This is a genomic window from Polaribacter sp. Hel_I_88 (genome assembly GCF_000687935.1).
GTDB lineage: Bacteria > Bacteroidota > Bacteroidia > Flavobacteriales > Flavobacteriaceae > Polaribacter.
In genome coordinates, this window is sequence record NZ_JHZZ01000001.1 from 1,211,099 (window position 1) to 1,441,784 (window position 230,686).

Below are 230,686 nucleotides of genomic sequence, written 5' to 3' on the forward strand. Positions count from 1 at the left end.
AAATTATTTTAAAAAAGTGATAGAAAATTATAATTTTCTATCACTTTTTTAATTTATATACCTTTTTTATGTTTCGCAGTAACCTTATTGCATAGTTATCCTGTGTTTTTAATTTTTATTTTAAAAATTTAGGCTACTTTTTGTAAAATTTGATTTTGCATTCTTCTGCCAATTTCAAGGCAATTTGCAGTATGAATACCAAAGAATATCCAAAGTATTTCTGTTGGTTTGGTTTTCGCTTTTATCTTTTTTAGATGATAATGTTCCTTTTCTTTACCAAAACCCCCCTCTAATCTAGAAGCTCTTTCTTTGGTAATCATTTTTTTGAGCTTTTTTTGCTCTTTATGATGCTTTGAAGGTCTTCCTTTAGGTTTGAAGTCTGTTTGTATATGGTTTGAAGTTGCAAAAACTCTGTTCTTATTCGTTGCATAAATAGCATCTGCACCAAGTATTTTAATTTTCCTATTGGTTAATCCTTGTGCCTTATAAACTGTATTTTTAAATTGTGTCCCTTCATTAAAGTTATCAAAACTTATTTTCTGTATAAAGTTAATTCCATCAATTTGAAGTTTGTTTACTTTTGCCCCAAATTCTACTTTTTTTATCTCTTTTCCTCTCACTATTGGACGTAAGTAATCTTTGCTTATGCTTACGATTCTATTCTTTGGTTTTTCTCCTTTCTCAAACAGTAAATACTGTTGTGAGAATATTTTTTTTACTGTATTTAGTGTTTTATAAAAACGATTTGGCATTGTAAAATAATGTTGTTTTTCAAGAGTTTTAATCTCCGCTAATAATTTGCGTAATAGTTTTAAAAAAGCTCTTGTTATGGAGGTTCTTTTCTTTGTTGTTTTTCTTCGCATTTTACTATAACCAACATATCTTTTTGACCATTTCAAGTATTTGGTTCTAGGAAGTTTTACACATAAAGATTTACAAATTATCTTCATTTGTTTATAGCACCAGTCAACAGATTCTTTCAATAGTTTTTGATCTGTTGGATAGCGAACTTCACTCTCATAACAAGTGGCATCTGTTGTTGCTTTTTCTTGTTCATCAATATATTTACTCCAATAATTAAATAGTATTTTTTCTGTTGAACTAATGTTTAAATCAGCAGCTAATTCGCAACGTATTTGACTCACTATTTTATAGTTTTCAAGGGTATCAAATCCTAAATAAATACCACAAAAAAACTGATAATTATAATTGGAATTCAACTGCTCAATCAAACGCTTATCAGAACAACAAGCATAATGTTTTAAAAACATTAAACCTAATTTTCCTTGAGGGCTAAAAATACAGTCTGGTCCTTTGATAGCTTCTGTAATTTTAAATGATTTGACTAAATTTTTCCAAGGAATTGCACTGTAAATTTTACCTAAATCAGACATTAAAAAACGTGCTTTGAATTTTTCTAATTCCTCTGTAGAGGATAAAAAAGAAAAAGAGTACTGGAAGTCAGAAATTCTTCGTATTTTCATATTTGTAAAAAAGAAAAACCCCGTTTTTTAGGCTTTTTGCCTATTTACGGGGTTTGGTTTATCTAAAATACAACTTATTTAACTGATAAACAAGTGTTTATTTAATTCTGAAAGTGCCTAGTTAAATCTCTTAAATATTTTGAAAGATTATTTAATAACTACTGACTCTTAAACTTAAAAACAGTCCCATCTTTTAAACCATATACCTCTTTACTTTCTTTACAAGTACCAAAGCCATCTTCGTCAAAATTTAAAGTATGCCCATATTCGCTAACCCAACCAATTTGTTGTGCAGGATTTCCTACAATTAAAGCATAAGGTAAAACTGGTTTTGTAACAACAGAACCTGCACCAATAAAAGCGAATTCGCCAATATTATTACCACAAATAATGGTTGCGTTTGCACCAATGGAAGCTCCTTTTTTTACAATCGTTTTTAAATATTTATTTTTTCTTACAATGGCACTTCTTGGATTTCTAACATTTGTAAAAACCATAGAAGGTCCTAAGAAAACATCATCCTCACAAGTAACACCTGCATAAATAGATACATTATTTTGTACTTTTACGTTGTTCCCTAAAACTACACTTGGCGAAACAACTACATTTTGACCTAAATTGCAATTTTCACCAATTTTACTTTTTGACATAATATGGCTAAAATGCCAAATTTTTGTTCCTTTTCCTATTTGGCAATTATCATCTATAACTGCTGTTTCGTGTGCAAAATAATCCATATAAATATTAATAATCGTTCTTGTTATTTTCTTGTTTCAAACAAATTTCTTTAGCTGATGATGTGCCAATTCTATCAACTCCTAAAGAAATCATTTTTAAAGCTGTACCATAATCTCTAACACCTCCAGCAGCTTTTATTTGAAGTGGCTTTGCATTTTCTGAAATTAATTTTATCGTTTCAAAAGTTGCTCCATTTGGTTTATTATCAGAAGTTTTAAAAAATCCTGTAGACGATTTTACAAATACTTTTTGAGCAGCTTGATCATCAAAATTATTTAAAACAACCTCTTTTATCAACTGTGAAATTACAATAATTTCTTCATTTGATAACGCAGCTACTTCGATTATAAATTTTACAACCTTATTATTTGCTAAACAGAGTTTTGTACATTCTAAAACTTCCTCTTTTATCAAACTTATATTACCAGCTTTAAATGCATTATAATTAACTACAAAATCGAGTTCGTCTACATTTAGTTCAATTGCTTTTTTAGCTTCTTCTATTTTGTTTTTTATTGATGAAGCTCCTTCATGAAAATCGATGACAGTGCCTATTAAAACTGGTGAATTGACTTTAGAGAGCATGCCTTTAACCATCTTTACATAGTTTGCACGAATCATAATTAATTTATAATCAAACACAATTGACTCTTTTACCAAATCAATTACTTTCTGCTCATTTTCTGCTTCAGAAATATTGGCTTGACTTGCTGTTTTTAAATACGTTGCGTCTAAAAATTGATTCACTTTCATAAACTCAAAAATACAAAATAAATAAAAAACCCAACTTTTTATGTTGGGTTTCTGTTTAAATTTCGGGGGAAATTCATATATCTTTAAAAAAACTTAATCTACTCTAAACGTAATTGGCAACGTATATCTAACTTTTACTGATTTATTACGCTGTTTTCCTGGTGTAAATTTTGGTAATTTTTCTATAAGTTCTTGGGTTTCTTTTTCAAGTTTAGCATGTGGAGCTCTAATTTGAATATCTACAACATTCCCTTGATCATCAATAATAAACTGAGTGCTAATTCTGTATTTACCAGCTCTTAAACCAACTTCGTTTGCAATACCAATATCAAAATTACGTTGTACAAACTTTGCCATTTTTTCATCAAAACATTTTTTATTTTCTGCTTTACTTAAACCTTCACAGCCTTTAAAAACAGGTGCATTTTCTATCATAACAAAAGGTACTGTATCTGGAGTTGTATTTTCTTCTGGGTCATCAGCTGTTATAAGTGTTGTTATATCTAAATCTACTTCTACAGGTTTTTCTTCAGGGGTTAAAAGTACAGTTTCTTCTAAGTTTTTTTCATCAACCTTAATCTCTTCATCTAATAATAAAACTGTTTTTGGTGGTGTTTCAACTTTTGGTTGCTGAATAACTTCTTTTTTAAAAACAACTTCTGTAGTTGGATCTACATAAATATTTGATGTAAATACTTCAGTTTCTCTAGATAATGATTTTTCTTCGGTTTCATGTTCTAAAGTTATGTAAACGATAAACAGCACTAATACAAGCCCTAATTGTGTAAAGATGTTTGAGAATTTCTCTAATTGCTTTTTAGGGTTTTTTTTGATGTTTTTCATGATAAAGAGTTTTTTATGTTAAGACTATGTTAAAACAAAGAGCGTGCCAAAAAATAAATTGCAGTTTTCTATTTTTGAGAATCCTAATTTGCTTTATTTTTACCGGATGCAAAAATTTAAGAGAATCGTATTTTGTTTATTATTGATTACCTTTCTTGCCTTTGGGTGCTATATTTTATTACAAATATTTAACTATTTTAAATTCGATAACAAAATTGAAGACGACCCAACACTCTTAATTCCCATTTTTTTAACCCTATTCTCTGTGGTTAGTTTGCTTTTTAATATCAACAAACTTCAAAAACAGCTGATTTTAAAATCTTCTTTTTATAAGATTTTAAGAATTGGGGATATAATTTTCTCCATATCAATCTTTATACTTTCGCTTGTTGGGTTGTATTTTTTGATTGAAAGTGCAGATAGAACAACTTTAGAACTAAAGCGTCAAATCATTACTTTTAGTGTACTTATAGTGATATTCTTTTGCAGTATTTTACTCTTTTTTGACAATATTATATTTCATAAAAAACAAGAAAATATTCAAAATAAAGATTTTATAGATGAAATTGGACAGTGATTTTTTTAATAAAAACACTAAATAATTATTGACTATACTTGTGTTATGAAAGTAGTTAAGAGAGTCTTTTTCTGTATCATCTTATTTTTCCTTTTGCTAATTACCTTTCAAATATTATATAGAGAATATTATAATTATGGTTTAAACATACCAACATATAATTCAGAATTATTCTTACTATTTAATGCAATTATTTGCTTTTTCTCGGTTTTTAGCTTGCTTTTTAATATTCAGAAATTTGGAGTGTATCTAAAAATTAACTCATTTTTTTATAAGATTCTAAGAGTTGGAGATTTCTTCCTAGCTTTATCAATTGCAATTTTTATGCTTGCAATGATTAATATAGGTGTAAGTTTACGTAAAATTTTAAGCGAAGTTATTATTACTGGAGTAACACTTTCTCTGTGTTACTTACTTTTTTCTGATAATTTAAAATATCATAAGGAGCAACTTGAAAAAGAAGCACTTATTAAAGGTCAATTTATTGATGAAATAGGAGTTTAGGTTTTGCCGATAAAAAATTGATTTAAAGCGTTTTTAAATGTTTTTCTGCAACTTTTTCTAATTCGTTATACCAATTTTGCCCAAATTTACGAACCAAAGCTTGTTTTACAAACTTATAAACAGGCACTTGTAATTCTTTTCCAAGAGTACAAGCGTCATCACAAATTTCCCATTTATGATAATTTACTGCAGAAAATTCGCTGTAATCTTTTACTCTAACTGGGTATAAATGGCAAGAAACTGGTTTTTTCCAATTAATTGCACCAGAATTATAGGCTTCTTCAATACCACAAAGTGCTGTTTTTTTCTCGTCGAAAATTACGTAAGCACAATCTGCATTATTAATTAAAGGAGTTTCTAGTTCACCCCATTCACTCGTAATCCAAGTTCCTTCTTTTTCAATTACAGCAATCCCTTCTTTTCTCAAAAAAGGTTTTACTTTCGGATAAATTTCTTCTAAAATTTTGGCTTCTTCTTTATCTAATGGAGCACCAGCTTCACCATCTACACAACAAGCACCTTTGCAAGCAGATAAATTGCACACAAAATCTTTTTCTATAATGTCTTCAGAGACTATTGTTTTTCCTAATTGAAACATTTCGCAAAAATAACATTATTTTTTTCTGTTTTTTCCGGTTTCGTTAAATTAGTTGCCTAATTTTGTACAAAATTTAAAAACAAAATGGAATTCAATTTTAAAGAAATAATTACGGCTTTTATGGTTTTATTTGCAGTAATCGATATTATAGGAAATATTCCAATCATTATAGATTTACGTAAAAAAGTAGGCCATATTCAATCTGAAAAAGCATCTTTAATAGCAGGTTTTATTATGGTACTTTTCTTATTTGTTGGGCAAAGTTTACTTGGCTTAATTGGGATAGATGTAAATTCCTTTGCAGTTGCAGGTGCATTTGTATTGTTTTTTATTGCTTTAGAAATGGTTTTAGGTATTACTTTATATAAAGACGATAATAGCAATGCACCAATAACAGCAGCTGTTTTTCCACTGGCTTTTCCTTTAATTGCTGGTCCAGGAAGTTTAACAACTTTACTATCTTTAAGAGCTGAATTTGATTTACAAAACATTATTGTTGCTGTAGTTTTAAATGTTATATTTTTATACATTGTATTAAAAACTTCCTCGAAAATAGAGCGATTGTTAGGAGCAGGAGGAATTCAGATAATTCGTAAAGTTTTTGGTGTAATTCTATTAGCAATATCTGTAAAACTATTTGCTCAAAATATAAAAATGTTATTTGTTTAAAATGATTTTTGATTGTTTAATTATTGGTGGTGGGGTTTCTGGAATGCAATGTGCATTAGTTTTAGGTTCTGCTAAAAAGAAACCTTTTGCAATGGATAAAAACATTGGGATTATTACTCATCAAAGAGCTTCTCACTTAGAAAATGCTTTGTTTAATAACGTTTTAGGTTTAGCTCCAAAAACATTAGGTAAAGATATTTTAAAGCAAGGAAAAGAGCAATTATCAACTTTATATCCTGAAATTCATCAAATAGAAAAAGAAAAAGTAATTGCTATTGATGAAATTGAAGGTTTTTTTAAAGTGATAACAAACAAGAATATATATCAATCTAAAACTATAGTGCTTGCTTTAAATTACTCAAAACCATTTACCATAAAAGGTTTGGAAACGTATATAATTCCTCATAAAAAATCAAATCCAGAAAAAGATAGAATTCAGCTTAAAAATGATGATCATCTAATTAAAAAAGGATTGTATTGTTGTGGAACCATTGCCGGTTTTAGAAGTCAGTTTGCAATTGCTGCTGGTAGTGGAGCTTCTGTTGCAACAGACATTTTAACGGTTTGGAATAACAATATGCACACCAAAGTGCATGATCGCATATGATTAAAATCATTTTTTAAAACATTTAATCTATTTAATTTTATTGTGAAATTAAAGTTTGGAGCTTCTTTTAAGTTACAATTTTAATTTACAGTATTATTTATTTAGACATTTATACGTTTTAAAATGGAAATCAAAAAAAACCCAAAAGTCAGTTTAGAGAATTTTAGTAAAGTTTTTTTCTTAATAGGTTTAGTTTTTACTTTATTTACTGTAGACCTTTTGATAGAATATAAAACATACGAAAAAGTTTATAATGTTTTAGACGAGTTTGTTATGACAGAAGAAATAACGGAAGATATTCCTATTATTAAATTACAAAAAATAGAACCAACTCAAACAAGTGCACCTCCTCCTCCATCAATAGAAAAAATAGAGATTGTTCAAGATGATATTGTTATTCCTGAAACAATTTTAGAATCTACTGAAACCAATGAAAATGAAATGGTAACCAATGCAGAAGTTACTACTGATGATATTATTGAAGTAAAAGAAGGTGAAATAATAGTTGAAGACATCCCTTTTGTTTTAATTGAAAACCCACCTGTTTACCCAGGATGTAAAGGAAATAAAGAACAGTTAAAGAAATGTTTTAATGCAGAAGTTATGGCATTTTTTGGTGAACGATTTAATGTAGATTTAGCTACTGAATTAGGTTTAAGTGCAGGAAAAAAAAGGCTTTTTGTAGTTTTTACTATTAATAATAAAGGAAATGTTAGCGATATTAAAGCTAGAGGACCTCATCCTACTCTTGAAAAAGAAGTTGCAAGAGTTCTTAGTTTATTACCCAAATTAACACCTGGTAAACAAAGAGGAATTCCTGTTGGCGTAAGTTACAGTATCCCAGTTACTTTTGAGGTAATTAAATAAAAAAATCCAGCTTTTTAAGCTGGTTTTTTTTATATCAACACATGTCTCGTTTTGAAATAGTGTTACACCAAACATTATAATATGGATTCAACTTACAATATGCTAACTCCTAATAAAATGCACAAGCAAAACAAAATCAAAAGAAATCGTAAAAAAAAGGCAGTGATAAAAAATCACTACCTTTAATTTATTAATATTGTAACGCTATTTTAAGACGTCAGATAATTTATACTCAGTTTAAACTACTTTTTATTAGCTTCTTTTATATATTTATCTAAAGCCATAGTCATAGACGGTGTTTCTTTAGAGGGTGCTATAATATCACACTTTAAACCAGCTTCTGTTACAGCATTAACAGTAGAATTACCAAAAGCAGCAATTCTTGTTTCATTTTGTTTAAAATTAGGAAAATTTTGGAATAATGACTCAATCCCAGAAGGACTAAAGAAAACCAAAACATCATAAAACACATTTTCTAAATCAGACAAATCACTAATTACTGTTCTGTACAAATCTACTCTTTTCCAAGAAACGCCTAATTTATCTAATTCTTCTGGAATCAAAGGCTTTAACTTATCAGAAGAAGGCAATAAAAACTTTTCAGTCTTATGCTTTTTAATTAATTTTGTTAATTCAGTAAAAGTTCTGTTACCAACGTAAATTTTACGCTTTCTGTACACTACGTATTTTTGTAAATAATAAGCAACAGCTTCCGATTGGCAAAAATATTTCATAGAATCTGGCACTTTAAAACGCATTTCTTCAGCAATTCTGAAAAAATGATCTACTGCATTTCTACTTGTAAGAATAATAGCTGTAAAGTTTTTTAGATCTATCTTTTCTGCTCTAACTTCTTTTACAGAAATACCTTCTACGTGTATAAAAGACCTAAAATCAATTTTTACTTTTTGCTTATCAGACAGATCAAAATAAGGAGATGTTTCTGTCTTTGGTGCTGGTTGAGAAACCAATATCGTTTTCACTTTCATAGACTGTTAATTTTGTATTTAAAACATCAATTTAGAGAGCACAAATAGCGGTGCTATTTCGAAGGCGCAAATGTACAAAATAAAATAAAACAACTTATTAAAAATCAGCTTTTTATTTCTTATCATAAAAAAGATATATCTTGTTATAAATAGAAAGCCGGTAAAATAGAATATATAGACTTCATTAATAGCTGCATATTCGTTTAATATTAAAGCGATATATGTTAAAAATGACAAACTATAAAAGTAATTATATTTTGAAAGTATAAAAAAATGAATTCCCTTTTTGATCAAAAATAATAACGACAACAAATACTCCAATATTCTTTTTGATAAGAAATAAATGAATAAAGCTATAAATACTTGTAAAAATGTAGCAAAACTATTTTCAAAATTAACAGCTTTAAAAACAATAGCTTTATGAATTAATAGCGATAAAGTTACTATAGAAAATAAGAAAATGACAATTTGAAAAGGATCAAAAAAATTGTTTGGCTCAGCATCTTCATCTTCTAAAAAGCTCAAATTAAAAAATGTAAAAAAACTTTCCTTTAATCTTTTTGAATCTAATAATTTTAGCAAAACAATACTCAAAAACAAGAACAAAAAAATTCCTGTTACCCAATTATTTGCCAAAGATATTTTTTCTACTGCTTGCAATTAATTTTCAATTATAAATGATACCCGCAAAATTAGTCATTAAATAATGTATATTTGTTTTCTTACTACTGAAAATTAATTTATGTCAGACGCTTTAGTTATTATTCCCACTTATAACGAAAAAGAAAATATTGAAGCTATCATAAGAGCTACTTTCAATCAAAAAAAAGTATTCCATATTTTAGTAATTGATGATAATTCTCCTGATGGCACTGCTGCAATTGTAGAAAAACTAATGTCAGAATTTCCATCAAAACTTTTTATAGAGAAAAGAAAAGGTAAAAACGGTTTAGGAACAGCTTACATTCATGGTTTTAAATGGGCTTTGGCAAAAAGTTATGAGTACATCATTGAAATGGACGCCGATTTTTCTCATAATCCAAAAGATTTAATTCGTTTATATAATGCTTGTCATAAAAACGGTGGAGATGTCTCTGTAGGTTCTAGATACGTAAATAATCAAGTAAATGTTGTGAATTGGGATATGAAACGTTTGTTGCTATCTTATTTTGCCTCTAAATATGTGCGTTTTATAACTAGAATACCTGTGTTTGATACCACTGCTGGTTTTGTTTGCTGGAAACGTAATGTTTTAGAAACTATAAATTTAGATAAAATAAAATTTATTGGCTACGCATTTCAAATTGAAATGAAATTCAAAGCTTGGAAACATAAATTTACCATTAAAGAAGTTTCTGTAATTTTTACAGATAGAGATTTAGGGGCTTCTAAAATGAGTGGAAATATTGTTTCTGAAGCTCTTTTTGGTGTTATTAGAATGCGATTAAAAGGATTAAAATAATGTGTAATTGTTTGTTTGAAAAAACATATAAATGTTATTTCAACTAAATAAAACTTATAAAATGACAAAATCATACTTAATAAAAAATGCAACAATTATAAATGAAAACAACACTTTTACTGGTGATGTGCTCATTGAAAACGAAATCATCAAACAAATTTCTACTTCAATTAATGTTGATGAAAATGTAGAAATTATTAATGCCAATGGCAACTATTTAATCCCTGGTTTTATAGACGATCAAGTGCATTTTAGAGAGCCTGGTTTAACGCACAAAGCAAATATTGCCACAGAAAGTAGAGCTGCAGTTGCTGGTGGAATTACCACTTTTATTGAAATGCCAAACACAGTTCCTCAAGCAACTACGCAAGAATTGTTAGAAGACAAATTTAAAATTGCAGCTAAAGATTCGTATGCAAATTACTCTTTTATGTTTGGTGGCACTAATGATAATTTAGAGGAATTGTTAAAGACCGATCCAAAAAAAGTAGCAGGTATAAAGCTTTTCCTAGGTTCGTCTACAGGAAATATGTTAGTAGATGACGAAGCTGTTTTAGAGAAGATTTTTTCATCAACAAAAATGATTATTTCTGTGCATTGTGAAGATGAAGCAACCATCAGAAAAAATACAGCAGCATTCGTAGAAAAATACGGAGAAAATATACCACTAAAATATCATCCAATAATTAGAAGCGAAGAAGCTTGTTATTTATCATCATCAAAAGCGATTGAATTAGCAAAAAAAACTGGAGCACGTTTGCACATCTTCCACTTATCAACCGAAAAAGAAACACATCTTTTTAGAAACGATATTCCTTTAGAAGAAAAACAAATTACAGCCGAAGTTTGTATACATCATTTATGGTTTAATGACAAAGATTACGATGAAAAAGGAACGCATATCAAATGGAATCCTGCTGTAAAAACTGAAAAAGACAGACAAGGTTTATGGAAAGCTTTGTTAGATGACAGAATTGATGTTCTTGCTACAGACCATGCACCACACACATTAGCTGAAAAAAGCAATAATTATATGAACGCGCCAAGTGGAGGACCTTTGGTACAACATGCAGTTATAGCACTTTTAGAAAAGGTAAAAGAAGGCATAATTCCGATTGAAAAATTGGTGGAGAAAATGAGCCATAATCCTGCAAAATTATTTCAAATTGAAAAACGTGGTTTTATAAAAGAAGGTTTTTATGCAGATTTAGTTTTAATTGATGCCAACAAGCCTCAAACTGTTTCTAAAGACAATATTTTATACAAATGTGGGTGGTCTCCTTTTGAAGGAACTACTTTTTCATCAACAATTACACATACGTTTGTAAATGGAAATTTACTGTATAACAATGGTGTTTTTAATGATGAAATTAAAGGAAAACGCATCACTTTTAATCGCTAATATGAAAAACATATTTTATATATTTTTACTTATTTTACTAGGTTCTTGTACAAGTAATACCATTTTTGAAAAACCAGAAAATTTAATTCCTAAAGACACTATGAGTCTTTTGGTGCAGGAAATGTCGATTGCTACTTCTGCAAAATATATAAACAATAAAAATTTCGAAAAAAGAATAAACTACATGCCTTTGGTTTACGAGCGTTTTGGAATTGATTCAGTTCGGTTTCAAACAAGTAATATGTACTATATGTCTAAAATAGATGTGTATCAAGAAATTTTAACGAATGCAAAAGAAAGTTTAGAAAAGCAAAAATCTTTTTATGATGCCATTAAAAAAAGAACAGATTCTTTAAGAGCAGATTCTATTAAAAAAATTAAAGATTTTGAAAAAATTAAATTCTCTAAAGACTCTTTAAAAGAGAAATTACCTGTTAAAAACTAGTCTTTAGAGTAATTTTCACAAATCCTTTCTATCGATTTTTCAACAGATTCAAACTTGTAATCTATTGTGCTTTGTATTTTTTCTGATGAATAGTTTGAAATTGAATGCGCAGATTTTGCTGAGTATTTAGTAATTAAAGGTGCAACTCCTGTTATTTTTGATACCAACCAACTAAACCTCCAAAAAATTGCAGTTTGCCAAGGTTTTATTTTTATGGATGGTGGCTTTTTACCGAAACCAGCTGCAATAGCAAAGAAAATTTCTTTGAACGATTTGTTTTCTGAAATTAAAATAAAACGCTCGTTTTTTATGGTTGAATTCATTAATTGAATCATTGGTTTTACAACATCTTGCACAGCAACAAAACCTGTAATACCTTCAGTATAATATTTAAATCCGTTATAAACTTGGCTGAATAATTTACCTGAACCAGCATTCCAAAATCCGCTTCCTAAAATTACACCAGGATTTACAATAACAACCTCCACTCCTTCTTGACTTGCTCGCCAAACTTCCATTTCTGCTCCAAATTTGGTAATAGAATACCCACTATTATCTAACTCTTTATTCCATTCACATTCTTCATCAATTAAAGCATCATTTAAAGATTCGCCAACAGCAGCAATAGAGCTTACAAAGCAGAGTTTCTCAATTTTGGCATCCACACAAAGATTTACAACAATGGCTGTTCCATGAATATTTACTTTACGCATTTCTCTGTAATCTTTTCGATTAAAAGAAATAAAAGCTGCACAATGGTATACGTGTTTTACGTCCTCAAAAGCAGGAATCATTGCAGGAACTTGCGTAATATCTGCTTGAAACCACTCTATTTTATCAAAATATGTAGCATCATTAGTGTAATAAGAAAACACTTTTTTCACCTTTTCTAAAGATGATTCTGTTCTATAAATAGCTCTTATGGCATCATTTTTTAAACTTAAATGATACAATAAATGCGAACCAACCAAACCTGTGCCTCCAGTAACTAAAATCATAGCGCTAATTTATAGTTTTTTGCTTGATAAGTTTATCTTTGTCGCCATAAAAATATGTTACAATTTTTATGATGTTATAGATTGAACATCAAAAAAATGTAACCGTTTAAAAAAATATATTTATAATGACAAATTTTGTTGAAGAATTACGTTGGCGAGGATTATTAAGTGATATAATGCCAGATACCGAAGAATATTTATTGGAAAATAAAACAGCTGGTTATATTGGTTTTGACCCAACTGCAGATTCTTTACATATTGGAAGTTTGGTACAGATTTTTATCTTAAAACACTTTCAAATTGCTGGTCATAATCCAATTGCTTTAATTGGTGGAGCCACAGGAATGGTTGGTGATCCTTCAGGAAAATCTGCTGAACGTAATTTGTTAGATGAAGCTACTTTGGCTAAAAATGTTGCTGGAGTTAGAGAAAATTTAGAGCGTTTTTTAAATTTTGATGCTGCTGCAGAAAACAAAGCAGAATTGGTAAACAATTACGATTGGATGAAAGATATTTCACTAATCGATTTTGTGAGAGATACAGGAAAACATATTACTGTAAATTACATGATGGCTAAAGATTCTGTGAAGAAACGTTTGAGTTCAGAATCTTCTGTAGGTATGAGTTTTACCGAATTTACCTACCAGTTATTTCAAGGATATGATTTTTACCATTTATACACACATAAAAATTGCAAATTGCAAATGGGTGGTTCAGATCAATGGGGAAATATTACAACTGGAACCGAATTAATTCGAAGAAAAGCGCAAGGAAAAGCCTATGCAATTACTGTTCCTTTAGTTACAAAAGCAGATGGAACGAAATTCGGAAAAACAGAAGGTGGTAATATTTGGTTGAATGCAGATAGAACATCACCTTATAAATTTTACCAATATTGGTTAAATTCGTCTGATGAAGATGCAGAAAACTTTATAAAGAAATTTACTTTTTTAGACAAAGAAACGATTGAAAACTTGATTGCTGAACATCAAGAAAATCCTCATTTGCGTTCTTTACAGAAAAAATTAGGAGAAGAAGTTACCATTTTAACCCATGGAAAAGAAGCGTATGAAAATGCGTTAAAAGCTTCTAATATTTTGTTTGGAAAATCTACAGCTTCCGATTTAAAATCTTTAGATGAACAAACATTTTTAGATGTTTTTGATGGTGTGCCAATGGCTTCCATTCCAAAAGAAGAATTTACGGAAGGTTTAGATATGATTGCTGCCTTGGCTGCTAAAACCGATTTTTTAAAATCGAATGGAGAAGCAAGAAGAGCATTAAAAGAAAATGCTATTTCTGTAAATAAAGAAAAAGTAAAAGAAGACTTTATAATTACTGCTGATGATTTAATTGCCAATAAATATGTGCTTTTACAAAGAGGAAAAAAGACAAATTATTTGTTGATTGTTGAATAACAAATCAAAAATACAGTTTAAGAAAAAGCGTTGAATTTAAAAATTCAACGCTTTTTTGTTATTTGACATCAAATCATTTTAAAAATTATTTTTTTCTCTTCTTATAGATAAAAAACACTCCAATAATCAACAATATAATTGGCCAAATATTTATAGTTACAATTATAATGTTTGTAATTATTTCACTTCCATTTATGAAGCCTTCTTTTATTTTTGTGAAAAAACTTTTTTTGTAAATTTTTGGTTCAGGTTTGTAATTTACTACCTCATATAATTCCACATCAATTGTACTGAAAGAGATTCTGTTTTTCAAGTATTTTAATTTGCCTTTTGTTACTTCAATCTCTTCTTGAATAACTCTTAATTTTTCTTCTGTCTTTAAAACATCATCTACAGTTTTAACCTTTTTTCTTAATATTTCTTCATATCGTTCTTTTACTTCGCTTTTTGTTTTTAGTCTAGATTCTGCATCAAAATACTGTTCTGTAACGTCTTTTGTAGTGATTTTTTCAAAATCTATAAATGTTATATAATTACGAATCGAATCTAAAAAAATATCAAAATTTTCTTTGGGAATTTTTATAGTAAAATTATTTTGAATCTTATATAAGTTATTTTGGAATTGTAAATCTGAAATATATCCATTGTAACTTTTAGCCAATTCTTTTATTTTTTTTGTGGCAATTTTAACGTCTTCAACTTTGTATTTACTTTCTGCAGCTTTTATAATTTTTAAATTTAACTTGTTGATTACTTCCTCTTCACTTTTTTGTAAGGATATTTTCTCGACAGAAGTATCAAACCTATTCTCCTCTGATAATGGATGTTGCTTACAGCCAACAAAAAATGAAAAGAGAAAAAGAAGATAGAATTTTTTAACTATTTTTACTACAACATAATGTTTCATAATTTTATTTTTAATGTTTATGCAACAAACATATCTTTATAAAATTATGTTGCTTTGTATAGCTCTTGTAAACCCATTGTAAATTATTTACAAGCCAAAAAACAGCGTGAAAATTGAACAATCAAGAGAAAAAACTTTTTACTCTTTTTAAAAAACAAATTATTACTACATACCTAAAAAGTAATAGTGGTTTTAAAGATGTTACAAAATGGTCTGGAGAAGATATTGTTTCTTTTCAAGAAGATTTATTTGCTAAAGTAAATACTAAGGTTAGCGAAAAGTGGTTTTATAGCTATTTTAAAAATGATCCTGAAAAACTGCCAAGAATTGACATGCTTAACATTTTAAGCCAATATATTGGATTTAAAAACTGGGAAGATTTTAAAAATAAAAAAACGAAACAAAAGAACAAAAAGCAATTGTGGATAATAATTCCACTTATTGTATTATGCTTTATCATTTTTGAAAAAAATAGCGAAAAAACATTTCATTTTTGTTTTTATGATGAAGATAAAAGAGAGCCAATTGTAATTCCTGTTGATATAAAGGTTTTAAAAAAGAATGAAAGTCCGTTGTTTTTTAAATCTGATAAAAATGGTTGCTTTGAGTATAGTTCTAAAAATGAGTATTTAGAACTTGTGGTTTCATCAGCATATTACAAAACGGATACAATCAAAAGAAAAAACACCTCGAAAAGTATTATTAATTTAACAACAGATGATTATACATTAATGTTAGATTATTATACCAATAATAATTTAAAAGATTGGAATAAAAGAAAACAAGAACTCAATAAATTAATTGATGAAAAAGCAGTTATTTATCAATTATATTCAAAAAACATAGGTGTTGAAATTTATACAAAAAACGAATTTATCAACCTATTAACAATACCTACTGATAACTTAAAGAGAATAAGAATTATAAGTAAAGATTTCAAAAATGATAAAATTGTGAAACTTAAATTTATTATAAAATGAAAATAATATTTTTTTTAATATCTTTTATGTTGATAATTTCGTGCTCAAATAAGAAATCTTTTAATAACAAAGAGTCTTTAGTTGATGAAATTACTGTTAAAGAATATTCATCGAATTCGGTTGTAAAAGAAAAATTTTTGGAGTTTTATGATTTAAATATATTGTTAGAAAATAATCCTCAATTTACAGAAAACATAAAAGAAAGGTTAAATCATTTTAAGTTGGATTCTAGTAAAGTTCTTTATTTACAAAAAACTTCAAAAATTAAGGATATAAAAATAATAAAGCATAACTCAGAAACTACTTTTAAAATTCTATTTAATTTAGAAACAGGAAACTTGAAACAAAGAGATTCTGTTTTAGCTAAATTTTTCGAAGAAGAGATTATTATTGAAGATACTATAACCAAATCAACCAAAGTTAAATTTTCTAGGTTTAACTAAAACGAGAAATATGTATAAAAAAAGCTTTAAATCTTTAATACATTCTTTACACATTTTATACTTTTTATCTATTTATACCTAAAATACAAGAATAGCATATAGCTATTCAATAAAAATGAAATAGCGTTCGTAATTATTATTGGATAATCTTTCTTTAAAAAACCATAAACTGTCCAAAGAAAAACACCCATTAATAGGATAGAAAAAAATATAGGTGATAAATGAGCAACCTTTTTAGTTCTATAAGCTTTTATTAATTGAGGAACAATGGCAATTGTGGTAAAAAGACCTGCCAAAAAACCTATTATTTCGATATTCATAATTTTAAAAATAAAAAACTCTTTTTAGTTTTATTTTTTCTCTGCTAAAACTTTCATTAAAAACGCATTTTGCTTTTCTAACAGCTCATTTGTTTTGTTCATTAACTCAATATTTTTTGGAGTTGCCACAGTTTTATCTTTTGGATCTTCAGCCTTTTTCTTCATAGAATTCATAACTCTTACAACCATAAAAACTGTAAAAGAAATCACTAAAAAATCTACACCAGCTTCAATTAATTTTCCATAGCCAATGGCAACTTCCTCAAATTTTATTTTTCCATCAGCACTAATAGCCTCTCTTATTACAAATTTTCTGTTTTCCCAGTTTGCACCAGCTGTTAGATATGTTAAAGGTGGCATTAAAACTTCTTTAACTAAAACGTTTACAACTTTGTTAAAAGCTGTACCAATTATAACACCAATAGCAATGTCAATCATATTGCCTTTTACAGCAAAGTCTTTAAAATCTTCAAGTAATTTAAATTTCATAGTCCCTTTATTCTAGTTTATTTTCTCTTGTGTCTTTATTCTTGATTCTCTAAAACCTTTCTACAAAACCATCAAGTTACAGCCTCTAATATCAGAATTATCAAAACGCCCTATAATTTCAAACGTGCCATTATTGTGTACTTTTCCTAAATCTTGCGTGGCAATAAAACTGCAAGAATTGTAATTTGCTAAATCAATAATATTAATTCCGCCAGTTTTTTCTTGTTCTAAAATAGTTAAAGCATCTTCTGTATCTCTGGTTAAAATCTGCATCCAATTTGGTGTTCCAAAAACACCATTTCCTTTAGAATAAGCTTGACTTAATAATTCTGTCATGCCATATTCTGAATGTATTTCATCAACATTAAAACCAGTTTTTAAAAGTTCATGCAACTCGTTTCTTATCAACTCTTTTCGTCTTCCTTTCATACCACCAGTTTCCATAATGATAGTGTTTTTTAAGTTGAATTGATATTTCTCAATCAAATCTAACAAGGCAAAAGAAACACCAATCAACAAAACTTTTTGTCCGTTTTTATCTAAATTGATTAATTTTTTTGCGAGTTCATCTAAGTTATTCAGGTAAAAACCACTTTCAGTATTTTTAGATTTTGCTATTAAATCATCAACCATAAAAACCAAAGAAGAACCTTTACGTTCTAAATAATTTGGCAACAAAGCCAACACAACATAGTCTTCTATATTTCCATAAAAATGAGCAAATCCTTTTAAATAGCTATTTTTATAAAAACTAATATCGGTTACAAAATGTTTACTAGTAATACTCCCAGTAGTTCCAGAACTAGTAAAAATTTCTGCTATTTTTTCTTTAGATGAAAGCACTTCTCGACTTTTAAAAAACTGAATTGGTAAAAATGGAATTTCTTCAATTTTTGTAATATCTGAAGGATGTATGTACAACAAGTCGCAAAAAGAACGATATACACGATTGTTCTTAAACTGGTGTCTAAAAACTTCTAAAGCCATTGTTGCAAACTCCTCTTGAGTTGTAATGTTAAATATTTTGTTTTGCATAAAGTTTCACAAAAATAAGATTATTAGACGCAACCTTTTTATAATTTTTGTATCTAATAAATATAGAAACAAAAAAATCATTAATTTGAATTAATTACTAAAAAAAATCAATTTGAAACTAAAAAGCATTTTTATTATAGCATTTTTTACCTTTTTTAATTGTTCCGAAAAAACAGAACCAACCTTACAAAGTTGTAACGAATGTGTGCTTGTAAACAACACTTTATTTAACGAGACAAAAACTACGAACTATACAATTACCAATGTAGTTTTAATCGATAATTTTTTAACCATAACTATTAGCTCAAGTGGATGCAATGCAGCATCATGGAAAGCAACTTTGATAGATGCTAATCAAATTTTAGAATCAAATCCTATTCAAAGAAATCTTAAAGTTTTACTTGAAAATAACGAAGCTTGTTTAGCTGTTTTCGAAAAAGATTTTACGTTTAATATTCAAAAATTAAAAGAAAATCAAGATGCAATCATTTTAAATTTAGAGGGCTGGGACAATCAAATAAACTATAACTAAAAATAAAAACGAGTAATTTCTGTTTGATATTGCAGATTTACTAATAACAAAAAATATCACTTTAAATATATTAAAACTAAAATTATGAAAAAAATCATATTATTATTCGCGGGTTTATTTCTTTTTTATGCTTGTTTAAATAACGAAGATCAAATAAACTTTGGCTACGAAATTCTACCAATTGATGAATTTACTACTCCTATAGCTTTTACTTTTGGTGAAAAAGACACTGTGAAAGTAAAATATACCTTAAAAAATAGTTGTTATAATTTTGATAATATTTATTACGAATACCAAGATACAGCAAGAATTGTAGCTGTAAGGGCTATTGTAAATTTAGACGAGAACTGTACAGATGTAAGTACGCAAAGAGAGTTTGATATTGTTGTAACTGCAACACAAAGAGAAGATTATGTGTTTAAGTTTTTTAAAGGTTTAGATGCAAATGGCAATAATATTTTTGAAGAAGCTGTGGTTCCTGTAAATTAAAATCATCGAACTTAAAAAACTTATACAGCAATGTTGTGAGCAAGATTTAGGGGCTCAATCTAAAGTTTATCAGCTATTTGCTGGTAAACTTTTTGCTGTTTCTTTAAAGTATTCCAAAAATTATCAAGATGCAGAAGATAATTTACAAGATAGTTTTTTAACAATTTTCGATAAAATTAAACAATACAATCACAAAGGTTCTTTTGAAGGTTGGTTAAAACGAATTACCATAAATACTGCCCTAAAAACGTATAGAAGAAAAACGACATTGCAAATTGTAAAAGAAGTTGCAGAAAATATCGAAAACGAGGAATTTGATTTAGAAAAAACCGTTTTTAATGTTGATGTTTTACTAGAATGTTTGCAACAATTACCTAATCAATATCGATTGGTTTTTAATCTTTTTGTACTTGATGATTATTCGCATAAAGAAATTGCAAACCTACTAAATATCTCTATAGGCACTTCAAAATCGAATCTTTCTAGGGCCAGAAAAATTTTGAAAGAAAAATTAGAAATCCATCAAAAAGAAAAAAATAATGGAGGATAATAAAATTGATGATTTATTTAAAAATCAGCTAAAAAATCTTGAGGTTTCTCCAAATAACAGCATTTGGAATTCCATAGAAACTAAATTAAATAAGAAGAAACGTCGTGTTTTGCCTTTTTGGTTATTTTCTGGTGCAGCTGCAGCAATTTTGGTGTTAGCTTTGTTTTTATATCCATTTTTTACGAATAAAAACCAAAATATAATTCCTCCTAATAATGAAATAATTACAACAAATCCATCAAAAAAACCTAAAACAAATACTACTACTGATTCTTTAATTTTTCAAAATAATAACATCGAACAAAATTTGGAAAAAAATCAAAATGCAGTTGTTAAATCAGCAATTAAAAAAGAAAAACCGATTATTTATGAAAATAATAAAGAGTTTGTTGCGCTTAAAAATCCAGCAAAAAAAACATTTTTAATCCCTTTTAATATTGATGCAGATTTGGTATCAAATAAACAAATATCAGCACTAAATATTGATAAAATTACAGAGAAAAAAGTTTCCAAAAAAATGGATATCAATACTTTTTTAACAACAAATAAAACGAAAAAAAGTGATAAAGAAGTTGTCAAAAATTGGTCTGTTGCTCCTGTTTTTGGGGTTTTACAATCTAATTCATTTTCTGATACTTCTCCTATTGCAAAAGAATTAGCCAATACTACAACAGGCGAAAACTCCTTTTCTTATGGTTTACAAGTTGGTTTTAAACTCAATAAAAGATGGACGATTCAATCAGGAATTCACCTCCAAGAAATAAAATATGCTAACAATCAAATTACAGTATATCCATCAGAAATTGAAACCATACAATCAGTTTCTTTTAAAGATAATAATCCTGTTTCCTTTAACAACACTGTAACAGAAAATTTAACCCTTAGATCTGATTTATTTAGTACATTAGCAAAAAGTAATGGAAATTTATCTCAAAATTTCGGTTACGTAGAAATCCCCCTTGAAATGAAATACAACTTCTCTAACAACAATAAAATTGAAGCACAATTAGTTACTGGTTTTAGTTCGCTTTTTTTAGATAAAAACAAAGTGGTTTTAAACACGTTTAACACTACAAGAACAGGAGAATTAACAAACCTAAGTACCATTAATTTTAGCGGAAATTTAGGCTTCGATTTTAATTATTTTCTAAATAATAATTGGTCTTTAAATATAAACCCAATGTTTAAAGTACACCTAAACACTTTTAAAACAGAAGCTAACGACTTTACACCATTTAACTTGGGTATTTATTCAGGAATAAAATATCAATTTTAAAAAACCAAAACATCAAAAACATCGTATATACTTTAACAGTTTGGCGATTTACTATAACGATTTAACGAAAACAAAAATACAATCCTAGTTAATAAATTATATTTGAATCACCTTTTAAGTTTAATACAACTAAAATCTTTTAAAATGATTGCTATGAAATTGATGGACATAAAAGAAAACGGAATGAAACTTATAGAGACAACATATAGAACTTTTAGCGGTACTAAAACAGTTATAGAAATCGCCAAAAGAAAACCTACACAATTTATTATAAATCAAAACGATCAACCTAAATTTTATGTGGATTTATACGATTTATCTATAGAATCTAATGCAATGATGAATAGTTTAGTACTGTGTGCTAAAAAATCTATTAGAGATGTGTTAGAAGCTATCAATCAAAAAAACAATATAAATTTATCGATTACTAAAGTTTCTAAACTTGGAATTAAAAAGAAATTAAAATCGGTACCTAAAAATATTAATTTAGAGCCTTTGCCAGAAAAATGGCTAGCTTATTCACTCTAAATCATTACAATTAATTACCTTATAACAATCATAAAAATGCTGATATGCCCTTTGTATTAAATTCAAAGGGCATTTTTTCGGCTTTTTATATAAGGTTTATATCAACAATCATATCAGCTTAATTAAAAACATTTTTCAATACAAATTGTTTGATTTTAAACAAATATAGATACTTCTGTTTAATTTAATTATGTCTTAAATTATTCGTAAATTCGAACTTTAATTTAAGTAATAAAAAACGGTTTACAAAATGGATAATTTCGGAATAGCAAAAGCGCTAAAGGATTTAGGAATTCAAGATATAAATAACGGAACTTCTACAGGACAAGATAATTTTTCTAACGGAGAAATTATTGAAAGTTTTTCGCCTGTTGATGGAAAATTAATTGGAAAAGTTAAAACTACCAGCAAAGAGGATTACGAAAAAGTGATGGAAAATGCTACAAAAGCATTTTTAGTTTGGAGAGATAAACCTGCTCCACAAAGAGGTGAAATCGTTCGTCAATTTGGTAACAAATTAAGAGATTTAAAAGAGCCTTTAGGAAAATTGGTTTCTTATGAAATGGGGAAATCTTTGCAAGAAGGTTATGGAGAAGTACAAGAAATGATTGATATCTGTGATTTTGCAGTAGGTTTATCTCGTCAATTAAATGGACAAACAATTCCTTCTGAAAGACCAGGTCATGTTATGAGAGAACAGTGGCATCCAATTGGTGTTGTGGGTATAATTTCTGCCTTTAATTTTCCTGTAGCTGTTTGGGCTTGGAACACTGCTTTAGCTTGGATTTGTGGTGATGTCTGTGTGTGGAAAGGTTCTGAAAAAGCACCTTTATGTACAGTGGCTTGCCAAAATATAATAGCAGCAATTTTAAAAGATAATAATTTGCCAGAGGGAATTTCATCCATCATAAATGGAGATTATAAAGTTGGAGAAATGATGACTTCTGATACAAGAATTCCTTTAGTTTCTGCAACAGGTTCTACAAGAATGGGTAGAATTGTTGGAGCTAAAGTGGCTGAACGCTTTGGAAAATCGTTATTAGAATTGGGTGGAAATAATGCGATTATTATTACACCAACTGCCGATTTAAAAGTGGTGGTTCCTGGCGCTGTTTTTGGTGCTGTTGGTACTTGTGGACAAAGATGTACATCAACCAGAAGATTAATTATTCATGAATCTGTGTACGATAAAGTAAGAGATGCAATTGTAGGCGCCTACAAACAAATTAAGATTGGAAATCCTTTGGATGAAAATAATCATGTTGGGCCTTTAATTGACAAAGATTCTGTAAATACCTATTTAGCTGCTATTGAAAAAGCAACAACTGAAGGTGGAAATGTATTGGTTGAAGGTGGTGTTTTAGAAGGAAAAGGATACGAATCTGGTTGTTATGTTAAACCAGCAATTATTGAGGCTGAAAACCATTTTGAAATTGTACAACATGAAACTTTTGCGCCAATTTTATATTTGATGAAATATACTGGAGAAGTAGAAAATGCAATTGCAAAACAAAATGGAGTAGCTCAAGGTTTATCTTCTGCAATTATGACAAATGAACTAAAAGAAGCAGAAAAATTCTTGTCTTATGCTGGTTCAGATTGTGGAATTGCCAACGTAAATATCGGAACTTCTGGTGCAGAAATTGGTGGTGCTTTTGGTGGTGAAAAAGAAACTGGTGGTGGACGTGAATCTGGCTCTGATGCTTGGAAAGTATACATGAGAAGACAAACAAATACCATTAATTATTCTGATGAATTGCCTTTAGCCCAAGGAATTAAGTTTGACCTCTAAGAGGTTTTAATTATTTCTCACAAAGTTTGTTATCCTGCAAGGTTTATAAAACCTTGTAGGTGTATTATTAATTTTAAAAGACTTCAAATTTTCTTATTTTTATTCATCATAATAACTAATAAATAAATCTAGTTTGTGAATTTTTAAATACCTACAAGGTTCGTAAAACCTTGCAGGAAGACATAGAAACCCAACTTAAAAAGTTGGGTTTTTTGCTACTTAATATTTAAAATTCCATTTTTTAAAATCACTTCTATATTTCCTAAAAATGGACTATTTTCTTTTCTCTTTTTCTGAAGGATTTTTGTAAGTTCTTTTTCTTTTGAAGCTCCAAAAGAGGTTTTAGTTCCATCCATATTTAAATTTGTATTGTACCCAGAAACATCCATAGAAAAATTAGTGTCTTTAACTTTGTATAAATTTAACTCTGAATAATCTCCTGTAAAATTGAATTTTTTGAAATTTTTATGGAAGTTATAAAGGTAGATTTTACTGCTGAAATCATTTATTGCAACATTCTCCCCTATTTCTCCAATTTGGATTCTCGAAGATTCTAATTTTACTTTTGAATTAGAAATTGAGCTAATATTTATTTTAGACATATCTCTTAAATCAATTTTTGTATTGCTTATTCCGTACGTTTCTAAAATACCATTTGAGGAAATTATTTTATTATTTTTTCCATTAATTTCTCTAAATTTAAAAGCACCCTTAAAGCTTTCCATTCTAAATTCTGTTGTGATATCAAAATCACAGTTAATGTCAGATTCAATAGCATTTATTCTTAACTGAACATTTTCTGGAACTGTAATTACAAACTTTTTCTCTATTTTTTTATCGGTTTTTAAAGGTTTCTTTAATGGGTAACTATCAATATTTCTTTTAATATAATTATACAAATCACTTCCTAAACTGAAATCAATCTCTTCTATTAAAGAATCCTTTGTGATATGTAATTTTTCTCTATCTCTAAAAGTTTTAAAGTAATTCTTAAGATAATCTTTATAAACATTATTAATTGGATTTTCGAAATTTTTATAATCAAAATTAGGTCTATATAGTATATCAATATTTAAATACCTTGAGTTTTTAGCTTCTAAAAAAATTTGATTATTCTTTTTAGCAGTTTTTATTACAGATTCATGCAAAAGATTATTTATTTTTCTTTTAGAATAATTGTAAAAAGTAATTTCATAGTTAAAATGAATTTTATCATCTTCAGAAGCTATAATATGAACATCTGCATTATCTAAATCTAAGGTTAAAATGGTGTTTTCATCCGCAGAAAAGCTTTTATTTAAGATTACTTCTTTAGTTTGCGAAAAAGCAACGTTTATACTAATTAAAAATAAAATACTAAATATATATGGTTTCATTACTGGTGTTTTTTTGGTTTAACTCATTAATATGTTCTTTAATATCTTTGATTAATTGCAAACGTCTTTGCAAATTATCTATTAAAGATTGTAATACATGTATATTGTTTGGGTATTCTTTTAATTGCTTGGTTATTTTTTTGTAATCAACATCGTATTCTCTTAATTTTTCTTCATATTTTTTAATCAAAACAGTATCATTTGCAATTTCTTTGAAGCTATTCCATTCTTTGTCTATATTTACTAAATAGTCTTTCTCTATGGCTTGAATTTGCAGTTCAACTGCTGATTTTGATGTTCTTGTAAGTTGGTTTTGGTACATATACACACAAGTAATTATCAACAAAAAAGACGCAACAATTTTTAAAAATGTATAATTCTTTTTCTTTTTAGGTTGATGTTTCCCTAACTTTTTGATAAAATCTTCACGATGGTTTTTGGGAATTTCCTTCTCGACAACATCATCATTCAAAAATAAATCTCTAATATCACGTTCCATATTTTGCTACTTTTAAAAGGTTTCTCAAAGCTAATTTTGCTCTTCTTAAATGTGTTCTTGATGTTTTAACAGGTATCTGCAATATTTCTGATATTTCTTGATGATCATAGCCTTCCATCAAAAATAATTTTACAACCAATTGATATTTTAAATCCAGTTTTTCAATTGCCTCGATAATTTGTTGTTTACTAATTTTTGAACTGAAATTCCAATCATCATCATTAGAAATTTCTAAAGGATACGTTTCTAAAGAAATGGTTTCTAATTTTTTCTTTTTTAAGAAATCAATACATGTATTAATAATAATCACTTTTAACCAACTACTAAAATTAGTGTCATCAGCATAATTCTCTAAATTTAAGAATGCTTTTAAAAAACCATCTTGCATGGCATCTTTAGCTTCTTCATCATTTTTTAAATACCTACAAGAAATAGCAAACATGGCATTGCAATGCAAATCGTACAATTTTAATTGCGCCTTTTGGTTGCCATTTTTACTTTCAATCACTAAAAAATTAATTTCTTTAGACATTCTTGTGGGTTGCTTCTATTCTTAAAAACGAAATATTTCTAGAAAGGTTTCAAATTTTATTTAAAACACTTATATTCAACCTTTTTTGTTGATATAATTTCAGTAAATTTAAAATATAAATATATCGTTACAATTTTATTTTATGAAACCACTTCATCTTATACTTACTATTTTTCTATTTTCTATACTCTATTCTTGTAAAGTAAAAAATTCAACATTTACAAAATATCAATTTGCAAAGCCTGAAGATGTTGGAATGATTTCTGACAGTTTAGCAAAAATTGATGAAATGGTTATGAACTTTGTAAATGAAAAAAAATATCCAGGAGCTGTTACTTTAATAGCAAAAAATGGTAAAATAATATATGAATCTGAAGTAGGTTGGTCTGACTCTTTAAAGACAGAACCCTACAGAAAAGACCATTTATTTAGAATGGCTTCTATGACAAAACCAATAGTATCTGTAGCTGCAATGCAACTTATAGAAAAAGGAAAAATGTCTTTAGATGATTTGGTAAGTAAATACATTCCGTCTTTTAATGAAACTGAAGTTTTAACTAGTTTTAATGCTGCTGATACTACTTTTACATCAAAACCATCAAAAACCACTCCTACAATTCGTCAATTATTAACACATACAGCTGGTGTACCTTATGGTTTTATGAATCCTCCTGTTTACGGAGCTATCCTTGCTAAAAACAATATTCCTGATTTGAGTACGTATCTTCCTTTAACAATAGAAGAAACCATGAGTAAAATGGGCAATTTACCTTTAGCACACGAACCAGGTAAAAAATGGCAATATGGTTTAAACACAGATGTTTTAGGGCGTGTAATTGAGGTAGTTTCAGGAGAAAAGCTAGACGTTTATATTCAGAAAAATATATTAAATCCTTTAGATATAGATATGTTAGATTTTTATTTTGATAGTTCTCAAAAATCAAATCTAACCAAAGTGTTTGTGCCTAATAGAAAAAAAACAATTACACAAGTTTCAAATATGGGTAAAATGTATATTTCTGATTACCCAACTGATGGTGCAAAAACATATTTGTCTGGAGGAAGTGGTATGACTGGAACTGCCAGAGATTATTTTATATTTTGCCAAGCAATGCTTAATAATGGGCAACTTTATAATAAAAGAATTTTAGAGGAAAAAACTGCGCTTGCAATGCATAAAAATCAAATTGATACAATTCCATATCCTTGGGGTGCTGCTAAATTCGGTTTTGGGTTTGATGTTTCTAAAGAACATCCATTTAGACCAGATGGAACTTATAGTTGGAGTGGCGCATTTAGCACCGTTTTTTGGATAGATCCAAGCAATCAATTGATCGTTATTCAATTAAGACAAGTTTTACAATCACCAAACAATCAAAATATAAATAGACAGTTAGAAAAAATAGTTTATAACTCTTTCGCAAAATAATTTATGAATGTCTTTTTTTTGAAAATCATGTTTCATATCGATTTAAATACCAAGCAATGGTGTAAAATATACAACTGCGAGAAAAAGTAAATTAAAAAGGATGAAATGAATTTCGAATTAAAGATTGAAATATTACTATAAGAAATGCAATAAATAAAGGTGCTAACTTAAAAGAAAGAAAAGTAGATATAACTTCTTAATTAAAATAGGCTTAAATTGTAGGTTGAATTAACTATACTTAATCTTCCTAAACACCCTTAAAGTTTCTTTATATTTTATATAAGTAGTTTTATCTTCCAAACTTTTAAAATATATTTTTGCTTTTTTCAGTTGATTAGGAGCATCCAAATATCCATTTAAAAAACAAACCAAATAATTAGTTGGCAATCTGCAAACGTTTTCTTGTTCTTTTATAGATAATGAACTTTTACTTTCTATTTTAGCAATGATTTTATTGCTATTATCAAAAATAGTTTTAAGAATTTTCTCATCGTAAATTGGAGCTTCAAACAAAAACTCTTTTACAATATTGTACTTGCCATTATTTTTAAAATTGATAATAGTTTTCTCTAAAGGATAATGAGTTTCGTTAGTATCAATTCCCAATAAAATATATTCTGTAATGATAAAAGAATTTTTATTGTAACGTATTTGAACATCATCTAAAGAAGAAAAAAACAACTGAACTTGTTCATTAATCAACTCAATATCTACTCTAGAAAAAAATATTAATCCGTTTATAATTTTCTTTTCACCTGCCCAACACAAAACAAATTGTTCGTTAAAAACTTTATATTTAGGGTTGTTTTCTGTTTTATGATTGTTCACAAAGTCAAACACACCATTTAAAGTAAGCTCAATATTATTCTTAGCATTAATTTCTAAAGCAGCAACAATTTCTTTGTTAGTGTTTCTTAACTCAAAATTATCTTTTAAAAAAGGTATAGAGTTGCTACCTCTTCTATAAAAAATAGTTCCTCGTTTATATTTCCAAATATTTTTTAAAAGTGATGTTGTTTTATGATTTGGGTAAATTGTCACCAAACCAATTACTTTGTGCCTTTGCAATCTCGGAAAACGCACATTCTCGTATTCTATTTTTGGTGGATTATGCAAATAAGCGTTTATCAAATTTTGAATATTGCTGTCATCAAAAAAATCAACACCAACTATTTTATTTTCTTTATCCTCAATACCAATTACAATATAAGAATTGTTCTCAGGGTTTGCGTTTGAAAGGGCGCAAATATGTTTTAAAAATTTTGCTTTTCCTTCTTTGATAGATAAATTTATTTGTTGCTTTTTATCATAAAAACTATTCTCGTCATTATGAGAAAGTAGGTTCTTAATAAGTAAGCGTTTATTTATCATTTTTGGGTTAACAATTTTATTTCTCTTGCTAAATTTTGTCTTGCTTTTTCTTCAAATAATTCTTGATATTTATCTGAAAAATAAAGCTGTTCTCGTTTAACAAAACTTTCTAATACTTTTTTTCTTGCAGGATTATAAACAAAATCTGGATAAATTTTATATTCCTTTCTTATATTTTGAATATAATACTCATATTTATTCCAATTAGCACCTAGAATAGACAAATCAAAATCTAATAAAAAAGCATTATCATTATCTTTATCTAAAATAATTTTATGATTTTTTGTTGAAATTATAAGTTGAGAAATTTTATTAATATTTAATTCTTTTTTTGAGAAATTTTCTAAAGCTAGTTTTGCAAAGTCGGCACTTTTTTCTTCATTTTTTTTTGAGGTCGCTTTGTAAATAATATCGTGAAACCAAATCGCAAATTTCATTTCATCATACTTATATATACTATTTTTATTTTCTGATGCCATTTCTAACATCGAATTAATATGAATCAAATTATGATAATATCGTTTTTTTTCTGAATAGTTTGTGGAGATTTTATCCCAGTAAAAATTTATGAGATTTTTATCTTCACTATAACTTTCTGCAAGTTCAGACCAAGATTTTTGTAGATTTTTAATATCCAAGTTTAACTGTTTTTATTCAAAATAGTTGCGCTTGCTTGCGCTGTTGGGTACACCACTAAATCTTCGATATTTACATGATAAGGTCTTGTAACTACAAAGTTGATAATATCTGCAATATCTTCTGCTTGTAACGCTTTGTAACCTTGATAAACGGTTTTTGCTTTTTCTGTATCACCTTTAAAACGAACATCAGAAAACTCAGTTTCTACCAATCCTGGATGAATTGCTGAAACGCGAATGTTATGTTCGTTTAAATCTAACCTCATAGACTTATTTAGAGCGTTTACAGCAAACTTTGAAGCACAATACACATTTCCGTTCTTATATACTTCTTTACCTGCAATAGAACCAATATTTACAATAAAACCTGAATTGTTTTTAATCATAGTAGGAATAATTGCTTTGGATACATATAACAAACCTTTTACATTAATATCTAACATGGCATCCCAATCATCAACATCTCCATCTTGTATGGTTGATAACCCATGAGCATTCCCTGCATTGTTGATTAAAATATCAATCTGTTTAAAGTTTTCTGGAAGTGATTTTATCGCATCTGCAACTTCTTTTCTTTTAGAAACATCAAATTGTAAAGTAATTACTTCTGTAAGTTTACTAAGTTCTTGCTTTAATTGCTCCAGTCTTTCTTTTCGTCTACCACAAAGAATTAATCTGATATTATTTTTTGCAAAAAGTTCTGCTGTTGCCTTTCCTATTCCTGAAGTTGCGCCTGTTATAAATGCTGTTTTTATCATAAAAATTTTCTGTTACTATTTATATTGATTTTCTGTACTAATTTACCTTGAAAATATTACAAAAACAATTAAAACTTACATTGAGTTTTTAGGATATTGAAACCAATCAATTTTACAAAACGAAAAAGTCTTCGACAAGCTCAGACAGACATTCGTTAATTGAACTGCGATTAGATTATTATTTATACAAGAATTGAAAATAAAATAGTTTTAATGTTTTCTATTTTTAAAAAAGTATAAAACAAGAAAAAACCACCCTCCTCAGGGTGGTTCCTCTTTCAATTGGTTATTGAGAAATAACCAACCAAAAATCAACTAACCAAACTTTATTTTAAATTTCTTCTAACCTTTGTTTTTCTTTCTATTTTAGTACGTTTTCTGTTGTTATTCCTTACAACTTCTTTCGCGCTTTTAACATTTTTTTCACCTTTTAAGAACTGTATAAATCCTCTTCCAAAAAAATAATATGTTGTTTCTGAATTGTAATGAAAAAGACTAACCTTTCCATCATTAATAACGCTCAATTCAAACTCTTCAATATCTCCATTATCATAATTTAATGCTAAAATTTTTAAGTCTTCAAAACCAGTAACATCAAACACTTCATATCCTCCTACATAATCCCAATTAATATTTGCAATTTGTGTGCCAAAGTTATCTTGAGAACTCCTAAAAGTTGTTAAATTATCTGGTGTAAATTCTAAATAATTTTCATCATCAAAAGCATTTGGAGCTCCTCCTGTAGCATCAACTTTTTCCCAAGCCACATACTCTTGTAAAAAATATTCTATGTTTTCGTAAAATAACTGATCGTAATCGAAATTATTAATATTATAACCAATTAAATAATAGCTTACATTCTGATTAAAATTATAAATCTCTATTTCATTATTTGCTAAAATTGTAACTTCAAAATCGTTAAAACCATCTAAGTCATGATTCGTTTCTAACAAACCATTAAATGAATTATAGGTTCCAACATCAATTCCTAATCCATTTCCTGTTCTACCAATATCAACTATATTATTATTGGCATATAAAATTCCGTTGATAAAACTTAACGTAAATGCTCTTGAAACAAAAGGAATATCTCCTGTTCCTGCTGTTCTATGATAATCTACATACCATAAATCATATCCAGAAACAACCTCTTCTAATGTTGGTTGATATTCCACAAAACCATCATTATAATTTGTTGTACAAGAACTTAATAAAGTTCCAGTAATTATAATCGTAAAAAGTAGTTTTAAGGCTTTCATAAGCGTTCATTTTAATGGTTATGCTTATAAATAATCAAATTGTGTGCCATAAAAAAATCCACTCTAAAAAGAATGGATTAACTAATTGATTTTCTATTGTTTGGGCATTGAATCATAAAAGATTGTTTTCCCTTTTTTAATAGAATTTATTTTGAAGTATTTTGTTTTATCTTTTATTTTATAGCTGATAATTGCCTCATTTTGTTTCAACTTAAAAGGCATATTCTTGATAACTGGAAAATGATTATGAATCTCATTTGTACTATTTTCATCTAAGATTACATCAGGTTTTACCATTGATGAAAAAATAGCAGAAATCATTTTCTTATCTTTTACTTTACTTATAGAAAGCTTCTCTGCTCTTTTTGAAAAGTAAATAGTGTCAAACTTTATCACATAATTAGAATCATATCCAATATTAACAATCAATCCTTTAGCTGCTGTTGTTTTAACTGACCAATTATTATATACTGCAGATGTTATTACAAAAGGTGGTTTTTGTTCAAACTGAGTTGTTGCACACTTTGAAAATACTACAACAAGGAATAAAACTAAAAAATATTTACTTGGTTTCATATTGATGATTTCTAAATCAATTTCAAATCTTATGCCAAGATATAAAAAAAGAGCTTATCAATTTTTGATAAGCTCTTTTCTATAGTATAAAATATTTCCTTAAAAATATTTAAAATTTCTAATTTTTCAATGCTTCAGCACCACCAACAATCTCAAGGATTTCATTAGTAATTGCAGCTTGTCTTGCTTTGTTATACGTTAACAATAGATCGTCACGTAAATCTTTAGCATTATCAGTTGCTTTGTGCATTGCTGTCATTCTTGCACCATGTTCAGAAGCAAAACTATCTCTAATTGCTTTGTACAATTGTGTTTTTAATGACTTTGGAATTAAAGCTAAAACAATTTCTTCTTTAGTTGGCTCAAAAATATAATCAGAGTTTGCGTTTTCATCTCCACCTTCAATAGGTTTAATTGGCAAAAACTGTTCTACTTGTGGCAATTGAGTTGCTGCGTTTTTAAATTGATTGTATACCAATTCAATTTTATCATAAGTTCCAGAAACATATAAATCCATTAAATTTTCTGCAATTTCAGCAACGTTATCAAAAGTTAAATCGTCGTAAATATCATTTCTATTTTCTACAACTTTACGTGTTTTAGATAAAACATCGCCACCTTTTTTACCAATCGCAAATAAATCTACTTGTTTACCAGCATATTTTTCTGCAATAGTTCTTGTAACAGTTTTAGTTATTGATGAGTTAAAACCACCACACAAACCTCTGTTAGAAGTTACAACAACTAACAATACTTTATGTACTTCTCTTTGTGCAGAGTAATCTCCACCAGAATCGCTATCTAAAGTTGCACTTAAATTTTGTAATAATTCTGTTAATTTAGATGAATAAGGACGCATTGCAACAATTGCATCTTGTGCTTTTTTCAACTTTGCAGCAGAAACCATCTTCATTGCAGAAGTAATCTGCATTGTAGATTTAATTGAGGTAATTCTGTTACGTATTTCTTTTAAATTTGCCATATTTAAGTAATTAGTTGTTAGTAATTAGTTATTAGTTGTGGGTTTAAAACTCACAATCTAAAACCTAACTTCTAATTAAAATGCTTAGAAATTTCTGCTGCTGCTGCTGTTAATGTAGCAGTAACTTCGTCTGTTAATTTACCAGACTTTAAAATATCTAAAGTATCTCTATGCTTTGTGTTTAAATAATCGATGTAATCTCTCTCAAATTTTCTAACTTGATTTACAGGTACATCTTTTAACAAGTTTTTAGAACCTGCATAAATTATTGCAATTTGATCTTCTACTGTAAAAGGATCGTTTTGTGCTTGCTTTAAAATCTCTACGTTTCTTTGTCCTTTAGAAATTACATTCATTGTAGCTGCATCTAAATCAGAACCAAACTTTGCGAAAGCTTCTAATTCTCTATACTGAGCTTGATCTAATTTTAAAGTACCAGATACTTTTTTCATCGATTTAATCTGAGCATTACCACCAACTCTAGATACAGAAATACCTACGTTAATTGCTGGTCTTACACCTGAGTTAAATAAATCTCCATCTAAGAAGATTTGTCCATCAGTAATCGAAATTACGTTTGTTGGAATATATGCAGATACATCTCCTGCTTGTGTTTCAATAATTGGTAATGCAGTTAAAGAACCTCCACCTTTTACAATTCCTTTTAAAGAATCTGGTAAATCGTTCATTTCACTTGCAATTTTATCATCATTAATAACTTTTGCAGCTCTTTCTAATAATCTTGAGTGTAAGTAAAATACATCTCCTGGATACGCCTCACGTCCTGGAGGTCTTCTTAATAATAAAGAAATTTCACGATATGCAACTGCTTGTTTCGATAAATCATCAAAAACAATTAATGCAGGTCTTCCTGAATCTCTAAAATATTCTCCAATTGCAGCTCCAGCAAATGGTGCATATACTTGCATTGCTGCAGGATCTGATGCATTTGCTGCTACAATAGTTGTGTATGCTAAAGCTCCTTTGTCTTCTAACATGTTTGCAATTGCTGCGACAGTAGAAGCTTTTTGACCAATAGCTACGTATATACAATAAACTGGCTCACCAGCATCGTAAAATTCTTTTTGATTTAAAATAGTATCTAAAGCAACTGTAGATTTACCAGTTTGTCTATCTCCAATAATCAACTCACGCTGCCCTCTTCCTACAGGAATCATGGCATCAATAGCTTTAATACCCGTTTGTAAAGGTTCTGTAACTGGTTCTCTAAAGATAACTCCTGGTGCTCTTCTCTCTAATGGCATTTCGTATGTAGTTCCTTCAATAGGCCCTTTTCCATCAATAGGACTTCCTAGAGTATCTACAACTCTACCAACAATACCTTCACCTGCTCTTAAAGAAGCAATACGTTCTGTTCTTTTTACAGTAGAACCTTCTCTTACAGAAGTAGAAGCACCTAATAATACAACACCTGCATTATCTTCTTCCAAGTTTAAAACAATACCTTCTAATCCGTTTTCGAATTCTACTAACTCACCATATTGTACGTTAGATAAACCGTAAACACGAGCAATACCATCACCCACTTGTAGCACAGTTCCTACTTCACTTAATGAAGCTTGAGCCTCAAAATTAGTTAGTTGTTCTTTTAAAATTGCTGATACTTCAGCTGGTTTAATACTTGCCATTTATTTTGATATTAGATATTAAATATAAAAGTGAAAGACTCTTAAATCGATTACTTTTTATATAAAACTTTTAAACTTTACTTATAGTTTTGAAATATAATGACTATTGTCAAATTCCTTTTTTAATTCATTTAAATGGTTAGAGATACTTGCATCATACTGCACATCTCCAACACGTAAAATAAAACCTCCTAAAATTGCAGGATTTACTTCATTTTCTAAATTAGCTTTTTCACCTGTTAAAGCTAAAATTTTAGCTAAAACTTGCTCTTCTATTTCTGGTGAAATAGGCACAGCAGTTGTAACTTTAGCTACTTGTATGTGTTTATAATAATCATATATTAAAGTATATTGTTGTGCAATAGACCCTAACATTGGAATCCTTTTATTTTCTTCTAATAAATTAAATAACCCTAAAGTAATGTTGTTAACTTTATTAGCAAATACGGCTTTTAAGATATTCATCTTATCACCAGATTTAATAATAGGACTATTTAAAGATACTGCTAATTCTTGATTATCTTTTATTGTTGAAGCAATTAACTGCATATCTAAATTAACAGCAGTTTCATCTTTAGAATCTTTTGCAAGATTTAAAATTGCTTTAGCGTAACGTAATGCTGCTCTTGCGTCTTTCATATCAAATTAGTTTAAAGTAACTTCTTTTAAGATTCCTTCAACTAAATCAAGTTGATCTTTCTTATTAGATAATTCTTTTTTAATTACAGATTCTGCAATACCAATAGATAGTTCTGCAACATTTTTCTTTAATTCTGCTAATGCAGATTGCTTTTCTTGTTGAATAGAAGCTTGTGCTTTTTCAATCAAGGCACTTGTTACTTCTTTGGCTTCTTCTTTAGCAGTTGCAATCATTTTATCGCTAATTTCTCTAGCTTCTTTCATCATTGCTTCTCTTTCTGCTCTTGCTTCTTTTACTAATTTTGCATTATCTGCTTGTAAATTTTGCATTTCTTTACGCGCATTTTCTGCGGCTGCTAAAGCATCTTCGATACCAGATTCTCTTTCGTCTAAAGACTTTAAAATTGGTTTCCAAGCAAATTTAGCCATCAAAAATAATAAAATTATTAAGATAACAATTTGCATAAAAAACAAACCAGGTGAAAAATCGTTCAATAAAGTTTCCATTCTATAAACTATTTATTTTATTTTTTGTTTAATTAGAAAAACATAGTTCAGTTTTTCTGAATAATTTTAATCTCTTAAAAAGATAAATAAAACACATTCTATAACCAACCGTTATAAAATGTGTTTTTCTGTTTTTAAGCTGGATTACCTAAAATTAATGCACCAAATGCTAATCCTTCTAATAAGGCACCAATGATGATCATCGCTGTTTGAATTTTTCCAGATGCTTCTGGTTGACGAGCAATACCTTCCATTGCTTTACCTCCAATTTGACCTAATCCAATTCCACCACCGATTACGATTAATCCTGCTCCAATTAAATTGTACATACTAACTGATTTTTATATATTAATTAAACAAATACTAATTCTCTTTTATATTCTCCTTGATGGAGATTCTGACTTTCGTCAGAATTAGTTCAACATGCCAAATCTAAGATTTGGTGTTTCACTAATGATGCTCATGTTCTTCTACAGCCATTCCAATAAATAACGATGACAACATCGTAAAAATAAATGCTTGTAAAAATGCTACTAAAATTTCAATAATCATTATAAATAATGCCAACACTAAAGACATACCTGTAGACGCTACTGGTCCAAAAGCATCTTTCATTGTTACCATTAATGCAATTAAACTCATTACCACAAAGTGACCTGCTGTAATGTTTGCAAATAAACGCACCAATAATGAAAACGGTTTAATTAAAATAAAACCTGCCAATTCAATTACTGCTAAAATTGGTCTTAATATATAAGGCACTCCTGGCATCCATAATGTGTGTGCCCAGAAATCTTTGCTACCATTAAACATGTAAATTACCATTGTAAACAACGCTAAACAAACAGTTACTGCAATTTGCCCAGTTACGTTGAACCCTAAAGGTGTTAAACCTAATAAGTTTAAAATCCAAATAAAGAAAAACACTGTTAATAAAAAGCCCATAAACTTTTTATATTTTTTCTCCCCAATATTTGGTCTTGCTATTTCGTCTCTAACATAAATTACCAAAGGTTCTAAAACTCTACTAAATCCTTTTGGTACTTGTCTTGTTTTGTATTGTTTTGCCAATTTAGAAAACGCTAAAAGCATTAAAAAACCTGCAAACAAAATACCAACAACACTTTTTGTAATTGAAAAATCTAAAACTTTAGCTGCGTTTGTTGCATGATGTGCTTCATCAAAAGAAACAGAAGTTGCTCCGTTTTCTAATTCGTAAATTTTAGAATGTATTTTAGCAAACTTTAACCCTTTCTTTTCAACAATTACATGACCATCATCATTATGATGAAACTCTGATGACATAAACGTAACCAAACCTTCGCTTGTCCATAAAATAACTGGTAATGGAAAACCTACGTGCTTTCTTTCACCATCATCTGAAGTGTAAGAAAACAACGAAAAATCGTGAGAGTCTTTAAGGTGATGTTTAATGTAAGCTTTTACTTCTTCACCAGTATTAACGCGACCATCATCATTTTGATGACCTGTTTCTTTATCTATTTCCGAAGCAAAAAATGTAGCAGAAAAAAGTGCTATTATCGCTATTGTAAGAAATTTGATTGATTTTTGTGCAATCTCCATTGTTAAAATACGCTTTCTAAATTCGGCGCAAAGGTATGTAATTATTCAAAAATACAAACCATTTTATCTAATCTTTTTTATTTAAAATTCTGGCAATGAAAATAGCCTCTGTTAATAAAAAAATAAACATGGGTAAAATCAACGAAGTTTTAGCAATTCCTGTTAAAATAATATCGTTAAATAGTGATTTATAAAAGACTACGCAAAAAAGTATCATTTTTAAAAACAAACATCCTAAATAGATAAAACCAAGCTGAGAGAATATTTTATCAACATTTGCTAGCAGTCTAAAATTAACACAAATTAACAATGAAAAACCAGCATGAAAAATATATACTTTTTTTAAGGAAAAAGGCAAAATAAGTTCATTTGCTTTAAGATAATATTCATGCAAAAAAAAACTCACCATAAAAAGTGAAGAGAATGTTACGATGTAGAGAAAAATACTTTTAATCATTTATTTTATTGGCTTGTCTTATTAATAAATAAATTGATATAAAAACTGCAAGTAGTGTAATTGTTTGTTTTAAATAAGTTGTTTCAAACTTAACATCTAACCATTTACCCAACAAAAAACCAAGATAAATTGTTAAACCCATTTGCAAGCCTGCACTAGAAAGTTGCAGCGCTTTATTTAGCGTTTTTTTTGTTTCCTTCTTTTGATTTATCTTTTGCTGATTTTTTTTCATCCTCTTTATTTACCTCTTTTACAATAGCTTTCATAGTACAAGATGCGTTAAATGTTGCTCCAGGTTCTATAGATAATTTACCAACCACAACTTCTCCAGAAATTTTTGCAATTGCTTTTACAGTTAAAATTTTTTCTACAGTTAACTGCCCAGAAAATGTGCCTTCAATATCTGTATTTAAAGCCTCTATAGTTCCGTTTACAACACCTCCAGAACCAATAATAACTCTTCCTTTTGTTTTTAAATCTCCTTCTAAAACACCATCTATTCTATAATCTCCGTCAGAAATTATTTCTCCTTTTATGGTTGTATTTTTTGCAATAACATTTCTTTCCATTTTTTTAGGCTTCTTGTTTTTAGAAGTTTCTTCTTTTTGTTTTTCTAACATTTATTTAGTCAATTGTATTACAATTGCTTTAGCTTTTTTCCCCTCTTCTGTATTACCATAATTTACTGCTACATATTCTAAAGCAGTTTTATAAGTTTCTTTATCTTGAAACTTACCAATGGCAAGTGCTTTTAAAAGCTCGAATTTTGGTAATAAATCTGCATTTGGTATCGTTGGTAAAGTTGCATCGATTTTAGTAATTACATCTTCAAATTTATCCTCTTTATATAAATAATAAATTTCTTTGTACGTTTTTTCAACTTCAGTTTCTTCAATTTGTTCTTCTTCAAACTGAATTTCTGGATTCAAAATTATTTGCGCGAATTTTGTTTCTGGATATTTTGTTAGAATAACATTTTTATGTTTTTCGGCATTTTGGGCTTCACCTAAATTTGTATAAATTTGATACAAATGCCAGTTTATTGGTAAAATTAACTCTTTATTTGGGTTTAAAGAAGCAACTCTTTCTAGCCTTTGTTTTGCTAAATTTTGATTTTTAAATTGTTCTTTATAAATCAAACCTAACTCATATAAAGCTTGATTTCTATCTATAACCAAACTATCGATTACAACTTGTTCTGTAGGAATTGCGTTTAAATAAGTATCTAAATCATATTTTAAATTGGTTTTAGAAACCTGTGTAGAATCTTGTAATGCACTACCAATTGTTGCTTTTTCTGACCATCTCCAATTATCCTCTAACCTTCTTGCTCCCCAAATTTTTTGAAATTCGGTTTTACCAAAACTTAACGATTGATTGTTATAAAAATACCACTTTCCTTTATCAGCAGCATTTAAACCATTACTAACGTTCCCAAATGCTATTTGATTTAATCTTAATTGTGCAGCATCTTCATCTGCCTTTTTAATTTTTTCTATATAATTCTCAAAAAATGCTGTTTGTTCTTCTTTTGATAGGGATGCAATTTTAATAATGCTATCATTTTCGGTAACAACATCTTCAAACTTAATTAAAGAAGCTAAGTTTTTATATTTTCTTTTGATGCGTCTAATTCTGATATCTAACGTATCATTTGTAACTTGTAAAACGCTATCATAATAAGAACTTGCTTTTTGATATGCGTCTTGTTTAAAATAGATATTTCCAAGTTTTTCGTACGTATATGTTTTTTGTTTATCTCCGCCATTTTTAGATCTCAAAGAACTATTATAATAAGCAATTGCTTGTTGTAAACTGTCGTTTTTTTCATGTAGAAAACCAACTTGATAATTCAATTCATCTAAAAAAGGTCTATTATCTCGATCTTTAATCAGTTTTTTCATATCATCGATTAAAGAGACAATTGATGAATCTTTTTCACTGTTTTTTGCAATTTCTAAACGTGCGTGAATTTTATATTTATAAGGAGCTTTTTTAAAGTTTGCCAATCTTCTAAAAACTACATTTGCTGAATCTTTTTTATTTTCAGAAGCATAAAGTTGTCCTAAAATAAATAAATTTCTTGCTGCTTGGTATTCATCGTTTAAAGTTCTAGTAGCTAATTGTAAGTGCTTTTTAACTTTTTGAAGACTATCTGTTTTTGTGTATGCCATTGCCAAAGCTGTGTGCCCTTTTTCTTTAATTTCTTCTGGCAAATTTTTCTCTACACTATCATTTGCTTGTAAAAGCAACTTTAAAGATTCTATAGCAAACTCTTCATTATCTAATCTTACGTTTGTTTTTGCTCTCCAAATTTTGGTTTCTGAGATTAAACTAGCATTTGGATAATTAAGAATTACGTAATTAAAAGCCTCTATTGCAGGAATAAAACGTTGTGAGTAATAGCGATCTTTACCAAGTAATAAGTAGGCTTCGTCCATTTGGCTATTTCTCTCAATACCATCAATATTCATTTTATGAAGCTGAATAGCTTTTACTGCTTTTTCTTCAGATTTTTCGAACGGAGTTGATGTTTTATTATCATTGTCATTCCCACCAAAACCAGCACCTGGACCGTTATTAAATTTTGGAATTACAATTTTATCTTCCTGAAACTCTACAGGTTCTATGGGTAAAATTTCAAAATAATCATCTTTGTAACCTTCATTTATGCCATCAATACCTTCTTTAAAAGCCTGTTTTCCATTAAATAAAACATTGTATTTTGTGGTTAATGCATGATAATTCCTACTAATAATAGTATTCTTTTTGGTGCTACAAGAATAGATAGCCACAAAAAGTATTAAAATGACAAGTATTTTTTGAGTGTTTTTCACACAGATACATCTAAATTAAAAAATTGTTTTTCAAAACTAAAAACTCTTATTTATAACTAATTTTGAACTAAAATAGTATAAATAAGAGTGTAAAAATAGTAATAAAATAAGAATAGCGTACTTATACCGAAAAATAACTCTCCAACTCTTTTAAAGTTTCTGTTGATGTTACAATATCTTTCACCACATTTCCTTTATCTAAAACTACAATTCGCTCACAAACTTCGGTTACGTGTGTTAAATCGTGACTAGAAATTAACACAGTAACCTCTCTATTTTCAGTTAATTCTTTAATGATTGTTTTTAACCTGATTTGAGTTGTAGGATCTAAATTTGCAAAAGGCTCATCTAAAATTACAACTTGTGGATTGCCCATCATTGCTGCAACAATACCTGCTTTTTTCTGATTTCCTTTGCTTAGATCTCTTAAAAACTTCTTTTTTCCTGTGATTTCTCCATTAAAAAACTCATCAAACTTGCTTAAAAAAGTTTTCACATCAGCCTTGTTCATGCCTCTTAAATCGCCAACAAACTCAAAATATTCTTCTGGAGTTAAATAACCGATTAAAAAAGATTCATCAATAAAAGAACCTGTAAAAGATTTCCACGCTTCACTTTCGTTCACTTGAATATCATGGTTTACAATGGCACCTGAAGTTGGTCTTATCAAATCTAACAAAATATTAAAATAAGTGGTTTTTCCTGCACCATTATTACCTACCAAACCAAAACTTTGTCCTGTTGGTATCTCTAAAGATTCTATATGCAATACCTCTGCTTGTCCGTATTTTTTGGTAAGTTGCGTAGTTTGTATCATTGTGTGTTTAGTTTTCTTGATTAAATGCGTGAATCATTACATATTTATTTGCAATGTATTTTTTTGTGATGGCTGCCATCATTTTTTTATGCAAAGCAATGCCAATAAAGCCTAAAATTGCCAAAGTTAAGGTTGCAATTTCAAAACTAACTAACCAATTTATCAATCCAAAAATTGCCATTGGTAAAATCATTAAAGGCAAACCAATTAACCATTGTACAGCTCCTGTTCCTTGAAAATTAAATGCGGCTTTTTCATCTAAATTTATCTTTTTTCTGTTGAAAGTTCCTCCATATAAAATTACATGTGTATTTACACCCACATTGTAAATCATGGCTGCAAAATGGACTAATAAAATTTTCCATCCAAAATACACATAAGGAATTCCAAGAACAAAAAGTGCAACCACACTAATTGCCATTAGTGTAAATTTTGACTTTAAATAACGTTCGTATTTAAAATTCTGACTCATTAGCATTTTATAGTAACTGCTGTCCCAAGCAGGAATAAATTGCCCAAAATTGATTAAAAATGTTCCTGTTGAGAAAATCCCGACTAAAACATACATTACTTGCATTTCTGCATACATTGGTTGCGTATAGAAAATTAAACCATAACCCAAACCAACTGCCAACATCCAAATACCAGATTTTGTCCGTTTATTTCTCCACATTAAACGTAAATCGTTTTTTATAAAAGGTGCTAAATCTCCTAATTTTTCTGTAAATGATAAATCGGATGCGTTTACCTCTTTTATTTTTTCTGATATAATGGCATCTAAATAAATTTCGTTTCGTAATTGTTTATAGTTTGTAACATATAACCCTATTAAAATCAATAAAAATATAGCTGCTAAAAATGGCGTTTGATAAATGGCATCAAAACCTTTACCTACAAAACCAGGCAAATCGAACCAATTAAAATGTTGCACTAAATATCCTAAAATCAACAGCGTTATCAACCCTCCAAAAACAGTGTTATTTTTATTGACTAAAAAGTTAAAGAAATTTGCAGATTGTATTAGTAAAATCATGGTTGCTAACCAACCCAAAACCCCTGCTATATCATAACCTTCTTTAATTAATACGATTGAAAATGGAATGTAAAAAAACAAGCCCATAATATTAAAAAAGGACAAAGATGATTTTGCCAAAATAAAATGGACAATCTTATTTTTGAATAGGCAATGTTAGCAAAGGTTTAATATTCATTACAGGTAATTTCTGCATGATGTACCTGAAAATTAAATCGCCAATAATTGCATATAATAAAAATGCGTTTGCAACCAAAAGTGGATCTTTGTTTGGATATATATCTTTTAAGGCATAAAAACCACCAAAGCCCATAATTAGGAATATAACAGTAAAATAAAGCCCAAAAAATCCGATTAAAATTTTTGCTCCCAAACTTTTACTAAAAGAAGCTGATCGAAAAAATTGTTTCCATTCTAAGTTTAAAAAATGTGAAATCATAGGTTTGGTTAATTAGTTGGTTTATTAGTAGTTGATTTTGTTTTTTTGTTACAAACTTTTTACAATTTTATATTCTGGGTAGGTTTCTTGTAACAATTCTTCTGCTTTTTCTGGAATTACGTAGTTAGAAACGTAAAATAGAATACAAAGCACTGTTAAAATGAAGGAGATAATAACAAGCAAATAGGTTTCCATTTCAAGAAAGTTAAAATTTGTTAAGTTGATAATATTAAACAAATTAACTAAAGCCATCACAGTAAAGCCATTTTTTGTAGTGCCAATCATTTCTTCTAACAAAAAGATTTTTTCATTATTTTTTTCTTTTTTCTTACGTTCCTTTCTAACTTTATAAATCATAATCATTTCAAAAATGATAACTATTAAAAGTGTTCCTAAAAGAATAAATTCTGAGTATGGAATTTGAAGCACAATAAAAAACCCTAAAAAAATAAGTGCAGTCGTTATAATTTTTGGCAACGTAAACCATTCTTTAGCAAAACGTAACAAAATTTTCCAATAACGTTTATTCATTTGTTTTTGTTTAGCTTCAACAACATCCATAAAACCAAAAATACCGAATTTCTTAAAGGATTTATCTCTGGCGTTTATAAATGATAAATCAGGCTGCGCCTGCCAAATTTCTTCGATATCGTTTGCTAAATGATCTACCAACTCAGTTTGCACATCATAATGATATACATAATGTTGGCGTGTAAATTTGTAAAGGTTTTCTATTTGAGGGTTTGTTAGTTTCATAGTTGAAAAATTTACTCCAAACTAAATTTAGGATTTACCAAATGTTGCATTGTTTTTAAAAACTCTTGCATTTCTGCTAATTTGTTGGCAGTTTCTTTGGTGCCACTTTCTGTAAGCTTGTAATATTTACGGAGTCTGTTACCAACTTTTGCAACCTCAACATCTAACAAACCATCAGCTTCTAACTTATGTAAAGCTGGGTACAAAGCACCTTCTGTAATATTTAATTCGCCTTTGGTAAGCTCTTTTACTCTCTGGGTAATTTCATAACCATACATTTTATCATTACTTTCTAATAATTTTAAAATGATGGTTTGTAAAGACCCTTTGTATAATTTTTGTTTCGCCATTTTCGTATCTTTATCATCCTTAAAGCTAGATAAATTTTCAAAGAAATTAAGCTTCTAATGCTTTCGTGAAAATTTATAAATATTTACTGAAACCAAATATACATAATTTTCTTATGTATAAGAATAGTATGTATTAACTTTTGATAAAAAAAATTCCGAAAATTTACATTTTCGGAATTTAATTATTTTGTAATTTTAAGAATTCTTAGCTTTAAAAAAGGAAGAATCTTTAAAAATATGAGTTTTCCCCTTTGGGGAATTAAAGGGGCTTTTCCACCTTTAAAACATCAGCAATAATACGTTCTAATTCTGTTTTTGGTAAAGCTCCATTTGCCATTTGTGGGTCACCTTCTGCAGGGCAAAACAACATTGATGGAATACTTCTAATGCCAAATGCTGCAGCTAATTCTTGTTCAGCTTCAGTATCAATTTTATAAACATCAATCTTCTCTTTATATTCTTCAGAAAGCACTTCTAAAACTGGTGCTAATGCTTTGCATGGGCCACACCAATCTGCATAAAAATCAATCAAAGCTGGCTTGTTTCCTTCAAATTTCCATTCTTTATTTTTTTCAAAGTTGAATATTTTTTCTAAAAATGTTTGTTTTGTTAAGTTTTCTGTCATTGTTATTTTATTTTTCTCAATTCAATTGAGTTTTTGTTAATTTATAATTCTGCAAAATTAGTCGGTTTTAAGGTTGATACATTACAGTTAGTTATGTTTCTAAAAAAATGACTCACAGAATTAAATTCAGAAAATAAAAAAAGTATCATTTGCAATAATTAAGTTTGTTTTGCAACGAATTGGCAACAACTCTACATAGCTATTGAAACTTACTAAATCTTAAACTGTTGTGCATTTTAAATAATGCTAATTTTAATGTTATTTATATTTCTATTAAATACAAATTTGTTAATATATTGAATAATTGTTAACGCTGTTATTTTTGATAATACTCTAGTTTTAAAAACACTAAAAGATTTAGCGTAATTTCTTCTAATCATAAATTGATCACGTAACTGCGAAAATAATGTCTCAATTCTTTTTATTTTCTTTCTAAATACATAAGGTTGATTTTTGATATTTTTCTTAATACTTCCAATATTCTTTCGTAATTTACACTTATATTACTCATTATAAATGATTTAAGGTTAAATAAATTTACTAATTTTCAGTAAGATGAGCAACTATTTTAACTTAAATCATAATGCACAAAAGGTTTAAGCAAATATTTAATACAAAAAGTGCTATACAGTTTCTATTTTTTTACAACAATTGTAGTTATTAATTTTTATTTAGACACAAGAAATAAAAAAGAATTCTTATTTTGTAAGTAAAAAACCACAACTTAAATTCAATATAAAATGAATCATATTACCAACCTAAAAAAAATAATATTCGTAGCTGGGATTGCTTTATTACAAATCGTAGGATTACAAACCATTAATGCAGAAATTAAACTTCCTGCAATTGTATCTTCTAACATGGTTTTGCAGCGTAATACCAATATTTTAATTTGGGGATGGGCAAATGCAAATGAGAAAATAGATATTAAAACTTCATGGATTGCTAAATCTTATCAAATAAAAGCAGATAAAAATGGAAATTGGAGCGTAGAGATTAAAACAACAAATAGTAAAAAACCTCATACAATTAATTTAAAAAGTTCAGTTTCAAACATTACGTTAAACAACATATTGTTTGGAGAAGTTTGGCTGTGTTCTGGACAATCTAATATGGAGCAGCCCATTAAAGGTTTTGATGGACAACCTACTTTTGGTTCTTTAAATGCTACAGTAAATTCTTACAACCCAAATTTACGTTTATTTACGGTTCAAAAAGAAGGCTCAAAACAAGCATTAAATGATATTGCAAAGTTTACCAATTGGCAAGAAGCTTCATCTGAAACTGTTCCTGATTTTAGTGCAATTGCTTATTTTTTTGGTCAACAATTACAAGAAGTATTAGATGTTCCAGTTGGTTTAATACACACTTCTTGGGGAGGTAGTAGAATTGAAGCCTGGATGAGTAATAAGGTAATTAGCACATATCAAAGCGTTAATCTTGACAATGTAGATATCTCAAAAGGTACAAATCAAATTCCTTCTGTTCTTTTTAATGCAATGATTAATCCTTTAGTTAATTATAAAATAAAAGGGGCTTTATGGTATCAAGGAGAATCTAATAGAACTGAACCAGAAGAGTACAAGAAACTATTCCCTGCAATGGTTAAAGATTGGCGATCGCGTTGGGAAATTGGAGAATTCCCATTTTATTTTGTTCAGATAGCTCCTTTTACTTATTCGAACAATAAGCTTTTAGAAAATAAAGATAATTCTGCTTTTATGAGAGAAGCACAACTTCAATCTTTAGATTTAATTCCTAATTCTGGAATAGCCATTACTATGGATATTGGTGATGAATTTTCCATTCATCCTCCAAAAAAGAAAGAAGTTGCAGACAGATTATTGTACAATGCATTAAACAAAACCTACGGATTTAAAAATATAGATTATAACGCACCTTCTTATGATTTTTTTGAGATTCAAAATGGTGGAATTAAACTTTCTTTTAAAGATGTAGAAACTGGAATTTATTCATTTGATACTATAGAAGATTTTGAAATTGCAGGAGCTGATAAAGTCTTTTATCCTGCGGAAGCTAAAATTGTAAATCGTAGAAATATATTTGTTAAAAGTGATAAAGTAGAGAAACCCATTGCTGTTAGATATGCATGGAAAAACTGGGTAAAAGCTTCTCTTTTTGACAATTCTCTTTTACCTCTCTCTTCTTTCAGAACAGATAGCTGGAGTGATTCTAAATAATTCAACGGTTTAGTTTTAATAGAAAATAAACTTATTACAATAAAATTTTTGAAACTAAATAGGCATTGAAATGATAGTTTCATTATTCAAAATTTGAAAATGATAATATATCTATTCTATAAAATAAGTATATGCTTTTTTTCCTTTCTTCTCTTATAACTAAAAGGCAAGAAAATATAGTAATAAGCATTACCATAAATAAAATGATTTTAAGAAAAAGCTATTTAACAAGTTCTCTAATGAAAATTTGTATAAATTTTAGTTTGTAAAATAAATAGGATAGTGCAATTCTTCAGTTGTATAAAGTAGAAAAATAAAATTTTTAAAACTTAATAACTGCTTTATACTCTGGAATAATATTAAAGTTTTTAATTTCTAAATACCCTCCTTTTTTAAATTTAGGAACGTTTTTTAAATCTTTAAGATATTCATATTCTTTAAACATTGGATGAAAAATAAAAACCATTTCATTATTTTGTAATTTTACAACAAAATCTTTAAGACTTATTTCCCATTTTCTTTCATGATATAAGTGATCTGTAATCATCTCTCCATCTATAAAGGCCAATCCTCTATCACCAATATAATCAACTTCAACAAAAACATCGTTTAGTTTAGAAACATCAGATTTTAAATTAAGCGTATATTTTCTTTCAGAAATCATTTCAACGATTACTTCTGGTTTTACTTCTTTAAATTTTACTTTAAATTCAGTAAACAAACTTTTCGTTTTTTTTATTTTTTCAATTCCAGCTCCTTTTACAGTTGGTTTAAAATTGCTCGAAGGATAAAATTGCAAACCAGTAGCAGTTACTTTGCTAATTAACTGAAAACTATCATTATCTTTAAGTATAAGACTATTAGAAATAATTAAATTTTCATCTATTACATTTGCATTTAATGCCATTTCTTCTGTAATAACAAGAAATTTTTCTCCATTTGCTTCGAATGAAAATGGTTCTAAAAAATTACCTTGTATTCTATTTAACTTACCAAACTTAGTTAGTTTAGCGTTCTTAAGTTTACTTATTTTTATTTTATTAGAAAAAATTACCTCTGGAGTAATGCCATTAATAGCAGAAAAAACATAATGATTTTCATTATTATTTTTTAAAATTGTTAAAGGCTGCACTGTTGCAGATTTTACTACAACATTTTTTAATTCTAAATTAAAAGGAAAAATTGCACCTATTTTTGATGGAATGCTAAATGTTTCTTTTAACGGAAAAGAAATTTTTTCATTTTCTGCTTGTATTTCAATTGCTACATCTTTAATATCTTTATTTTCTAAATGATCTTGAAAATTAACAATAAATACAAATCCCGAGTTCTCAAAAGACCGAACAGAATAACGAAGCGTTTCCAAATCTTCTGGGATAATATTAGCATTTGTTTCTGGCAAAGTTGTCTTCATGGGCGCCAATTTATCTGCATAACTTTCCAAAAATAAATGAAGCATTTTTAAGCTTTTGTAATGGTGACGAACCTGACCATACTGTCCAATTGGTGCTTGAAAATCATAATTAATTCTCGGTATTCCGTTTACTTCTTCATTGTAAAACTTACCCTCAAAAGAAGGTGTAGATCCACCATGATACATATAATAACCAATTCCATTAGAACCACTCCCAATAGTTCTAACAATTAAAGGACTCACACTTTTATAATCTACAATAGGTCGGCGAGAATATTTAACTTGAATACCCGGGCCTAGTTCTGCCGGAATAGATGGATATAATTCTGCATTATAACTAACAGGACTATAGTCTGGGTTCTTATGAATGTCTTTAAAAAGATAAAATTTTGATGGTGCCGGTTCACTCCAAAAGGGGTAAGCGTAACCAGCTGTTACTGGGAGACTTTGTTTTTCTATAATCGCAGCATTACTCCAGCCTGTTACAGTATATAGCGGAACATCTATACCGTGTTTTTGTGCAATTTCTTTTAATTTTAGCATGTGTCTTTTTCCTTGTGCTGCCCAAGGATTAATTCCGTCTGTTACTGCAATTTGCTCATTAGCTAAAGCAGCTTCTTGATCTGCCACAGTATATTCTTTTCTACTTCCAGGATACGAAAATTCCCAAGGAGCAGCTGATCCTTGATATTCATTCTCCAATTGCACTCCAATAATTGGACCTCCATCTTTATACAAAAGACCTTCTATTTGGTTTGCAATTTTGCCATAAAGTATGTCAACATATTTTAAGTAACCAGGATCGTTACTTCTAATCTCAAATTTCTGACCATACATCCAATCTGGAATACCGCCATTTCTCATTTCTCCGTGACAAAATGGCCCCATTCTAACAATAGTAAACATATTATGTTTTTTTACTAATGCTATGAACTTACGTAAATCTAAATTTTTACTCCAGTCAAATTTACCTTCTTTACGTTCATGAATATTCCAAAAAACATAAGTTGCAATTACATTTATCCCTCCGGCTTTCATTTTTAGTATTGATTCTTCCCAGTATTCTAAAGGATATCTTGAAAAATGAAATTCACCTACAATAGGAAAAAAGGGTTTTTTATTTAATTCAATGAAGTAACTATTAACAGAGATTTCATCTCCTAAATTATTTTTACCTCCCAAATTTAAATGTCCTCTACTAATTTTTTTTTCAGGTTTTTTGATATTTATTTCATATGTTTTTTGAGCGATTGCACTACCAGTAATAAAAAAGCATAGAAAGGTGAAAATAAATTTATTCATTTGAAGGTTTTTTTTAGAGTAGAAATATTTTATTTAACTAGAGCCTTTAAAATTGATGAAGAAAAGATATAAATATAATTTTATTGATTAAAAGAATTAATTTTTATAAAAACACCATCATGTTTTAAAAAAAAAGCCTCAAGAAAATTATTTCTTCGGCCTTTTTAAAAGTATTAATTTTAAAACAAAATTATCTTTGAATGTTTATATCTTAAAAGAAATTAAAAATTTCAAAAAAAAGCTTTGTGAAATTATCACAAAGCTTTTTTAATATAAAAAATAATTAGTTTTTTATTATTTTTCTTGTTGAAGTATTTCCTTTATCGTCAGATATTTTCAACAAATATATTCCAGATGCTAAATTACTAACATCAAAATCTTCTTTATTTAAAGCGAAAACTCTAGAAGTCATATTTTTACCTATAATGTTAAAAAACTCAACGCTTTTTATAGTTACGTTTGTTTTATTAGAAATCTTTAACGAATTTAATACAGGATTAGGATACGTTTCTATAGAGCTAGCTAACTCAAAACTTTCTGTACTTAATGTTTGTGCGTCTGGCGAATCATTAAATCTAATATTATCAATATAACCAAAAGACTGTGAATCGTCTAGGATTGGAACATAACCACCTGTTGCATTAGGATTTCCAGCATCTGGATGAATGGTTAGATATGTAATTACTCTACCTGTAGCACCACCTTCTAAAGGAAGTACAATATCTTTCCATGTTCCTGCATCTGCAGTACCATATCTAAATCCAGCTGGAACTCTTTGAACTGAAGAATTTGAACCTTGCTTATCATTGTCTCCATTAGCACCATCGAAACCATCAGATCTAATCACTAAATCTGCAAGATTGTCATAATGCGCGTAAAAATGTACATATTTAGTGGTGTTTGGCTGTATCGTTATAGCTTCTGGTAATTCAAAGAAAAATAACGCATACCAATTTGGTTGCGCACTTCTAGATACTTTAATAACCTTTGCAGAGGTATTACCTGTTGTGTTAGGATTATCTACAATCTCTGTAACTATATTAAATCTATCTGTTCTAGCTGGTGCAATATCTTCTGCATTGTATACTACAACTTCTTGTGCAGAAAGAAAAGACGTTGTAAAAATTAAAGAAAATAGTAAAAAAGTAATTTTTTTATTCATAATATTAAAATTTAAGTTTATATAGTATAAATTTAAAAAAACATTTTAAGCAAGCCTATAGACAATACTTATATTTATATGGATATAAATACTTTTAAGAAGTAAAAATATAGTTAAAACTGCTATATTTTTCTAAAAAAAAAGAATTTTATAGTAGCTATTAAAATAATAAACAAAAAACTCCAACTAAAAAAGTTGGAGTTTTTACTTTTACAAAGTAACTCAAAAAAATTAAAAACCTGTTCCTGGGTCTACAGGAGCAGAAGAAGCTTGTGCTTTTTGCGGGTTTAGAATCATATAAGTACCTAAAGCAGTTAATGCTGCATATTTGCCGTAATTACTAATCTTTTTTAGAGCGTCTTTACGAGTAATTTCTTTATTATTTTTTATATTTTTCTTCATAATATTCTTCTTTAAGATTCTCGTGAATTATTTTAAGATTATTTTTTTATTTAATGATCCTTTTTCAGTCTCTAATTTTACAATATACATTCCTTTTGCAATTTTAGGAAGTTTGAATTCTGAAGTATTAGTTGACTTAAAATCCACTTTTACGATTTCTCTTCCTAAAATATTATATAAATGTAATGTGCCCTTTTGATTATCTATACCTGATATTTTTAACATTCTATTTTCTAACTGATAAATATTTACACCAGTTAAAGAGTTATTTTCTGTAGATAATACTCTAGAACTTGTATGAATAAAGAATCTTCCTGAGCCATTTACTTTTTCGTTTAAAACAAATTTAAAATCACCATTACTTAAATTGACTAATGATTTTTTTTCTCTATCTTCTAAAATCACTTTAATACCTTCAGGTAAGTTTGATGCATTTGCAGATATAACAATTTCTTTTCCAGATGTTGCTTTTATACCAACTGGTATAACCAAAGTTTCAAGATCTGAGTTCGGCAAACTTTGTACACCTAATTTTCTACCATTATTATCTACAATTAATTCTGTATAAACAGCTAAATCATAATTTACACCTGTAAACATAGATCCATCAAATCCATTATCGAATTCTGTTGTTGTACCGTCAATAAAATATAATTTAGTGTTATTTATTAAATTATCTTGCGTTATTTTCAACTCAATTTCTGGTCTAGATTTTTTTAAGAAAGAATCTGTTTTATGACTTTGGTTAGCAACGTTAAACGTAACCTTATTATTAGATGCAGAACCAGCGCTTACAAAGAAACCTTGTCCTGGCGCAATTTCAAAAGCAGCATCTGCACCAGACATTTTCTCTACATAACCCCCCATGTTTACTCCGTTTTTATTTTCATCCCATATCCATATAGTTTGTTCATCCAATCTATCTGCAGCTGCATTATCTGTAAAAAACGTTCCTAAATTAATATAAGAAGTAAATGGGTTACCAACAAAATTAAAATTATTAGTTCCTTGTGTTATCGTTGGTTCTACCATTCCTTTTGTGTAAGTTCCTTTAAAAATTAAAGCAGAACCTCCTGTTGTATTATCTAACTTTGCTATTAAACCAGTACCTGGTGATATAACCTCTGAACTACCTGTAGTAAAATAAGACCAATCTTCTGTTATATTGCTATAAGTTGCCAAACCTACTCTGCTTCCTCCAGTACCGTTTGCCAAATTATTATTTGCTTGCATTTTGGTTAATGTTTCTCCAGAAACTGGCGAAGCAACAGAATACCATGCTTTGGCTAAATCTGCGTCTTTCGCAATGGTTCTTTCATAACTAATTTCTCCGGTAGACGTTTCATTAACTATTAAAGAACCTCCAGATTTTATATTTAAGTTTGCACCTGCTGTTACTGTTAAATCTTTTACAGTTACCCCTGTACTTCCAGTAATTTCTACAGTTTGTCCTGTAGGTATTTCTGCAGATCTCGTTGCACTTGGCACCCCAATTTCCCAATTTGTAGCATCATTCCAATCATTACTTGTTGCTCCAGACCAAGTATTTAAAATTGTTGGTGTAGCACTATTGGTTATTTGCACATTATCTATATAACAAAAATCTGTTGCTGCGTTTAAAACTTTATAGGTTGTATCACCTGCACCACCTACAAGACCAAAAGCTTGCATTGCGTCAGGATGAAACATCATATATGAAACTGCTTTTCCTTCTGTACCTCCAGGTATTTCTATAACCACTTCTTGCCATTCACCTTCATCACCATAAATGTAAGCTGATGAAGGCCTAAGTATTCCGTTGTTTGAACCATTCTGTGCACCATCTCTAGCATCCCATCTAATTGCAAAATCTGGTCTTGTCGTTAAAGGTACTGTTGGTGTTCCTGTTCTGTCATACAAAACATTAAAATGTAAATATCTAGACTCATTCGCAGGAACTGGGTATAATGTTTCCATTTTAAATCTAGATAGTACATACCAGTTATTATTTCCAACCGTTCTATCCATTCTTAAAACATTTGCAGAAGTATTTCCTTTTGTATTTGGATTTACTACAACTTCACTATTAGCTCCAAATAAAGACACGATTTCAGGGTCTGTACCCATTGCACCAGAATCCTCAAAATTATTTAACGCAATAGTTTCTCCATATAAATTTCTTGGTACCGATCTTTCAGAAAATTCTATATTATCTACATAACAAAAATCTGTTGCAGAATTTAATACTTGTTCTGGGACTTTAGCATCTTGATGCAAATTTATCCAATTTACTGTTATTGCACTAGCACCAGCAGTTATTGGAATAACCAAATCTTGCCATTTGCCTGGATTTGTATATCTCATAGAAACATCTGGTAAACGCAAGCCTCCATTTGATCCAATACCACCTGGATCAGCACCATCGAATCTTATTCTAAAATCTGGTTGTACGGTAATTGGTGCTTCAACAGTAGGAGTGCGATCATATAAAACATTCACATGAAAATACCTTGTTTCATTAGCGGGTATGGTGTAAGGTACTGCCAATTTAAATTTTGCTAAAGCATACCAGTGATTGTTAACAAAATCTCTACCAAGTCTTAATACATTGGTAGAACTATTTCCATTTGACACAGGGTTTGTAGTAACTAAATGATTAGAACCAAAATCAGATGTTACTTCAGGATCTGAACCCATTGCTCCAGAATCTTCAAAATCATGAAGAATTGCTGTTTGACTATAAAGCAAACAAGTACATAACACAAAAGCTAAAAGTGTAATTTTTTTTATCATAATAATTAAATTTATTTTGTCATAAATTTAAAAAACAATATGGATTGGTAAATAGACTAAAATAAAACAAATATGGATATTTATACTTATTTAATAATAATTTTATTAAAATATTATATTTATCACTAAATAGTATGCTTCTATTTATAAATATCATACTCATTATTAATATAGGTACAAAAAAATGGCTCTTAAATTAGAAGTAATTTAAGAGCCATTTATAAATAAAATTTAATTTAATTAATTTTTTGTTAATGTAAATGATCTAAATGTCATATACCTATTTATATTAGTTGGTGAGGCACTAGGATTATTAGGATCTATACCATTTGTCGCTGCTAAACCAATTGCAATATTAGTAAAATCATCAGTTAGCGTAAAAGTTATAGAATATGTTCTTGGAGCGCCAGCAATTCTTTCGAAACCTAAAGTGGCAGCAGAAGATTCTACATCTACTACATCCGGAAGAGTTTCACCCAAAGCAGCAGTCATGTATACTTGATCATTTACACCGTTGTAATTATTACCTTTTGTTGTAGCTGTATAAGTATAGGTACCTGCAGCTATACGCATTTTTTGGTACACTTTAGCATTTACCAAATTAGGCTCACCATAACCACTTACTAAATTAAATAGTCCACCACCACCATTACTATCATATACACCAAAACCATTATGGTTTAAGGCTCCTTCATTATGTATCCAATCTTCCGGTGTTCCATAACGGACACCGCTAAATTCGCCAACCTTAAAAGGCTCTGATGCGTTCTTAAAATATGGTGCTTCTGTAATTGGAACAGTAGGTGTTATTACTGTAAAATCTGTGTAAAATGTATCGATACTTAAAGTATCTGGCCTAAATGCAGATCTATATTTGAAAGTATTACCAGCATCAAAATTTTCCAACACAAATTCCTCATTATTGGCAGCTTCTATTGTTAAAGATTGCGTTACATTATTATTATCCGTATATTCTATTTCAGTCTCTACCAAACCTCTTGTTAAATCTACAGGTGCAAATTCAATAAGTGCTGTGTTATTAGAAGCCACTATATCTTGTTTTAGAAGAGGTCTATTTCTTAAAGAACTTCTATATCTTTCTCCATAAACTCTACCTATGGCAAATACAGGAACCGAACTATTACCCTCTTCATCAAAAGTTTGGATTTGAAAATTATAAATATTTTCATCTAAACCATCAATAATTTGAGTAATTTCTGTAGCAATTTGACTTTCTAAAACAGGAAAAACAGCACTATCTTTTTTATTAGACCAATATACTCGATACGATTTTACTTTTGGATCTGAACTTAATTGTGCAGTTAATTGTACTCTAGTATCTCCAGAAAAAACTCTAACTGAATCTAATTTTCCTGAGTATAGTATTTCACCACCCTCAGTAAATTTTTTATAATCGTCTTCTGATAATGAATTACATCCTATTATTGATATTATTAACACCAAAGTTAATGCGATTTGCTTCACTATATTTTTAAAGCTATTATTCATAATTATATATTTTTTAAAATTACCTTGGATCTCCATAAACTCTTAATTCTGCAATTGCAAGACGTCCTGAACCAGACCAATTCTCTAAGTTTTTAATTCTGATATAACGGTATTTAGGAGCAGTAATAGGAATTGGCCAATCGAAACCTGCATTCGCAAACTCAAAATCTTCTGGACTTTGCTGTGTAATTGGCAAACCAGATGGTTTTACTACTTCATATTCACCTAATAAATCCCAGCTTGCATAAGTTCCATCACTGTTTGGATTGTTTGATCCCCAAATTTCAAATTTCCTCATGTTAAATTGCCAATAATATATAAAGCCATTTGCTGTTCCTTGTGGATAATCCCAAATCTTAACTCTACTAATTTTTAGTTCCTGCCCAATATCTATTGTAAAAGAATGTGGTGCTGGTGCAGATGCGTCAGTAATAAAAACTCTTGGCCAATTTATAAAATTACCATCAAACATTCGTTCTATAGGAAATCTAAAATCATTTGTTGGTGCATCTCCAGGTAAAGGAAATCCGCTGTAGCTAGATGCAGGAATTTCTGTTTCAAAAATTGGTTTTATGGTTTGAAATAAAGTATCTGTAGTGTTTAAAAAACGATCTCTTACTGTAAATGCAAAGTCATAGGGTATTGTATCTAAACCTCTTACAGTTCTAAAAATTTCATCTGTTTTTGTATAAATAGTATTACCAGTGTCAACCCAGTCTCCATTATCATCTTTTTCCATAACTAAGATTGCCAACTCTTTTCTAATCGGGTTTTCAGCCTCAATAAAAAGACCACCAAAATCTGGACCAACATTAAGGCTTCTAAAAACATCATAAATTGGAGATTCACTCGGATTTATGATTACCGTAACAGGTTCTGATTCAACCTCGCTTCTACTAACTGCAATTAACTGTACCTCTTTTGCTCCAGCTGTAGCGAAACCATCAACTACTAAAGATTTTTTATAATAAGAAGCTTTAACCTCTGATACAGTTCCGTTATCTAATTTATATACTGCTTTTATATACAATAAATTTTTATCATCTGGTAACGAATAACTAATTTCTGATTTACCTGCTAAATCCACTATACTAATATTAGACACTGGATCTGGTACACTGCCATCTTTAGTTAACGGTTCATTTTCATTTTGATCTTCACAAGACAATATTATCATTGATAAAATAAGTAATGTGGAAAATAATTTTAAAATTGTTTTTTTCATAATATTCATTTATATATTAATTACCAACCTGGGTTTTGAACTAGGTTAGGATTCTGTAAAAGCGTACTCTCTGAAATTGGCCATAAATAATCTCTAGGCGCAACAAATCTTTGTTGTTCTAAAGTAATAATTTGATAATATTCTGGTTCTGTAATTCCGTTAAAGTTCCAACCTTGTATAGGTCTATTTAATTCCTCATTAGCTTTTTTCCATCTTCTTAAATCCCAAAAACGATGCCCTTCAAAAGCTAATTCAATCAACCTTTCTTGTCTAATTATTTCTCGCATACCTTCTTTAGTTAAAGGTTTGGATGGGTTTATGGAAAAATTACTCCAAGAATCTACTACACCATCTAAACCAGCTCTTTGTCTTACTAAATCTACATATCTATAAACATCACCAGTTGGTCCTTCAGCTTCATTTAAAGCTTCTGCATACATTAAATATAAATCTGATAATCTAATTTCTGGCCAAGCATAATTTCTGTAAGGATTACCAGTACCTGCGTTAGACATTCTTCTGTCTATAAATTTTTTCACAAAATAACCACTAACATTATATAAAACTCCTGCATTACTTCCTGCATAATCATTAAGCTTAGATCGTATAACCCAAGTATCTTCATCTGCACCAGCTGTTCCTTCTGGTCCTTGAGATTTATAAAAAGTACTTCCATCGAAAGCTAAATTTGCATAAAAACGCGGTTCTCTATCAAAATTTAATCTTGCAGTTCTATAACCTTCAAGTATATTATATCTATGGTCTGTATCGCCTAATCTTAAGTCTGTATCATTACCAAAATTAATGGTTCTATCTTCATTCATAGGAACACCATTTCTGGTATAAAACATTTTTGCAATTTTTAAAGTTGGCGATAATATTTTTTGTGCAACTGTATGTGTAAAATCTGGACTTAAAGGAACCATAGTAAAAAACTGCAGCTCAACTGTAGGACTATTTGGGTTTGACCAAATTAACTCTGGATTCCATCTTTCTGATAGTGCTTGTCTAATACTTAATTTTGTTAATGTGGTATCCGACAAATTATTCTGATCTTGAGGGTAATAGTATAAAGCACTTCCTCTAGACTCAGCAGACTGTATTGCCTCTAATAAAGCATCTGCAGCTATTCTCCATTTTGCTGGATCTTCTGTAGTACTTATAAGTTGTCTCCCTCTACTATCTACAAAACCTGCATAATCTGGGTTACCATTAAAAAGAGGACTAGCAGCTAATGTAAGTACTTTTGCCTTTATACTTAAAGCAACAGGCTTAGTAACTCTTCCCAATTCATTGTTAACGTCTTGTATAGATTCTGGTAAATTTTCTGCTGCAGTATCTAATAAATCTGAAATATAAGTTACACAATCATCAAATGGATCTCTAAATACATTTATTTCTTCAGTAGATGCCTCAATTGGTATATTTGTGTCAACAATAGGTATAGGACCATACATTCTCAACAGATAGTAATGATAATATGCTTTTAAAAATTGTGCTTCTGCAATCCATCTACTTCTCAATAAATCATCTAAATCCCTAGCATTATTTTTATCACTTATTTTTTCTATAAAAATATTACAGTGTCTAATACCTTCAAATATAGGGTAACTATCATTATCTCCAGCTCCAGATCTTCTTCCATCCCAAACATTTTGGTAAGGATTACCTGCATTTTGATTTCCATTTGCAATTAAATAACTAGCCATATCTGGTCTAGCAATGTTATTTTTCCACAACTCATCCCCAGACAACATACCTATGTTATAAAACATACTTCCATTTTTTGGAAGATATGAATAACAGGTAAAAAGATATTTTTCTGCTTCATTTCTTAACGTAAAAGCATTTTCTATTGTTGGAGCACCGTCTGGAACTACATCTAAATGATCCTCACAAGATTGAAGTGCTAAAAATGCACAAATAAAAACTATAGATAACTGAATTTTCTTAAAATACATAGTTATAATATTTTCTTTAAAATTAATTATTTTTTTTGAACTTTTCATTTTTTTTTTAAAATCTAGCTGTTAATCCAAAATTATACGTAGATTGTATAGGATAACCTAATCCGTTTCCTCCTTGCTCAGGATCCCATAAATCAAAACTACTCCAAATCGCTACATTTATTGCGCTAGCATAAATTCTTAAGTTACTTAAACCTAATTTTTCATAAATACTTTCTGGTGGATTGTAACCAAACTCCACATTTTTAAGTCTTAAAAATGAACCATTTCGCATCCACCAAGTAGATGGTTGATTGTTGTTTTCTTCTTGAGTTGTACTTAATCTTGGCCAAAATGCAAAAACATCTCTATTATCTTCTGACCAGTGACTGTCTGCAATAGCTTTTAATAATCCACTTTCTGATCTACCATTAATAAAAAATGGTTGAATTTGTGATGGATTTATAAAAAAACTTGAACGTCCTGAACCTTGAAAAAACAAACTTAAATCAAAATTTTTGTATCCAACTGTACCTCCAAAACCATAAATAATTTCTGGCACAACTGGAAGACCAATTGGAACTCTGTCTGAGTTACTAATAACACCATCTCCGTTAACATCTCTATATTTAATATCTCCTCCACGAACTTCTCCAAATTGAGTTGGTGAGTTTGCTACTTCTTCATCATCAATAAATAATCTTTCTGCTATTAAACCATAAGTTTGCGCAATAGAATTACCTTTTCTTTGTAAATATGATAAATTATCTGGATAATTAATTTCTGCAGTTTGCAGTACTTCACTTGTAGCATATGTCATATTTCCTCTTAAACTTGTCCACCAATTTTTATTTATTTGTGTATCATAATTTAAAGACAATTCAAAACCACTACTCTCTGCTTGACCAAAATTAGTAAATGGCGTTACTTGTAATCCTTGCGTCGATCCTACATCTGCTCTTGGCTCAAGTATATTTGTTCTTACTTGCCTAAAATATTCCGTAACTAAAGTTAAATCATTGAAAAGACCAATATCTAAAGCTAAATTAAGTTGCTGCGATTTTTCCCAGGTAATATTAGGGTTCTCATATCTAGATGTTGATACACCATTTCTAAAAAAATTTAAATCCTCACCAAATCTTGATCCAAATGTTCCATCATTTAAATTTACGTTTGAAAGATAAAAGAAACGATCTTGTGATCTTCCAATTTCATCATTACCAACAACACCAAATGTAGCTCTTAACTTCAAATCTGTTACAACGTCTCTGAATGGTTCAAAAAACTTTTCATTATTTATTCTATACGCTCCTCCAATAGAAGGGAAAAATCCAAATCTTTTTCCTGATGCGAATTTCTCTGACCCGTTAAAACCAAAATTAAATTCAAAATAATATCTTTTGTCGTAATCATAAGTAAATCTTCCTGAATAACTTAAATTTCTACTTGGTAGAGAAGCTTGTAAATTACCTGCGTTACCCGTTTGATAACTTGATACTAGGTTTATTAAAGTACCTGAAACGCTATGTAAATCACCAAAAGTACGATTATAACTTAATTGAGACTCTAAATAAACTCTTGAATCTAAATTTTTAGCTCCTGGATCATAATCTAAAAATTCTGTACCCGTTGGACCTCCTAAAGCACTCTCGCTTCCATCATTTATAACATTTAATATAATTTCGCCTGTTTGAGGATTTCTTCTTGATGCATAGTAAAAAGGATTAAAACTTCTTCTTACATCAAAATTTTGAAATCTTCTTACATATCCCATAGTTCTAAATTTAAGACCATCTGTTAAAAAATCTAAATTTTGTTTTAATTCTATTTGAACCTGAAGTGTAGAGTTTTTATAAGTTTGAAAACCACTTACTGCGTTCGCATATGGATTTTGAGCCAATACACCACTTCCAGGCCTTGTTTCAGAACCACCGAATAGAGGATGTGTTGTAAATGGTTTAAGTTCATCTGGATAAATTGCTGGAAATAAAACAGGATTGGAGTATAAAGCTGAATTAAATACGCGTGCCCCTCCTCCGACTGGACCAGTATAATCATCGAACTGACCATATAACCTAATAATTGCTTCGGTAGTTTTTGTTAATTCTATATTAACATTTGATCTTAACGAATAATTTAATAGTGATATGTTGTTGTCTACACCATTCAAACTGTTTTCTTTAATTAAACCATTATCAACATTAAAAGTACCGGCAACATAATATCTTGCTCTTTCAGAACCTCCACTTGCACTTATGTTATAAGCTTGATTCCAAGAATAATCTTTAATTAATTGATCTACCCAATTATTGTTAGGGTATAATAACGGATTATCTCCGGCTGCAGTTCTTTCAATTTTATTTTGAGAATATGGAAGCTGTGCTAGTGGGTTTCTTGTTAAATTCGCCTCGTTAGCTAATCGCATGTACGTAATATTATCAGCTAATTTAAAATTGTCTGTATTTGAAGAGAATCTGTTTTCTATTCTAACATCAAATTTTGCTTTACCAATTTTACCAGATTTAGTCGAAATTAAAACAACACCATTAGCTCCACGTGCACCATAAATTGCTGAAGCAGCTGCATCCTTTAATACAGAAAAGGATTCAATATCGTCTGGTTGTAACCTCGCCATATCCGTTTGAGTCGATTCGATTCCATCTATTAATATTAATGGGTTAACTTTACCCGAACCAAAAGAACCTAATCCCCTAATAAAAAAATCTGAATTGTTTTGACCTGGCTCTCCACTTCTCTGAAAAGCAATCATACCAGCAACTCTACCGGCCATCATTGTAGTTAGATTACTAGTAGGAGCCTGTAATTCTGAAGGATTTATAGTTGTTATAGAACTAACTAAACTCTCCTTTTTTTGTGAACCAAAACCAACCAAAACTATCTCATCTAATTGATTACCGTCTTCTTCTAAATTCACAGTTATCTCTCTCTGCTTACCTACAGTAACTTCTTTAGATTTAAAACCCAAATATGAAAACACAAGAATTGAATTTTCATTAGCTACTTGTAATACATATTCTCCATCAAAATTTGCGGAAAATCCATTTTTAGTTCCTTTTTCTAGGACAGTTGCAGATGGCAATGGAAGACCTTGAGAATCATTTATTACCCCTTTTACTGTAATTTGTGAAAAAGTTACCTGACAGAGTAAAATGAATAAAAAAAATAAATGTTTGTTGTACTTCATTTTTGTTGATTTCGATTAAAATTATTTATTGTTTTAATTATTTAAAAGCTACTTTACTGTTTAGAAAATAAAATGGACTTTTTTATAAAATTTAAAGAAAAATTAACATCTTTAAAATAAAAAAACTATACGATGCAAGTTAGCCCATAGAAAGTGTTAAAAAATGGATAAAAAAACTAAAAACATTAAAAAAAACACTTTTATGTTTCTTATTAAACCTATTGTTGATTTAACTACAATTTATTTAAAATAATAAAGTAAGTAAAAAGAATTGTAAAAAATAGAATAATCATAATTATAAAGGTTAATAATTTTTGATATTATAAAATAATAAATTTAAATAATATTTGACCAAAATTTAAAAAACTAAATACATGCACAAAAACACTTAAAAATTGATGATCTAAAAAAACTTTTTTTAATAATTTATTTTTTGAGTTTTTATTAAAATTGAAATTTTAGATTTCTTTTTATTATTAAATATAGATTTTCCTAAAAGATATACTTTCAACATTTTTTGTTCTTCGTATTTAATAGGTATAAAATTAGCTTATCTAACTAAATAAATTAGAAATTTTAAAACTAGTACTTTTTAAAATACAAACTACTTACAGTGTTGAAAACTTATAAATACAAATAAAATAGCATGCATCTGAAGGGATTAATACCGTCAACGGAAAATGAAGTTTTATGAGGTTATCATAAAAAAGTTTTGTTTCTATACAAAAGACTGTTCTGTACCTACAAAACTTATTATGTTTACCAAGAATATTAGTATCTAAAAAAACATTTCCATATAAAGACCAGGCTCACTTATGTAAACTTCTATAGCATATCCAAATATTGGCTCTAAAACTTTCTTGCCAGTGCGAAGACGATATTATTTGTTAAAGTGAATTCTTTATTATCGATAGAAAATTTACTTTCTGCAATTCTGTTTCCATATCTACCTATTATAGCATTAAAATATTTTTCTTATTAAGAATTTGACCAAAAAATTACTATAAAAAAAACGATTATTACTATAGCACCATAATTAGATGTATGGAAATGTTTTTAAATCTTATTTATTAGGATGTGCTTTCTTATATTCTGGATTCCAAATGTCTTTGTATTTCACTTCTTTATTTTCCATTAAACTTTGGTGAACATGATTGGATACATTTAACCAATTTTTACCTTCATCCCATAAAGGATTCATCAATGTATTTGCCCAGGTATCAAAATTGGATTGTAAATTGTTTGCTATGGTAGTTTCTTTTAGCATTAAATTATTTGTTTCTCCTAAATCTTCTCTTAAATTGTATAAAACACTACCATAATTGTTTAAAGTAATCATTTTATAATCTCCAATTCTAGCCGCAGAAACTTCTAATTTTCTCCAAAATAGTTCATCATGTGGATTCCCAGTTTTTTCTCCAGTTAAAAAAGGTATTAAATTTGCACCATCTAATTGCAAATTACCTGTATTTATATTTGCAGCAGCTATTGAGGTTGTAAAAATATCTAATGAAGATGTTAAGCCATCAAAACTTCTATTTCCTTTTATCTTATTTGGATAACTTACCACAAATGGTACACGGTGTCCTCCTTCAAATTTATTTCCTTTCCAACCTTTTAATGGCCCTGTTTTAGAATCGTTATTGTGTGCACCGCCATTATCACTTAAAAAATAAATTAAGGTGTTTTCTTTAATACCTAACTCTTCCAATTTATTCATTAGTTTTCCAACATTTTCATCTAAAGACCAAGTCATTGCCGCTAAAGTTTTTCTTGGGTGATCTTTAAATTTTTCTAAATCTTCTTTTTTTGCATGCATTGGTGTGTGAACTGCATTGTAAGATAAGTACATAAAAAATGGTTTATCTTTAGATTCTTCTATATATTTTACAGATTGATCTCCTAAAACATCTGTCATGTATCCTTCAAAAATTACACGTTTCCCATTATTTTGTAACATTTGTTCTTTTGATGGATTTTTAATTGGAAAGTAGGAGCGACTCCCAGCAATAAACCCATAAAAATCGTCAAAACCCCTTTGGTTAGGATGATCTGACATATCTTCACCTAAATGCCATTTCCCTAAAGCATAAGTATTATAACCGTTTTCTTTAAAAACATCTGCGACTGTAACAACATCATCACTCAAACCAATACCACCTGTACTATTTGCCTCAAAACCAAAACGTTGTTGATATTTACCTGTAATTAAACCAGCTCTAGAGGGTGCACAAACAGTGGCACTAACGTGCGCGTCTGTAAATTTTACACCACTTTCTGCTAACTTATCTATATTTGGTGTTTGTAAATCTTCACTTCCCATAAAACCAAAATCTACATAACCTGCATCATCCACTAATATTATAATGACGTTTGGTTGATTTGTTGTATTTATTGTTTTTGAAATACCATTTTTTTCATTCTTATTCACAGATTTACAGGATATTATAAATAATAGCGCTGCATAAAAAATTATTATTGCTTTAATTTTCATTATTATATATTATTTTAAGAATATTTATTATTTGCTTTAAAAATTATTTGTCAAAAAAATCTAAATTCCAATCTGGGTACCATTTTATTATTGGTTTTCCATCTTCAAATTCTATTGGTAACCATACATATCTGCCATCTATAGCATTTTTTGGTCTCCACCTATCTGCCATAAAAATATAGGCATCTTTTTTTCCCAAAACAGGTAATATGTGGGTACTTTGACTGTAAAAGGTTGTCTTTTTTTCTTTTTCTGTTCCTCTAACTGGGTTTCCTAATTTTATCCAATCACCTAACATATTATCTGCCATTGCAGACCTTGCTGGATTTGGATCCCAACCCGTAAGTCCAGAAGTAATCATAAAATATTTTCCATCTTTTTTAAAAATTGCTGGTGCTTCATTATTACCTCCTGGAAAAACTCTTATGTATTCTTTTGATAATGATAAATAATCTGGTGATAATTTAGAAATGATTAGCGTTCCATTTTCTTCTGATGCTGTTATATGATAAGCCGTTCCGTCATCATCTTTAAAAAGAGTCATATCTCTAGACATTTGTCCGTCTTCAAAATCTCTTAAAAAATGAACTCCATAACCAGATCCTTCTCCCCATTTTAATTTTACTTTCGATTTTTCTTTTGCAATTTTATGTTGTTCCTCTGTAAAATTTTGTGGCCAAACGTTTGGATGCATTCTAAAACTATCTATATATTCATAGGGTCCAATTATAGTATCTGAAACTGCAACACCAACTAAAGCAGCATCGTAACCTTGTCCTTTTAATTCATGATGAAACCACATTACATACTTCTTGGTTTTATCATTATAAATAACTTTTGGTCGTTCAATTACACTTCCTTCAACAAGTTTAGATGTTTTATCTTTTTTTACTTTTAATGCTACACCTTCATTTTTCCAATTATATAAGTCTTTAGAAGAATATACCCTAACACCAACCCAAGATTGGTTTCCTCCACTACCAGAAACTTTATGTTCTCCAAACATATAATACATATCACCAACAGTTAAAACTCCTGCACCATGTGCATTTATATGAACCCCATCTGTGTCTTTCCAAATTTCTCCTGGAGTAAAACTTGTGTATTCTTTTTGCGCGCAACTTGTGCTTATAAAAGCTATCAAAGTAAAAACACTTATGCTTATTTTATATTTTAATTTTTTATTTACTATTCTCATTATTTTTTAAAAATTTTTATTTCTTTAGGCTTAAATACTATCTTTTATAAAATTTGAAATTAATTCTCCCAATTTTTCATATCCTTTTTTAGTATAATGTACATCGTCTATTCCTTTACCATATTTTTTATGAATTAAAAAAGACATAGCATAAATATCGTTTATCAAAATATTGTTTTCTTTCATTATTTTTTTTGCAACCTCATTATATTTATTTACATCTTCTTGAAAACGACCTAATTCTTTTTCTGGTACATAAGTTGTTGAAACAAAAATTAATTTGGCATCAGACTTTTTTTTGATGATTTTTATTATTTCATTAAGATTAGACTTATATTCTTCTATTAAAGTTGTTACTTCTCCATGTACTTTGTCTCTATTACCCTGAATTTTAGAATCTTTAGAACGGTAACATAAGTCCCACAAACCCCAATTAAATTGAATAATATCCCATTTTTGAGTTCCAAGCCATTTATCTATATTTTTTAAACCTACTCCAGAATGTTGTGCGTTTCCTATATTATGTTCAACTATTATTTCTTTTGATAAATGCTTTCTTACAAATGGTGTATAACCAATAGAGATAGAATCTCCAATAATCAACATTTTCTTTTGTTTATTTTTTGAGGAAGCCATTGAAATAATCGACAAAAAACTCAATAAAAAATACTGTTTCAACATAAATATTTCACTTAATCTAAAAGTATTTTTCTGTAAAGAATTTTAGAATTATTACTGAATTTTAGAATATAAATACCTTTAACTACTCCAAAAGGCATTGTAATTTCCGATATTTCTTTTTCCAAAACTTGCTTTTTTATTCTTTTACCACGGATATCAAATATTTCTAAATTCAAAGAATTGCTTTCTTCTTTTAAGTTAATAGTAATTTTTCCTTTTGTAGGATTTGGATAAATCAGTATTTTACTTTCTTGATTAAATATATCTGTACTTAAGGCATTTCCGCCACAAGCATCTCCAACCCCATTTTGGTTTGAATCTAATTGATTTGAATTTGCAGTAGTACTACAATTATCTACCAAATCAGGCACACCATCATTATCATCATCTGTATCATATACATCAGGTATACCATCTTTATCATTATCTGGAGCACCTTTTAATATTGAAATTTTATCGAAAATAGGTAAATTTGCCTGCCCATTATTAGTTAGTGTAATGCTATTAACTCCTGCATTTAAATTAACACTAATAGATTTTTCGGCCATTTCTCCATCATCAAAACACCATAAACCCGAACTTTCGAATACAATGCTGCTTAAAAATTGTCCGTTTACATAAACATTAGCATCTCTATTATTTCCAGATATGTATCTTACATTTAACACATAAGTGCCAGATTCAGAAACTATTACATCAGAAAATTTTAAATTTTTATTTTGAATTTGATTCAAGTTTATATATTTCCCATTTGATGCATTATTGCAATTTTCTAATGCATTGACACCTGTATATGTTGCATCTTCTGCTTCGCCAGACCATAAGACTTCTGAACCTGCACCTTCTAAAAAAGTTGCATCAAATATTTTGCTACTATTTAAAGTAAGCACATCAAAAACTCCTTCAAAACCGAGAGAATTATTATTTTTCCCTACCGAAGTAAATTTAAGATTGTAGTTTCCAGATTCTAAATAAATAGCTCCAAATGTTTTAGAAACTTCGGGAATAGTTGACGAATAAAAATCTATTATTTGTTCGAACTCATGCCAAACACCTGTTGTAATTTCTACAGAAAGTTTGTATTGCCCAGAATTAATATTAGCAAAACCAGATAAATCATATTTATAATACCCATCTATTGCATGACAAACATTTTTTAATATAACTTCATCTCCAACCTTATCAGATAATAATCTTAACTGCTTTCCGTTAGATGCGTTTGTATTACTTGGTATCTCTACTGTGGCACCTTCACTTGCATAGTCTAAATCTTCAACCTCTCTTTTAGGAGTAAGACAAGAATAATCATCTAATTCCCAAACTCTAACATAATCTACATAGGCTTCTGTTAAAAACCCGAGCGGTTCTCTAGTAAAATTATCACCAGAAAAACCAAAACTAGCGCCGTCTGACAACCAGATATATTCTGGTACTTGTGGAATAAATTTTGGATCTGAATAGGTTATTTTTAAAATACCATCATAATATATTTTCATATAATCCGGTGTCCATAATATTCCGAATGTATGAAAACCTTCATGAAGCCCTGGAGTTTCATATCTTTTAGTACTTGCTTGATGATCTGCACCATAACCGTCTATATGAACTACAGATTTTGTATAATCTCCAGTCCATGCAGATTCAAAAACATCTATTTCTGCACCATCTCTTCCTGTTCCATCAATATTACCCATATTATCTCCCTGAAACCAAAAAGCAGTATGCGTACCTTTATCTGCTTGTGCTATTTTAATTCTTGTTTCATAATATCCAAAAGCTTTCTCGAATCTATTATTAGAGTTTATAGATCCACAAGTCATTGTGTTATTATTATATTTTTCTACTTTTAATATTAAATTACCATCTTGTTCTAAAACATTTTTAGGTCTCCAAAACCATTGCGAAATCCCTAAACCTGGTCTTGGATTTCTAGAACTTTCGCTATTTAAAATATACCACTTAGAGCCATCTATTTGGGTATCATTAAATTCATCACTAAAAGTCATTTTCCAATCTCCCTCAAGAACTAAACCGTTTGGTTTTGCTGTTGATGATGTTTCTGAATCTACCATCTGTGAAAAAAGTAAATTTTGAAATGCTAAACATATTAACGTTAAAAAGAGTTTTCCTTTCATAGTTAAAAAAATTAATTAACTTCTTTATTCTTTTTGTGGTTAAATATTTTTACTATTTTAAAGGAATTATACTATAAGAATAATTCATCTCTCTTGGCTGTATTTGATATTTTTCTAAAGGTCTTGCCCACCAGCTTGTATCGCCACCAACACCCATTTGTTCGTTATCTATATTTACATTAACAAAATCTCTTTTAACAATATCTGTTGTATGACGTTGTTGTTTTTTCTCACCTGCATCAAAATCTGAATTGTATTGATGATGGGCACTAAAACTTAGCAATTCTGGTCCTAAAATTTTAATACCTTTACCAATTTCGTTTGTAAAAGTTATCCATCTTACACCTGTTCTATAGCCATTCTCTTGCGGTCTTATATATGGAAAATATAAATCTTCTACGTTTGCTTTATAATTACCTACAAAAGCAGCTGTGTTTCTATCTTGATAATTTTCTTGGGGACCTCTACCATACCAATTTACTTGGTTAAATTCATTTTTAAGGATAAAGTTATTTCCGAAACGAGGTAAATTAGGTAAATCTTTTTTTAGATCTTTTAATGTATTTGTAACTGTAATTTGCCCAGATGCATCTATCTTATAATCTAACTGTATTTTACCCGAGTTTTCTGGTAATTGGTAAGTTACTTGAACATAAACATTGTTATTATCTAAATTTATTTTGTCTTCAACAGTATTCAAATCAACCGTTTTACTACCATCTTTGAAAGACATATCTATTTTTGTCTGATTTTCTGTTGCTTTTTTCCAAATTGCAAATACCTTTGGCATGTTATAACCAAAATCATTATCTAGTGTTGCTCTCCAAAAATTTGGTTGTATTCCTTTTTTAATAATGTTACCATCACCATAATTTAATATATATAGTTCTCCAGAATTTTTGTTAAAAGACATTTCAAATTCGCTAGACATAATAGTTAAATCTTCACTATTTGATAGTAATTCAAGGTCATTTTTTTTATTTGATAAAAACATTGGAGTGTAAGAACCATAAGTAAATTGCTCTTTTGCTAAATTATGTCCTTTATCTACTAGTGGTAATTCATCAATATTTTTGGCATAAATATTAAGTGCAAATTCTCCACTATATTTATCTATTTTTGGTAAATCTAAATTTAAAACACCTGTTTCTCCTGCTTTTACATCAATTGCATTACTATTTCCTTTTGCAATTTCAGTTCCATCTTTGTAAAGCTCCCAAGTGTAGTTAAACTTATTTAAGTTTGTAAAAAAATATTCATTATAAACAGAAACTTTACATGTATTAAAATCAGCATCTTTAAAATGTATATTTTGATATACCTTTTTCATTTCCTCTAGTGCAGGATGGGCAGATCTATCTGGATTTACTACGCCATTTAAACAAAAATTACCATCATTTTTTATATCTGATGCACCAAAATCTCCACCATATCCCCAGTATTCTTCTCCATTTTCTGTTTTACCAACTAAACCTTGGTCCACCCAATCCCAAATAAAACCACCTTGTAAAACATCATATTTCCTTATAACATCCCAATAATCCTTAAAATTACCCAAACTATTCCCCATTGCGTGAGAATACTCACAAAGTATAAATGGACGCTTTGGATTGTTTTCTGCATATTTAATTAGTTGCGGAATACGGTCATACATGGGTGCTTGTATATCTGTATTTTCATACATAGTGGCACCTTCATATTGTGTAGGTCTAGTGTTATCATTTTCTTTCAGCCAATTATATGTTGCAAAGAAATTTTCTCCATTTCCTGCTTCGTTACCTAAAGACCAAGTAACTATTGATGGATGATTTTTATCTCGCTCAAACATTCTTATTGTTCTATCCATATGCATTGCTTTCCATTGTGGCAAGTAAGCAGGATGAACACTTTGTTTTTCTTTATTATTATCTAAACCTTGATTTGTTGTTCCCATACCATGAGACTCTATATTTGCCTCATCAATCACATAAAAACCATATTCATCACACATCGTATAAAAGAAAGGATTTTTTGGATAATGACTACAACGTATAGCATTTACGTTGTTTTCTTTCATTATTTTTAAATCTTTTAAGGTAAGTTCTTTAGATACTGTATGTCCTTCAGTATCGTCATGATCATGAAGATTTACTCCTTTTATTAATACCGGTTTTCCGTTTACCAAGAACTGACTGTTTTCTATTTTTATATTTCTAAAACCTGTCTTTAAAGAAGTTGCTTGTAAAACATTATCGTTATTATCTTTTAAAGTAATTAAAACCGTATATAAATTTGGATTTTCCGCAGACCATTGCTTAATGTTAGAAACTATATCAGAAAAACTTTTAGAAATTATTGATTTTGAATTTACTGTAAACTGTTCTTGATAGTTTTTTATTTGATTATCACCGTCAAAAACTGTAGTAATAATTTTTCCTGATGAGGAGTTATCCGATTTATTTTCTATTTCTAATTCTAGGTTTAATAATCCATTTGTATAATCTGCACTTAAATCTCCATTAAGTTTTATGTCTTTTAAATACGTTTTATTTTCAGCTCTTAAATATACGTCTCTTTCTATACCACTTAACCTCCAAAAATCTTGATCTTCCATATAACTAGCATCAGACCAACGTAAAACTTGAACAGCAATCTGATTTTCTCCAGTTTTTATATGCTCTGAAATATCAAATTCTGCTGCTGTTTTGCTACCTTCATTATACCCTACTTTTTCACCATTTACATAAACATACATTGCACCGCTAACCCCAGCAAAGTGGATGTAAACATTTTTATTATTCCAGTTTTCTGGAATATTAATTGTACGTTTATATGTACCTACATTGTTAAGATTATGTTTTATAAATGGGGGATTTATTGGAAAAACGTATCCAGCGTTTACATAAATTGGCAACCCAAAACCTTTAACTTCCCAATTAGACGGTACTTCTATTTTATCCCAACCTTCTAAACTAAAATCTTTCTTGTAAAAATTTGTTGGTCTTGCTTGGACACTATCTGCATAGTAAAAACTCCAAGTACCATTCAAAGATTTATAAGATGCTGAAGTTTCCCAGCCTTTATTTGCTAAAGCTTCTTCCTGAGAACTATAATTATAAAATGTAGCTCTAGGCTCTTCTCTATTAATTTGAAAAATTTCTGGATTCTCCCATTCAGGATTTTCCCACTTTTCTGCTGTATATATTGGACGTGGTGCTTTCTCACCTTTATTTGAACAAGCGCTGAAGCAAACTGCTATTATAAGCGTAAAACCGATTTTTTTTAGTAATTCCATTTTTTGAAAAGTTATTTTTTAATGAATTTGTATGCTTTATTATTTATTAAAACCATGTAATAACCCTTTTCTAAAAATGAGATATCTATAGTTTTCCCTTTATTTTTTAAAATCTCTTTTCCTAGAATATTATAAACAATGGATACAGTATTTGCATTTGCATTGCTAATCTTTAAAATATTAGTTGCAGGATTTGGATATAAAGAAGTGGTTTTTTTAAAAGAATAATCTTCTGTAGATAATGTGTTTGAAAAAACATTTATTGTTTGTTTCTGAACATAAAAACTATCATCTAAGTAATATACTGTATATTCACCTAAATCTTCTGCTTTTATATTATCGATAACGGGAGCTCTTCCGTTTGCGTAATAATTATTGGGTCCGTGCCAACTAAATGTGCCATAAAATTGAGTTTGACCAGAAGGTTGTTGTGCTTGTGGACCAAATTGAATTTGGCTTCCTTCATTAACCTCAATATTGGTTCCAAACCTCCATCCATTACCGTCAACATTGTAGTAAGTATTTATGCCACTAGGCTCGTAATCGCTACTCGTTATTAATTTGATTTCTGCTCCGGAAGCAAATCTACTTTCGTTAAAATCTGAACGTGCAACAAACTTCATGAATTTTGCTTCTTTTTGTTTAAAGTAAATTTCACTCCAATAATTTAACCAACCAGATGCTACTGGTGATCCCCAATTTATTCCATCATCACTAAGAAACAACTGAAAATCTCTAATAATACCGTTTAAGCTATTATCTTGTCTAGGAATGTATTTAAAACCAGAAACAGTATAACTGGATCCTAAATTTATAATCATTTCATACGGATAAGTATCTGACCCTGAATTGTACCTACTATGCCATTGTGTTGCAATATTATTATCAAATATTTTTGATGCTCCTGTATTTCCAGCAACAGTTTCTTCACTTGAGACAGAAACAACACTCCAATTGGATTGAGGTACGTATGTATTGTCATCAAAAGCAGTCCATTCACTTGTAATTAAATCAATCTTAATTTCCTCTTCATAAGACATATTTAGAGTTCTAGAACTCGAATTTACATCAAGTGGAAAAATAACTGTTTTTGATTCTCTAATACCTGGATCTTTCCATCTATCACCAACATAATAATAATTTGTCCCTGCAGTACCTCTTATAGTTAAGACATCTGTTGGTTGAGAATCATAAGTAATTCTGTTTCCTACGGCTTTCCAAGAAGACCAACCACTCTTTAAAGAGGTAGAAGTACTATATCTCATTTGGTTTGGATCCCAACCTGTTTTATAAGAGGTTAACATGTAATAAATATTATCTTTTTTAAAGATTACGGGCGCTTCTAAATTCTGACCAGCAAAAAGAACAGTACCATCTTTTGCTCCTCTATAATTATCTGTTAATGTGTAAACATTTATACTTCCATTTGCTTTATTTGTAGATGTATAATAAGCTTGTCCATCTGTGTCTATAAACATACTTGCATCATTAGAATCATATCCTGCTGGAAAAAACTCTCTGTCATAGGTATACTTCCCATCAATAGTATTAGAATAAAAAACAGCTGCTTTATTATTATTATATGCACCGTTTTGGTATTTTATCCAGACTACAAAAGTATCAGTTAATTGGTTATAAATTAAACAAGGTCGTTCAGTAATTCTAACTCCATTATTTAAATCGCTATTTGTACTCTTATCTATAATTGTTCTCCTAAAATCCCAATTCATTAAATCTGGAGAAGAATATAAATTTACTCCCACGAAAGAATAAGCATCCGTCATATCATTTCCCAACATATAGAATAAGCCATTATGTTTTATAATACTTACACCATGTGCTTTTATTCTATTGCCAGAGGTATCCAACCAACTAGCTCCATTTTTTATAGAATTAACTTGACTAAAAAACTGGAAAGAAAATGCGAACAATAAGAAAAATATAAGTTTATGTAATTTCATTTTTATTTATTTTATTTTATATAATTATCTTCGATATGTTTATCATTTAAGAAAGCTTATTAATAACCTATATCCATTTTTAAGAAATCAAACTTTTCATCGCTTTCACCTTTCTTTTTAACAACATCTAAATCTTTCATTTCAATATTTTTAGACGGTTTAAAAGCATCACTTTGCATATAGTTTAATAAACTACTACGTAATTGTCTTGCAACTGGTCTTTCTGATAATTTTGAGCTTATATCAATTGCAGAAAATATTAATTTTCCATTACCAACATTCGTCTCAAATACATTTGCTAAATGATGATTTGTTACAAAATTATCTATAACTCGTACAATTGGTGTAACCTCTAAAGAATCTATAACAATAGATTTAGAGTTGATACATAAATCCCACCATTGCCAATCTGTATGTGTATCTGTTGGAAAACTGTTAAATGCAGGGTTTTTATCATCTATCATTAAACCCATTGTTGCAGGTTGATTAGGAAAATGTACTGGACTCCAGAAAACAGGTACAAACCTACCTTCTATTCCTTCTAATGCTTTATAATTAGGATTTAACAACACGTTTTTTCCTTGTTTTAAAGCAGCTTCTGCATCTTTAAATGAAGATGTAATAAGTATATCTTTAGCTGTAGTTGCAACTTCTTTTGGATACACCCAAATATTCCAGTTATTTTTATATTTTGTTCCTTTTAAATTTACTGAAATATTTAATTTTTCGGCTTTTTTTACATTTACAAGATAATCGATAGTTCCTAAATCTATATTATTACCTATTGATAAGTTTACATTTGTAAAACTTCCATTTTTTATAACAGAACCTGCTTCATTTGTAATTGCCCAATCTAAAGTTTGGTTTGTTTTATCTTCAAAGAAGTTAGCAACTTCCAAAGTTGCTTTAAAACTTTCTCCTGTTTCATACACTGCTTTTTCAAAACGAATTAGTGGTACTAATTCGCTATTAAATTGACTAAATTCTTCTGCTGTTATTACTCCTTTAGATTCCCAAAAAGCATTTAACAAACCTACTAAAGCTGTTCCTTGACCAGGAAAATCTTGCAATTGTAAGAGTTGAAAACCATCAAAACTTGGCGTTTTTAAAGCTCTTTCTATTTCTTCTTTGTATAATAAAGCTGCCAATTTCCCTGAATTGAAGGTGAAATCTGGTGCAAAATCGATAAGTCCTTTTTTTTCTAATTCTATTTTAATTGCTTTAAAATTTAAAGGATCTAAAACACCTGTATATTTTTTAATTTCACTCATGTCTGGATACACTGAATACTGACCAATTTCATGTGTAATCAAAGGTATTTTTATATGTGAAGCTCCTGCAGTAAAGTCTGCATTAAAATGTGGTGCTTTAGAATTAAATACACCTTGTCCACGAATCCACCCTTTGTCAGTCCATTGAGCAATAAAAAACTCGTCTTCTTTTTCTGGCCTTGTTCCTGTAGGTTGTTGAAAAGAGAATGCTGTAGTTGCATATAAATGTCTGTTATCTTGTGGTTTTAACTCTGCAACCATATCATTTAAAACGCTAATATCTCCTTGCAGTTCGTTACCCAAAGCCATAAAAATAAAAGAAGGATGATTGCCATAATCTTTTAACATTTTTTGCGCTTCTTCTCTTAAAAAAGCAGTTGTGCTTGAATCTTTACCAACCTCTAAACTCCAATGAGGTAATTCTACTTGATAATAAAAACCTGCCTCGTCTGCAGCTTCAAAAGCAGCTTTTGGTGGGCACCAAGAATGAAAACGCAAATGATTTAATCCATAAGCCTTTGCCTGTGTTATTAATTTTGTCCAATCTTCTTTTTTTGTTGGAGGATAGCCTGTTAACGGAAAAATTACACATTCTAAATTTCCTCTTAAAAAAATTCTTTTATCGTTTAACGTTAAATCTCCATTATCACTACCAACAAATTTATACCCAAAACTATCTGTTATTTCTCCTGTTTTAGTTTCAACTTTAACATCGTATAAATTTGGATGAAACTCGTCCCAAAGCTGAAGATTTTTTGGTTTATCAATTTCAAAACTCACTTTGTTATTTGCCCGTTTTTGTATGGTAACTTTTTCGTTATAAATTTCTTTACCATCTTTAGATTTTATAAGACACTTTACTTCAGTTTCTACAATATCTACTTGCTCGAAACTTATTTCTATTTTATTTGCTGAACTATTTGGATAGATCTGTAAATTTTTTGGTGCATTTTTTTGTGATGCTTTTAAAATAATATCTCCTAAAATACCATTCCATTTTATTTGGGTATGGTTCGTGTATGCATGAGCCATATCTTGGTTTATTTTGTCTGGATATCTAGTTCCTGCAACGTTGATTTTCGGAAATTTATTTCCATTATCAATTAATATAGTTATCAAGTTTTTACCTTCAGTTAAATATTCTGTAACGTTATAATCATGCTTGCCAACTAAACTATTATTTTTACCAATTAATGTACCATTTACATATATAGTAGATTCCCAAATAATTCTCTCTAAACTCAACGTTATATTTTCTTTCTCCCAAGAGTTTGGAATTTCTATTTCTTTTTGATACCAAGCTTTACCAATATATTGATATTTTCTAGTAAGGTTAGACAATACATAATTATTCATTGCTGGTTTTAACGTACTTTTTACTCCAATTTCTGCATCATCTAAAGTACCTGGTAAATTTATGTTTTGCCCTTCAAATTTAGCTGAAGCCCAGTTTTCTTTACTACCTATATCTGTAGAATCTAATTTTACTTGCCAAGTTCCTTCTAAAGAAATTTTTTCGATATTAGTATTTGTACAACTACAAAAGATTGTTGTTATTGCAAAAAATAGTATTATTAATTTTGATGATTTCATATTTAAAAATTTCAAACCTTTAGGTTTTTATTTGATAGATAGTTTTCCTTCTGCTAATACTTTTTTATCTTCAGATAACTTGTAAAAATAAATGCCACTTTTTAAAGAATCTCTTTTTACTGTTATTTCTTTACTATTAATTCTTTTTACTTTTTTAACTTCTTTACCAGATATATCATAAATAATCAATTCACCATTTGATAATGATCTTGAGAATTTAAAATTGCAATGTGTTTCAAAAGGATTAGGATAAACTTTTAATTCATCTTTATTAAAATCTGAATTAGAAAGTGACGAAGATACATCTATAACAAAAGTAGTTAACGAATAAGCCTTAGCGATATAGCTAATTTTTTTATCAATTAAAACACCTTTTTGAGTAATTGTGTTACTGTTTCTTACTACTGCATTCTCTCCGCTTGTAGAAGTTTCACCAGAAGTTCTATATGTTTTAAACTCATTAATATTTGAAAATTTAGATAAATCTATAGTGTAATTTTCCGAACTTTCTGAACTATTTACAAGTACAACAACAATTTCATTACCATCTGGGCTTATTGCAGATACAGTATTTGCATCATCAGAACTTATTATTTGATAGCCAACTTTAATATGATTTGTTACTATTTTACGCAAATAAAAGCCTCTTGTTTTATTAAAAACTGGTTCTTTATAAGGGTTATTTTCATCCCAATTTGTTTGATGTATCATTCCCCAACCGTCATCTCTAGACATTAATTGCCAATCGCACCAAACTGTAGCCTTTAAATTTCTTAAATCTTCTATAAGTCTATATGCCATATCATAATGTCTTGCAAACCAACCTCTCCCATCTCTTTGCCAGCTTAATGGCCCTGTTTCTGTTTGCCAAATAGATTTGTTTCCGTTGTTTTTTGCAAAATCTGCTAAATCAGCTTTATCTCGCCAACTGCCACCATAACTATGTGTTGTAATTTTTGAAAGACCATTATACTCATTAAAATTGTTATTTTTAATAGCTGTCATATTAATTAAAGCCGAAGTTACTTTAGAGTTATCTGATCCAGAAAGTTTAATATCAGCAATACCCAAAGCATTTTTTCTTTGCCATAATCTCCATAAAACTTGTGCTTGAGTAGGTGCATAAATGGCAGAACCTTCTTGGTTACCTCCTTTTTTCCAATAACCAGAAATTGGCTCATTAAATGGTACAATGTAACTTATATTCCAATTTGGATAAGCACTATCTAAACCTTTAGTTGCAGAAGCTAAATAATCTGCAAAATCATCTATAAATGCTGGTTTTAAATTCTCTACGGTAGCTACAACATTTCCTGAAGAACATTCTGAATGGGTCATCCACCAAGGTGGAGAATATGAAATCATTTCTGTAATAATATCTCCCTTTGGTGCTCTTAATTCTGCTATTTTATTCATTACAGCTATTTGCCGAACATCCTTTGTTAAATCATAAGTTCCCCAACCTTCATTATCAGATTGTGGACTTCTGTAATTTGGTATTAATGCACCATCTTTTCTAAAGTGATCTCCTTCTGTACAATTTGGGTTCTCTCCACCAGCAATATTAAACCTAAACACATTCAAATTCAAATCATCAACGGCGTAACCCGCTAATTCTTCAATTACTTCATCACCCATTCCACCTGCCAAATTTGCCCACCAAGCTAAAGAAACACCCCAACCTTCTATAGTTTGATGTTTTATTTCTGGATTTATTAAAACATTTGTTTGTCCTAGTGTTTTACTAGAAAAAATATTTAAAATTACAATAAGTGTAAATACTAATCTGTTATACTTTATTTTAATCATCATTTGAATTTAAGATTACTAAAAAATCAGTACAAGCTGCGGTTACTTTATAATTTCTACTTGGTAGATTTTTTGATTTTTTAATTGTTTCTAAAAACGGTAATTTATCTTTTATATATATTAAATAATTAATTGTCAATAATGCTAAATTCAAATTATCATCTAAACTATATTTTTTTAAAATTTCTTCAGATTTTTTATCTCCAAATACATCATAACTAATTGCTGCAGCTGTAATTGCAACTGGAGCAAAAGAATCGTTTAAAGCATCAGAAAGTTCTTTTTTATATGATTGTAAAATATTTTTTTCTTGGCTTAATAAACCAACTGATGCCCAATATCTTACAATTTCATTTTCAGAGCTCAATAATTTAGCTTGTTTTTTTGCAATGTGATTTCCTTTTTTTCCTGATAAGGAAGCTGCTTTATAAATTTTATGGAAAGGATATTTTTTATCATCCAAACGAAATTGATAAGGAGTTTCTTTCTCTGACAAGACTTCGATTTTATATTCAGTTGCAAAAAGAATATCTTTAGCCTTTAAAATATCAGCATCTAATTGATTCCTCATTTTTTTAAGTACTGCTTTGTATTTTTGATCTCCTGCTAGGTTTTTGGTTTCCCAAATATCGTTATCTATATCATATAAAACTTCAAAAGGACGATTCTTGAAAATATTAGTTTGTACTTCATTCAGCTGGTTATTCTTTAAATCTAAACGCATTTGTTGGGTAATTTCTGCCTGTTCTATATACCTTATATACCTCATTTCTGGCATAAAAGGTGTAAAATTTCTAGAGTACACAAAACGCCCATCTGTAATAGTTCTTGTTAAATCTGGTCCATTGTCTGCTCTATCAGATGAAAGTAATAGGTAATTTTTTTTATTGTTTTTAGTGAGGATATCTCTTCCTTTTAAATAATTTGGGACATTACCTTTAGCTAGATTAATTATAGTTGGCGCTAAATCCTCAAAACTAATTAAATCGTTTGTTACAATACCTTCTTTACCCCAAGGAGAAAGATGTTTATATTTTTTTGGAAATTTTATAATAAAAGGAACTCTATACCCTAGATTAATTCCATTTGTTTTTGCTCTAGGAATTCCCTCTCCATGATCGGCGTAAAAAAATATTATAGTATTTTCTAATAAATTGTCTTTTTCTAATTTTTGTAATAAATCTCCTATTCTTTTATCAGTCAATTTTATAGAATTATAAACTCTGGCAAACTGCTTTCTCATTTCTGGGCTGTCCTTAAAATAAGGAGGCATTTCAAAATCATTATTTCCAATTCTTTCTTCTTCCGATAAATAATTTAAAACACTTTTTTCATACCAATCAAAAGGCATAGACATTGTTCTAGATTGATGTGAAGCTGCGAAATTAAAAACAGAAAAAAATGGTTGATTTTTATCTTTTCTTTTAGACCAAGTAGCTGTATTTGAACTATCATCCCAAGTTTCGTCAATAAATTCTTTTTCGTTAGCAATATTGTAATCTGTTTTTTCATTATTAGATGTATAATATCCTTCTTGTTTTAAATAATAAGGAAAACCTTTAATAAAAGTTGGAATTGGATAATTACTTCTATGGTTTCCAGTTCCCAACTTAAAAGTTGGTACACCAGTAATTATAGCAGATCTACTTGCGGAGCAAACAGTTCCTGTTGCAAAAGCGTTTGTAAAACGGATACCATTTTCTGCCAATTTATCAATATTTGGTGTGCTAGCGTTTTCATTTCCATAACAGCCTATAAATTGAGGTGAAGTATCTTCAATTGTAATCCATAGAATATTTGGCTTTTCTTGTGCAGAAAAACTAACCACTATAAATAGCAAGAAGAAAAATATTATTTTATGGATTTTTACTTTCATTATTTTAAAATTTCTTGAAGTTTTTGCTCCATTTTTTTTACAATTTCTGGATGGTTTTCAGCTATATTATTTTCTTCTGATGGATCTTTTTCTAAATCGAACAATTGCATTTCTTTTCTAAAACCTGGATCTACAAATTTTTGAGTAATCCAACCTGGAACTGGTTTGTCTTTTGGTTGAATATATTTCCATTTTCCCATTCTCAATCCATACGTATAAGCTTCTTCTAATAAAAATTCTCTACCTCTTTGAGATTCCCCTAACCAAGAACTTAAATGGTTTTCGCTATCTGGAGCTGCATTTTTCTCTATTTTTTGATTTACCAAATCCGCCAAAGAAGCATATAAATCTAATTGAGATAATAAAGCTTGGCTTTTACCTGGTTTTACTTTTGCTGGCCAATGAACAATTGTTGGCATTCTTGTTCCTGCTTCAAAAACTGAATATTTAGACCCTTTGTATTTTCCCCCTGGTTTATGGTCTCCTAATAACTCTATGGCATAATCTACATATCCATCATCTAAAATTGGGCCATTATCACTCGTGAAAATAATTAGAGTATTGTCTAATAATTTTTGCTTTTTTAATACTTTAGTAATTTCACCAACACACCAATCCATTTGAGCAATCACATCTCCTCGTGGTCCCATTGTACTGCTTTCCACAAACTTTTTATTTGCAATTCTTGGTTGATGAATATCATGCAACGAAAAATAAAGAAAAAACGGATTTTCTTTTTCTTTATTAATAAAATCGGTTGCTTTTTCTGATAATACGAAAGGTATTTTCTCGTCTATCCAAAGTGCACTTTTTCCACCTTTCATATGCCCAATTCTGCTAATTCCGTTTGTAATAGCTCCTTGGTGGTAAGGGTCTGTATGCATTTTTAACATTTCTGGAACTTCTCTACCTAAAGGATAACCTCCATCTATTCTTGTTCCATAACTCACAGTTATTGGATCTTTTGGATCTAAATTTACCACTCTTTGGTTTTCTAAAAACACGGTTGGAACTCTATCTCCTGTGGCAGGAATTAAAAAACTATAATCGAAACCAACTTCTTTTGGACCTAAACCTACTCTTTTATTCCAATCTATTTTTCCGTTTCCTAAACCTAAATGCCATTTACCAACAACACCCGTTTTGTATCCAGCTTTTTGAAGCATTTTTGGTAACGTTTCCTTTTTTGTGTCTATAATTAAGGGGGCATCTCCCTCTAAAATTGCAGCATTATTTCTAAACGCATAACTTCCAGTTAGCAAAGAATAACGAGAAGGAGTACAAGTTGAGGCACTTGAATGTGCATCTGAAAAATTCAAACCATTTTTTGCTAATTCGTCTACAAAAGGAGTTTTTACACCAATTGCACCATTTATACCAATATCTCCATAACCTAAATCATCCACATAAATAATTACGATGTTAGGTTTCTTATTTTGCGAAATTGCAAAACAAGAAACCAGTAACAAAGTAGCTATAATGTTTTTTTTAAAAATAGAATTCATTTTTTATTTAAATTATAATACTGCTACTAATTTTGAATGCAAATGTGCTGGAAGATGGTATAAATCCATTTCACTTACTTTATTAAAACTTGCGCTTGCTTTTTCATTTTTATTTAAACCTAATTGACCTAAACCAATTAAATAATTACAATGAATTTTATTAATATCATTTAAATCTTCTTCCCAAATTAATAAATCTGGTAATGAAATTGCGAAATAATCTAATTTCACTTCATCATTCATATGCTCTTTTCCATAATTAATTAAATTTTGGAAACGAACGTTTGCTTCATCATTTCTATTCAATTTTTGCAATGCCAAACCTTGATAGAAAATTTTATCTGGTTGTTGATCGTTGTAGAAAATTGCAGGACTTGGATCACTTAAACCTTCTGAAGCCAGTTCGAAATACTTTTTAGCTTCTGCTGTATCTCCTAAACCTTCATAAGCACAACCTAACCAATAATTTATATCGTTTTCTTGGGTGCCATCTAATTTTCCTTCACCTAGATTATGAGGATAAATTTGTGCTTGTTCTAAGCACGAAATTGCTTGCTCAAAATCCTTTAAATTAATGTGTTTTTTAGCCAATTCTACCTGACTTGTTAAGTACTGAAAAGGAACTTTTCCTTCTCCACCTTCCCAAGGATGAAATTGTCTTTTTGACATTAATTCAGATGATTTTTCGAAATTTCCTATCGTATTATATAATGCAACACGCTCTAAATACAAATCATCTCTAGAATTTGTTAAATCAATGTGTTTTTCTAACAATGCTAAACGCTCATCCACAGGAACATTTATTTTTTTATAAAATTGATCTAATTCCATTAACAAACGAGCGTCTGTATAATCTAAAGAAAACGCTTTTTCTAGATGTTTTCTAGCCAATTCTTTTTGTTCTGTTTTGTTAAAATATAAAAGTGATAAATTTCTATGTGTAATTGCAAAAGTATCGTCTAAATCTAGAGATTTTTCCCAAGCGTTTTGCGCTTCCGTGTACTGTCTGTTTGCGTACCAAAAATTCCCTAAATAATAGAATGCTTTAGCATCTTTCGGGTTTGCCTTTGTTGCTGCTTGTAATGCTAGTACTTCTTCAATTTTGTTTGGAAAACAATAATCTTCAGACATTGTAGATGCTTTTTTATAACATTCTAATGCATTATTTGCCTCTCCTTTTTGATCATAATACCAACCCATAAAGTAATACACCATTGGATACACTTTTTCATTATCATTGGTAAATACTTTTAATAAAGAAATTGCATCGTCAAACTGACCAGCTATTGCATAATCTAAAGAAAACTCATTATAATTATGTGCATAACCTCTAATAATTTCTTTAAATGCTTGTAAATCTTCGGCTTTGTTTGATATTAAATAACGTTCATATAAAACACCAAAATTGAATTTATCAATCGCTAAAGAATCATTAATTAACTGGTTTGCTTTTTCTAACTTTCCTAATTTTCTTAAAATAATTACTTTTAAATGTCTTGCTTTGTGGTTGTGCCAGTTTTTAATTAAAGCTCTGTTTATTAAATCTAACGCTTTGGTTAAATCCCCTCTAAATGTATCTATTTGTGCTAAATTAAAATATCCTGCATCTTGCCATTGTGCATTCCAACAAGATTTAAAGAAACTGCTATACGCATCTTTCTTTTTCCCCAAGAAATTTAGAGCTAAACCTCTGTTAAAATAAGCTTCACCATCATAAGGGTTTGGATTGTGTTTTGTCATTGAGGCAATTGCAGTATCAAAATAAGAAACTGCTTTTTCTAATTGTCCTTTTCTTAAATATAACAATCCAATAGCGTTGTTACAACGAATATCTCCTGGTGCTCTTTTTAACGCTTCCTCATAATAATCCATAGGATTAAAAGTTGCGTGTCTGTATTGTTCTAGATGTAAACCTTGTAAAAACAATGCTTCTACAGAATCTATCTCACTTGGTTCTTTTGCTGCAGTTGCAGGGTCTGGAATTTCTGTAGATAAATCTTTGTCTGGTGTCCAAGAAACTAAAATATTACCTGCTTTGTCTGATACTGAAACTTCTAAATCTTCAAATTTAGCACCGTTAATTGCTATCAATTGCTCAAATCCATTTCTTGGCGACAATTGCACAACTTCTTCTAATAGAATTCCGTTTTTTCCTTTTAAAGAAATAATACTATCATTATAAGTAGAAGTTACATGAACTTTTACGCTTGCTTTCCCATCAACCATTTCTAAATTTACCATCGCTTCTTTGGTCGCATTTTTTACAACACCAACGTTGTAATATGGCATAAAATATTGGGTAAAACTTTTTTCTTCATAAGGGTGCATCCAAGTGAAATCTGGTTGATTATCTGTATAAACTCCACACATTAGTTCAATATATGGTCCATCTTCATCGGTTAAGTTCCTGTCCCAAGCTTTTCCAAAATCTCCATTTCCCCAAGTCCATTGTTTTTTTCCTGGTGATACATTGTGATCTGCAATATGTAACAATCCTCCTTTTGAATCATTTTCATAACCACCTACAAAATCATATTCAGACGTAATTGCCATGTAACTTGTTGGTACAGGAATATTCTTATAATTAGAAATATCTGTTCCTGGAGAATAATCTACTTTATAATATTCGCCTTTTGCAATCGGGAATTCAGAAACATCTCTTTTTCCGTGATCGAAAACTGCATTTACGTCTGGTGGAAAAACAGATTGGTAATGGTCATTTACTGCCACTGCAGGATTTGCCCACCATAAAAATGTTTGTGGGTGTGGTGTTCTATTATATAATTGAGCTTTAATTTCTATATAAGCTTTGTCTGGATGTAGCGTAAAACCAGCCATTCCTTTTGTACGAAACATTCTTTCTAGCTCACTTACCCAAATAGTTTTGCTTCCATCTTCATTTTCTTCTATTGTAGAATCTGTTGGATCATACGTACTAGGTCTGTGGTGTTGAGGCCAGTTGAATTCGATTCCCCCAGAAATCCAAGGACCAGTTAAACCAACCAAAGCTGGTTTTATAACATGATTGTAATACACAAAATGGCGTTCTCTAACTTTATCATAAGCCATTTGAATTCTACCACCTAATTCAGGTAAAATCATCACTTTTATATAATCATTTTCTATATAAATTGCGTTCCACTCTTTATCTACTTTTGTGTCGCTAATTTTTTCTATTACAGGATGTGGATATACAGCACCACTACTTGCTTGATATACTCTTTTTTCTAAAAAAACAGGATATTTTTCTGGAGTTCCAACTTCATATGTAGGAATTACTACCTTCTCTCTCCAAACTTTTACAGTTTTCATATTACTAATTTTTAAATATTATTTTAAGTTTACTTTGTTGATGTTTTTGTTGTTTACTTCGGTAAATACTTATTTAAGTAAACTTTTAATTTGATTGATTTCTAAACTTACCTCTGGATTGAATGCAGAAGTTGTCATGTACTTTTTTAAACTATAAAGCATTTGTTTTGCTTCTAATCTTGTATCAATATTTGTATGTAAATCGATACCAGATATAATAATTTTTCCTTTACCAACTTTTGCTTCAAAAACTAATGCTAATCTTCGGTTTTTAAACCAATCATCTACAACTCTAACAATTGGCGTTAATTTTGGTAAATCGTCTATAATAATGGCGTTAGAGTTTGTCATAGCGTCCCACCATTGCCAATTAGAATGGTATTCTGTTGGGAAATCTGCCAAAGCAGGATTTTTTGGATCTACTAAAACACCCAACGTATGTGGTTTCTGTCCATTTGTCCAACTTGTATTCCAAAAAATGCTTGAAAAACCAATACCAATATCGCCACCTTTTTCTGGAGCAATATCCCCTTTCGTAATATTGAATAAAACGTTGCCTCCTTTTTGGAGATAATCAATTGTTGATGCCTCTAATTTATTAACAACTTTTACAGTATTTTCGTTTTCAATTTCAGGAATTTCAGTTGGATATACCCACAAATCCCAAGTATTCGTAAATTCTTCAACAGAAACAGAAAGTGTTAGTCTTTGTGCTTTTTCAATTTTTGAAAGTGGTAAACTAATATTACCTAATTGAATTCCGTTTCCAATTTCTATATCTTTTTTTGCTAAATCTCCCTCTGCAAAAACATCCTTGTTTACTGTTTTTAAAACCCATTTTGGTGTTGCGTTTTTCAGTATTTTTTCTCCAAAATGTGCAACTTCAATAGCTACATTTAAAGTATCCGTATTACTAAAAGTCCTTTTAGCAAAACGTGCTAAAGGTACTGTTTGCCCACTAAAAGCTTTAAATTCCTCTGGAGAAACATAACCTTTTTCTCCCCAAAAAGCATCTAAAACCCCTACAAGTGCAGTACCTTGACCAGGAAAATCGTGTAAGTCTAACAACTGAAAACCAGCCATATCTTTCGTCCTTAAAGCTGCTTCAATATCTGCTTTATAACATAAAACTTGTAATTTACCTGAAGCCATTAAAAATTGCTTCGCTAAATCTGCCATTCCATTTTCTGCCAATGTTTCTTGAAAAATTTCAAAATTCTTCGGTTTTAAAACACCTGTATATTTATGCATTTCTTCAAAATTAGGATACACACACCATTGACCAATTTCATGACTTACATAAGGCATTGGCGTTTTGTTGATGTGATTACTCCAATCGAATTCTGTTTGTGGTGCTTTAGCATTGATAATACTTTTTAAATTCTGATTCCAAGCTTGAATTCTTGGAGCTCCTCCATTAAAGTAATCTAAATTATCTATATATGGCCAATTTGCACCACTTGTATATAATCTTCTATTATCTAATTTTTTGAAATGATTTACATATTTTCTTAAGTATGGTTTACTATTCTTTCCATGAGGTTCGTTTCCATGTGTCATTAATACAAATGATGGATGATTTCCGTAAGCATTTATAATATCTTCGCCTTCTTTATACAACCATTCATCAATAGCTTCTCCATCTCCAACAGTTGCCCAAGCAGATGCTTCTGCTTGCAAATATATTCCTACTTCATCTGCAGCTATAAATGCCGCTTTTGGTGGGCTCCAAGAATGAAAACGGACGTGATTTAAACCATGACTTTTAATTACTTTGTAAACAGCTTTCCAAGATGTAACATCTGTTGGAGGATAGCCAGTTAATGGGAAAATTGCGCTCTCTAAAGTTCCTCTTAAAAACGTTTTTCTTCCGTTTATTGTAAATACTTTTCCTGTTGCTTTAAATTCTCGCATCCCAAAATCGATGTTCTTTGTATCGATACCAAATTTAGATTCTAATGTAATTTGAAGTTCATATACATTTGGGTTGAATTCATCCCAAAGTTTTGGGTTTTCGCCCATATCATATTCAATAACTATTTCTTTATTCCCATTCGTTTCTATATCCTTTTTTAATACAGCTAATGCATTTTTGGTAGATTTATCAAATGCCTCTAAACCTAATCTTACCCTTTTTTCGGAATCAAGATTACCTTTAATTTGCAACACTACTTTTACTTTTTTGGTAGCAATATTTGGATATAATTTTACATTTCCAATTGCTAATTTTGGGGAAACTTCTAATTTTATATCGCCAATAATTCCGTTCCAATTTGTTTGTGTATTGTCTGAAATACTATGTGCATCTATTCCTGGATTAATATCTTTAATACTGTTGTCAACCCTAATTGTAATTGTGTGTTCGCCAACAGTTAATGCATCACTTAAATCATAATTATGCGCTGTAGATAAACTATTTTGCATACCAATTTTTGTATCATCTACCCAAACTGTAGATTCCCAATGCACTCTTTCTAAATGTAAATTTATTTTTTGACCTTTATAATCTTCAGGAATAGTAACTTTTTTCTGATACCAAGCAGCTCCTGTATATTTTTTGTTAGGAGTTAACCAAAAGGGAAGTTTAATATTTCCTTTCTGTCTGTACTTTTCCATTTTTGGGTCTTTGTACCAAACACTATCAGTATCCCAAATATTACCTGTCCATTTTGTGTTTATACTTAACTCATCTCCTTTACCATTGGTATTCATAGAACCTGGTAATTGTATCGTTTCTGAAAATTGAACACTTTGCCAATTTTCTGAAACTCCTCTATCTAAAGAATCAATTTTAAAACTCCAATCTCCTGACAAATCAATACTACTGTCTGTTTTTGTGCATGCTGTTAACAGAATGAATGATAAAAAGATAAGAACTATATTTTTATGATTAAATTTTCTCATTATTTTTTATTTCAATAAACTTTTAATTTGATTGATTTCTAAACTTACCTCTGGATTGAATGCAGAAGTTGTCATGTACTTTTTTAAACTATAAAGCATTTGTTTTGCTTCCAACCTGTTTTCTAAATTTGTGTGTAAATCAATACTAGACATTATTAATTTTCCTTTACCAACTTTTGCTTCAAAAACTAATGCTAATCTTCGGTTTTTAAACCAATCATCTACAACTCTAACAATTGGCGTTAATTTTGGTAAATCATCTATAATAATGGCGTTAGAGTTTGTCATAGCGTCCCACCATTGCCAATTAGAATGGTATTCTGTTGGGAAATCTGCCAAAGCAGGATTTTTTGGATCTACTAAAACACCCAACGTATGTGGTTTCTGTCCATTTGTCCAACTTGTATTCCAAAAAATGCTTGAAAAACCAATACCAATATCGCCACCTTTTTCTGGAGCAATATCCCCTTTCGTAATATTGAATAAAACGTTGCCTCCTTTTTGGAGATAATCAATTGTTGATGCCTCTAATTTATTAACAACTTTTACAGTATTTTCGTTTTCAATTTCAGGAATTTCAGTTGGATATACCCACAAATCCCAAGTATTCGTAAATTCTTCAACAGAAACAGAAAGTGTTAGTCTTTGTGCTTTTTCAATTTTTGAAAGTGGTAAACTAATATTACCTAATTGAATTCCGTTTCCAATTTCTATATCTTTTTTTGCTAAATCTCCCTCTGCAAAAACATCCTTGTTTACTGTTTTTAAAACCCATTTTGGTGTTGCGTTTTTCAGTATTTTTTCTCCAAAATGTGCAACTTCAATAGCTACATTTAAAGTATCCGTATTACTAAAAGTCCTTTTAGCAAAACGTGCTAAAGGTACTGTTTGCCCACTAAAAGCTTTAAATTCCTCTGGAGAAACATAACCTTTTTCTCCCCAAAAAGCATCTAAAACCCCTACAAGTGCAGTACCTTGACCAGGAAAATCGTGTAAGTCTAACAACTGAAAACCAGCCATATCTTTCGTCCTTAAAGCTGCTTCAATATCTGCTTTATAACATAAAACTTGTAATTTACCTGAAGCCATTAAAAATTGCTTCGCTAAATCTGCCATTCCATTTTCTGCCAATGTTTCTTGAAAAATTTCAAAATTCTTCGGTTTTAAAACACCTGTATATTTAGACATTTCTTCAAAATTAGGATACACACACCATTGGCCCATTTCATGACTTACATAAGGCATTGGTGTTTTGTCTATAAACTTACTCCAATCAAATTCAGTTTGTGGTGCTTTAGCATTGATAATACTTTTTAAATTCTCATTCCAACCCTGTATTCTTGGTCCTCTGTGATTGTAAAAATCCATATTATCTAAATATGGATAACCAGCACCACTAGTATATAATCTCCTATTATCTAAATCTTTAAAATGATTTACGTAGTTTGATAAGTATTCTTTATGATTTTCTCCATGTGGCTCATTTCCATACGTCATCATTACAAACGATGGATGATTTCCGTAAGCATTTATAATATCTTCTCCTTCTTTATAAAACCATTTGTCTTCTGGGTTGCCATCTCCTAATTTATTCCAGCCTGCAGCTTCTGCTTGCAAATACATTCCTACTTCATCTGCTGCTATAAATGCCGCTTTTGGTGGACACCAAGAATGAAAACGGACGTGATTTAAACCATGACTTTTAATTACTTTGTAAACAGCTTTCCAAGATGTAATATCTGTTGGAGGATAGCCCGTTAATGGGAAAATTGCGCTCTCTAAAGTTCCTCTTAAAAACGTTTTTCTTCCGTTTATTGTAAATACTTTTCCTGTTGCTTTAAATTCTCGCATCCCAAAATCGATGTTCTTTGTATCGATACCAAATTTAGATTCTAATGTAATTTGAAGTTCATATACATTTGGGTTGAATTCATCCCAAAGTTTTGGGTTTTCGCCCATATCATATTCAATAACTATTTCTTTATTCCCATTCGTTTCTATATCCTTTTTTAATACAGCTAATGCATTTTTGGTAGATTTATCAAATGCCTCTAAACCTAATCTTACCCTTTTTTCGGAATCAAGATTACCTTTAATTTGCAACACTACTTTTACTTTTTTGGTAGCAATATTTGGATATAATTTTACATTTCCAATTGCTAATTTTGGGGAAACTTCTAATTTTATATCGCCAATAATTCCGTTCCAATTTGTTTGTGTATTGTCTGAAATACTATGTGCATCTATTCCTGGATTAATATCTTTAACACTGTTGTCAACCCTAATTGTAATTGTGTGTTCGCCAACAGTTAATGCATCACTTAAATCATAATTATGCGCTGTAGATAAACTATTTTGCATACCAATTTTTGTATCATCTACCCAAACTGTAGATTCCCAATGCACTCTTTCTAAATGTAAATTTATTTTTTGACCTTTATAATCTTCAAGAATAGTAACTTTTTTCTGATACCAAGCAGCTCCTGTATATTTTTTGTTAGGAGTTAACCAAAAGGGAAGTTTAATATTTCCTTTCTGTCTGTACTTTTCCATTTTTGGATCTTTGTACCAAACACTATCAGTATCCCAAATATTACCTGTCCATTTTGTGTTTATACTTAACTCATCTCCTTTACCATTGGTATTCATAGAACCTGGTAATTGTATCGTTTCTGAAAATTGAACACTTTGCCAATTTTCTGAAACTCCTCTATCTAAAGAATCAATTTTAAAACTCCAATCTCCTGACAAATCAATACTACTGTCTGTTTTTGTATCACAAGAGATAAAGAAGACAAGTATTAAACAAGTTTTAAGATATTTTATAATTGAGTTAAATTTCATTTAAGAATTACTTTATAGATGATTCAAAATATTTAAAAATAGCATCCGCTACAAATTGATGTCCTTTTTGGTTGATATGATTGTTTTGTGACATATAACCAACTAATGGTTGTTTTTTTGCTAACTCTCCAAATAATGCGTAACTGTCTACTAAACCAACGTTATACTTTTCTGCTAAAACTCTAATTTGTGCGCTATGTTTTGCCAATTTTGTTTCTTTAGAAGCAGTATCTTCTCTTAAATCTGGAGTTGGCGTTAATAAAATTACTTTTGTTCCATATTGTAGTGCTTCTACAATCATTTGTTCCCAGGCAATTTTTGCACGCTCCAAACCAATTCCTCTATCGTTTAAAGCATAATCTATGAAAAGCACATCTGGTTTATAACTTAAAACCTCTTCTTTAAATCTTTTTGCACCTTGTTCAGATTGTTCTCCTCCAATAGAAGTTGTAATGGTGTTTACAACAGAATATGGGTAATAATCATTTACCTTTTTTAAGGTTCTAAAAGGGTAAGCTTGTAAACGATCTACTACGCCTCTTGTAGTGTAGCCTGTTGGTACAGAATGCCCATGAAAAACCAAGTTTACAAATGAATTATTTGGCCATTTTTTATTCAACTTAACTTTTATTGAATCTAAATATGTGGCTGTTATTTCATTTTTAGAAATAGTTTTTAATTTTTGCTGTGCACATGAAAAATTTATGCTTAATAAAAAACAGGCTGCTATAATTAAATTTCTATTTTTAAAATGAAATACCATTCTACAATTATTTTTCTTTTGTTAATTCTGCTTCAATTTCCTCTAAACTTTTTCCTTTGGTTTCTGGCAATCTATTTTTGATGAATAAGAAACCTAAAACACAAATAATACTGTATACCCAAAAAGTTCCAGAAGCACCTAAAGCATCATTTAAAATTGGGAAAGTAAATGTTAAAATAAAAGAAGCTACCCAAAGTGCAAAAGTTGCTATAGACATGGCAACACCCCTAATTTTATTTGGAAAAATTTCTGATAAAACCACCCAAGTTATTGGTGCTAAAGACATAGAATAAATTGCAATTGCAGTTAAAACCAATACTAAAACTGGCCAACCTGTATATTGCATATAATATGCGCCACCTAAAATTGCGTAAACCAATCCTAAACCTATAGAACCAAAAAGCATTAATTTTCTTCTACCCCAACTATCTACAGTTTTCATAGCGATAATCGTAAAAATTAAGTTTACACTTCCTGTAATTACAATATTAAAAAGCATATCTCCAACAGTATAACCTGCTGCAGTAAAAATTTCTTCTGCATAATTAAATATGATGTTTATACCACACCATTGCTGAAAAACAGCTAATACGATACCAATAATTAAAATCGGTTTTACTTTGGCACTTTTAAAATCTGAAAAAGTAATTTTAGATGTTCCACTTTCTTTTAATGTTAAATCAATATTTTTTACTTCTTGTGCCGCATAACTTTCTCCACCTATTTTTGCTAATACTTTTTTGGCTGCAGCTGCATCGTTCATTTTCATTAAAAAACGTGGACTTTTTGGCACTAAAAACATCAATCCAAAAAATAAACCTGCAGGAATTAATTCCGCCCAAAACATCCATCTCCATCCAGATTGTCCATTCCAAGAATCTAACATTGTAGCTTCATCTATAACAGGTTCTGCAATTAAATAATTTGCAATTTGAGCAACTAAAATACCTATTACTAAGGTTAACTGGTTTATTGCCACAAACTGACCTCTATATTTTGCAGGTGCAATTTCGGCAATATACATTGGCGATAAAGTAGAAGCTAATCCAATACCCAACCCACCTAATAACCTGTAAAAAATAAATGGTGTAAAATTATCAACATATCCAGTACCAAAAGCCGATAACGTAAAAAGAACAGCGGCCAATATTAACGGTATTTTTCTTCCAAATTTATCTGCAACAAAACCAGAAATTATGGCTCCAAAAATACAGCCAATTAAAGCACTACTCATTGCCCATCCTTGTAAAGTTGGTAAATCACTAATATCAAAATACAATTCGTAAAATGGTTTTGCACCACCAATTACTACCCAATCGTATCCAAAAAGGAAACCTCCCATGGCAGACGCTAGGGCTAAAAAAAGTAAATACTTAAAATTAAACTTATTATTTTCTATGTTAATTTGGTTGCTAATTTCCATATATTTTGAATAATCAATCTTTAGTTAAACTGCTATTATACCAATCTGCATTTGGTTTAAAATCTTTTTTTAAGAAGTTTTTACGTTGATTTTCTAAATCTTGCATCATTTTTGTTTTTCTTCTATTTTGTAATGCTATAGCTTTTTTTGAATCGTAATCTTTATTTATTGTAGGTACTTTTGCGTTTACACTTTGTAAATAATCATTTAATTCTGTGCTTAAAGTTTTTGCTTTTTCGGTATTTGTAGCTACTAAATCATTTAATTCTTTTGGGTCTTCAACTAAATTATACAACTCATTACGACCATCTTCATAATAATGAATTAACTTAAAATCTCCTTTTCTAATGATGCTTACAGGTTCTCCTCCTTGATTTCCATAATGTGGATAATGCCAAAATAACGATCTACCATCCAAAGACTTTCCTTTTAACAAAGGCACTAAACTAACACCGTCTAAAATTTGCTTTTTATCTTTAGCTATTCCTGCTAAATCTAACAAGGTTGGATAAAAATCTGCTCCAGTTACTGGATAACTGATTGCTTTTGGAGAATTTTTTAACATTGGTGCTTTTATTAAATATGGCTCTCTAATTCCACCTTCCCACTGGTATCCTTTTCCACCTCTTAAGGGAAAATTTGTAGTTGAAAAAGCGTCTCCACTTGCTACACCTCCATTATCTGAAGTAAAAATTATTATTGTATTTTCATCTAAACCTAATTCTTTTAATCTTTTTAAAACCACACCAACAGCATCATCCATAGACTCTACTAAACCTGCATAAATAGGGTTATCTTGTACAGTTCTTATAGGTAAAATGCGCTCCATTTCGAAACCTTTTTCTGGAATTCCTTGCTTTTCTGCCTTATTTCTGTACTTATTCCATTTCTCTTGCGTTGTTTCTATTGGTCCATGAACTGCATAAAAAGATAAAAATGCAAAGAATGGTTCGTCTTTATTTGCTGATATGAAATCGGCTGTTTCTAACGCTAACCTTTTAGTTAAATTTTCCCCTTTATATTTATAATCTAATTTTGGATTGCTCCAAGGTGCATAATAACCACCTTTAGGGCTACCAACTTCCCAACCACCAATATTAACGTCAAAACCATTACTTTCTGGGCCATATGGAACATCTCCTATGTGCCATTTACCCGCAAAAAAAGTTTTATAACCACCTGATTTTAAAGCTTCTGCTACAGTTATATTTTCTCTAGAAATAATATGTTTATATTCTGGTGGTAATACTTTTGTGTTTTGTCTTTTACCCCAAGCCTCGCCTGTTTCGGCACCAATCCAATCAGTTACTCCATGTCTTGCAGTATATTGTCCTGTCATTAAACTTGCTCTTGATGGACTACAAACTTGTGCAGCTGCGTAACCTTGTGTAAACTCAACACCTTCATTTGCAATAGCATCTATATTTGGTGTTTCATAATATGTACTACCTGCATAACTTAAATCATGTGCGCCTAAATCATCTGCAACTATAAAAAGTATGTTCGGTTTTATAATCTTTTTTTCTACAGTAGTATCTTTACTTTTGCAGCTAAATAAAAAAATAGTTGTTATAAAAGTGCATAATATTTTTATGTATTTATAATTATTTTTCATGCTAAAAATTTCTATTTTACTATTATTTTGAAATTGAAATTAAACTTGTTTATTGTTGTTTATTTTATGTTATCGAACAATTATTTGCCCTAATAATATAATATATTCAAAAATATGAGAAAACATGGATAAAAAAATGGACTAAAAGACTGTATATATGTTTCTATATATTCTATAAATAATTATTTGATAAATTTCCAAAATTTAATAGTATTAAATTTTAGCGCTTATTCATAAAATCAATTATCGTATTAATAGATTTTGCTTTTATAAGTATTTTATTATTTTTATTAATAAAAGCTTCTTCTGAATTATTAACTATTGAAGTAACATACATCATTTTTACATTGAAATTTTTCATATCTAGCACCTGATTAATATCACTATTATTGATTATTACAGAAGCTATTTATATTTTTTTAGGGTTTAAATTTGTTGAGAACATTAAACTTTGATATTCTTCTTTTAAATCCAAATTCATGTTAGATCTTGATTATTATCTCTCATAAAACAAAATTAAATATTCTTAATTTTGTCCTCGAATTAGGTAACCTTTACACCAGTGCCAAGAACTTGCATTTGCCAAGGTCAAATCTGCATACATTACTCTTACAACATAAAATGCAGTTGCCATTCCTAAATCTCTTTTTTCACCAACACCAATGTCACTATTTTTCTTTAAAATACAAAATCCGCTCTGCCAGTAGTCTAGATTTGGATTTTCATGTAGTTCTAGATTTAGTTTTTGTCTTACATAAATTAAACTATCTACAGGCCATTTTGTAAAATAGCTATGCCCAGTAGTTGTTTTGTTTAAGTTTTTGATTTTTACATTATTATTAAAAAAAATCTATTTAGTTTACTTAAGTTGAATATAACCATCTTAAATCTGCAGCTTCTGCAACCACAATTTTAGGTAATAAATTATTTTTTCGATATGTTTATTCACTAAAGTAGATACCTCTAAAATATCTTTATTTGTGGTTGGAGTACTTTCTTGTGTTTTCTTTTCCCATTGTGGTTCGTTTATAGGACTTAAATAACCAAATTTAATTCCTTTAGCTTCAAAATGTTTTAAAAACTGAACCCTAAAAGTAGCATACTCATCAAATTTATCTACTTATAAATTTATTTTTCCTAATTTTAAACCTGAATTATATCCTTTTCCATTTAATGTCCAATGAATTAGAGCAGATATAGAAAATGCTATAAAATTAACACCTTAATAAGATTTGACTTTTTTCAAGTACCACTATTGTCCTTTTTCTTTATTCCAGTCATAGTTTCCATTTACTTCTATATAAGATTTTGCTCTACGCCATTCATTTCTAATTTGCGAATCTTTTCCTTGTTCAGTAGTTCCTGCACCAATATAAAAATACCAAAACGAAAGTCCAATTTCTTTAGGATTAACATTTTCATCAAATTCTTTTTCTTTATTAAATAAAAATTCTGCTATTTTTTCTTTTTTTACTTTAAGCCAATTTAGCCCAGCAAATTGACAGCACCATGCATCCAGACGCTCTAACACCTTCTATTGTTTGAAATTGATTGTTGAAATCTATAATGATGTATATTTTTTGTGCAATTCCATCAGCACAGGATAAAAAAAGAATTAAAAACAAGCTTAATATGTAGTCATAATTTTATTAGAAATTAATTTCATAATTAAGAAAAATAGTTTTATTTGGGTTGTTATTAAATGGACTTTAATTACTTCTTTTTTAAAATAATCTTATAAATTTGATATTTTGATTCTTGATTAATAGAAACCACAACCTGATTATTGGGGTTTAAAATTGCTTCAGAGACTTGCTCTACATAAGGTTCTGCTCTATTAGTTTCTGAATAATTAGAAGGTAAAAAGCGCTTTACACTTTTAATAGAACCAACTTCGAAACCAGTAATATCTATACCTACTTTAGCAAAAGATTCGTTGCCACCTGTAATAAACAAAACCATTGTTTCGCTATCATTTAAGGCTGCTGCAACATGAAACTTATTAGATGTTACTTTTAACGATTTTCCCTTATATGAATCCGATAGTTCTCCTATAATTTGCCCTACTGGGTAAACTAAAGAATGATTCCAGTTTGTAATCCCTAAACCAGGTATAGAACTATTTATAGGTGGCCAATACGCTGCAGCATTTGCGCCAGATCTTGCATAAATTTGAATGATATCTGGAATTATATTTGCTGCTTGCATGTATAATGCTCGTCCATTATAATCTCTAGAAGGCATCCATTCAGATAAGTAAATAAAATTTTTATTCGGGTTAAAATTATTAGCACAGTCTTTTATTTTTTGCTCTAAACTTGCCATATTATGAGTACTACTTTGATAGCCAACATACGTATGAAGCGCAACACCATCTATTTGGTTATAAGCCTTTGTAAATAAACTTTTCATAGTCGAGAATTCTGCTGGGATTGTATAATCACCATTTACCAATAGTTTAAAAGTTCTATTTGGAAAATTATTATTTATAAATTCCGCTAAATTCATTGCAATATTTGTGTACTTCTCTAATTTTTGAGGTCTAGTAACTCCTCCTGCGTGTTGTAGCCACCATTCGTTTCCAATTTCAACAATGCCATTACCAATGGTAGACTTTGTAATAGCTTTTTCTGCAGTTGCTTTTAAATTTTCTAAAGCCATATTATATTGTACAGAACCAAGTGTTTTATCCATTGCTTCAGCAGTTGGTATTACGATGCTGTAGTTGTTTATATTATTTTTTAAAGTTTCCACAGATGCTCCTGGAACGCTTGGCGTATTATTCCAATTTGGAGTTGTATTCGTATCCCAATTATAAAATTCAGACTCCCAGCCTCCTGGATATCTTATTAATTTAGAATTAATGCTATTTAAGGTATTTGTAAATTTAGAAAATGACACATCTGTTACCTGTCTCCAATCGTTATTTACTCCAAATATTTCTGGATTTATTTCTACACCGTCATTTGCATCTATTGTCAAGATAATATCAGCTTTAACAGTAACTTCATTATTTATGACCTCTTCTTCATCTTCGGAAGGCATATTCGAATAATCAGAACCACACGAAACTAGAAAAACCATTAAAAGACTGATTAAGAGAGAATTTATTTTTTTATAATTCATTAAGTATGTTTTCAAGAAGTTAAAAATGTTTATTACATATATAAAAAACCTAATAAAATTTTGATTTACAAAATTAAATCCTACTTTTTATTAAGTTGATAATATGGGTGAAATCTTATTTCAAAGTAAGTAATTAAAAATTATAAATAAATAGACAGAATAATCCATTAAATGGATATTATTGTATAAATTTAAAAAGTTAAAACAAAAATTCTTCACCAAAAAAATTAATTATATAAAGGAAAAATGTGATTTATCATCAATTAAAACATTAAAAAAAACCTATAAAATTATTATTACATGGATATAAATACTTAAATTATTTTTTATATATTTACAGAATTAGAACTCTAAAATAAATAAATTCATGACTGATAATACAACTTTAAGAGAAGGGTTTTTAGGTCAGAGCATGATTTCTCTACCTAAATCTATAATTAATATTGTAAAAAATAATCAAATAACTAAAGTATTTTATGTCTCTGATCTAGGTCATTACCCGAAAGCAAAAAATCATTATAGAAGAAGAAAAAAAGGTTCTAATCAATATATCTTAATTTATTGTACAATAGGCAAAGGAGAAATTATATTAGACGGTATAAAGCACATAATTGAACCAAATCAATTTTTTATTATTCCCAAAAAAATAGAACATGAGTATAGCGCAGACGAATCTGATCCTTGGACAATTTATTGGATTCACTTTAACGGTACAATAGCTGCAGAATTATATAAAAGATATGCCACAACTGATATTAAGAATTATAAGAACATATCTTTTTCTAAAGAAAAAATAGCTTTATTTGGTAAGATATTCAATCTTTTTGATCATAATAATTTAGAAAATCAACTAGAGTACGCAAACCTTCTAAGTCTTAGTTTTATAAAAAACTTTATATATCATGATTTTGAGTCTGACTTAAGTATAAGCAACAATAATAACATTGTTAATTCTATTCAGAATTTTTTATTAAAAAATTTAGATAAGAGTTTTACTTTAGATCAAATTGCGTCTAAATTTAACTATTCAAAATCTTATTTACACACAAAATTTAAAACGAGCACTGGCTACCCTATAATGGTGTTTTTTAATCTAAAAAAAACGCAAAAAGCTTGTGAATATCTTAACTATACAGACTTGAGTGTAAAAGAAATTAGTTTTAAAATGGGTTTTGATGATCCTTTATATTTTTCTAGAATATTTAAAAACTTTATGGGGAAATCTCCTAGAAATTACAAAAAAAGCCAACTTAAATAAATTTTCTAATAAAATAGTTATATCTGACAGACGTATGGACTAAATTACCATAAAAAAAGTCTAACAAACTAATTATCTTTATTTTAATACTTCAAGTATTTCTATACGATGAAATACCATTCCTGTATCAAGCATTTTTAGCTGAATGGTTGTTTTACCATTACTTTTAAATTCATAATCTTTAGAAATATAACCATCTAAACATGCCTCTGAAACAATTGTAGTCGTCCAAGTACAACTATGATGGTTGTGATATGTTTCTTCTGGTTCTTGAACATTTTTGACAATAAATTTTCCATTATTAACAGAAAAAGCACATCGCATTTCATCATTTTTAGAAGTTGGTCTTGAAGGAAGAAATTTAACACGAGCTTTGTAAATTCCTGGTTTTAAATTAATTTTAAACTCTAATGCTGGTGCTTTATTTTCATCTTTGTAACTTTCTGCTCTGTGTGGCATCAAATAAGCACCAAAACCATCAACGCTCAAGCCTTCTTCTACAACAATAGTCGTCTTACTATCTTTATTTATTATTTTATGTGAATTTTTTAAAGTCAAAATCTTGAGAGGATTTCGCATTAAATCGCTGTATTCTTGTTTTGTTGTTGCATGAGGAATTCGTTTTATATACTCCTCTGAAGCCAATCCTAAATCTGAAATTGGCTCTTTAAGCACCTTTAATTCTCTTGGTTTATAATTCATTAAATGATTCCACTTCCCATTTTCTAATTTATTGTACTCTTCAGTTAAATTTTTAATTTTTTCAAATGCTAAATTCGATTTTTCAAAACTATTTTTTGATTTTTCAGTGAAACCTCTTTTATTTTCAAGAGCACTTCGCCTTGCCAATAGAATTTTTTCATTATGTGCTGCAACTGCTGCTACAGGATAATATACAAGATGAAAATATGCAGTTTTAAGGCGCTCAGGTATTTTGGCTTTTAAAGTTTCTGCTTTTTTAGCAATTAAATTATAATCTTTTATGCGCTTTTCAGATTCAACTTCATTGTAAACAGTATGCCCAATATGCTCTGGTTTTCCTCTCCATGCCAATCGATAATATTCATTTAGTATAAAACCAATTTCTTCACCGAATTTCTTCCCAAAAGTATCTAAACTCCAATCTATAGCCCATTGATTTGCTTTTCCATCTCGCCAACGATTAATATCCCAAGATAAATCCATAAAAAATTGTGTTTCACGTTCAGCTGCCTTAATATCACCTACATTTACTACCCAAAGATTTTTTATTTCAAAATCATAAGCACGCCCTAATTGATGTGCAATAAGTTGAGGCGAAATGCTAACTTGCCAAAGATAATCGCTCCAATAAGAAATGTGATAATAAATTCCGTTACCACCAGATCTTGCACGTTCTTTTTCGTCTGGCATTCTTCTTACATAACCTTGATTGTCTTCTGCCCAACAAATCATAATGTCTTCAGGAACTTTCATACCTGCATCATAATCTGCCAAAACCTCTTTGTAAGGACAAAATATCATAGGAATATCTTTCGTTTTTTTAGTTGAATATTTATTGATAAGTGTGCGCTGATCTTCAAATATTTTTTCCATCATTTCTACACGCTCACTTCTAATTTTACTTCCTGGCATAGCACCATCGTGAATTCCACGCATACCAACTGTGTATAGATTTTCAAATTTTCCACGAGGTTTTAAAATACTTTCCCAATAATTTTTAATCAAATCTGGATGTTTAAAATAATCCCATTGAGATTTTTCTCTTCCATCTACAGCCCATTCTGTCACATTATTTCTTAATAATGGTTCGCAATGAGAAGCGCCCATAATTATTGCATAATTATCTGCAATTTGTGCATTTTCAGTAAATCCATTAAATGGTAAACTACATTCGTGCATTGCAGGCCAAAGGTAATTACTCTTAAGTCTAAGCATTAACTCAAATATTTTTGTGTAGGTTTTAGGACCTATATTTCCAGTTTCAGGGTCAAAAGTTTTTGCAATCCAAGGAGTTAGAGACCAATCTTCATCATTAATAAAAATTCCACGATATTTAACAGACGGACTTTTTTGAATATGAGTTCCTTCTGTAAGATACAATTCTTTCTTTTTTTCTGGCTTTACATCTGCCCACCAAATCCAAGGAGAAATACCAATAGCTTTAGATATATCCATAAGTCCGTATGCAGTTCCTCTCCGATCACTTCCAGCAACAACAATTGCTTTTTTTATAGTATATGGCGTTTTATTTACAGTTGTTATTAATGACGCTTCCCAGTTATTTTTTATTGATGAAACATCTATTGTTTTTTTATGAATAAACTCATCAATAATAACAGATTTTCCAATAGTTCCACAAATTATTATATATTCAGAACGAATATCAGCTACAGAAAATATTACTTCAGGTTTTTTTCCTGTAATTTGAAAGATGTCATCCGCCAATAAATTTGCTGCTATTTCTATAACTTTTGCATCCTTATTGTCAATTAAAATTTGAGTAACATTTTTTGATGTTGCTAATTGAAACGAATTTTTTGATGCTACTTCTGATACTTTTATTTGAGCCATTAATGCTTGATTAACAAAGAAGAAAACTATTAAAAAATGAAGTGATAGTAATACTTTCCAATTAAATTTAAACATATTTTTAATTCTTTTTTTAAATTTATTAATACTATATTTTTAATTATTATTTAGATTCCGAAACTATATATTCTACAGCAAAAGTCCCTTCTTGATTAGATGTAAACTGAAAAGACTTAACTTTTTCTAAAGTTCTTCCTTCTTTTAATTTTATATTTTTAAATTCTTTAGTTTCTAAAATACTACCATCAAAAGTTTTTAAATGTATAGATAAATCTACCATTTTAGAGTCGCCAATATTGAATATAATAGGATTAATCATATCCGAAGGTCCATAAACAACATCTACATTATTACTTCCTGCCATTATATTTTGAAAACCCATTTGCTGAGAATACCAAACAAGCTTTGCATGTCCTAAATAATCTATTAACGATTTTTGATAGGTTCCTGTGTTTGGTCCACCTCGTAAATTACACCAGCTTACACCATCATAATCCATCATTCTTAATTTTTTAAGGGTTTCGTAGCCAATTAATGCTTGCCAAGCTTGACTGGTTTCCCATTCGTTAAATTCCAGTCGTCTCCCTATACTGCCAATATCATAATCCCATTCGTAACTGGGTACATTGTACCATGGTTTTCCTTTAGATAAACTCCAGTTAGGCTGCCCAATAGATTCATCGTTTTCAAAATTGAAATAAGCTCTATGCTTGCTATTTAAAAAGCTGGTTTGAAATTCATTTGTGTAATAATACATTGGTCGCTCATCTTCCTCCATAAAGGGCCATTTTCTCAAAGTAGTCCATTCTGCTCCATAACCACCCATATAATCCATACTCCCTCTGGTTATAAGAGGAGCAGTCCAAATATGATGTGGTTCTAAATTGTTGCCAAAATTATCTTTAGTTCCTTCATCGTTTGGAATATTATACATTAGTCTCATATCTGCACTTGGTGATATAAGACGAGATGAATCGATTGCTATTATTGGTTCATATATTTTTTGGTATGTTGTGGTAATACCTTCCCAATCAAACCAAGAATATGGATGATTTGCAGATTGCCAAATTACTATAGAAGGATGATTTCTCACAATTTTGGCATCTGCTTGAAAACGATTAAAATCAATATTAAAAACATTTCCTTCTCTTATCCATGAAGATGTTTGCCAAATTAACATTAAACCAAGTTGATCTGCAATTTCTGCAATACGAGGATCATTTATACCTCCAGTTTTTGAATCATGAACGCTCATACGAATACCATTTCCGTTCATTTTTTTAATCATCATCATTTCTTGAACCAAATATTCTGCAGGTGGACATTTATCCCATTTTGCTATTTTTTCAAGAGGTGCTCTATTGCCGAATAAAAGAGGTGCTTTTAATAATTCTGGTTTATTGTTGATACGAAAAGTACCACCATCTTGAGATATAGTTCTTATTCCTGTGGTTGTTATATAATCATCTATAATTTCTCCTTTTTCATTAATAAGTTCTGCTCTTACAAGATATAACCGCGGATTATCAGAAGTCCAGAGTGACGGATTTTCGATTATTAATTTGGTACTATTAAGTTTATCAACAGGAATAGCATTTAGTACTATTTCTTTGAAAGCCACAATTTTTCCTTCATTTGGAAACCAAGGGGAAACGCTTATCCGAAGTTTACCTTTAAATCTATTTTGCTTCAAATTTCTATAGGTTACCTTAACAACTTGTTCAGCGTTTGTATTTGTTATTGAGTTTGTATAGGTAAATACATCTTTTATATACGCTTCTTTTAATAAATCAAGATGAATTCTTCCTGCAAACCAACCTGTATGAAGATCTGTCGAAGTATGTGTCATGATTTCTTTTGGAGCAACATGGTATGCGTCAACTTTTATGGCAATTAAATTAGTTCCTGTCTTTAAATACTTTATTATATCTATAGTTTTTGTGCCAGCATTACGAATAACCTCAACCGTTTTGCCATTAATAAAAATTATACCAGATGGAGTAATTGATTCCAAGTAAAGATTGGCAACATTATACTGATTAATATTTTCTATAAAAAATTTATTTCTTAAATAAAGATTTTCTTCTTTGAAGCGTTCACCACCATGAACAATAGGAAGTATATGACTTGACCAATCTGAATCATCAAAATTTTCTTCATTCCAATTTCCTAATGGCGTAGAAACGGAAAAATCTTCATCTAAAATAGTTTTGATACTAAAAGGATAATGCGGGTCTTCAGTTAATCTTTGATAACCTATAATATGTACATTGTCTATTTTTAAACCTTTTTGACCGTTAATAATAAGTTTTGAAAAAGATTTTTGTTTACTATCTGAATAAAGAGAATAATCACCAATTAATTGGTCTTGTAAGTAAAAATTATACCTATTTGTTGTAAAATCCAAATCGAATTTAATTGTAGTTAATTTTCCCGAACTGGTTTTAGGAGTAAAGAATTTCTTTTTTCCATCTACCACATAATAATATTTTCCCGATGCTTCTTTTCCAAACTCCGCACAACCATCTAAAGAAATTTTAAAGTTTTTAGCTTCTAATAAATTAATGTCCATTTTTAATTGAGTGCGCCAATTTTGAGATTCGATATCTCTAATTAATTTTCCTTTATATATAAAAAGGAGCTCTTCATTTTCAGTTTTTACGTTATCTGTTAAAATCCATTTACCAAATTCTTTCTTTTCATTAATTTCTTTATCTACTTTATAACCCTTCCATAACCATTCATCTTTAAGCAATCTATTTCTAACTTTTGGCACCGGTTGCGGTTTTAAAGTATTCAGTAATTTTAGTGCATCATTAAGAGGATACACTTTTTTATTGAGTTTTTTATCTTTCCAAAATGCCTTTCCAAACTTTGCATACGTGTTTAAGAAATCGACTCTTTCTTCTGTGCTAAAAACTGATGTTTTTCCTTTGAAATCTGTTTCTCCATTAGCCTTAAGTGAATTTGAAAATGTTCTTATCTCAAATGATTTCGAAATAGTTTGTGCTATCGTATTTTTGCATAATAAGATCAAAAAAACACAAACTAAAATACCCGTAATATTTTTCTTTATAAAAAAATTCTTCATTAGATTTTTTTTTTGCTGTTAATTACAAACATCTATATATTAGTAGATCAAGTATTTATGTAATATGATAATACTCTTTAAATCCAAGTAAATTTTTTAATTGAAATGAGGAAAATTTAAATTGAGAATAAAATTTTGATTTTGATTTTTTTTCTCGATACTATTCTTGATTCCTCAAAATCAGGAGAACTAGCAATTTTTTTTCAAATTTTTGAATCAAAATGCGCTATGGATTAGATTACTTTTTAACTAAAAACAAAAAATAATATTCTTCTTATAAATTTGGAATTATTAAATATGTGTTGACCTATATTATAGATTTATTATAATAATTTATTACTTTTATTGTAATTATTGATAATAAAATTAAAATATTAAACAAAAAAATTAGTCTACATAAACTTTTTTTATGAGAGACTTATTTAAAGAATCTAAAATCTTAATTATATAAATACCTTTTGGTAATCCAATTGAAAACTCATTACCATTTTTGTATTTAGCCAATTCATGGCCTATTATAGAAAAAACAGCTAACTCTTTCAATTCATAACCATCTTTAGATATTATTTTTAGCTCTCCGTTACTACTGTATATTTTAAAATTTGATTGTACATCAAATTCTGATGTAGACAAATTAGAATCATAATTAGAATCCAGAGCCATAGTAATTGTTGTGATACTAAATGCAGGAGCGGTTAAAGTATAAGTACCTATTGAATTAGTGTAATTTAAAGATTGAGTTACTTCCGCATTTCTAGACTGATCTGTTGTAATTAATTCTAAAAACTTTATACCGTAATTCAAATTGTTAGCTTTTTTAATAACAATTGGTATTTCTTTTGGCATTGAACTAAAATTACTAACATTTAAATAAATAGAATCTCCATTAATTTTTCTAAAAGAGGATACTTCAGAATTTTTTAAATTAACAAGACTTTGTTCTAAAACATTTGTATTTAGTGGTTGTCTGGATGTGATTTGCTTAAAAGCATAAAAATGTTTGTATGCAGTTGGTTTACCTCCCCAAGGAACACGAATTAAACCTCCAGGATGATAAACTTGCGGATAATTATTTTCGAAATAAAACCAACTTTCAATACCATTATTCATTGCGATATTAAAAAGACCAGATAAATCTAATGACGCTCGATGTGGTCTTTCTATCAATGTTCCTAAATTTAAGTTATCGTTGTGGTCTGCATGCATTTCTGATTGGTAAAATGCTCTTCCATCAAGTTCTTCCTTAATGTTTTTTATAGTTGTTTCGTCATATCCACCTCCATATTGATGTGTTGCAACAATGTCTATTTGAGCCCAAGCTGATGGATAATCATTTTTATAATATTTTACATATTCTAAACAAGAAACTGTAGATAAATTACTTGGTGCCATAAATAAAGGCAACTTAATATTTGTAGTATTTATGGCAGGATTCGCTAAAATTGCTTTTAATTTAGGAACAGCTTCTTGCAAAATACGACCTACCCCATATTTTGGGTTTCCAAATCCAAAATGGTGTTGTCTTGTATAATCTGGTTCGTTGCAAACACTTAAAATATCAACCTCTACACCTCTTTCTTGAAAACCTTTTAAACTTTGAAAATACCAATCTGCTAATTCATCATAAATACCGGCTCTTGTTACATCTAAAATACGGATTACTTGCCCATTAACTGTCTTATCTTTTCTCAACTCATCTGGAAAATTATCGTATACCATTGCAATTTTACTGTTAGGCTGATAAATTTTCGCTTGTTTTATATAGTTTGCTCTAATATCATAATATGCTGCATTTGAAGGATAATATTGAATATAATCTTGAATATAGCTCATATTCAAATCTTGATTAATCAATTTCATTGCCTTTTGTTGGTTTGAAGAATTCATACTAAAATGATGATATATGTACAAACCAATTGAAGTACCAACACCATTAAACTCTTGCTTGTAAGAATCTGCTTTAATCTCAATAGTTTGAGAATAAAATTTTACTGTATTTAAAACGAATATTATTAGTATTATTTTTAAAATAAATATTTTATTTTTCATATCCTTTTTTTACACACTTATAAGTCTTTTAAATTTAAAAGACTTATAAGTGTGTAATACTAATTCTGGTTAAACTTATTCTTTTAATATTTTTACTGAGATTGGTTTCTCTAGATATATTTTAGCAAAATATAAACCTGAAGCATTATTTTCTATATTAATTTTTATTTTACCATCAATTACTTTGCATTTTTTAGTTAAAACAAGTTTCGAGTTACTTGTATATACTTCTACCAAAACCTCGTTCATTAAAGAACCAACTGTAACATTAAAAACACCTGTTGTTGGATTTGGAAAGGCTTTTACGTTTTCCAATTTATTAAAGATGTTATCATCTAAAGATAAAGAATTATCATTTATTTTAAAATCTAAAACCCCACTTCCATAAGTACCAAATCTAATTATTTTTTTAGATTCTATATATTGTACATCGGTAAATTGCACGTTAGGTACATGTGCTCCATCCATCCTAAACCATTTATCATCCGCTACAGAATAAACCCAACCTCCTTCAAATTCACAAGCTGCGAAAATAAATTTTCCGTCTTCAGAAGCTTCAAAGTCCATAAATCTAGTTACAGACAGCCCGTTATTATGATTTGTAAATGTAACACCTCCATCTTTAGATATTAAAAATATATTTCCTTTACCTGCAAAATATACAGTTGATTCATCCGTTTTGCTTGTTTTTATTACTGTTCTTCTTTTTCGATAATCATTATCCTGCCCAGGCATTTGCCCTGTATAACTTGTTTTAGTAAATGAGTTCCCTCCGTTATTAGAATACATAAAATCTCCAGAAGCTAAACCAACATACCACCTATTTGTATTTAAAGCAGAATAATTAAAACTAATAGGAGCGCTTGAAAAAGAATAAGGATGAAAAGTTTGAACAATATTATTTCCTGTATAGGTAAACTTATTCAATTTAGTTCCACCTGCTGGAATATACATTGCATCTTCATTTATATTAGGGGAAGGTATCATGCTTGTTGCCCACCAATTACCAAAAAAATCTCTACGGAGTACTGTACTATAATTTCCTCCGTTGGTAACGGAAGCTCTTCCAATAGTTCCATAATAGTACCAAAACCAAACAGATTCTTCATCTCTAGATAAAGAAACTCTTAATACATCGGTATTTGCCTCTCTTGCAGCTGTATATATTTCATCATTGTTTGGAATATCAATAAAACCTTGAGAACCTCTATCTTGGTTTGCAGTATATATTTTATTGTGTTTTTCACTTGTTATAGCGTCATAAGCTAATATTGTTGGAGATCCAGAATTAACTGACGTCCATGAATTCCAAAGTTTAGAATTATTTGTATAGTAACTCCCAAAATCCATTCCTACAAAGGTAAAGTTTCCTCCATCCTCTTCATCATATGTTTTCATATGTTGCAAATCCCACACGTAATAAGATCTTAAATAATGATTATTACTTCTAAATGTTGTTCCAAAATCAGTAGACATATACAAATCTATAAAACCTTTAAAACAAATATTGGGTTCTTGAGGGTGCATTTCCATTAACGCTCTATCATTTGTAGTGCTTTTTAGAGACCACGTTCTACCTTCATCATTAGAATAATAAATATTACTTCCGCTACTAATATAAAAGTGATTAAAAGTATTTGCAAATTCTGCTCCTAATACAGAGTCTAAACTCGCAATAGTTTGCGAAGGAGAAGCTATTAATAAAAAGTCTGAATCATTCTCTCCCATTTTATAAATAAATAATTTAGAAGTACTTTTTTGAACAACAAAACAATAAACAGATCTACTATTATGAGGTTTATTTATACTCATTAAAAAATCACTTTTCCTAAATCTTAAGTTTGATTCTGTATAGTTTAAACCATAATCGGTAGATATAAATAATCTTTCATGCGAAGCACCTGCAACAAAGCTTCCACCGTGAGCTACAATTCTTCTGCCTGTTGAAGTCTTTGTAACAACAGTTTTATTATTCCAAGAATTTTGAAAAAGAGCTCCATTAGCATCTACCCACGTACGACCCTCGTCATCAGAAAACTCCATAGGCCCGTTTGGTTTTTGATGTAACAATCTAAAACTATTATCTGGTAAATTTATCCCGTTAAAATCATCTCCCAACAAAATCTTTTTTTGATTTCTAATTGACCATTTAATAGGCTTATCTTCTTCAATTTTATAAAGATGACCTGCAGTAGAGACCACAAACAACTCTTTGTTAATAGGATCATAAGTAGAACCATCAGACCTAAAACCACTATCATCAAAAAGCACTATATTTTTTTGATCCCAATTACCAGTAATTAAACCATTAGCGTATGAATAATTATTATCTGCAATGGTAGATGCGTTTTTAAAAAATTTTGTTGAGGAAGATTTAAGTTTACTAAAATCTGTAAATTGGTATCCAGAATTTTCTATTTCTTTTTTCCACTTTTCATATTTTTCAAGAGATTCCCCTTTTAAATCATTAAAGTCAACTATTTTTTCTTTGAAAAAATCTTCTTTTTTTTCTCTTTCATAAGATTCATTATAATCAAAAACAGTGATGCTTTTTTCAAAATCTTTATTTAAAAATAAATATTGAACTGAAATAAAAAGCGCAATTAATGCAACAATTATGTAAGGTATTTTTTTTTTCATATCTAAAATATTATTAAAACTTTAAAAATTAAAAAGAATTATTTTCTCAAATATAAAATATATTAAAAATTAATATATGTATATTAAAACTTTAAAAATAGATTATTCTATTTCAATATAAGTTTAAGAAAACAATACACTATTGATTCAAATTAAAAAAATGAATTAGTATGCTATTGATGATTTTTTTTGAACTGAAAAGTTTTAATAGAAAGCTATTGCTTTATTATTTTTCTTTTATAGTTAGACCCATTTTCATCGATTATTTTTATAAAATATATACCCGAAGACAAGCCCGTCAAATCGTATTCATTAGTATTTATTTTATGTATCCTTTTGGTTATTTCTTTACCTAAACTGGTATACAATAAAATTTTAACAATAGTCATTTCTGTAGAAATTTTAATTTTTCCCGATGCTGGATTAGGGAAAATTGAAAGATCTTTATTCTTATTAAATATAGTTTCAGTTGAAAGTGTAGTATTTTGACTCAAGATTATTTCATCAATGTAACCAAAATTACCAGTATCATTTAAAATTTGACCAGCAGGTTGATTTTCAATACCTAAATCTGGAAAAATAAGAATTGTATTTACTTCTTTACCTGTAGAACCTCCAGATATTGGAAAAACTAAATTTTCCCATTTATTATAACTCGTATATGGAGCTATAGGTCTAATGTATGTTGCAGAAGTACCATCTGAATTTACATTTTGTGCATCAATTCTTATCGCAATGTCTGGCTGTTTGTTATAATTAACCATCATATGTATATACATCGTGGTGTTTTGAGGAATTGTAAAATTTGTTACAGGAAAAGCTATCAATCCTTCTGGATTGTTAGTTGTTCTCCAAACTTTAAGAGACTTATCCGAAGTATTTGTAGAGGAATTATCATTTTGTCCAAAAACAAAAACAGAACTACATATTAAAAATAATATTAGAAATTTATGTTTCTTCATTGTAGGTTTTTATTAATATTGAAATCTATTATTACAATTAATACTCTTTTATTTCCAAAAAATTTAAATGCTAATCAATTAAAAAAACTTTAAAATTTCATTTGCAATTAATGTGTGACCCGCTGTATTTGGATGATTTCCAGAAGATAAATAATTATTTACGTTATTACCATTTATAACTTCTTGCTTAAATTGCTCATAACTATCAACTAAAGCTACTCCGTTTTCCTGCGCTAATCTTTTAACTTGTTCCGTATGTTGGTATAATTCAGTATCAGTAGCTAGCATATTTACATTTTGGACAGGTGAAGGTGTTAATAAAATAACCTTAATCCCTCTTGCAATAGCTTTTTTAATCATTTCATCCCAAGCTGCATAAGCTGGAGCTAAACCTTGAGAGCGATCATTCAAACTATAATCTATAAATAATACATCTGGTTTATGAACTAAAACATCCTCATCAAATCTTCTTGCTCCTTGTATTGAATTCTCTCCACCAATGGAGGTTTTAATAGTGTTAATTACAGCTGTTGGATATTTTGCAGATAATTTTTGTAATACTTGATGTGGATAAGCACTCAAAGTATTTACGGTTGGTGTTTGATAGTATCCTGAAGGTACAGAGTGACCATGGAAAACCAAATTTATGGTTCTATTTGATGGCCAATTTTTGACTAGTTCAGCTTTTATATTCGTTAAATAATCTTCATAAGTTGCTGCAGAACCATCTGTTTCGCTAACACTAATTTCATCAATATAACCAAAAGTATTTGTATTATTTAGTATAAATCCGCTAGGGTTATTTTGAAAACCAGCATCTGGAAAAACAATAATAGCTTTTATTTCAATTCCATTGGGACCACCTTCTAAAGGAAATATCAGCTTTCCCCAGTTTCCATAATCTGTATATTTATTAATTGCTCTAATAGCGACAGTAGGATTTCCATTAGAGTTTTCATCCTCGCCATCTACTCGGATTACAACATCTGGTTGAGCCGGGAAATTTACGGCAATATTTAAATATTTTATAGTATTTGGTGGTACAACTATTTTGGTGACAGGAAAAGCAATTAACTCATACCAATTAGTGCCTGTTCTGCCAAACTTAAGACTATTTGCAGAGCTATTAATATTGTCTGGGTTTGGATTTGACACTATAGAAAAACTTCCACCATGTCTAGAAACCACGTTTGGTGAACCTGGTTCAAAATCTTGAACCATTAAAATCGAATTTTGATTTATACTCGAGTTATCTACTATCGCAAAGTTTGAACCATTTCTAGATACAATATTTGAAGTATTTGCTTCAAAGTTATTTAGTATTACATCTTGACCAAAAGTAAATTCAATACTACACAAAATTAGTAAACTAAAAAAAAGTATTTTAAATTTCATTTATATATATTTTTAACAAATTTAAAAAGAAAATTATTATAAAAAATAGACAATTACGCAGATTATATAGATTATACAACTATTAAGCTTCATTTATAGTAGATTAATTTTAATTAAACCTATTGTGCATTATGATTTAAGTAAATATTTTAAACTATTTTGAATATAGAAGTACCAACACATCAGCAGAATCTTTTAATGCAAAAATCAAAGCATTTAGAACCCAATTTAGAGACGTTAGAAACCTAGAATTCTTCCTGTTTAGACTCTCAAATATAAATGCCTAAATTCTAAATCAAAGAACTTTTGAATTTGATCCCGAAAAGGTTCTGATTAAATGAGAAAATTAATTCTCAACAATGACTTTGAATTTTAAATTTCTCAAATTATTTGGAGTATAATTTTAATATGTGGTGATTATTGTGAGCTACACCAAAAACAAAAAAACCTTAACAAACTTAATGTTAAGGTTTTATTTTTAAAAAAAAAGTGGTCCCACATGTACCAACCACTACTTTTTCAGTATATTACAAAACTTATCAAAACCACCTAAAACCCTTACAAATAAAGGGATTAATGAATTTTAAACATTAACTAAAGTCAAGTAAATTATATATAAATATAACTATTGTGGGGATAATGTGGGGATAATTTTGTATCTTTAAGTACTAATAATTAAGCCACTTTACTGTTATGTCTACATTAAATTACCTCGTAAAAGGGAAAAAGAATTTCTCAAATATACTCATTCGTTTTAAAAATGGAAGAAAATTCGACTATACAACCTCTACAGAATTAAAAGTCGACCCAAAAAACTGGAGTAAAGCAAAACAGAAAGTTAAAAACACTTCAGGAGACAAAACTAAAGATGCTATTAACACTCATTTAGCAGACTTAAAAAAACACATTTTTGATAGCTTTAACTTAGAAAATGCAACTGGTGTTTATATTGATAAACAGTGGCTACAAAAAAAGATTGCTCTATACTTTAACAGACCCTTAAATGAAACAGTATTAGAGGAAGTATATTTATTACCTTTTATAGAAAACTTTATTAAAGAAGCACCTACAAGAATAATAAAGAATACAAATAAGCCTGTAAGTGCAGGAACTATTACAAAATACAAAAGCACGAAAAAAAAGCTTACTGCCTATGAAGAACACTACAAAACAAAAATTAAGTTTTCAGATTTAGATTTAACCTTTCACAAGCAGTTTATGAATTATTTGTTGGAAGTTGAAAAAATTGGAATTAATACAACAGGTAAGTTTATTAAAAACGTAAAATCATTTGGTAGAGAAGCTATTTTATTAGGCTTACCAGTAAACAATGAAATTAATCATCCTAACTTTTTTGCTCCTACAGAATCAACTGATGACATCTATTTAAATGATGAGGAGATTAACGAAATCTACAAGAAAGATTTCAAAAATAATGAAAGACTTGAAAATGCAAGAGATTTATTTATAATAGGTTTAAGAACAGGCTTAAGAGTATCTGATTTCTTACGCTTAAAACAAACCAATATCAAAAATGGTTTCATAGAAATAAAAACACAAAAAACAGGTCAAGAAGTAGTTATCCCAATGCATTGGCAAATAAAGGAAATACTTGAAAAAAGAGATGGTTTTCCTACAAAATTATCCGACCAAAAATTCAATTTATACATTAAAGAAGTTGCGGAATTTTCTGGACTAAAAGAGCTCACTAAAGGTAGTAAAATAAACAAAGAAACCAACAGAAAAGAAAAAGGCACATACCCAAAACACGAGTTAATTACCTCCCATATTTGTAGAAGAAGCTTTGCATCCAATCTTTATGGAGAGTTGCCTAATATGGTTATAATGGGCATTACAGGGCATAAAACAGAAACTCAATTCTTAAAATATATTAAAATAACACCAAAAGAAAATGCCAATAAACTAAAAGAATATTGGGCGAAACAAAATGAAAAAAACAGTTATGAGCAGTTAAAAATGAAAGTGGTTAAATAAAATATTTTATATTTAGAAAAAATATTGCCAGATGAAAGAAGAAGAAATACTCCCAAAATTATTATCCTGTTTTAAAGAAACTGTTGAAATAAATCAACTTATCCAAAAAGAGATTAATGGCAAAGACATATTTGATAGTTATTATGAATCAGATTTATACAAAGAAAGAATTTATAAAATTCAAGATTTAGATACGTCTATTGGCATTTTAATTGGTAGACTTTATAAGACATCAATAAACTTAAATTATTACTATTTTGATTGTCCAAGTCAGGTATATTTAAATCATATAGAAGAAAGAGAAAAAATTTACTTTGATGAAAATATTGAAGCAGATGAAAAAGATTTTTTACTAAATGAAATTCAATACTTCAACAATCCAGAAGTAAATAGATCTCTTGACTTTGGTAATTTTGATTGTTATAGTTATGGTAAATATATTGACTATGAAGAAAGGTTTAAAATAACAATTAGAAGAAAACTCGAATATTTAAGCCAAAGATTAGAAAAATACAATCTCACAGTAGATATTCAAGAAGAAACTAATATTATAGATGATAATGGTAATATGATTGGTTATGGCACAGAAGCGATTGTAAGAACAAAAATTGATAAAGAAATCGAACCAATTGAAACCAAATCTAAAAACCAATTAACTGCAAATCAAATTATTTTATTACTTCAAGAAATAGGCTTTTTTATCCATCCAAAAATAGAAGATGCATCCAAAGTAAAACAAGCAGAATTAATTAGTTTAATAACAGGTTTACATCAAAAAAACATAAAAACCAACATTCAAAAACTAGATAAATCAGTTTCAGAAAATGGTGCTAATTATCAGAGAGATATTGATAAAATCAATAAAATATTAGATGATTTAGTATAGTCTTGGAGTACCCTTTGGAGTTACTCCAATGATAAAGAACCTATCATTTGAGTATAGTTTTGTCCTCGTAATCTAAAAACATTTTTACGATGGAACAACAAAATATCACACAGGTACACAATGTAACACCTCAACAATTAAAAGAAAGCATCTTGTTAGATGTAAGAGCAGAATTACAAGTAATCGCTCAAAACTTTCAACCTAAAAAACAAGCTGAATATCTTACACGAAAGGAAGTTGCAAAAATCTTAAAAGTATCATTAGTAACTTTATCTGATTGGAATAAAAAAAGGGTACTAAAACCTTATAGATTAGGCAACCTTATTAGATACAAAACTTCTGAAATTGAAGAATCATTAATTGCTATCAATAAAAAGTAATTAGTGATTGATACTTTCAACATAGAGAATACAATCCAAGAATTGCCTAAAGAAATCATTGAGAGAAAAGAAACTCCTTTTGATTGGTATGGCATAAGATGGATTCCTCACTATAAAGAAAGTAACTTTCCTATTTACTACAAATCGCATTATAAAAATATGTATTTGAGAATTATTGGCGACAAATTACTGGTAAGTAATTCACTACACAAATCGTATTATGGCAACAATTATATGCCCTTTACATTAAGTCAAGTTTTTAATGCGATAACGCTTTTAGACAATGCACTACCTATTAATATTTACAATTCCAAGATTAACAAATTGAGTGCAGGTGTTGTTATCAATGAAAATCCACAAAAAATATTTAACGAATGGCAGTATTTTTTAGGTAAGAATTACACACCAATGAAAGATAAAAATAAAATATATGGTGCAAAATACTTTCTTACAGATTATCAAATTAAAGGATATGATAAAACCTTTGAGGTTAAAAATCATAATCAAGTTAATTTAAAGCAACCTTTTTTTCGTTTTGAAATAGACAATTGTAAGCCTAAAGTATTAAATAACAAAACCAATAATATTGGTATTTATACAGTAAAAGATTTATTAGATAAAGAGAAGTTCAGCAAGTTAGGGGAAATGATTTTAAACAAATACATCCAAATAGAAAAACTACCAAAACTAGATTTATCAACACTATCAATTAAAGAAAAAAGATTGTACGCTTCACTCACAAATTATGAAGTGAAAGAAAGCATCAGAAAACAGCATCCACATATGTATAAAAAAGACAGAAAAGAATACAATAAAATGATGAATAATCTTGACAATTCAGAATTTCAAAATCAAGTAATTAATAAATTAAAAGAACAAATAAATTATAGTATTAATAACTAACGTTTTTCAACTTGTAATATAGTCTAAAACAGGGGTAAAAAGTAAACCAATGAACAACACAGAAATACAACAAATAGCATTAAAAGAAATTCAAGATAAATTGGATATTCTTACAACCAAAATAAACAAGTTGCAAAAAAATACATTAGATAATTCTATAATCGATAATGCAGACTTTATACAACTAATGAATATCAGCAATAGTACATCGAAAAATTGGAGAAATAAAGGGGTGATTCCCTACTCTCAAATTGAAGGCAAATTCTATTACAAAGTGGTTGATATACAAAAAATGTTAGATGTTAATTATAAAACAGTTTAATTATCATATTTTTATAGCAAATGCTATTTAATGGAAGAATTCAGATTAGTACCACCAGACCATAATTATTATGTTTATGCTTTGATAGACCCCAGAGATAATGAAATATTTTATATAGGTAAGGGCAAAAACCAAAGGTATAATGACCATAAAATTGATGACAATAGAGATGGCAATAGAGAGAAAAAAAACAAAATAAAAGCAATTAAATTAAGTGGTAATAAAGTAAGAGTAGTCAAGTTGTTAGAATACTTAAATGAAGAAATAGCTTTTAAAATTGAAGAAATCCTCATTTATAATATTGGTAGGAAAGCATTTTACGAGGGTTCTCTAACAAATTTTAATAAGGGTGGTAATTATAGCTTGGATGATTCTTTATTTTACGAAAAAGAATTAAACACAAATATCCTTAAATATTATAAAAATGATTTCAATCCTGAATTTAAAAAGTGTTTAATTAAGCAATCTAAAATTATATTTTTATCTAATCTAAAATTCAAAGTATTTGAATATGATTTTAAAGGAAAACTTTTAAGAATATCAGATTCAATAAAATTTTTTGAAGAATCCATTTTCTACCCTCTGTTTAATCTATTTATTAATAATGTAGCTTCTGTAATATTTTTAAATAAGATAATTTCAAAAGAAGAGCTAACAAGTTTTTATCCAACTAAGTATAATCTATTTATTCATTCCTACCCATATGAAAATAGTTTTTTTAAAACTTTAGACTTAAAAATAGATCAAAAAATTGACTTCAAAATTGAATGTCAAGTTAATGAAAATTTAAGGTTAATAGCAGAGCGAATTGATTATATATTAACATATAAAAGTTTTATCAATGGTATTGAAAACGATTATCATATTGGCAATCCTCGTGAAAAAGAAAATTTTATGTTCCTAACAAAAGACAATCTTAATTACTCAAATGTTCAAAAGAGTACTCTAACAGAAGAAGAACAAAAAGAAAGAGATAAAGCTTCTGCTGATTGGGAAAAATATAAGGAACGATTACAATAAATAAATTCTTTATTATTTAACTATTAATGTTTTTTTTAAGAACAAAGAAAACTCTATTTTTAAAGTCAACTTAAAAACACTTTACCAACCAAATGTCAGAAGACCATAAAAAACAATTAGAACAACAACTCTGGAATATTGCCAATACTTTACGTGGTAAAATGAATGCAGACGAGTTTCGTGATTACATATTAGGCTTTATTTTCTACAAATACTTAGCCGAGAAAATGGAAATATATGCCAACAAAATCCTTAAAGAAGGTGGCGATACTTTTTTATTTTCTGAAATAGACGAAAACACAGAAAACGGACAAGAATACATAGAGGCTATAAAAGAAGAATCATTAGAAAAATTAGGATACTTCTTAAAGCCTTCTGAATTATTTTCTGCTATTTCTAAACGTGGTAATCATAATGAAGATGAAAAAGAAAGTGATGCAGTAGCAGAAGATACTTCTGAAACTTACAATACTAAAGATAATTTCATATTAGAAGATTTACAAAAAATCCTAAACAATATCCAAAACAGTACAATGGGTACGGATAGTGAAGAAGATTTTGAAGACCTTTTCGAGGATATGGATTTAAACTCTACTAAGTTGGGGAAAAGTCCAGAAGCTCGTAATGAGATTATCGCTAAAGTACTCGCGCACTTAGATAAAATAGATTTTAAATTAGAAAATACAGAGTTAGATGTGTTAGGTGATGCCTATGAGTATCTAATTGGAAAATTTGCAAGTGGTGCGGGTAAAAAAGCAGGTGAATTTTATACGCCACAAGAAGTAAGTATGGTGTTAGCTAAGTTGGTAACTACAGGTAAAAAGAAACTAAAATCTGTATATGACCCAACCTGTGGTAGTGGTTCTTTGCTGTTACGTGTAGCTAAAGAAGTAGAAGAAGTAAACAACTTTTACGGTCAAGAATTAAACCGTACAACGTACAATTTAGCACGTATGAATATGATATTGCACGGTGTGCATTATCGTGAGTTTGATATTAAACAAGAAGATACTTTAGAACACCCACAACACTTAGAACATCGTTTTGAAGCTATCGTAGCAAATCCACCATTTTCTGCAAGATGGAGTGCTAATCAGCTCTTTATGAGTGATGATAGATTTAGTCAATATGGTAAATTAGCACCAGGTGGTAAAGCAGATTTTGCTTTTGTGCAACATATGGTGCATCATTTAGCGGAGAACGGACAAATGGCAGTAGTATTACCTCACGGTGCATTATTTAGAGGAAATGCAGAAGAACATATACGTAAATACTTGATAAAAGAAAAAAATTGTTTAGATGCAGTAATAGGTTTACCTACAAACTTGTTTTATGGTACGCCAATACCAACTTGTATTTTAGTGTTTAAAAAATGTAGAGAAAACCCTAATGATGTATTGTTTATAGATTCAAGTAAGTATTTTGAAAGAGGTACTCAAAATACATTAAGAGATTCTGATATTGAAAAATTAGTTAGTACTTATCAAGAAAGAAGTGTTTTAGATAAATATAGTTACATAGCACCTTTATCTGAAATAGAAGAGAATGAATACAATCTTAATATTCCAAGATATGTAAATACGTTTGAAGAAGAGGAGATTATTGATGTTTCAAAAGTTTCTTTAAAGTTAAAATCTTTAGAAGAAGATATGAAAGAAACAGACGATTCTTTAAAGGCACTTTGCAAAGAGTTAAATATAGAAACACCTTTTTAAAAATGGATAAAAGAGAAAATCAAATGCCTCTTATTAGATTTCCAGAATTTAATGAGGGTTGGGAACATAAGCAACTTAATGAACTACTAACGGTTTCTAAAAAGAAAAATAAAGATTTAAAATATTCTAAAGAGGAAGTTTTATCGGTTTCGGGCGAATTAGGTATAGTAAATCAAATAGAGCATTTAGGTCGTTCTTATGCAGGCGCTTCTGTACATAACTATGGTGTTGTCGAATTTAGTGACATGGTTTATACTAAAAGCCCATTAAAAGCAAATCCATATGGTATAATAAAATTAAATAAACATAAAGCAGGCATAGTGTCTACTTTATATGCAGTTTACAAGGTAAATGAAAAAGCAAATGGTCAATTTATTGAACACTACTTTTCTTTAGACGCAAACCTGAATCGATATTTAAGACCGTTAGTAAGAAAAGGTGCTAAAAATACACTGCAGATAACTGATGAAGAATCCATAAAAGGAAAATTATTTTTACCTCAATTAGAAGAACAAAAGAGAATAACTCATTTCTTTAATATTTTAGATAAAAAGATTAATCAATTACAAGAAAAGTCAAACAATTTAGAGCGTTATAAAAAAGGTATAATGCAAAAAATATTTAGCCAAAAATTAAGGTTTAAAACTGACAATGGAGATAGTTATCCTGAGTGGGAAGAATTTAATTTAGGAGAGTTGATAGTATATAGAAATGGTAAGGCTCACGAAAAAGATATATCTGAAGATGGGCATTTTATAGTTGTAAATTCAAAATTTATTTCACAAGAAGGTAAGGTTAAAAAATATTCAAAGACACAAATTTGTAAATTAGAAAAGGGTGAAATTACAATGGTTATGAGTGATGTCCCTAACGGTAAGGCTCTTGCTAAGTGTTTTTATGTGGATAAAAATGATACTTATACATTGAATCAACGTATTTGTGCATTAAAACCTGTGAAGATTCATTCCAAATTCTTAATTTATATACTAAATCGTAATAGATATTACTTAATGTTTGATTCTGGTGTTGGTCAAACAAACTTAACTAAGAGCGAGGTTTTAAGTTGTCCATTGTATATACCCAAATCCGAAAAAGAACAAGCTAGAATAGCAAACTTTCTAACCAAAGTTGACAATAAAATAAATGCTATAAACGAACAAATAGAGTCTGCTAAAACATACAAAAAAGCGTTACTACAACAAATGTTTTGTTATTAATTATGAGTACACAACCAGAACAAGTATTAGAAAATCAGTTAATAGAACAGTTATCAAATGAAGGCTATACAAAAGTTACTATTCCAAATGAAGCTTCTTTATTATCTAATTTAAAAACACAGTTAGAAAAGCATAATAAAATTACGTTTACTGATAAAGAGTTTGAGCGTGTTTTAAATATTCTAAGCAAAGGTTCTGTATTTGAGAAAGCCAAAACACTAAGAGAAAAACAGCATATTGTTAGAGATAACGGAGATAATTTATATTTCGAGTTTTTAAATACCGAGCATTGGTGTCAAAATCAATATCAAGTTACCAATCAAGTAACAATAGAGGGCAGTTATAAAAATCGTTATGATGTTACTTTATTAGTTAATGGTTTACCATTAGTGCAAATTGAATTAAAGCGTAGAGGCTTAGAAATGAAAGAAGCCTTTAATCAAATAAACCGTTATCAAAGACATTCATTTGGTGCTAAATCTGCATTGTTTCAATACGTACAAATATTTGTAATTAGTAACGGTGTTAATACCAAATACTATGCTAATAACAGGCATCAATCATTTAAACAAACATTCTTTTGGGCAGATAAAGAAAACAAACGTTTAACCAATATTTTAAATGGTTTTACAAGTGAGTTTTTAGAGCCTTGTCATATCTCTAAAATGATATGTAAATACATTGTATTAAACGAAACGCATAAAATATTAATGGTGCTAAGACCGTATCAATATTATGCAGTAGAAAGCATTATAGATAAGGTTAAAAATAGCACGCATAACGGTTATATTTGGCACACTACAGGTTCAGGTAAAACGTTGACTTCTTTTAAAGCAAGTCAAATAATTATGAAAATGCCACAAGTTAAAAAGGTGGTATTTGTAGTAGATAGAAAAGATTTAGATTACCAAACTACTAAAGAGTTTAATAGCTTCTCTAAAGGCAGTATAGATGGTACAGATAATACAAAAGCATTAGTAAAACAGTTTAGTGATGATACCAAGATTATTGTAACTACCATTCAAAAGCTAAATACAGCAATTAGTAAAAAGAACTATTTAGCGAAGATGGAGAAAATGAAAGAGGAGCGTATCGTCTTTATTTTTGATGAATGTCATCGTAGCCAATTTGGTGAAACACACAATCGTATAAAAGCATTTTTCAATAACTATCAAATGTTTGGTTTTACAGGCACACCAATATTTGCAGATAATGCAGTTAAAAATGAATTAGGTAAACGTACTACAAAAGAATTATTTGGAGATTGTTTACATAAGTACGTGATTACAGATGCTATTAAAGATGAAAATGTATTAAAGTTTGCAGTAGAATATGTTGGTAAATACAAACAAAAAGAATCAGCAACAGAAATAGATATTGAAGTAGAAGATATTGACCGTAAAGAGTTAATGGAATCACCAAAACGTTTAGAGAAAATAGCAGATTATATTATAGCAAATCACAACCGTAAAACACACAATAAAGAATTTACAGGAATGTTTTGTGTGGGTAGTACAGATATGTTGGTAGATTATTATGATATATTACATCGTAAAAAAGTAGAAGGGTTACACAATCTTAAAATAGCAACCATATTTAGTTATGTAGCTAATGAAGACGATGCAGATGCAAATGGATATATTCCAGAAGAAGTTTCGGTTGTAGAAGAATCGCCTGCCTTATATGGTTTGAATTTACATAAAAGAGATAAGCTAGAAAGTTATATAGGGCATTATAATGAAATGTTTGGTTCTAATTTCTCAACAAAAGATAGTCAGTCATTTTACAATTATTACAACGATATATCAAAGAAAGTAAAAGAACGTAAAATTGATATTCTATTAGTGGTAAATATGTTTTTAACAGGTTTTGATAGTCCATCATTAAATACATTATATGTAGATAAGAATTTAAAATATCACGGATTAATACAAGCATATTCAAGAACAAATAGAATTATAAACGAGCAAAAATCGCAAGGTAACATTGTAGTATTTCGTAATCTTAAAAAAGTAACAGATCAAGCAATAACACTCTTTAGTAATAAAGAAGCTATAGATGTTATTATAATGAAGCCTTATGAAGAATATACACAGAAATTCAATGAGGCATTTATTAATTTATTAAAAGTAACACCAACAGTAAATAGTGTTAATGAATTAGTAAGTGAAGAAGATGAATTAGAGTTCATTAAAGCATTTAGAGAATTAATGCGTTTAAAAAACACAATGACAACCTTTGCTAATTTCGATTGGGAAGATTTAGCAATGGCAGAACAGTTGTTTAATGATTATAGAAGTAAGTATCTTGATTTATGGCAGAAAACAAAACACGATAATGCAAAAGAAAAAGTATCTATACTTGATGATGTAGATTTTGAATTAGAATTAATTCATAGAGACGAAATCAATGTTACTTATATTCTAAAACTGTTGGCATCATTAAAAGATGTTAAGAAAGAAGAACAAGAAGCTAAGAAAAAAGAGGTAGTAGATTTATTAACTGGAGAAGCTAATTTAAGAAGTAAGCGAGAATTAATAGAAAAGTTTATTGAAGATAATTTACCTGCAATAGACGATTCTGAAACAATACCACAAGAGTTTGAAAAGTTCTGGTCAGAAGAACAACAAAAAGCATTTGAAGTATTTGTAAAAGAAGAAAATCTATCATCAGAAAAAACACAAAAACTTATTGAAGATTATCTATATGCAGAAAGAGAACCGTTACGTGATGAATTATTAGATTTAATAGTAGGTACAAAGCCAAATGTTTTAAAACGTAAATCAATAGGAGATAGAATCTTAAATAAAGTAGTAAACTTTGTAGAGACTTTTATTAATGGAATGGATAATTAAAGATAATTTCACTTATAAGTAAAAAATGTTATATATTTGCAGACCATATGTTTTCTAAATGTCAATTAATAAAAATACCGAATTTAAGTGGCTCAAGAGGTTCAGTTTATACTATTTTAATTGATGAAGAAGAAAATACATCATTTAAAAACTTTGTAATGAATAATCAAAATTCATTTAAAAGTGAAATAAAAGATATAGTAGCTCGTTTAAAGACTATGAGTTCTAAAACAGGAATGAGAGAAAACTTTTTTAAACTACACGAAGGCAGTCCTGGTGATGGTGTTTGTGCGCTCTATGATGAAGATAATAGCAATTTAAGATTGTATTGTGTTCGGTATGGTTCGCAATTAGTCATTGTTGGTGGTGGTGGTCATAAACCAAAATCAATTAGAGCTTTTCAAGAAGACACTAATTTAGAACGAGAAAACTACATACTTAGAGAATTATCGAAACTAATAACAGAAAAAATGCAAGACAGAGAAATCCGTTTTAGTGAAGATGGAATGGATTTTGAAGGAGACTTAATAATTGAAAACCTTAATTATGAATAAATCAGCAGAACAAGATTTTGATTTTTTAGATGATATTTTAGAAGAAATATCATCTGTAGAAATGAAAAAAACAGAACAGCGTATGCTTAATGCAGCAAAAATTCGTGAAGCTATGGATGTTAAAGGTTGGAATAATACCAGACTTTTAAAAGCATTAGATATGAAAAGCCCAAGTATAATTACTAAATGGCTTAGTGGTACTCATAATTTTACTCAAGACACCTTGATTGAAATAGGTGAAGTATTAAATATTGATTTCTTTGCGAAAGAAAAACAAGATATTACTATTAGTTTTAGTTATCCTGTAATGGAAAATAAAACAAATGGTTTTGATAGTTATAGTAGTTTAGATTATATACTTAATGCTAATCAGATTAATACATTAGGTTCTCAACAATCTAATTGCAGACAATACCAAGCTTAATAATGGAAGCAGATAAACAATTTAATTTTCAGATTAAAGGTATCGAAATACTTGAGACAAGTATTATAGAGCCAAAAAATCGTATTGATAATAATACCGTATTTGGTTTCGACTTACAGTTAAAACAAAGTTTTAATTTAGACCGTGAACTGGTTATAGTAACTTGTAGTATTAATGTTTTAGATAATGACACACAAGTTAAATTGGGGCATATTAAAGCAAGTTGTTTGTATTATGTAGAAAAATTAAATAAATATATCGATAAAGAGCAAAATACAATTGGTTTACCTGAAAGTGCATCTGTAATGTTGAACTCTATTTCTATATCTACTGTAAGAGGTGTTATGTATGGTGTATTTAGAGGTACTTTTTTAAATGGTGCTATACTTCCAGTAGTAAATCCCTCTATTCCTGCGGAAGAAAGTAAATAGTTTTTATTTATTATGGATTCTTAAATGCTTAAATTGGTATGAAAGATAGTTTAGTGAATTTATTGTTTGAACAATTTAAGCAGGAATGCTTATTTGAAGAGTTAGAACAGAAAGGTATTGACTTAACTAAGGTATCTGTTCAAATTTATGATATTGTATTAGACTTGATTGGTTTTCCAAAGGACAATACAAGAGAATATGATTTTAATGTTTTAAATGGTGCAGAGCATAATCCTAAATTTGGTAAATTACCAGATGTTGATTTATGTTGTAGAGATTGGTTATACGATAAATATTATGATACAATTCAAACAATAGAAAAGAAACAAAAAATTGACGTGACTGATAAAGGTCTGAAAATGGTAGAGTATAATGATGAAGCATTGATAAAGTCTAAACTAAATGGTTTTGTTGATTGGTTATATTTAGAATATTCCAATATTTAAGCCTTAGTAGATAAAAGTCCCCACAACCCAAAACCCAGTTTTTTGCGAAAAAGCAAAAATCCTCTGTCTTTTGTGTTGTTCCGCGCGCCACCACATAGTTGGTTTTATGTCACAATAGTTGTAGCCAACGCTATAATAGCACATTGCTTATTTTATTTAAATGTATCTATTGTAATAAATTGGTACAATAAAAAAGCAAAGAGCCATTGCCAACGCTCAAACAACTATTTCGCCATAAAACCAACCCCAAGCTAAGTTACATAATGCGCAGTTATACTGCTCTTCCACAAAAGTTCCAGGCACTATAACGCCATTATGTAAAATAGCCGCACATCCAACGCGCACACCCGATATTAATAATGATATTTAGATATTTTAATAACATTCAGTCTTTAATGCATTGTTTTTATAAGTGCTTTTGGCAACTTTAAATTAAACATAAGAACTAAATAATTAAAAGTAGAAAATTAAAGACAATTTATAAAGCACCTATAAAATCAAAAAAAGCCAATAAGAGTAAAACTTTTTATTTGTGAAGTAAATTAGTAGTAGCCGTTTTCACTAAAAGTAAATGCTATGAACATATCAGATAAAAAGTTAAAGACCAAAATCAATTCATTAAAACTACAAATAGTGGGCATTCACTTTTAATAAAACCTAATAAAATAAGATAGCACAAATAAAAAGTCTTTACACTTATTCTCGCTGCTGCCCAAGCACTACGTACTTTAATTATTTTAAATGAAATTATTTAAAAGAAAAACCCACATCGTGGAGAGGTGGGTAAAAATTGCTATGAAAAAGAAAGTAGAAATATACAAAAAAAATGTTTAATCAATGTTTTATTTCCAATATTATGTCATTCAATCGCCATTGGGCTAACATTTTTAAAGATTGATAAACTCCAAGCGCAAACCAGCCTCTGTTTATCAATCTTTAAAAACGATAAAACACCTCTTTTTCCTTATCTCATTCAACTGCACAAAAATTCTACTAAATTCATTTAATTTCTTTATCAAAATTCTTTGTTAGTTTCATTTCATTAAGTAAAAAGAGGTAAAACAAGGTAAATAGCATCAATAATATCTATAACTGTAACGAAAGTAATATATTTTAGTTATATTAGTATCAAAGCCACAATAAAACCGTACCAAGTCCAATGATGAATTTTTAATTTTAATAAATATAGTAGTTATGGGAAAAATCTCACAAGGAATTTTAGGCGGCTTATCTGGTAAAGTCGGAAATGTTATTGGTGGTAGCTGGAAGGGAATTGATTATTTAAGAATCAAACCTTCAAGTGTTGCAAATCCAAGAACAGAAGGGCAAGTAAATCAACGTAATAAATTTACAATATCGTTAGAATACTTGCAAGCTAATAAAGACTTTATAAAGGTAGGTTATAAGGCTTTTGCAACAAAGAAAACAGAATTTAATGCAGCAATGTCTTACGTTCTAAATAATGGAGTAATTGGAACAGCACCTAATTTTAGTATTGACTATTCATTAGCTTTATTAAGTAGAGGTAGTTTATCAAGTCCATTAAATGGTAGTGTAGATTTATCAATTGCAAATCAGGTTACTTTTGATTGGGATGATAATTCAGCAGATGGTAATGCGAATGCAACAGATAAAGCTATGGTGTTAGCTTATAATGTATCAAAAAAGGAATCCATTTATATATTAGATGGCGCACAAAGAAGTGCCACTTCACAAGTTTTGTCATTGCCAGCTTCCTATACAGGAGAGAATGTAGAGCTGTTTATGGCGTTTGTTTCTGTAGATGGTAAGATTGTATCAAATAGTGTTTACTTAGGCTCTGGTACAGTGGCTTAATAATAGAATTTAAGTAAACGTTGTAAACCGCTGCATTAATTTGTGGCGGTTTTTTAATTCCAAAATATTGTGGGGAAAATGTGGGGATATATATCAAATAAAAAACCTTAAAAAACTGAAATACAGTATTTTAAGGTTTTTAAAAGTGGTCCCACATGGACTCGAACCATGGACCACCTGATTATGAGTCAGGTGCTCTAACCAACTGAGCTATAGGACCAATAATTTAGGGTGCAAATGTACTATTTATTTTAAATTATTTGCAAATAATTTTAAAGAATATTATACGTCTCTTTTCATCAACCATAATCCAAAAGATTTTAGTTTTTCCTTGCTATCATTACTGATAGTCATTTTAGAAAGCGTATCGAATGCTTTTTGTGTATATTTTTCTATTTCTTGAGTTACTAAATAAGGGATATCATTCATCTTAAAAATCCTTGTAACTTCTGGTACTTTAAAAGAATTGTCTTTTAATTTTTGTCTGTAAAAAAATGCTAATTTCCCTTTATCTTCTTCACTTGCAACCTCTAGAGATTTTAAATATAAATAGGTTTTTTTATTTTCCATAATATCACCACCTATTTGCTTTCCAAACGTTTCAGCATCACCAAATGTATCTAAATAATCATCTTGTAACTGGAAAGCCAAACCAAGATTTAAACCAAAATCATAGATTAATTCTGCGTTTTCATCTTTAGTTTCTGCAACAATTGCCCCCATTTTTAGAGCAGCAGCTACTAAAACCGATGTTTTTAAACGAATCATATTTATGTAAGCATCAATGGTAACATCATTTCTGGTTTCAAAATCTACATCTAATTGTTGTCCATCACAAACCTCTAAAGCAGTTTTGCTAAATAATTTTGCTAATTTCTGAAAAACGATAGGTTCATAATTTTCAAAATATTTATAGGCTAAAATTAGCATAGCATCCCCAGAAAGAATTCCTGTGCTTATGTCCCATTTTTCATGAACAGTTGGCTTTCCTCTTCTAATGGGTGCATCATCCATAATATCGTCATGAACCAAAGTGAAATTATGAAAAACCTCAACAGCTAAAGCCGCTGGTAATGCCTTTTTAAAATCGGCTCCAAAAATATCTGCAGCCATCAATGTTAAAATTGGGCGAATTCTTTTACCTCCTAATTTTAAAATGTAATCTATAGGTTCGTACAAATTTTTTGGCTCTTGCACCCACTCTTTAGATTCTAAATAGTGTAAAAACTCCTTTTGATAATGTAAAATGTCCAAATCTTTAATTTTTATGTAAAAATAACGTAAAGAAATTTGTCTTTTAAAATGAAATGTTAAAAAATCATTAAAACTTTGGAAACTTTTTTTGTTTCTAAAGTTTCCTATTGTACATTTGCACTCGCAAAAAAAGCTAAACCATATAAAAAATCAGCTTTAGCTGATATCTTATGAAAGAAAAAATAATAGAAAAATCAAACGAATTATTCTTAAACTTAGGTTTTAAGAGTGTAACTATGGATGAGATTGCGAATTCTCTTGGTGTATCAAAAAAAACAATTTATAAGTATTTTAAAAATAAAACCGATTTAATTGATGGCGTTACAAATCATATTTTTGATACAATTTGTTGTGGAATAGATGAAATTTGTGAGCAAAAAGGAAATCCTATTGATGACCTTTTTAACATCAAACAGTTTGTGATGACGCATTTAAAAGACGAAAAGTCTTCTCCTCAATATCAACTACAAAAATACTATCCTAAAATTTATAGCTCTTTAAAACAAAAGCAATTTAAAGTGATGCAAGGCTGCGTTTTAGAAAATTTAAAATACGGAATAGAAATAGGGGTTTACAGAAAAGGAATTGATATAGAATTCATATCACGAATTTACTTTAATGGCCTTACAGGTATTAAGGATAAAGAGATGTTTCCTCTAAAAAATTATTCTATGAAAACGCTTATGAATTATTATTACGAATATCATTTAAGAGGAATTTGCACTCCTTTAGGTCTAGAAAAATTAGAACATCAACTTAAAATTAATCAATTATAAAAATGAAGAGATATATTTACATCCTTTCTTTTTTTGCCTTTGTACTAACCACAACTGCACAAGAGAAAACAATGCAACTTTCTTTGGATGAAGCTATTGCTTTCGCTTTAGAAAATAGTTACAATGCAAAAGCTGCTAAAAACGATATAAAAGCTGCAAACGAAAAAGTTTGGGAAACAACCGCTATTGGTTTGCCACAAGTGAATGCAGCTGTAGACTATCAAAACTTTTTAAAACAACCTGTTTCATTATTACCAGCAGCAGCTTTCGATAATACAAGTTCTACTGTACAAACTGTAGAAGATTTTTTTGATTTGCAAGCAAACAGAGAACCAACTGCTCCAGGTGGTTTTATACCGGTTGTTTTTGGAACGCCACAAAACATGAATGCCACTGTAACCTTAACACAGTTACTTTTTGACGGTTCTTACCTTGTAGGTTTGCAGGCATCAAAAACTTTCTTAAAAATTACAACACAAGCTGAAGAAAAAACTGAATTATTAACAAGAGAGGCTGTTGTAAACGCTTATGGAAATGTATTGGTTACTCAAAGTAGTATTTCCATCTTAGAAAGTAACATTAAAATTCTTTCAAAAAATTATGAAGATGCTAAAAAAATCTACGAAAATGGTTTGAATGAGGAAGAAGATGTAGAGCAACTTGAAATTACTTTAGGGAATCTTAAAAACCAACTAAAGAGCGTGCAAAGAATGGAGGAAATAGCGTATCAAATGCTAAATCTTTCTTTGGGTAGTTCTATAAATACAACCTTAATTTTAACGGATTCTTTAGAGAGTTTAGCTACTGACAATATTCAATTAGGATTAATTTCTGAACCTTTTAATGTAAATAATCATATCGATTTTAGAATTGCAGAAAACAATAGAGAAGGCAGTCTTTTAAATGTAAAATTAGAAAAAAGCAAATATTTACCAACTTTAAGTGCTTTTGTAAATTATGGTACACAAGCTTTTTCTGATTCTTTTACCTTTTTTGATAGCAGTCAACGTTGGTTTGAATCTTCTCTTTTAGGGGTGAGTTTAAACGTGCCTATTTTTAGTAGTTTTAGTAGAAAATCAAAAGTATCACAGGCAAAATTAGAGCTAGAAAATGCAGATTTACGTTTAGAGGAAACAAAACAACGTTTAAGCTTACAAGCTCAGAAAGCCCAAAACGATTATCAATTTAGCATCGAAAATTATCAAACAGCTAAAAAGAATGTTGGTTTGGCAGAAAGAATCGAAAAGAAACAACGTATAAAATTCTTTGAAGGTATTTCTTCTAGTTTCGATTTATTACAGGCACAAAACCAATTGTACAGCCAACAACAAAGCTACATACAATCTATGTTAGATGTAATTTCTAACAAAGCAGCTTTAGAAAACGCATTAAACTTACCAATTAACACAACTAAATAAAAAACAACGATGAAAAATATATATGTAATCTTATTAGCAACAGTTCTTTTTGCTTCTTGTGCAGATAAAAAAGAGGTTTCTTTAGAGGATGTTCTTGCAACAAACGACATTACTCAACTAAAAACTAAGAAATCAGACATTACTGCTAAACAACAAGAATTAGCAGCAGATTTAAAACTAATCAATGATAAAATTGATGCTTTAGACGAGAATAAGAACATGCCTTTAATTACAACTTACAAAGTAAAAGAGGAGGTTTTTACGCACTTTATAGAACTACAAGGAAATGTACAAACCAAACAAAACGTTTTAATTTATCCTGAAATGCCAGGAATTTTAGAAAGCGTTTACGTAAAAGAAGGTCAAAAAGTTTCTAAAGGGCAAATTTTAGCAAAAATTGATGATGGAGGAATGTCTCAACAGTTAGCGCAATTAGAGGCAAATGCTGCTTTTGCAAAAACTACTTTTGAACGTCAAAAAAGATTATGGGATCAAAAAATTGGATCAGAAATACAGTATTTACAAACTAAAACAGCCTACGAATCTCAACAAAGTGCTGTAGATCAAATAAAAAGTCAATTAGGAAAAGCTACAATTAGAGCACCTTTTTCTGGAATTATAGATGATGTTTTTAAAGAAAGAGGAACTGTAGTGGCTCCAGGACAAGGCTCAGAAATTTTTAGAATTGTTAACCTGTCTAATATGTATATAGAAACTGAAGTGCCAGAAACTTATATTGGTAGCATTACAGAAAATAAAAAAGTAGAAGTTAATTTTCCTGTTTTAGGCGAAACTGTAACATCAAAAGTAAGACAGGTTGGTAATTTTATCAACCCAAATAATAGATCTTTTAAGATTGAAATTGGTGTGCCAAATTTAAGCGGAAATGTAAAACCAAACTTAACTGCAAGGTTAAAACTAAATGATTACACTAGTGAAAATGCAGTTTTAATTCCACAAAGTATTATTTCTGAAAACGCAAATGGTGAGCAATTTATTTATATCATAAAAGGTAAAAATGCTAATGATGAAGCTGTTGCAGAACGTTTAATTATCGAAACAGGAAAAACACAAGGAGACATGATTGAGGTTACAAAACATCTTCCTGCAGATTCAGAAATTATTATGGAAGGTGCAAGAAGTGTTAACAATGGTCAGGCTGTAAAAGTGATCAATAAATAAGTCTTTAGGTGTTAGTCTTTAGACTTTAGAAAAATAATTTGATACAAATGAAAGAAATTAAATTCAAATTTGAAGATTTAAAACTTTATCAAAAAGCTTTAGATTTTGTTGATAGTACTTATAAAGTAACTGAAAATTTTCCAAGTAATGAAAACTTTAGTCTTACATCTCAATTTAGAAGAGCTTCAATATCTATTGCTTTAAATATAGCTGAAGGTTCAGGAGATACTAATGCACAATTTAATAGATTTTTAAATATTGCTAATGGCTCAATTAAAGAATGTGTTGTGTGTTCATCTATTGCTAAACGTCTAAATTATATTAGTAATGAAATAGACTATAATAATAGACTACATTTAGAAGAGTTATCAAAAATGACAGCAAGTTTAAAGAAATACTTAATGTCAAACAATAAAAACACTAACAACCAAAGACTATCAACTAATGACTAAAAATAAAAACAAACAAGTAGATAAAGAATTTAAACTTTCTTCTTGGGCAATAAATAATAAAACTACTATTTATGTCCTGATGTTTTTGATTCTTTATTTAGGAATTTCGGCATATTTTACAATGCCAAGAGAGAATTTTCCGGAGATAAACGAAACTAAAATTTATATCAGTTCTGTATATCCAGGAAACACTGCAGAAGATATAGAAAAACTAATTACAAACCCTTTAGAAGATAAATTAAAGTCGGTAAGTAACGTGGTTGAAATTACCTCTACATCTCAAGAAGATTACTCAATTATTACTGTTGAGTTTGATGAAAAAATTGATGTTGACAAAGCAAAACAGAAGGTAAAAGACGAAATAGATCAGGAAACTGCTGGTGAGGATTGGCCAACTTTTAATGGTGCAAAAGTTACACCTAATGTTTTTGAGTTGAGTATGTCTGAAGAAGTGCCGATTTTAAATATCAACATTTCTGGTAATTATCCTGTTGCAAAACTAAAAGAATATGGAGAGTATTTGCAAGATGAAATCGAAGATTTAACAGAAATTAAAAAAGTAGATATTCGTGGAGCGCAAGAAAAAGAGGTTGAAGTTGCTGTAGATATTTACAAAATGATGGCTGCAAAAGTTAGCTTTGATGATATTACAAACGCTATAAATCGTGGAAACGTAACCATGTCTGCAGGTAATTTTATTACAAGCCAGCAAAGAAGAACCATTAGAATTATTGGTGAAATTGATGAACCCTCTGATTTAGGAGACTTTGTAGTAAAATCTGAAAATGGAAATATTATTTACCTTAAAGATGTTGCTAAAATTTCTTTTAAAGACAAAGATAAAACTACCTATGCAAGAGAAGATGGCCATGCAGTAGTTATGCTAGATGTTAAGAAAAGATCTGGTGAAAACATGGTGGCTGCTGCAGAACAAATTGGCGTAATTGTTAAAGAAGCAAAAGCGAATAATTTTCCTCCAGATTTAAAAGTTACTATTGCCAATGATCAATCTCCAAAAACAATTGGACAAGTAGATGATTTGGTAAATAACATCATTTTTGGAGTTATTTTAGTTGTAATTGTTTTAATGTTTTTCTTAGGATTTAAAAACGCAATTTTCGTTGGTTTTGCAATACCAATGTCTATGTTTATGTCTTTAATGATTCTTGGAGCCATGGGTTACACCTTAAATACTATGGTACTTTTTGGCCTTATTATGGGTCTTGGAATGCTGGTAGATAATGGAATTGTGGTTGTAGAAAACGTTTACAGATTAATGGACGAAGAAGGAATGACCAGAATTGAAGCTGCCAAAAAAGGGATTGGAGAAATTGCTTTTCCTATTATCATATCTACAGCTACAACAGTTGCAGCCTTTATTCCTTTAGGTCTTTGGCCAGGTATTATGGGGCAATTTATGGTTATTTTACCAATTACATTGTCTATTGTTTTAGGTTCGTCTTTATTCGTAGCAATTTTCTTTAATTCGGTTTTGGTTTCTCAGTTTATGAGTACAGAAGATAAAGATATGCCACTAAAAAGTATTATTAGATTAACGGCTATTATGGGAGTTGTTGGTTTGTTGATCTTCTTTTTTGGAGGCGAATATAATGGTTTAGGAACCTTAATTTTATTCACAGCAATTATGTTGTGGGTATACAGATTGGTATTAAGAAAAGCAGCTAATTATTTCCAAAAAAACACCTTAGTAACTTTAGAAAACTGGTACGAAGTTCGATTAAAAAATGCACTTTCTGGTTGGATGCCTTACTTTTTAGTAGCTGTAACTTTTGTGTTACTAATTGTTGCTTTTATGGGCTTTGGTTGGTCTGTTGGAGAACAAAGAACAAAAATTGAGTTTTTCCCAGACAACAAACCAAATCAAATTATTGTATATATAGAATATCCTGAGGGTACAGATATTGAGAAAACGAATCAAATTACCAAAGAAATTGAGCAAAAAGTATTTGGCGTTTTAAATCAAGATCAATATACAGATGGCGATTATAATTATATGGTAGAAAGTACAGTTTCGCAAGTTGGTGAAGGTGCTGGAAATCCACAAACAGATGGTGGTTCTTCTGCAGAAATGCCACATAAAGGAAAAATTACAGCTTCTATGCGTGAGTATAAATACAGACGTGGAGAAGACAGTGAATTATTACGACAAAAAGTACAAGCTGCTTTGGTGGGTATTTATCCTGGAGTTTTAATTTCGGTTGAAAAAGATGCAAATGGACCACCTGCAGGAGCTCCAGTTAACATCGAATTAAATGGTGAAGATTATGAAGAATTAATTTTTACAGCAGAAAGAATGCGTGATTATTTAAATACGCAAAGTATTTCTGGTGTAGATGAATTAAAGATTGATGTAAACAAATCGAAACCAGGAATGCAGGTTTTGGTTGATCGTAAAAAAGCGGGTGAATTAGGCGTTTCAACTGGGCAAGTTGGTTCTCAATTAAGAGCATCAATCTTTGGAAACAAAGCAGGTATTTATAAAAAAGATGGTGAAGATTATGATATTTACGTTCGTTTTAATAAAGATGATAGATATGATAAAAGCGCCGTTTTTAATCAGAAAATAACATTTAGAGACCAAGCTTCAGGTAAAATTAAAGAAATTCCTGTTTCTGCTGTTGCCTCACAAAGTAACAGTTCTGGTTTTAGCGCCATAAAACACAAAGATGTAAAACGTGTGGTAACAGTATATTCTGCACTTTCTCCTGGAGAAACAGATGCTGGTGCAGTTGTGGCTAGAATCCAAAATTCTATGAAGAGTTTTAAAGATATGCCTAAAGGAATTAAAATTGATTATACAGGGCAAATTGAAGAGCAAAACAAACAAATGGCATTTTTAATGGGTGCGTTTTTTACAGGTTTAATGCTAATTTTCTTTATTCTGATTTTCCAATTTAACTCAGTTTCAAAACCAGGAATCATCATGTTGGCTATCTTTTTAAGTTTCATTGGTGTATTTGGTGGTTTAGTGATTACTGGAGCTCCATTTGTTATTATGATGACTATGGTTGGAATAATTTCACTAGCAGGAATTGTAGTAAATAATGGTGTTGTTTTACTAGATTATGCCCAACTTTTAATTGATAGAAGAAAAATAGAAGATGATGTTGCAGAAGAAGATTACTTGCCTTTAGATAGTTTATTTGAAACTGTTGTAAAAGCTGGTAAAGCTCGTTTACGTCCTGTTTTATTAACAGCAATTACCACAATTTTAGGATTAATTCCTTTAGCAATTGGTTTAAACATTAACTTCTTTACACTCTTTAGTGAGTTTGATGCCAATATTTATATGGGTGGAGATAACGTTGTTTTCTGGGGTCCTTTAGCAAAAACTGTAATTTATGGTTTACTAATTGCAACCTTTTTAACATTAATTGTTGTGCCAATTTTATTCTTTTTAATTACAAAGTTTAAAATGAGAATTAAAGGAGTTTTACCTCATCAATTAGAAAAAGTTGAGAATGAAAATTTAGCTTTTAGTGAAGATGTAAGAATTGACAATAAAAATCAAATTTAAAGTTTAAAATATTAAATTTAAAAAGAGCTGAAATTAATAGAATTTCAGCTCTTTTAATTTTAAGCTATTTACTAACGATATGTTTTTTACTTTATAAGATATTCTTTTGTTTTTTCGGACAAAATATTTGCGTCATATTCAACATCAGAAACCCAATTGATTGCACACAAATTAAAACCATCAAAATACTCAAATGGTGCTAATTTAAATGCTTTTAAGGTAATCATAAAACGTTCTAAACCACCAAAAGGATAGTTTCCAGTAGAAATTTTCACAATTCCTCCACCAATTTCACATCGTTCTAAAAGATCTAAATTTACTTCAAAACCATATTCTAAATAGTTTATGTAAGAAACTTTATCTTCATTCATCAGAATACTTTTTGCATTATTAAAAGAAAAATAGTTTCCTAAAACTCCACTTGTATCCTCTGGAATTAATTTATCAAATAATTTGATTTTTTGCTTGTCTTCATCTATAAAGTCATCAATTTCATCACCATCTTCTTTTGCTTTATAATTTTTTGTTCTAATAGCTAGCATATGATTATATAATGCTCTAAAAGCCATAAAATTTTTATGATTTTTTATTTCAAATTTGATGTAAAGCATAATTTTTTATTTCTTTAAAAAGATTTTTTGAATATAATTTAGGCATTTTAACCTCAAAAAGACCCCTTTATTATGTTGTTTTTATGCATCATAATTTTAATCTTTTGTTTGTTTGCATCTATAAATGTGTATTCTGCAAAACACAGTTCGTCTTTATATTCGTCTAAAATATCTACGCATTTAAAGCCTAGTTCGTGAGCTGGATTAAGATATGAATCATCTAAATACAAAAGCAATGCTAAAAATATTGCATCATGATTTTCTTCAAAATACTCAATAGCATTTGTTTGAAAATTGTTCATAGAATGTAAATAACTTACACTTATATTATTTGCATAGACATTACAGTAACCATCTGTTTCTTTTGCTACATCTATTTCTAAACCACTATCATCAACCTTTCTAAAACCTTTGGTGGATGCTATATGAATGTAATCATCATAATCTCTTGTTTGCATTTTTTTGATTTAAATGTAAAATTTTAAAATTTTCTACTACTTTTAACTTTCAATTATGATTCCAAAAAAATATTTTTTGCTTTTTATTTGTTGAATAACAAATCCTTATAAAATATATTTTTCATAAATTTAAGCAAAAAATCAAATGAAAAAAATAATACTCTTATTCTTCTTTCTAAATTGTTTTTATAGTTTCTCTAATGATATTGGTTTTTTACAAAAAGAAGTAGCTTTTACTATTTATGATTCAAAACAGAATATTTCCATTTCTTCTTACTGGGAAAATTTTAATGGCAATAAAAGATTGTTTTTTGATATATATAAATATACCATAGATAAAAATCCTGATGAAAATAATGTTGAATTTATAGAACGAATAAAAGTTTTAGATAATAAATCTAAAGATTATAGTGGTGAAGTTTTAAAGCCCGTAAAAGGTATTTTATTAAACAATCTACTTTATTTTTCTACCCAATATAATGGTATGTACACTTTTGATTTGGAAACAAAAAAAATGAATTTGTTTTTCAAAACTAGCAACAAAGCCATTACTCGTGAATCAGCTGAAGAGCATTTAATTATTGATTTTGAAATACATGACAATACTTTAATAATTGCAAATGAAAAAGGGTTAGAACTCTATGATTTAAAAACTAAAAAAGCAATCCGAAAAATAGCTATAACAAAAAAAATAGCAGCATTAGATAAAGCAGAAAATCTAAACTTTTTAATGATTAAATATGATAATAATTATGAGGTTTTAGGGTTGCCTAATTTTGATAAAATAAAAGAGATTAATGATGTTAGTTACGCCACAGTTTTAGAAAATGGAAAGTTAATCTACGTTAGTGCTTCATCACAAATTATAACAAATTTTAATTTATCTACTAAAAAAATAGTTTGGACAAAAACCCTGGTTAACAATTTAGAAAATTTTAAAACACAACCTAAAATCATAAAATCTTATACTGATAAGTATATAGCAATTGAATATGTTTTATTAGAGAAGCAAGATAATACTTGGGAAAATTCAGAAAGAAAAATTTCTGTATTTAACCTAATTAACGGAAAGTTAATAGAAGAAATTAAAATAGAAAACTCGAGAAATTTAAGCTTTTCTCATCATAAAAAGAATGTATTACTACAGAGTAATAAATCTAATTACGTTATAACTGGTAAAATTGAATTATTAGCTAATGGTAAATACTATGCTTTACCAGTTGCACATATTATTTCTGTTGGCAACAACCAAATATATAATTATACCTGTAAATCTTGCGAAAAAGAAGTTACCAATTTTGGAAATAGAGTTTCAAAAGATTATAGAGTTATTACTGAAGAAGAGTTTTTAGATTCAATATTTAAATATGAAAAATATAATTATAAGAAACAAAAAGTAAGAGATGTGAAAAAACATCTTTTAATCGGCGAAAATGCCTCTTTAAAAAACGTTAGATTAGCTTTTAAAAAAGTAATTGAAGAGGCTAAATCAAACGACTTTTTCATTTTCCATTTTTCTGGATTTAGTAATGAACTATTGGAAAATAAAAATACAGAAACATTTCTTCTAACATATCAAGAGAATTATGAAAATCAAACAGAATTAAAAAAGAGATGGGATACAGAATTAAGTACATTAAAACCAATTCATATTAATTTTGAAAATTACAAAATAGATTATTGGAAAAAAATATCAAAGAATTCACTTACTGTTAAGGAATTAGGCAGTTTAATGAATCAAATTCCTGTTAACAACCAATTAGTTGTCAGTGAATCTGGTAATGGTGAAAAGTTTGCTCAAAATTTAATTTATCACCTTTTTGAGAATAATCCACTATTAGCAAAAAACAATACTAGAAATAGATTAATTCTAACAACTAAAGATGTAGGATATGATGGTTATGCTGATATTAAAACGGGTCCGTTAAATTATTTAATCAATAAAAAAGGAAATCTTTTAGAGATTTTTGATAATCCAGACCTTTATAATTTTGAATTATTAAACACAAGCAAAAAAAGCAACAGAGAGTGGTTTTCAAATTACTATAAAATACATCAAGAAAAAGACTACACCAACTTCCTAATTTCTAAATACAACACCACAACTAAATCTAGAGGAACAATTACTGTTTCTAACAAAAAAGAAGAAAAAAAGAAAGACAATATTATTAAGAGCTTTGCTTTATTGGTGGCAAATGACACTTTTGATGCAACAAAAGATTGGTCTTCTTTAAAAAACCCTATCAATGATGTAAATACTGTTACTAAAATTTTGAAAGATAAATACAATACAGAAACAGTTTTATTACATAACAAATCTAAAAACGAAATTTTAAAAGCAATTAATAACATGAAAGCAAAAATGGATGAGAATGACCAGTTTTTGTTTTTTATTGCAGGTCATGGATATTACAGTGAAGAAATGTCTGATGGTATGGTTGTTTGTAAAGAAAGTAACGAGTTGGAAGAAGATTATGATAAAAGCTCGTATTTAAAAATGGCAGATTTACATCGCCTTTTAAATACAATGCCAGCAAAAAACGTTTTTGCAGTTTTTGATGTTTGTTTTGGCGCAACTTTTGATTTATTTGCAAAAGATATTGAAGTTAACAATTATAATAAATTACAATTAGATATAGAATTAGAAGATTTTATTAAAAGAAAAAATAGTGAAACTTCAAGAATTTTTATGGCTTCAGGTAGATATGAAGTGCCAGATTATTGGAATGATTCTGACGAACATTCTCCTTTTGCAAGTAAATTAATTAAGGCATTTTCTGAAGAAAAAGATTTTATTTCGCCAGGTAAAATTTTCTCTTATATGCATGGTAATGCAACAGAACCATTGCTTAAAAAGTTTGGTAACCACAAACCACGTGGAGATTATTTATTGAAAGTTGTAGAAAAATAACTATGAAAAAACTCATCCTTTTAATTTCATTTTTAACGATTCTTCCCATTTTTTCTCAAGAAAATGGCGCAAGAGGAACGATAACTGATGAAAATAAAAAAGACACCATAAAAGGCACAAAAAGAGCTTTGATTATTGGTATTTCTGATTATAGTTCCTCTGATTTAACTTTAAAATATGCAGATGATGATGCTACACTTTTCAAAAATTATTTAACCAAAATAGAAAAGGTTGATGAAAAAAATATTACATTTTTAATAAATGAAAACGCTACATCTTTCAACATTTTAAATGGATTACAAGATTTAATAACATCAACACAAAAAAATGATATTGTTTATTTGTTTTTTGCAGGTCATGGAGATGTTGTAGACAAAGACAATGTAGCTGAAAAGTTGGGTTTTTTATTGGCTTATGATGTAAATCAAAACAGAGAATTTTATGGCACTCAAGGTGTAATTCCTTTTAAAGATATTAGTACAACTGTAAATACAATTGCGAGTAAAGATGCAAAAATAACCTTAGTTTTAGATGCTTGTAGATCTGGTTATTTATCTGCAGATGGTGCTCAAAACAACTTAAAAACCTTCAATGAATATTTACAAAATTCCACGAAACTGTTAAGTTGTAATCCTAATGAATTATCTTATGAAGGGGATAATTTAAAATTGAGCGATGATAATACTGGTCATGGTTATTTTACCTATTATTTAGTGCTAGGATTAATGGGTGCAGCAGATAATTTAGTACAAGACAACAAATTGCAATATTTTGAGCTACAAGGGTTTTTAGATACCAATGTAAATTTAGCCACCAATAACAAACAAACGCCTATTGTTAAATCTAAAACATCTACAGGTATTTTTAAAGAAGTACTTTCTTTAGATAAAAAAGAAGCTTTAGAACAGGTTCAAAACCCTACAGGAATTAAAAACATATTGGCTTCTAGAAGTAATTCAAATATAAACGAAAAAGGTTTGGAATTAAATTCTGATCTTATCAAAAAGTTTAATAAAGCGTTAGAAAACAAAGATTATTATGGCAATTCTTTAAGTGCTTTTGAAATTATAGAAGAAGCAATCAATGAGAAAAAAATAGGGGTTGAAATTATCAATTTAATGAAAAATAAATTGGTGATGGCACTTTCTACCAAAGCACAACTTTTAATAAACGATTATATTGGTAATGTAGAAAATTTACCAAATGGAAATGTTTTTAAACAAAATGCAAAACACCTAGAAATTTGTTTAGAACTTCTTGAAAAAGACAATTTTAGCTATAACCGAATTTTAACAAGTAAGTTGTTTTTAGAAGCGTATGCAATTATTAAAAATAAACAGTTTAACCAATATCCTTTGGCAAAAAACAAGCTAAATGAAGCCTTAAAGTTAGAGAAAAAAGCAGCTTACATTTATAATGCTTTGGGTATTGTTTTAAATTATGAAGAAGAGTATGGAAAATCCGAAGAAAACTACAGAAAAGCAAATGTGTTAATCCCAACTTGGACTTTTCCTATTAATAATATTGGGACCAATTTTTTAGAAAAAGCTGATTATAAGAATGCTTCAATATATTATAAAAAAGTTTTAGACATCAAACCAAATAACAGAAATAGTTATAATAATTTAGGTGCTGTTAGTGAAAATTTGGGCAGATATCAAGAGGCTGAAAACTACTTTTATAAAGTAAAAGAGTTTGGAGACGAATATTTATCAATCACATTAAGAAATTTAGGAAAATTATATAAAAAGAAAGGAAATATTAAAGGAGCTGAAGGTTATTTTTTACAAGCAATTCAAAAAGATTCTACAGATGTTGAAGCGTTATTTGATTATACAGATTTATTAATTGATGAAAGTATAGATGCACAAAAAGCTTTAGGCTTGCTGAAAAAAGCAATTCAATTAGAGCCCTTTTTAGCCAAAGGTTATGCAAACTATGCTACTTTTTTAAGACGATTTCCAAAAAATAATACTGATTTAATAAAAGCAGACAGTCTTTTTAAAATTGCTATAAAAAACAATCCATTTTATACATGGTCTTATGCAAGTAGAGGCTGGTTGTTTCATAAACAAAAAGAAGATGATAAAGCATTAAATTCTTTTAAAGAAGGCATAAAAATAAATCCTAAAAAAGCAAGTGCTTATTATTACTTAGCCAATTTTTATGAAAATGGTTTGCAAGATAAAGTACTCGCAAAAGAGCTATTTGAAAAATCTTTACAAATAGATTCTTTTTATATGCCAGCTTACAAAGGTTTAGTTAGTTTGTTAAATTCTGAAAATGACCAAGAAACCTCTATAAAAATGTTGCAAAAAGTAATCAATAGAAATAGCCAAGCACCAGATTTATATGCACTTTTGGGTGATACTTTTTATAGCATAAAAGAATATGAAACAGCTATTAAAAATTATCAAAAAGCTATTGAAGTAGATAGTACGTATGCAAAAGGGTACACAAATTTAGCCTACAGTAAATTAATTACAAAAGAACATGCAGACGCCTCAACATACTTTAAGTTATCTGCAAAGTACAATCCGTATAAAAATAAAGTAGCAGACTTTTCAAAACTGTTTTTATTGCAAGCCAGAAGAGAGATCAGAGCAAATAATGTTGAAGAAGCTACAAACATTTTAGAACAAGCCTATACATTAGACACCAATATAGAAACTGTTTTTGCACTTACAGAGTTGTATTATTTTACCAATGAAATCAACAAAAAGAAGACTTTAATTGAAGAATTAAAGAACTTTGAAACTGGTAAAAGTTGGCAAATAAAAAAATATGAGTTGCTTTCTAAAATTTATATCGATTTAAATGATGCAAAAAATGCCCGATTTTATTTTGATGAAATGCAGAAAATTAACCCCATAGCCAATGTTATTTTAGAAGCTTTAGTTTTAACTATAAATAATAAAAACAAAGCAGCAAAAGAAAAATTAAAAACCGTTAATCCTTTATTGTTAAGAGATAAATATTTACAAAGAAAATTCAATAGTAAATCAATTAGCATAATTAAAAAATTACAGGAATGAAAAACAAAATAATCATCAACCTACTTATTTTTACCTTTTTAAGCTTCAATATAAATGCAGGTGTAAATCTTAAAAATGGCAACTTTTATATATCTTATGCAGATGTTTTGTTAAAGAAATACAAATCTGCATTCAAAAAAATTACAAGAACTTACAATTCTAAATCTACAGAAATTGGTTTGTTTGGCTATGGTTGGGGCACAAAATTTGAAACTTCAATTACGGTTTATCCTGATGGAACTTTGCTTGTAAAAGAATATGGTTCAGGAGGTAAAACCATTTATTCTTCTAACTTTATTTCTAGTGATTTAACACAGTTAATGATTGATGATTTGATTGAGGTAATGCAAGAAGAGGAAGATTTAGAGCTAAATCCCACAAGTATTACCAATCAAATAAAAAAATTAAAAACTAATATAGAATATCGTTTAAAAACTTGGGACAAATATGTTGAAAAAGGATTGTTAGAAAACGCAACAGATTTTCCTTTAGGTTCTGAATGGGAAAGTTTTACTAGAGGAAATCAGAAAATAACATTAACCCAAAAAGGTTTTGTTAGAAATCAAAAAAACAAAAATGAAAAAGAGATTTTTAATTTAGATGGCAAATTAATTCGTTACGATTTAGGAAATGGAGAGTTTACTACTTTAGAATACAGAAATAAAATACTTTCTAAAATGGTTACTGCTGATGGAACCATCCTAAATTTTGAATCAAATGAGGATGGATTTGTGACAAAAATATATTTTAATAATGAAAAAAAGAATAGATATGCAGCATTCAAGTACAAAGATAATAGCTTAATTTTTAGTGAAGACATCTCTGGGAATCAATATGCATTTAATTATGATGAAGCCAATAACCTTACTAAAATTCTATATAATCCTGTTAGACTTCCAGGAATAAAAGAAGATGCTATGCTAATTACTTATCACCCAAAAACCTCTTTTGTAAAAAGTATAACAGATAGAGAAGGTGAAACGATTTCTTATGAATATACTAACTTTTTTAAAGATGATGGTACTAAAGATGATAATCATTATGCAACAAAAGTGATTAAGAAAGGATATGATGGAAATTTAGTAACCAATACTTACGAGTATTTTATTGGTACAAAACAAAATGGAGGAACTTTTTCGCAAAAAATTATTACAACTATTAATGGTATAAAAACAGCTACAGAATACGATGAAATTTGTGGTCTACCAATTAAAATAGAAAGAGGAAAACACATTACCAATTTTAAATACAATAACAGGTGTTTACTTTTAGAAAAAACCTCTACCAGTGGAGATTTTGTTTCTTTAAAATATCATCCTACATCAGAAAAATTAACATACGTTAAAAATAATGTTGCCATTTATGAATTTACCTATGATGAAAATTTAAATTTAACGTATGCTATAAAAAACAGTGATAAGTGGGTAAAATTAGTATATAATGATAATAATAAAATTTTATCGATGATCGATGGAAATAATGAAACCCAAAAAACCAACGAACTAACTTTTGAGTACAACAAAATAGGCAAGCCTATAAAAATAAAAATGAAAGATGCTGGATCTATAAATGTTACTTATGATGATGCAGGAGAAATAGAAAGAGTATCTAGTGATGATGGTCATAAAATGGCATTAAAAGTAACACAAGCTTTTCAAAACTTATTGGCTTTATTAAAACCATCTGGTGTTAATTTAGGGATTTAAAATAAACACTTCAAATTTTTGGTTTAGTTTTTGATTTTAAACAACTCTATCACAACAAAAAAGAAAAAAATCACATACCAAATGAAAAAAATTATTCCTTTCCTATTTCTTTTTATTAGCTGTTTTTCATTTGCGCAAAATGTAAAAGATTACGAATTAGTGCTTAAAGATTTTCATGAAGACACTATTAAACATAATATCATTAATAACGAAACAGAGAAAATTATTGATTACAAATTCACTAAAAATGAGCAACTTTTATAACATTCTTTTAAATGATCAAAAAAGTAATATTTCTTTTTCTATTCTTTTTGCCAATGCTTTTTTTTGGGCAAAAAACTGATAATTACACCTTAGAGGTTATAAAACATAATCAAGGAAATGTTACAGATTTAATTATCAATGAAAATTCAAATGAGTTATTTTCAGCAGATTCTGAAGGCAATATTTTAGTTTATAGTTCAGAAAATTATAAGTATCTAAAATCATTAAATTTAGATAGCTCTGATAAAATTTACAAAATAAGATTTGTTAATAATAAAGAAGATTTACTTATAAATTACTACAATGTAGCTTACAAAGATGGCAAACAACTTATTCATAAAAAAGGAGGTAAATTATGTTTGTATAATTTAGAAAGAGATACCGTTTATAAAACGTTTAAGGGCAATTACAGAATTACAAACCCTAATAGTGAGCCTTTAATTACGATTGCAAAAGACGATGTAAATTTAATTTTGTTTGATAAAGCTTCATTCATAAAAATAGATTCTATAACTACCCAAAATAGAGTATTAAGTGCTACCATTTCTTTTGACAGTAAATTGATTACAACTATAGAAACTGCCAAAAATAACGAAGAAAAAGCACTTACAATTTATGATGTAGCTGCAAAAAAAAGCATTTATAATCTTGATTTTAAGAACCCTAAAAAAATGCTTTCTGCTATACTATTTGAAAAAGAGAGTCTATTATATCTAACTTCAAATCCAAAAGAAAAAGATTCTGAATTTAACAGAATTCAACTTAAAGATTTTAGTGTTGAAAATTTAGGCAATAATGACTTTTATACAGATAATGCAAACACAACTATAATTGCGAATAACAGAAAAAAGTTACTAATTTTTAATGATTCTAAAAATTCAAACTATCAAAATAATTACAACAACAAAATTATTATTGCAGATTTAAAAGATGATGTTTATACATTAAAAACTGAAAATTGTTCTTTAAAAAACAACATCGGGATTTATAATGATGTAAAAAAACAATATTTTTTAGTTGCTGCAAAAGTGCAATATCAGTTTGAACCAACCATTAGTATTCACGATTCAAATTTTAAGCTTGTAGAAAAAGAACTTGTTAAAATTAAAGATCATTTAAATACCCAATCTTTTTTTATTGCTGATGATTATTGGGCTTCTTACATTTTAAAATCATCAAAAGACATCGTTTTTAATCTTTACAAAGAAGGCTCACTCACGAATATATTTTTTAAAGACAGAGCTTTAATTGATAAATTTAGCTATAAATCAAATAGTTTTTTAGAAGAAAATTCTTACGGTTTTAAAGAAGAATTATTTGATAAAAACAAAGGCGTTATTGGAAGCAGAACTTATCAATATGAACAAGAAAAAGACGGTTACAAAAAAAATATTATTGGTTTTCATTATTCACGTTATAATTTACTAACCAATAAAGTAGTAAAATTATTTAGCAATACTTCAACAAATATTAATTACTTAAAAAGTGATTTAATTGCTTTTAATGCACAACAAAATATCTTTTTGACTTCAGTTTTTAATGATGATAAAAACGGAACTCAATTTATAGTAATTAGCGAAGGAAAAGAGTTTTTAGTAGGAAAACCAAGACTTTTTGGGTTCGAAAAATCGGATGTGAAATTTTCTAATTCAGGAAAATATCTTTGTCTTAAAACAGATAAAAACACCTATGAAATTTATGATTGGCAAACTAACAACCTCATTTATACTCATAAAGGCGATTATATATATGATATAATTCATCCTGTAGATAATCATAATTTTATCATCACCAAATCAAATCCTAAAGATAAATCATCAGAAAAACAGGTTAGTAATTTACTTTCAGAAACCAATAATACATTTAAAATCAGCAAACTAAACAACAATTATATTTATGATGCTGATTATAAAAATGGCAAAATGGTGTTGTTAATTAAAGGTGGAATTATTTTTGAAAACACCAATCATGTGATACCCAATTTACAAGATGCGCAAACCATTTCATTAAATGCTGATACTACTAAATTACTTGTAAATTTTGCTGATGGAAAAAGCAGATTATTAGATACAAAAACCTTTACAAGGCTAAACACGATTTATAATTTTCCAGAAAACAAAGTTTTAATTTACAATACAAAAGGCAAATATTATAGCAATTCTAAAGATATTGATGATTACCTATTTGTCAACAAAAACAATAAACGAATCTCAATTTTAGAAGACAGTTTAAATTTATACGATCCTGTTGCAATTTTAAACGATTTTGGAAAGCTAGATACAGAAATGAAAACTAAAATCGAAGAAGCTTTAAAATTTAGACAAAAATTAAAAGAAAACAATCTTAAAGTTAAAGATATAATAAAAGATTTTTATGTAGAAAATACCCTCAAAGCAAATCAATTAACCTACTCAATAATTATTGAGCTTAAACAAGACCTTAAATGTAATTTTGAGATAAAAATAAATAATGTTTTGCAAAACAATTCAAAATTAAAAAAAGTTGCTCCTTTTAAATATAAAGCTGAAATAAGTTTATCTCAAAAAGTAAATAATGTAGAAATTAATTGTTTTAATAAAAAACTTACCTCTTTATCTTTAACCAAAGAGATTAATTATAATTTTAAAATTCCTAGAGATTTATACATACTTTCTGTTGGGGTTTCAGACTATGAGAATAAAGATTTTAAATTAAAATATGCACATAAAGACGCTATAGATATGTCTCTATTTTATGATACACTAAAGCCTAAAAATGTAAAAAGCTACTTAAATAAGATATATCCAGCAAAAATCACAAAAAAAACAATAGATAATAACGTTCAAGAATTAAATACAAATATACCTGCCTCTTATCTTTTTAAAAATGGGAGTCCTTTTCAAATTTCAAAAGACGGTAACTATTGGCTTTTACCAAATAGAGAAGATAAAATTACCGATTATACAAGAGTAACAAATGTTTTAAAACTATATGATTTTAAAAATAATAATGTAAATAAAATAGAACTTTTAGGTGATAATTATCAGCGACGTTATAAAAGCGACAACCAAAATTTAGGTTTTTATTATTATAATTTAGATGATTATGAAACATACGAAGAAGGAACTTCCGTAAATTATTTCAATTTTAAAACAAACAAAAGTGAGCAAACTGATATAACTTTTAACATTCATAGAGCTTATAAAACAGATAAATCTAGTTGGTTAATGCTAAATGAAAATAATATTTACAAAGACCAAAATGGTTACTTGGCTGATTTTTATACTGAAGAAAAAGCACCTCTAAGTTTTATAAAATTTTCAAAGAAAAATAATGTTTGGATACTTAAAAAATTCCCATTAAAAGTAAAAAATAACAGAAAAGATTCAAGGTATAAAATTGCGGACGTTTCAAGTAATGGAGATTTTGTAGGAATCCTCGAAGATTATATAATTCCAGACCCAAACTATCCTGAATTTGGCATTGACGCACAAATTTTTAGACTCTTTCAATTAAAAAAAGGAGCATATATTGAAGTTGAATTAGCATCAGATTTAAAAGGGTTTAAATATGTTTTTAGTGAAGATAACAAGAAATTACACATTTTAAATGGTGAAGAATATGATTATGAAAAGTACGATGTAACTTTAGAAACGTTTTCAATTTATGATTTTTCAAAGAAAAAACTCACCGAAGAAAAAACTAATATCAAGATAGAAAATGATGCTAATATTTTAGGTTTTAATTTTGGTATTCCTTTTGTTTTAAAAACTTATAATTCAGAAATATCTAATATTGAATACAGTTACTTCGAAAAAATAATTGACGATGTAAACTTTTTTTATAACACACCAATATCTTACAAAAAAACGCACGTAAAAACACTCACCAATAAAGAAGCAACTGCAAAAAACATACTAAAAAATGCCAATGACTTCTTTAAACAAGCAAAGCCAGAAGACCAAATTATATTCTTTTTAGCTGGTCATGGAGTTTTAGATAAAAAACTAAATTACTATTATGCCCCTCAAGATATGGTTTTTAATCAACCAGAAAAAAAAGGAGTGTCTTACAACGCAATTGTAAATATTTTATCAGAATCTTCAGCAACAAAAAAGCTTTTAATTACAGATACTTGTCATTCAGGAAACACTTTTGATCTTGATAAGTATAATGTTGAACAAGAAAAACAAAAGTCAGGTATAAGAGGGACTATTGTAACAAACCTATTAAAAAATAAGGGCGAGATTACAACCTCTTCTATTATAACATCTGTGTTAGATAATTTTTACAGCAAAAGCGGAGTAACAGTATTATCGGCTTCTTCTGGGCAGGAAGTTGCTTATGAATCAAATAATATAAATAATGGTGCATTTACAAGAGCATATTTAGAAACCATAAAAAGCCCTATTGAAAACCAAAATTTTAGTAGTGGATATTTTGATACCTTTCTAAAAAAACTTGAGCAAAACCTATTAATTATTACTGATAATAAACAAAAAATGGATTTAAGAGAAATTAATAATTTAGCGGATATTCTTCTTTGGTAAGTGGTCTAAAATAGAATATACTATAGAGAGTAAGTTAATTTTACCAAGCTTTAATAATTACATTTTTGTTGATTTCTCTAATATCTGGCACTTGTTTTCCATTGGTTAAAAGCATTACTTCTTTTAAAACTTCAGCAATAAAATCTTCTGTTAACGGAATTGTTTTTTTTACATCTTCTTTATTTATTGAATAATTAGACATTTTACTTTTTAAAATTTTTAAATACGCAGATGTAAATGCACCATTGCTTAATTCTTTATTTTCGTAAGCAACATCTGCACCAGAAGAAGCTGATAAAATAGTAATGCCAGATTTTGATAAAAAATCGTCAAATAAAGTAGAAACAATATCAGAAACTTTAAATTTTGGTGCTTTTTTGTTTGATGTTGTTACAGTTCCTCTTTTTCCTGCTTCACTAACTATTGTTTTATTTTCGCTGTTTTCATCAATATCTAAAGTGTTTCCTGCATGACAAGTATCCATCAATAATAATTTTTGTGATGCTTTTGAGTTTGATAAACCGTTGATAATAGTGTTAAAAGCAACTCCGTTTTTGGTAACATCATTAAAATCCATATTATAAGGAGCATAATAATAGTTGTTGTCTTTATCTAAAACTCCATGACCTGCAATAAAGAGTATTACCTGATCTTCTTCTTTGGTATTCTTTAAAAAATCTGCTATTTGTACTTCTATATTTTCTTTTGTTGCCTCACTATTTGTAATTTTTTTAACGAATGTTTTATTGAAAGAAAAAGGTGTAGATTTTGATAAAATTTCATCTGAACTAAAAGCACTATAGTTAAAAGAATCTACTAAAGATGAGCTTGCCTTAATCCACTTTGGAGCAGCATTAAAAATAGAAACTCCTTTTATATTATAGTCTTCATCAACAAAAGTTTTGCCCTCTATAACTTCGCCTTTTAAATTATACGTAATTGTTTTGTGTCTAAATTCATTTAATTTGCTATTTAAAATCGTAATTTTTGTTCCATCTTCAGCAATGGAAGCTTCATCTCCATAGGCTATATTTATTGGTACTTTTATTGGCGTTGTTTCTTTTTCTAAATTTATGACAAACGTTTCATCATCACCTGCTCTATATAATAAAAAAGTGCCGCTTTTATTTACATCTTTAAATTGTGGATTGTAAATTGAGCCCTCTAAAACCTCTTCTTTACCAAACTCTTTATATCTATTGATATCAAAACTTTTTATGGTAATTTCTTTTGATGATACATCACCAATTGAAACTTTAATTTCATTTTTTAAACCATCAGAAACACTATTAAAATGAAACCATTTGTTGTTTAAAAGTGGTTGTAAATTATCTGCTTCCTGCTCAAAATCAATTGTAAAAGGCATTTTTATTTTGATGAATTTTTTTGATGAAAATTCATATTTGTAAAATGTATTTTCATTAGTTCTGATATAAAATTCATTGCCTGTTTTAGAAGTATAAATTTGTTTCTTAAAAGAAAAGCTTTCTTTTTTATAATCATTTGGAAAATTTATTTCATCAATTGAATTTGTGTTATAATTCCAAATAAATGTTTTTTCGTAGTTTATTTCTAACCAAATTTTTCCATCAAAATCAATAGGAAACATTTCACCAATAGAACTATAATCTCCTGAATAGCTGTTTATACTTCCTAAATTTTCGTTTTTAGTCGATTTTAAACTGTATTTAGTGCCAAGAAATTCATCTCTAAAATCTTTAATAGTTATCGAATCTAATTTACCATAGACATTGGCAATATCAAAAGCGTCTTTGTCGGCAAAAGTTAAGTTAAAAGCTTCTTGTTTGTATTTAGAAACCCCAATGCTTAGTAAATATAAATCGCCTTTTTTATCAACAATAGGAGTATTTGTAAGTTTGTTAAGCGTTTTTATTTCACTAAATTCTTTTTTGTTTTTTCGTAAAGAAATAGCTTTTTCTAAAAGTGTAAGATATTCTTGATTTGGTGTGCTAAAAACGTTTAAAACTTCTTGTGGTTTAAAAATAGTTTTGTCTGCATTTTGCAAAGACTCTTTTTTATCATTTTTGGTAACATATAAAAAATCATCTGCATTTGTGTTGCTAAAATAATGATTATCAGAATCGTAAAAAATATGTTCTTTTTCTGATGGATGAAACATACCTCCTATTTCTTTTAACGTTTCAGAATCTACAATACTAATTTTTCCATTTGCGTAACTAATCATTAACTTTGAAGCATCGTTATTAAATGAAACAGATTTTATCTTTTTTTGAGCGGTTTCTGGTATAATTTTATCAACCAAAATAATACCTAAATTTTCGATAGCTAATGCCACTTTTTCATCTACATAACTTAAATCGTTTACATAAATACAATCTTTTTTTTCTGATGTAAACAAACCATTTTCATCAGGGATAAAAAAGACACTTTCTTTATTACATTTACCAAAATCAAATGTTTGAAAAACATTACTTACCACAAAACCATTATCAGCATTATGCAAAATGTAACTCCCATCAATTAGTTTTTTTTCAAAGGTTACTGTTTCTAAATCTGTTCTTATTTCTGCAACATTTTTATCGTTAATCGTTAAAATATGTTTAGCTTTATTAGAAAATTTTGCAAATTTATACAACCCAATAAATTCCTTAAGTTTATTATTTTCTATAATAGCCAAAGGTTGAGGATCTGTATAACCTCTGTTGTAATATTTTTTCGGACTTAATAATAGTTTGTTTGAGGAAGCATCATAATCAATAATACTAAAATATTTATCTTTAATTTTATAAAGTTTTATTACTGTGTCTTCAATAAAATTATATTTAAAAATATAGCTTTCGTTATTTACAAGGCTTGAACCTCTAAAAATCACAGAACCAGAATCTTCATTAAATAGGTAATCATTAGAATAAAAAGAAACTTTATGATTTACCTCTAAATAATCGATAAAAGGCAAGTTATTAAAGCGATTGTAAAAGGTTCCTTTGCTAAAATATTTTATTTGTAGTTCGTTTGTTTTAAAATTCTTTTCTTTTGTTTCTAAACCCTCAACTAAAAAACTGTCATCAGGCAAAAACATTCCTTTATAAAATTCACGAGAAAAATCAGGAATAATTTTATTTGAATTTTTAGTTAAGTCTTGTACAGAAAAGTTGGCAATATCATTATAACCATTAGAAAAATATTGGTTTGGTATAACCAACTGATTTTTGCTTTCTAAAAGAACAGGCGAATTACATACTTTAGACAAACTGATTTCTTCTCTAATAAACCTGCCTTTTTTGTATGTTATTATAATTGGAAAATCATAGAGTAAAGCGTTTTTTTTTGTAATTATGAGCTGCTTACTTTTAGAAAAATAATCTGTAATAATGGTTGATAAATCTATATTTGACCAAGGAATTTCAAGAGTAGGTTTTGGAGATTTTAGGCTGTTTTTATACCCAAAAATAGCCAACATTTTTTTTTCTTTAGAAAGTGTAACTGTGTAAAGCGTTTTAGTTTCTTCATTAAAAAAAGGATAAATAATTTTATAATTATCATTTACCTCATTTTCCCAAAGCACCTTTTTTGTGTTTAAATCTCTTAAAACTAAATTTTGTTTGCCTGTATAATGTTCTTCTACATAAGCAATGTTTGTACTATCCTTATTTATACTTGCTACCTTAATTTCGTTATTGGCTTTAAAAGATGTAAAGGGTTGAAACTTATCGTTAAATATTCCAATTTCAGTATCCATTGTGTTTTTTATACTATTTGTTAAAATAGTAAAAGGGCTATTTTTATTGCTAATAATATTTCCTTTAAACAAACTTTTCCCAGATACTTTTCCTTCTGAATTTAAAATCCAAAGTGTATCTTTACTCTTATACAATAAACCTTTACCATCAAAAATTAAACGTGGGCTTTCTATAAAAAAACCATCACTATTTTTTAATGTACTATGATAGCTAAAATCGTCTGTATTATATTTTAATATTTTTCCAGATGCATCAATTGTAAGTATTCTTTCTTCATTTTTAGAAGTAATAATATCTGTTATTTGAGAAGAATGATATTCTTTTAAGTGTAATTTATAATTATCTTGAGCATACGTTTTAGAGAGGAGTCCTAAAACAATAAAGTTCAGTATTATTTTTAATTTGATAAACTTTCTCATAATTTTTCTTTTTCTGTCATCTTTCGCTAAAATAATCAATATTTATAAGAGATAACTTATTTGATTATCAAAACTTTAACAAAAACCTTACCAAATAAATAAAATGTCGTTTAAAAGATTCTCTTATATTTACAAAAAAATCTATTCTGATGTTTAAAACACTTCTAAAAAATTCTATCGCAAGTTTATTAATTGTTTCTTTCTTGTTTTCATCTTGTGCAAGCCATAAAAGATCTAACATACAATCTAACGAAAATTTTGTGGTTGAATTAACAAAACCAAAGGCAAGAGGAGGAATTACAACTGCTGCTTTAGAGGGACTTTTTATGGGTGCAAAATATTTGGTTGATAATTCTACAAAAAAATTGATCAATACCTACACAAACTCTATTTCTATAAACGATTATTACAATAATTTTTCTGGTAAAATTGAAAAAACATATACAGGAATTCAGCTTAAAAAGTATGCAAACCCAATAGAAAGTGAACAGAAAACGGAAATGAAATCTATAATGACTCGTGAAATTGATGTGAAACCGAAATCTAGAGGTGCAAAAGCAACCACTGTTTTAGCGTTAGATGATTTTTTCCCGAAAGAAAATGATGATTTATTAAATTTTCATGCAGTTATCGATTTTGAAAGTGATGAAGGAAATCCTGGTGTAACGCGTTTAAGTTTTAGTGAATTGAGAGTCTTTTTCTCTAAAACAAAAGTTTTTACTGATGAAAACTTAAATGCGCGTGTATTAATTTCCATTGAAGGACAATGGAGAAGCACAGATGGTTCTCCGCAAACTGCTACTTTAATTGAGCAAGAATATGATTTTAAAAACATTAAATATGGTTACAAAAACCAGATTGATGAACCAATCTTAACAAAATGGTATTATGATATTCCTATTTTAGCTGAATTGGAAGAAAATGCAACGTATGGAGTTATAAAAGTAAACGTTCAGTTAGAGGAATATGAAGGAAATAAAAGTAAATACTTAAATAAATTGCCTTCTATTTTAAGTGATAACAAAAGTGCTATTATTAAAAATGGTTCTTCTACAATTAATAAAATTGTAGATTAGTTATAGAAATCTGTAACTTTTATCAACCAAAATTTTTTGTTTTTACTTTAAAATTTTAAGAAAAATGAAGTGCCTTTTTATTCGAAACATGGCAAAAAATTTTAATATATAATTTAGTAATTACCAAAGAATTGCTTTTGCCAATTTGTTAATTTCTCTCATATCCATTTTTTGTTTACCCTTTGTAATCGAGAGCAATAAAGTTTTCAAATTACTAGAAATTAAATCAAAATGTTTATCCTTATTAATAGAATATTCTAAGTTGAAGTTTTGTGTGGTTTGTTTGTTAATATGAGTGTCTAGCGCTTTCAAATAAGCACTGGTAAAGGCGCCATTATAAATATTATTAGACTCGAAAGCAACCTCTTGTCCTGAAGAAGCTGATAGTACAGTAATTCCGTTTTTACTATAAAAATTATCAAAAATCGAAGAGATGATGGCTGACGTTTTAATGTCTGTAGCATTTGTACTATCTGCTGTAATTGTTCCTCTTTGTCCTGGTATTATTTTTTGTTCTTTCGTGTTATTTTTTACTAGGTCAAACGTATTTCCTGAATGGCAAGTATCTGTAATTAATAGCTTTTGAATTGCTGGAGAATCAGACAAAATATTTACCAATGACGCATAAGAAACCCCTTTTTTATCGGGTTTATTAAAATCCATATCTTGAGGCGCATAATAATAATCTAGTTTTTTATTTAGGACTCCATGTCCAGCTAAAAATAAAATAATTTGATCTTCGGCCTTAGCATTTTTAAAAAATGAATTGGCTACTTCTACAATGTTTTTAGAAGAGGCTTCTTTGTTTGTTAATGTTTTTACATACGTGTTTTTATAGGAAAATGGTTTCGCTTTTAAAGAACTCAAAAACTCATTAATACTTTTATGCTTTTCATATAACAAATCATTATTTTCTTTTACACCTGGCTTTAATAAAAGCGGAGTACCATAATTATTTCCTACTAATTGTAAATCATTAAAATTACTTATTTTGGTTACGTTAACAGTCATTTTCTTAGTAGGAATAACATATGTTAGTAAAGTAAGATATTCATCATATTTGTTAAAAGTTACAATTTTAGTATTGTCTTTACTTATAAAAGCCTCTTCAATATCGGTTTCAAAATTTATGGTTGTTGCAGAATAATTGCCATTTATCAGCCTAAATAAACTATACTTAATTTCGTAATCTGAGTAGTGTTTTATCAACACTAAAGAGCCATCATTATTTACATCTAAAATGGATACCAAATCTGAAAGCTCAATATTTAATACATGCTTTTTTTTGCTCCAAACCTTATTTTTCCTTGTATTTATTGATACACATAATCGAGTTTCTTCATCATCTTCTGAATTGGTTAATTCATAGTAAGATTCATTTGTAGTTAACCAATCATCATCATTTATTGGGTAAGATAACTCAATGTTAAAAGGGATATTTGTTTTTTTTGTTTCCTTCTTTTTATAGTCGTAAAAATAAACATCAGAAACCAATCCTTCGTTTTCGTTATAATTTCTAGCGCTATAATAAAAACCCAAATTATTAGCATGACTTTTAAAAGTTGGTATTTCCATATGTAAAGAAACACCATTTTCAAGTGGTATTTTATTTACAGAATTATTTTTAAAATCATATATGTTGATGGCTTTAACCTTATTATTTTCATCATTTACACCAAAAACTGCCTCGCCCCAAAAGGTTCCGTCTTTTGAAAGTTGAAAAGTATATGGGTAACCTCTTTCAAAAAAGTTAAAGACAGCATTAATATTTCCTAAAATACTATCTGTTTTTGAGTTGTCATCAATTTTGGAAATCGCCAAAGGATAAATAGCGTTTAAATAATTCGTAATACTTTTTGCGCCAACATCCCCATATCTTAAAGCCAAGTCCAATGCATCTTTATGCGCATAATTAAGTTTGTAATTTTTGTCTTTATAATTTGAAACTCCAACTGACAGAACATATAAATTTCTTGGAATTTTATATTCATACAGTATTTCTTTAACTACAGGAATTGATTTCTCCTTGTTATACAAACTAGTAATTTCTACCACATTTATATGTTGACTTAAATTTATGTCCGTTTCATAAATTGTTGGAGCAACTTTTTTAAAAGTCAAGTTGTTTTGAACTACATTATTAATTTTTATTATAAAATTATATGGTAAATCTTGTGCTACTTCAATATGTATTTTGGTGCTTAAAGAATTGGTTTTTAAGGACGCTTTATGATCTGAAATATAAAAACTTTTAATGGCGAAACTTTTCTTAGGCGGTTCTCTTTTTAGTTGATTTCTTATGCTTAAAGCTTCTTCAATTTTGCTTTTTAATGGTGTATCAATTTTACTAAAATCTGACAGAATTGAAACAGGGTCATACAAAGAACTACCATATTCAATTAATAAATACCTCTTGTTATTTTTAGTTAAAAATAAATAATCATTTACATCCTCAAAATTACTATAATACTTCCCTTTTGTATTAAATATCAAGCTTTTATTATCTGGAAAATTAATGATTGTATTTAACCATGTAAACGTTTTAGTTTCTAATAACCTTGTTTTACCACTAGAAAAATTCACAAACATTTTTGATGCATCTGAATTTAAAGAAATTGATGTTGCAAAGCCATCAAGACTATTTATCTTGAAACTCTTACCATTAAAAACCACCCCATCTTCAAATAACATTGCTAGTTGATTGTTTTTATAGTCGGCTGATAAAACCAAACCATCTTTTAGCTCCTTAATTTTAAAAGCACCATCTACTTCTGTTATAAAAAAAGAAACATTGCTTTGAGTTTCCTCATTTGTCCCAGAAACAATGAAGTTATTGTTATTGATTTGAAATATATTTTTATTATAATATGAAGTAAAATTATAGCTTAATAGCTGTTTCTTTTTTTTCCAATCTATGATTCTTATCACTTTATTTTTCATCAAACAGATATATGTTCCAGAATTAGAGAATTTAACTTTATCTTCTTGCGTTAAAGTTGAATCGATAACAATACTGTTCTCTTTAGTAACAATTTTTAGTTTTGAATTTGGTTTATAGAGGTCATCTGATTCTTTATTGTATTCAACAATAAAAGCATCCACCTTAGCATTAAAAGCTAAAGGATTATCATCTTTATCCCTTTTAGAGATTTTTTGAATTTTATCATTTAATAAATTATAACTATAATAAAAAGATTCTTGACTCACTGAATCCTTACTTATATAACCAATACTAGTTTCTTCTTTATCAATTAAATGTTCATTAAAATTTTCGTAATTCAATTTGAAATTTTTTCCAGAAGTTTTAAAAAAAGAGTTAGATTGTTTGTCTTTCTTTATAAAACTATTTGATAAATCTCCTTTTTTGTAGAAGTTAAAAACTTTGTCATTAGACTCTAAAGTGTTAAAGGAAATCCAATGATCATTAGAAATAAAGAGAGATTTTGATGCAATATATTCTTTAACAAACAGGTTTTTTTCTAAAAGATTATAGTCTGAATCAAGTACATTTATTTCTCCATTAATTTGAAAATAATTTTGTCCAGAAAAAAATACATATTCATTTTTAACTTTATTGAATGTTCCTATACTAGCTTTAAACTTTAAAGGAATCTCTTTTACAACATAAGAATTATCCTGTAAATTTAAGTCCATACAACTATTTGCTCCAAAACCTCCACTTTCTTGATCACTAAAAATAAGTACGTTATTTCTATTATTTGATATAATCTTTGTGCTTGCAAAACTTGTGTAAAAGGTATTTGTACCTAGTTTTTTAATTTTATAATCAGTTAAAGAAATTCTATTGAATTCAGATGAATTTCTTTGTTGATTTGAAGTAAGTAAAAAAAGGCTTTCTTTTTCAAAAACGATGGCAGATGGTATTTTAGTTTTATCACTAAACTTTATATTATGTATCTTTTTTTTACGTTCAAGATCATAAAAATTTAATGTTTTTATTTCCAAAGAATCATTTATTGCTTTGGGTCCAGGATTAATGTGTACTTCTTCTAAAACAGCTATACGCTTTTCATTAAAAGAAATTGTAGAAACAAGTACTGGTTTATTTGTAGTAATAGAATCTATTTTTTTAAAAGGAAACTTGTTGTATAAAATTAGGTTCGTATCATCTTTGGCAATCGCAATTAAAGACTCTCCATTAGGATTTGTAATTTTATAATTTCCTGAGATGGTTTTATAAATGGTATCTTTATTTAAACTATAGAAACATAATTCTCCTTTTTTAGTGTCTTTATTATAGTAATTTATTAATAAATCTTTGTTGTTATTAATGAGCCTAATGTTAAAAACTGACTTTCTTTTATCAGTATTTAAAGACCTTATAAATTTATAGTTTGAGGCATCATGAACTAAAATATTTCCATAAGAATCCGCAGAAATAATTTCATTTAATTCTTCGTTTATAACAATATCATTTAATTCTCCCTTATGATATTTATGAATATTTAATTCATATTCTATTTTTTCTTGACCTAATGAAGAATAAATTATAAAAAATAGAAAAAAATAATTTATTGGTTTTAACATTTTACTCCTTTACAATCTCATAAATAATTTCAGAAGTATACCCATCTACTTTGTCTGAAACTACAAGAACATCTCCTTGTCCTCTTGAATTTAAAAAACTATTATTTACAAAACTAGCTAAAGGATTTAAAGCACCTCTTTTACCTTCAATTTCTCCTCTATTTTTTATGGTGGATGCAATATTTATTGGATATGGAGATGCAATACATTTCATCACTAATTTCTCAAAAGGAGGACCGTAGTTCATAATTTTATCGCTAAAAAGAACCGTTTTTCCTTTTTCTATCAACCTTTCTTGGTCGTTCATTTTAAAGCGATCACTAGGAAAAATACTATTGATTTCTCCTTTAGAATTTACCTCAATAATCGTAAAATATAAATCTTGTTCTGAATGATTGGTAACTTCAAAAACTAACTTGTCTTTTCCTGGCACAATCGTTAAAACATTATTTCTCATAATGTCTTCTGGTTTGCCAATTTCATTTTCTTCTGTTAAAATATTTAATTTTACAGGCAAAGCTCTAAAAGTAAATTCGTATTTTTTGTTGTTGAAGTTCAGCTTTTTCATATAAGAACCATGTGCATAGGTAGACAATGTTTCCTTTAAACTTTTCAGATTTTCAGGATTCATGTTTTCTTCAATAACACTAAATCCGTTGGTTGCATAAACGTTCAATAGATTATTTTTCTCTGTAATTATAAGATCAGAACCTAACGAATCTACAACTTTACCTAGTTTTGTTTCTTTTAAAAAATTTGTTACTTCACTTTTAACCTCTTTGTTTTTTACACTTTTATCAAAAGCGATATTTAAAGAGATTTCACCAAAACTTTTCTTATCAATAAAAACAACATAATCTTTTTCATTTTTGCTCTTTAAATCATTGTTTAATAAAATATTACTTTCATTAAATTTTGCAAGCACAACTTTTCCTTTTGCTATAATTTTAGTGGAATCTAATTGAGTTTCGCCAACTGGCATTAAAAAAACAGTTGTTCCTTTAAACATTCCTTGCAACTTTCCTGCTTGAATTTTTATAGCATTGCTTGCCAAAATATTTTTAATCTTAAAATATTCTTCTTGCTTAACATACTCATTTTTAAACAGCTTTATATCTTGATCTCCTTCTATTCCTGGGTTTTGATTTGGAGAAAATGTATTCATTTTAGAAGCAATCACATCAAATAATTGTCTATAAGAAAAATCTGAACCTAAATCGCTCATGGCTTCAGAAAAAGCGTAGCTTAAAGCTCCATAACCTTCTGGATGTTCGTAGTTTAATTCGTCTGCAGAAGCTCCAGAAATTAAAACATAAGGGGCAGCATTTTCGTCTACTTTTACTTCATCAAACATATCACTTCCTTGCACTTTTGCATTTTTGCTTGGCTCCCACCCTTCAGGTGCAAATACATTTTTGGTACCTCTTGCTTTTCCTCCTCTTGCAGAAGAGCCTGAATGACAGCTATCTAACAACAATAATAATTGTCCGTTTTTACCTAATGTATTTCTTAAATTGGTGGTAATTTTTGCCAATTCATCATCTCTAATATGGTTTTCGCCTTTATAATTATAAGTGTAAGAAGCCATTGCATCAACAGGTACTAAAGCTTCATCTTTATCATCTGCTTCGTCTAAAGTGCCATCTTCACTGCTATCAAAAATAGGTTGTCCATGTCCTGAATAATGAATTACAACAACATCGCCTTCTTTTATTTTAGTTTCTTGTAATTCCTTAAAAGCATTTAAAATTCCTTTTTTAGTAGCTTCTCTATCAACTAAAGTCGTTATATTTTCAGGGTTGAAACCTTGTCTTTCTAACGTTTCTTTGATTAAAGGCACATCATTTGCAGAACTAATTGCACCCCAACCTGTGCTTCTTGGATACTCTCCAATCGCAATAATTAAAGCATGTTTTGTGGTTTTTGTTTCTTGAGAATATGCAAAACTACTTGCAAAAATGAACATCAATAGTATGTAAAAATTTTTCATAATTTATATTTAAAAAAATTATTTAATTTCAAAAAGACTAAATGAGATTCCGAAATAATATCCAAAATCATACACTGATTTATTAAAAGAATCTAAATCTGTAATGGTTGTTGCATCACCAACTTCTAATCCGTTTGTAAGTCTGTTTACAGTTCCATAAGCAACACCTCCAGATAAAGAGATTCTGCTTTTACTGCCTAAAAATATGGTTGGACCCAATAAAAAATTGATTCCTCTGGTTTCTCCAGTAATTGGGATTGAAACCCCAAAAGAACCACCTAAATTAAAGTTTTCGCTCATCACTGGATAAAAATTGATCATAGTACTGATGTTTGGAGTTGAACTATTCCCAACATCTTCGCCAATAATTCCATTTTCATCGATGTAAAAATCTTTTGCTTTTGTTCCAAAATTGTTTAATGTTAAAGCAATACTCGAGTTTATTTTGAAACCACCTTTAGAAAATAATTTTAAACTTCTTGTTTTTATCAAGTTATCTTCTGTTTCTGTGCCATTTGCCGTTTCAGAAAACGCACTTTGTAAAAAGTTAAGTTCAATAGCAACTTTGTCAGATTCTATGGTATAATCATATGTTTGCTCAAAGTTTGAAGCCTCTAAACTTGTAAACAAATCTTTAATCTTATTTAAATTTTCGGCTGTGTTTAATTGGGTTGAATTAATGCTTTTCTTTAACGCTTCTAAATTTCTATACGTATTGCTTTTTTGAACCAATTCTCCTCTAGACATTGGTTTTTCGCCATTCAAAGTACTGTCTATTTCTGTGGAAATATTTTCAATCTCGTTTGATAATTGAGTTGCGTCTTCTTGAACAGCATTGTTTAAGTTTGATAAAAACAAGTAATAATTATCATTAGGATTCGACAATCTACTATCTTTAAGTTGCGAAGATGCCTCTTTTAGGTTCTTCATAATCTCTTTTTTATCAAAATTTGGGTTTAATAAATTTGATAAAAAAGACGTTTTCACAGCTTCAATATTGGTAGTTAATTTGTTTAAATCTGCAAATTGATTGCTAACTTTTGTTCCTCTAGATTTTCCTCCTCTGGATAAAAACGAACTTTCTTTGGCAACATTATCAATATTTAAATTTAAGCTTTCGCCAGAAAAAGAATTCATACCACCCAGTAAAGAACTAAAGTTAAAGCCACCCATTTTTGGGTGAATAGCTTCTTCTTTAACATCCGTTTTTATAGCAACTGCAAAAGGATTTACATTGATAAGTTTTAATTCAATTAAACTATTTCTTTTAAATTTTGGCCCAGAAAGTGTGTCTGCAATATTGTTAAGTTTATCTAACTTATAATAATTAATTTCTTCAGTTTGGTAATTATAGGTAACTCTATATTTTTCTTGAGCAATAATAACAGTAACAAAAAATAAAAGGAAAAACGTAAGTAGCTTTTTCATTGGTAAGGTTTATTGGATGGTTAAACTTTTTAAAATCTCTAAATTAGTATTTTTTATTTAAATGTAACTACCTAAAATTAGGTATATTAATTCCTAAAATAGAATACTATATTTTTTTAAAATCAAATACTCTGCCATTTTGTATTTTTACACAATGACAAAAAAATCTTTTACAATCGATGAAGTAAAACGAAAACTCGAAAACTACTGTGTGTATCAGGATCGATGTCATAAAGAAGTAGAGCAAAAAATGCGTGACTATTTTTTGATTCCTGAAGCCAAAGAAATGATTTTGTTAAGTTTGATGAAAGACAACTTCTTAAACGAAGAACGTTTTGCTAAGAGTTTTGCTCGTGGAAAATTCCGAATTAAAAGTTGGGGAAAACAACGAATTATAAGAGAATTAAAATTTAAAGATATTTCTGCATACAACATAAAAACTGCCTTAAAAGAAATTGATGAAACAGATTATCTTGAAACCATTTACAAAATTACAGAAAACCGAAATGCCGTAATTTCTGAAGCTAACATTTACAAAAGAAAACAAAAACTGATTGGCTTTTTAATGCGAAAAGGTTTTGAAAATGAACTAATTTATAAGGTTGTAAATGAAGTGGTTTCGTAAGTAATTAATAAAAAAGCAAAACCAACAAAAATAACTGGAACTAAACATACTTAATGCTTTTTTTTAATTCGCAAATTCGTGGTATTTAAAATCCACAAATTATATATTTGCATTCTTAAATTTTGATGAAAAATGTTACAGGTAAATTTTATTAGAGAAAACAAAGCAACTGTTTTACAAGGTTTGGCAAAACGTAATTTTGCGAATGCTGAAACAATTATTGAACAGGTTTTAACTGCGGATGAAAATAGAAGAGCAACGCAACTTGAGTTAGACAATATCTTGGCTGAATCTAATAAAATATCCAAAGAAATTGGAGTTCTTTACAAAAGTGGACAAGCGCAAAAGGCAAACATTTTAAAAGAAAAAACAGGACAATTAAAAGAAAGTTCTAAAGATTTATCCGAAAAATTAAATGGTTTTTCTGATGAGTTAGATGCACTTTTATATCAAATACCAAATGTGCCTCATACTTCTGTAAAAGCAGGAAAATCTGAAGAAGATAATGAGAACATATTTAGCGAAGGCGCAATTCCTGATTTAGGAGAAAATGCACTTCCTCATTGGGAATTAGCAAAAAAATACGACATTATAGATTTTGAGTTAGGAACTAAAATTGCGGGTGCTGGTTTTCCTGTTTATAAAGGAAAAGGTGCAAGATTACAACGTGCATTAATCAACTATTTTTTAGATAAAAATATTGAAGCTGGTTACACAGAAGTGCAAGTGCCACATTTAGTAAATACAGAATCTGCAACTGCAACTGGACAATTACCAGATAAAGATGGACAAATGTATCATGCTACAGTGGATGATTTGTATTTGATTCCAACTGCAGAAGTGCCAATTACCAATATGTTTCGTGGAAATTTAATGCAGGAAACTGAATTCCCAATTTGCGTAACAGGTTACACACCTTGTTTTAGACGTGAAGCAGGAAGTTATGGTGCTCACGTTCGTGGTTTAAACAGATTGCATCAATTTGATAAAGTAGAAATTGTACGAATTGAACATCCAGAAAATTCTTACAACGCTTTGAATGATATGGTTGAGCACATCAAAAATATTTTAGGAGAGTTAAAATTACCTTATAGAATTTTACGTTTGTGTGGAGGAGATACTGGTTTTACATCAGCATTAACATTCGATTTTGAATTATTTTCCACAGCTCAAGATCGATGGTTGGAAATTAGTTCTGCATCAAATTTTGAAACGTTTCAAGCAAATAGATTGAAATTACGTTTTAAAAACAGCGAAGGGAAAAGCGAATTAGCACACACTTTAAATGGAAGTTCTTTAGCTTTACCAAGAGTTTTAGCTGGAATTTTAGAAAACTATCAAACAGAAAAGGGCATTGTTATTCCAAAAGTTTTAGTGCCTTATTGTGGTTTTAGCTTAATAGATTAACTTTTTAGTAAACAGTATTCAGTCGCAGTTTTCAGTAAGCAAGTTTGTGGGGATTTAATCTTTCAAAAAAAGATAAAATTCACACAAAAGTTTCTAAAAAATATTTTTTTTTAGAAAAAGAGTGGAAATTTTCCCCTTTGGGGAAATGTCTGAAAGACAAAGGGGCTTTTAATTCGCAATTACAGCCACCATTAATCTTTTGTATTTGTTCATTTCTAAAAGAGCATTTAAGTACGCACTAATTTGTCCTTTTCGCATACACTCAATTGAACGTTGTTTTGCATTTTCGTATTTGTTCGTTAAATCGATCATAATAGTAGTTTTTGATTAGTTATTTTACACTATAGACAATTTCCATGCCAAATTGTTACAAGGAAATCATTTAAATAACATTGGTTTAATAATATTTTAACATATTTCTTAATTATCTTTGATTCTTATGAAGAATTTTTTTTTAATAATTTTTCTGATAATTAGCAACTTTTCCTTTGCTCAAGAAGTTCAAATGGAAAATGATCAGAATACTTTTTTTTTAGCAGAAACTTACTATAGAGAAGGAGAATATGAAAAAGCTACTCAAATTTATAAAAAATTATACGATAAAAGTTCTTTTAACACAAGTTATTTAACGCGCTTAATTTCTTGCTATCAAGAAACCGATAAATTTTTAATAGCAGAAAATTTGCTAAAAGCACGTATTGAAAAAAATCCTTCTCAAACTTTTTTATATGTTTACTTAGGATATAATTTCGAAAAACAACAGCTAAATGAACTTGCCAAAACAAACTACGAAAAAGCCATAAATTCTTTACATGAAAATGCTAGTTATGCTGGTATTATTGGGCGTCTTTTTAAAGAATACAATCTTTTAAGTTATGCTATTTTAGCTTACGAAAAAGCAATGGAAGCTAACGAAAATGCTGATTATAATTTTCAAATTGCACAGATTTATGGTGAGCAAGGTGAGTACAAACAAATGTTTGAATCGTATATTAATTTGGTTGATAAAAACGAAAGCTACCTCAACTTAGTCCAAAGATACGCAAGCAGGTATATTACTGATGACCCAGAAAGTGAAACTAATATTTTGTTCAGAAAAACACTTTTAAGAAAGGCTGCAAGCAACCCAAAAAACGAATGGAATATTCTTTTAAGCTGGTTATTTGCACAACAAAAAGATTATGGAAAAGCTTTAATTCAAGAAAAAGCTTTGTATCAAAGAAATTCGGGTGATTTAGTAGAAATTTTTAGTTTAGGTAAGATTGCTTTCCAGAATAAAGACTATCAAACTGCAAAAGAATGTTTTACTTTTATTGATGAAAAATCTCTTTTAAAAGAAGAAAAAATTGATGCTAACTTGTATTTGGCAAAAATTGCTGTTGCTACGAAAAACCCTGAAACAGAAACGCTTTTTCAAAATTTATTTACCAAATTTGGCAAAAGCCCGCAAACAATAGAGTTGCAAGTTGCATACGCAGATTTTTTAACCTTTACCAAAAACGAACCTTTACAAGCAAGTAGTGTTTTAGAGGAAGCTTTAACCTATTCCCAATCTAAATTTGATGAAGGTAGGATTAAATTAAAATTAGGCGAAGTTTTAGTTTTTAGAGGATTGTTTAACAAAGCATTGATTTATTTTTCGCAAATTCAAACACAATTAAAAGGCTCTGAAATTGCACAACAAGCTCGTTTTAAAGTAGCACAAACTAGCTATTTTAAGGGCGATTTTGATTGGGCAAAAGCACAATTAAAAGTTTTAAAAGGTTCAACTACACAATTAATTGCTAATGATGCAGTCGATTTATTTTTAAGAATTACAGATAATGAACCTGTAGATTCCATTCCTTCTGGTTTAAAACAATTGGCAAAAGCAGAATTGTTTGCGTATCAAAATAAAAACGAAGATGCTTTAGAGGAACTTGCAAATCTTTTATCGCCTAAAAAACAAAATACAGAAGAATTTTTGACAGAAGGTTTAGCTGTTTCTGGAATAGCAATTCCTGGTGAAGTTATTTATGATGATGTTTTGTTTTTACAGGCAAAACTATTCATCAAACAAGAAAAATATGATGATGCAATTACAAGCCTAGAGAAAATTATTGCAGCAGATAACCAAGGTTTTTTAACAGATGATGTTTATTATTTAATGGCAGAAACTTATAACGAAAACTTAAATGACATTGAAAAAGCAAAAGAGTATTATCAAAAAATAATTTTTGACCATCCATCAAGTATTTATTTGGTTGATGCTAGAAAAAAATTTAGAAAATTGAGAGGAGATAGTATTTAGTAAACAGTTTTCAGTATCAGTTTCAGTAAAAATTGAAACAATTACACATTTAAACAAATAAACGATTACACAACATAAATGTACATATACAACGTAACAATTAATATAGACAATGCTGTTCATGATGAATGGTTAACATGGATGGAAACTCATATTTTAGAGGTTTTAAATACAGGGAAGTTTATTTCGGCTAAATTCACACAAGTTTTGGTGGAAGAAGAAATGGGTGGCAAAACATATTCTGTGCAATACACAGCAAATACAAAAGAAGATTTGCAAGATTATTATAAAGAAGATGCAGAAGGTTTAAGAGTAAAAAGCTTACAAAAATTCGGAGATAAAATGCTTGCTTTTAGAACAGAATTAAAACTGGTTAAAGAGTTCTACCCAACTGCAAATAACAATTAAAAATGAAGAAATTTTTATACAGAAATAGAAATGTAGTTTTGGGTTTAGCACTCTTATTAATTATTTCTGGAGCCTACACAGGATATCTTTTTTACGGAACAGAACCTCATGAAACCACTGGTGGTTTTCTTTGCGGAATTGGTTTTGGGATATTGCTTATTTATTTTTCTATAAAGAATTAAGTTCTTAAAAATCGCTTTTAAATCATCTTTTATAGCATTTGAGTTATTAAATATTTTCACATAATCGTTACTTTGTAAAAACGAAAAAAATGAAAAATTTAATACTATTAATTCTTACAGCATTATTTTTAAGCTGTGGAGCAAAAAAACTAGTAACATCTAAAGAAAAAAGATTTGAAGGCAACTGGTATTTAGAAAAAATAACCTACAATATAGATGCTAATTATAATGTAACGTTGTTTGATGACGCCTCTAAATATTGTTTTGAAGGCAGTAGCTGGAAATTTTTAAGAGATAACAAATCTGGTAATTATGTAATTAACAAAACATCTTGCGAAACTCAGGTAAGAGATTTCAAATATATTATTGGTAATGAAGATGATGCAACAGGCTTTTATAATTTAACTTTAACTCCAATTAATGGGAATACAAGCAAATCTTATAACTTATTCTTAAAAGATTTAGACATGTCTTCTATGAAATGGCAAGAAAGCAGAACCATAGATGGTGTAGAATTTACGATAGAAATGAGATTCAAAAAGTTCGAATAATGTAACTTTAAAAGAGTCCAGTATTTTACGACTATCTATAATTTGTCAATTTTATATTTTAACCTCAAAAAAACTCATTATTTAAACTTCATTTTTAAATCTTGATGTCATTGGAAATTTGGATATTTTTAACTGTACATTTGTGCAAAATGTAACAAAAAGTAAATTCTATGTCTGTAAAAGCAAAAAAACATTTAGGTCAACATTTTTTAACAGATGAAACCATTGCAAAAGATATTGCAGATGCTTTAACAGAAGTTGGTTATAATCATGTATTAGAAATTGGTCCTGGAATGGGTGTTTTGACAAAATACATCTTACAGAAAAAACCAAAAGTTACTGTTTTTGAGTTAGACAGAGAATCTGTAGCGTATTTAAAAGATGTGTTTCCCATTGAAAATATCAACCTAAATACATCCAAAGAAAAATTCGAAATTATTGAAGGCGACTTTTTAAAGAAAGATATTCAAGAAATTTTTAAGAAAGAACAAGTAGCCATTATTGGTAATTTTCCATATAATATTTCTACGCAAATTGTTTTTAAAGCGATAGAAAACAGAGAATTTGTTCCTGAATTTGCAGGTATGTTTCAAAAAGAAGTTGCGATGCGAATTGCTGAAAAAGAAGGCTCTAAAGTATATGGAATTTTATCTGTTTTAACACAAGCTTTTTTTGATGTAGAATACTTATTTACAGTACCACCAACTGTTTTTAATCCACCACCAAAAGTAGATTCTGGCGTAATTCGTTTCATCAGAAAAAAAGATTATTCGTTACCTGTAGATGAAAAACTATTTTTTAGAGTTGTAAAAACGGCCTTTAATCAACGTAGAAAAATGTTACGTTCTAGTTTAAAATCTTTCAATCTTTCGGATTCTTTAAAGGAAGAACCTATCTTTGCAAAACGACCAGAACAATTATCAGTTCAAGAGTTTATTTCACTCACGCAAAAACTAGCAAAAGATGCCATTTGAAATCACAGACGACTTTCTAGATAACCTTTCCATACTTATTGCCAAAGACCAATCAAAAGAGATTACAGCTTTATTTGAGGACGTTCATTTTGCTGATATTGCAGAGGTTTTAGACGAGTTAGATTTTGATGAAGCCATTTACATCATTAAACTTTTAGACAGCGAAAAAACATCTGAAATCCTAACAGAATTAGAAGATGATATTCGAGAGAAAATTCTTGACAATTTATCCGCTCAAGAAATTGCAGATGAAATTGGTGAAATGGATTCTGATGATGCAGCAGATATTATTGGAGAACTTTCCATTGAGCGTCAAAAACGAGTTATAAATGCGTTAGAAGATGATACTCTTAAAGCAGATATAAAAGAACTTTTATCGTACGAAGATAATACTGCAGGTGCTTTAATGGCAAAAGAGCTTGTAAAAGTGTATGAAACTTGGACAGTTGCAGGTTGTATGCGTAGAATTCGTGGGCAAGCAGCAGAAGTAACCAGAGTGCATTCCATTTACGTAGTTGACAAAGAAGATAAACTAGTTGGACGTTTGTCTTTAAAAGATTTAATAATCGCAAAATCCGATCAAAAAATAGCAGATATTTCTAAAGATTCTGTAGATTCCGTAAATGTAGATGAAGATGATGAAGAGATTGCCAAAATTATGGCAAAATACGATTTGGAAGCCATTCCTGTTGTAGATGATAACAACGTTTTAGTAGGTAGAATTACTATTGATGATATTGTTGATGTTATTAGAGATGAAGCTGATAAAGATTACCAAATGGCTGCAGGTTTCTCTCAAGATGTGGAAGTAAATGATACCATTTGGGAATTGACAAAAGCACGTTTACCTTGGCTAATTTTAGCACTTTTTGGTGGTTTTATTTCGGTTTCTGTACTGGGTAGTTTCGATTCTGCTATGGGTACTTATCCAGAACTTTTCTTTTTTACACCCTTAATTGCAGCAATGGCTGGTAATGTTGGTGTACAATCTTCTGCAATTATTGTGCAAGGTTTAGCAAACGATAGTTTGCGAGGTTCGCTTTTTAAACGACTTTTAAAAGAAATTTTACAAGGATTGTTAAACGGATTTGTTTTAGCAGCGCTATTAATGTCTGCAGGAATGTTATTTCTAGGTTTTAAATTAGATTTAGGAATTACAGTCGCAGCTTCTTTGGTTTCTGTTATTGTAATTGCCTCAATTATTGGTACTTTTATTCCGATTATTTTGGCAAAAAGAGGTGTAGATCCTGCATTAGCAACTGGTCCATTTATCACCACAAGCAACGATATTTTAGGAATTTTAATCTATTTTTCTATTGCTAAATTGGTGTTAGGTTTTTAGGGTTTTTTGAATAAAATTAATATTCTAAAGGTTCTTTTTTAGCATGCTTAACTCTTAAAATATAAACTTCTTTTTCTTCAACTAAATAAGAAATTCTATAAGAATGTTTTTGAAATGCCCTAACGTTCCCTTTATTATTAAGCTTTAAAGAATCTAATTTGTAAATTTCTGAATTTGTAGATAGTATTAAAACAGATTCATAAACTTCAGTAATCACTCTAGAGGTAATTTCTAAAGATTTAGACTCTTCTAAAAGTTCTAAAAAACAAGTGTGTAGATTTGCTTCTGCAAAATTAGTCCAAATTATTTTTTTGACCATTGCTTTAATTTTTCTCCTAAATTTTCGTGAGAAATTACAGCTCCTTCTTCAACTTGTCTTAAAGATGTTTCAATTTCAGTATTATATTGTTTTACATCAATTCTATCTAAAGACGTTTTCTTTCTTTTTTCTAAAAGATCTTTTATCGATTTTATCAAATCTACATCTTTAACCTCCTCAAGTTCTTTATGTATCCATTTTAAATCTGCCTGTAAATCCATAAACCTTTATTTTTCAATCAAATATACAACTTATCAAATTTAAATCTTCAACTTCACAAACAAATCCCAAATAACAACACCTGTAGTTACAGAAATATTCAAGGAATGTTTGGTGCCCAATTGCGGAATTTCAATACAAAAATCGCTTGCATTTACCACTGCTTGCTGCACACCTTTTACTTCATTTCCCATCACAACTGCATACTTTGTGTCTTTTTCTGGGTAAAAAGTATCTAATTTGGTCGAGTTTTCAGCTTGCTCAATAGCCAAAACTTTTACGTTATCTTTTTTTAATTTTTGAACTAATTCAAGCGTACTTTCAGCATATTCCCATTCCACAGATTCAGTTGCACCCAAAGCTGTTTTATGAATATCTTTATTGGGTGGAGTTGCACAAATGCCACATAAATAGATTTTTTCAATCAAAAAAGCATCCGAAGTTCTAAAGACAGAACCAATATTATTTAAACTTCTAACGTTATCTAAAACGATTATTAAAGGTGTTTTTTTAACAGCTTTAAATTCATCAACCGAAATTCTACCTAACTCGTTATTTTTTAATTTTCTCATTTTTAGTCTTTAGCTTTTAGTCTTTAGACCTTAGAAAACTCAGTTGAAAACTAACAACTAAAAACTAACGACTAACAACTTTTTTCTATCTTCGCAAAACTAATTGAAAAATTCCTAACCTTGGCAAAATCAAAAGTAAAAAAGGTAACTCCTTTAATGAAACAATACAATGCTATCAAGAAAAAATATCCTGATGCTATGTTGCTTTTTCGTGTGGGAGATTTCTATGAAACTTTTGGAGAAGATGCCAAAAAAGCGGCTGGAGTTTTAGGAATTACGCTTACAAAACGTGGAGCTGGTTCAGATTCTGAAACTGCTTTGGCTGGTTTTCCTCATCATTCTTTAAATACCTATTTGCCAAAGTTGGTAAAAGCTGGAATGCGTGTCGCGATTTGCGATCAGTTAGAAGATCCAAAAATGACAAAAACCATTGTAAAACGTGGTGTTACAGAATTGGTTACGCCTGGAGTTTCTTTAAACGACGAAGTTTTACAAAGCAAAACCAACAACTTTTTAGCAGCTGTTCATTTCGATAAAAAACAATTAGGAATTTCTTTTCTCGATGTTTCTACAGGCGAATATTTAGTGGCTCAAGGAAATGCAGAATACATAGATAAATTGTTGCAAAACTTCTCTCCAAGTGAAGTTTTAGTCCAAAAGCAACACAAACAGCAATTTTTAGAGCTTTTTGAAAATAGATATTATACATTTTATTTAGACGATTGGGTTTTTCAAAAGGAATATGCAAACGAAACATTACACAATCATTTTGAAGTAAAAAGTTTAAAAGGTTTTGGAATTCACGAAGTCAAAAACGGAATTATTGCTGCTGGTGCTGTATTGTATTATTTATCAGAAACGCAACACAATCAGTTAAAACACATCCAAAATATTAGCAGAATTGCAGAAGACAATTATGTTTGGATGGATAGGTTTACAGTAAGAAATTTGGAATTATACAACCCAAATTCTGTAAACGCTGTAACACTTTTAGATGTGATTGACAAAACCATTTCGCCTATGGGTGGGCGATTGTTAAAACGCTGGTTGGCTTTGCCTTTAAAGAATATTGATGAGATTCAAAATCGTCATGAATTGGTCAAATTTTTTATCAATTCTAATGATTTTTCAAAGACAGTTACTTATCAACTAAAACAAATATCAGATTTAGAAAGATTGATTTCTAAAGTGGCAACTGGTAAAGCTTCGCCAAGAGAAATTGTATTGTTAAAAGATTCTTTAAAAGCAATTTTACCGATAAAAAGTGCATCAGAAAAAAGTAAAAACAAAACGGTTCAAGAACTTGGGAAACAATTACATACTTGTGAAGTTTTAATCACAAAAATTACAGAAACATTATTTGATGATGCTCCTGTAAACATCAATAAAGGAAATGCAATTGCCAATAATGTACATCAAGAATTAGACGATTTACGTGCAATTTCATCATCTGGAAAACAATATTTAGATGATATGCTAGCTCGTGAAACTGAAGCAACAGGAATTAGCAGTTTAAAAATAGCTTTCAACAACGTTTTTGGTTATTATATTGAAGTTCGAAATACACATAAAGATAAAGTTCCAACAGAATGGATTCGTAAACAAACTTTAGTTTCTGCTGAAAGATACATTACTGAAGAACTCAAAGAATACGAAACTAAAATTTTAGGTGCAGAAGAAAAAATTGCCAAATTAGAGCAAGAAATTTTCTCAAAATTGTTGCAATATATCATTCAATTTGTAGATGTTGTGCAAGAAAATGCGCAAATTATTTCAAAAATTGATTGTTTATTATCCTTTTCTGTTTTAGCAATCGACAACAATTATGTTCGTCCAATTATGGATGAAAGCACAGATTTGGACATCAAAAATGGAAGACATCCTGTTATAGAAAAGCAGCTTCCAATTGATCAAACGTATATTGCAAACGATGTTGTATTGAATAGAAATCAACAACAAATTATTATGATTACTGGACCAAACATGTCTGGTAAATCTGCCATTTTAAGACAAACTGCTCTCATTGTTTTATTAGCACAAATGGGAAGTTATGTGCCTGCTCAAAATGCAAAAATTGGGATTGTAGACAAGATTTTTACAAGAGTTGGTGCCAGTGATAATATTTCTATGGGCGAATCTACATTTATGGTAGAAATGAATGAAACAGCATCCATCTTAAATAATGTTTCTGAGCGCAGTTTAATTTTATTAGATGAAATTGGTAGAGGAACCTCTACTTATGATGGAATTTCGATTGCTTGGGCAATTTCTGAGTTCTTACACGAACACCCAACCAAAGCAAAAACATTATTTGCCACTCATTATCACGAATTGAATGAAATGACAACCACTTTTGAGCGAATCAAAAACTTTAATGTATCTGTAAAGGAGTTAGAAGACAACATTATTTTCTTGCGTAAATTGGTTTCTGGAGGCTCAAATCATAGTTTTGGTATTCACGTTGCAAAATTAGCAGGAATGCCAAATATGGTGATTCATAGAGCGAATAAAATACTATCACAATTAGAAAAAAATAATAAAAACGATGAAGTAAAGGACGTTTTAAAACAAACACAACACGAAGAAATGCAACTCAGTTTTTTTCAGTTAGATGATCCTTTATTAGAAAATATTCGTGAAGAAATTTTAGCAACAAATATTGATACATTAACACCTATTGAAGCTTTGATGAAATTGAACGAAATTAAAAGGATGTTGTTGAAAAAGTAAGGTTTGTGTATAACAAAAGTTACGTAGTTTAAGCACTAAAACTAGCAAATAAAAACCAACCAAAAATGTTCGTGAGGACCTTCGTACGTTGGCTTTTATTAGTAATTTTTTTTATACATTGTTGTAGGCAGTTATTTATCAAACAAGCCTTTTTAAACACATAAGTGTAATACATTAATTTTTTACAATAAAGATAAGAAAATCACTTATTTTTTTACTCTAAAACAAAGTTTACATTTATTGTCTAAATAACTTTAAAAACATCTATACAAAACAAAATTAACTTTTTTGCTTGTATGGTAAGTGTTTAAGGATAATTTCGTATTCTCTTTTTGAATTTTTTACTTTTCTCATTTTAAATCTTGCCTTTGCGCCTTTTTTTAAACCAAAATTTTCATTCAAATCAGTCCAAACTCTTACAAATAGAATATCAGGATTATTTTTTAATGAATTGTATATGTAATCCCAATCTTCTTTAATTTCTCCTTTTGAAATATCAGTATTCAAAAACACCAAAATCTTATACTTGTATTCATTTAAATCAATATTTTTTGTTAATTGAACTTTAGATATAATAGTATCAAAACTTCCTAAAAGACTTTCTATTTGAATATCTGTATTACCCTGATTACATATTTCGTAATTATCTACAATGCTACTATTTTTTAAAGTATCTAGCTGATTGATAGAGCAGTATTCTTCCCCATTGTAACAAAGAAGACTGTCTTTTTGATCATAAACATATGTTCGATATGCTATAGAAAAAGCAATAAAAGTTTTAATATCTTTATCAGTTAATGTGTTTTTTAATTGTGCATCAATTATATTTTCTTCCTTTGGTAAAACAGCAATATTATCCTCTATTTGACTTTGTGTATATACATTTAGATCAGGTAACCCAACCATTAATTTCATTACTGAACCACAAGAAATAAATAGAAAAATTGAGCTGTATAATAGAATACAGCTCAATAAATTAGAAGTTTTATTATTCATCATTTAGTCTTTTCCAGTCGATTTTTGTAATAAATTCAAATATATAATAATTTTCTTTAGTATTAATGTATTGATTGGCAATGGCCTCTCGTGTATCGTAATTGAATTCATCATAATCATTATTGCTGCCTTTTGGGCTAACTTTAATTTTAACGGTTGCAGAACCACCACATCTAAAGCCTATACCGCATTTACAATCTCCTTGACATTTTGCTGGATTTTCTCTTGGATTTAACCTTGCAATTTTAAATTTTACATTAACACTTACTTCTTTGATTTCTGGATCATCATCAGATTTTAATAGTGCTTCATCTTCAAAACTATAACCAGGTAAAATTGGAACATAATATTTGTTTTCTTCGATGTCAATAAATGATTTACGAGAATCATCAATTTTTAAATTTGAAACTCCCATTTTTCTTTCGAAATCCGAGTCAAATTCTATTGTTTGTTCCTTTGAAACTAAAATGGTATTGTTAATAATTTCGCTTTGTTTTAAATAATCTATAGGCCCAGACTTTTCACAAGATGTGAGGATGAACATTGTAATTACTAAAAGTTTAAATATTTTCATAAATAATAAATTTTAACTTAAATACTTTTAGGTTGTTAATAAATAGCATTCAAAAAACGCTTGATTTGTTTTGATTTACTGTGAAGTGTTTTAATTATTTAAAACTTCTTCTGATTGGCTTCTTGTTTATTTACATAGGCAAAAGTTTTAGGTAATAAATTATTTGTTCGATTTTTATATTTTTAATTCAGTAAGCATAAGTTTTTCTTTTCTACTTTTTTCATTAAGATAATTACTTTCTAATTGCATACAACTCGTTATATAGTAACTTTTATTACGTATATCACCTATTAATTTTAGATAATAGGTTTTTATAAATTCGCTATATGATTATTTTAATTAATAATATTAGCAACAATTTTTTTAGGCTTTCAATTTTCTATAAATTCTGTTTTTCAGAATGTAAACTTGTCTACCTATAATTAACGACTTTTTATAGCTTTCACATATTTTGACAACCAAGATAAATTGCTGTTTCTTTTACCTTTTAAATATTTACAATTTTTGCTTTTATAAATTTAAAAGATAAAAACGCGCTTGTCAATCCCCCTAAAGGGGGATATTTCACATCCCTCTTTAGGGGGTGACGTATCCTCCTTAAGGGGGAGATAAAAAACATAAAATATTGGTTTATAGTTATTTAAAAAATTGATGGTTTTAGATGCCAAAAATATAGAAATGCGTTAATTTTTTTTGAAACATTAATTTTTAAAAAACTTCTATAAAAAAATAAAACCTAAAAGCACAAGGCTTTTAGGTTTTAGATTCTAGGGGTAGTTGAATTGGTTTTCTTCTAAATAGTCCTTTTTAAATCTAATAATTTGTTGGTAGCATTTAAATAAGCATTGTAAATAGCTTCGTACTTAATAAGTTCTTCAAAACTATAAGGTGCTTTTTCTAAACTTCCAATAATTTTGTCGCCATTTGCTATTTCAGAAGGTGTAAAACCATCTATAGCATCATGATGACCAATAGCAATAGAACCTTCAAATTTATTAATTTGTAAGTTTTCTACTGCCAATAAACTTTTATTTCCAGAAGCCCTATCTATAAGATATACTTTTGCATTAATGTTGTTAGCTCCTCTAACCTTTTTTACAATGTTTGTTTCTACATAAAACATAACATCAGAAGAAGGTCTGCACTCAAACTGTTGTTTGGATAGCATGTCTACTACATTAATGGCTTCTAAATTTAAACTTGTTTTTGGTAAAGTTGTTGTTTTTGTGCTAAAAGCAAATATACCAATTAGCACCACAGCTAGCGCTGCGATTTTTTTAAGGGATTTCATTATGTGGGGTTTTTTAGGGTTATTAAAAGCAAAGTTAAACCTTTTTATGACATTTACAAGTTTCTTGAAATAAAAATTTAGTTATTAACAAAAAAAAAGTAAAATTATAAAAGACTTAAACACAAAAGACTACGCTTAAATATTTGTTATAACCTTTTTTTAAACTAAAAAAATAACATAAAAAAAGTACATTTTTTAGGATAATTTTTGAATACATTTACTAGAATAACTATTACCTTTGTATTATTATGAATACTACTATTTTATTTATTGGTGGCCCAGAGATTTTTATAATCATGTTAATTGTGGTGATGGTTTTTGGCGCGGATAAAATTCCTGAGATTGCAAGAGGTTTAGGAAAAGGAATGCGTCAAGTAAAAGATGCAACAAATGATATTAAAAGAGAAATTAACGATAGCTCTAAAAAGCATGGTTTAGAGACAGATATTAGTAAAGACATTAAAAAAGAAGTTGATAGTGTTAAAGATAAAATCGACGATTTAACTGGCCCAATTAAAAGACAGTTTTAATTTTTGTATCTAAAATTTTACTCTACTTATTGTTAAACCATCTCTTATTGGCAGTAAAACTGTTTCTAAACGATTATCTGTATTTAAAAGCTTATTATATTCCAGTAATACTTTTGTATCAATATCTTTTGGATCTAACTCCGCTACAATTTTACCACTCCAAAGTACATTATCAGATAAAATAATACCTCCTGGTTTCATTTTATCAATTATTTGATGAAAATAATTGATATAATTAGATTTATCTGCATCCATAAAAACCAAATCGAATTGCTCTTTTATGGTAGGAATAATTTCTAAAGCATTGCCAACTTTTTGTATAATTTGATGTCTGAATCCAGATTTCTCGAAATACTTATTTTGTAATGTTTCTAATTCTTCGTTTTTATCAATGGTAATTATTTTTCCTTCGGATGATAATCCTTCAGCAAAACACAATGCAGAATACCCTGTATAAGTGCCTATTTCTAAAATAACTTTCGGTTGTATTAATTTTGAAAGCATTGATAAAATTCTCCCTTGAAAAGCACCACTTAACATTCTTGGATTTAAAACTTTTTGCCAAGTTTCCTTGCTTAATTCCTGTAAAATTTTGGGCTCTTGTTGTGAATGTTCCACAACATAATCGTCTATTTTTTCTGGTAAAAAATGCATATTCTGTCTGGTTGAGCGCAGTCGAAACCTACTTCATAGTTTATAAATAAACTTGGACTACTATTAAGAAGGCAAAATTAAAATAAAAAAACAGAATTTACATTTCTATAAACGCTGTTTGTATATAAGAAAAATTAAAAAAATGTAGCTTTAAAAACTACTTAAATTTTATACTCTTATCTTTTTAAATTCCACAGCTAATTTTTCTTTGTCTGCTTCTGATAACTTTTTTTTATTTTTTTTGCAGTCGGCAGCTATTACTCTAAAAAAAAGCGACATTTTTTTATTGTGAATGGAATACAGCTTGCAAACTTTACATTGTAAAAAATGCCATTTTAACTTTAGAATTTCTGTAAATGAAGCTTCTTTATACTGACTTTTATCACAGATAGTTGTAGCTTCATCACAAGTAATGTTGAATTTTTTAAACATCTCTTAATTATTAAACCAGTTATCTTCCATGCACTTTCTTAGTTGAGTTCTAGCTCTATGAATAATAACCCATAAATTGGACGAAGTTATATCTAACTCCTTACAAATTTCTTCAGTCTCAAATTCTTGAATGGTTTTCATTCTAAAAACCAATGCGTATTTTTCTGGTAAATTATCAATACAAATATCCAATTGAGTTTTTAATTCTTGGTTTTCTATATCTTTTTCGGTTTTATTAATCCAATTTTGTGGCACGCGTTCTTCAATCCAACTTCCTTCGTTTTCGCCATCATTATAAAAATTCATTCTTACTTCAGCCTTGCCTTTTTTAGAATTTATTTTTCTGTAATAGTCTATTACTTTTCTTTTTAAAATGGATACAAGCCATGTTCTTTCTGTAGATTTTCCTTGAAAATTTTTCGCAGATTTTAAGCCAGCAAAGAAAGTATCTTGCACTAAGTCTTTGGCAATGTCACTGTTATTAACTCGAACAACAGCATAATTAAATAGGTAATCTGCGTAATTATCAATCCAAGTATCAGGATTCAAAGTAATTTCTTCTTTAGGCATTTTAGATTTTAAAGAAATCAAATATAACGTTAATTTTTTTCTTTTAATGCGTTACAACTGTCTCTTCTTCTCATGTCTACCAAAAAAATAATTTCCCATTCATTATTGTTATAAAATAATTGAAAAGAATTGGCTCCACAATGACTAAAATTTCCATTTACATAAAACTCATAAGGTGTCCAAACTGATGCTAAATTGCCATCAACCTTAATATTATAAGAAAGTAATTTTTCAAAATAAATATTTTCTGGTTTTTTATTAGCAACAGAACTCAACAAGGTTGCTGCTGGTTCTGTTTTTAAAATTCTTAACCCCTTTTTATCTGTAGATGTTGTTTGAATTTTTACTTCCTTGTGCAGTGTACTTTTCATTAATGTACTATCTCCTTTATGCAGTGCTTCAAAAAAAGTTTCAATTACTTTTTTAACTTTAAATTCACTGGTTTTAATATCATATGCTTGCGTATTTTTTTGAGCCACTAATGTTACCGAAAACATAACCGAGCATAAAAGCAGTATAAATCTTATCATAAAGTATGGTTTATAAAAGATAAAACTACAAAAAAGTAATGACTCCATAAATTTAAACCAAACTTACAATCTATGAATCAACAAAAAATCTATTGATATTTCTTACATTTACGTTCATAAAAAATAAAAAAATATGTCTGTAGCTAAAAAACAGTACAAAAGAGTTACTGTAAAATCTTTGGTAGAAATGAAAGCAAATGGAGAAAAAATTTCCATGTTAACTGCTTACGATTATACCATGGCTAAAATATTAGATGGTGCAGGATTGGATGTACTTTTAGTGGGCGATTCTGCCTCGAATGTAATGGCTGGTCATGAAACTACCCTGCCAATTACTTTAGATCAAATGATTTATCATGCCAGTTCAGTTGTTAGAGCCATAGATCGTTCTTTGGTGGTGGTAGATTTACCTTTTGGTAGTTACCAATCTGATCCTAAAGAAGCGTTGCGTTCTGCCATTAGAATCATGAAAGAAAGTGGTGGACACTCCATAAAATTAGAAGGTGGTAGAGAAATTAAAGAATCGATAAAACGTATTTTAAATGCAGGAATTCCTGTTATGGGTCATTTAGGTTTAACACCACAATCTATTTATAAGTTTGGTACTTATACAGTTAGAGCAAAAGAAGAAGAGGAAGCAGAAAAATTAATGGACGATGCTTTATTACTAGAAAGATTGGGTTGTTTTGCCATCGTTTTAGAAAAAGTACCTGCAAAATTGGCTAAAAAAGTGGCAGATGCTTTAACAATTCCTGTAATAGGAATTGGAGCAGGAAATGGTGTTGATGGGCAAGTTTTAGTAACCCATGATATGATTGGAATGACGCATGAATTTAACCCTCGTTTTTTACGTAGATATTTAGATTTATATGCTGATATGACTGGTGCTTTTGAAAGTTATGTTGCTGATGTAAAAAGTAAAGATTTCCCTAATGAAGAAGAACAATATTAAAATAGTCTTAAAATATATCTCTGATATTTCAATTGTTTCTTTTGGTATCTTGTATATTATTGACAGACTTTTTGATGTGGAGATTAGCGAGAATGACGATGTAAAACATATTTTAATTTTAATCTATGTAGCCTCTACAATAATTTATCAAAAAATGGAACTTAAAGATAAAAATGCTAAAATTAAAAAGCTAGAAAGTGAACTCAAAAAAAACAAATGATAAAAGGATTATTTGAAACACATATTGAAGTTCAAAATTTAGAAAATGCCATTGATTTTTATCAAAACACGCTTGGTTTAGAGCTATGCAGAACAAAAGATGATAGAAGACTAGCTTTTTTCTGGGTAGGAAACACAAAACAACAAATGTTAGGTTTGTGGGAAAAAGCTGATGGCGATATTGCTAAAAGACATTTTGCATTTGAATGCGAACCTGATTGGATTATAAATGAGTCCGTTAACTTTTTAAAAAGCAAAAATTTAAGTTGTAGAAATTTCTTAAATGATGGCTCAGAAAAACCTATGGTTTTTGCTTGGATGCCAGCAATTTCTATTTATTTTGATGATCCTGATGGAAATTATCTAGAATTTATTGGGATTCTTAATGGAACTGCAAGACCCGAAAAAGGAATTATTTCTTACGATGAATTTATTGAATTAGAAAAAAAATGAAAATTCTACATTTAGATACAAATCACAAACTTTTAATAAATCAATTAGACGATTTAGGTTTTATAAATGATGAAGATTATACATCTTCAAAACAAGAAATTGAAGCCAAAATTCATAATTATGATGGTTTTATTATAAGAAGTCGTTTTAAGATTGATAAACATTTTTTGGACAAAGCAACCAATTTAAAATTTATTGGAAGAGTTGGTGCTGGTTTAGAAAACATTGATTGTGAATATGCTACATCAAAAAAAATAGCATTAATTGCAGCTCCAGAAGGCAATAGAAACGCTGTTGGCGAACATTCTTTAGCCATGCTTTTATCGCTTTTTAACAAACTAAACAAAGCTGATAAGGAAGTTAGAAATGGAAAATGGTTACGTGAAGAAAACAGAGGTTTAGAATTAGATGGAAAAACTGTAGGTTTAATTGGTTATGGAAATATGGGAAAATCTTTTGCAAAAAAACTACATGGTTTTGATGTTAAAGTGCTTTGTTATGACATAAAACCCAATGTTGGTGATGAAAATTGTACTCAAGTATCTCTTAAAGAATTACAAGAAAAATGCGATGTTCTAAGCTTGCATACTCCAGAAACCGAACTAACTATAAACATGATTAACTCAGCGTTTATAAACAGTTTTAAAGAGTCTTTCTGGTTGATAAATACTGCACGTGGAACATCTGTAGTTACCAAAGATTTGGTGGCAGCATTAAAATCGGATAAAATTTTAGGTGCTGGTTTAGACGTTTTAGAATATGAAAAATCATCTTTTGAAAACCTTTTTTCTGATAATAGTTTGCCAAAAGCTTTTGAATTTTTAATTCAATCTGAAAATGTAATTTTATCTCCACATGTTGCTGGTTGGACTTTAGAAAGTAAAGAAAAATTAGCACAAACGATTGTCGATAAAATAAAAGCAAAATTTTGTTAACTTACTGGTTTTAAAATAGCAACTAAAAAAGATATAAAATGACTTACGAAGCAAATTCACCTGAAGAATATATAGCACAAATTCCTGAAGAAAGGCAACAGGCTTTTCAGAAATTGAGAAAAACAATTGCAGATAATTTACCTTCAGGTTTTGAAGAAGGTATGTTATATAAAATGATTGGTTATTATGTTCCATTAAACACTTATCCAGATGGTTATCATTGTCAACCAAATACACCTTTACCATTTATAAATATAGCTTCACAAAAAAACTCTATAAATATTTATCATTCAGGTATTTATGCAAAAAAAGAATTGTTAGATTGGTTTGTGGCAACATACCCTAAACATTGCAAACGCAAATTAGATATGGGTAAAAGTTGCATTCGTTTTAAAAAAATCGATGAAATTCCATACGGTTTAATTGCAGAACTTTGCTCTAAAATGAGTGTAGAAGAATGGATTGAAATTTATGAAACCAATACTAAAAAATAACAGTTTGTCATTTTGAGTGAAGCAAAGCGAAATCGAAAAATCTATAAGAATAATAAGATTTCTCCACAAGGTCGAAATGACAGAAAAATATAAAATTTATAGAATATGAAAAAAAGAGTTACAGGAATTGGTGGTATTTTTTTTAAAAGTGATGATCCAAAGGCATCAAAAGATTGGTACAAAAAACATTTAGGTTTTAATACAGATGATTATGGCTCTACCTTTTGGTGGAAAGACAAACAAGGAAATGATTGCTCTACTCAATGGAGTGCTTTTCCAGAAAAAACCGATTATTTTGAGCCTTCTAAAAAAGACTTTATGTTTAATTACAGAGTCGAAAATTTAGTGGAATTATTAGCTGAACTAAAAAAAGAAGGTGTTACTATTGTAGGAGAAATGCAAGAGTTTGAATACGGAAAATTCGGTTGGATTTTAGATAACGAAGGCAATAAAATTGAACTTTGGGAACCTATTGATGCAGCTTTTAATTAAACACTAAACTTTTTTTAAATTATGAAATTATTATCCAATTACCCAACAGAAGTATTAATTCTACTTTTCTTAATCGTAACTTTTGTACAATCTGGAATCGACAAATTATTAGATTGGAAAGGAAACGTTTCTTTTATTTCAGATCATTTTAAAAACTCGCCTTTAAAAAATAGTGTTCCTTTACTATTAGGTATTATTTTAGTTTTAGAAATCCTTGCAGGAGGATTGATGATTTTTGGAGTATATCAATTATACACTTCAGGTGCAAAAGAAATTGCCTTATTAGGAATTGAGCTTTGTGCTGTCGTTTTAATTTTCTTATTGATTGGACAACGTCTTGCAAAAGATTATGCAGGAGCCATGTCCTTAGCTGTCTATTTTTTGATTACACTCTTTGGTGTTTATTTATTAAATAGCTAAAAATTATTATTATATTTTTTATAATCAATTATATTGATAAAAAAAGCCCTTAAAACTTGCGTTTTAAGGGCTTTTAAAATTTTAAGAAGGTAATTGTATTATATATAGATAAAAAATGAATCTATTCTTTTTAAAATCGATTTTTACTGCTTTTTTAGCACATAAATTAAAGAAGAATACTCATTTGTACTATTTGCGCTCAAATTTGAAGAAAAACCTCTCTGAAAAGATTTTATAGGATTCATTTTTCCAGATTTATATTTTTCGCTTAAAAGAGAAACATAATACGAATCGAATTTCATTGGGAGCGTTTTTTCAACTATCATATCTACTTCAGAAAATAATTTTGAAATTGATGTTTGCGAAAAATGCCACAAATGTCTTGGCACATCAAAAGCAGCCCAATGTTCTCTATAATATTTTGCATCATTACTTTTATAATTAGGAACTGCAATGATTAATCTTCCATTTTCAGAAAGTAAATTTTCTAACTCAGAAATGTATTCTTGTAAATTCTCTACATGTTCTAAAACATGCCAAAGCGTAATCACATCAAACTTACTATTTTTTATTTTTGATAAATTTTCCTGAAGCATTACTCCTTTTTTTGCTGCAATGTTTCTTGCATCAGTATTTGGTTCTGTTCCAAAAACAGTCCAAGAATTATTTTTACAAACGCTTAAAAAATCTCCTGTCCCTGCTCCAACATCTAAAATATTTTTTGTTGATGTTCCAAAAGAATTTATCAACTTTAATTTTCTTTTTAAAGTGATGTTTTTTACAGCTTGGTATACTTTATCTAAAACAGATTTTTTAGAATCGGTATGAGAAATATAATCTTCACTTTTATAATAATCTCCCAAATTTATTGGAACAGGAACTGTAACCAACATATCAAATTCAGTGTTCTTTTTTACTTGATAAACTTCTCCAGAAACTGTGTAATCTTTACACTCTAAAAAAGGCTCTAAATTTTTATAAAAGTCTATTTTTTTATTCATTTATAGTAATACTTAATATTGAATTTTTCTAATTTTTGAATCGATAGAAACACAAATTAGAAAAATATTATTGAAAGAATTATACTTTTTTTGAGTTGTTCCACGAGGAACATTACTATTTTTTTAATAAAATACACAGTCAAAAACTTAATAAAAAACGCAAAAAGAATATTTTTTTTGCGTCTCAAATTCATTTACAAATTAAATTGTTTAACTCTAAAAAACATATAATTTAAAAGAATTATTAAGAATGTTCCACAAGGAACAATTAATATTTTTAAAACAATTTCTTGCTTTTTTGAAGATTCATCTTGACTATATTTACCTTCCCATATACACTAACAACACAGAAATATCACTAGGAGAAACACCACTAATTCTGCTTGCTTGAGATATTGAAGTGGGTTGAATCTTAGTTAACTTCTCTCGTGCTTCAAAAGATAAAGATTGTAATTTTTGATAATTAAAAGCAGCTGGAATTTTTACATTCTCTAACCTATTTAACTTATCTGCATTGTTCTTTTCTTTATCAATATAACCAGAATATTTTAAGTGTATTTCAGCTTGTTCAATCACTTCTTTATCGATAGCATTTTCCTCTAAAAAAGCACTTAATTTCTTAATGTTTTTGAAGTCAGAAAAATCTAATTGAGGTCTTGCAGCAATCTTAAACAACTTCATAGATTGATTAATGAGTGCTAAATTCTTTGCCTCTAAAATAGGATTTATCTCATTTTCTTTAACACTAGTTTCTTCTAAAAACTTAATTAATAAATCTGTTTTGCGTTGCTTTTCAAGAACCCTATCCAAACGTTCTTTAGATGCTAAACCTAATTCATATCCTTTAGGAGTTAGTCTTAAATCTGCATTATCTTGCCTTAATAACGTTCTGTATTCTGCTCTAGATGTAAACATTCTGTAAGGTTCTTCTGTACCTTTAGTAATTAAATCATCTATTAAAACAGCAATGTAAGCTTCGTTTCTTTTTAAGATAAATGGTTCTTTTCCTTGTACTTTTAAAGCCGCATTTACACCAGCCATTAAACCTTGTGCAGCTGCCTCTTCATAACCTGTAGTTCCATTTATTTGTCCTGCAAAAAACAAGTTTTCAATCAACTTCGTTTCTAAAGAATGTTTTAATTGAGTAGGTTGAAAAAAGTCGTATTCAATAGCATATCCATATCTTAAAAACTTTACATTTTCAAAACCTTCTACTGCTCTTATAGCTTTGTCTTGAATGTCTTCTGGTAACGAAGTAGAAAACCCATTTACATACATTTCCACAGTTGACCAACCTTCTGGCTCAATAAACATTTGGTGCCTTTCTTTGGTTGCAAAACGATCTACTTTATCCTCTACAGAAGGACAATATCTTGGTCCTGTAGATTTAATTCTACCATTAAACATTGGCGATCTATCAAAACCTTCACGCAATAAATCGTGTACTTTTTGATTGGTATATGTTAACCAACAAGAACGTTGTTCTGTTAAGTTTTTAGTGATTGGTAAATAAGAAAACTTTTCAGTAATTTCATCTCCTGGCTGCTCAATCATTTTAGAATAATCTAAAGAACGCCCATCCACTCTTGGAGGTGTTCCTGTTTTCATTCTACCAGCTTCAAAACCTTTCGCAACTAAATCTTCTGTAATTCCAGTAGACGCTCCTTCACCTGCTCTACCTCCACCAAAACTTTTATCACCAATATGAATTAATCCATTTAAAAAAGTACCAGCAGTTATGATAACAGTCTTTGCTTTTATCTCTAAACCTAAAGCTGTTTTAACACCAATAATTTTATTTTCATCAAACAATAATCCGTTTACAGAATCTTGATAAAAATCTACATTTTCAGTTTGCTCTAACATGGTTCGCCAACATTCTGCAAACTGCATTCTGTCAGATTGTGCTCTTGGACTCCACATTGCAGGTCCTTTAGACTTGTTTAGCATTTTAAACTGAATAGCTGTCTTATCAGTTACAATTCCACTATAACCTCCTAACGCATCAATTTCCCTTAAAATTTGTCCTTTTGCAATGCCACCCATTGCAGGATTACAACTCATTTGCGCAATATTTTGCAAATTCATTGTAATTAATAATGTGTGTGCACCCATATTTGCAGCAGCAGCAGCAGCCTCACTTCCTGCATGGCCTCCTCCTACTACAATTACGTCGTAAGTTGTTGTAAATAAACTCATTATCTTAATAGTTCCACGTGAAACTTTTATTTTATTAAACTGATTATCAAAACTTTAAAACCGATAAAGCTTTATTTTCTTCTTTTCTCATCACCATTTTTTCATCAGCAGATTTATCTTTTAAACCCATATAATGTAAAACTCCGTGAATCATAACTCTATGTAACTCTTCCTCAAAAGTTACGTTATATTCTTTAGCATTCTCATTAACTCTTTCTACAGATATAAAAATATCTCCATTAATTAAATTCCCTAAAGAATTATCAAAACTGATGATATCTGTAAGTGTATCATGTTGTAAAAATTCAACATTTAGCTTCAATAAATATTCATCATCACAAAAAATATAATTGATTTCACCAAGCTCAAAACCTTTTTCTGAAACTACTTTTTCAATCCAACTTTCTAGTTGAGTTTCATTTTCTAAAACGAACTCAGTTTCATAATTATATGTGATCATAACTAACCTTTCTTAGTGTCAGAAAAGTATTCTCTGACCTTCTTTTTATAATTTTGCTGCAAAGGTAAGGATTGTCTGTTTAATATCTCTATTTGATTGTAAAACTGCTTTTTAAATTCTAGGGCTTTTGCTTTATTCCTTTGATTCTCTATTTGACTCGTGTTTGCATTACGTTTTTCATCTTTGCCTTGCTCTAAAGCAGCCTTTTCTAATTTTAATAATTCGTAGTTTAAATTTTGCATTTTTTGCAGTGTACCAGCATTAAACCCTTTTTCTAAAATTTCATTTTCCAAATCTTCCATGGTTTTTAAAGCCTTTTTTGCATTGCCATTTCCATTCGGATTTCCGTTTTCACTTTCTTTAATCGCATTTTGCAATTCTTGCCTTAATTGCGATTGTTCTTTAAATATTTCATATAATTCTCCATCTAAATCATCATTAGATCCTTCTCCATTTCCTCCAGGTTTTCCATTTTCTCCAGACTTCCCTCCTTTTCCATCTTTTCCTTTCTCACCTTTTTCGCCTTCTTTTCCTTTTTCTCCAGGTTTCTGTCCTTTCTTGTCTCCTTCTTTTTCACCACCTTTTTGCATTCCATCTTTCATCTTTTTGGACAAACCTTGTTGTTTTTTAATTAAATCTGGTAAACTAAAACCGCCACTTTTTCCTTTTTTTCCTTTGCCCATTTTCATTGACATATTATTTTGCATATCATTTAAAATAGTACTTAAATAATCTGCTAAATTATTTGTGGATGTCATTACATAACGTTGATTTGAAAGTCCGTTATTAAATCTGTTTTCAGAAAAATTCTCTAAAGATTGATCTAAATTATAATGCACAGAAGATAAATCGTCTTGAATTTTGGTGGATATTTTTGGCAGACGCATTGCTAAAACATACAAACTATCATCTATATGTTCAAAATAGGTTTTGATTTCGTTTTGCTTTTTTAAATCATTACCAAAGTCAGGATGTGATGTTGATGTTTCACCAAATTTGTCCATTAACTGTTCTTGTTGAAAAGAGAAAATAACTAGGTTTTCTAAAATTTTACGAAGATCCTCTATATTTTCTTCCATAGATTCCCCTTGCATTTCCATCATAGATTTTTGCATTTTTGCACTCATCTCCTTCATCTTTTTAGATGATTTCTTTTGACTACTTTTTGCTTCTTGTTTATTTTCACTTTTTAAATTCTCTTCAGATTTCTTCAACTCTTCATTTACATCTTCTTTTTCTTGATCCACATCTGGCAATTCCATTGGTTCTTTTAACTTCTCATTATCTTGATTTAATTCCTCAAGTTCTTTTGTAATAGCATCAAAATCTTTTTTAACATCTTCTTGTAATTTTAAAGGAACCTCCAAATCATCAGCTAATTTTTCTTGCTTTTTAGACAATTCCTCAATTTTGTTAGCAATTTGCATGGCTTTTTGCTCTACATAAAAACGTTTTACCATTTCTAACATTTTCTCTAAACTACGCTGTTGTTGCTTATTTTGTTGCGCTAATTCCTTGGCTTTTTGTACTAAATCTTCTTTATTTAATTTATCAGCCATTTTCTGAATTTCATCCAACAGCTTTTGTTGCTTATCTAATTTTTTAAGCTCTTTTATGCGTTCTTTTAAATCTTCTTTTTTCTCTTGTAACGTTTTATCTTTCTCCTCTTTTTCGTCTAAATTTTCTTGTAATTTATCCGTTTGTTTTTGCATCATTTCTTTGTATTGTTCTTGACGCTTTATAAAATTTTCTACTTTCTTTTTATCATTAAAATTAATACTCTTTTTATTCTGCAACTCTTGCTGAATATTTTCTAATTGCTCTTGTTGCTTTTGTTGTTTTTGAACAGAGTTTTCTAAATCGTTAATGGTATTTCTTTGTTCTTGCAACAACTCCTCCTCTACTTCATCTTCAGTTTTTTGTCGATAATTAAAAACTTTACTTTTTGCAGATTTATTTCCATTGACTCCATCATTGTCAAAAACCTGAAAATACATTTCGTAATTAACACCTTTTTTTAAATTTAACCCCTCAGGAAATTGATAGAAGAAAGTTTGAATATTTTGTTTAGAAATTTGCAAATTGAATTGTTGCTTACCTTCAATATTTTCTTCATCATAATAAATCAATTTTAAAGAACGCAAACCATAATCATCTGAAATCTGTCCAGCAAATTGTGCAGTTCCACGTGAAATGCTATCAATATTCGAAGTCACAGAAATTATAGGAAACTCATCTTTTACAACATCAACAGAAAACTGTAAATTCTCATAATCTTGCAAATTTTTGTTTGATGACGATATTTGATAGTTCAACGCATTTTTAATTTGCTTTTGATATTCAAAGTTTCCATTAGCTTTATTTGTAAAATTTTCTCTTTTATCATTGTTGATAAACGCCAACTCATCTGTTTGAGAAGTTTGTACGTTCCATGTAATATTTGTGCCTTCAGGAACTGTTAGATTACCAGAATTCTGAATTGTTTCATTTGTTCGGACTAAATAACTAGGATACTTTAAATCCAAAGAAATGTTGTTGATTGTTGGTGTACCTATTATATTTATTTGATAATTTTGAGATTGAACTCCATTGGCTTCAACATAAAAGTTAATGGTTTCTTGCACATCTAAAAACGTATAAGAAAATGAAGCATTACCATTATTTTGTAAAAAATATTGCTGATTATTAAAAATGATTTTAGCTTCATTTGGAATTACTTCTCCAATAGTTTTTACATCAATTTTTATCGATTTTCCTTGAATTACTTGTAAGTTTTTATTGGTTAAAGTAAACAAAAATGGTGCTGGTGGATTATAAGCAGTTCTATGATTTACAACACGTTGTAAACTTTCAGACAAAGAAGCATTACTTACTGTAAATAAGCTTATTACATAAATTAAAATAGGCACAATTGCATATTTTAGATAGGTTGCATTCTCTTTAAAATCAACTGCTTTTACAAACGGAATGGGTTGTAATTCTGCAGATTTTTGGTTGATACTTGCCAGAATTAAGTCTGATTCATCTGCGTTTTCTTTTAACTGTAAAACGTTTAACAATTTGTCTTGAACTTCAGGAAAATGTGCACCAATAATTTTTGAAGATGCTGTAAAAGAAATTCCTTTTCTAAAACCTATCAATTTAAAAATAGGAATTGCTATAAACCTAATAAACAAGAAAACTTCAACAACTATAAAGAGCCAAAATAAAATAGTTCTTGCAGTAGGTTTTAACCATAAAAAATACTCTAAAAAAAGTATAAAAAATAAATACAAAAAGCCTAATGAAAAGAATAAGATTGCTCCTTTTATCAACTCATTTGTATAGTATTTCTGGGTAAACTGATGTAGTTTTTTCTGTATATTTTCGAATTCGCTCATAATCAACAAATAAAAGTACTAATTTTGATAAGATTTTAAAGCAAATATTTGTTAAAACAATTTGTAAGTATTTAAGCCATTAAACAACTAAAAATATTTAAACTAAAAATATGAAATTTAGAACCTTACTATTTTCGCTATTTATAACCTCAACAATTTTCGCTCAAAGTCCTTGGACCAAAGAAAAAGGAGATTTGTTTGTAAACTTTTCTTACACTACAATATCAGATTATAATGAAATTTTTGGAGATCCAGATTTTTTTACAAACGGAAATATAACTGATAATACCTATCAAATTTATAGTGAATATGGTTACTCTGATAAAACCACATTTATTGCAAGTATTCCATTAAAAAGTATTGCTGTTGATAATTTTGCTTATATAGATCCTGCAATAAATTGTGTTGGCGATTGTTCTGAGATTTTAAACTTTAAGGAAACAGCTTTTGGAAATATTTCTTTAGGTATTAAACATCAATTTTATAATAAAGGTTGGGTAATTTCTGGACAGTTTGTTACAGAATTAAATACAAGTACTTTTTATGAAAAATCTGGAATTAGAACTGGTTTTGATGCCTATACTTTTACACCTCAATTGTTAGCAGGAAAAAGTTTCGGAAAAACATTTTTTCAATCTCATATTGGTGTAGATGTAAGAACCAATGACTACAGTAACAATTTTAAAATTGGTGGCGAATTTGGTGGCAAAATTTTAAAAAATATCTGGCTAATTGGCTTTCTAGATGTTGTAGAATCTTTTGAAGATGGTAACAGAATAAATTATAATCCTTTAAATGGTTTGTATCAAAATGATCAAGAATATGCTGCTTATGGTTTAAAAGCCATTTTACAATTGTGTGACCTTGGAGTTACAGCAAGTTTTGCAAATGCTTTTTCTGGAAATAATGTTCCTAAACAAAGCGCTTTTTCTATTGGAATTTTTAATACTTTTTAGGGGAAAATATAAATACCAATTTCAGCAAAAACTTTTTTGGCAAAATCCACCCTCGTCAATTATCGCAATTTAAAGAATATTGTTTTTTTAAGTGATTTAAAAAATGGAACAAAAGCACGAATAAAAATTTAAATGAATTCTCGCAAGTTTAAAAAACCTGTGGAGTCTTTTAATATCAATTAATTTTATTGCTTCTAATTTCTATTATCTATTAGAAAAACTATCTTTGTAGCGTTAAAAAGTACCTTAAATACCTTTTAAGGTTCATAAAAAAATATTCCCTACAAAATTAGGACACTAAAAAATAAAGAAAATGAAATCTAATGTTCGCGTACGTTTTGCTCCAAGTCCTACAGGACCTTTACATATTGGTGGTGTAAGAACAGCTTTATACAACTATTTATTCGCTAAAAAACACAATGGAACTTTTATTTTAAGAATAGAAGATACAGACCAAACACGTTATGTAGCTAATGCAGAACAATATATTATAGACGCTTTAAAATGGTGTAACATTCCTTTTGATGAAGGTCCAAATACCAACGAAAAATTTGGTCCATACAAACAATCTGAACGTAAACACATCTATAAAAAATATGCTGATATTTTATTAGAAAACGGTCATGCATATTATGCTTTTGATACTCCAGAGGAATTAACTGCACAGAGAGATTTTAATGCCTCTAAAGGAAAAATGTTTATCTATAACTGGCAAAATAGAGAAGAAGGAAAATTAACAAACTCTTTAGTTTTATCTGAAGAAGAAGTACAAAAGAAAATTGATGCTGGTGATAAATATGTAATTCGATTTAAAAACCCACAAAGCGAAATTTTGTACATGGAAGACGAAATTCGTGGCAGAATTACCATAAAAACAAATACATTAGATGATAAGGTTTTATTTAAATCTGATGGAATGCCAACCTATCATTTAGCAAATATTGTTGATGACCATTTAATGGAAATTACACACGTAATTAGAGGTGAAGAATGGTTACCTTCTATGCCTTTACACGTTTTATTATACAAAGCTTTTGAATGGGATATTCCAAAATTTGCCCATTTACCGTTAATTCTAAAACCAGTTGGTAGAGGAAAATTAAGCAAAAGAGATGGAGATAAATTAGGGTTTCCAGTGTTTCCTTTAGCCTACACAAATGAAGAAACAGGAGAAGTTTCTAGAGGTTTTAAAGAAGATGGTTATTTTGCAGACGCCTTTATAAATATGTTAGCCTTTTTAGGTTGGAATCCTGGAACAACACAAGAAATTTTTTCTTTAGAAGAATTAACACAAAAATTTGATTTTGAACGTGTTAATAAAGCAGGTGCAAAATTTGATTTGGATAAAACAAAATGGTTTCAGCAACAATACATGCAAACCAAAGATGATGAAATGCTAACAGATTTATTTATGCCTACTTTAGAAAAGAAAGGGATACAGTTAGCTAAAAAAGATGTTCAAAAAATAGTTTCTTCTATTAAAGAAAGAGCGGTTTTTGTTGATGATTTCTGGGAATTGGCAGCTTACTTTTTTGAAACTCCAAAAGAATACGATGCAAAAGCTGTAAAGAAAAGTTGGAAAGAAGGCACTAAGGAACTAATGGAAGAATTAATTCCTGTAATTTCAAATATTGAAGAGTTTTCATCAGAAAATACCGAAAAAGAAATCAAAAATTGGCTTTCTGGCAAGGAAATTGGTTTTGGTAAAGTTATGCAACCTTTGCGTTTGTGTTTGGTTGGTAAATTAGCTGGACCTCATTTATTTGATATTATTTATTTAGTTGGTAAAGAAGAAACCATTAAAAGAATACAAAACGCAATCGAAAAAATAGAATCATGAAAAAATACATCCTTTTAGTTTTCGCTTTTACAAGTTTAATAGCTCATAGTCAGTTTAATAATGGAGGCATGAGAAATCAAGGTCTAGGTAGAATGAACCAAGCACCAAGACAAGCTCCAGAACCAAATTTTGAAATTGAAAAATATCTCGGTATTTTAATTTACGATATTGAAAAATTTGCAAAAAAATCAAGCATAAAATTATCTTCAGATGAAGGCAAAAAGTTTTCTGAAGTATTAACAAAGTTTAATAAAAAACTAAAAGATTTTAGAAGAATTAATAGTTTTACTTTAGACAGCACTAAAGAAATGGTTGAAAACTTTCAGAAAAATGCTCAAAAATCAGGAGATTTTTCAGAACGTACAAACATCCAAAATAAAATGGCAGAAAATTTAAAGCCAATTTCTGAAACTTTAAGAGTTTATGATAAAGAGTTAGATACCACTATGAAAGAAATATTATCTGAAAAACAATATAAAAAGTGGATTAAATATAACAGAAAAAATTATAAAGTTTTTCCAAAAAATGAAGTTGAAAATGAAGATAAGGAAAACTAAATACCATTTATAAATTAAGAAACCTGAAATTTTTTCAGGTTTTTTTATGCCATAAAATGTAACATTATAAAATTAAGACGTCTTATAAATTAGATGTTGAAAATCAGTATCTTTACCTAGAACAAAATTTTAATTAACAAAAAATAACATGAATCCAACTATCCTAATTATTATAGTCTTATCCGTTCTTATTCTTTTTGCCGCTTTTTTTATGGTAAAACAACAAACAGCTGCAATTATAGAACGTTTTGGAAAATTCCATAGCATTCGCCAATCTGGTTTGCATTTAAAAATTCCTTTAATTGATAAAGTTGCAGGAAGATTAAGTTTAAAAATTTTACAATTAGATGTTATTGTAGAAACTAAAACCTTAGATGATGTTTTTGTAAAGTTAAAAGTTTCTGTACAATACAAAGTTATCAACAACAAAGTATATGATGCTTTTTATAAATTAGATTATCCTGCAGATCAAATAACTAGTTATGTTTTTGATGTAGTAAGAGCCGAAGTTCCTAAAATGAAATTAGATGATGTTTTTGTAAAAAAAGATGATATTGCTTTAGCTGTAAAGGCAGAATTAAATGATGCCATGTCTGATTATGGTTTTGATATTATTAGAACATTAGTAACAGATATAGATCCAGATCCTCAAGTTAAAATTGCCATGAACAGAATTAATGCTTCTGAACGTGAAAAAATTGCAGCTCAATTTGAAGGAGATGCACAACGTATTTTAATTGTAGAGCGTGCAAAAGCAGAAGCAGAAAGCAAACGTTTACAAGGACAAGGTATTGCAGACCAAAGACGCGAAATTGCACGTGGTTTAGAAGAATCTGTAGAAGTTTTAAATAAAGTTGGTATCAATAGCCAAGAAGCGTCTGCATTAATTGTAGTTACACAACATTATGATACATTACAATCTATTGGACAAGAAACCAATAGCAACTTAATTTTGTTACCAAATTCACCACAAGCAGGTAGTCAAATGCTAAATGATATGGTTGCAAGTTTTACAGCTAGTAATCAAATTGGAGAGGCAATGAAAAATCAGAAACCAAAAAAGAAAAACGATTAATTTTATAATAATTAGCTTTTTATCAATTTCTATTTAGTTTAATTTTATAACTATAAAACTGTTGCAAAAATTACTTTTTGCAACAGTTTTTGTATAAAGTCACTTACTTTATGAAAGTTATAATAATGCCAAATTTATTTTTTAAAAAAATACCCTATTTTTTAAAAAATGTTGTAGTATATTTGTAGTATTACTAAATTAAAATTTTGGGGGATTTTTTAATTTAAAACATAAAGCTCTATTTGTTTATCAAATAGAGCTTTTATTTTTTATCGAAATTTAAAAAAGATTACTTCTTTTCTTCTATTTTTTCTCCTTCTTCGTCTTTAGAAGCCTTTTTAAACTCTTTTATACCACCACCTAAACCTTTCATTAGTTCAGGTATTTTCTTGCCACCAAATAACAATAAAACAACTACTACAATTAATATTATTGAGTATCCTCCTGGAATTGCTAAAAATGTATGTAAACTATTCATTTCTTCTTAAATTTAATGCTACAAAGATACAAAAAAAGGTTTTTATTAATCTCTTTTTTGTATAATGCCACCAATTACTTTTTTATCTTTTAAAACTTCTGGGTTTCCTTTGTAAAAAATAGACCCTCCAAAACTTACCTTAGCATCTAAAGTTTCCTCTGCTAAAACTTCTGCTCTTGCTCCTGTACCTGCTTTTACAGTAGAGTTTGAGTCTGCTTTTAAACCAAAACCATTGTAAATACCATATAAATCTACATCTACATTCTGGTTTTTTGTAGTTCCCGTTAATTTAATAATTCCTCCAGAAGTTGCTCTAACTTCTAAATGTTTTACTTTTAAAACTAGGTTGATAAACGCTCTTTCTTGCGAATTTACTTCTAATTTTTCTTGTTCTATTTCATTTCCTGTGATGGTAGCATTTTCATTAGCATCAATCACATCAATAATAGTATTGTAATATAATTTTACTAAAACCTGACCATTTGCAGCATTATCTTCTGGTTTTAAAGAAAAAGGTAACGATATTTTTAAAGTATTATCTACATTTTTAATCTTCACCATTTCAGACTTTTTGCCTGTAATTATAAGTTTAGCTTCGGTAGATTTTATCAACTCTAATTCTATACCATTATAAACTTTTAAGATTTTGTAATCTCCTAAATTTTTAGTGACTGTAGTTTGCGATTGTCCTAAAAAAGAACTCATTAACAAACAAATACAAATTATTTTTTTCATAATTTTAATTTTGAAGCTACTCATAAAGCAACAAGTATACCACCTTTATAAAGTTAATTTTCAACTTTTATTGTAAAAAAAAAGTATTTATTTATTTTACTCTTACTGCAGTTCCTGTAATAGAAACTAGTAAAGTGTTATAATTAGTAAAGGGTTCTACATCTATTTGAATACCAACCACTGCATTTGCACCTAATTTTACAGCATTATCTTTTAAATCTTGAAAGGCTTTTTCCTTAATACTTTCTAAACCTAATGTGTACATTTCTTTGTATTTAGACATGCTAAACATATCTTTAAAAGACATACTTTTTCCGTTTGTAGAATAACTAGAATCGTAAGCTGTACCAGTTACAATGCCTAAATAATCTACTATTTGATGGTTTTCTATGTTGTTTGTTGTTGTTAAAATCATTGGTTTTCTTTTTATTTTTGTCATTCTGAATTTATTTCAGAATCTCGTTCATTAATTTGAATTAGCTTATCAATTTAAAAACTGCATACTGAAACTGAAAACTGCGACTTTTTTTACTCTTCTATCAAATTAAAATCTAAATGTTTGCGTTCTAAATCTGTCTTTTTTACTTGCACTTTTACATCATCACCTAACTGATACATATTTTTTGTGGATTGCCCAACAATAGCATATTGCTCTTCATCAAAAATATAATAATCGCTTTTTATATCTCTAATTCTAACCATTCCTTCACATTTATTGGCAGTAATTTCTACATAAATTCCCCATTCTGTAACTCCTGTAATAACACCCTCAAAAACTTCATCTTTATGATCTTGCATGTATTTAACTTGCATGTATTTTATAGAAGATCTTTCTGCTTTTGAAGCTAATTCCTCTCTATGTGAAGAATGTTTACATCGTTCTTCATAAGGAAGCGCTTTTGGCGATTCTCCTCCATCTAAATAATGTTGCAACAATCTATGTGTCATCACATCAGGATAACGTCTAATTGGCGATGTAAAATGGCTATAATAATCAAAAGCCAAACCATAATGCCCAATATTTTGAGTTGTATACACAGCTTTACTCATGGTTCTAATCGCTAAAGTTTCAATCATGTTAGATTCTGCTTTGCCTTGAACATCACTTAACAATTGATTTAAAGTGGCTGATGTACTTTCTTTGGTATCTGTATTTATTTTATAACCAAACTTACTGATGATGTTTTGTAACGAAGCTAATTTCTCGTCATTTGGTTCATCATGTACTCTGTAAATAAATGTTTTGTTTGATGGTCTTCCTTTATGACTTCCAATAAATTCTGCTACTTTTCTGTTGGCTAATAACATAAATTCTTCAATTAATTTATTAGCATCTTGGCTCGTTTTAAAGAAAACCCCAACAGGATTTGCATCTTCATCTAAATTGAACTTCACCTCTACTCTATCAAAAGAAATTGCACCTTGTTTCATTCGCTTTTTACGAAGAATTTTTGCCAATTCATCTAATTTTAAAGTTGCTTCTACAACTGCTGGTTTTACTTCATAAGAAGTATCTGTAATCGAAATATCTGCAGGCATTGTGTAAGGCTGCACATCATCAGATAAAGTTACATTTTCAATAATACTTTGAGCTTCTTCATAAGCAAAACGTTGGTCTGAATAAGTAACTGTTCTACCAAACCACTCCCCTACTATTTGTGCTTTTTCATTGATTTCAAACACAGCAGAAAATGTTAATTTCTCTTCATTTGGTCTTAAAGAACATACACCATTACTTAACATTTCTGGTAACATTGGTACTACTCTATCCACCAAATAAACAGAAGTTGCTCTTGCATAGGCTTCATCATCTAAAACAGTATTGGGTTGTAAATAATGTGAAACATCTGCAATATGAATTCCAATTTCAAAATTGCCATTTTCTAATTTTTTGAATGACAATGCATCATCAAAATCTTTAGCATCTTTTGGATCGATGGTAAACGTTAAATCGCCTCTCATATCTCTACGTTTGGCAATTTCCTCTTTGGTAATTTCTATGGGTAAACTTTCAGCTTCTTTTTCTACTTCTGGTTCAAATTCGTAAGGCAAATCATATTCTAATAAAATAGAATGCATTTCTGTATCATGATCTCCTGGTTTTCCTAAAACTGTGGTTATTTTACCAAACGGATTTTTAGAATTTTCTGGCCAATCAATTAGTTTTGCTTGTACTTTATCTCCATGTTCTGCTCCATTCATTTTACTTTCAGAGATAAAAATATCTGCGTACATTTTATTGTTATCACAAATTACAAAACCAAAATTTTTACTTTTTTGTAAAACACCAACAAATTCGTTTTTAGAACGTTCTATAATTTCTACAACGTCTGCCTCTAATTTATTACTTCTTTTTCGTTTGTAAACATAGGCTTTTACAACATCTCCATGCAAACCTTTACCAAGATTATTGTTGGGTATAAAAATGTCATTTTCATAATCATCTGTCATAAAATATCCATTTCCATTAGAGGTAATATCTAAAGTACCAATGGAATATTTACGATCTTCGTTAATCTGAAATTTACCTCTGTCTATTTCTTTAATTTTCTTTGAACTTGTTAATTCCACTAATTTTTGAATAACTTGGTTTTTACCATCTGTATCTTCAATTTTTAATTTAGCAGCTATTTGTTTGTAATTAAAAGACTTACTACTATCTACGTTTAATATTCTGAATATATTTTTAGTTAAATCTTTTACAATTTTTCCTTTCTTTTTATATATTTTTTTCTTCTTTTTTGTCATTTATATTTTATTTTTTTTTCTATCAGTTTATACTTTTTATAAAGCTGATGTATATTGCAAATTACAAATATTTCAACTTATTTATAGTATAATAAAGTTATAAATCTATTTTGTAATTTGGCTTCTTATTAATTTCATTTTATAGCACTATTGAATAAACTACCTGTTGATAAAGTAAATTTTAGCGATACTAATGTTAATCGTTGGTTTATAGTTGCAAACCCCACTTCTGGCAATCGTAATTTTTCTAAAAAGTGGAAGCTAATTCAGCAATTATTACGAAATAAGAATATTGATTTTTCTTTTTCTATTACCCAATTTGCCAAACACGAAATTGAATTGGTACAAAACGCAGTTAAAAAAGGATATAGAAACTTTATTTCTGTAGGTGGAGATGGAACCCTACATCATGTAGTGAATGCAATAATGCTGCAAAGATATGTAAAAACTTCGGATATAACTATTGCAGTAATTCCTTTAGGAACTGGAAATGATTGGATAAAAACATATAATATTCCTAATGATATTAAAAAAGCAATTGAAATCATCAACAAAAAAAAGACAATTCTACAAGATATTGGTGTTTTAGAAACTGCTGATAAAAAAATGACTTATTTTAATAATGCAGCTGGTTTAGGGTATGATGCATACATTGTTAACAAACTAAAAAAACTAAAAAGTTTTGGTGCTGCATCGTATCTTTTAGCAGGGATTTATGGTTTATTTTTTTATAAAAAATCCGTCTTTTCTATTTCTTTTGATGATAAAAAAATAGAAACAACTTGTTTAATGACGGTAATCGGACTTTGTAAATTTTCTGGAGGTGGCATGCAGTTTACCAAAGATGTAAATCCTTCTGATGGTTTTTTTGATATTTCCATTGCAAAAAACATTACTTTTTTAGATTTAGTATTGAATATCAATAAATTATATTCAGGGGAAATTGTGCATCATAAAAAGTTTGAAACGTATAAAACAAAAGAAATACATATACACCCTAAAAATAGTACACCCTTTATTCAAGCTGATGGAGAATTGATTGGGACTGGAAACGTAACTGCGAAAATTTTAGAAAGAGCGATTAATTTTGTTGTAAATTGATGTACATCCTTATTTTTGTTTGTGTTGAAATAATAATATGTTAAAAAAATCTTAATTTTCCTGTAACGTTTTGTTTATTTTTACGTCTATATAGAAAGGACATTGAAATTTAAATGAAAAATCTTCGTAAAATTATAGCTTTATTCGTATTTATATTAGTTGCAGGCATTTTTGTTACTGTAATAACTATCAATACTTCTTTGAATAAAACCGAAGTTCCTAAAGAAACTGTAGAAGTTCAAAAAGATTCTGTATCACTTTTAAAAGCTGATAAGAAAAGGGTTTAAGTTATTAGCATTTCAGTTTTATCTACATGCTTAATTTTTCTAACATTTACCTTAATTACATTTTAAATTTAATCTTTTTAAAAGAAGATTAATATTAAAAATAACAACTACTTTATATTTACTTTATATTACCAATTTTTCATTTTATTTTTTCTTTTAGAATTTTCATCAATCTATAAATTTAAAATTCTAACACTTATCAACATTCTATATTATAATTATTTTTCTTTTATAAATTTTTAAAAAACAATGATGTTTATAATAGTATGTGAATAGCTACTATAAAAAAAGTAATTTTTATTTTAATTTGTGAGTTATTAAAAACTACTTACAACTTATGAGTTTTTAAAGGGTTTAAAATCAACTTAAAATTAGAGTTATTAACAAAACTTATAAACAGCAATTAACCTAAAATTCTTAATAGTTAACAAACCTAGTTATGTAAATAAATTGTAAATTTTATGTTCATAAACTTTTATTAAAAACTCATAATAAAATTTGCATATATCAACCTAGTGCGTGTATTGTAATAATAAATAGATCTGGCAAATAAACTTACGAGTTTCTTATGACAACTTCTTAACATTCTCTTAAAATGGTAAGAAGTTTAAAATTAAAGAGTTATTAAAAATGTATAAATTAGTAATGTTTATAACTGTTGATAACCGTTAATTTCTATACTTTTGTAAATCTAACTACGTAATTACGAATAGAATGAACTAATCTTTTTGTTTATAAACAAGATTAGTTTAAAAATTCAATAATTACATTATAAATTATATTATGACAATTGCCATAGGAAACGATCACGCAGGAACTGATTATAAGTTCGAAATTATAAAACATTTGGAGAACAAAGGACATAAAGTGATTAATTTTGGAACGGATACAAACAGTTCTATGGATTATCCTGATGCTATTCACCCAACTGCGGATTGTGTAGAATCTGGTAAAGCTGAATTTGGAATTATTCTTTGTGGTTCTGGTAATGGAGCACAAATGACAGCTAACAAACACCAAGGAATTAGAGCTGCTTTATGTTGGAATAATGAATTAGTTGCATTAACAAGACAACATAATAACTCAAATATATTAACGATTCCTGCACGTTTTGTATCTCTTCAACAAGCTATTGGTTTTGTAGATATTTTTTTAACTACAGATTTTGAAGGTGGAAGACATGGAACAAGGGTTGATAAAATTTCTTGTGCTGGGTAAATTAATAAGAACTGTGTCTCTATAAAGGGCAGTCGAGATTTTTTTATAATTATGAATTTTATTACTAAAAAGTTCCAAGAATTAACCACAACTGAACTCTATCAAATTTTACAATTACGCTCAGAAGTTTTTGTGGTGGAACAAGATTGTGTATATCAAGATATCGATTTTAAAGACCAAAAAGCGTTGCATATTATCGGTTTTAAAGAGGATAAAATTGTGGCATACACTCGTATTTTTAAACCTGGAGATTATTTTGAAAAGGCAAGCATTGGTAGAGTAGTGGTTGCAGCAAAAGAAAGAAAGTTTGGGTATGGACATTTAATTATGAAAGCATCAGTTTCTGCTATAGAAAACAATTTTAAAGTTGATGAAATTACAATTTCTGCTCAAAAATATTTAAAGAAATTTTACGAAACACATCAATTTAAACAAGTAGGAGAGGAGTATTTAGAAGATGGTATTCCACATATTAAAATGGACAAAAAATAAAAAATTTATGAACAACAAAGTAAAATACATAGTGATTTTTATTGCATTTTTAGCGATAATTTTTTCTTTATACACGCTTATAAATGGCGAAAGAACATTCGATTCTTTTAGCGGACTTGTAGCAGGTTTTAGTTTGTTAATTGCTTTGTATATTCAGAAAAACTACAAAAAAGAGTCTTAAAAATTAGTAAATTCTTTTACTTCACTTATTTTTAAATTATTCAATTTAATCTTACAAATTCTAAGACCAAATAAACGTAAAGTAGGAAAACCTACCACAGCTGTCATTTTTCTGACTTGTCTAAATTTGCCTTCTTTAAAAAAATTAAAATCATCATTTTAAAAATTGACTCTAAAACTTAAATTTGGTGTAAAAGGCAAAGAATAAGTATCAACTCTTTTTATATTATTTGCACTTGTTTCGTCTAAAACATAGTAAGAATCTATCGTATTTTTTCTATCTGTAATATTGGTAAAACCAACTCTTATTGTAGATTTTATAACATCTGTAAATTGAAAATTGTAACTAGTAGATAAATCAATTCTAAAAAAATTAGCTAATCTTTCTTGGTTTGGATTGGCGTAATTAACAATGGTTCTATTGCCAAATTGTATGGTTTCATTCCCAACAACAGGTTTTGTAAAAGGTCTTCCAGAGCGTAAAACACTTCCTATAGAAATTTTAAAATTTTTAGTAAAATTATAGTTAAAAGCTGCGCTTAAAGAGTGTGAAATATCTAAACTATTTGCAAAGGTTTCTGGATTAAAAATAGCAAAAGTATAGTTGTTTTCAGAAAAAGTATAACTTAACCAGGTACTTATGTTTTCTGTTTGTTTATTTACTAAAAATTCTATTCCTTTTACTTCATAATTTCCGGTAGAAGAAAATGTTTGTGTGTTGTTATAAAATCCTTGGTTTGCAGCTGTAATTCCGTCAACTTTTTTATAAAATCCAGTAATATCAACATAAAAATTATGAAGTTTATAGGCAATACCAAAAGAAGCTTGTTTGCTTTTTATAATGGGTGTATTCCTTTCATCAGCTAAAATCCACCTGCGTTTTTCGATGCCTAAAAAATTGTCTTCAAAATCTATTTTTTGAGCTGTAGTTTGGTTTTTAAATTCTCCTTCTAATTTTAAAGAAAACTCATTATTAAGTTGTTGTCTGATGTTAATTCTAGGTTCTATTACAAATTTAGAAAATTTATGAAAATAGTTTGAACGAACACCAAATCTGGCAAAAGTATTCTTTTTTTTATATTCAATTTCTGAATAAAAAGCGCTTTTTAATAATACATCTTTAACGGTTTTAGAAAAAGTTGGTGCGTTTACTGTAGTTGTATTTCTGATACCAATTTCATTAAAAACCAACCCATTTTTAAAATGTAAAACATCTGTAAATTTGTATTTAGAATCTAATTTTATTTCAGTTTCTAATACGTTATTAAATTGTGTTTGAAACTGATCTGAATCCTTATTATAATCAGAAGAATTTATTTTATAATCTGATATAAAAGCAGAAATATTAGTAGAAAATTTGGAATTCCAATGGGCGTTCCAGCTTAAATTTGCACCCAAATTTTCTTGTTTCAAAGTACTATTTTCTTCAATTATTGTGTTATTAGAAGTGTATTTTTCTAAATAATCTAAGTTGTTTTTTATCTGAATAAAATTAGCTCTTATGGAGTGTTTATAATTAAGATCATATAAAACTTTAAACGAATAATCATAAAAGTAAAAGTCTGTTTCAGCATTATTGATGTTATTTGATGAGACAGTATTATCTTGAAAACTTCTAGAAAAATAATTGTTATAAGTTGGTGTATTTACCAAGTCTGTAAAAGATCTACGTCCAGAAATATGCAGTTCTAAATTTTCTTTGATGGGTACTTGTAAAAAAACATCTGCACTTAATAAATTAAAACCTGCTCCACCAGAAAATTCATTGGTAATTTTGTTGTCAGTTTCCATATTTATGGTTGATGAAACACCGTCTGAAAAAGCACTACTAGTACCATTTTTTGTAACAGCAATTTTTTTAGTTAAATAAGGATTATAGGCAGAAATCAACCCAAAAAAATGACCAGCATGATACATTTTAATTCCATCCCAAAGCATTAAATTTTGATCGTTTGTACCACCTCTAACATTAATATTAGCTACACTTTCGTTCACACTTTCTATTCCTGGTAAAATTTTAATGGTTTGTAAAATATCTGGTTCTATTAATCCAGGTAAAATTCCAAATTTTTCTGTGTTTAAAACGGTACTTCCATCTACATTTTTTTGCAAACCAGAAGTTAGAAATCTCGGCATTGTAATTTCTGATAATTGTTCTGTTTCTTCTTCTAAAAATAATTGTTTACAAGAAGCAGAAAACAACTCTTTTGCACTAATTTCTAAAGTTTTATAACTGATAAAAGAAATACTTAAAGTTGCATTTACAGGAATATCATTTAAATAAAAAACACCCTCTTGATTGGTAGTTGTACCAATTTTATAGTTATTTACTTGTACAGAGGCCAAATTTAAAGGCGTTAAAGAATTGGCGTCTAAAATGGTTGCACAAATAGCAATTGATTTGTTTAAAAAGGAAACAGTAACATATCTATTATCTAAAGTTTTAAAGAGTAAAAACGTTTTTTCGTTTAAATAATTTAAGAGTTCATGTAAAGGAATACCAGGTTTTGGTGCTTCAATAAAAATGTTTTTTACATCAGTATCAGAAAAAGCGAACTTTATATCGTAGTCTTTTTCTAAATGTATTAAAAGTGACGAAAGTGCAATTTTATCAGTAGAATTCTGAGCAAAAGTAACACTTGTTATCAATAAAAAACTTAGAATGAAACTTTGAATTTTATTTATCATAATTAAAAATGATAATTTTTCTTTCTTCAATTTTATAAGATAATTGCAAAGGAATTGTAACCGATTGCAGTGCAATATTTACATCTGTATGTGTAAAACCACCTGAATATAAAATGTCTACATCTACATCTTTAGTTTCAATAGTATAACCAAACTGATTTTCTATTTCTTTTAGCACAAAACGCAAGGCTGTACTTTTAAAATTAGATTCTTTTTGCAACCAATAATTTTCGTTTATATCAAAAGTATTGACAGCATCAATTTTACCATTTACCACTTTAAAAATGGTTCCTTTTGGTAATTTTACAAGGGTATCTTTATAGGCGACGCTTACCAAACCTTCATAGGTTTTTACCTCAAAATAGTTGGCTCTTTCTTTTACATTAAACTTTGTACCTAAAACAGTTACTTCTCCAATATTTGTATTTACCGTAAATTTTTTACCCTTTTGTACTTTAAAAAAAGCTTCTCCATGTAAGGTTAAATTCCGATCACTTTCCCACTCTTTTTTATCAAAAGTTACTTTAGAGTTCGAGTTTAAAATTACTTCGGAATTGTCTGGTAACTGAAAGGTTTTTGTTTGTGCAAATTCGGTTTTAAAACTAGTTTCAGTATTAAAAAATAAGAAGTAGGAAGTTGTAAACAATACCACAATTGCAGCTGCATATTTATAGAGTTCTTTAAAATTAAAAGCAATAACTTTTTCTTTTTTAGCCGTTTTTTGTGTTCTTAATTTAAATTCTGAGAATGCTTTATCAACCGCTACTTTTGGTGTTTCTATTTGAGAAGCATAATGTGCAATTTTCTCTAAGGTTTCAAAATCTTTAGATTCTTTTAAATCTGCTAATTCTTCATCAGAAATATCTCTGTTTAGCCATTTTAAGATGTCGTTTTTATCTTCCATTTTTCTATACTTCTATATATGTAACAACTAAAAAGGTTTTTACCCTAATTTAAATTCCATTTATTTTACTTCTTAATTTTTTTAATGCTGATGACATTCGTTTTTCTACCGCTTTTTGTGATAGCGCTAGCATTTCTGCAATTTCTCTGTATTTTTTACCATCAATTCTATTCATTAAAAAAACCTCACGTTCACCTTCAGTTAAATCTGCAATAGCATTTTTTAGTTGTTTTTTAAACTCTTCTTCTTCTAATAAATACTCTGGATTTTGATTGTTTACATCTAAATAAGGACTGCTTTTTGCGTATTCAAAAACCACCTTTTCGTGTTTTACTTTATTCAAAAAAAGATTATTAACAACTGTAAATAAGTAAGACTTTGCTTTTGAAAAATCTATTTTTGCGCAATTTTCCCATATTTTTATAAAAGCTTCTTGCGCTAAATCTAAAGAAGTATTTTTATCACCAGATTTGTAGAATGCAAAGTTACTGGCAGACTGAATATGAGCAGTATAAAACTCATTAAAATAAATTTCATCACAAAGAGATTTATTTGCCATAAATAACGTTTTAAACTATAAAAATAAAAAATTTCAGAAACAAAGGTAGGGTAAATTAATGTTTAGTTGTTTTACTAATAGAAGGGCAATAAAAATAGTCTTTCAAAAAATAAAAGTAGGGTAAAATAAAACAAAGTTGTTTTACTTATAGAAACATTAACCTTAAAATTAATTAAAATGAAAACATTAAAATTTATTTCGGCAATTGCACTAACAGCAATCATAGGATTTTCAGCTTGTCAATCTGAAGAAAGTACAGAAGTAGGTACAAATCCAAACGCAAATTCATCAACATCACCAACAGCTTCTAATTTTGAAAGAGCAGCAATGAACGATGGTTCTGATGACGATTTTTTAGACGGAAATTCATGTACAGAATTACTTTTTCCTTTATCAGCAACTGTAAATGGAAAACGAATAACATTATTAAGTAAGTTAGATTTTTCTGCAGTTTTAAATATTATGGGAGAATTTAATGATGATAATGATACTGTTATTTTTGATTTTCCAATCAGTGTACAAACGAGCAATTACACAGAAGTTGTTGTAGAAAATCAAGCAGAATTTAACACACTAAAACAACAATGTGAAGCTGCAGAACAACAAGGTAAAGACGCTATTTCTTGTATAGATATTCAATTTCCTGTAACCATGTTAACCTATAACGTTACTTTAGAACAAACAGGAAGTGTTTTTGTACAATCAAAAAAACAACTGTATACTTTTATGACAGGTTTACAGGGTGATGAATTATTTTCGGTAAATTATCCAATAAATGCAACGTTGAGTAATGGAACAACAATTGAAATTAAGAGCGATGCAGAATTTCAAAATGCAATTTCTGAATGTTTACAATTTGAAGATGAAAAAGATAATGCTGCAACTACTGCTGCAGAAGTAGAAGCTATTTTAAGTGGTACAAAATTTAAAGTAGAAACTTTTGTAATTGCAGGTGTAAACAAAGCAAACGACTATGCAAATTGGTCTATAGAATTTACAAACGATTTAAAAATTGTAGCTAAAAACACCATAAACGCTACTCTTGGAGAAGTAGAAGGTACGTATACAGTAAGTTCAGAAACAGAAGCTTTTGTAAATATTAATTTTGCAAGTAATACTGCATTAAGTGCATTAAAAAACGATTGGATTGTAAGTACTTATAGCAATACTTTAGTTACATTTAAAAGTAAAACGGATGCTTCTGTAACATTAGCTTTTAAAAAGCTGTAATTAAATTAAAACAGAAAAAAAACAATAAATTAACATGCTTAACAACTGTTTTAAACAGTTGTTAAGTTTTAAATTTTTAAGATGAAAAATATTTTTAAATGTGTGCTATTTGTTTTTGCAGTTCTTATTTCCTGCACTTCAGAAACAGACGAAATGGTTGATAACAACCCTAATGTAAATACCTCCTTAAACAGGCAGGCAACTGGTTCATCTGCAAATAGTTTACTTGCTGATGATAGTTTTAAAAAGCTAATAGTAGAGGTTGGATATATACAAGGTTTTAAGCCAACTGAAAACGCTTTAAATAATTTTAAAAATTTTATAAATAATAGAGTAAATAAATCTCAAGGCATTGAATTTATTACTAAAGAAATTCCGCCAACAGGAAAAGAGGTATATACTTTAGATGAAGTCGTAAATTTAGAAAAACAACATAGAACACAATATAACCTAGGCTCAACAATTGCAGTATGGGTTTTGTTTATAGATGGAAAATCTTCTAGCGATACCAATTCTGGAGCAGTTTTAGGATCTGCTTATTGGAACACATCTTTTGTAATTTATCAAGAAACCATTGTTGGTTTGAGTGATAGCCCTTTTGAACCGAATCGAAGCTTATTAGAAACTACAGTTATCAATCACGAGTTTGGTCATTTGCTAGGTTTAACCAATTTAGGAACAAATTTACAAAGTGATCACGAAGACTCAGCACATCCAAAACATTGTAATGTAGAAAGTTGTTTAATGTATTGGGCTGCAGAAACAAGTCAAGGAATAAGCAATATGCTTTCAGGTGGGCAAGCCCCAACATTAGATGCACAATGTTTAGCAGATTTAAAAGCCAATGGAGGTAAATAAATAAAAAACTAAAAAATGAAAACAATATATTTAACAATAGCTTTTGTAATTGCAAGTACATTGTCGTTAAAATCCCAAGATGCAGATACAAAAGCAACAGCAGGTATAAAAGGAGGATATAATATTTCTTCCGTAAGTTTTGATGGAAATTCTGAAACTGAAAAATTACACGGATATCATATTGGTATTTATGGAGAATCTTTTATAGGAAAATACTTTGCGATTCAACCCGAAATTTTATATTCAAAACAAGGATATAAAATAATAGACAATAGTGGAACGTATACGCAAAAGTTAGATTATTTAAACATTCCTTTAATGCTAAAGCTATATCCTGTAAAAAGCTTTTTTTTAGAAGCAGGACCACAAATAGGTTTTTCAATTTCTCATAAAGAAACCTTCGATTCAGGCTTTATTTTGTACGATTCATCAAAAGAATTTGAACCAAGCAATTTTGACTGGGGTATCAATTTAGGTGCAGGTTTTAAAAGTGATTCAGGAGTAAGTTTAGGAGCTAGATATCACATAGGACAAAATGATATTTATAACGAAGACAAACCCAAAAATAGGGTTTGGCAAATTTACGTAGGGTTTGATTTTTAAGCATATTTTATTAAAAAAGGGAAGTATTTTTACTTCTCTTTTTTTATGAATGCATCTACTTCTTTAATACCACCAACTTTTAAATTATCTAATTCAATTTCGCCAATTCTAACACGAATTAAACGTAAAGTAGGGAAACCAACTGCGGCTGTCATTTTTCTGACTTGTCTAAATTTACCTTCTTTTATAATGATTGCAACCCAACTTGTTGGGCCATGTCTTTCATCTCTAATTTTTTGACTTCTTAAATCAAAATTAGGATCTTCAATTAAAAAAGCTTTGCCAGGTTTTGTGATGTATTTTTTACCATTAAAACCAATCTCTACACCCGTTTTTAATTTTTCTATAGCCTCTTGAGTAATTATTCCATCAACCTGAACATAATATTCTTTTTCGTATTTATTACTTCTAATTTCGTGCGATACTTTTCCATCTGTTGTTAAAAAAAGTAATCCTTCAGAGGCAACATCTAAACGTCCAATAGCCATAGTTCCTTCAGGAAAATCGTATAAATCTCCTAATAATTTCTTTTTCCTTTTTGCAGGATTTACAAACTGAGAAATCATTCCCCAAGGTTTATGAATAATAAAATGACGATGTTTTTGAATCAATCTAAATTATTTTTATACAGACAGAAAAGGTAACAATTCCGTTTAAAACACGCATATTTTTCTCTGAATATTTTTGGTTGGTGTAAGAAGTATAATGTGTAATTGGCTCTATACAAACCATATTATTTACCTCTGTCCAAAGCATAAAATTATTAAAACCTTTTGTGGTAATTTCTATATCCTTTTTATCAATATTTTTTAAGATGATTTTATCAGTCTCTAAAACTGGAAACGCATCAGAACCTGCATGTAAAATATTTTCTAAAGTATATTCTTTATGATTAGCTACAAAAGTTTCTTTACCAGAATCTGATAATAAAAAAGCAGGATGATAACCTAACATAAAAGGCATTTCTTCTTCTGAAATGATGGTAAATTCTATTTTTAAAATACCATTTTCTAGACTAAAACTTTTTTCGAAAGAAAAATCAAAAGGCCAAAAAAGAAATTTTTCAATAGATTTTTCCGGAAATTTACTATTCTTAATTTTGGTGTTTTTGGTGTATTTTTTAATAAAACTAGCTGTATTTTCATCCGAAGAAATTATTGCATATTCCATCTCACGCAACAAACCATGCTGATCTTGAATAGCATCACCATTTTTGGTGTGTACTTTAAAATCATTTTTGTCAATTGGGCCAATTATAGGAAACATTTCATCATCAGACTTTCGCCAACCTTTATTGCCTTTTTGATGAATATATTCCTGATTTTCTTTTTTAAAACTAACTAATTCGCCTTTGTCAATAGTTACTGTTGATTTTTTATCATCAGAAATTAAAGTGATCGCATTCATTTTTTTAATTTAATTTTTTTGGATTCTTTCCAAGTTTTTTTGATTCAGAGTTTACTCTTCTTTCTAGTTTTTTAATATCTTCTTCTGGAGGTAAATTTTCTGGTTTAATACCTCTTTCAAGTAATATTTTTCTCACTGAACGATTATTTGTAATATGTTCAGCAGAAATACTTCTTTCATTTTTTAAATCCTTTTCTTTAGTATTAAAAACAGTTATTTCTGTAGCAAAATCTTTTGCTTTTATAGTAATTGTAGGAAGATAATCAGCTAATGCTCTATTGTTTGGAATTCCTAACTTTGTTTTCATTTGTTTAGTAGATCTTCCAAATAAAGCTTGGTCTCCTTTGCTTCTTATTAATCCAAAGTTTCTATCATTACCTGTTTTTTCAAATATTAATTCAGATAAATCTTTTTCTGAAATTGTTAATTTTTGTCTGGCTTGTAACCTTTCATAATCTTTAATTCTTTGTTCAATTAACTCAAATTTTCTAGTTTGCATTGCAAAATAATTTTGAGCAAAAGCAATACTTTCTTTTTTTGAATCTCCATTTTGAGCAATTAAGTAACAAGCATATCTTGTTAACATTAAATCATCTATTTCTCTTTTTGTATTGGATCCAATCTCGACCATTTTGTTGACGTCAACAAAATGGTCTGAAATTAAATTATCAGATGTTTCACATGTAATTTTTGCCTTTACAATAACTTTCTGAAAATTTCTCCATTCAGCATATCCTAAAAGCTGTTGTAAATCTCTGGCAAACCAAAATTCTATATCATTTTCTGTAGTTTGAGAATGATCTTCGAAATTATAAGCTAAGTTTTTTATTATTTCCTTTTTCATCAATTTATTTTATGTTGATAAATGTACAAAAATGAAATTAATTTATTAGGAAAATCAACCTAGTTTTTCGTAACTTGTGCAACCGAATTTAATAGAATCTTAGACAAAAATATGGCAGTAAATAAAGAAAAAGAAGCAAAACTGAAAGCATTACAACTTACACTAGATAAGCTAGATAAAACGTATGGTAAAGGTTCTGTAATGAAGTTAGGGGATGTAGTTACTGAAGATATAGATGCAATTTCATCTGGTTCTTTAGGGCTAGATTTAGCTTTAGGAGTTGGAGGATATCCAAGAGGAAGAGTTATTGAAATTTATGGGCCAGAATCGTCTGGTAAAACAACGTTAACATTGCACGCAATTGCAGAAGCTCAAAAATCTGGAGGAATTGCTGCTTTTATTGATGCAGAACACGCATTCGATAAATTTTACGCACAAAACTTAGGTGTTGATATCGATAATTTAATTATTTCTCAACCAGATCATGGAGAGCAAGCTTTAGAAATTGCAGAAAACTTAATACGTTCTGGTGCTATTGATATTGTTGTTATTGACTCTGTTGCAGCACTAACACCAAAATCTGAAATTGAAGGTGAAATGGGCGATTCTAAAATGGGGCTTCATGCACGTTTAATGAGCCAAGCTTTGCGTAAACTAACAGGTACAATTTCTAAAACAAAATGTACAGTTATATTTATCAATCAATTAAGAGAAAAAATTGGGGTAATGTTTGGAAATCCAGAAACAACAACTGGTGGAAACGCATTAAAATTTTATGCTTCTGTACGTTTAGATATTAGAAGAAGAACACAAATTAAAGACGGAGACAGAGTTATTGGAAACAGTACCAAAGTTAAAGTTGTAAAAAATAAAGTTGCACCTCCTTTTCAAGTTGCAGAATTTGATATTATGTATGGAGAAGGAATATCAAAAGTTGGAGAAATTTTAGATATTGGTGTAGAATTAGGCATTGTTAAAAAAAGTGGATCTTGGTTCAGTTATGGTGAAACAAAACTCGGGCAAGGTAGAGATTCTGTAAAAGGATTAATCAAAGACAACCACGAATTAGCAGAAGAACTTGAAGGTAAAATTAAATTTGCTATTGAAAACCAAGAATAAGTATTATTAAAAGTTCTAACTATTATTAAAACTGCTGTAGAAGTAATCAATCTATAGCAGTTTTTTTATTTTTAATGATGATTGAAATCTCGGAAAACATACAATTAAAAACCATCACAAAAGAAGATTATAATTTTCTTTTTAGGTTGATGAATGAAATTTATCCAGCAGCTTATAGTAGTTTTTGGATTGATGAAGGAGATTGGTATCTAAATTCTCAATATTCAAAAGAGAATATCTTAAAAGAGCTTTTACAGCAAAATGCAGAGTATTATTTTGTAATTTATAAAGATGAAATAGTCGGAAATTTTAGAATTGTTTGGGATGAAAAATTAGCAGGTTTATCGCCAGAAAAACAACTAAAATTGCACAGAATTTATTTGCATCAAAAAACCCAAGGAAAAGGAGTTGGCAAACAATTAATGCTTTGGTTAGAAGAAAAAGCCAGACAAAAAAAGTACCAAATTATTTGGTTAGATGCAATGGATGAAAAGCCGCAAGCATTTCAATTTTATAAAAAATTAGGATACAACTATCATTCTCATACTTTTTTACCTTTCGATTTAATGCTTGATGAGGTTCGAAAAATGAGTCAACTTTATAAAAAACTAAACTAAACTATTCTTTCGATAATACTTTTACCAACCAAAGAATTAAATAAAAACCAATTCCTAGACCAGCAAATAAAACAAGTAAAACAAATAATATTCTAATATTTTTTGCAGTAAAATTTGTTTTTGTACTCAACCATTCACAAACACCTAAAATCATAATTTCTTTATATTTAATTAACCTTTAAATGGAGGTATTTCTCTTGTTAATCGCTCAATTTCTTTTACAATTTCAAGTCTATTTTTTGACTTTAATTCGAAGTATAAATTTTCCCAATCGCCATTGTAAGATACTTTTTTGGTTTTCGAATTGATTTCTTCTGTAAGATTTATTACACGCAAATAAAAATATCCATTCACATCATTTTCTGGTCTAAAATCTAAATTTATAGCTCTCATTAAGCTATAATTATTTAAATGTACAAGAGAGCTAGAATCTAAATAATGCATGGTTTCTTCTGATGGATCAGCTTCATAAAATAAATTCCATTCTACATGCCAACCAGCAGAAATTCTTAAAGGTTGCAAATCTATATCATCCATAACTTAAACTCCTGTACTTCCAAAACCACCTGAACCACGTTCAGTTTTATTTAAAACAGTAACTTCTTCCCAACTTACACGTTCATGCTTTGCAATAATTAACTGTGCAATTCTTTCACCATCATTTATCACAAAAGTATCATTTGATAAATTGACTAAAATTACACCAATTTCTCCACGATAATCTGCATCAACAGTTCCAGGAGCATTTAAAACAGTAATTCCGTTTTTGGCAGCCAAACCACTTCTTGGTCTTACTTGTGCTTCAAAACCAATAGGCAAAGCTATAAATAAACCCGTTTTTACAATGGTTCTTTCCAAAGGTTTTAAAGTGATGCTTTTTTCAATATTTGCTCTTAAATCCATTCCTGCAGCTCCTTCAGTTTCGTAAGTAGGAGTTGCATGTTTTGATTTGTTAATGATTTGTACGTTCATTATTTTATGTTATATAAAAATTCAATTACTTCTAAAAATTCTACTTCCCAAAAAGACTCTGTATGTTTGCCTTCTTCAACAATTTTAGTTTTTATATGATCTTTTGGAAACCCTAAATCTGTTAATAACTTTGCCATGTTTTCAGTATCAGGAATCATAGAATCGCCCTCTTTTCCACCCACTAAAAAGTAAATTTTTGAGTTTTGTTGATTGCCATTTTTTGTGGCAAAATCATTTATTTTATCAGAAGAAAACCAAAAAGAGGTTGATAATGCTCCAATTTTACCAAAAACAGTTGGATATTTTAAACCTCCGTAAAAAGAAATTAATCCACCTAAAGAACTTCCAATAATGGCTGTATTTTCTGAATTTGTTTCTGTTCTATAGTTTTTATCAATGTAAGGTTTTAATTCATTTGCCAAAAAATCGATATAAATAGCGCCTTTTCCACCACCATATTTTTCGTTTTTATAAGGTGTGTATTCTTCAATTCTTTTTTCACCACCATTTTCTACACCCACAACAATAAAACCTTTTCCTGTTTTTTCGTAAAGTGCATTTAAAGTGCCATCAACATCCCATTCACCCACAAAAGAGGTTGCATCATCAAATAAATTTTGAGCATCGTGCATATAAATTACAGGATATTTTTCTTCTGAAGAATCATAATTTGGTGGCAAATACAACCAAACTTTATGAGAAATATCATTTAACCCATCAATAACAAATTCTTTTTCTAAAATAGATACATTTTCAGATTTTGTAGAAACTTTTTGCTCGGTTTTTGCTGGTACATCCTCTTTTTTTTCGACTTTCTTTTTACAGGAAATCAGTACTATTAAAAAAGCTAAAATAAGAATAACGGTTATTTTCATAGTTCAGGTTGATTTCCAACAAATATAATAAATCAGGGAACTTTTCATCAAAAGATAATAGTTTTCTTATTTTTGAGGTCAAAATAAGAGAACATGGATAAACATCAAAAAATTGCCGTTTTTGGAGGTGGAAGTTGGGCAACTGCGATTGTTAAAATGCTAATTGAGAATTTAGAAACTGTAGGTTGGTATATGCGAAATGAGCAAACTATCGAGCATATTAAAGAGAATGATCACAATCCAAAATATTTACGATCTGCAGAATTAGAAGCAAATCGTTTAGATTTATCAAGTGATATAAATTACATGGTTGCTACTTACGATGTGTTAATATTTGCAATTCCATCTGCTTTTTTAACAAGCGAATTATCAAAATTAAAGGAATCATTAAAAAATAAAACCATTTTTTCTGCAATTAAAGGAATTGTGCCAGAAACAGGTTTAATTGTTGGTGAACATTTTAATCAAAAATACAACATTTCATTAGATAATATTGGAGTAATCACAGGACCTTGTCATGCAGAAGAGGTTGCTATGGAGCGTTTATCGTACTTAACAATTGCTTGTCAAGATGAAGCTATTGCCAAAAAAATGGCAGAAGCTTTGCAAAGTTGGTACATCAATATAAAAACCACAGATGATATTATTGGAACAGAATATGCAGCAGTTTTAAAGAATATTTATGCTGTTGCTGCTGGTATTGCTCATGGTTTGGGTTATGGAGATAATTTTCAATCGGTTTTAATGAGTAATGCAATTCGCGAAATGAAACGTTTCATTAAAAAAGTACATAAAATGAAACGAAACATTAACGATTCTGCATATTTGGGCGATTTACTGGTAACAGGATATTCCACATTTAGTAGAAACAGAATGTTTGGTAATATGATTGGAAAAGGGTACACTGTAAAATCTGCACAACATGAAATGAGTATGATTGCAGAAGGCTATTATGCTACCAAAAGTGCTTATAAAATTAAAGAAGAAAAAGGAGCAAAAACTCCAATTATTGATGCTGTTTACAATGTTTTATATGATGATAAAGATCCAAAAAAAGAATTTAAAAAATTGACGAACAAATTAGATTAGACTTTATGGGTCTCAAACTTTATTTAAAACTATGTACTTTGGTGCATTTCGCTTTGGTTTCTAAAAATTTCAGCCACGAATTCACGAATTTCACTCAAATAAATTAGCTGAGCTTTCGCATTTCACGAAGCAGACTTTTAGTCTGCAAACCAAACCTATAGACTTGAACTCAATACTGGTTTAGTTTTATAAATAATAAAATTTCGCATTAATTACTTCGCATTAAATTTAAAATAAAAATCAAAGTAATGAATTCACGAATTTTAATTATTGTCAAATATTTTTATTTTATTGGTATAAAAATCCAAAGGATTTTAAAATTTGTGTTAATATAATAGATAAGATTTGTTGTATTTTAATTTGTGAATTCGTGGCAAAAATTTGATACGTTTGTCAAATGTAAAAAGTTAAAAGAGTATGAATAAGAGAATTTTAAATATGCGAATTATTTGTTTTCAAATCGTATAAAAAAGATTTTAAGTACTTAAAAAAAAAATCAAAGGGATGAAATATGAATAGCAAAGTTTTAAAATATTAAATTAAGTCTTAAAGAGGGGAAATATAAGTAATTTCTTAACTAGTTTTTTTTTGCGAATCTCCGTGTAAATTTTTTTAACTGTTATTTTTTTAAAAGTTAGTTGATGAATATAAATTGTTTATTTTTGAACATTCAAAACTATTTTTAAACTTTATCAATGAAAACCATACAAGAAGTTGTAGAAAGTACCATTAGAAAAACACCTTTTATAGAAGAAGCTTTGCATGAAAAACTGATTAACGTTTCTTCTTTAGCTCGAATTATTTTACCAGAAGTTTCTGCTAGTTTAAAGAAAGATGTAAAAGTTGGTGCTGTAATGATGGCTATTAACAGACTTTCGCCAGCGAGCGAATTGCGCATCAGAAAAAACATAAAACGTTTAGCGTTAGATTTAGGAAATGTAATTGTACGTTCTGATTTGTGTGATTTTACGTTTAAAAATACAACGTCGTTATTAAAAGAAGTTGCCAAAATCTTAAATAAATCATCTGAAAGTCAAGATTATTTTTTAACGGTTTCTCAAGGAATTTTTGAAACAAACATTGTTACCAGTAAAAATTTAAGACCTTTTGTAGAAGAGATTTTCGAAAACGAAACACTAACACATAATATGTTAGATTTGGCTTCTATCACCATAAAATTACCAAAAGAAAATTTAGAACAATCAGGTATTTATTACTTTATTTTAAAGCAATTAGCTTGGGCAGATATTTCTCTTCAAGAAATTATTTCGACCACAAATGAAATGACCATTGTTGTAAAAGAGCAAGATATCAACCAAACATTTGCCATTTTAATGGACATGAAATTGAGTTAATTAATGCCAAAACAAGATCCTTATGCAGCACTAAGAATAAAGGAATTCAATATTTTTTTATTCGTACGTTTTTTACTAGTTTTTGGCTGGTCCATGCAATTTATTGTGATTGAATGGCAAGTATATTCCATTACAAAAGATCCACTTTCTTTAGGTATTATTGGGTTGATGGAAATTATTCCAGCATTCTCCATGGCATTATTTGCTGGGCATATTGTAGATCAAAGAGAAAAAAGAAATTTATTAGCCTTATGTACAGGTGCTTTTTCTTTGATAAGTTTAGGGTTGTTTTTCTTAACAACAGACACAGTTATCAACAGTTGGTCAACAAATTCGGTTTTATACGCTATTTACGGTTTGGTTTTTTTCGGTGGATTTTTACGATCCTTTTTTGGTCCAACAATTTTTTCTTTAGTGGCATTGTTAGTTCCTAAAAAAATATATCATAATGCTGCAACTTGGAGCACCAGTACTTGGAAAACTGCTTCTGTTTCTGGAGCACTTTTTGGTGGTTTTTTTATTGGTTGGCTTGGTGTTGATACTACACTTTCTATTGTTTTTATTTTGGTAACACTTTCCTTTATTACGTTATTTCAAATTAAGAAAAAACCAATTTTAAATTCAAAAATAGGCGAACCAGTTACAGAAAGTTTAAAAGCTGGTGTAAAATTTGTGTTTCAAAACAAAGCAATTTTAGGAACATTAACCTTAGACATGATTGCTGTTCTTTTTGGTGGAACAGTGGCAATTTTATCGGTATTTGCGCAAGATATTTTAAAAGTTGGCCCAGAAGGTTTTGGATTGTTAAACGCATCAATTTCTATGGGAAGTATTGTAACCATGTTGTTAACAACGTACATTCCTATCAACCAAAATACAGGTAGAAAAATGCTGATATCTGTTTTTATTTTTGGGTTGAGTATTATCGCTTTTGGATTATCATCTCTTTTTTGGGTAAGTTTATTAGCGTTGTTTATAAGTGGAGCAGCAGACGGAATTTCGATGGTAATTCGTCAAACAATTTTGCAGATAAAAACGCCAGATGATATGAGAGGTAGAGTATCTTCAGTAAACTCTATGTTTGTGGGTTCATCAAACGAATTAGGTGCTTTTGAAAGTGGTTTAGCAGCAAAAATTTTAGGGCCAGTTGCAGCTGTTGTTTTTGGTGGAACTATGACATTAATTACTGTGGTTACAACAGCTGTTGTAAGCCCAACAATTCGAAATTTAGACCTTACAGCAGATATTGAAGAAAATGAAAAAGAGGGAGTTTAAAACTTATATAAAACTCCGAAATTTATGTTTGACAAATTTAAGTTTATATTAAAAGAATTTACAGCTTCTGCTCCTTGAAAATCTCCCTTTTCTGTAACATATGATAGTACTCCTAAATTTGCAATCAACGAAAAATTATCTGAAACAAAATAATTTACTCCAGGAAATACAGCTCCTTGAAATAAGTTAGATGTATAATCTCCTTGAAATCCATTATCAAATTTAGTAGAAACATAAGCTAAACCAACCCCTAAAGTAAATGAAAACTTATTTTCAGTATTAAAAAAATGAATTAAACTTGTTTGAACCCCAAAAGAATTAGTTTCAGAATCTCCAGCTTCATTTAAACCAACAATTAAACCTAATTCTAAAGCATTGGAATTGTCTAAAAAATAACCCACTGTAGGTTGAAAATTAAATGCAGATTGAGAAAAGTTTTCAGAAGTTGTTTTCGCATAATTTATTTGGCCACTTAAGTAAAAATCACTTTGTGAGAAACCAATAAAATCATTTTTTTCTTGAGAAAAAGATTCAGAAAAAGTTATAATTAACAAAAGGAGACTAAAATAATATTTCATTGTTTTGGTTTTTGAGCGAAAATATACTTTTTTTGAGTATAAAATATTATTTTTTAGGAATCGTTCTAAAATTGCCTAATAGTAGTGTCCAATCATAATTTTTAAACTCTAGATCTTTTGGTTTTTCTGGTGTAATTTTATATTCAGCTAAAATTTCTCTTACGCCACAAAGTCCGCCAAAATCTGCTCTAAACCAAGAAAATAATGCTACAGATGTTGCCGTTTTTGTTTCAGCATTATACGTGGTTTGTTCGTTTAAATATTCGGTTGCCATAAAATCTAGTTCTTTATCTAAATTTTCTGCAGAAAATAGTGCAACTGGAGGACAACTTTTTGCACCACAATTTAATGCAAAATGAATTCGCCATTCCAAATCACCATCAATACGTAATTTACGTTCCCATTTTGGTCTAAAATATTTTCTTAAATAACCCCAACTCCATTTAATGCGAGATTTACGCATAATATCGTGTTCAATATCATCAAAAGACAAAGTTTCACCAGCAATTTTTACACGTTCTTTTTTAAAGAAACTTCCTCTATCTTCATATTCTTTAGGATTTTCAGTTAAAGAAATTTGAATAAATGCGTTGTAAACATTCAACCAAAAAGCTAGTTTTTTAGTATCTGTATCTAATTCTACTACCAAATCTTCTAAAGAACTCTCTGCTAAAATAGCGACTTCTTTATCATAAGATTTTTTATTCATAATATTTTGAAGCAAATCTTGAGCAACTTCACTATAATTTACCTTATTTTGTGCATTGATTTGAAATGCAGATAAAAAAAGAATTCCTATTAAAAACTGTTTCATATAATATTTCGTAAGTTTAAGTATGATGTTAAGTATTATTATTCCTGTTTATAATGAGCAAGAAAACCTATCTAAGAGGTTGTCGTTTTTATCTGAACAAGCTAACAAATTTCCTATAGAAATAATTATTTCTAATTCACCAGAGTCTACAGATGATAGCAATTTGATTTGTGAACATTATAGTAAAGTTACTCATTTTATAGCCAATAAAAAAGGAAGAGCAGCTCAAATGAATTTTGGAGCATCAAAAGCAAAAGGAGACATATTTTTATTTTTACATGCAGATGTAATTCTACCACAAGATTTTTATCAACAAATAATAGTAGCTAATAAACAAGGAAATAAAGCTGGTTTTTTTGCTTATAAGTTTGATAAAAAATCTGCACTTTTAAATTTTAACAGCAAGTTTACTACAAAAGATGGTTTATTTGCTGGAGGTGGAGACCAATGCCAATTTTTTAAAAAAGAAACGTTTGCAAAGCTTAAAGGTTTTAACGAAGAATTTTGTATTATGGAAGATTTTGAAATGATAGACAAAGTAAGAAAGCAGAAAATTCCTTTTAAAATTATACAGTCTAAAGCCATTGTAAGTGCCAGAAAATACAAAGAAAATTCTTGGGTAAAAGTTAATTTAATTAATGGCTATGTTTTTTTACAATATAAGTTTGGTGTACACCCAACAAAGTTGAGAAAAACATATAAATCTCTTTTAAGAGAACGTGTTTAAAAAAACCCGTTTACTTTTTAAATAAACGGGTTTTTGGTTTGTTATGATTTTTTTAAAGAAGTAATTATTTTAACAGTAATATTTTTACCTGTTTCTTCTCCTTCTTCATCTAATTCCTCTATTTCTTCATTTTTCCAAGTAAGTGTAAATTTCTTACCGATAAAAGCATCATCATATAAATCTATTTCAATTTCGTCATCTGTATCGTAAAATAAATGTTCTTTATTTTTATCATCTACAAATTTATATAAATCGTCGTCTGTAATTCCTTTAAAAGTAGCGACTAATTTATTTTCTTGAAATGTTACTTTTTTAGCCGAAAAAGAAATGGCAATTAACAGCACTAAAGCTGCACTATATATTGTTTTCATAATTTATTATTTTTAGATTGTTATTATAATTCTATTGAAGTTTCTTTTTCCCAAAAAGAACCTTTTTTACTGAAGTTGAATTACAATTTGTGCATAAGCCAAAAATTAATAAATTAAGCAGTTCAAATGTACATTATTTTTTAATTGATATTACAAATCAATTTAAATTTTCGTTTTAAAAATTGTTAATTTTTATACTTTTTAATATTGATATTAATATACTGATATGCAGTAGTTAACTGTTTTTTGAGCCAAAGTAATCTTACTTAAAAGTGGTGGCTGTTTTTAGGTGTTCTTCTAATTCTTTCTGATGTTTCTTAGCAGTTTTGTCATCCCAAGAAAAATAGGTTTGGAATTCACGAAATACAAGTTCTTTATAAGTATTTATACTTTCTACATCAAAGAATAAACGACCTGTTCTTCGCATAAAAAAGTCTGTTGGAGTGCAAGCCATTTCATGATGAATTGTAAACCAAACTTCTGCAATCATCATTTTTTCTTGCATATTATCGTGCATCAAATCATCGAATTTTTGCAAAATAATGTCTGTTTGTTTTCCATAATTATGCACTAAATATTCAGCATCTTTTCTATCAAAATCAACTTCTGCAATTCTATTCTGAATAGCATCTGTATAACTTTTTACTTCAGAGGAGTTTTTAAATGTTCCACCAGAAAGTACAATATCTTTTGTTTTTATTTCATCAAATTCTTTGTCAAATCTGCGTTCATATTTTTTACCAACCAAATCTACGATTCGTTCTGCCATTTTTCTGTAGCCCGTTAATTTTCCACCAGCAATAGAAATCAGTTCTGTATCAGAAACAAAAATCTCATCTTTTCTAGATAATTCACTTGCCGATTTTCCTTCTTCATGAATTAAAGGACGCAAACCAGCCCAAGAACTTTGCACATCATCTAAAGAAATATTTATGTCTGTAAACATATTATTAACTGCTGATATTAAATAGGTTGCATCTACTAAATTGGTGTTTACATTATCTTTATCTTTTTGATAATTGGTATCTGTTGTTCCAAAATAAGTAACACGTCCACGAGGAATTGCAAACATCATTCGTCCATCTGGCACATCAAAATAAACAGATTGTTTTACAGGCAGTTTTTCGTGAGCAACTACTAAATGGACTCCTTTTGTTAAGTGTAAACGTTTCCCAATTTTGGAGTGGTTTATTTGGCGTAATTCGTCTACCCATGGGCCAGCAGCACTCACAACATACTTAGCTTTTATGGCAAACTTATCACTAGAAATAGTGTCTTTTACTTTGGCACCGACAACTCTATCATCTTTATATATAAATTCTGTAGCTTCAGTATAATTAAGAATTTTTGCATCATAGTTTAAAGCTGTTTTTAAAACTTCAATTGTTAAACGAGCATCATCTGTTCTATATTCAGCGTAATAACCAGCGCCATTTAAAATAGTTTCTGGCAACAAAGGTTCTTGTTCTAAGGCTTCCTTTTTATCCAACATTTTACGTTTGTCTTCACCTTCTACAGATGCTAAAATATCGTATACTTTTAAGCCAATTGAGGTTAACCAAGAACCATAAGTTCCTCCATCAATTAAAGGTAAAATCATTTTTTCTGGAATTACCAAATGAGGAGCTAATTTGTGTACAATGGCTCTTTCTGTACCTACTTCTTTTACCAGCCAAAAATCGAATTGTTTTAAATAGCGTAAACCTCCATGAATTAATTTTGTGGATTTGCTTGACGTGCCAGAGGCAAAATCATTCTTTTCAATTAAAGCAACTTTCATACCTCTAGAAGCAGCATCTAAAGCGATTCCTGCACCAGTAATTCCACCACCAATAATTAGTAAATCAAATTCGGTAGTTTGTAAATCTGTGGTTATTTTTTGTCTGTTGAAGTATGAAAATTTGTTCATGGTAAAATTCAATTTTGTGAATTATGCTACTAAAAGTAATATTTAGCAAATTACGAAAAAGCAAAAGATTCAATTTCGTTTTTTAAAATTTTTTGTATAAAAAAGAGGTTTTAATTTTATTTACACATATTTTTGCAAAAAAAATAAACAATGGCATTTTCAGACTTATATTCTAGTGGAAAACATAAACAAGAAATCGGACATTTTGCAAATGTTGTAAAAATTGCAAAGGCAGATGGTATTATTAGCGATGATGAAAGAGCTTTATTGGCTAAAGTAGGAAAGAAGTTAAATATTACAGTTGAGGAATTTAAGATTATTTTTGAACAACCAGAAAAATTTCCAACAAACTCACCTATTAGTTATGATGATAGAATAGAACGTTTATATCGTTTATCTAAAATGGTTTTGGCTAATGGTGAAGCAAAATTAGTAGAAGTTAAATTAATGCAAAAAATAGCTGTTCGTTTAAACTTTAAATCAGAAAGAACAGAGAAAATTTGCAAAGAAGCAATTAATTTAGTGCTAAATAATAGCGATTTAGATAGCTTTACTGCTGCAATTAAGAACGTTGATCAAGCGTAAATTTACTGTAACTTTTAAATTAGTTCATCTTTATTAATTTTTAAATATTTTATTGAAAACGATTCACAATATAGACAAATGGTTTTCTTGGATGGACGAACTGGCTGCTCAAGATTACGTAGTTATTGATGATTTTATAGACAATAATCTTTATAAAGAAATTAAAAACTTCCTTCTTAAAAAAATTGATGATTTTGATCAAGCAGGTATTGGTGCTCTTGATCAGAATATTATAAAAAAGTCCATTCGTGGAGACAAAACCTATTGGTTAAATAAAGATCGAGATACTGAATTAAATGATTTCTGGGATTTATTAGCCGAAACAAAAAGTACGTTAAATAGATACTGTTATTTAAGTTTATCTGGTGATGAATTCCATCTAGCACACTATCCATCAGGTGGTTTTTATGCAAGACATTTAGATCAATTTGATGGTAGAAATAACAGAATGATTTCCATGATTATTTATCTTAATGAAAATTGGCAGCCAGGAGATGGTGGTCAATTAGAAATTTTGGATAAAAATAGAGAACTACAATTAGTAGACCCAATTGCAAAACGTTGTGTGTTATTTAAGAGTGATAAAGTACCACATGCAGTTTTAAAATCTTTTAAAGACAGGTATAGTTTAACAGGCTGGTTACTGTATCAACCAACAAATTTAGCGCCAATTTTAGGTTAGATAATTTTTATATTATTCTAAAATATGTGTTGGTAAACCATCAATACTTTGTTGATTTTTATCAGTCCAATATTTTTTGATACCTTCTTTACCTTGTTCTGCAGCCCAATTATTTAAATCGTTTCTTTCGCCTTTAAATTCAAAATAGGGAATAGACATGCCACAAGAAGTTTGAGCAGAATCAATAGTAATATCAAAAATTTGACGCGTTCCTGGCGTTTCTGGAAATAGTTGAATTAGTTCGTTCCAAGAAGCATCACCTTCTTTTATTTCTTTCCCTTTTCCATACAAACGTAAAATGTTTGGCGCTTTTTCAAAAGAACAAAACATGATGGTTATGCGTTCATTTTCTAAGAGATGAGCAGCAGTTTCATTACCACTTCCTGTAACATTAAGCCATAAAACTCGGTTTTCAGAAAGAACCCTAAAAGAATCCATGCCTTTTGGCGATAAATTTATTCTACCCGAATTTGGTGCAGTTGCTACAAAAAATATTTTTTGAGCATCGATAAATTTATGCAATTTTGAGGTAATTTTTGTGTAGAATTTTGACATTGAAATATATGTTTTTAAGGATTACAATTTACAAAATATCATTTTATTTTGTTGATAAATGATTACTTTTAGACAATATTAGGAACTTTAATTAAAAACCTTAAATTTGATTTATGGTACTAACAAAAAAAAATAAAGCACTTATCAAATCGCTTTGTGAAAATCACAGTGTTGAAAAACTATATTTATTTGGTTCTGCTACCACAAAAGCTTTTTCAAAAAATAGTGATATTGATTTTTTAGTGAAATTCAGAAAAATAGATCTTGAAAAATATTTTGATAATTATATCACTTTAAAAGAAGCACTAAAAAACATTTTTAAAAGAGAAGTTGATTTGGTTGAAGAACAAACATTAAAAAACCCAATTCTCATTAATTCTATCAACAAAAATAAAGAGTTAATCTATGGATGAAAGAATTCTAAAGTGGCTGTATGATATAAAATTAGCTATGCAAGAAATTGAACTCTATTTTGAAAAAGTTGATAAAAATTTTCTTGAATATCAGAAAAATACGATGCTAAAAAGAGCTGTTGAACGAGATTTAGAAATCATTGGAGAAGCTGTAAATAGAATTTTAAAAAGAGACGAAACTTTTATTGATAAAATAACAAATGCAAAAGCAATTATCGGACTAAGAAATCAAGTTATCCATTCTTATGATAACATATCTGATGAAAATATTTGGTCTATTCTTATTAACCATTTACCAAAATTAATGAAAGATATAGATTTTTTAATCAATAAAAATCAAACTAACTAAACTTCTTTAGCAAAACAATTTTTTTCTTATGGAATACGGATTTCTATCAGTAATACCACCAATTATTGCCATCATTTTAGCACTAAGAACCAAACAAGTTTATATAGCTTTGTTATTTGGTATTTGGTTTTCTTGGTTAATTATAGAAGGCTGGAACCCATTAACAGGAACTTTGGCCATGATTGAAGGAATGGTAAATGTGTTTCAATCTGAAGGAAATACAAGAACCATTATGTTTAGTGCTTTGGTTGGTGCTTTGCTAATATTTATTCAATTTTCTAGAGGAGTTGAGGGTTTTATCAATATTATCAACAAAAAATTAACAACATTAGAAACCAAAAAATCAGGATATAGTAGAGTAATGGTTCAGATTTTGGCAACTGTAACAGGAATTTTATTATTTGTAGAAACCAGTATTTCTTCTTTAACTGTAGGTACTTTATACAGACCAATTTTCGATAAACTAAAAATACCAAGAGAAAAACTTGCTTACATTGCAGACTCAAGTTCTGCACCATCATCTATCTTAATACCTTTTAATGCTTGGGGCGCTTTTATTATGGGATTGTTGTTAACACAAGGAATTGACAAACCATTTTCTGTGATGATTGCCTCTATCAAATATAACTTTTATCCATTATTAGCCATCTTGATTTTGTTCATCATCATCTTATCAAAAAAAGATTTTGGTTTGATGAAAAAAGCTGAAAAAAGAACCTTAGAAACAGGCGAATTAATGAACGAAGGTTCAAAGCCCATGGTTTCTGATGAAATTACTTCTTTTCCGCCAAAAGAAGGCATTGAAGCCAAGGCTTATAATATGATTGTGCCATTATTAACGATGGTTTTTATGATGCCAATCAACTTAGTTTACACAGGTTGGAATGCTGTAAAAGAATCCACTTCGTTTTTAGATCACGTTTCGCAAGCAATTGGAGAAGGTTCAGGTTCATCATCGGTTTTATATGCAGTAATTACAGCAATTTTGGTAGCAATGATTATGTATTTTATTCAAGGAATTATGAAGCCAAAAGAAGCCATCGATTTAACGTTAAAAGGAATTAGTGAGTTAATGCCTTTGGCTTTATTGATGTTGTTAGCCTTTGCAATTGGTGATGCTTGTAAGGAATTAGAAACAGGAATTTACGTTGCAAACGCTACTAAAGATTGGCTTTCGCCAGAATTATTACCAGCAGTCGTTTTTATCATCAGTTCTTTTATTGCGTTTTCTACAGGAACTTCTTGGGGAACTTTTGCGATTATGTTGGCAATTGCAGTGCCAATGGCAAATATTCATGGAGCAGATATTACAATTGTGGTGGCTGCAACTTTAGGAGGAGGAATTTTCGGAGATCATTGTTCGCCAATTTCAGATACATCTATAATTTCTTCTATGGCTTCAGCCAGCGATCATATAGATCATGTTAAAACACAATTGCCTTATGCTTTATTTGGTGGTGTAATTACTGTTATTTTGTATTTGATTATTGGGTTTTTTGGGTGATGCTCTTACAGTTTCGTTGAGTTGCGTTACAATTGTGTAAAGTAAGGTTACATTTTGCTTGAGTTGCGTTACAATAGCGTAAAGTAAGGTTGCTGAATCGTTGAGCTGTATTACAATTGCATAAAGTAAGGTTACATTTTGCTTGAGTTGCGTTACAATAGCGTAAAGTAAGCTTACTGAATCGTTGAGCTGTAATCCCAAGCGTAAAGTAAGCTTACTGAATCGTTGAGCTGTAATCCCAAGCATAAAGTAAGGTTGCTGAATCGTTGAGCTTGTGTTCCCAGCCCTAAAGGAAGGCTCCTGAATCGTTGAGCTGCATTCCTAGTTGTAAAGTAAGCTTACTGAATCGTTGAGCTGCATTACATGAATGCAAAGCATGAGTGTTTTTTAGAAATTAGCTTCTTTAAGAGATTGAGAAATCACATAAAGTACTAAACATAAAACTAAGCAAGTTTATGAGATTTCTCCTATCGTCGAAATGACAAAACTGTTCTTAAAAAATAAAAACGAAACCTTTTCTTCGCGAACTTTGCGTTTAAGTTGATGCTAAAATCCCACGTTTTTTAATTGCATCAATCATTCGTAAAGAACCTTCTTTGATGGTGTTTTCTTTAAAGAGAAATGTTTTTTCAAATAGTGTATTTCCTTCAAAAAAAGTAACTTGAAAACGATTGTTTAATTTGAACAATTCAGGTTGAATTAATTCTATTTTCGCGAAAGAGTTTGCAGGTAAAACATCAATTTTTTTACGAAATAAAGAAGTTATTTTAGTATCAGAAAAACCTTGTGTAACAATTACAACCATTTCTAAATCCACCTTTTTATTGTTGATGATGTACACATTCCAATCATCTGTTTTATACAAATCGTTGTATTCGTAAACCACTGCCATTTCTACATTGGTAACTTCTGGAATTTGGATGTCTTTTTTCACTTAAACTAAATTTATTTTAGAATCGATTTAATTCCAAATTTTATAAAATTCCTCTTTAGAAATTGCATCTCCATCACAATCATCAATCGTTAAAGTGCCTTCACATAGGCCACCAAACTCATCTTCTTGATTGTTTTCATCGTATTTAGTGACTTTTCCGTTTTTATAAACTGTAATTTGTTTTAAAACTTCATCAGCATCATTCGTTTCAAAATACCAAGTAGAGAAACCCCAATCTGCATATTCATCATCTCTATTCTCATCCCAATATTGTGAAAAATAATTCATTATATAACTGATTTAAATTGTTCTAAAAAGCGTTTATCATTTTCGTAAAACATTCTTATATCAGGAATTTGATATAACAACATTGCAATACGTTCTATACCCATTCCAAAAGCGTAACCAGAGTATTTTGTAGGATCTATGTTTGCGTTTTTCAACACATTTGGATCTACCATTCCACAACCCATAATTTCTAACCAACCTGTACCTTTTGTAATTCTATAATCGGTTTCAGTTTCTAATCCCCAGTAAATATCTACTTCTGCACTTGGCTCTGTAAATGGGAAATAAGAAGGTCTTAAACGAATCTTGGATTTCCCAAACATCTCTTTCGTAAAGTATAAAAGTGTTTGTTTTAAATCGGCAAAAGAAACATCAGTATCTATATACAAACCTTCTACTTGATGAAAAATACAGTGTGCTCTTGCAGAAATATCTTCGTTTCTAAAAACACGACCAGGAGAAATTGTTCTTATAGGTGGTTTGTTGTTTTCCATATAACGTACTTGCACAGAAGAGGTGTGTGTACGCAACAAAATATCAGGATTTTGTTCGATAAAAAACGTGTCTTGCATGTCTCTTGCTGGGTGATATTCAGGCAAGTTTAGTGCAGTAAAATTGTGCCAATCATCTTCAATTTCTGGTCCTTCAGATACTGTAAAACCAATTCTATTAAAAACTTCAATAATTTGGTTTCTTACTAATGATATTGGATGTCTAGAACCTAATTCAATAGGTTCTTGAGGACGCGTTAAATCGCCATAAATACCTTTTTCTTCAACAGCATTTTCTAAAGATTCGTTTAAGGCTGCTACTTTTGTTTCAGCAGAAGTTTTTAACTTGTTTAAAGCTTGCCCAAAATCTTTACGCAATTCAGCATCTACATTTTTAAACTCAGCAAATAAATCTTTTAACAATCCTTTGCTTCCTAAATATTTAATTCTAAAAGTTTCAACTTCTTCTTTCGTGGTTGCTTTAAAAGCATTCACGTCTCCAATAAGTTCTTTTACTTTATCTAACATCTCCTTATAAATTAGTTGGCAAATTTACAATTTTTTATTTTTGTGAAATCTATATTTATCAATTGAATACGTAATTTTATGAAAAATATACACAAGAAAATTAATACCTTGTGAGTTATAAAAGAGGAATAAAAATGAAGAAAACTATCTTACCTAATTTAAAAACCTACGCATTTAAAGAGGTAACTTTCGATAAATTAATGCAAAACAGAATTAATAAGGTATTAATTGTTTGCTCTAATTACGATTACTACATGCTTGAGGAAGATGGTAGAATTGAAGAACGAATTTTTAATGAATATACTTCTTTAAATCTAAGACATCCACCGAATTTTATCCATGCAAATTCTGCTAAAAGAGCCATAAAAATGATGGAAAACCATCAAATTGACATTGTAATTACATGGTTAGATATTGGTAATTATAAAGCTTTTGAAGCATCAAAAAACATTAAAGAAGCCTTTCCTAATGTGCCAATAGCTGCTTTAAGTCACCATTCTTCTCAATTAAGAAGTAAACTCCAGAAAGAAAACACAGATAGTATTGATTTTGTTTTTCATTGGAATGGAAATGCAGATATATTTTTGGCGATTATTAAATTAACGGAAGACAGAATGAATGCCGAAGTTGATATTAATACCATTGGTGTAAAAGCTATTTTGTTAGTAGAAGATTCGCTAAAATTTTATTCCAGATATATTCCACTAATTTATAAAGTGCTTTTGAAACAAACGCAGGAGTTTATGTCTGAAGGATTAAATGAGCATCGAAAAATGCTTTTAATGCGAGGAAGACCAAAAATTTTATTGGCCACAACTTTTGAAGAAGGAATTAGTTTATTCGATACCTATAAAGATAATTTATTGGGTGTAATTTCTGATGTTAACTATTATAAAGATGGAGTTAGAAACAAAGATGCTGGTTTTTTATTGTTAAATTATGTAAGAAACTACAAACGATATTTCCCTTTTTTAATACAATCTTCTAATGCTGATAATGAAAAACGAGCTTTAGAATTAAAAGGGAAGTTTTTATACAAACATTCAGAAACCTTAGGGGTTGATATAAAAAATTATATTATAAAATATTTTGCTTTTGGCGATTTTGAATTTTGGGATCCTACACAAATGAAGGTTTTGGCAACAGCTAAAGATTTAAGCGAATTTCAAAATGCCATAAAACACGTTACAGAAGATTGCTTAATGTATCATGCCACAAGAAGCGAATTTTCTAAATGGTTAAAATCTAGAGCGCTTTTTCCGCTTGCAAACTTATTAAGCGTCATAGAATATGACGAATTTGAAAATAATGATCAAATAAGAGAGTTTTTAAATAATTCTATTAAAGCTTACAGAGTTTACAGATCTAGAGGTGTTATTGTAAAATTTAACAAAGATAGATACGATGGTTTTGTTGGTTATGCAAGAATTGGCGAAGGTGCTTTAGGAGGTAAAGCAAGAGGTTTGGCCTTTATAGATTCTTTTTTAAAACGAAATAATTTATATAATAAATATGAAAACGTAAGCATAACCATACCAAGAACAGTGGTAATAAGTACCGATGTTTTTGATCAATTTATAGAAACCCATAAACTAATTAAATTTGCTGCAGAAAGCACAGATGATGATGAAATTTTACATGAATTTATTTCGAAAGATTTACCTGAATGGGCTTTAGAAGATGTCAGAGCATTTTTAA

General features: G+C 28.9%; 196 protein-coding genes, 1 tRNA gene and 3 pseudogenes (1 of these 200 only partly in view). 87 read left to right on the plus strand and 113 right to left on the minus strand.

The features are described from left to right. Positions 1–128: 128 nt before the first annotated feature. The 4 genes from P161_RS19890 to P161_RS0105445 all read right to left on the minus strand — a co-directional run bounded on the left by P161_RS19890 (position 129) and on the right by P161_RS0105445 (position 3,818). A complete protein-coding gene (locus P161_RS19890; RefSeq protein ID WP_026775629.1) occupies positions 129–1,484 on the minus strand; it encodes a transposase in 1,356 nt (451 codons plus the stop codon). A 158-nt stretch (positions 1,485–1,642) separates the two neighbouring features. Then, positions 1,643–2,221, minus strand: coding sequence for an acyltransferase (locus tag P161_RS0105435; protein WP_026776031.1), 579 nt, complete (start codon positions 2,219–2,221; stop codon positions 1,643–1,645). Between the two features lie 7 nt (positions 2,222–2,228). Beyond that, entirely contained in the window at positions 2,229–2,975 is a 747-nt protein-coding gene (gene deoC, locus P161_RS0105440) for a deoxyribose-phosphate aldolase (RefSeq protein WP_026776032.1), read from the minus strand. Between the two features lie 93 nt (positions 2,976–3,068). Next, on the minus strand, positions 3,069–3,818 hold the full coding sequence (locus P161_RS0105445) for an energy transducer TonB (protein ID WP_026776033.1): 750 nt from the start codon (positions 3,816–3,818) through the stop codon (positions 3,069–3,071). A 43-nt stretch (positions 3,819–3,861) separates the two neighbouring features. Here P161_RS0105445 and P161_RS0105450 point away from each other — a divergent pair, with 43 nt between their 5' ends. Together P161_RS0105450 and P161_RS19475 are read left to right on the plus strand one after the other, a co-directional pair. Beyond that, the gene (locus P161_RS0105450; protein WP_155810423.1) at positions 3,862–4,395 is read left to right on the plus strand and encodes a hypothetical protein; all 534 of its coding nucleotides are present in this window, start codon (positions 3,862–3,864) and stop codon (positions 4,393–4,395) included. Between the two features lie 45 nt (positions 4,396–4,440). Then, on the plus strand, positions 4,441–4,899 hold the full coding sequence (locus P161_RS19475) for a hypothetical protein (protein WP_155810424.1): 459 nt from the start codon (positions 4,441–4,443) through the stop codon (positions 4,897–4,899). Positions 4,900–4,921: 22 nt separating this feature from the next. Here P161_RS19475 and P161_RS0105460 read toward each other — a convergent pair whose 3' ends face one another. Then, positions 4,922–5,497, minus strand: a complete 576-nt coding sequence (locus tag P161_RS0105460; RefSeq protein ID WP_026776036.1) for a DUF3109 family protein — start codon at positions 5,495–5,497, stop codon at positions 4,922–4,924. Positions 5,498–5,581: 84 nt separating this feature from the next. On the opposite strand from P161_RS0105460, the gene P161_RS0105465 reads away from it, so the two are divergent. From P161_RS0105465 to P161_RS0105475, 3 genes are all read left to right on the plus strand, one after another. Continuing rightward, entirely contained in the window at positions 5,582–6,166 is a 585-nt protein-coding gene (locus P161_RS0105465) for a MarC family protein (RefSeq protein WP_026776037.1), read from the plus strand. A gap of 1 nt (position 6,167) precedes the next feature. After that, positions 6,168–6,773 carry an FAD-dependent oxidoreductase gene (locus tag P161_RS0105470; RefSeq protein WP_026776038.1) on the plus strand — a complete coding sequence of 202 codons (606 nt, stop codon included), beginning with the start codon at positions 6,168–6,170 and terminating at the stop codon, positions 6,771–6,773. Between the two features lie 123 nt (positions 6,774–6,896). Next, positions 6,897–7,640: an energy transducer TonB gene (locus tag P161_RS0105475; RefSeq protein WP_026776039.1), complete on the plus strand. Its 744-nt coding sequence runs from the start codon at positions 6,897–6,899 to the stop codon at positions 7,638–7,640. A 242-nt stretch (positions 7,641–7,882) separates the two neighbouring features. Here the strand turns inward: P161_RS0105475 and P161_RS0105480 are convergent, their stop codons facing one another. Together P161_RS0105480 and P161_RS0105485 are read right to left on the minus strand one after the other, a co-directional pair. Beyond that, positions 7,883–8,629: a uroporphyrinogen-III synthase gene (locus P161_RS0105480; RefSeq protein WP_026776040.1), complete on the minus strand. Its 747-nt coding sequence runs from the start codon at positions 8,627–8,629 to the stop codon at positions 7,883–7,885. Positions 8,630–8,647: 18 nt separating this feature from the next. Next, positions 8,648–9,289, minus strand: a complete 642-nt coding sequence (locus P161_RS0105485; RefSeq protein WP_026776041.1) for a DUF4271 domain-containing protein — start codon at positions 9,287–9,289, stop codon at positions 8,648–8,650. Between the two features lie 82 nt (positions 9,290–9,371). On the opposite strand from P161_RS0105485, the gene P161_RS0105490 reads away from it, so the two are divergent. The 3 genes from P161_RS0105490 (at position 9,372) to P161_RS18080 (ending at position 11,938) form a co-directional block, all read left to right on the plus strand. Further along, positions 9,372–10,091: a polyprenol monophosphomannose synthase gene (locus P161_RS0105490; protein WP_026776042.1), complete on the plus strand. Its 720-nt coding sequence runs from the start codon at positions 9,372–9,374 to the stop codon at positions 10,089–10,091. A gap of 61 nt (positions 10,092–10,152) precedes the next feature. Next, positions 10,153–11,493, plus strand: a complete 1,341-nt coding sequence (locus P161_RS0105495; RefSeq protein ID WP_026776043.1) for a dihydroorotase — start codon at positions 10,153–10,155, stop codon at positions 11,491–11,493. Beyond that, positions 11,453–11,938: a DUF4296 domain-containing protein gene (locus tag P161_RS18080; protein ID WP_231494704.1), complete on the plus strand. Its 486-nt coding sequence runs from the start codon at positions 11,453–11,455 to the stop codon at positions 11,936–11,938. The genes P161_RS0105495 and P161_RS18080 overlap by 41 nt, the downstream gene beginning before the upstream one ends. Here P161_RS18080 and P161_RS0105505 read toward each other — a convergent pair. Then, positions 11,935–12,936, minus strand: coding sequence for an SDR family oxidoreductase (locus P161_RS0105505; protein WP_026776044.1), 1,002 nt, complete (start codon positions 12,934–12,936; stop codon positions 11,935–11,937). The two genes, P161_RS18080 and P161_RS0105505, sit on opposite strands and share 4 nt — an antisense overlap. Positions 12,937–13,061: 125 nt before the next feature. Here P161_RS0105505 and tyrS point away from each other — a divergent pair, with 125 nt between their 5' ends. Continuing rightward, complete coding sequence (tyrS, locus tag P161_RS0105510) at positions 13,062–14,354, plus strand: tyrosine--tRNA ligase (protein WP_026776045.1); 1,293 nt, start codon at positions 13,062–13,064, stop codon at positions 14,352–14,354. A gap of 85 nt (positions 14,355–14,439) precedes the next feature. Here tyrS and P161_RS0105515 read toward each other — a convergent pair whose 3' ends face one another. Beyond that, positions 14,440–15,261 (minus strand): DUF4349 domain-containing protein, encoded by an 822-nt coding sequence (locus P161_RS0105515; RefSeq protein WP_026776046.1) that lies wholly within the window; start codon positions 15,259–15,261, stop codon positions 14,440–14,442. A gap of 113 nt (positions 15,262–15,374) precedes the next feature. Here P161_RS0105515 and P161_RS0105520 point away from each other — a divergent pair, with 113 nt between their 5' ends. Next, a complete protein-coding gene (locus tag P161_RS0105520; protein ID WP_026776047.1) occupies positions 15,375–16,241 on the plus strand; it encodes a hypothetical protein in 867 nt (288 codons plus the stop codon). Further along, positions 16,238–16,684: a hypothetical protein gene (locus P161_RS0105525; protein ID WP_026776048.1), complete on the plus strand. Its 447-nt coding sequence runs from the start codon at positions 16,238–16,240 to the stop codon at positions 16,682–16,684. Before P161_RS0105520 ends, P161_RS0105525 begins: the two co-directional genes overlap by 4 nt. Before the next feature lie 68 nt (positions 16,685–16,752). Here P161_RS0105525 and P161_RS0105530 read toward each other — a convergent pair whose 3' ends face one another. Genes P161_RS0105530 through P161_RS0105540 form a run of 3 tightly spaced genes read right to left on the minus strand, consistent with a single transcriptional unit; the run spans position 16,753 to position 18,528 of the window. Continuing rightward, positions 16,753–17,004, minus strand: coding sequence for a SemiSWEET family sugar transporter (locus P161_RS0105530; protein ID WP_026776049.1), 252 nt, complete (start codon positions 17,002–17,004; stop codon positions 16,753–16,755). Between the two features lie 30 nt (positions 17,005–17,034). Then, positions 17,035–17,493 carry a large conductance mechanosensitive channel protein MscL gene (gene mscL, locus P161_RS0105535; protein WP_026776050.1) on the minus strand — a complete coding sequence of 153 codons (459 nt, stop codon included), beginning with the start codon at positions 17,491–17,493 and terminating at the stop codon, positions 17,035–17,037. Between the two features lie 60 nt (positions 17,494–17,553). Beyond that, positions 17,554–18,528 (minus strand): acyltransferase, encoded by a 975-nt coding sequence (locus tag P161_RS0105540; RefSeq protein WP_026776051.1) that lies wholly within the window; start codon positions 18,526–18,528, stop codon positions 17,554–17,556. 112 nt (positions 18,529–18,640) lie between these two features. On the opposite strand from P161_RS0105540, the gene P161_RS0105545 reads away from it, so the two are divergent. From P161_RS0105545 to P161_RS0105570, 6 genes are all read left to right on the plus strand, one after another. Then, positions 18,641–19,060: a hypothetical protein gene (locus P161_RS0105545; protein WP_026776052.1), complete on the plus strand. Its 420-nt coding sequence runs from the start codon at positions 18,641–18,643 to the stop codon at positions 19,058–19,060. A gap of 84 nt (positions 19,061–19,144) precedes the next feature. Further along, complete coding sequence (locus tag P161_RS0105550) at positions 19,145–19,549, plus strand: hypothetical protein (RefSeq protein ID WP_036841265.1); 405 nt, start codon at positions 19,145–19,147, stop codon at positions 19,547–19,549. Positions 19,550–19,571: 22 nt separating this feature from the next. Further along, positions 19,572–20,099 carry an RNA polymerase sigma factor gene (locus P161_RS0105555; protein WP_368086216.1) on the plus strand — a complete coding sequence of 176 codons (528 nt, stop codon included), beginning with the start codon at positions 19,572–19,574 and terminating at the stop codon, positions 20,097–20,099. Continuing rightward, positions 20,089–21,375, plus strand: a complete 1,287-nt coding sequence (locus P161_RS0105560; RefSeq protein WP_026776055.1) for an outer membrane beta-barrel protein — start codon at positions 20,089–20,091, stop codon at positions 21,373–21,375. The genes P161_RS0105555 and P161_RS0105560 overlap by 11 nt, the downstream gene beginning before the upstream one ends. A 144-nt stretch (positions 21,376–21,519) precedes the next feature. After that, entirely contained in the window at positions 21,520–21,903 is a 384-nt protein-coding gene (locus tag P161_RS0105565) for a hypothetical protein (protein WP_231494705.1), read from the plus strand. A 250-nt stretch (positions 21,904–22,153) separates the two neighbouring features. Beyond that, a complete protein-coding gene (locus P161_RS0105570) occupies positions 22,154–23,695 on the plus strand; it encodes an aldehyde dehydrogenase family protein (protein WP_026776057.1) in 1,542 nt (513 codons plus the stop codon). A gap of 215 nt (positions 23,696–23,910) precedes the next feature. Here the strand turns inward: P161_RS0105570 and P161_RS0105575 are convergent, their stop codons facing one another. From P161_RS0105575 to P161_RS0105585, 3 genes are read right to left on the minus strand one after another with little or no spacing between them, the layout of a single operon-like run. Beyond that, complete coding sequence (locus P161_RS0105575) at positions 23,911–25,071, minus strand: hypothetical protein (protein WP_026776058.1); 1,161 nt, start codon at positions 25,069–25,071, stop codon at positions 23,911–23,913. Then, a complete protein-coding gene (locus tag P161_RS0105580; protein WP_026776059.1) occupies positions 25,052–25,570 on the minus strand; it encodes a hypothetical protein in 519 nt (172 codons plus the stop codon). Before P161_RS0105580 ends, P161_RS0105575 begins: the two co-directional genes overlap by 20 nt. After that, positions 25,560–26,102, minus strand: coding sequence for an RNA polymerase sigma factor (locus tag P161_RS0105585; RefSeq protein WP_026776060.1), 543 nt, complete (start codon positions 26,100–26,102; stop codon positions 25,560–25,562). Before P161_RS0105585 ends, P161_RS0105580 begins: the two co-directional genes overlap by 11 nt. A gap of 142 nt (positions 26,103–26,244) precedes the next feature. Here P161_RS0105585 and P161_RS0105590 point away from each other — a divergent pair, with 142 nt between their 5' ends. Beyond that, positions 26,245–27,531 (plus strand): serine hydrolase, encoded by a 1,287-nt coding sequence (locus tag P161_RS0105590; RefSeq protein WP_026776061.1) that lies wholly within the window; start codon positions 26,245–26,247, stop codon positions 27,529–27,531. 228 nt (positions 27,532–27,759) lie between these two features. Here P161_RS0105590 and P161_RS0105595 read toward each other — a convergent pair whose 3' ends face one another. The 21 genes and pseudogenes from P161_RS0105595 to P161_RS19710 all read right to left on the minus strand — a co-directional run. Continuing rightward, positions 27,760–28,902, minus strand: coding sequence for an ATP-binding protein (locus P161_RS0105595; RefSeq protein ID WP_026776062.1), 1,143 nt, complete (start codon positions 28,900–28,902; stop codon positions 27,760–27,762). Next, positions 28,899–29,540, minus strand: a complete 642-nt coding sequence (locus tag P161_RS0105600; RefSeq protein WP_036841268.1) for a hypothetical protein — start codon at positions 29,538–29,540, stop codon at positions 28,899–28,901. The genes P161_RS0105595 and P161_RS0105600 overlap by 4 nt, the downstream gene beginning before the upstream one ends. A gap of 2 nt (positions 29,541–29,542) precedes the next feature. Beyond that, complete coding sequence (locus tag P161_RS0105605; protein WP_026776064.1) at positions 29,543–30,298, minus strand: SDR family NAD(P)-dependent oxidoreductase; 756 nt, start codon at positions 30,296–30,298, stop codon at positions 29,543–29,545. Positions 30,299–30,624: 326 nt separating this feature from the next. Next, positions 30,625–31,557 carry a hypothetical protein gene (locus P161_RS0105610; RefSeq protein ID WP_026776065.1) on the minus strand — a complete coding sequence of 311 codons (933 nt, stop codon included), beginning with the start codon at positions 31,555–31,557 and terminating at the stop codon, positions 30,625–30,627. Positions 31,558–31,650: 93 nt separating this feature from the next. Continuing rightward, complete coding sequence (locus P161_RS0105615; protein ID WP_026776066.1) at positions 31,651–32,133, minus strand: hypothetical protein; 483 nt, start codon at positions 32,131–32,133, stop codon at positions 31,651–31,653. Positions 32,134–32,251: 118 nt separating this feature from the next. Next, a complete protein-coding gene (gene atpG / locus P161_RS0105620) occupies positions 32,252–33,115 on the minus strand; it encodes an ATP synthase F1 subunit gamma (protein WP_026776067.1) in 864 nt (287 codons plus the stop codon). Positions 33,116–33,186: 71 nt separating this feature from the next. Beyond that, on the minus strand, positions 33,187–34,764 hold the full coding sequence (gene atpA / locus P161_RS0105625; RefSeq protein ID WP_026776068.1) for a F0F1 ATP synthase subunit alpha: 1,578 nt from the start codon (positions 34,762–34,764) through the stop codon (positions 33,187–33,189). 81 nt (positions 34,765–34,845) lie between these two features. Then, a complete protein-coding gene (gene atpH / locus P161_RS0105630; RefSeq protein WP_026776069.1) occupies positions 34,846–35,403 on the minus strand; it encodes an ATP synthase F1 subunit delta in 558 nt (185 codons plus the stop codon). 6 nt (positions 35,404–35,409) lie between these two features. Further along, positions 35,410–35,910: a F0F1 ATP synthase subunit B gene (locus P161_RS0105635; protein ID WP_026776070.1), complete on the minus strand. Its 501-nt coding sequence runs from the start codon at positions 35,908–35,910 to the stop codon at positions 35,410–35,412. A gap of 134 nt (positions 35,911–36,044) precedes the next feature. Beyond that, on the minus strand, positions 36,045–36,239 hold the full coding sequence (atpE, locus tag P161_RS0105640) for an ATP synthase F0 subunit C (protein WP_026776071.1): 195 nt from the start codon (positions 36,237–36,239) through the stop codon (positions 36,045–36,047). 121 nt (positions 36,240–36,360) lie between these two features. Then, entirely contained in the window at positions 36,361–37,494 is a 1,134-nt protein-coding gene (gene atpB / locus P161_RS0105645) for a F0F1 ATP synthase subunit A (protein WP_026776072.1), read from the minus strand. A 67-nt stretch (positions 37,495–37,561) separates the two neighbouring features. Beyond that, positions 37,562–37,951 (minus strand): DUF6168 family protein, encoded by a 390-nt coding sequence (locus P161_RS0105650; RefSeq protein WP_026776073.1) that lies wholly within the window; start codon positions 37,949–37,951, stop codon positions 37,562–37,564. Then, positions 37,944–38,183 carry an AtpZ/AtpI family protein gene (locus P161_RS0105655; RefSeq protein ID WP_197026326.1) on the minus strand — a complete coding sequence of 80 codons (240 nt, stop codon included), beginning with the start codon at positions 38,181–38,183 and terminating at the stop codon, positions 37,944–37,946. Before P161_RS0105655 ends, P161_RS0105650 begins: the two co-directional genes overlap by 8 nt. Beyond that, positions 38,125–38,571 carry a polymer-forming cytoskeletal protein gene (locus P161_RS0105660; protein ID WP_026776075.1) on the minus strand — a complete coding sequence of 149 codons (447 nt, stop codon included), beginning with the start codon at positions 38,569–38,571 and terminating at the stop codon, positions 38,125–38,127. The genes P161_RS0105655 and P161_RS0105660 overlap by 59 nt, the downstream gene beginning before the upstream one ends. Beyond that, on the minus strand, positions 38,572–40,788 hold the full coding sequence (locus tag P161_RS0105665; protein WP_026776076.1) for a tetratricopeptide repeat protein: 2,217 nt from the start codon (positions 40,786–40,788) through the stop codon (positions 38,572–38,574). 121 nt (positions 40,789–40,909) lie between these two features. Further along, positions 40,910–41,605, minus strand: a complete 696-nt coding sequence (locus P161_RS0105670; RefSeq protein WP_026776077.1) for an ABC transporter ATP-binding protein — start codon at positions 41,603–41,605, stop codon at positions 40,910–40,912. Between the two features lie 7 nt (positions 41,606–41,612). Next, a pseudogene (locus P161_RS18085) lies at positions 41,613–43,077 on the minus strand (DUF5687 family protein). A gap of 48 nt (positions 43,078–43,125) precedes the next feature. Beyond that, positions 43,126–43,833 (minus strand): hypothetical protein, encoded by a 708-nt coding sequence (locus tag P161_RS0105680; RefSeq protein ID WP_026776078.1) that lies wholly within the window; start codon positions 43,831–43,833, stop codon positions 43,126–43,128. Positions 43,834–43,844: 11 nt separating this feature from the next. Beyond that, a complete protein-coding gene (locus P161_RS0105685; RefSeq protein ID WP_026776079.1) occupies positions 43,845–44,183 on the minus strand; it encodes a PadR family transcriptional regulator in 339 nt (112 codons plus the stop codon). A gap of 259 nt (positions 44,184–44,442) precedes the next feature. Further along, the gene (trxA, locus tag P161_RS0105690) at positions 44,443–44,808 is read right to left on the minus strand and encodes a thioredoxin (protein ID WP_026776080.1); all 366 of its coding nucleotides are present in this window, start codon (positions 44,806–44,808) and stop codon (positions 44,443–44,445) included. Between the two features lie 236 nt (positions 44,809–45,044). Next, positions 45,045–45,248: pseudogene (locus tag P161_RS19710) on the minus strand (IS982 family transposase); the annotation flags it as partial. Positions 45,249–45,548: 300 nt separating this feature from the next. Between P161_RS19710 and P161_RS0105700 the strand changes: the two are divergent. Beyond that, entirely contained in the window at positions 45,549–47,009 is a 1,461-nt protein-coding gene (locus P161_RS0105700) for a sialate O-acetylesterase (RefSeq protein ID WP_036841270.1), read from the plus strand. A 322-nt stretch (positions 47,010–47,331) separates the two neighbouring features. Here P161_RS0105700 and P161_RS0105705 read toward each other — a convergent pair whose 3' ends face one another. The 26 genes and pseudogenes from P161_RS0105705 to P161_RS0105835 all read right to left on the minus strand — a co-directional run bounded on the left by P161_RS0105705 (position 47,332) and on the right by P161_RS0105835 (position 97,730). Continuing rightward, entirely contained in the window at positions 47,332–49,725 is a 2,394-nt protein-coding gene (locus tag P161_RS0105705; RefSeq protein ID WP_026776082.1) for a beta-galactosidase, read from the minus strand. Between the two features lie 283 nt (positions 49,726–50,008). After that, positions 50,009–50,887, minus strand: coding sequence for a T9SS type A sorting domain-containing protein (locus tag P161_RS0105710; RefSeq protein ID WP_026776083.1), 879 nt, complete (start codon positions 50,885–50,887; stop codon positions 50,009–50,011). Positions 50,888–51,118: 231 nt separating this feature from the next. Then, positions 51,119–51,289 carry a hypothetical protein gene (locus tag P161_RS19715; RefSeq protein WP_197026327.1) on the minus strand — a complete coding sequence of 57 codons (171 nt, stop codon included), beginning with the start codon at positions 51,287–51,289 and terminating at the stop codon, positions 51,119–51,121. Positions 51,290–51,316: 27 nt separating this feature from the next. After that, positions 51,317–54,061 (minus strand): T9SS type A sorting domain-containing protein, encoded by a 2,745-nt coding sequence (locus tag P161_RS0105720; RefSeq protein WP_026776084.1) that lies wholly within the window; start codon positions 54,059–54,061, stop codon positions 51,317–51,319. Positions 54,062–54,301: 240 nt separating this feature from the next. Continuing rightward, positions 54,302–55,570: a DUF4998 domain-containing protein gene (locus P161_RS0105725; RefSeq protein ID WP_197026328.1), complete on the minus strand. Its 1,269-nt coding sequence runs from the start codon at positions 55,568–55,570 to the stop codon at positions 54,302–54,304. Between the two features lie 19 nt (positions 55,571–55,589). Continuing rightward, positions 55,590–56,795, minus strand: a complete 1,206-nt coding sequence (locus P161_RS0105730; RefSeq protein WP_026776086.1) for a DUF5000 domain-containing lipoprotein — start codon at positions 56,793–56,795, stop codon at positions 55,590–55,592. Positions 56,796–56,815: 20 nt separating this feature from the next. After that, positions 56,816–58,804: a RagB/SusD family nutrient uptake outer membrane protein gene (locus P161_RS0105735; protein ID WP_231494706.1), complete on the minus strand. Its 1,989-nt coding sequence runs from the start codon at positions 58,802–58,804 to the stop codon at positions 56,816–56,818. A gap of 7 nt (positions 58,805–58,811) precedes the next feature. Further along, entirely contained in the window at positions 58,812–61,946 is a 3,135-nt protein-coding gene (locus P161_RS18090; RefSeq protein WP_081816984.1) for a TonB-dependent receptor, read from the minus strand. A gap of 1,063 nt (positions 61,947–63,009) precedes the next feature. After that, positions 63,010–64,440, minus strand: a complete 1,431-nt coding sequence (locus P161_RS18095; RefSeq protein WP_081816985.1) for a sulfatase-like hydrolase/transferase — start codon at positions 64,438–64,440, stop codon at positions 63,010–63,012. 43 nt (positions 64,441–64,483) lie between these two features. Beyond that, entirely contained in the window at positions 64,484–65,638 is a 1,155-nt protein-coding gene (locus P161_RS0105750) for a glycoside hydrolase family 43 protein (protein WP_026776088.1), read from the minus strand. Between the two features lie 30 nt (positions 65,639–65,668). Continuing rightward, positions 65,669–66,274, minus strand: coding sequence for an SGNH/GDSL hydrolase family protein (locus tag P161_RS0105755; protein ID WP_231494707.1), 606 nt, complete (start codon positions 66,272–66,274; stop codon positions 65,669–65,671). A 56-nt stretch (positions 66,275–66,330) separates the two neighbouring features. Next, positions 66,331–68,454, minus strand: a complete 2,124-nt coding sequence (locus P161_RS0105760) for a family 16 glycosylhydrolase (protein WP_026776090.1) — start codon at positions 68,452–68,454, stop codon at positions 66,331–66,333. Positions 68,455–68,506: 52 nt separating this feature from the next. Next, on the minus strand, positions 68,507–71,728 hold the full coding sequence (locus tag P161_RS0105765; RefSeq protein ID WP_051605673.1) for a glycoside hydrolase family 2 TIM barrel-domain containing protein: 3,222 nt from the start codon (positions 71,726–71,728) through the stop codon (positions 68,507–68,509). Positions 71,729–71,739: 11 nt separating this feature from the next. Further along, entirely contained in the window at positions 71,740–73,689 is a 1,950-nt protein-coding gene (locus P161_RS19010; protein ID WP_081816986.1) for a family 43 glycosylhydrolase, read from the minus strand. Between the two features lie 59 nt (positions 73,690–73,748). Then, entirely contained in the window at positions 73,749–76,553 is a 2,805-nt protein-coding gene (locus P161_RS18105; RefSeq protein ID WP_051605675.1) for a sugar-binding domain-containing protein, read from the minus strand. Between the two features lie 27 nt (positions 76,554–76,580). Further along, positions 76,581–78,362, minus strand: coding sequence for a T9SS type A sorting domain-containing protein (locus P161_RS0105780; protein ID WP_026776092.1), 1,782 nt, complete (start codon positions 78,360–78,362; stop codon positions 76,581–76,583). Further along, the gene (locus P161_RS0105785; protein WP_026776093.1) at positions 78,355–80,238 is read right to left on the minus strand and encodes a sulfatase; all 1,884 of its coding nucleotides are present in this window, start codon (positions 80,236–80,238) and stop codon (positions 78,355–78,357) included. Before P161_RS0105785 ends, P161_RS0105780 begins: the two co-directional genes overlap by 8 nt. Continuing rightward, a complete protein-coding gene (locus tag P161_RS0105790) occupies positions 80,238–81,743 on the minus strand; it encodes an arylsulfatase (RefSeq protein ID WP_026776094.1) in 1,506 nt (501 codons plus the stop codon). The genes P161_RS0105785 and P161_RS0105790 overlap by 1 nt, the downstream gene beginning before the upstream one ends. Before the next feature lie 12 nt (positions 81,744–81,755). Beyond that, positions 81,756–85,055 (minus strand): DUF5107 domain-containing protein, encoded by a 3,300-nt coding sequence (locus tag P161_RS0105795; RefSeq protein ID WP_051605676.1) that lies wholly within the window; start codon positions 85,053–85,055, stop codon positions 81,756–81,758. Positions 85,056–85,124: 69 nt separating this feature from the next. Further along, complete coding sequence (locus P161_RS0105800) at positions 85,125–87,959, minus strand: sugar-binding domain-containing protein (RefSeq protein WP_026776096.1); 2,835 nt, start codon at positions 87,957–87,959, stop codon at positions 85,125–85,127. A gap of 6 nt (positions 87,960–87,965) precedes the next feature. Beyond that, positions 87,966–90,803 carry a sugar-binding domain-containing protein gene (locus P161_RS0105805; protein WP_026776097.1) on the minus strand — a complete coding sequence of 946 codons (2,838 nt, stop codon included), beginning with the start codon at positions 90,801–90,803 and terminating at the stop codon, positions 87,966–87,968. 7 nt (positions 90,804–90,810) lie between these two features. Next, positions 90,811–91,566 (minus strand): SGNH/GDSL hydrolase family protein, encoded by a 756-nt coding sequence (locus P161_RS18110; protein ID WP_081816988.1) that lies wholly within the window; start codon positions 91,564–91,566, stop codon positions 90,811–90,813. A gap of 7 nt (positions 91,567–91,573) precedes the next feature. Further along, a complete protein-coding gene (locus tag P161_RS0105815; protein WP_051605677.1) occupies positions 91,574–92,989 on the minus strand; it encodes a sugar porter family MFS transporter in 1,416 nt (471 codons plus the stop codon). Between the two features lie 13 nt (positions 92,990–93,002). Continuing rightward, positions 93,003–94,604 carry a sulfatase gene (locus tag P161_RS0105820; protein ID WP_036841274.1) on the minus strand — a complete coding sequence of 534 codons (1,602 nt, stop codon included), beginning with the start codon at positions 94,602–94,604 and terminating at the stop codon, positions 93,003–93,005. Between the two features lie 526 nt (positions 94,605–95,130). Further along, positions 95,131–96,135, minus strand: a pseudogene (locus tag P161_RS19895) (glycoside hydrolase). 182 nt (positions 96,136–96,317) lie between these two features. Beyond that, positions 96,318–97,730 (minus strand): hypothetical protein, encoded by a 1,413-nt coding sequence (locus P161_RS0105835; RefSeq protein ID WP_155810425.1) that lies wholly within the window; start codon positions 97,728–97,730, stop codon positions 96,318–96,320. A gap of 367 nt (positions 97,731–98,097) precedes the next feature. Here P161_RS0105835 and P161_RS0105840 point away from each other — a divergent pair, with 367 nt between their 5' ends. Then, positions 98,098–98,988, plus strand: a complete 891-nt coding sequence (locus tag P161_RS0105840; protein ID WP_036841277.1) for an AraC family transcriptional regulator — start codon at positions 98,098–98,100, stop codon at positions 98,986–98,988. 78 nt (positions 98,989–99,066) lie between these two features. On the opposite strand, the gene P161_RS18120 is transcribed toward P161_RS0105840, so the two are convergent. From P161_RS18120 to P161_RS19020, 6 genes are all read right to left on the minus strand, one after another. Beyond that, the gene (locus P161_RS18120; RefSeq protein ID WP_081816990.1) at positions 99,067–101,616 is read right to left on the minus strand and encodes a glycosyl hydrolase 115 family protein; all 2,550 of its coding nucleotides are present in this window, start codon (positions 101,614–101,616) and stop codon (positions 99,067–99,069) included. 46 nt (positions 101,617–101,662) lie between these two features. Next, a complete protein-coding gene (locus P161_RS0105850) occupies positions 101,663–104,650 on the minus strand; it encodes a hypothetical protein (protein WP_026776103.1) in 2,988 nt (995 codons plus the stop codon). A gap of 387 nt (positions 104,651–105,037) precedes the next feature. Beyond that, positions 105,038–106,699 (minus strand): hypothetical protein, encoded by a 1,662-nt coding sequence (locus P161_RS0105855; RefSeq protein ID WP_026776104.1) that lies wholly within the window; start codon positions 106,697–106,699, stop codon positions 105,038–105,040. 75 nt (positions 106,700–106,774) lie between these two features. Continuing rightward, positions 106,775–109,339, minus strand: coding sequence for a T9SS type A sorting domain-containing protein (locus tag P161_RS0105860; RefSeq protein ID WP_026776105.1), 2,565 nt, complete (start codon positions 109,337–109,339; stop codon positions 106,775–106,777). 215 nt (positions 109,340–109,554) lie between these two features. Then, positions 109,555–110,301 (minus strand): T9SS type A sorting domain-containing protein, encoded by a 747-nt coding sequence (locus P161_RS0105865; protein WP_026776106.1) that lies wholly within the window; start codon positions 110,299–110,301, stop codon positions 109,555–109,557. Positions 110,302–110,379: 78 nt separating this feature from the next. Continuing rightward, positions 110,380–111,696: a GDSL-type esterase/lipase family protein gene (locus tag P161_RS19020; protein ID WP_051605679.1), complete on the minus strand. Its 1,317-nt coding sequence runs from the start codon at positions 111,694–111,696 to the stop codon at positions 110,380–110,382. Positions 111,697–111,842: 146 nt separating this feature from the next. Between P161_RS19020 and P161_RS19335 the strand changes: the two genes are divergently transcribed. The 15 genes from P161_RS19335 to P161_RS0105945 all read left to right on the plus strand — a co-directional run bounded on the left by P161_RS19335 (position 111,843) and on the right by P161_RS0105945 (position 126,680). Further along, positions 111,843–111,983, plus strand: a complete 141-nt coding sequence (locus tag P161_RS19335; RefSeq protein ID WP_231494774.1) for a transposase — start codon at positions 111,843–111,845, stop codon at positions 111,981–111,983. Between the two features lie 406 nt (positions 111,984–112,389). Beyond that, entirely contained in the window at positions 112,390–113,691 is a 1,302-nt protein-coding gene (locus P161_RS0105875) for a tyrosine-type recombinase/integrase (RefSeq protein ID WP_026776108.1), read from the plus strand. Positions 113,692–113,722: 31 nt separating this feature from the next. After that, positions 113,723–114,577, plus strand: coding sequence for a hypothetical protein (locus P161_RS0105880; protein ID WP_026776109.1), 855 nt, complete (start codon positions 113,723–113,725; stop codon positions 114,575–114,577). Between the two features lie 89 nt (positions 114,578–114,666). Then, positions 114,667–114,957: a helix-turn-helix domain-containing protein gene (locus tag P161_RS0105885; RefSeq protein WP_026776110.1), complete on the plus strand. Its 291-nt coding sequence runs from the start codon at positions 114,667–114,669 to the stop codon at positions 114,955–114,957. A 3-nt stretch (positions 114,958–114,960) separates the two neighbouring features. Further along, on the plus strand, positions 114,961–115,860 hold the full coding sequence (locus P161_RS0105890; protein ID WP_026776111.1) for a hypothetical protein: 900 nt from the start codon (positions 114,961–114,963) through the stop codon (positions 115,858–115,860). A 49-nt stretch (positions 115,861–115,909) separates the two neighbouring features. Next, positions 115,910–116,182: a helix-turn-helix domain-containing protein gene (locus P161_RS0105895; RefSeq protein WP_051605680.1), complete on the plus strand. Its 273-nt coding sequence runs from the start codon at positions 115,910–115,912 to the stop codon at positions 116,180–116,182. Positions 116,183–116,212: 30 nt separating this feature from the next. Then, on the plus strand, positions 116,213–117,202 hold the full coding sequence (locus tag P161_RS0105900; RefSeq protein WP_026776113.1) for a GIY-YIG nuclease family protein: 990 nt from the start codon (positions 116,213–116,215) through the stop codon (positions 117,200–117,202). A gap of 92 nt (positions 117,203–117,294) precedes the next feature. Beyond that, the gene (locus tag P161_RS0105905) at positions 117,295–118,917 is read left to right on the plus strand and encodes a type I restriction-modification system subunit M (RefSeq protein ID WP_026776114.1); all 1,623 of its coding nucleotides are present in this window, start codon (positions 117,295–117,297) and stop codon (positions 118,915–118,917) included. Positions 118,918–118,919: 2 nt separating this feature from the next. After that, positions 118,920–120,134, plus strand: a complete 1,215-nt coding sequence (locus P161_RS19025; RefSeq protein WP_051605681.1) for a restriction endonuclease subunit S — start codon at positions 118,920–118,922, stop codon at positions 120,132–120,134. A gap of 2 nt (positions 120,135–120,136) precedes the next feature. Then, positions 120,137–122,989, plus strand: coding sequence for a type I restriction endonuclease subunit R (locus P161_RS0105920; protein WP_026776115.1), 2,853 nt, complete (start codon positions 120,137–120,139; stop codon positions 122,987–122,989). Between the two features lie 47 nt (positions 122,990–123,036). Then, positions 123,037–123,543, plus strand: a complete 507-nt coding sequence (locus P161_RS0105925; RefSeq protein WP_036841280.1) for a hypothetical protein — start codon at positions 123,037–123,039, stop codon at positions 123,541–123,543. Beyond that, positions 123,536–123,967, plus strand: coding sequence for a helix-turn-helix transcriptional regulator (locus P161_RS19030; protein WP_051605682.1), 432 nt, complete (start codon positions 123,536–123,538; stop codon positions 123,965–123,967). The genes P161_RS0105925 and P161_RS19030 overlap by 8 nt, the downstream gene beginning before the upstream one ends. Positions 123,968–123,969: 2 nt before the next feature. Then, a complete protein-coding gene (locus tag P161_RS0105935; RefSeq protein WP_026776117.1) occupies positions 123,970–124,398 on the plus strand; it encodes a hypothetical protein in 429 nt (142 codons plus the stop codon). A gap of 38 nt (positions 124,399–124,436) precedes the next feature. Further along, entirely contained in the window at positions 124,437–124,844 is a 408-nt protein-coding gene (locus P161_RS0105940; protein WP_026776118.1) for a hypothetical protein, read from the plus strand. A gap of 1,194 nt (positions 124,845–126,038) precedes the next feature. After that, positions 126,039–126,680, plus strand: a complete 642-nt coding sequence (locus P161_RS0105945) for a DUF6266 family protein (RefSeq protein ID WP_026776119.1) — start codon at positions 126,039–126,041, stop codon at positions 126,678–126,680. Positions 126,681–126,826: 146 nt separating this feature from the next. On the opposite strand, the gene P161_RS0105950 is transcribed toward P161_RS0105945, so the two are convergent. Further along, a tRNA-Ile gene (locus P161_RS0105950) sits at positions 126,827–126,900 on the minus strand. A gap of 62 nt (positions 126,901–126,962) precedes the next feature. Further along, positions 126,963–127,934 carry a polyprenyl synthetase family protein gene (locus P161_RS0105955; protein ID WP_026776120.1) on the minus strand — a complete coding sequence of 324 codons (972 nt, stop codon included), beginning with the start codon at positions 127,932–127,934 and terminating at the stop codon, positions 126,963–126,965. Positions 127,935–128,104: 170 nt separating this feature from the next. Between P161_RS0105955 and P161_RS0105965 the strand changes: the two genes are divergently transcribed. Genes P161_RS0105965 through P161_RS0105985 form a run of 5 tightly spaced genes read left to right on the plus strand, consistent with a single transcriptional unit; the run spans position 128,105 to position 135,300 of the window. After that, entirely contained in the window at positions 128,105–128,710 is a 606-nt protein-coding gene (locus P161_RS0105965; RefSeq protein WP_026776121.1) for a TetR/AcrR family transcriptional regulator, read from the plus strand. 2 nt (positions 128,711–128,712) lie between these two features. Then, complete coding sequence (locus tag P161_RS0105970; protein WP_026776122.1) at positions 128,713–130,128, plus strand: TolC family protein; 1,416 nt, start codon at positions 128,713–128,715, stop codon at positions 130,126–130,128. A gap of 9 nt (positions 130,129–130,137) precedes the next feature. Further along, the gene (locus P161_RS0105975) at positions 130,138–131,310 is read left to right on the plus strand and encodes an efflux RND transporter periplasmic adaptor subunit (RefSeq protein WP_026776123.1); all 1,173 of its coding nucleotides are present in this window, start codon (positions 130,138–130,140) and stop codon (positions 131,308–131,310) included. Positions 131,311–131,357: 47 nt separating this feature from the next. Beyond that, positions 131,358–131,762 (plus strand): four helix bundle protein, encoded by a 405-nt coding sequence (locus P161_RS18140; RefSeq protein ID WP_036841282.1) that lies wholly within the window; start codon positions 131,358–131,360, stop codon positions 131,760–131,762. Further along, positions 131,755–135,300 carry an efflux RND transporter permease subunit gene (locus P161_RS0105985; protein WP_026776124.1) on the plus strand — a complete coding sequence of 1,182 codons (3,546 nt, stop codon included), beginning with the start codon at positions 131,755–131,757 and terminating at the stop codon, positions 135,298–135,300. Before P161_RS18140 ends, P161_RS0105985 begins: the two co-directional genes overlap by 8 nt. Positions 135,301–135,386: 86 nt before the next feature. On the opposite strand, the gene P161_RS0105990 is transcribed toward P161_RS0105985, so the two are convergent. After that, positions 135,387–135,911 (minus strand): hypothetical protein, encoded by a 525-nt coding sequence (locus tag P161_RS0105990; protein WP_026776125.1) that lies wholly within the window; start codon positions 135,909–135,911, stop codon positions 135,387–135,389. Between the two features lie 53 nt (positions 135,912–135,964). Further along, positions 135,965–136,369: a hypothetical protein gene (locus tag P161_RS0105995; protein ID WP_026776126.1), complete on the minus strand. Its 405-nt coding sequence runs from the start codon at positions 136,367–136,369 to the stop codon at positions 135,965–135,967. A 145-nt stretch (positions 136,370–136,514) separates the two neighbouring features. On the opposite strand from P161_RS0105995, the gene P161_RS0106000 reads away from it, so the two are divergent. From P161_RS0106000 to P161_RS0106020, 5 genes are all read left to right on the plus strand, one after another. Further along, the gene (locus P161_RS0106000) at positions 136,515–139,280 is read left to right on the plus strand and encodes a caspase family protein (protein WP_026776127.1); all 2,766 of its coding nucleotides are present in this window, start codon (positions 136,515–136,517) and stop codon (positions 139,278–139,280) included. Between the two features lie 2 nt (positions 139,281–139,282). Continuing rightward, a complete protein-coding gene (locus P161_RS0106005; RefSeq protein WP_026776128.1) occupies positions 139,283–142,315 on the plus strand; it encodes a tetratricopeptide repeat protein in 3,033 nt (1,010 codons plus the stop codon). Next, positions 142,312–144,021 (plus strand): DUF6531 domain-containing protein, encoded by a 1,710-nt coding sequence (locus P161_RS0106010; RefSeq protein ID WP_026776129.1) that lies wholly within the window; start codon positions 142,312–142,314, stop codon positions 144,019–144,021. The genes P161_RS0106005 and P161_RS0106010 overlap by 4 nt, the downstream gene beginning before the upstream one ends. Before the next feature lie 81 nt (positions 144,022–144,102). Continuing rightward, complete coding sequence (locus P161_RS0106015; protein WP_155810426.1) at positions 144,103–144,285, plus strand: hypothetical protein; 183 nt, start codon at positions 144,103–144,105, stop codon at positions 144,283–144,285. An 11-nt stretch (positions 144,286–144,296) separates the two neighbouring features. Next, positions 144,297–148,814, plus strand: a complete 4,518-nt coding sequence (locus tag P161_RS0106020; RefSeq protein ID WP_155810427.1) for a hypothetical protein — start codon at positions 144,297–144,299, stop codon at positions 148,812–148,814. 40 nt (positions 148,815–148,854) lie between these two features. Here P161_RS0106020 and P161_RS0106025 read toward each other — a convergent pair whose 3' ends face one another. Beyond that, complete coding sequence (locus P161_RS0106025) at positions 148,855–152,955, minus strand: caspase family protein (RefSeq protein WP_155810428.1); 4,101 nt, start codon at positions 152,953–152,955, stop codon at positions 148,855–148,857. Positions 152,956–153,104: 149 nt separating this feature from the next. Here P161_RS0106025 and P161_RS0106030 point away from each other — a divergent pair, with 149 nt between their 5' ends. Beyond that, positions 153,105–154,031 carry a hypothetical protein gene (locus P161_RS0106030; protein ID WP_026776133.1) on the plus strand — a complete coding sequence of 309 codons (927 nt, stop codon included), beginning with the start codon at positions 153,105–153,107 and terminating at the stop codon, positions 154,029–154,031. Between the two features lie 120 nt (positions 154,032–154,151). Here the strand turns inward: P161_RS0106030 and P161_RS0106035 are convergent, their stop codons facing one another. From P161_RS0106035 to P161_RS0106045, 3 genes are read right to left on the minus strand one after another with little or no spacing between them, the layout of a single operon-like run. After that, a complete protein-coding gene (locus tag P161_RS0106035; protein ID WP_026776134.1) occupies positions 154,152–158,579 on the minus strand; it encodes a caspase family protein in 4,428 nt (1,475 codons plus the stop codon). 1 nt (position 158,580) lies between these two features. Further along, complete coding sequence (locus P161_RS0106040; RefSeq protein WP_026776135.1) at positions 158,581–160,569, minus strand: caspase family protein; 1,989 nt, start codon at positions 160,567–160,569, stop codon at positions 158,581–158,583. Between the two features lie 18 nt (positions 160,570–160,587). Beyond that, complete coding sequence (locus tag P161_RS0106045) at positions 160,588–161,997, minus strand: hypothetical protein (protein WP_026776136.1); 1,410 nt, start codon at positions 161,995–161,997, stop codon at positions 160,588–160,590. Between the two features lie 154 nt (positions 161,998–162,151). On the opposite strand from P161_RS0106045, the gene P161_RS0106050 reads away from it, so the two are divergent. Together P161_RS0106050 and serS are read left to right on the plus strand one after the other, a co-directional pair. Further along, positions 162,152–162,622, plus strand: coding sequence for a regulatory protein RecX (locus tag P161_RS0106050; RefSeq protein ID WP_026776137.1), 471 nt, complete (start codon positions 162,152–162,154; stop codon positions 162,620–162,622). Between the two features lie 132 nt (positions 162,623–162,754). Next, complete coding sequence (gene serS, locus P161_RS0106055) at positions 162,755–164,029, plus strand: serine--tRNA ligase (RefSeq protein WP_026776138.1); 1,275 nt, start codon at positions 162,755–162,757, stop codon at positions 164,027–164,029. A 168-nt stretch (positions 164,030–164,197) separates the two neighbouring features. Here serS and P161_RS19720 read toward each other — a convergent pair whose 3' ends face one another. Next, the gene (locus P161_RS19720) at positions 164,198–164,341 is read right to left on the minus strand and encodes a hypothetical protein (RefSeq protein WP_197026329.1); all 144 of its coding nucleotides are present in this window, start codon (positions 164,339–164,341) and stop codon (positions 164,198–164,200) included. A 193-nt stretch (positions 164,342–164,534) separates the two neighbouring features. On the opposite strand from P161_RS19720, the gene P161_RS0106065 reads away from it, so the two are divergent. From P161_RS0106065 to mgtE, 6 genes are all read left to right on the plus strand, one after another. Beyond that, positions 164,535–166,319: a tetratricopeptide repeat protein gene (locus P161_RS0106065; protein ID WP_231494708.1), complete on the plus strand. Its 1,785-nt coding sequence runs from the start codon at positions 164,535–164,537 to the stop codon at positions 166,317–166,319. A gap of 78 nt (positions 166,320–166,397) precedes the next feature. Continuing rightward, positions 166,398–166,727, plus strand: coding sequence for a DUF4286 family protein (locus P161_RS0106070; protein ID WP_026776140.1), 330 nt, complete (start codon positions 166,398–166,400; stop codon positions 166,725–166,727). A 2-nt stretch (positions 166,728–166,729) separates the two neighbouring features. After that, complete coding sequence (locus P161_RS0106075) at positions 166,730–166,909, plus strand: hypothetical protein (protein ID WP_026776141.1); 180 nt, start codon at positions 166,730–166,732, stop codon at positions 166,907–166,909. Between the two features lie 89 nt (positions 166,910–166,998). After that, positions 166,999–167,460 carry a lipocalin family protein gene (locus tag P161_RS0106080; protein ID WP_026776142.1) on the plus strand — a complete coding sequence of 154 codons (462 nt, stop codon included), beginning with the start codon at positions 166,999–167,001 and terminating at the stop codon, positions 167,458–167,460. 170 nt (positions 167,461–167,630) lie between these two features. Next, a complete protein-coding gene (gene rsmA / locus P161_RS0106085; RefSeq protein WP_026776143.1) occupies positions 167,631–168,434 on the plus strand; it encodes a 16S rRNA (adenine(1518)-N(6)/adenine(1519)-N(6))-dimethyltransferase RsmA in 804 nt (267 codons plus the stop codon). Beyond that, entirely contained in the window at positions 168,424–169,776 is a 1,353-nt protein-coding gene (mgtE, locus tag P161_RS0106090; RefSeq protein WP_026776144.1) for a magnesium transporter, read from the plus strand. The genes rsmA and mgtE overlap by 11 nt, the downstream gene beginning before the upstream one ends. 16 nt (positions 169,777–169,792) lie before the next feature. Here mgtE and P161_RS0106095 read toward each other — a convergent pair whose 3' ends face one another. The 3 genes from P161_RS0106095 to P161_RS0106105 are packed head-to-tail and all read right to left on the minus strand — an operon-like array spanning position 169,793 to position 170,886. Further along, entirely contained in the window at positions 169,793–170,095 is a 303-nt protein-coding gene (locus P161_RS0106095; protein WP_026776145.1) for a type II toxin-antitoxin system RelE/ParE family toxin, read from the minus strand. Further along, positions 170,080–170,316, minus strand: a complete 237-nt coding sequence (locus tag P161_RS0106100; protein ID WP_026776146.1) for a hypothetical protein — start codon at positions 170,314–170,316, stop codon at positions 170,080–170,082. The genes P161_RS0106095 and P161_RS0106100 overlap by 16 nt, the downstream gene beginning before the upstream one ends. 39 nt (positions 170,317–170,355) lie before the next feature. Then, the gene (locus P161_RS0106105; RefSeq protein ID WP_026776147.1) at positions 170,356–170,886 is read right to left on the minus strand and encodes an RNA methyltransferase; all 531 of its coding nucleotides are present in this window, start codon (positions 170,884–170,886) and stop codon (positions 170,356–170,358) included. A gap of 120 nt (positions 170,887–171,006) precedes the next feature. Here P161_RS0106105 and mutS point away from each other — a divergent pair, with 120 nt between their 5' ends. Continuing rightward, complete coding sequence (gene mutS / locus P161_RS0106110; RefSeq protein ID WP_026776148.1) at positions 171,007–173,616, plus strand: DNA mismatch repair protein MutS; 2,610 nt, start codon at positions 171,007–171,009, stop codon at positions 173,614–173,616. Between the two features lie 279 nt (positions 173,617–173,895). On the opposite strand, the gene P161_RS0106115 is transcribed toward mutS, so the two are convergent. The 3 genes from P161_RS0106115 to P161_RS0106125 all read right to left on the minus strand — a co-directional run bounded on the left by P161_RS0106115 (position 173,896) and on the right by P161_RS0106125 (position 176,477). Then, positions 173,896–174,615, minus strand: a complete 720-nt coding sequence (locus P161_RS0106115) for a hypothetical protein (protein ID WP_155810429.1) — start codon at positions 174,613–174,615, stop codon at positions 173,896–173,898. After that, complete coding sequence (locus P161_RS0106120; RefSeq protein ID WP_026776150.1) at positions 174,605–175,156, minus strand: hypothetical protein; 552 nt, start codon at positions 175,154–175,156, stop codon at positions 174,605–174,607. Before P161_RS0106120 ends, P161_RS0106115 begins: the two co-directional genes overlap by 11 nt. A gap of 823 nt (positions 175,157–175,979) precedes the next feature. Further along, on the minus strand, positions 175,980–176,477 hold the full coding sequence (locus tag P161_RS0106125) for a hypothetical protein (RefSeq protein WP_026776151.1): 498 nt from the start codon (positions 176,475–176,477) through the stop codon (positions 175,980–175,982). Between the two features lie 248 nt (positions 176,478–176,725). Between P161_RS0106125 and P161_RS0106130 the strand changes: the two genes are divergently transcribed. After that, on the plus strand, positions 176,726–177,007 hold the full coding sequence (locus P161_RS0106130; protein ID WP_026776152.1) for a twin-arginine translocase TatA/TatE family subunit: 282 nt from the start codon (positions 176,726–176,728) through the stop codon (positions 177,005–177,007). 9 nt (positions 177,008–177,016) lie between these two features. On the opposite strand, the gene P161_RS0106135 is transcribed toward P161_RS0106130, so the two are convergent. From P161_RS0106135 to P161_RS18150, 4 genes are all read right to left on the minus strand, one after another. Continuing rightward, positions 177,017–177,661 carry an O-methyltransferase gene (locus tag P161_RS0106135; protein ID WP_026776153.1) on the minus strand — a complete coding sequence of 215 codons (645 nt, stop codon included), beginning with the start codon at positions 177,659–177,661 and terminating at the stop codon, positions 177,017–177,019. A gap of 168 nt (positions 177,662–177,829) precedes the next feature. Next, positions 177,830–178,093 carry a hypothetical protein gene (locus P161_RS0106140; RefSeq protein WP_026776154.1) on the minus strand — a complete coding sequence of 88 codons (264 nt, stop codon included), beginning with the start codon at positions 178,091–178,093 and terminating at the stop codon, positions 177,830–177,832. A 3-nt stretch (positions 178,094–178,096) separates the two neighbouring features. Continuing rightward, complete coding sequence (locus P161_RS0106145) at positions 178,097–178,663, minus strand: sigma-70 family RNA polymerase sigma factor (protein WP_026776155.1); 567 nt, start codon at positions 178,661–178,663, stop codon at positions 178,097–178,099. Positions 178,664–178,692: 29 nt separating this feature from the next. Then, entirely contained in the window at positions 178,693–179,193 is a 501-nt protein-coding gene (locus P161_RS18150) for a nuclear transport factor 2 family protein (RefSeq protein ID WP_036841292.1), read from the minus strand. Positions 179,194–179,326: 133 nt separating this feature from the next. Between P161_RS18150 and panB the strand changes: the two genes are divergently transcribed. The 7 genes from panB (at position 179,327) to P161_RS0106185 (ending at position 183,158) form a co-directional block, all read left to right on the plus strand. Beyond that, the gene (gene panB, locus P161_RS0106155; RefSeq protein ID WP_026776156.1) at positions 179,327–180,145 is read left to right on the plus strand and encodes a 3-methyl-2-oxobutanoate hydroxymethyltransferase; all 819 of its coding nucleotides are present in this window, start codon (positions 179,327–179,329) and stop codon (positions 180,143–180,145) included. Continuing rightward, positions 180,126–180,365 carry a hypothetical protein gene (locus tag P161_RS0106160; RefSeq protein WP_026776157.1) on the plus strand — a complete coding sequence of 80 codons (240 nt, stop codon included), beginning with the start codon at positions 180,126–180,128 and terminating at the stop codon, positions 180,363–180,365. The genes panB and P161_RS0106160 overlap by 20 nt, the downstream gene beginning before the upstream one ends. Next, complete coding sequence (locus tag P161_RS0106165) at positions 180,362–180,817, plus strand: VOC family protein (protein ID WP_026776158.1); 456 nt, start codon at positions 180,362–180,364, stop codon at positions 180,815–180,817. The genes P161_RS0106160 and P161_RS0106165 overlap by 4 nt, the downstream gene beginning before the upstream one ends. Next, on the plus strand, positions 180,814–181,752 hold the full coding sequence (locus P161_RS0106170) for a 2-hydroxyacid dehydrogenase (protein ID WP_026776159.1): 939 nt from the start codon (positions 180,814–180,816) through the stop codon (positions 181,750–181,752). Before P161_RS0106165 ends, P161_RS0106170 begins: the two co-directional genes overlap by 4 nt. A 38-nt stretch (positions 181,753–181,790) precedes the next feature. Further along, a complete protein-coding gene (locus P161_RS0106175; RefSeq protein ID WP_026776160.1) occupies positions 181,791–182,246 on the plus strand; it encodes a DUF1801 domain-containing protein in 456 nt (151 codons plus the stop codon). Positions 182,247–182,351: 105 nt separating this feature from the next. After that, a complete protein-coding gene (locus tag P161_RS0106180; RefSeq protein WP_026776161.1) occupies positions 182,352–182,738 on the plus strand; it encodes a VOC family protein in 387 nt (128 codons plus the stop codon). Between the two features lie 21 nt (positions 182,739–182,759). After that, positions 182,760–183,158 carry a hypothetical protein gene (locus P161_RS0106185; RefSeq protein ID WP_026776162.1) on the plus strand — a complete coding sequence of 133 codons (399 nt, stop codon included), beginning with the start codon at positions 182,760–182,762 and terminating at the stop codon, positions 183,156–183,158. A gap of 143 nt (positions 183,159–183,301) precedes the next feature. On the opposite strand, the gene P161_RS0106190 is transcribed toward P161_RS0106185, so the two are convergent. From P161_RS0106190 to P161_RS0106205, 4 genes are all read right to left on the minus strand, one after another. Further along, on the minus strand, positions 183,302–184,159 hold the full coding sequence (locus tag P161_RS0106190; RefSeq protein WP_026776163.1) for a class I SAM-dependent methyltransferase: 858 nt from the start codon (positions 184,157–184,159) through the stop codon (positions 183,302–183,304). A gap of 321 nt (positions 184,160–184,480) precedes the next feature. Next, positions 184,481–186,358: a tRNA uridine-5-carboxymethylaminomethyl(34) synthesis enzyme MnmG gene (mnmG, locus tag P161_RS0106195; protein ID WP_026776164.1), complete on the minus strand. Its 1,878-nt coding sequence runs from the start codon at positions 186,356–186,358 to the stop codon at positions 184,481–184,483. Between the two features lie 46 nt (positions 186,359–186,404). After that, on the minus strand, positions 186,405–186,818 hold the full coding sequence (ybeY, locus tag P161_RS0106200) for an rRNA maturation RNase YbeY (protein ID WP_026776165.1): 414 nt from the start codon (positions 186,816–186,818) through the stop codon (positions 186,405–186,407). 2 nt (positions 186,819–186,820) lie between these two features. After that, positions 186,821–190,198: a DUF4175 family protein gene (locus tag P161_RS0106205; protein WP_026776166.1), complete on the minus strand. Its 3,378-nt coding sequence runs from the start codon at positions 190,196–190,198 to the stop codon at positions 186,821–186,823. 110 nt (positions 190,199–190,308) lie between these two features. On the opposite strand from P161_RS0106205, the gene P161_RS0106210 reads away from it, so the two are divergent. The 4 genes from P161_RS0106210 (at position 190,309) to P161_RS0106225 (ending at position 194,626) form a co-directional block, all read left to right on the plus strand. After that, on the plus strand, positions 190,309–191,154 hold the full coding sequence (locus P161_RS0106210) for a hypothetical protein (RefSeq protein ID WP_026776167.1): 846 nt from the start codon (positions 190,309–190,311) through the stop codon (positions 191,152–191,154). A 313-nt stretch (positions 191,155–191,467) separates the two neighbouring features. Further along, positions 191,468–192,994 carry a glutamate--tRNA ligase gene (gene gltX / locus P161_RS0106215; protein WP_026776168.1) on the plus strand — a complete coding sequence of 509 codons (1,527 nt, stop codon included), beginning with the start codon at positions 191,468–191,470 and terminating at the stop codon, positions 192,992–192,994. Continuing rightward, positions 192,991–193,551, plus strand: coding sequence for a hypothetical protein (locus tag P161_RS0106220; protein ID WP_026776169.1), 561 nt, complete (start codon positions 192,991–192,993; stop codon positions 193,549–193,551). Before gltX ends, P161_RS0106220 begins: the two co-directional genes overlap by 4 nt. Positions 193,552–193,699: 148 nt before the next feature. After that, positions 193,700–194,626 carry an SPFH domain-containing protein gene (locus tag P161_RS0106225; RefSeq protein ID WP_026776170.1) on the plus strand — a complete coding sequence of 309 codons (927 nt, stop codon included), beginning with the start codon at positions 193,700–193,702 and terminating at the stop codon, positions 194,624–194,626. A 289-nt stretch (positions 194,627–194,915) separates the two neighbouring features. On the opposite strand, the gene P161_RS0106230 is transcribed toward P161_RS0106225, so the two are convergent. From P161_RS0106230 to rnr, 4 genes are all read right to left on the minus strand, one after another. Continuing rightward, positions 194,916–195,104: a twin-arginine translocase TatA/TatE family subunit gene (locus P161_RS0106230; RefSeq protein ID WP_026776171.1), complete on the minus strand. Its 189-nt coding sequence runs from the start codon at positions 195,102–195,104 to the stop codon at positions 194,916–194,918. A gap of 45 nt (positions 195,105–195,149) precedes the next feature. After that, positions 195,150–195,839, minus strand: a complete 690-nt coding sequence (locus P161_RS0106235; RefSeq protein ID WP_026776172.1) for a head GIN domain-containing protein — start codon at positions 195,837–195,839, stop codon at positions 195,150–195,152. 91 nt (positions 195,840–195,930) lie between these two features. Beyond that, positions 195,931–196,278, minus strand: coding sequence for a YbjQ family protein (locus P161_RS0106240; protein ID WP_231494709.1), 348 nt, complete (start codon positions 196,276–196,278; stop codon positions 195,931–195,933). An 89-nt stretch (positions 196,279–196,367) separates the two neighbouring features. After that, complete coding sequence (gene rnr, locus P161_RS0106245) at positions 196,368–198,587, minus strand: ribonuclease R (protein ID WP_026776174.1); 2,220 nt, start codon at positions 198,585–198,587, stop codon at positions 196,368–196,370. 150 nt (positions 198,588–198,737) lie between these two features. On the opposite strand from rnr, the gene P161_RS0106250 reads away from it, so the two are divergent. The 5 genes from P161_RS0106250 to P161_RS0106270 all read left to right on the plus strand — a co-directional run bounded on the left by P161_RS0106250 (position 198,738) and on the right by P161_RS0106270 (position 201,866). Further along, positions 198,738–199,688 (plus strand): diacylglycerol kinase family protein, encoded by a 951-nt coding sequence (locus P161_RS0106250; RefSeq protein WP_051605685.1) that lies wholly within the window; start codon positions 198,738–198,740, stop codon positions 199,686–199,688. A 113-nt stretch (positions 199,689–199,801) separates the two neighbouring features. Further along, positions 199,802–199,975 carry a hypothetical protein gene (locus P161_RS19725; protein WP_197026330.1) on the plus strand — a complete coding sequence of 58 codons (174 nt, stop codon included), beginning with the start codon at positions 199,802–199,804 and terminating at the stop codon, positions 199,973–199,975. A gap of 783 nt (positions 199,976–200,758) precedes the next feature. Then, positions 200,759–201,193 carry a ribose 5-phosphate isomerase B gene (rpiB, locus tag P161_RS0106260; RefSeq protein ID WP_026776176.1) on the plus strand — a complete coding sequence of 145 codons (435 nt, stop codon included), beginning with the start codon at positions 200,759–200,761 and terminating at the stop codon, positions 201,191–201,193. A gap of 51 nt (positions 201,194–201,244) precedes the next feature. Next, positions 201,245–201,685, plus strand: a complete 441-nt coding sequence (locus tag P161_RS0106265; protein WP_026776177.1) for a GNAT family N-acetyltransferase — start codon at positions 201,245–201,247, stop codon at positions 201,683–201,685. Positions 201,686–201,692: 7 nt separating this feature from the next. Further along, positions 201,693–201,866, plus strand: a complete 174-nt coding sequence (locus tag P161_RS0106270) for a hypothetical protein (protein ID WP_155810430.1) — start codon at positions 201,693–201,695, stop codon at positions 201,864–201,866. Between the two features lie 158 nt (positions 201,867–202,024). On the opposite strand, the gene P161_RS0106280 is transcribed toward P161_RS0106270, so the two are convergent. The 3 genes from P161_RS0106280 to P161_RS0106290 are packed head-to-tail and all read right to left on the minus strand — an operon-like array spanning position 202,025 to position 206,016. Beyond that, a complete protein-coding gene (locus P161_RS0106280; RefSeq protein WP_026776179.1) occupies positions 202,025–204,553 on the minus strand; it encodes a carboxypeptidase-like regulatory domain-containing protein in 2,529 nt (842 codons plus the stop codon). After that, positions 204,543–205,457, minus strand: a complete 915-nt coding sequence (locus P161_RS0106285; RefSeq protein WP_026776180.1) for a FecR family protein — start codon at positions 205,455–205,457, stop codon at positions 204,543–204,545. Before P161_RS0106285 ends, P161_RS0106280 begins: the two co-directional genes overlap by 11 nt. Positions 205,458–205,506: 49 nt before the next feature. Further along, positions 205,507–206,016 (minus strand): RNA polymerase sigma factor, encoded by a 510-nt coding sequence (locus tag P161_RS0106290; protein WP_026776181.1) that lies wholly within the window; start codon positions 206,014–206,016, stop codon positions 205,507–205,509. Positions 206,017–206,193: 177 nt separating this feature from the next. On the opposite strand from P161_RS0106290, the gene P161_RS0106295 reads away from it, so the two are divergent. The 3 genes from P161_RS0106295 to P161_RS0106305 all read left to right on the plus strand — a co-directional run bounded on the left by P161_RS0106295 (position 206,194) and on the right by P161_RS0106305 (position 208,707). Beyond that, positions 206,194–207,246, plus strand: coding sequence for a hypothetical protein (locus tag P161_RS0106295; protein WP_026776182.1), 1,053 nt, complete (start codon positions 206,194–206,196; stop codon positions 207,244–207,246). Positions 207,247–207,327: 81 nt separating this feature from the next. Beyond that, positions 207,328–208,104 carry a hypothetical protein gene (locus tag P161_RS0106300; protein WP_051605686.1) on the plus strand — a complete coding sequence of 259 codons (777 nt, stop codon included), beginning with the start codon at positions 207,328–207,330 and terminating at the stop codon, positions 208,102–208,104. Between the two features lie 15 nt (positions 208,105–208,119). Further along, positions 208,120–208,707: a porin family protein gene (locus tag P161_RS0106305; protein ID WP_026776184.1), complete on the plus strand. Its 588-nt coding sequence runs from the start codon at positions 208,120–208,122 to the stop codon at positions 208,705–208,707. Between the two features lie 29 nt (positions 208,708–208,736). On the opposite strand, the gene P161_RS0106310 is transcribed toward P161_RS0106305, so the two are convergent. The 3 genes from P161_RS0106310 to dinD are packed head-to-tail and all read right to left on the minus strand — an operon-like array spanning position 208,737 to position 210,958. Beyond that, positions 208,737–209,315: a pseudouridine synthase gene (locus P161_RS0106310; protein WP_302846543.1), complete on the minus strand. Its 579-nt coding sequence runs from the start codon at positions 209,313–209,315 to the stop codon at positions 208,737–208,739. A gap of 4 nt (positions 209,316–209,319) precedes the next feature. After that, complete coding sequence (locus P161_RS0106315) at positions 209,320–210,114, minus strand: aldose 1-epimerase (protein ID WP_026776186.1); 795 nt, start codon at positions 210,112–210,114, stop codon at positions 209,320–209,322. Between the two features lie 4 nt (positions 210,115–210,118). Continuing rightward, positions 210,119–210,958, minus strand: coding sequence for a DNA damage-inducible protein D (dinD, locus tag P161_RS0106320; protein ID WP_026776187.1), 840 nt, complete (start codon positions 210,956–210,958; stop codon positions 210,119–210,121). A gap of 111 nt (positions 210,959–211,069) precedes the next feature. On the opposite strand from dinD, the gene recA reads away from it, so the two are divergent. Beyond that, the gene (gene recA / locus P161_RS0106325; protein WP_026776188.1) at positions 211,070–212,077 is read left to right on the plus strand and encodes a recombinase RecA; all 1,008 of its coding nucleotides are present in this window, start codon (positions 211,070–211,072) and stop codon (positions 212,075–212,077) included. Between the two features lie 77 nt (positions 212,078–212,154). Next, the gene (locus P161_RS0106330) at positions 212,155–212,694 is read left to right on the plus strand and encodes a GNAT family N-acetyltransferase (protein WP_026776189.1); all 540 of its coding nucleotides are present in this window, start codon (positions 212,155–212,157) and stop codon (positions 212,692–212,694) included. Between the two features lies 1 nt (position 212,695). Here P161_RS0106330 and P161_RS19340 read toward each other — a convergent pair whose 3' ends face one another. From P161_RS19340 to P161_RS0106350, 4 genes are read right to left on the minus strand one after another with little or no spacing between them, the layout of a single operon-like run. After that, complete coding sequence (locus P161_RS19340) at positions 212,696–212,848, minus strand: PspC domain-containing protein (RefSeq protein WP_081816992.1); 153 nt, start codon at positions 212,846–212,848, stop codon at positions 212,696–212,698. A gap of 17 nt (positions 212,849–212,865) precedes the next feature. Next, positions 212,866–213,231, minus strand: coding sequence for a hypothetical protein (locus P161_RS18155; protein WP_051605687.1), 366 nt, complete (start codon positions 213,229–213,231; stop codon positions 212,866–212,868). Positions 213,232–213,234: 3 nt separating this feature from the next. Further along, positions 213,235–213,666 carry a dUTP diphosphatase gene (gene dut / locus P161_RS0106345; protein ID WP_026776190.1) on the minus strand — a complete coding sequence of 144 codons (432 nt, stop codon included), beginning with the start codon at positions 213,664–213,666 and terminating at the stop codon, positions 213,235–213,237. Further along, complete coding sequence (locus P161_RS0106350) at positions 213,666–214,541, minus strand: alpha/beta hydrolase (RefSeq protein WP_026776191.1); 876 nt, start codon at positions 214,539–214,541, stop codon at positions 213,666–213,668. The genes dut and P161_RS0106350 overlap by 1 nt, the downstream gene beginning before the upstream one ends. A gap of 93 nt (positions 214,542–214,634) precedes the next feature. On the opposite strand from P161_RS0106350, the gene P161_RS0106355 reads away from it, so the two are divergent. The 3 genes from P161_RS0106355 to P161_RS0106365 all read left to right on the plus strand — a co-directional run bounded on the left by P161_RS0106355 (position 214,635) and on the right by P161_RS0106365 (position 218,260). After that, positions 214,635–215,630 carry an NAD(P)H-dependent glycerol-3-phosphate dehydrogenase gene (locus P161_RS0106355; protein ID WP_026776192.1) on the plus strand — a complete coding sequence of 332 codons (996 nt, stop codon included), beginning with the start codon at positions 214,635–214,637 and terminating at the stop codon, positions 215,628–215,630. A 695-nt stretch (positions 215,631–216,325) separates the two neighbouring features. Further along, complete coding sequence (locus P161_RS0106360) at positions 216,326–216,985, plus strand: hypothetical protein (protein ID WP_026776193.1); 660 nt, start codon at positions 216,326–216,328, stop codon at positions 216,983–216,985. 3 nt (positions 216,986–216,988) lie between these two features. Beyond that, positions 216,989–218,260, plus strand: a complete 1,272-nt coding sequence (locus P161_RS0106365; RefSeq protein WP_026776194.1) for an MFS transporter — start codon at positions 216,989–216,991, stop codon at positions 218,258–218,260. On the opposite strand, the gene P161_RS19035 is transcribed toward P161_RS0106365, so the two are convergent. Both P161_RS19035 and P161_RS0106375 read right to left on the minus strand, forming a co-directional pair. Then, positions 218,257–218,838 (minus strand): outer membrane beta-barrel protein, encoded by a 582-nt coding sequence (locus P161_RS19035; RefSeq protein WP_026776195.1) that lies wholly within the window; start codon positions 218,836–218,838, stop codon positions 218,257–218,259. The two genes, P161_RS0106365 and P161_RS19035, sit on opposite strands and share 4 nt — an antisense overlap. Positions 218,839–218,884: 46 nt before the next feature. After that, on the minus strand, positions 218,885–219,652 hold the full coding sequence (locus tag P161_RS0106375) for a DUF547 domain-containing protein (protein WP_026776196.1): 768 nt from the start codon (positions 219,650–219,652) through the stop codon (positions 218,885–218,887). Between the two features lie 22 nt (positions 219,653–219,674). Between P161_RS0106375 and P161_RS0106380 the strand changes: the two genes are divergently transcribed. After that, positions 219,675–220,379, plus strand: a complete 705-nt coding sequence (locus P161_RS0106380) for a TIGR04283 family arsenosugar biosynthesis glycosyltransferase (RefSeq protein ID WP_026776197.1) — start codon at positions 219,675–219,677, stop codon at positions 220,377–220,379. A gap of 41 nt (positions 220,380–220,420) precedes the next feature. On the opposite strand, the gene P161_RS0106385 is transcribed toward P161_RS0106380, so the two are convergent. Next, on the minus strand, positions 220,421–220,750 hold the full coding sequence (locus P161_RS0106385; protein ID WP_026776198.1) for a hypothetical protein: 330 nt from the start codon (positions 220,748–220,750) through the stop codon (positions 220,421–220,423). Between the two features lie 262 nt (positions 220,751–221,012). Next, the gene (locus tag P161_RS0106390; RefSeq protein WP_026776199.1) at positions 221,013–222,659 is read right to left on the minus strand and encodes a glycerol-3-phosphate dehydrogenase/oxidase; all 1,647 of its coding nucleotides are present in this window, start codon (positions 222,657–222,659) and stop codon (positions 221,013–221,015) included. Between the two features lie 150 nt (positions 222,660–222,809). Here P161_RS0106390 and P161_RS0106395 point away from each other — a divergent pair, with 150 nt between their 5' ends. Together P161_RS0106395 and P161_RS0106400 are read left to right on the plus strand one after the other, a co-directional pair. Continuing rightward, positions 222,810–223,244: a hypothetical protein gene (locus P161_RS0106395; protein ID WP_026776200.1), complete on the plus strand. Its 435-nt coding sequence runs from the start codon at positions 222,810–222,812 to the stop codon at positions 223,242–223,244. 52 nt (positions 223,245–223,296) lie between these two features. After that, a complete protein-coding gene (locus tag P161_RS0106400) occupies positions 223,297–223,926 on the plus strand; it encodes a 2OG-Fe(II) oxygenase (protein WP_026776201.1) in 630 nt (209 codons plus the stop codon). Between the two features lie 12 nt (positions 223,927–223,938). On the opposite strand, the gene P161_RS0106405 is transcribed toward P161_RS0106400, so the two are convergent. Further along, positions 223,939–224,481 (minus strand): pyridoxamine 5'-phosphate oxidase family protein, encoded by a 543-nt coding sequence (locus tag P161_RS0106405; protein ID WP_026776202.1) that lies wholly within the window; start codon positions 224,479–224,481, stop codon positions 223,939–223,941. A gap of 113 nt (positions 224,482–224,594) precedes the next feature. On the opposite strand from P161_RS0106405, the gene P161_RS0106410 reads away from it, so the two are divergent. Genes P161_RS0106410 through P161_RS0106420 form a run of 3 tightly spaced genes read left to right on the plus strand, consistent with a single transcriptional unit; the run spans position 224,595 to position 226,747 of the window. Further along, positions 224,595–224,894 carry a nucleotidyltransferase family protein gene (locus P161_RS0106410; RefSeq protein ID WP_026776203.1) on the plus strand — a complete coding sequence of 100 codons (300 nt, stop codon included), beginning with the start codon at positions 224,595–224,597 and terminating at the stop codon, positions 224,892–224,894. Continuing rightward, positions 224,887–225,243, plus strand: coding sequence for a DUF86 domain-containing protein (locus tag P161_RS0106415; protein WP_026776204.1), 357 nt, complete (start codon positions 224,887–224,889; stop codon positions 225,241–225,243). Before P161_RS0106410 ends, P161_RS0106415 begins: the two co-directional genes overlap by 8 nt. Before the next feature lie 28 nt (positions 225,244–225,271). Beyond that, positions 225,272–226,747 (plus strand): Na+/H+ antiporter NhaC family protein, encoded by a 1,476-nt coding sequence (locus P161_RS0106420; protein ID WP_026776205.1) that lies wholly within the window; start codon positions 225,272–225,274, stop codon positions 226,745–226,747. A gap of 535 nt (positions 226,748–227,282) precedes the next feature. Here P161_RS0106420 and P161_RS0106425 read toward each other — a convergent pair. Genes P161_RS0106425 through pheS form a run of 3 tightly spaced genes read right to left on the minus strand, consistent with a single transcriptional unit; the run spans position 227,283 to position 228,988 of the window. Further along, positions 227,283–227,681 carry a hypothetical protein gene (locus P161_RS0106425; protein WP_026776206.1) on the minus strand — a complete coding sequence of 133 codons (399 nt, stop codon included), beginning with the start codon at positions 227,679–227,681 and terminating at the stop codon, positions 227,283–227,285. A 27-nt stretch (positions 227,682–227,708) separates the two neighbouring features. Beyond that, positions 227,709–227,969 carry a hypothetical protein gene (locus P161_RS0106430; protein WP_026776207.1) on the minus strand — a complete coding sequence of 87 codons (261 nt, stop codon included), beginning with the start codon at positions 227,967–227,969 and terminating at the stop codon, positions 227,709–227,711. Beyond that, on the minus strand, positions 227,969–228,988 hold the full coding sequence (gene pheS, locus P161_RS0106435) for a phenylalanine--tRNA ligase subunit alpha (RefSeq protein WP_026776208.1): 1,020 nt from the start codon (positions 228,986–228,988) through the stop codon (positions 227,969–227,971). Before pheS ends, P161_RS0106430 begins: the two co-directional genes overlap by 1 nt. A gap of 134 nt (positions 228,989–229,122) precedes the next feature. Here pheS and P161_RS0106440 point away from each other — a divergent pair, with 134 nt between their 5' ends. Next, positions 229,123–230,686 carry the 5' portion of a PEP/pyruvate-binding domain-containing protein gene (locus P161_RS0106440; protein WP_026776209.1) on the plus strand. The gene runs 1,469 nt beyond the window's last position, so only the first 1,564 of its 3,033 coding nucleotides appear in the window; its start codon is at positions 229,123–229,125; its stop codon lies off the right edge, out of view.

Bases quoted from the DNA above. Each gene is read 5' to 3' on its own strand.
- P161_RS19890 (WP_026775629.1), bottom strand. From the start codon at position 1,484: ATGAAAATACGAAGAATTTCTGACTTCCAGTACTCTTTTTCTTTTTTA.
- P161_RS0105435 (WP_026776031.1), bottom strand. From the start codon at position 2,221: ATGGATTATTTTGCACACGAAACAGCAGTTATAGATGATAATTGCCAA.
- deoC (WP_026776032.1), bottom strand. From the start codon at position 2,975: ATGAAAGTGAATCAATTTTTAGACGCAACGTATTTAAAAACAGCAAGT.
- P161_RS0105445 (WP_026776033.1), bottom strand. From the start codon at position 3,818: ATGAAAAACATCAAAAAAAACCCTAAAAAGCAATTAGAGAAATTCTCA.
- P161_RS19475 (WP_155810424.1), top strand. From the start codon at position 4,441: ATGAAAGTAGTTAAGAGAGTCTTTTTCTGTATCATCTTATTTTTCCTT.
- P161_RS0105460 (WP_026776036.1), bottom strand. From the start codon at position 5,497: ATGTTTCAATTAGGAAAAACAATAGTCTCTGAAGACATTATAGAAAAA.
- P161_RS0105465 (WP_026776037.1), top strand. From the start codon at position 5,582: ATGGAATTCAATTTTAAAGAAATAATTACGGCTTTTATGGTTTTATTT.
- P161_RS0105470 (WP_026776038.1), top strand. From the start codon at position 6,168: ATGATTTTTGATTGTTTAATTATTGGTGGTGGGGTTTCTGGAATGCAA.
- P161_RS0105475 (WP_026776039.1), top strand. From the start codon at position 6,897: ATGGAAATCAAAAAAAACCCAAAAGTCAGTTTAGAGAATTTTAGTAAA.
- P161_RS0105480 (WP_026776040.1), bottom strand. From the start codon at position 8,629: ATGAAAGTGAAAACGATATTGGTTTCTCAACCAGCACCAAAGACAGAA.
- P161_RS0105490 (WP_026776042.1), top strand. From the start codon at position 9,372: ATGTCAGACGCTTTAGTTATTATTCCCACTTATAACGAAAAAGAAAAT.
- P161_RS0105495 (WP_026776043.1), top strand. From the start codon at position 10,153: ATGACAAAATCATACTTAATAAAAAATGCAACAATTATAAATGAAAAC.
- P161_RS18080 (WP_231494704.1), top strand. From the start codon at position 11,453: ATGATGAAATTAAAGGAAAACGCATCACTTTTAATCGCTAATATGAAA.
- P161_RS0105505 (WP_026776044.1), bottom strand. From the start codon at position 12,936: ATGATTTTAGTTACTGGAGGCACAGGTTTGGTTGGTTCGCATTTATTG.
- tyrS (WP_026776045.1), top strand. From the start codon at position 13,062: ATGACAAATTTTGTTGAAGAATTACGTTGGCGAGGATTATTAAGTGAT.
- P161_RS0105515 (WP_026776046.1), bottom strand. From the start codon at position 15,261: ATGAAACATTATGTTGTAGTAAAAATAGTTAAAAAATTCTATCTTCTT.
- P161_RS0105525 (WP_026776048.1), top strand. From the start codon at position 16,238: ATGAAAATAATATTTTTTTTAATATCTTTTATGTTGATAATTTCGTGC.
- P161_RS0105530 (WP_026776049.1), bottom strand. From the start codon at position 17,004: ATGAATATCGAAATAATAGGTTTTTTGGCAGGTCTTTTTACCACAATT.
- mscL (WP_026776050.1), bottom strand. From the start codon at position 17,493: ATGAAATTTAAATTACTTGAAGATTTTAAAGACTTTGCTGTAAAAGGC.
- P161_RS0105540 (WP_026776051.1), bottom strand. From the start codon at position 18,528: ATGCAAAACAAAATATTTAACATTACAACTCAAGAGGAGTTTGCAACA.
- P161_RS0105550 (WP_036841265.1), top strand. From the start codon at position 19,145: ATGAAAAAAATCATATTATTATTCGCGGGTTTATTTCTTTTTTATGCT.
- P161_RS0105560 (WP_026776055.1), top strand. From the start codon at position 20,089: ATGGAGGATAATAAAATTGATGATTTATTTAAAAATCAGCTAAAAAAT.
- P161_RS0105565 (WP_231494705.1), top strand. From the start codon at position 21,520: ATGATTGCTATGAAATTGATGGACATAAAAGAAAACGGAATGAAACTT.
- P161_RS0105570 (WP_026776057.1), top strand. From the start codon at position 22,154: ATGGATAATTTCGGAATAGCAAAAGCGCTAAAGGATTTAGGAATTCAA.
- P161_RS0105575 (WP_026776058.1), bottom strand. From the start codon at position 25,071: ATGAAACCATATATATTTAGTATTTTATTTTTAATTAGTATAAACGTT.
- P161_RS0105580 (WP_026776059.1), bottom strand. From the start codon at position 25,570: ATGGAACGTGATATTAGAGATTTATTTTTGAATGATGATGTTGTCGAG.
- P161_RS0105585 (WP_026776060.1), bottom strand. From the start codon at position 26,102: ATGTCTAAAGAAATTAATTTTTTAGTGATTGAAAGTAAAAATGGCAAC.
- P161_RS0105590 (WP_026776061.1), top strand. From the start codon at position 26,245: ATGAAACCACTTCATCTTATACTTACTATTTTTCTATTTTCTATACTC.
- P161_RS0105595 (WP_026776062.1), bottom strand. From the start codon at position 28,902: ATGATAAATAAACGCTTACTTATTAAGAACCTACTTTCTCATAATGAC.
- P161_RS0105605 (WP_026776064.1), bottom strand. From the start codon at position 30,298: ATGATAAAAACAGCATTTATAACAGGCGCAACTTCAGGAATAGGAAAG.
- P161_RS0105610 (WP_026776065.1), bottom strand. From the start codon at position 31,557: ATGAAAGCCTTAAAACTACTTTTTACGATTATAATTACTGGAACTTTA.
- P161_RS0105615 (WP_026776066.1), bottom strand. From the start codon at position 32,133: ATGAAACCAAGTAAATATTTTTTAGTTTTATTCCTTGTTGTAGTATTT.
- atpG (WP_026776067.1), bottom strand. From the start codon at position 33,115: ATGGCAAATTTAAAAGAAATACGTAACAGAATTACCTCAATTAAATCT.
- atpA (WP_026776068.1), bottom strand. From the start codon at position 34,764: ATGGCAAGTATTAAACCAGCTGAAGTATCAGCAATTTTAAAAGAACAA.
- atpH (WP_026776069.1), bottom strand. From the start codon at position 35,403: ATGAAAGACGCAAGAGCAGCATTACGTTACGCTAAAGCAATTTTAAAT.
- P161_RS0105635 (WP_026776070.1), bottom strand. From the start codon at position 35,910: ATGGAAACTTTATTGAACGATTTTTCACCTGGTTTGTTTTTTATGCAA.
- atpE (WP_026776071.1), bottom strand. From the start codon at position 36,239: ATGTACAATTTAATTGGAGCAGGATTAATCGTAATCGGTGGTGGAATT.
- atpB (WP_026776072.1), bottom strand. From the start codon at position 37,494: ATGGAGATTGCACAAAAATCAATCAAATTTCTTACAATAGCGATAATA.
- P161_RS0105650 (WP_026776073.1), bottom strand. From the start codon at position 37,951: ATGATTAAAAGTATTTTTCTCTACATCGTAACATTCTCTTCACTTTTT.
- P161_RS0105655 (WP_197026326.1), bottom strand. From the start codon at position 38,183: ATGAAAAAAAATCAGCAAAAGATAAATCAAAAGAAGGAAACAAAAAAA.
- P161_RS0105660 (WP_026776075.1), bottom strand. From the start codon at position 38,571: ATGTTAGAAAAACAAAAAGAAGAAACTTCTAAAAACAAGAAGCCTAAA.
- P161_RS0105670 (WP_026776077.1), bottom strand. From the start codon at position 41,605: ATGATACAAACTACGCAACTTACCAAAAAATACGGACAAGCAGAGGTA.
- P161_RS0105680 (WP_026776078.1), bottom strand. From the start codon at position 43,833: ATGAAACTAACAAACCCTCAAATAGAAAACCTTTACAAATTTACACGC.
- P161_RS0105685 (WP_026776079.1), bottom strand. From the start codon at position 44,183: ATGGCGAAACAAAAATTATACAAAGGGTCTTTACAAACCATCATTTTA.
- trxA (WP_026776080.1), bottom strand. From the start codon at position 44,808: ATGACAGAAAACTTAACAAAACAAACATTTTTAGAAAAAATATTCAAC.
- P161_RS0105700 (WP_036841270.1), top strand. From the start codon at position 45,549: ATGAATCATATTACCAACCTAAAAAAAATAATATTCGTAGCTGGGATT.
- P161_RS0105705 (WP_026776082.1), bottom strand. From the start codon at position 49,725: ATGAATAAATTTATTTTCACCTTTCTATGCTTTTTTATTACTGGTAGT.
- P161_RS0105710 (WP_026776083.1), bottom strand. From the start codon at position 50,887: ATGAATAAAAAAATTACTTTTTTACTATTTTCTTTAATTTTTACAACG.
- P161_RS19715 (WP_197026327.1), bottom strand. From the start codon at position 51,289: ATGAAGAAAAATATAAAAAATAATAAAGAAATTACTCGTAAAGACGCT.
- P161_RS0105720 (WP_026776084.1), bottom strand. From the start codon at position 54,061: ATGATAAAAAAAATTACACTTTTAGCTTTTGTGTTATGTACTTGTTTG.
- P161_RS0105725 (WP_197026328.1), bottom strand. From the start codon at position 55,570: ATGAATAATAGCTTTAAAAATATAGTGAAGCAAATCGCATTAACTTTG.
- P161_RS0105730 (WP_026776086.1), bottom strand. From the start codon at position 56,795: ATGAAAAAAACAATTTTAAAATTATTTTCCACATTACTTATTTTATCA.
- P161_RS0105735 (WP_231494706.1), bottom strand. From the start codon at position 58,804: ATGAAAAGTTCAAAAAAAATAATTAATTTTAAAGAAAATATTATAACT.
- P161_RS18090 (WP_081816984.1), bottom strand. From the start codon at position 61,946: ATGAAGTACAACAAACATTTATTTTTTTTATTCATTTTACTCTGTCAG.
- P161_RS18095 (WP_081816985.1), bottom strand. From the start codon at position 64,440: ATGAAAATTAAAGCAATAATAATTTTTTATGCAGCGCTATTATTTATA.
- P161_RS0105750 (WP_026776088.1), bottom strand. From the start codon at position 65,638: ATGAGAATAGTAAATAAAAAATTAAAATATAAAATAAGCATAAGTGTT.
- P161_RS0105755 (WP_231494707.1), bottom strand. From the start codon at position 66,274: ATGGCTTCCTCAAAAAATAAACAAAAGAAAATGTTGATTATTGGAGAT.
- P161_RS0105760 (WP_026776090.1), bottom strand. From the start codon at position 68,454: ATGAAAGGAAAACTCTTTTTAACGTTAATATGTTTAGCATTTCAAAAT.
- P161_RS0105765 (WP_051605673.1), bottom strand. From the start codon at position 71,728: ATGGAATTACTAAAAAAAATCGGTTTTACGCTTATAATAGCAGTTTGC.
- P161_RS19010 (WP_081816986.1), bottom strand. From the start codon at position 73,689: ATGAAATTACATAAACTTATATTTTTCTTATTGTTCGCATTTTCTTTC.
- P161_RS18105 (WP_051605675.1), bottom strand. From the start codon at position 76,553: ATGAAATCATCAAAATTAATAATACTATTTTTTGCAATAACAACAATC.
- P161_RS0105780 (WP_026776092.1), bottom strand. From the start codon at position 78,362: ATGATTAAAATAAAGTATAACAGATTAGTATTTACACTTATTGTAATT.
- P161_RS0105785 (WP_026776093.1), bottom strand. From the start codon at position 80,238: ATGAAAGTAAAAATCCATAAAATAATATTTTTCTTCTTGCTATTTATA.
- P161_RS0105790 (WP_026776094.1), bottom strand. From the start codon at position 81,743: ATGAATTCTATTTTTAAAAAAAACATTATAGCTACTTTGTTACTGGTT.
- P161_RS0105795 (WP_051605676.1), bottom strand. From the start codon at position 85,055: ATGAAAACTGTAAAAGTTTGGAGAGAGAAGGTAGTAATTCCTACATAT.
- P161_RS0105800 (WP_026776096.1), bottom strand. From the start codon at position 87,959: ATGAGAAAATTTAATCATAAAAATATAGTTCTTATCTTTTTATCATTC.
- P161_RS0105805 (WP_026776097.1), bottom strand. From the start codon at position 90,803: ATGAAATTTAACTCAATTATAAAATATCTTAAAACTTGTTTAATACTT.
- P161_RS18110 (WP_081816988.1), bottom strand. From the start codon at position 91,566: ATGGTATTTCATTTTAAAAATAGAAATTTAATTATAGCAGCCTGTTTT.
- P161_RS0105815 (WP_051605677.1), bottom strand. From the start codon at position 92,989: ATGGAAATTAGCAACCAAATTAACATAGAAAATAATAAGTTTAATTTT.
- P161_RS0105820 (WP_036841274.1), bottom strand. From the start codon at position 94,604: ATGAAAAATAATTATAAATACATAAAAATATTATGCACTTTTATAACA.
- P161_RS0105835 (WP_155810425.1), bottom strand. From the start codon at position 97,730: ATGAATTATAAAAAAATAAATTCTCTCTTAATCAGTCTTTTAATGGTT.
- P161_RS0105840 (WP_036841277.1), top strand. From the start codon at position 98,098: ATGACTGATAATACAACTTTAAGAGAAGGGTTTTTAGGTCAGAGCATG.
- P161_RS18120 (WP_081816990.1), bottom strand. From the start codon at position 101,616: ATGTTTAAATTTAATTGGAAAGTATTACTATCACTTCATTTTTTAATA.
- P161_RS0105850 (WP_026776103.1), bottom strand. From the start codon at position 104,650: ATGAAGAATTTTTTTATAAAGAAAAATATTACGGGTATTTTAGTTTGT.
- P161_RS0105855 (WP_026776104.1), bottom strand. From the start codon at position 106,699: ATGAAAAATAAAATATTTATTTTAAAAATAATACTAATAATATTCGTT.
- P161_RS0105860 (WP_026776105.1), bottom strand. From the start codon at position 109,339: ATGAAAAAAAAAATACCTTACATAATTGTTGCATTAATTGCGCTTTTT.
- P161_RS0105865 (WP_026776106.1), bottom strand. From the start codon at position 110,301: ATGAAGAAACATAAATTTCTAATATTATTTTTAATATGTAGTTCTGTT.
- P161_RS19020 (WP_051605679.1), bottom strand. From the start codon at position 111,696: ATGAAATTTAAAATACTTTTTTTTAGTTTACTAATTTTGTGTAGTATT.
- P161_RS0105875 (WP_026776108.1), top strand. From the start codon at position 112,390: ATGTCTACATTAAATTACCTCGTAAAAGGGAAAAAGAATTTCTCAAAT.
- P161_RS0105880 (WP_026776109.1), top strand. From the start codon at position 113,723: ATGAAAGAAGAAGAAATACTCCCAAAATTATTATCCTGTTTTAAAGAA.
- P161_RS0105885 (WP_026776110.1), top strand. From the start codon at position 114,667: ATGGAACAACAAAATATCACACAGGTACACAATGTAACACCTCAACAA.
- P161_RS0105895 (WP_051605680.1), top strand. From the start codon at position 115,910: ATGAACAACACAGAAATACAACAAATAGCATTAAAAGAAATTCAAGAT.
- P161_RS0105900 (WP_026776113.1), top strand. From the start codon at position 116,213: ATGGAAGAATTCAGATTAGTACCACCAGACCATAATTATTATGTTTAT.
- P161_RS0105905 (WP_026776114.1), top strand. From the start codon at position 117,295: ATGTCAGAAGACCATAAAAAACAATTAGAACAACAACTCTGGAATATT.
- P161_RS19025 (WP_051605681.1), top strand. From the start codon at position 118,920: ATGGATAAAAGAGAAAATCAAATGCCTCTTATTAGATTTCCAGAATTT.
- P161_RS0105920 (WP_026776115.1), top strand. From the start codon at position 120,137: ATGAGTACACAACCAGAACAAGTATTAGAAAATCAGTTAATAGAACAG.
- P161_RS0105925 (WP_036841280.1), top strand. From the start codon at position 123,037: ATGTTTTCTAAATGTCAATTAATAAAAATACCGAATTTAAGTGGCTCA.
- P161_RS19030 (WP_051605682.1), top strand. From the start codon at position 123,536: ATGAATAAATCAGCAGAACAAGATTTTGATTTTTTAGATGATATTTTA.
- P161_RS0105935 (WP_026776117.1), top strand. From the start codon at position 123,970: ATGGAAGCAGATAAACAATTTAATTTTCAGATTAAAGGTATCGAAATA.
- P161_RS0105940 (WP_026776118.1), top strand. From the start codon at position 124,437: ATGAAAGATAGTTTAGTGAATTTATTGTTTGAACAATTTAAGCAGGAA.
- P161_RS0105945 (WP_026776119.1), top strand. From the start codon at position 126,039: ATGGGAAAAATCTCACAAGGAATTTTAGGCGGCTTATCTGGTAAAGTC.
- P161_RS0105965 (WP_026776121.1), top strand. From the start codon at position 128,105: ATGAAAGAAAAAATAATAGAAAAATCAAACGAATTATTCTTAAACTTA.
- P161_RS0105970 (WP_026776122.1), top strand. From the start codon at position 128,713: ATGAAGAGATATATTTACATCCTTTCTTTTTTTGCCTTTGTACTAACC.
- P161_RS0105975 (WP_026776123.1), top strand. From the start codon at position 130,138: ATGAAAAATATATATGTAATCTTATTAGCAACAGTTCTTTTTGCTTCT.
- P161_RS18140 (WP_036841282.1), top strand. From the start codon at position 131,358: ATGAAAGAAATTAAATTCAAATTTGAAGATTTAAAACTTTATCAAAAA.
- P161_RS0105985 (WP_026776124.1), top strand. From the start codon at position 131,755: ATGACTAAAAATAAAAACAAACAAGTAGATAAAGAATTTAAACTTTCT.
- P161_RS0105990 (WP_026776125.1), bottom strand. From the start codon at position 135,911: ATGCTTTACATCAAATTTGAAATAAAAAATCATAAAAATTTTATGGCT.
- P161_RS0105995 (WP_026776126.1), bottom strand. From the start codon at position 136,369: ATGCAAACAAGAGATTATGATGATTACATTCATATAGCATCCACCAAA.
- P161_RS0106000 (WP_026776127.1), top strand. From the start codon at position 136,515: ATGAAAAAAATAATACTCTTATTCTTCTTTCTAAATTGTTTTTATAGT.
- P161_RS0106005 (WP_026776128.1), top strand. From the start codon at position 139,283: ATGAAAAAACTCATCCTTTTAATTTCATTTTTAACGATTCTTCCCATT.
- P161_RS0106010 (WP_026776129.1), top strand. From the start codon at position 142,312: ATGAAAAACAAAATAATCATCAACCTACTTATTTTTACCTTTTTAAGC.
- P161_RS0106015 (WP_155810426.1), top strand. From the start codon at position 144,103: ATGAAAAAAATTATTCCTTTCCTATTTCTTTTTATTAGCTGTTTTTCA.
- P161_RS0106020 (WP_155810427.1), top strand. From the start codon at position 144,297: ATGATCAAAAAAGTAATATTTCTTTTTCTATTCTTTTTGCCAATGCTT.
- P161_RS0106025 (WP_155810428.1), bottom strand. From the start codon at position 152,955: ATGAGAAAGTTTATCAAATTAAAAATAATACTGAACTTTATTGTTTTA.
- P161_RS0106030 (WP_026776133.1), top strand. From the start codon at position 153,105: ATGTTTAAAACACTTCTAAAAAATTCTATCGCAAGTTTATTAATTGTT.
- P161_RS0106035 (WP_026776134.1), bottom strand. From the start codon at position 158,579: ATGTTAAAACCAATAAATTATTTTTTTCTATTTTTTATAATTTATTCT.
- P161_RS0106040 (WP_026776135.1), bottom strand. From the start codon at position 160,569: ATGAAAAATTTTTACATACTATTGATGTTCATTTTTGCAAGTAGTTTT.
- P161_RS0106045 (WP_026776136.1), bottom strand. From the start codon at position 161,997: ATGAAAAAGCTACTTACGTTTTTCCTTTTATTTTTTGTTACTGTTATT.
- P161_RS0106050 (WP_026776137.1), top strand. From the start codon at position 162,152: ATGACAAAAAAATCTTTTACAATCGATGAAGTAAAACGAAAACTCGAA.
- serS (WP_026776138.1), top strand. From the start codon at position 162,755: ATGTTACAGGTAAATTTTATTAGAGAAAACAAAGCAACTGTTTTACAA.
- P161_RS19720 (WP_197026329.1), bottom strand. From the start codon at position 164,341: ATGATCGATTTAACGAACAAATACGAAAATGCAAAACAACGTTCAATT.
- P161_RS0106065 (WP_231494708.1), top strand. From the start codon at position 164,535: ATGGAAAATGATCAGAATACTTTTTTTTTAGCAGAAACTTACTATAGA.
- P161_RS0106070 (WP_026776140.1), top strand. From the start codon at position 166,398: ATGTACATATACAACGTAACAATTAATATAGACAATGCTGTTCATGAT.
- P161_RS0106075 (WP_026776141.1), top strand. From the start codon at position 166,730: ATGAAGAAATTTTTATACAGAAATAGAAATGTAGTTTTGGGTTTAGCA.
- P161_RS0106080 (WP_026776142.1), top strand. From the start codon at position 166,999: ATGAAAAATTTAATACTATTAATTCTTACAGCATTATTTTTAAGCTGT.
- rsmA (WP_026776143.1), top strand. From the start codon at position 167,631: ATGTCTGTAAAAGCAAAAAAACATTTAGGTCAACATTTTTTAACAGAT.
- mgtE (WP_026776144.1), top strand. From the start codon at position 168,424: ATGCCATTTGAAATCACAGACGACTTTCTAGATAACCTTTCCATACTT.
- P161_RS0106095 (WP_026776145.1), bottom strand. From the start codon at position 170,095: ATGGTCAAAAAAATAATTTGGACTAATTTTGCAGAAGCAAATCTACAC.
- P161_RS0106100 (WP_026776146.1), bottom strand. From the start codon at position 170,316: ATGGATTTACAGGCAGATTTAAAATGGATACATAAAGAACTTGAGGAG.
- P161_RS0106105 (WP_026776147.1), bottom strand. From the start codon at position 170,886: ATGAGAAAATTAAAAAATAACGAGTTAGGTAGAATTTCGGTTGATGAA.
- P161_RS0106115 (WP_155810429.1), bottom strand. From the start codon at position 174,615: ATGATGAATAATAAAACTTCTAATTTATTGAGCTGTATTCTATTATAC.
- P161_RS0106120 (WP_026776150.1), bottom strand. From the start codon at position 175,156: ATGTTCATCCTCACATCTTGTGAAAAGTCTGGGCCTATAGATTATTTA.
- P161_RS0106125 (WP_026776151.1), bottom strand. From the start codon at position 176,477: ATGAAATCCCTTAAAAAAATCGCAGCGCTAGCTGTGGTGCTAATTGGT.
- P161_RS0106130 (WP_026776152.1), top strand. From the start codon at position 176,726: ATGAATACTACTATTTTATTTATTGGTGGCCCAGAGATTTTTATAATC.
- P161_RS0106135 (WP_026776153.1), bottom strand. From the start codon at position 177,661: ATGCATTTTTTACCAGAAAAAATAGACGATTATGTTGTGGAACATTCA.
- P161_RS0106140 (WP_026776154.1), bottom strand. From the start codon at position 178,093: ATGTTTAAAAAATTCAACATTACTTGTGATGAAGCTACAACTATCTGT.
- P161_RS0106145 (WP_026776155.1), bottom strand. From the start codon at position 178,663: ATGCCTAAAGAAGAAATTACTTTGAATCCTGATACTTGGATTGATAAT.
- P161_RS18150 (WP_036841292.1), bottom strand. From the start codon at position 179,193: ATGATAAGATTTATACTGCTTTTATGCTCGGTTATGTTTTCGGTAACA.
- panB (WP_026776156.1), top strand. From the start codon at position 179,327: ATGTCTGTAGCTAAAAAACAGTACAAAAGAGTTACTGTAAAATCTTTG.
- P161_RS0106160 (WP_026776157.1), top strand. From the start codon at position 180,126: ATGAAGAAGAACAATATTAAAATAGTCTTAAAATATATCTCTGATATT.
- P161_RS0106165 (WP_026776158.1), top strand. From the start codon at position 180,362: ATGATAAAAGGATTATTTGAAACACATATTGAAGTTCAAAATTTAGAA.
- P161_RS0106170 (WP_026776159.1), top strand. From the start codon at position 180,814: ATGAAAATTCTACATTTAGATACAAATCACAAACTTTTAATAAATCAA.
- P161_RS0106175 (WP_026776160.1), top strand. From the start codon at position 181,791: ATGACTTACGAAGCAAATTCACCTGAAGAATATATAGCACAAATTCCT.
- P161_RS0106180 (WP_026776161.1), top strand. From the start codon at position 182,352: ATGAAAAAAAGAGTTACAGGAATTGGTGGTATTTTTTTTAAAAGTGAT.
- P161_RS0106185 (WP_026776162.1), top strand. From the start codon at position 182,760: ATGAAATTATTATCCAATTACCCAACAGAAGTATTAATTCTACTTTTC.
- P161_RS0106190 (WP_026776163.1), bottom strand. From the start codon at position 184,159: ATGAATAAAAAAATAGACTTTTATAAAAATTTAGAGCCTTTTTTAGAG.
- mnmG (WP_026776164.1), bottom strand. From the start codon at position 186,358: ATGAGTTTATTTACAACAACTTACGACGTAATTGTAGTAGGAGGAGGC.
- ybeY (WP_026776165.1), bottom strand. From the start codon at position 186,818: ATGATCACATATAATTATGAAACTGAGTTCGTTTTAGAAAATGAAACT.
- P161_RS0106205 (WP_026776166.1), bottom strand. From the start codon at position 190,198: ATGAGCGAATTCGAAAATATACAGAAAAAACTACATCAGTTTACCCAG.
- P161_RS0106210 (WP_026776167.1), top strand. From the start codon at position 190,309: ATGAAATTTAGAACCTTACTATTTTCGCTATTTATAACCTCAACAATT.
- gltX (WP_026776168.1), top strand. From the start codon at position 191,468: ATGAAATCTAATGTTCGCGTACGTTTTGCTCCAAGTCCTACAGGACCT.
- P161_RS0106220 (WP_026776169.1), top strand. From the start codon at position 192,991: ATGAAAAAATACATCCTTTTAGTTTTCGCTTTTACAAGTTTAATAGCT.
- P161_RS0106225 (WP_026776170.1), top strand. From the start codon at position 193,700: ATGAATCCAACTATCCTAATTATTATAGTCTTATCCGTTCTTATTCTT.
- P161_RS0106230 (WP_026776171.1), bottom strand. From the start codon at position 195,104: ATGAATAGTTTACATACATTTTTAGCAATTCCAGGAGGATACTCAATA.
- P161_RS0106235 (WP_026776172.1), bottom strand. From the start codon at position 195,839: ATGAAAAAAATAATTTGTATTTGTTTGTTAATGAGTTCTTTTTTAGGA.
- P161_RS0106240 (WP_231494709.1), bottom strand. From the start codon at position 196,278: ATGACAAAAATAAAAAGAAAACCAATGATTTTAACAACAACAAACAAC.
- rnr (WP_026776174.1), bottom strand. From the start codon at position 198,587: ATGACAAAAAAGAAGAAAAAAATATATAAAAAGAAAGGAAAAATTGTA.
- P161_RS19725 (WP_197026330.1), top strand. From the start codon at position 199,802: ATGAAAAATCTTCGTAAAATTATAGCTTTATTCGTATTTATATTAGTT.
- rpiB (WP_026776176.1), top strand. From the start codon at position 200,759: ATGACAATTGCCATAGGAAACGATCACGCAGGAACTGATTATAAGTTC.
- P161_RS0106265 (WP_026776177.1), top strand. From the start codon at position 201,245: ATGAATTTTATTACTAAAAAGTTCCAAGAATTAACCACAACTGAACTC.
- P161_RS0106270 (WP_155810430.1), top strand. From the start codon at position 201,693: ATGAACAACAAAGTAAAATACATAGTGATTTTTATTGCATTTTTAGCG.
- P161_RS0106280 (WP_026776179.1), bottom strand. From the start codon at position 204,553: ATGATAAATAAAATTCAAAGTTTCATTCTAAGTTTTTTATTGATAACA.
- P161_RS0106285 (WP_026776180.1), bottom strand. From the start codon at position 205,457: ATGGAAGATAAAAACGACATCTTAAAATGGCTAAACAGAGATATTTCT.
- P161_RS0106290 (WP_026776181.1), bottom strand. From the start codon at position 206,016: ATGGCAAATAAATCTCTTTGTGATGAAATTTATTTTAATGAGTTTTAT.
- P161_RS0106295 (WP_026776182.1), top strand. From the start codon at position 206,194: ATGAAAACATTAAAATTTATTTCGGCAATTGCACTAACAGCAATCATA.
- P161_RS0106300 (WP_051605686.1), top strand. From the start codon at position 207,328: ATGAAAAATATTTTTAAATGTGTGCTATTTGTTTTTGCAGTTCTTATT.
- P161_RS0106305 (WP_026776184.1), top strand. From the start codon at position 208,120: ATGAAAACAATATATTTAACAATAGCTTTTGTAATTGCAAGTACATTG.
- P161_RS0106315 (WP_026776186.1), bottom strand. From the start codon at position 210,114: ATGAATGCGATCACTTTAATTTCTGATGATAAAAAATCAACAGTAACT.
- dinD (WP_026776187.1), bottom strand. From the start codon at position 210,958: ATGAAAAAGGAAATAATAAAAAACTTAGCTTATAATTTCGAAGATCAT.
- recA (WP_026776188.1), top strand. From the start codon at position 211,070: ATGGCAGTAAATAAAGAAAAAGAAGCAAAACTGAAAGCATTACAACTT.
- P161_RS0106330 (WP_026776189.1), top strand. From the start codon at position 212,155: ATGATTGAAATCTCGGAAAACATACAATTAAAAACCATCACAAAAGAA.
- P161_RS19340 (WP_081816992.1), bottom strand. From the start codon at position 212,848: ATGATTTTAGGTGTTTGTGAATGGTTGAGTACAAAAACAAATTTTACT.
- P161_RS18155 (WP_051605687.1), bottom strand. From the start codon at position 213,231: ATGGATGATATAGATTTGCAACCTTTAAGAATTTCTGCTGGTTGGCAT.
- dut (WP_026776190.1), bottom strand. From the start codon at position 213,666: ATGAACGTACAAATCATTAACAAATCAAAACATGCAACTCCTACTTAC.
- P161_RS0106350 (WP_026776191.1), bottom strand. From the start codon at position 214,541: ATGAAAATAACCGTTATTCTTATTTTAGCTTTTTTAATAGTACTGATT.
- P161_RS0106355 (WP_026776192.1), top strand. From the start codon at position 214,635: ATGGATAAACATCAAAAAATTGCCGTTTTTGGAGGTGGAAGTTGGGCA.
- P161_RS0106360 (WP_026776193.1), top strand. From the start codon at position 216,326: ATGAAAACCATACAAGAAGTTGTAGAAAGTACCATTAGAAAAACACCT.
- P161_RS0106365 (WP_026776194.1), top strand. From the start codon at position 216,989: ATGCCAAAACAAGATCCTTATGCAGCACTAAGAATAAAGGAATTCAAT.
- P161_RS19035 (WP_026776195.1), bottom strand. From the start codon at position 218,838: ATGAAATATTATTTTAGTCTCCTTTTGTTAATTATAACTTTTTCTGAA.
- P161_RS0106375 (WP_026776196.1), bottom strand. From the start codon at position 219,652: ATGAAACAGTTTTTAATAGGAATTCTTTTTTTATCTGCATTTCAAATC.
- P161_RS0106380 (WP_026776197.1), top strand. From the start codon at position 219,675: ATGATGTTAAGTATTATTATTCCTGTTTATAATGAGCAAGAAAACCTA.
- P161_RS0106385 (WP_026776198.1), bottom strand. From the start codon at position 220,750: ATGAAAACAATATATAGTGCAGCTTTAGTGCTGTTAATTGCCATTTCT.
- P161_RS0106390 (WP_026776199.1), bottom strand. From the start codon at position 222,659: ATGAACAAATTTTCATACTTCAACAGACAAAAAATAACCACAGATTTA.
- P161_RS0106395 (WP_026776200.1), top strand. From the start codon at position 222,810: ATGGCATTTTCAGACTTATATTCTAGTGGAAAACATAAACAAGAAATC.
- P161_RS0106405 (WP_026776202.1), bottom strand. From the start codon at position 224,481: ATGTCAAAATTCTACACAAAAATTACCTCAAAATTGCATAAATTTATC.
- P161_RS0106410 (WP_026776203.1), top strand. From the start codon at position 224,595: ATGGTACTAACAAAAAAAAATAAAGCACTTATCAAATCGCTTTGTGAA.
- P161_RS0106415 (WP_026776204.1), top strand. From the start codon at position 224,887: ATGGATGAAAGAATTCTAAAGTGGCTGTATGATATAAAATTAGCTATG.
- P161_RS0106420 (WP_026776205.1), top strand. From the start codon at position 225,272: ATGGAATACGGATTTCTATCAGTAATACCACCAATTATTGCCATCATT.
- P161_RS0106430 (WP_026776207.1), bottom strand. From the start codon at position 227,969: ATGAATTATTTTTCACAATATTGGGATGAGAATAGAGATGATGAATAT.
- pheS (WP_026776208.1), bottom strand. From the start codon at position 228,988: ATGTTAGATAAAGTAAAAGAACTTATTGGAGACGTGAATGCTTTTAAA.